Origin of the sequence: Flavobacterium branchiarum (assembly GCF_030409845.1) — a bacterium.
Lineage (GTDB): Bacteria > Bacteroidota > Bacteroidia > Flavobacteriales > Flavobacteriaceae > Flavobacterium > Flavobacterium branchiarum.
Map to the genome: position 1 here is coordinate 1,612,695 of NZ_JAUFQQ010000003.1, position 230,686 is coordinate 1,843,380.

206 protein-coding genes, 3 tRNA genes, 3 rRNA genes and 2 pseudogenes (1 of these 214 running past the window's edge) are annotated in these 230,686 nt (G+C 33.5%); 79 read left to right on the forward strand and 135 right to left on the reverse strand.

All coding sequences use genetic code 11. From position 1 onward, the window contains the following. Positions 1–73 precede the first annotated feature (73 nt). The 7 genes from QWY99_RS07750 (at position 74) to QWY99_RS07780 (ending at position 13,455) form a co-directional block, all read left to right on the forward strand. Positions 74–628, forward strand: coding sequence for an RNA polymerase sigma factor (locus tag QWY99_RS07750; protein ID WP_290263409.1), 555 nt, complete (start codon positions 74–76; stop codon positions 626–628). A gap of 66 nt (positions 629–694) precedes the next feature. Further along, entirely contained in the window at positions 695–1,897 is a 1,203-nt protein-coding gene (locus QWY99_RS07755; protein WP_290263411.1) for a FecR family protein, read from the forward strand. Between the two features lie 100 nt (positions 1,898–1,997). Then, positions 1,998–5,501: a TonB-dependent receptor gene (locus tag QWY99_RS07760; RefSeq protein WP_290263413.1), complete on the forward strand. Its 3,504-nt coding sequence runs from the start codon at positions 1,998–2,000 to the stop codon at positions 5,499–5,501. A 10-nt stretch (positions 5,502–5,511) separates the two neighbouring features. Further along, positions 5,512–6,933, forward strand: coding sequence for a RagB/SusD family nutrient uptake outer membrane protein (locus QWY99_RS07765; RefSeq protein ID WP_290263416.1), 1,422 nt, complete (start codon positions 5,512–5,514; stop codon positions 6,931–6,933). Positions 6,934–7,038: 105 nt separating this feature from the next. Next, positions 7,039–8,070 (forward strand): TlpA family protein disulfide reductase, encoded by a 1,032-nt coding sequence (locus tag QWY99_RS07770; RefSeq protein ID WP_290263418.1) that lies wholly within the window; start codon positions 7,039–7,041, stop codon positions 8,068–8,070. 367 nt (positions 8,071–8,437) lie between these two features. Further along, positions 8,438–11,245, forward strand: coding sequence for a M16 family metallopeptidase (locus tag QWY99_RS07775; RefSeq protein ID WP_290263420.1), 2,808 nt, complete (start codon positions 8,438–8,440; stop codon positions 11,243–11,245). 128 nt (positions 11,246–11,373) lie between these two features. Further along, entirely contained in the window at positions 11,374–13,455 is a 2,082-nt protein-coding gene (locus tag QWY99_RS07780) for a protein-disulfide reductase DsbD family protein (RefSeq protein ID WP_290263423.1), read from the forward strand. Positions 13,456–13,496: 41 nt separating this feature from the next. On the opposite strand, the gene QWY99_RS07785 is transcribed toward QWY99_RS07780, so the two are convergent. The 4 genes from QWY99_RS07785 to QWY99_RS07800 are packed head-to-tail and all read right to left on the reverse strand — an operon-like array spanning position 13,497 to position 19,068. After that, positions 13,497–14,186 (reverse strand): hypothetical protein, encoded by a 690-nt coding sequence (locus QWY99_RS07785; protein WP_290263425.1) that lies wholly within the window; start codon positions 14,184–14,186, stop codon positions 13,497–13,499. Between the two features lie 13 nt (positions 14,187–14,199). Continuing rightward, positions 14,200–15,357: a PepSY-associated TM helix domain-containing protein gene (locus QWY99_RS07790; protein ID WP_290263428.1), complete on the reverse strand. Its 1,158-nt coding sequence runs from the start codon at positions 15,355–15,357 to the stop codon at positions 14,200–14,202. A 7-nt stretch (positions 15,358–15,364) separates the two neighbouring features. Then, positions 15,365–16,624 carry a DUF4374 domain-containing protein gene (locus tag QWY99_RS07795; RefSeq protein ID WP_290263431.1) on the reverse strand — a complete coding sequence of 420 codons (1,260 nt, stop codon included), beginning with the start codon at positions 16,622–16,624 and terminating at the stop codon, positions 15,365–15,367. Positions 16,625–16,641: 17 nt separating this feature from the next. Next, entirely contained in the window at positions 16,642–19,068 is a 2,427-nt protein-coding gene (locus tag QWY99_RS07800; RefSeq protein WP_290263434.1) for a TonB-dependent receptor, read from the reverse strand. A gap of 124 nt (positions 19,069–19,192) precedes the next feature. Here QWY99_RS07800 and QWY99_RS07805 point away from each other — a divergent pair, with 124 nt between their 5' ends. Further along, positions 19,193–20,194: a helix-turn-helix domain-containing protein gene (locus QWY99_RS07805; protein ID WP_290263437.1), complete on the forward strand. Its 1,002-nt coding sequence runs from the start codon at positions 19,193–19,195 to the stop codon at positions 20,192–20,194. A 286-nt stretch (positions 20,195–20,480) separates the two neighbouring features. Here QWY99_RS07805 and QWY99_RS07810 read toward each other — a convergent pair whose 3' ends face one another. Together QWY99_RS07810 and QWY99_RS07815 are read right to left on the reverse strand one after the other, a co-directional pair. After that, positions 20,481–20,933 (reverse strand): hypothetical protein, encoded by a 453-nt coding sequence (locus tag QWY99_RS07810; protein WP_290263440.1) that lies wholly within the window; start codon positions 20,931–20,933, stop codon positions 20,481–20,483. Continuing rightward, complete coding sequence (locus QWY99_RS07815; RefSeq protein WP_290263443.1) at positions 20,930–21,442, reverse strand: Panacea domain-containing protein; 513 nt, start codon at positions 21,440–21,442, stop codon at positions 20,930–20,932. Before QWY99_RS07815 ends, QWY99_RS07810 begins: the two co-directional genes overlap by 4 nt. A 407-nt stretch (positions 21,443–21,849) precedes the next feature. Between QWY99_RS07815 and QWY99_RS22260 the strand changes: the two are divergent. After that, positions 21,850–21,897, forward strand: a pseudogene (locus tag QWY99_RS22260) (hypothetical protein); the annotation flags it as partial. A gap of 205 nt (positions 21,898–22,102) precedes the next feature. Here the strand turns inward: QWY99_RS22260 and QWY99_RS07820 are convergent. Genes QWY99_RS07820 through QWY99_RS07830 form a run of 3 tightly spaced genes read right to left on the reverse strand, consistent with a single transcriptional unit; the run spans position 22,103 to position 24,361 of the window. Beyond that, positions 22,103–22,561: a cupin domain-containing protein gene (locus tag QWY99_RS07820; protein WP_290263446.1), complete on the reverse strand. Its 459-nt coding sequence runs from the start codon at positions 22,559–22,561 to the stop codon at positions 22,103–22,105. Between the two features lie 36 nt (positions 22,562–22,597). Continuing rightward, positions 22,598–23,020 (reverse strand): Dabb family protein, encoded by a 423-nt coding sequence (locus QWY99_RS07825; RefSeq protein ID WP_290263449.1) that lies wholly within the window; start codon positions 23,018–23,020, stop codon positions 22,598–22,600. Between the two features lie 12 nt (positions 23,021–23,032). Next, positions 23,033–24,361 carry a hypothetical protein gene (locus tag QWY99_RS07830; RefSeq protein WP_290263451.1) on the reverse strand — a complete coding sequence of 443 codons (1,329 nt, stop codon included), beginning with the start codon at positions 24,359–24,361 and terminating at the stop codon, positions 23,033–23,035. A gap of 264 nt (positions 24,362–24,625) precedes the next feature. On the opposite strand from QWY99_RS07830, the gene QWY99_RS07835 reads away from it, so the two are divergent. Both QWY99_RS07835 and QWY99_RS07840 read left to right on the forward strand, forming a co-directional pair. Continuing rightward, positions 24,626–25,315, forward strand: coding sequence for a response regulator transcription factor (locus tag QWY99_RS07835; protein ID WP_290263455.1), 690 nt, complete (start codon positions 24,626–24,628; stop codon positions 25,313–25,315). Continuing rightward, positions 25,312–26,673, forward strand: a complete 1,362-nt coding sequence (locus tag QWY99_RS07840) for a HAMP domain-containing sensor histidine kinase (protein WP_290263458.1) — start codon at positions 25,312–25,314, stop codon at positions 26,671–26,673. Before QWY99_RS07835 ends, QWY99_RS07840 begins: the two co-directional genes overlap by 4 nt. 588 nt (positions 26,674–27,261) lie before the next feature. Here QWY99_RS07840 and QWY99_RS07845 read toward each other — a convergent pair. From QWY99_RS07845 to QWY99_RS07905, 13 genes are all read right to left on the reverse strand, one after another. Beyond that, complete coding sequence (locus QWY99_RS07845; RefSeq protein WP_290263461.1) at positions 27,262–27,612, reverse strand: hypothetical protein; 351 nt, start codon at positions 27,610–27,612, stop codon at positions 27,262–27,264. Between the two features lie 11 nt (positions 27,613–27,623). Next, positions 27,624–27,956 (reverse strand): hypothetical protein, encoded by a 333-nt coding sequence (locus QWY99_RS07850; RefSeq protein WP_290263464.1) that lies wholly within the window; start codon positions 27,954–27,956, stop codon positions 27,624–27,626. Between the two features lie 253 nt (positions 27,957–28,209). After that, entirely contained in the window at positions 28,210–28,575 is a 366-nt protein-coding gene (locus QWY99_RS07855; RefSeq protein ID WP_290263466.1) for an SMI1/KNR4 family protein, read from the reverse strand. Between the two features lie 6 nt (positions 28,576–28,581). After that, the gene (locus QWY99_RS22310; protein WP_379690672.1) at positions 28,582–29,643 is read right to left on the reverse strand and encodes an RHS repeat-associated core domain-containing protein; all 1,062 of its coding nucleotides are present in this window, start codon (positions 29,641–29,643) and stop codon (positions 28,582–28,584) included. 74 nt (positions 29,644–29,717) lie between these two features. Next, complete coding sequence (locus QWY99_RS07865) at positions 29,718–30,200, reverse strand: hypothetical protein (RefSeq protein ID WP_290263470.1); 483 nt, start codon at positions 30,198–30,200, stop codon at positions 29,718–29,720. 105 nt (positions 30,201–30,305) lie between these two features. Further along, complete coding sequence (locus tag QWY99_RS07870; protein ID WP_290263473.1) at positions 30,306–30,743, reverse strand: WapI family immunity protein; 438 nt, start codon at positions 30,741–30,743, stop codon at positions 30,306–30,308. Between the two features lie 76 nt (positions 30,744–30,819). Next, entirely contained in the window at positions 30,820–31,206 is a 387-nt protein-coding gene (locus QWY99_RS07875; RefSeq protein ID WP_290263476.1) for a hypothetical protein, read from the reverse strand. A 183-nt stretch (positions 31,207–31,389) separates the two neighbouring features. Beyond that, on the reverse strand, positions 31,390–31,890 hold the full coding sequence (locus QWY99_RS07880; protein WP_290263479.1) for a hypothetical protein: 501 nt from the start codon (positions 31,888–31,890) through the stop codon (positions 31,390–31,392). A gap of 111 nt (positions 31,891–32,001) precedes the next feature. Continuing rightward, a complete protein-coding gene (locus tag QWY99_RS07885; protein ID WP_290263482.1) occupies positions 32,002–32,190 on the reverse strand; it encodes a hypothetical protein in 189 nt (62 codons plus the stop codon). 7 nt (positions 32,191–32,197) lie between these two features. After that, positions 32,198–32,491, reverse strand: coding sequence for a hypothetical protein (locus QWY99_RS07890; RefSeq protein ID WP_290263485.1), 294 nt, complete (start codon positions 32,489–32,491; stop codon positions 32,198–32,200). Next, positions 32,424–32,675 (reverse strand): hypothetical protein, encoded by a 252-nt coding sequence (locus QWY99_RS07895; protein ID WP_290263489.1) that lies wholly within the window; start codon positions 32,673–32,675, stop codon positions 32,424–32,426. Before QWY99_RS07895 ends, QWY99_RS07890 begins: the two co-directional genes overlap by 68 nt. Further along, complete coding sequence (locus QWY99_RS07900; RefSeq protein WP_290263490.1) at positions 32,653–33,072, reverse strand: hypothetical protein; 420 nt, start codon at positions 33,070–33,072, stop codon at positions 32,653–32,655. The genes QWY99_RS07895 and QWY99_RS07900 overlap by 23 nt, the downstream gene beginning before the upstream one ends. A 4-nt stretch (positions 33,073–33,076) precedes the next feature. Beyond that, on the reverse strand, positions 33,077–33,298 hold the full coding sequence (locus QWY99_RS07905; RefSeq protein ID WP_290263493.1) for a hypothetical protein: 222 nt from the start codon (positions 33,296–33,298) through the stop codon (positions 33,077–33,079). Positions 33,299–33,777: 479 nt separating this feature from the next. Here QWY99_RS07905 and QWY99_RS07910 point away from each other — a divergent pair. Then, positions 33,778–34,368 (forward strand): annotated as a pseudogene (locus QWY99_RS07910) (thioredoxin fold domain-containing protein); the annotation flags it as partial. Positions 34,369–34,799: 431 nt separating this feature from the next. Here QWY99_RS07910 and QWY99_RS22315 read toward each other — a convergent pair. Further along, entirely contained in the window at positions 34,800–35,873 is a 1,074-nt protein-coding gene (locus QWY99_RS22315; protein ID WP_379690674.1) for an RHS repeat domain-containing protein, read from the reverse strand. Between the two features lie 505 nt (positions 35,874–36,378). Here QWY99_RS22315 and QWY99_RS07920 point away from each other — a divergent pair. From QWY99_RS07920 to QWY99_RS07945, 6 genes are all read left to right on the forward strand, one after another. Then, a complete protein-coding gene (locus QWY99_RS07920; RefSeq protein ID WP_290263495.1) occupies positions 36,379–36,900 on the forward strand; it encodes a hypothetical protein in 522 nt (173 codons plus the stop codon). Positions 36,901–37,014: 114 nt separating this feature from the next. Further along, the gene (locus QWY99_RS07925; protein ID WP_290263497.1) at positions 37,015–37,806 is read left to right on the forward strand and encodes a fimbrial biogenesis chaperone; all 792 of its coding nucleotides are present in this window, start codon (positions 37,015–37,017) and stop codon (positions 37,804–37,806) included. Then, a complete protein-coding gene (locus QWY99_RS07930) occupies positions 37,799–38,830 on the forward strand; it encodes a hypothetical protein (protein WP_290263500.1) in 1,032 nt (343 codons plus the stop codon). Before QWY99_RS07925 ends, QWY99_RS07930 begins: the two co-directional genes overlap by 8 nt. 103 nt (positions 38,831–38,933) lie before the next feature. Next, complete coding sequence (locus QWY99_RS07935) at positions 38,934–41,633, forward strand: hypothetical protein (RefSeq protein WP_290263501.1); 2,700 nt, start codon at positions 38,934–38,936, stop codon at positions 41,631–41,633. Positions 41,634–42,193: 560 nt separating this feature from the next. Then, on the forward strand, positions 42,194–42,457 hold the full coding sequence (locus tag QWY99_RS07940; RefSeq protein WP_290263504.1) for a helix-turn-helix transcriptional regulator: 264 nt from the start codon (positions 42,194–42,196) through the stop codon (positions 42,455–42,457). A gap of 3 nt (positions 42,458–42,460) precedes the next feature. Next, entirely contained in the window at positions 42,461–43,729 is a 1,269-nt protein-coding gene (locus tag QWY99_RS07945) for a type II toxin-antitoxin system HipA family toxin (protein WP_290263506.1), read from the forward strand. A gap of 181 nt (positions 43,730–43,910) precedes the next feature. Here the strand turns inward: QWY99_RS07945 and QWY99_RS07950 are convergent, their stop codons facing one another. From QWY99_RS07950 to QWY99_RS07970, 5 genes are all read right to left on the reverse strand, one after another. Then, the gene (locus QWY99_RS07950) at positions 43,911–44,363 is read right to left on the reverse strand and encodes a MarR family winged helix-turn-helix transcriptional regulator (RefSeq protein WP_290263508.1); all 453 of its coding nucleotides are present in this window, start codon (positions 44,361–44,363) and stop codon (positions 43,911–43,913) included. A gap of 88 nt (positions 44,364–44,451) precedes the next feature. Continuing rightward, a complete protein-coding gene (locus QWY99_RS07955) occupies positions 44,452–45,087 on the reverse strand; it encodes a nitroreductase family protein (protein ID WP_290263511.1) in 636 nt (211 codons plus the stop codon). A gap of 13 nt (positions 45,088–45,100) precedes the next feature. Next, the gene (locus QWY99_RS07960) at positions 45,101–45,523 is read right to left on the reverse strand and encodes an organic hydroperoxide resistance protein (protein ID WP_290263513.1); all 423 of its coding nucleotides are present in this window, start codon (positions 45,521–45,523) and stop codon (positions 45,101–45,103) included. Between the two features lie 582 nt (positions 45,524–46,105). Continuing rightward, on the reverse strand, positions 46,106–46,381 hold the full coding sequence (locus tag QWY99_RS07965; protein WP_290263516.1) for a Txe/YoeB family addiction module toxin: 276 nt from the start codon (positions 46,379–46,381) through the stop codon (positions 46,106–46,108). A 2-nt stretch (positions 46,382–46,383) separates the two neighbouring features. Continuing rightward, positions 46,384–46,650: a type II toxin-antitoxin system Phd/YefM family antitoxin gene (locus QWY99_RS07970; protein WP_290263518.1), complete on the reverse strand. Its 267-nt coding sequence runs from the start codon at positions 46,648–46,650 to the stop codon at positions 46,384–46,386. Positions 46,651–46,723: 73 nt separating this feature from the next. Here QWY99_RS07970 and QWY99_RS07975 point away from each other — a divergent pair, with 73 nt between their 5' ends. Beyond that, a complete protein-coding gene (locus tag QWY99_RS07975) occupies positions 46,724–46,903 on the forward strand; it encodes a hypothetical protein (RefSeq protein WP_290263519.1) in 180 nt (59 codons plus the stop codon). Between the two features lie 151 nt (positions 46,904–47,054). Here the strand turns inward: QWY99_RS07975 and pgl are convergent, their stop codons facing one another. The 7 genes from pgl to QWY99_RS08010 all read right to left on the reverse strand — a co-directional run bounded on the left by pgl (position 47,055) and on the right by QWY99_RS08010 (position 55,753). Then, the gene (pgl, locus tag QWY99_RS07980; protein ID WP_290263521.1) at positions 47,055–47,807 is read right to left on the reverse strand and encodes a 6-phosphogluconolactonase; all 753 of its coding nucleotides are present in this window, start codon (positions 47,805–47,807) and stop codon (positions 47,055–47,057) included. A gap of 10 nt (positions 47,808–47,817) precedes the next feature. Further along, positions 47,818–49,326 carry a glucose-6-phosphate dehydrogenase gene (gene zwf, locus QWY99_RS07985; RefSeq protein ID WP_290263523.1) on the reverse strand — a complete coding sequence of 503 codons (1,509 nt, stop codon included), beginning with the start codon at positions 49,324–49,326 and terminating at the stop codon, positions 47,818–47,820. Between the two features lie 20 nt (positions 49,327–49,346). Further along, the gene (gene gnd, locus QWY99_RS07990; protein WP_290263525.1) at positions 49,347–50,753 is read right to left on the reverse strand and encodes an NADP-dependent phosphogluconate dehydrogenase; all 1,407 of its coding nucleotides are present in this window, start codon (positions 50,751–50,753) and stop codon (positions 49,347–49,349) included. 596 nt (positions 50,754–51,349) lie between these two features. Further along, positions 51,350–51,760 (reverse strand): 5-fold beta-flower protein, encoded by a 411-nt coding sequence (locus QWY99_RS07995; protein ID WP_290263527.1) that lies wholly within the window; start codon positions 51,758–51,760, stop codon positions 51,350–51,352. 226 nt (positions 51,761–51,986) lie between these two features. Beyond that, positions 51,987–52,583 carry a helix-turn-helix domain-containing protein gene (locus QWY99_RS08000; protein WP_290263529.1) on the reverse strand — a complete coding sequence of 199 codons (597 nt, stop codon included), beginning with the start codon at positions 52,581–52,583 and terminating at the stop codon, positions 51,987–51,989. A gap of 99 nt (positions 52,584–52,682) precedes the next feature. Continuing rightward, on the reverse strand, positions 52,683–55,100 hold the full coding sequence (locus tag QWY99_RS08005) for a heavy metal translocating P-type ATPase (protein WP_290263531.1): 2,418 nt from the start codon (positions 55,098–55,100) through the stop codon (positions 52,683–52,685). Positions 55,101–55,189: 89 nt separating this feature from the next. Continuing rightward, entirely contained in the window at positions 55,190–55,753 is a 564-nt protein-coding gene (locus QWY99_RS08010) for a helix-turn-helix domain-containing protein (RefSeq protein ID WP_290263533.1), read from the reverse strand. Between the two features lie 382 nt (positions 55,754–56,135). On the opposite strand from QWY99_RS08010, the gene QWY99_RS08015 reads away from it, so the two are divergent. The 4 genes from QWY99_RS08015 to QWY99_RS08030 all read left to right on the forward strand — a co-directional run bounded on the left by QWY99_RS08015 (position 56,136) and on the right by QWY99_RS08030 (position 59,905). Beyond that, positions 56,136–56,705, forward strand: a complete 570-nt coding sequence (locus tag QWY99_RS08015) for a DUF2652 domain-containing protein (protein ID WP_290263535.1) — start codon at positions 56,136–56,138, stop codon at positions 56,703–56,705. Positions 56,706–56,827: 122 nt separating this feature from the next. Continuing rightward, complete coding sequence (locus tag QWY99_RS08020; RefSeq protein ID WP_290263537.1) at positions 56,828–57,244, forward strand: Fur family transcriptional regulator; 417 nt, start codon at positions 56,828–56,830, stop codon at positions 57,242–57,244. A 289-nt stretch (positions 57,245–57,533) separates the two neighbouring features. Further along, complete coding sequence (locus QWY99_RS08025; RefSeq protein WP_290263539.1) at positions 57,534–59,558, forward strand: heavy metal translocating P-type ATPase; 2,025 nt, start codon at positions 57,534–57,536, stop codon at positions 59,556–59,558. Between the two features lie 125 nt (positions 59,559–59,683). Beyond that, a complete protein-coding gene (locus tag QWY99_RS08030) occupies positions 59,684–59,905 on the forward strand; it encodes a heavy-metal-associated domain-containing protein (protein WP_290263542.1) in 222 nt (73 codons plus the stop codon). Positions 59,906–60,041: 136 nt separating this feature from the next. Here the strand turns inward: QWY99_RS08030 and QWY99_RS08035 are convergent, their stop codons facing one another. Then, on the reverse strand, positions 60,042–60,488 hold the full coding sequence (locus QWY99_RS08035; RefSeq protein ID WP_290263544.1) for a bleomycin resistance protein: 447 nt from the start codon (positions 60,486–60,488) through the stop codon (positions 60,042–60,044). Positions 60,489–61,257: 769 nt separating this feature from the next. Between QWY99_RS08035 and QWY99_RS08040 the strand changes: the two genes are divergently transcribed. Together QWY99_RS08040 and QWY99_RS08045 are read left to right on the forward strand one after the other, a co-directional pair. After that, positions 61,258–63,306, forward strand: coding sequence for a site-specific recombinase (locus QWY99_RS08040; RefSeq protein ID WP_290263546.1), 2,049 nt, complete (start codon positions 61,258–61,260; stop codon positions 63,304–63,306). Between the two features lie 112 nt (positions 63,307–63,418). Continuing rightward, the gene (locus QWY99_RS08045) at positions 63,419–64,261 is read left to right on the forward strand and encodes a GNAT family N-acetyltransferase (RefSeq protein ID WP_290263548.1); all 843 of its coding nucleotides are present in this window, start codon (positions 63,419–63,421) and stop codon (positions 64,259–64,261) included. 135 nt (positions 64,262–64,396) lie between these two features. Here QWY99_RS08045 and QWY99_RS08050 read toward each other — a convergent pair whose 3' ends face one another. The 5 genes from QWY99_RS08050 to QWY99_RS08070 form a co-directional block, all read right to left on the reverse strand. Further along, the gene (locus QWY99_RS08050) at positions 64,397–66,142 is read right to left on the reverse strand and encodes an OmpA family protein (RefSeq protein ID WP_290263549.1); all 1,746 of its coding nucleotides are present in this window, start codon (positions 66,140–66,142) and stop codon (positions 64,397–64,399) included. Positions 66,143–66,171: 29 nt separating this feature from the next. Then, positions 66,172–67,200 (reverse strand): PorP/SprF family type IX secretion system membrane protein, encoded by a 1,029-nt coding sequence (locus QWY99_RS08055; protein WP_290263550.1) that lies wholly within the window; start codon positions 67,198–67,200, stop codon positions 66,172–66,174. 53 nt (positions 67,201–67,253) lie between these two features. Beyond that, on the reverse strand, positions 67,254–83,306 hold the full coding sequence (locus QWY99_RS08060; RefSeq protein WP_290263551.1) for a T9SS type B sorting domain-containing protein: 16,053 nt from the start codon (positions 83,304–83,306) through the stop codon (positions 67,254–67,256). Positions 83,307–83,408: 102 nt separating this feature from the next. After that, complete coding sequence (locus QWY99_RS08065) at positions 83,409–84,407, reverse strand: phage tail-like protein (protein WP_290263553.1); 999 nt, start codon at positions 84,405–84,407, stop codon at positions 83,409–83,411. A gap of 72 nt (positions 84,408–84,479) precedes the next feature. Then, entirely contained in the window at positions 84,480–85,472 is a 993-nt protein-coding gene (locus tag QWY99_RS08070) for a phage tail-like protein (protein ID WP_290263554.1), read from the reverse strand. A gap of 1,052 nt (positions 85,473–86,524) precedes the next feature. On the opposite strand from QWY99_RS08070, the gene QWY99_RS08075 reads away from it, so the two are divergent. After that, on the forward strand, positions 86,525–86,983 hold the full coding sequence (locus QWY99_RS08075) for an RNA methyltransferase (RefSeq protein WP_290265365.1): 459 nt from the start codon (positions 86,525–86,527) through the stop codon (positions 86,981–86,983). 565 nt (positions 86,984–87,548) lie between these two features. Here the strand turns inward: QWY99_RS08075 and QWY99_RS08080 are convergent. Continuing rightward, entirely contained in the window at positions 87,549–89,270 is a 1,722-nt protein-coding gene (locus QWY99_RS08080; protein ID WP_290263556.1) for an amidohydrolase, read from the reverse strand. Positions 89,271–89,681: 411 nt separating this feature from the next. Further along, entirely contained in the window at positions 89,682–90,773 is a 1,092-nt protein-coding gene (locus tag QWY99_RS08085) for an alpha/beta hydrolase (RefSeq protein ID WP_290263557.1), read from the reverse strand. Positions 90,774–91,239: 466 nt separating this feature from the next. On the opposite strand from QWY99_RS08085, the gene tyrS reads away from it, so the two are divergent. The 14 genes from tyrS (at position 91,240) to QWY99_RS08155 (ending at position 108,874) form a co-directional block, all read left to right on the forward strand. Beyond that, positions 91,240–92,445 carry a tyrosine--tRNA ligase gene (tyrS, locus tag QWY99_RS08090; protein WP_290263558.1) on the forward strand — a complete coding sequence of 402 codons (1,206 nt, stop codon included), beginning with the start codon at positions 91,240–91,242 and terminating at the stop codon, positions 92,443–92,445. A gap of 1,017 nt (positions 92,446–93,462) precedes the next feature. Continuing rightward, on the forward strand, positions 93,463–94,443 hold the full coding sequence (locus QWY99_RS08095; protein WP_290263559.1) for a hypothetical protein: 981 nt from the start codon (positions 93,463–93,465) through the stop codon (positions 94,441–94,443). 45 nt (positions 94,444–94,488) lie between these two features. Then, complete coding sequence (locus QWY99_RS08100) at positions 94,489–94,995, forward strand: DUF4280 domain-containing protein (RefSeq protein WP_290263560.1); 507 nt, start codon at positions 94,489–94,491, stop codon at positions 94,993–94,995. Further along, on the forward strand, positions 94,992–97,598 hold the full coding sequence (locus QWY99_RS08105) for a hypothetical protein (protein WP_290263562.1): 2,607 nt from the start codon (positions 94,992–94,994) through the stop codon (positions 97,596–97,598). Before QWY99_RS08100 ends, QWY99_RS08105 begins: the two co-directional genes overlap by 4 nt. Continuing rightward, complete coding sequence (locus tag QWY99_RS08110; protein ID WP_290263563.1) at positions 97,588–98,559, forward strand: hypothetical protein; 972 nt, start codon at positions 97,588–97,590, stop codon at positions 98,557–98,559. The genes QWY99_RS08105 and QWY99_RS08110 overlap by 11 nt, the downstream gene beginning before the upstream one ends. Before the next feature lie 88 nt (positions 98,560–98,647). Continuing rightward, positions 98,648–99,574 (forward strand): hypothetical protein, encoded by a 927-nt coding sequence (locus QWY99_RS08115; RefSeq protein ID WP_290263565.1) that lies wholly within the window; start codon positions 98,648–98,650, stop codon positions 99,572–99,574. Between the two features lie 141 nt (positions 99,575–99,715). Further along, positions 99,716–102,322 carry a hypothetical protein gene (locus tag QWY99_RS08120; protein WP_290263567.1) on the forward strand — a complete coding sequence of 869 codons (2,607 nt, stop codon included), beginning with the start codon at positions 99,716–99,718 and terminating at the stop codon, positions 102,320–102,322. A 34-nt stretch (positions 102,323–102,356) separates the two neighbouring features. Next, positions 102,357–103,283, forward strand: coding sequence for a hypothetical protein (locus tag QWY99_RS08125; protein WP_290263569.1), 927 nt, complete (start codon positions 102,357–102,359; stop codon positions 103,281–103,283). Positions 103,284–103,326: 43 nt separating this feature from the next. Next, on the forward strand, positions 103,327–104,298 hold the full coding sequence (locus tag QWY99_RS08130) for a hypothetical protein (protein WP_290263570.1): 972 nt from the start codon (positions 103,327–103,329) through the stop codon (positions 104,296–104,298). Between the two features lie 43 nt (positions 104,299–104,341). Continuing rightward, complete coding sequence (locus QWY99_RS08135) at positions 104,342–105,313, forward strand: hypothetical protein (protein WP_290263572.1); 972 nt, start codon at positions 104,342–104,344, stop codon at positions 105,311–105,313. Positions 105,314–105,581: 268 nt separating this feature from the next. After that, positions 105,582–106,277, forward strand: coding sequence for a JAB domain-containing protein (locus QWY99_RS08140; protein WP_290263574.1), 696 nt, complete (start codon positions 105,582–105,584; stop codon positions 106,275–106,277). Between the two features lie 540 nt (positions 106,278–106,817). Continuing rightward, positions 106,818–107,066 carry a hypothetical protein gene (locus QWY99_RS08145; protein WP_290263575.1) on the forward strand — a complete coding sequence of 83 codons (249 nt, stop codon included), beginning with the start codon at positions 106,818–106,820 and terminating at the stop codon, positions 107,064–107,066. Positions 107,067–107,186: 120 nt separating this feature from the next. After that, complete coding sequence (locus QWY99_RS08150) at positions 107,187–107,816, forward strand: hypothetical protein (protein ID WP_290263577.1); 630 nt, start codon at positions 107,187–107,189, stop codon at positions 107,814–107,816. A gap of 281 nt (positions 107,817–108,097) precedes the next feature. Further along, a complete protein-coding gene (locus QWY99_RS08155) occupies positions 108,098–108,874 on the forward strand; it encodes a hypothetical protein (protein ID WP_290263580.1) in 777 nt (258 codons plus the stop codon). Positions 108,875–108,974: 100 nt separating this feature from the next. Here QWY99_RS08155 and QWY99_RS08160 read toward each other — a convergent pair whose 3' ends face one another. From QWY99_RS08160 to QWY99_RS08190, 7 genes are all read right to left on the reverse strand, one after another. Then, positions 108,975–109,541, reverse strand: a complete 567-nt coding sequence (locus QWY99_RS08160; protein WP_290263582.1) for a hypothetical protein — start codon at positions 109,539–109,541, stop codon at positions 108,975–108,977. A gap of 337 nt (positions 109,542–109,878) precedes the next feature. After that, a complete protein-coding gene (locus QWY99_RS08165; protein WP_290263585.1) occupies positions 109,879–110,418 on the reverse strand; it encodes a GNAT family N-acetyltransferase in 540 nt (179 codons plus the stop codon). A 332-nt stretch (positions 110,419–110,750) separates the two neighbouring features. Next, positions 110,751–111,038, reverse strand: coding sequence for a type II toxin-antitoxin system RelE/ParE family toxin (locus tag QWY99_RS08170; RefSeq protein WP_290263588.1), 288 nt, complete (start codon positions 111,036–111,038; stop codon positions 110,751–110,753). Then, entirely contained in the window at positions 111,035–111,286 is a 252-nt protein-coding gene (locus QWY99_RS08175) for a DUF2683 family protein (RefSeq protein WP_290263593.1), read from the reverse strand. The genes QWY99_RS08170 and QWY99_RS08175 overlap by 4 nt, the downstream gene beginning before the upstream one ends. 220 nt (positions 111,287–111,506) lie before the next feature. After that, positions 111,507–111,881, reverse strand: coding sequence for a hypothetical protein (locus QWY99_RS08180; RefSeq protein WP_290263595.1), 375 nt, complete (start codon positions 111,879–111,881; stop codon positions 111,507–111,509). A gap of 257 nt (positions 111,882–112,138) precedes the next feature. Then, entirely contained in the window at positions 112,139–112,789 is a 651-nt protein-coding gene (locus tag QWY99_RS08185; RefSeq protein ID WP_290263598.1) for a DUF6624 domain-containing protein, read from the reverse strand. Positions 112,790–112,950: 161 nt separating this feature from the next. Further along, a complete protein-coding gene (locus QWY99_RS08190; protein WP_290263600.1) occupies positions 112,951–114,006 on the reverse strand; it encodes a hypothetical protein in 1,056 nt (351 codons plus the stop codon). A gap of 1,926 nt (positions 114,007–115,932) precedes the next feature. On the opposite strand from QWY99_RS08190, the gene QWY99_RS08195 reads away from it, so the two are divergent. The 5 genes from QWY99_RS08195 (at position 115,933) to rrf (ending at position 121,153) form a co-directional block, all read left to right on the forward strand. After that, positions 115,933–117,446 (forward strand): 16S ribosomal RNA (locus QWY99_RS08195). A gap of 120 nt (positions 117,447–117,566) precedes the next feature. Further along, positions 117,567–117,640 (forward strand) — tRNA-Ile (locus tag QWY99_RS08200). Positions 117,641–117,728: 88 nt separating this feature from the next. After that, positions 117,729–117,802, forward strand: a tRNA-Ala gene (locus QWY99_RS08205). Positions 117,803–118,002: 200 nt separating this feature from the next. Continuing rightward, positions 118,003–120,887 (forward strand): 23S ribosomal RNA (locus tag QWY99_RS08210). 156 nt (positions 120,888–121,043) lie between these two features. Beyond that, positions 121,044–121,153, forward strand: a 5S ribosomal RNA gene (gene rrf / locus QWY99_RS08215). The 16S, 23S and 5S rRNA genes sit together here with 2 tRNA genes alongside, the layout of an rRNA operon. Positions 121,154–121,581: 428 nt before the next feature. Here the strand turns inward: rrf and QWY99_RS08220 are convergent. The 8 genes from QWY99_RS08220 to QWY99_RS08255 form a co-directional block, all read right to left on the reverse strand. Further along, the gene (locus QWY99_RS08220) at positions 121,582–122,403 is read right to left on the reverse strand and encodes an MlaD family protein (RefSeq protein ID WP_290263603.1); all 822 of its coding nucleotides are present in this window, start codon (positions 122,401–122,403) and stop codon (positions 121,582–121,584) included. Between the two features lie 20 nt (positions 122,404–122,423). Continuing rightward, positions 122,424–123,200, reverse strand: coding sequence for an ABC transporter ATP-binding protein (locus QWY99_RS08225; protein ID WP_290263605.1), 777 nt, complete (start codon positions 123,198–123,200; stop codon positions 122,424–122,426). Position 123,201: 1 nt separating this feature from the next. Then, positions 123,202–123,963 carry an MlaE family ABC transporter permease gene (locus QWY99_RS08230; protein WP_290263607.1) on the reverse strand — a complete coding sequence of 254 codons (762 nt, stop codon included), beginning with the start codon at positions 123,961–123,963 and terminating at the stop codon, positions 123,202–123,204. Positions 123,964–124,354: 391 nt separating this feature from the next. Beyond that, positions 124,355–124,879: a GNAT family N-acetyltransferase gene (locus tag QWY99_RS08235; protein WP_290263609.1), complete on the reverse strand. Its 525-nt coding sequence runs from the start codon at positions 124,877–124,879 to the stop codon at positions 124,355–124,357. A 42-nt stretch (positions 124,880–124,921) separates the two neighbouring features. Continuing rightward, the gene (locus QWY99_RS08240) at positions 124,922–125,491 is read right to left on the reverse strand and encodes a pentapeptide repeat-containing protein (RefSeq protein WP_290263611.1); all 570 of its coding nucleotides are present in this window, start codon (positions 125,489–125,491) and stop codon (positions 124,922–124,924) included. Between the two features lie 95 nt (positions 125,492–125,586). After that, on the reverse strand, positions 125,587–126,084 hold the full coding sequence (locus QWY99_RS08245; RefSeq protein WP_290263613.1) for a DNA-deoxyinosine glycosylase: 498 nt from the start codon (positions 126,082–126,084) through the stop codon (positions 125,587–125,589). Positions 126,085–126,087: 3 nt separating this feature from the next. Beyond that, positions 126,088–126,945: an EamA family transporter gene (locus QWY99_RS08250; RefSeq protein ID WP_290263615.1), complete on the reverse strand. Its 858-nt coding sequence runs from the start codon at positions 126,943–126,945 to the stop codon at positions 126,088–126,090. Positions 126,946–127,061: 116 nt separating this feature from the next. Next, complete coding sequence (locus QWY99_RS08255) at positions 127,062–127,511, reverse strand: GNAT family N-acetyltransferase (protein WP_290263618.1); 450 nt, start codon at positions 127,509–127,511, stop codon at positions 127,062–127,064. Between the two features lie 437 nt (positions 127,512–127,948). Here QWY99_RS08255 and QWY99_RS08260 point away from each other — a divergent pair, with 437 nt between their 5' ends. The 12 genes from QWY99_RS08260 (at position 127,949) to QWY99_RS08315 (ending at position 136,589) form a co-directional block, all read left to right on the forward strand. After that, positions 127,949–128,182, forward strand: a complete 234-nt coding sequence (locus QWY99_RS08260; protein WP_290263620.1) for a hypothetical protein — start codon at positions 127,949–127,951, stop codon at positions 128,180–128,182. A gap of 323 nt (positions 128,183–128,505) precedes the next feature. Further along, the gene (locus QWY99_RS08265) at positions 128,506–129,486 is read left to right on the forward strand and encodes an RHS repeat-associated core domain-containing protein (protein ID WP_290263622.1); all 981 of its coding nucleotides are present in this window, start codon (positions 128,506–128,508) and stop codon (positions 129,484–129,486) included. A 226-nt stretch (positions 129,487–129,712) separates the two neighbouring features. Beyond that, positions 129,713–129,952, forward strand: coding sequence for a hypothetical protein (locus tag QWY99_RS08270; protein ID WP_290263623.1), 240 nt, complete (start codon positions 129,713–129,715; stop codon positions 129,950–129,952). A 126-nt stretch (positions 129,953–130,078) separates the two neighbouring features. After that, positions 130,079–130,477: a hypothetical protein gene (locus QWY99_RS08275; RefSeq protein ID WP_290263625.1), complete on the forward strand. Its 399-nt coding sequence runs from the start codon at positions 130,079–130,081 to the stop codon at positions 130,475–130,477. 121 nt (positions 130,478–130,598) lie between these two features. Next, complete coding sequence (locus QWY99_RS08280; protein ID WP_290263627.1) at positions 130,599–131,030, forward strand: hypothetical protein; 432 nt, start codon at positions 130,599–130,601, stop codon at positions 131,028–131,030. 63 nt (positions 131,031–131,093) lie between these two features. Next, the gene (locus QWY99_RS08285) at positions 131,094–131,834 is read left to right on the forward strand and encodes an RHS repeat-associated core domain-containing protein (RefSeq protein WP_290263628.1); all 741 of its coding nucleotides are present in this window, start codon (positions 131,094–131,096) and stop codon (positions 131,832–131,834) included. Continuing rightward, positions 131,834–132,466 carry a tetratricopeptide repeat protein gene (locus QWY99_RS08290; RefSeq protein ID WP_290263630.1) on the forward strand — a complete coding sequence of 211 codons (633 nt, stop codon included), beginning with the start codon at positions 131,834–131,836 and terminating at the stop codon, positions 132,464–132,466. Before QWY99_RS08285 ends, QWY99_RS08290 begins: the two co-directional genes overlap by 1 nt. Positions 132,467–132,779: 313 nt before the next feature. Next, entirely contained in the window at positions 132,780–133,727 is a 948-nt protein-coding gene (locus QWY99_RS08295; protein ID WP_290263633.1) for an RHS repeat-associated core domain-containing protein, read from the forward strand. Between the two features lie 5 nt (positions 133,728–133,732). Beyond that, positions 133,733–134,161, forward strand: coding sequence for a hypothetical protein (locus tag QWY99_RS08300; RefSeq protein ID WP_290263635.1), 429 nt, complete (start codon positions 133,733–133,735; stop codon positions 134,159–134,161). 321 nt (positions 134,162–134,482) lie between these two features. Beyond that, the gene (locus tag QWY99_RS08305) at positions 134,483–134,638 is read left to right on the forward strand and encodes a hypothetical protein (protein ID WP_290263637.1); all 156 of its coding nucleotides are present in this window, start codon (positions 134,483–134,485) and stop codon (positions 134,636–134,638) included. Between the two features lie 323 nt (positions 134,639–134,961). Further along, the gene (locus QWY99_RS08310) at positions 134,962–136,035 is read left to right on the forward strand and encodes a hypothetical protein (RefSeq protein ID WP_290263639.1); all 1,074 of its coding nucleotides are present in this window, start codon (positions 134,962–134,964) and stop codon (positions 136,033–136,035) included. Positions 136,036–136,037: 2 nt separating this feature from the next. Then, positions 136,038–136,589: a hypothetical protein gene (locus QWY99_RS08315; RefSeq protein ID WP_290263641.1), complete on the forward strand. Its 552-nt coding sequence runs from the start codon at positions 136,038–136,040 to the stop codon at positions 136,587–136,589. 65 nt (positions 136,590–136,654) lie between these two features. Here QWY99_RS08315 and QWY99_RS08320 read toward each other — a convergent pair whose 3' ends face one another. The 4 genes from QWY99_RS08320 to QWY99_RS08335 form a co-directional block, all read right to left on the reverse strand. Next, on the reverse strand, positions 136,655–137,071 hold the full coding sequence (locus QWY99_RS08320; protein ID WP_290263643.1) for a DUF6896 domain-containing protein: 417 nt from the start codon (positions 137,069–137,071) through the stop codon (positions 136,655–136,657). A 672-nt stretch (positions 137,072–137,743) separates the two neighbouring features. Then, positions 137,744–138,832 carry an efflux RND transporter periplasmic adaptor subunit gene (locus QWY99_RS08325; RefSeq protein ID WP_290263645.1) on the reverse strand — a complete coding sequence of 363 codons (1,089 nt, stop codon included), beginning with the start codon at positions 138,830–138,832 and terminating at the stop codon, positions 137,744–137,746. A 44-nt stretch (positions 138,833–138,876) separates the two neighbouring features. Beyond that, positions 138,877–142,185 carry an efflux RND transporter permease subunit gene (locus QWY99_RS08330; RefSeq protein ID WP_290263647.1) on the reverse strand — a complete coding sequence of 1,103 codons (3,309 nt, stop codon included), beginning with the start codon at positions 142,183–142,185 and terminating at the stop codon, positions 138,877–138,879. A gap of 12 nt (positions 142,186–142,197) precedes the next feature. Continuing rightward, positions 142,198–143,583: a TolC family protein gene (locus tag QWY99_RS08335; protein ID WP_290263649.1), complete on the reverse strand. Its 1,386-nt coding sequence runs from the start codon at positions 143,581–143,583 to the stop codon at positions 142,198–142,200. A 164-nt stretch (positions 143,584–143,747) separates the two neighbouring features. Between QWY99_RS08335 and QWY99_RS08340 the strand changes: the two genes are divergently transcribed. After that, positions 143,748–144,785 (forward strand): sensor histidine kinase, encoded by a 1,038-nt coding sequence (locus QWY99_RS08340; protein WP_290263651.1) that lies wholly within the window; start codon positions 143,748–143,750, stop codon positions 144,783–144,785. Continuing rightward, positions 144,786–145,493, forward strand: a complete 708-nt coding sequence (locus QWY99_RS08345) for a LytR/AlgR family response regulator transcription factor (protein WP_290263653.1) — start codon at positions 144,786–144,788, stop codon at positions 145,491–145,493. It begins immediately after the preceding gene. An 8-nt stretch (positions 145,494–145,501) separates the two neighbouring features. Here QWY99_RS08345 and QWY99_RS08350 read toward each other — a convergent pair whose 3' ends face one another. Continuing rightward, positions 145,502–145,936, reverse strand: a complete 435-nt coding sequence (locus QWY99_RS08350) for a DUF6526 family protein (protein ID WP_290263655.1) — start codon at positions 145,934–145,936, stop codon at positions 145,502–145,504. A gap of 181 nt (positions 145,937–146,117) precedes the next feature. Between QWY99_RS08350 and QWY99_RS08355 the strand changes: the two genes are divergently transcribed. Then, the gene (locus QWY99_RS08355; protein ID WP_290263657.1) at positions 146,118–147,077 is read left to right on the forward strand and encodes a bifunctional helix-turn-helix transcriptional regulator/GNAT family N-acetyltransferase; all 960 of its coding nucleotides are present in this window, start codon (positions 146,118–146,120) and stop codon (positions 147,075–147,077) included. A gap of 42 nt (positions 147,078–147,119) precedes the next feature. On the opposite strand, the gene QWY99_RS08360 is transcribed toward QWY99_RS08355, so the two are convergent. The 28 genes from QWY99_RS08360 to QWY99_RS08495 form a co-directional block, all read right to left on the reverse strand. Further along, on the reverse strand, positions 147,120–147,683 hold the full coding sequence (locus tag QWY99_RS08360) for a YdeI/OmpD-associated family protein (RefSeq protein ID WP_290263659.1): 564 nt from the start codon (positions 147,681–147,683) through the stop codon (positions 147,120–147,122). Then, the gene (locus QWY99_RS08365; RefSeq protein WP_290263661.1) at positions 147,684–148,139 is read right to left on the reverse strand and encodes an SRPBCC domain-containing protein; all 456 of its coding nucleotides are present in this window, start codon (positions 148,137–148,139) and stop codon (positions 147,684–147,686) included. 15 nt (positions 148,140–148,154) lie between these two features. Further along, on the reverse strand, positions 148,155–148,850 hold the full coding sequence (locus QWY99_RS08370; RefSeq protein ID WP_290263663.1) for an alpha/beta hydrolase: 696 nt from the start codon (positions 148,848–148,850) through the stop codon (positions 148,155–148,157). A 67-nt stretch (positions 148,851–148,917) separates the two neighbouring features. Then, the gene (locus QWY99_RS08375) at positions 148,918–149,391 is read right to left on the reverse strand and encodes a DUF6789 family protein (RefSeq protein ID WP_290263666.1); all 474 of its coding nucleotides are present in this window, start codon (positions 149,389–149,391) and stop codon (positions 148,918–148,920) included. Positions 149,392–150,015: 624 nt separating this feature from the next. Continuing rightward, positions 150,016–150,756, reverse strand: a complete 741-nt coding sequence (locus QWY99_RS08380) for a GNAT family N-acetyltransferase (protein WP_290263668.1) — start codon at positions 150,754–150,756, stop codon at positions 150,016–150,018. A gap of 75 nt (positions 150,757–150,831) precedes the next feature. After that, complete coding sequence (locus QWY99_RS08385) at positions 150,832–151,437, reverse strand: Crp/Fnr family transcriptional regulator (RefSeq protein WP_290263670.1); 606 nt, start codon at positions 151,435–151,437, stop codon at positions 150,832–150,834. Between the two features lie 421 nt (positions 151,438–151,858). Beyond that, positions 151,859–152,686, reverse strand: coding sequence for a DNA adenine methylase (locus QWY99_RS08390; RefSeq protein WP_290263672.1), 828 nt, complete (start codon positions 152,684–152,686; stop codon positions 151,859–151,861). Positions 152,687–152,868: 182 nt separating this feature from the next. Then, positions 152,869–153,336 carry a hypothetical protein gene (locus tag QWY99_RS08395; RefSeq protein ID WP_290263674.1) on the reverse strand — a complete coding sequence of 156 codons (468 nt, stop codon included), beginning with the start codon at positions 153,334–153,336 and terminating at the stop codon, positions 152,869–152,871. Then, complete coding sequence (locus QWY99_RS08400) at positions 153,336–153,713, reverse strand: hypothetical protein (RefSeq protein ID WP_290263676.1); 378 nt, start codon at positions 153,711–153,713, stop codon at positions 153,336–153,338. Before QWY99_RS08400 ends, QWY99_RS08395 begins: the two co-directional genes overlap by 1 nt. Before the next feature lie 19 nt (positions 153,714–153,732). Continuing rightward, on the reverse strand, positions 153,733–154,911 hold the full coding sequence (locus tag QWY99_RS08405) for a BspA family leucine-rich repeat surface protein (RefSeq protein WP_290263678.1): 1,179 nt from the start codon (positions 154,909–154,911) through the stop codon (positions 153,733–153,735). A gap of 2 nt (positions 154,912–154,913) precedes the next feature. After that, positions 154,914–155,867, reverse strand: coding sequence for a hypothetical protein (locus tag QWY99_RS08410; protein WP_290263680.1), 954 nt, complete (start codon positions 155,865–155,867; stop codon positions 154,914–154,916). A 2-nt stretch (positions 155,868–155,869) separates the two neighbouring features. Continuing rightward, positions 155,870–156,691: a hypothetical protein gene (locus QWY99_RS08415; protein WP_290263682.1), complete on the reverse strand. Its 822-nt coding sequence runs from the start codon at positions 156,689–156,691 to the stop codon at positions 155,870–155,872. Continuing rightward, positions 156,688–157,152: a hypothetical protein gene (locus QWY99_RS08420; RefSeq protein WP_290263684.1), complete on the reverse strand. Its 465-nt coding sequence runs from the start codon at positions 157,150–157,152 to the stop codon at positions 156,688–156,690. The genes QWY99_RS08415 and QWY99_RS08420 overlap by 4 nt, the downstream gene beginning before the upstream one ends. Further along, a complete protein-coding gene (locus QWY99_RS08425; protein ID WP_290263686.1) occupies positions 157,142–157,975 on the reverse strand; it encodes a nucleotidyltransferase in 834 nt (277 codons plus the stop codon). Before QWY99_RS08425 ends, QWY99_RS08420 begins: the two co-directional genes overlap by 11 nt. A 1-nt stretch (position 157,976) precedes the next feature. Next, positions 157,977–158,276 (reverse strand): hypothetical protein, encoded by a 300-nt coding sequence (locus QWY99_RS08430; RefSeq protein WP_290263688.1) that lies wholly within the window; start codon positions 158,274–158,276, stop codon positions 157,977–157,979. Next, positions 158,254–158,622: a hypothetical protein gene (locus QWY99_RS08435; RefSeq protein WP_290263690.1), complete on the reverse strand. Its 369-nt coding sequence runs from the start codon at positions 158,620–158,622 to the stop codon at positions 158,254–158,256. Before QWY99_RS08435 ends, QWY99_RS08430 begins: the two co-directional genes overlap by 23 nt. After that, complete coding sequence (locus QWY99_RS08440; protein WP_290263692.1) at positions 158,623–159,135, reverse strand: hypothetical protein; 513 nt, start codon at positions 159,133–159,135, stop codon at positions 158,623–158,625. Further along, entirely contained in the window at positions 159,135–160,109 is a 975-nt protein-coding gene (locus QWY99_RS08445) for a late control protein (protein ID WP_290263694.1), read from the reverse strand. Before QWY99_RS08445 ends, QWY99_RS08440 begins: the two co-directional genes overlap by 1 nt. Then, entirely contained in the window at positions 160,109–160,708 is a 600-nt protein-coding gene (locus QWY99_RS08450) for a DUF6046 domain-containing protein (protein ID WP_290263697.1), read from the reverse strand. Before QWY99_RS08450 ends, QWY99_RS08445 begins: the two co-directional genes overlap by 1 nt. Next, positions 160,708–162,456 carry a tape measure protein gene (locus tag QWY99_RS08455; protein WP_290263699.1) on the reverse strand — a complete coding sequence of 583 codons (1,749 nt, stop codon included), beginning with the start codon at positions 162,454–162,456 and terminating at the stop codon, positions 160,708–160,710. Before QWY99_RS08455 ends, QWY99_RS08450 begins: the two co-directional genes overlap by 1 nt. Before the next feature lie 219 nt (positions 162,457–162,675). After that, positions 162,676–163,224: a hypothetical protein gene (locus tag QWY99_RS08460; protein ID WP_290263700.1), complete on the reverse strand. Its 549-nt coding sequence runs from the start codon at positions 163,222–163,224 to the stop codon at positions 162,676–162,678. An 81-nt stretch (positions 163,225–163,305) separates the two neighbouring features. Then, positions 163,306–163,722, reverse strand: coding sequence for a hypothetical protein (locus QWY99_RS08465; RefSeq protein ID WP_290263702.1), 417 nt, complete (start codon positions 163,720–163,722; stop codon positions 163,306–163,308). 1 nt (position 163,723) lies between these two features. Next, on the reverse strand, positions 163,724–164,899 hold the full coding sequence (locus QWY99_RS08470; RefSeq protein ID WP_290263705.1) for a DUF2586 family protein: 1,176 nt from the start codon (positions 164,897–164,899) through the stop codon (positions 163,724–163,726). Beyond that, positions 164,896–165,396, reverse strand: coding sequence for a hypothetical protein (locus QWY99_RS08475; RefSeq protein WP_290263707.1), 501 nt, complete (start codon positions 165,394–165,396; stop codon positions 164,896–164,898). The genes QWY99_RS08470 and QWY99_RS08475 overlap by 4 nt, the downstream gene beginning before the upstream one ends. Before the next feature lie 10 nt (positions 165,397–165,406). Beyond that, positions 165,407–165,865 (reverse strand): CHAP domain-containing protein, encoded by a 459-nt coding sequence (locus QWY99_RS08480; RefSeq protein WP_290263709.1) that lies wholly within the window; start codon positions 165,863–165,865, stop codon positions 165,407–165,409. Between the two features lie 11 nt (positions 165,866–165,876). Then, positions 165,877–166,287 (reverse strand): hypothetical protein, encoded by a 411-nt coding sequence (locus QWY99_RS08485; protein WP_290263711.1) that lies wholly within the window; start codon positions 166,285–166,287, stop codon positions 165,877–165,879. A gap of 1 nt (position 166,288) precedes the next feature. After that, positions 166,289–167,128: a hypothetical protein gene (locus QWY99_RS08490; protein WP_290263713.1), complete on the reverse strand. Its 840-nt coding sequence runs from the start codon at positions 167,126–167,128 to the stop codon at positions 166,289–166,291. 29 nt (positions 167,129–167,157) lie between these two features. Then, entirely contained in the window at positions 167,158–168,144 is a 987-nt protein-coding gene (locus tag QWY99_RS08495) for a hypothetical protein (RefSeq protein ID WP_290263715.1), read from the reverse strand. A gap of 235 nt (positions 168,145–168,379) precedes the next feature. On the opposite strand from QWY99_RS08495, the gene QWY99_RS08500 reads away from it, so the two are divergent. The 8 genes from QWY99_RS08500 to QWY99_RS08535 all read left to right on the forward strand — a co-directional run bounded on the left by QWY99_RS08500 (position 168,380) and on the right by QWY99_RS08535 (position 174,587). Then, complete coding sequence (locus QWY99_RS08500; RefSeq protein ID WP_290263717.1) at positions 168,380–168,607, forward strand: oxidase; 228 nt, start codon at positions 168,380–168,382, stop codon at positions 168,605–168,607. Next, on the forward strand, positions 168,591–169,079 hold the full coding sequence (locus tag QWY99_RS08505) for a terminase gpP N-terminus-related DNA-binding protein (protein WP_290263718.1): 489 nt from the start codon (positions 168,591–168,593) through the stop codon (positions 169,077–169,079). The genes QWY99_RS08500 and QWY99_RS08505 overlap by 17 nt, the downstream gene beginning before the upstream one ends. Further along, the gene (locus QWY99_RS08510; RefSeq protein ID WP_290263720.1) at positions 169,072–170,628 is read left to right on the forward strand and encodes a hypothetical protein; all 1,557 of its coding nucleotides are present in this window, start codon (positions 169,072–169,074) and stop codon (positions 170,626–170,628) included. The genes QWY99_RS08505 and QWY99_RS08510 overlap by 8 nt, the downstream gene beginning before the upstream one ends. Next, on the forward strand, positions 170,625–171,110 hold the full coding sequence (locus QWY99_RS08515; RefSeq protein WP_290263722.1) for a hypothetical protein: 486 nt from the start codon (positions 170,625–170,627) through the stop codon (positions 171,108–171,110). Before QWY99_RS08510 ends, QWY99_RS08515 begins: the two co-directional genes overlap by 4 nt. Before the next feature lies 1 nt (position 171,111). Then, positions 171,112–171,543, forward strand: a complete 432-nt coding sequence (locus QWY99_RS08520) for a phage protein Gp36 family protein (RefSeq protein ID WP_290263724.1) — start codon at positions 171,112–171,114, stop codon at positions 171,541–171,543. Further along, a complete protein-coding gene (locus QWY99_RS08525; RefSeq protein WP_290263727.1) occupies positions 171,533–172,030 on the forward strand; it encodes a phage morphogenesis protein in 498 nt (165 codons plus the stop codon). The genes QWY99_RS08520 and QWY99_RS08525 overlap by 11 nt, the downstream gene beginning before the upstream one ends. A gap of 2 nt (positions 172,031–172,032) precedes the next feature. Continuing rightward, on the forward strand, positions 172,033–173,295 hold the full coding sequence (locus QWY99_RS08530; protein WP_290263730.1) for a phage portal protein family protein: 1,263 nt from the start codon (positions 172,033–172,035) through the stop codon (positions 173,293–173,295). Positions 173,296–173,633: 338 nt separating this feature from the next. Then, on the forward strand, positions 173,634–174,587 hold the full coding sequence (locus QWY99_RS08535) for a phage minor head protein (protein ID WP_353960572.1): 954 nt from the start codon (positions 173,634–173,636) through the stop codon (positions 174,585–174,587). 88 nt (positions 174,588–174,675) lie between these two features. Here the strand turns inward: QWY99_RS08535 and QWY99_RS08540 are convergent, their stop codons facing one another. Continuing rightward, positions 174,676–174,894, reverse strand: coding sequence for a hypothetical protein (locus QWY99_RS08540; RefSeq protein ID WP_290263733.1), 219 nt, complete (start codon positions 174,892–174,894; stop codon positions 174,676–174,678). 66 nt (positions 174,895–174,960) lie between these two features. After that, entirely contained in the window at positions 174,961–175,332 is a 372-nt protein-coding gene (locus tag QWY99_RS08545) for a hypothetical protein (protein ID WP_290263736.1), read from the reverse strand. Between the two features lie 302 nt (positions 175,333–175,634). Here QWY99_RS08545 and QWY99_RS08550 point away from each other — a divergent pair. Beyond that, positions 175,635–175,712 (forward strand) — tRNA-Gly (locus tag QWY99_RS08550). A gap of 34 nt (positions 175,713–175,746) precedes the next feature. Here QWY99_RS08550 and QWY99_RS08555 read toward each other — a convergent pair. The 17 genes from QWY99_RS08555 to QWY99_RS08635 form a co-directional block, all read right to left on the reverse strand. Beyond that, positions 175,747–176,250, reverse strand: a complete 504-nt coding sequence (locus tag QWY99_RS08555; RefSeq protein WP_290263738.1) for a hypothetical protein — start codon at positions 176,248–176,250, stop codon at positions 175,747–175,749. Continuing rightward, positions 176,247–176,384: a hypothetical protein gene (locus tag QWY99_RS08560; RefSeq protein WP_290263741.1), complete on the reverse strand. Its 138-nt coding sequence runs from the start codon at positions 176,382–176,384 to the stop codon at positions 176,247–176,249. Before QWY99_RS08560 ends, QWY99_RS08555 begins: the two co-directional genes overlap by 4 nt. Continuing rightward, complete coding sequence (locus tag QWY99_RS08565; protein ID WP_290263743.1) at positions 176,381–176,647, reverse strand: hypothetical protein; 267 nt, start codon at positions 176,645–176,647, stop codon at positions 176,381–176,383. Before QWY99_RS08565 ends, QWY99_RS08560 begins: the two co-directional genes overlap by 4 nt. Further along, positions 176,634–177,062, reverse strand: coding sequence for an LvrA C-terminal domain-related protein (locus tag QWY99_RS08570; protein WP_290263745.1), 429 nt, complete (start codon positions 177,060–177,062; stop codon positions 176,634–176,636). Before QWY99_RS08570 ends, QWY99_RS08565 begins: the two co-directional genes overlap by 14 nt. Positions 177,063–177,227: 165 nt before the next feature. Next, complete coding sequence (locus tag QWY99_RS08575) at positions 177,228–177,572, reverse strand: hypothetical protein (RefSeq protein ID WP_290263748.1); 345 nt, start codon at positions 177,570–177,572, stop codon at positions 177,228–177,230. Further along, the gene (locus QWY99_RS08580) at positions 177,572–178,177 is read right to left on the reverse strand and encodes a hypothetical protein (protein WP_290263750.1); all 606 of its coding nucleotides are present in this window, start codon (positions 178,175–178,177) and stop codon (positions 177,572–177,574) included. Before QWY99_RS08580 ends, QWY99_RS08575 begins: the two co-directional genes overlap by 1 nt. 1 nt (position 178,178) lies before the next feature. Then, positions 178,179–178,322 (reverse strand): hypothetical protein, encoded by a 144-nt coding sequence (locus tag QWY99_RS08585; RefSeq protein ID WP_290263752.1) that lies wholly within the window; start codon positions 178,320–178,322, stop codon positions 178,179–178,181. Further along, entirely contained in the window at positions 178,323–178,808 is a 486-nt protein-coding gene (locus tag QWY99_RS08590; RefSeq protein ID WP_290263753.1) for a hypothetical protein, read from the reverse strand. Further along, on the reverse strand, positions 178,795–179,181 hold the full coding sequence (locus QWY99_RS08595) for a hypothetical protein (protein ID WP_290263755.1): 387 nt from the start codon (positions 179,179–179,181) through the stop codon (positions 178,795–178,797). The genes QWY99_RS08590 and QWY99_RS08595 overlap by 14 nt, the downstream gene beginning before the upstream one ends. Before the next feature lie 137 nt (positions 179,182–179,318). Next, the gene (locus QWY99_RS08600; RefSeq protein ID WP_290263758.1) at positions 179,319–179,477 is read right to left on the reverse strand and encodes a hypothetical protein; all 159 of its coding nucleotides are present in this window, start codon (positions 179,475–179,477) and stop codon (positions 179,319–179,321) included. A 1-nt stretch (position 179,478) separates the two neighbouring features. After that, on the reverse strand, positions 179,479–180,129 hold the full coding sequence (locus QWY99_RS08605; protein WP_290263759.1) for a DUF3164 family protein: 651 nt from the start codon (positions 180,127–180,129) through the stop codon (positions 179,479–179,481). A 15-nt stretch (positions 180,130–180,144) separates the two neighbouring features. Continuing rightward, positions 180,145–180,414 (reverse strand): hypothetical protein, encoded by a 270-nt coding sequence (locus tag QWY99_RS08610; RefSeq protein WP_290263761.1) that lies wholly within the window; start codon positions 180,412–180,414, stop codon positions 180,145–180,147. Positions 180,415–180,553: 139 nt separating this feature from the next. Next, entirely contained in the window at positions 180,554–180,952 is a 399-nt protein-coding gene (locus tag QWY99_RS08615) for a hypothetical protein (RefSeq protein WP_290263763.1), read from the reverse strand. Positions 180,953–180,962: 10 nt separating this feature from the next. Continuing rightward, positions 180,963–181,604, reverse strand: coding sequence for a hypothetical protein (locus tag QWY99_RS08620; protein ID WP_290263766.1), 642 nt, complete (start codon positions 181,602–181,604; stop codon positions 180,963–180,965). Continuing rightward, positions 181,597–182,550, reverse strand: a complete 954-nt coding sequence (locus tag QWY99_RS08625) for an AAA family ATPase (protein WP_290263768.1) — start codon at positions 182,548–182,550, stop codon at positions 181,597–181,599. The genes QWY99_RS08620 and QWY99_RS08625 overlap by 8 nt, the downstream gene beginning before the upstream one ends. Beyond that, complete coding sequence (locus QWY99_RS08630) at positions 182,550–184,655, reverse strand: hypothetical protein (protein WP_290263771.1); 2,106 nt, start codon at positions 184,653–184,655, stop codon at positions 182,550–182,552. Before QWY99_RS08630 ends, QWY99_RS08625 begins: the two co-directional genes overlap by 1 nt. 4 nt (positions 184,656–184,659) lie before the next feature. After that, entirely contained in the window at positions 184,660–184,854 is a 195-nt protein-coding gene (locus QWY99_RS08635; protein WP_290263773.1) for a hypothetical protein, read from the reverse strand. Between the two features lie 17 nt (positions 184,855–184,871). Between QWY99_RS08635 and QWY99_RS08640 the strand changes: the two genes are divergently transcribed. After that, positions 184,872–185,645 (forward strand): LexA family transcriptional regulator, encoded by a 774-nt coding sequence (locus QWY99_RS08640; RefSeq protein WP_290263775.1) that lies wholly within the window; start codon positions 184,872–184,874, stop codon positions 185,643–185,645. Between the two features lie 577 nt (positions 185,646–186,222). Here the strand turns inward: QWY99_RS08640 and QWY99_RS08645 are convergent. The 5 genes from QWY99_RS08645 to QWY99_RS08665 form a co-directional block, all read right to left on the reverse strand. Further along, complete coding sequence (locus QWY99_RS08645) at positions 186,223–187,641, reverse strand: TolC family protein (protein ID WP_290263778.1); 1,419 nt, start codon at positions 187,639–187,641, stop codon at positions 186,223–186,225. A gap of 130 nt (positions 187,642–187,771) precedes the next feature. Next, complete coding sequence (locus QWY99_RS08650) at positions 187,772–190,933, reverse strand: efflux RND transporter permease subunit (RefSeq protein ID WP_290263782.1); 3,162 nt, start codon at positions 190,931–190,933, stop codon at positions 187,772–187,774. 10 nt (positions 190,934–190,943) lie between these two features. Further along, a complete protein-coding gene (locus QWY99_RS08655; RefSeq protein WP_290263785.1) occupies positions 190,944–192,086 on the reverse strand; it encodes an efflux RND transporter periplasmic adaptor subunit in 1,143 nt (380 codons plus the stop codon). A gap of 381 nt (positions 192,087–192,467) precedes the next feature. Then, positions 192,468–193,061 (reverse strand): TetR/AcrR family transcriptional regulator, encoded by a 594-nt coding sequence (locus QWY99_RS08660; protein WP_290263788.1) that lies wholly within the window; start codon positions 193,059–193,061, stop codon positions 192,468–192,470. 260 nt (positions 193,062–193,321) lie between these two features. Then, on the reverse strand, positions 193,322–194,254 hold the full coding sequence (locus tag QWY99_RS08665) for a ketopantoate reductase family protein (protein ID WP_290263790.1): 933 nt from the start codon (positions 194,252–194,254) through the stop codon (positions 193,322–193,324). A 101-nt stretch (positions 194,255–194,355) separates the two neighbouring features. On the opposite strand from QWY99_RS08665, the gene QWY99_RS08670 reads away from it, so the two are divergent. Further along, a complete protein-coding gene (locus QWY99_RS08670) occupies positions 194,356–195,195 on the forward strand; it encodes an AraC family transcriptional regulator (protein WP_290263792.1) in 840 nt (279 codons plus the stop codon). A 317-nt stretch (positions 195,196–195,512) separates the two neighbouring features. On the opposite strand, the gene QWY99_RS08675 is transcribed toward QWY99_RS08670, so the two are convergent. From QWY99_RS08675 to QWY99_RS08695, 5 genes are all read right to left on the reverse strand, one after another. Continuing rightward, positions 195,513–198,617 (reverse strand): efflux RND transporter permease subunit, encoded by a 3,105-nt coding sequence (locus QWY99_RS08675; RefSeq protein ID WP_290263795.1) that lies wholly within the window; start codon positions 198,615–198,617, stop codon positions 195,513–195,515. A gap of 37 nt (positions 198,618–198,654) precedes the next feature. Further along, positions 198,655–199,743 carry an efflux RND transporter periplasmic adaptor subunit gene (locus QWY99_RS08680; RefSeq protein ID WP_290263797.1) on the reverse strand — a complete coding sequence of 363 codons (1,089 nt, stop codon included), beginning with the start codon at positions 199,741–199,743 and terminating at the stop codon, positions 198,655–198,657. 51 nt (positions 199,744–199,794) lie between these two features. Further along, positions 199,795–201,081, reverse strand: a complete 1,287-nt coding sequence (locus QWY99_RS08685; protein ID WP_290263799.1) for a TolC family protein — start codon at positions 201,079–201,081, stop codon at positions 199,795–199,797. A gap of 96 nt (positions 201,082–201,177) precedes the next feature. Continuing rightward, positions 201,178–202,536, reverse strand: a complete 1,359-nt coding sequence (locus tag QWY99_RS08690) for a sensor histidine kinase (RefSeq protein ID WP_290263801.1) — start codon at positions 202,534–202,536, stop codon at positions 201,178–201,180. A gap of 2 nt (positions 202,537–202,538) precedes the next feature. Further along, positions 202,539–203,210, reverse strand: a complete 672-nt coding sequence (locus QWY99_RS08695; protein ID WP_290263803.1) for a response regulator transcription factor — start codon at positions 203,208–203,210, stop codon at positions 202,539–202,541. A gap of 336 nt (positions 203,211–203,546) precedes the next feature. Here QWY99_RS08695 and QWY99_RS08700 point away from each other — a divergent pair, with 336 nt between their 5' ends. Next, entirely contained in the window at positions 203,547–204,383 is an 837-nt protein-coding gene (locus QWY99_RS08700) for a sulfite exporter TauE/SafE family protein (protein ID WP_290263807.1), read from the forward strand. A 4-nt stretch (positions 204,384–204,387) separates the two neighbouring features. Then, entirely contained in the window at positions 204,388–204,777 is a 390-nt protein-coding gene (locus QWY99_RS08705; protein ID WP_290263809.1) for a DUF1634 domain-containing protein, read from the forward strand. Positions 204,778–204,837: 60 nt separating this feature from the next. Here QWY99_RS08705 and QWY99_RS22265 read toward each other — a convergent pair whose 3' ends face one another. The 6 genes from QWY99_RS22265 to QWY99_RS08730 all read right to left on the reverse strand — a co-directional run bounded on the left by QWY99_RS22265 (position 204,838) and on the right by QWY99_RS08730 (position 209,173). Continuing rightward, a complete protein-coding gene (locus QWY99_RS22265; RefSeq protein WP_353960573.1) occupies positions 204,838–205,227 on the reverse strand; it encodes an RDD family protein in 390 nt (129 codons plus the stop codon). A 94-nt stretch (positions 205,228–205,321) separates the two neighbouring features. After that, positions 205,322–205,984 (reverse strand): DUF4328 domain-containing protein, encoded by a 663-nt coding sequence (locus QWY99_RS08710; protein ID WP_290263810.1) that lies wholly within the window; start codon positions 205,982–205,984, stop codon positions 205,322–205,324. A 155-nt stretch (positions 205,985–206,139) separates the two neighbouring features. Next, positions 206,140–206,532, reverse strand: a complete 393-nt coding sequence (locus QWY99_RS08715) for a VOC family protein (RefSeq protein ID WP_290263812.1) — start codon at positions 206,530–206,532, stop codon at positions 206,140–206,142. Positions 206,533–206,691: 159 nt separating this feature from the next. Further along, on the reverse strand, positions 206,692–207,711 hold the full coding sequence (locus tag QWY99_RS08720; RefSeq protein ID WP_290263815.1) for a TQO small subunit DoxD: 1,020 nt from the start codon (positions 207,709–207,711) through the stop codon (positions 206,692–206,694). A 53-nt stretch (positions 207,712–207,764) separates the two neighbouring features. Then, the gene (locus QWY99_RS08725) at positions 207,765–208,145 is read right to left on the reverse strand and encodes a hypothetical protein (protein ID WP_290263816.1); all 381 of its coding nucleotides are present in this window, start codon (positions 208,143–208,145) and stop codon (positions 207,765–207,767) included. Between the two features lie 482 nt (positions 208,146–208,627). Further along, positions 208,628–209,173 carry a DUF2199 domain-containing protein gene (locus QWY99_RS08730; RefSeq protein ID WP_290263818.1) on the reverse strand — a complete coding sequence of 182 codons (546 nt, stop codon included), beginning with the start codon at positions 209,171–209,173 and terminating at the stop codon, positions 208,628–208,630. A 273-nt stretch (positions 209,174–209,446) separates the two neighbouring features. Here QWY99_RS08730 and QWY99_RS08735 point away from each other — a divergent pair, with 273 nt between their 5' ends. Further along, positions 209,447–210,205 (forward strand): phosphatase PAP2 family protein, encoded by a 759-nt coding sequence (locus QWY99_RS08735; RefSeq protein WP_290263820.1) that lies wholly within the window; start codon positions 209,447–209,449, stop codon positions 210,203–210,205. Between the two features lie 277 nt (positions 210,206–210,482). Here the strand turns inward: QWY99_RS08735 and QWY99_RS08740 are convergent, their stop codons facing one another. The 8 genes from QWY99_RS08740 to QWY99_RS08775 all read right to left on the reverse strand — a co-directional run bounded on the left by QWY99_RS08740 (position 210,483) and on the right by QWY99_RS08775 (position 219,388). After that, positions 210,483–211,313 (reverse strand): helix-turn-helix domain-containing protein, encoded by an 831-nt coding sequence (locus QWY99_RS08740; protein WP_290263822.1) that lies wholly within the window; start codon positions 211,311–211,313, stop codon positions 210,483–210,485. Between the two features lie 554 nt (positions 211,314–211,867). Beyond that, on the reverse strand, positions 211,868–212,071 hold the full coding sequence (locus QWY99_RS08745) for a hypothetical protein (protein WP_290263823.1): 204 nt from the start codon (positions 212,069–212,071) through the stop codon (positions 211,868–211,870). Positions 212,072–212,116: 45 nt separating this feature from the next. After that, positions 212,117–212,701 (reverse strand): DUF6934 family protein, encoded by a 585-nt coding sequence (locus QWY99_RS08750; protein WP_290263825.1) that lies wholly within the window; start codon positions 212,699–212,701, stop codon positions 212,117–212,119. Between the two features lie 436 nt (positions 212,702–213,137). After that, a complete protein-coding gene (locus QWY99_RS08755) occupies positions 213,138–214,019 on the reverse strand; it encodes a diacylglycerol/lipid kinase family protein (RefSeq protein WP_290263827.1) in 882 nt (293 codons plus the stop codon). Between the two features lie 345 nt (positions 214,020–214,364). Then, positions 214,365–216,779 (reverse strand): TonB-dependent receptor, encoded by a 2,415-nt coding sequence (locus tag QWY99_RS08760; protein WP_290263830.1) that lies wholly within the window; start codon positions 216,777–216,779, stop codon positions 214,365–214,367. 170 nt (positions 216,780–216,949) lie between these two features. Beyond that, entirely contained in the window at positions 216,950–217,384 is a 435-nt protein-coding gene (locus tag QWY99_RS08765) for a PepSY-like domain-containing protein (protein ID WP_290263832.1), read from the reverse strand. 71 nt (positions 217,385–217,455) lie between these two features. Beyond that, a complete protein-coding gene (locus QWY99_RS08770) occupies positions 217,456–218,718 on the reverse strand; it encodes a sensor histidine kinase (RefSeq protein WP_290263834.1) in 1,263 nt (420 codons plus the stop codon). Then, positions 218,711–219,388 carry a response regulator transcription factor gene (locus QWY99_RS08775; protein ID WP_290263836.1) on the reverse strand — a complete coding sequence of 226 codons (678 nt, stop codon included), beginning with the start codon at positions 219,386–219,388 and terminating at the stop codon, positions 218,711–218,713. The genes QWY99_RS08770 and QWY99_RS08775 overlap by 8 nt, the downstream gene beginning before the upstream one ends. Before the next feature lie 242 nt (positions 219,389–219,630). Between QWY99_RS08775 and susR the strand changes: the two genes are divergently transcribed. The 4 genes from susR (at position 219,631) to QWY99_RS08795 (ending at position 228,317) form a co-directional block, all read left to right on the forward strand. Continuing rightward, on the forward strand, positions 219,631–221,277 hold the full coding sequence (gene susR / locus QWY99_RS08780; protein ID WP_290263839.1) for a SusR family glycan utilization regulator: 1,647 nt from the start codon (positions 219,631–219,633) through the stop codon (positions 221,275–221,277). Between the two features lie 218 nt (positions 221,278–221,495). After that, positions 221,496–223,712 carry a glycoside hydrolase family 3 C-terminal domain-containing protein gene (locus QWY99_RS08785; RefSeq protein WP_290263841.1) on the forward strand — a complete coding sequence of 739 codons (2,217 nt, stop codon included), beginning with the start codon at positions 221,496–221,498 and terminating at the stop codon, positions 223,710–223,712. Positions 223,713–224,015: 303 nt separating this feature from the next. Continuing rightward, entirely contained in the window at positions 224,016–225,482 is a 1,467-nt protein-coding gene (locus QWY99_RS08790) for a DUF1254 domain-containing protein (RefSeq protein WP_290263843.1), read from the forward strand. Positions 225,483–226,058: 576 nt separating this feature from the next. Beyond that, positions 226,059–228,317 carry an acyl-CoA dehydrogenase family protein gene (locus QWY99_RS08795; RefSeq protein WP_290263846.1) on the forward strand — a complete coding sequence of 753 codons (2,259 nt, stop codon included), beginning with the start codon at positions 226,059–226,061 and terminating at the stop codon, positions 228,315–228,317. 609 nt (positions 228,318–228,926) lie between these two features. On the opposite strand, the gene QWY99_RS08800 is transcribed toward QWY99_RS08795, so the two are convergent. Beyond that, complete coding sequence (locus QWY99_RS08800) at positions 228,927–230,348, reverse strand: aminotransferase-like domain-containing protein (RefSeq protein WP_290263849.1); 1,422 nt, start codon at positions 230,346–230,348, stop codon at positions 228,927–228,929. A gap of 107 nt (positions 230,349–230,455) precedes the next feature. On the opposite strand from QWY99_RS08800, the gene QWY99_RS08805 reads away from it, so the two are divergent. Continuing rightward, positions 230,456–230,686 carry the beginning of an EamA family transporter gene (locus tag QWY99_RS08805; RefSeq protein ID WP_290263851.1) on the forward strand. It continues 690 nt past the right edge of the window, so only the first 231 of its 921 coding nucleotides appear in the window; its start codon is at positions 230,456–230,458; its stop codon lies off the right edge, out of view.

Consider the following 230,686-nt stretch of genomic DNA (forward strand, 5'->3'; position numbering starts at 1 on the left):
ATAAGGATAAAGTTTTATCTTACAACGAACCACTCCTGTTTAAATTTCACTCAAAAAAAAGTAATTATTCTTTATGAAGTCAAATGATATAATAATCCTTGAAAAACTCAGGTTGGGAGATTCTTCGGCCTACAAGGAATTATTTGACTTGTATTATATGCCTCTCAGCATATATTCTTTTAAGTATTGTGATTCATTTGAGTTAGCCGAAGATATTGTACAAGATTTATTTATAAAGTTTTGGGACGAGAAACTTTATATGAACCTTGATACGGCAATTGGGCCCTACCTTTTTCAATCTGTAAAAAACAATACTTTACACGCAACCAAAAAAAATAACAGGTACATATTTGAGGAAATTGAAGATCAGATTCATACTTTATTAGAAGATGAGCATCTCGATATGGATTTTATAGAGCTTGAAAAAAAGAAACTTTACGAACAAATAGAAGCTTTACCCTTAAAAAGCAAAGAAGTTTTTAAAGCAATTGTATTAAATAATTTAAAGTACAAAGAAGTAGCTTTAGAGCTTGGAGTGTCAGTAAATACAGTTAAAACACATTACTCAAGAGCCTTAAAACAACTACGAAATTCATTAGATACAATCATAACCGTATTAATAGTTTAAAAAAAGTTTGATTTCTTGTCACCCATTTTTCATTTTTTATACTCTTTACTATATAAGACATAAATAATGAATGATATTCCCCAAAATATATTAGATATTCTTTTAGTTTATACTTCAAAAGAAGGAATAAACGAAAGTCAATTTAATACCCTTAATGAATGGATAAACAGCAGTTCGGAAAATGAATTTATTTTTTCTGAGTACTTGTTGTTTTATAAAAAATCAAGACGAATTGGGTTTGCAGAAAAAATAGATAAAGATAAGGCTTGGGAAAATATTGTCTCTCAATTGCAACGACCAATAGATGATGTTGAAGAGGTTGAAAAACCGACATTTTTAGGACGATTTTTGGAGCATAAGACTGTCTTTTTGAAATATGCCGCGGTAGTATTTTTTTTATTATCAATTGGATTTTTATTTTATCAAAAGAACGATCATTCTAAATCGACTTTTGTAGTTCCTGAAGAAGCCATAACACTACAATTAGAAAATGGTACTATTCAGATAATAAAAGAGGATGGCACGACACAAGTTGTAGATGTAAACGGAAATGTTGTAGGTAAACAAAAAGGCAATCTATTAGAGTATGGCAGTACTGTTGCAAAAGATACCTTGGTGTATAATGTTATAAAAATCCCTTACGGAAAGCGCTTTGAATTAAAATTATCCGACGGAACAAATGTGCATTTAAACGCAGGAAGTAGCTTGCGTTATCCTGTTCAATTTGTAGAGAAAGACAAACGTCAGGTATTTTTAGATGGGGAAGCCTATTTTGATGTTAGTAAAGATGCAAAACACCCTTTTATCGTTACTTCAAACGATATGGATGTTAAGGTTTTAGGAACCAAATTTAATGTTACTTCTTATAAAAAAGACGGAAAAACATATGCTGTTTTAGTAGAAGGTAGCATAGCTGCTTCTAGTAAATTAGAGTTGCATGATAATGTAATTCTGAAACCAGGATATCGCGCTTATTTTGAAGATAAAAAATTAAAGACAGAGACAGCAGATGTTAGAAAATACATTGCTTGGGTTTCGGGAGAACTTATGTTTATCGACGATTCATTTGATGTAATCTCCAATAAATTAGAACGAAAATACAATGTTGAAATTATAAATAATTACAAAGAACTAAATGATATTGTAATAACAGCAACATTTAAAAATGAAAATATTTATCAGGTTTTAAAGACTTTTCAAACCTATGAAGCTTTTGACTTTACTATTAACGATAGAATAATAACCATAAATAAACCAAGAATGAAGTAAAACCAATTAAAACCAAAAAAAAGGAAGGTGCGCCAACACCTTCCAATCATTTTAAAAGTGATTTAATCTTAAACCAGTAAAACTAAACCAGTGTAAACTTATGAAAAAACAACCAATTTCAGGTGCGTGGCCGCGCATTTTTAATAATGCCAACTTAAAGATGAAATTCACAATCTTATTTTTATTTACTAGTCTTTTGCAAGTTAGTGCTTCAAGTAGTTACGGACAGAACAAAAAAGTTACCATGGATGTAAATGGGGTAGCTTTAGTAAATGTTTTTAAAATTATAGAAGACCAAACCGACTTTCATTTTTTTTATAATAAAAATGAATTAAACCTAAATCAAAAAATTGATTTAAACGTTGATAAAAAACAACTAGGAGAAGTTTTAAATAAACTTTTTAATAAAACGAATATTTCTTATCAGATTCTAGGAAATCAAATTGTTCTCAAAAAGCAAGTAGCAAATAGTAGTAAAACAGAGAAAGAAATTTTTATAGCTACTGAGCAAAGACCTATTGAAGGATTTGTTACAGATGTTTTAGGAATTCCTATTCCGGGAGTAACTGTTGTGGTAGAAGGTACAAAATATGTTACCTCTACATCTTACGAAGGAAGATTCAAGTTTGATAACGATGTGAAAGGGAAATTCCTGATCTTATCATTTATGGGATTTAAAACACAACGTATTCCTGTAACTAATGAATTAATGAAAGTAGTTCTTGAAGAAGAAACGAACCAACTTGAAGAAGTTGTACTTGTAGGATACGGTAAACAAAAACGTTCTGAGTTTTCGGGAGCAGTTTCTTCTATCGATTCAAAAGATATAGTACAAGCAGCAACCGGAAGTATTGGTATTGACAGAGCATTAGGCGGATTAACAAAAGGAGTTCAGGTATCTCAAAATTCAGGTCGTCCTGGGGCTCCAGTTCGAATTAATGTTAGAGGATTTACTTCGCCATTATCTGGAGTAGCAGGATTAAACCAGCCTTTATTTGTAATTGATGGGGTATCTTTTAACCTAGATAATATGCAAGGAGCTAATCCATTATTGACATTAAATCCAAATGATATCGAAAGCCTTGATGTATTAAAAGATGCAGGAGCAACTTCTATTTATGGTTCACGTGGAGCAAATGGAGTAATTATCATTAAAACAAAAAGAGGTAAAAAAGACCAACCTTTAAAAGTTAATGCTTCTTTAACAACTTCGTTAGCAACGCCTATTAGCACAGTACAAGTTTTAAATGCAGCACAGTATAAAAACTATTATAACCAATTAATTAACACTACTGTTACGGCTATGAATAATGGTCAATTGGACTCCTTTTATGTTTATGATTTGGCTAATATCGGAAAGACAGATTTAGATTTTGATACCGGTATGGTTACGTATGACGGATTAAGAGAGGATTATTTTGGTACTTCGGACACCAACTGGAACAAAGAAGTTTTTAGAAGTGTAGCAGTAACAAGACAAGCTAATTTTAGTTTTAACGGAGGTAGTAGCAACACCAATTATATGTTTAGTTCTTCTTTTATAGATCAAGAAGGATTGACTATAAATGATAAAATGAAACAATACAATGTTTCTATTTCGTTGGATTCTGATTTAACTAAATATGTAAAAATGGGTGGTTCTGTTAATTTAGGACATACTCAAGCTAATTCGGGAGAAAACGATGTTACAAACCAATATACAGTTAATACTTCTATCGCTAGAGCACGTCCTGACTTGCCAGTGAGAGATGAAAACGGTAAGTTGTTAGGACAGCCAGATTATCAGTACGGTTTTATGACTTTAGAGCCAAATCCTTTAATGCGATTAAAAAATAAAGCAGATAATAAAACATATAATTTTATCGGAAGTACTTATATCGAAATACAGCCTGTAAAAGATTTGAAGATAAAAACAGAAGTTAATGCCTCTGTATTTTATAATAAGAACAGCACTTTTATTCCAAAAATAACAGATACAGACTTTATCTTTTTTCCTAATGATTCCTTCTTAAGTGAAGCAGATGGATTAGTATCTAATATTACAACAAACTTAACTGCCAATTATGACTTCAAATTAGCGAGTCATAAATTTGGATTAATGGCCGGTGCAGCTTGGGATGATACTAGTTTTTCTAATTCAAATCAATTTTATTCTGGTTTCCCAGATGATGAAATATTGATTAACGCTACTTCTGCGAGAACTGCATTAGGCTATAGTAGCTCACGTCTTAAAACAGGTTTATACTCCATGTTTTCTCGTTTAAATTATGGATATAAAGATTTGTATAATGCTACTTTCAATTTCAGAACAGATACTTCTTCTAAATTTGGACCCGGTAATAAAAGAGCTTATTTCCCTTCATTGTCTGTTAGTTGGAATATTGCTAATGAAGCTTTTTTAGCAGAAAGCACTCATGTTAATGTTTTAAAACTTAGAGCAAGTGCTGGAAAGGTTGGATCAACTAATGTAGCTGACTTTTCGTATCTACAATCTTTTCTAAACTCTTCTTCGAGTATTTATAATGGTAATTCAGGAGTTGTAGCAGATGATAATTTCCCTAATCCAAATGTAGGTTGGGAAACTACAAATGAGGTGAACTTAGGTTTGGATTTTGGATTTTTCAACAACCGTCTAAAAGGAGGAATTGACGTGTACAATAGAAAAACAAACGGAGCTTTGGTTAGAACACCAATTCCTCTTGAGTTAGGTCCAATTGTATATTATTCAAACTTTTTGGATGTTATAAACAGAGGGGTTGAGATTAATTTAGGTGGTGATATTATAAGAAATGAAAATTTTACTTGGTCAACTAATATAAATTGGGCATTTAATAAAAATAAATTAGATAAGTTAAATGGTGCCAGTATTAATGAATTTCAAACAGATAATTTCATAGAAGGACAGCCAGTAGGAACTATTTTAGGATATAAAGTTGATAAAATATTTCAAAATCAAGCGGAAGTAGACGCTTTAAATGCCACATCGCCTACAGGTTATTACGATAAGGCATCAACAGGAATTGGAGATTATATGATTAAAGACCTTAATGGAGATGGTAGAATTACTGAGGCCGATAAAACGATTATTGGCGATATTCAACCTGATTTCTTCGGAGGAATCTCGAATACATTTGCGTACAAGAACTTAACATTAAGTGCATTATTTCAATTTTCTGTAGGAGCAAAATCAATTTGGAATGCTATTCCAGCAGGAACTTATAATCCGTTAGGAGAAAATAAATATAGCGAATATGCTTTAAATACTTGGACACCAGAAAATACGAATGCGCGTTATGCAAGAGCATTGTATACTGATCCATCGGCAAGCGGAAGAATATCAGATAGATACTTATATGATACTTGTTACTTGCGTTTAAAAAGCATACAGTTAAGTTATAATTTTGATAAAAAACTACTAAACAGAGTAGGATTAGAAGGTGCAACACTTTCTTTAACAGGTACAAATTTATTGACTTGGACAAAGTGGCCTGGAATTGATCCTGAAGTTTCTTCAGAAAGAGGAAATATAACAGACCAAATCAGCAATGATGATCCATATCCATTAGCTAAATCATTCTCTTTAGGAATTCAAGTTCAATTTTAATTTAATACAGATGAAATTAATTATAAAAAATAGTATTAAGGTTTTATTCCTAACGCTAGCTGTTACTATCAGTAGTTGCGATATTGATGATATTAAACCCGTTAATAAACTAACGGTAGAAAACACAATACGAGATGAGGCTTCGGCACAACTCGTTCTTAATGGTGTTTATACTTTAGGAAAAGCATTTGATGTTAGTTTTTTCCCATTGCATTTAGCCGCTTATGGAAATGAAGGAATTATTAGAGGGGGGGGACTAACTGGAGAAAGAGGATTTAATATAAATGAAGTTCCTGTCAATAATAGCTTTTTGGCTAAATTATATAATGGGCAATACAAGATTATCAATTTATCCAATTTTATAATTCGTGAATTGGAAGCTGGAAAAGCTGTTGGAATCTCGGATACTAGAAAAGCCGAAATACTTTCGGAAGCAAAGTTTCAAAGAGCCTTTGCACATTTTAACTTACTGCGTTATTTTGGGGAGTTTTATGATTTAAACTCAACTTATGGAGTGGTTTTAAGAGTTAAATTTTCAGACGAATTAGAAGCAAACCCTAGAAATACAGTCGCAGAAGTGTACAAACAAATCGAAGAAGATTTGGTATATGCTGCAGCAAATGGTCCTGTTTATATAGATCATTTTTACTCAGGAAGTTTAGCTGCAAAAGCATTACTTGCTAAGGTATATTTATATGAAAGAAAATTTGCTGAAGCTTCAGATTTAGCAGATGAAGTACTTTTTAACGATGAAGGATATGAATTAGAAGCACAATATGGTGCTATTTTTAAGAACAGTTTTAATTCATCAGAAGTAATTTTTGCTCCACATACCGGACCTGATAATGAAGGTAAAACGAACATGAATTTGGTTATAAATACTTCTTACAGCCAAACATTAAAAACGCTTGCAGATGATCAAGTTGGAGCTTCAACAGATGGTGTATTAACAGGTAATGGATCAGGTTATGACCCTCGTTTTAACTTTGCTTATGCTGATAAAACCAAAGGATCAAATAATAATGGCAAATACCCATTTTTAAATGTATTGTCATCACAAGGAAATACGTTGTATCACTTGCGTTTAGCCGAAATATATTTAATAAAAGCAGAAGCAGAAGCGCGCAAACAAGGCGGTGATCTTTCAATCGCATTACAGCACCTAAACGATATTAGAAACCGTGCTGGTGTAACCGAAAAAGATCTTTCTGATAAAGCAACTTTATTAAACGACATTCGTCAAGAAAAACTATTAGAGTTGTTTTTTGAAAATGGTGAAAGTTGGTTTGATATCGTACGTTATCACACACAAGGAGATCTTGTAGCTTCATCGGTTAAACCAAGCTTAATTTCAGTTAATCAGTTTGTATTACCAATACCTCTTGATGCACTAGTAGGAAACAAAACACTTATTCAAAATAAAGGCTATTAAGCCAAACTGACTTTTAAACGAGGAGTGTGCAAACAATAGTGGATAAAATGATTTTAATAAATTATGCACACTCCTCTTTTAACCAATAAATTAAAATTAAAAAAAATGAAAAAATTATCATTTATAGCTGTATTAATTGTATTGTTTTCTTTTCAGAAAGCAGATCCACCAAAGGATTATGCGGTAGTACATGGAAAAATAACTAATCCAATAGAAGGATTAGGATTTAGACTTTTTGACCCAGTGAGTGCAAAATCGTTTACATTCAAAGTTGGAGCAGACGGAACGTATAGAGACACTATTAAGTTAGAAAAAGCGACTTATTTTAATGGATTCTATGATAAATTGATTTCACTGTACCTTACCAAGGGAATGGATTTAGAAATTAATTTTGATGCAAAAAATGTTTCTAAAACTATCACAATTATTGGTAAGGGACAAGAAGAGAATTCTTTTCTAGGACTTAAGGCTAAGTTAGAAGGCGGTTTATTTGGAGCAGATTATTTGGAGTTTTTAAACGTAGAGAAAAAGGTATTCGATGAGAAAATGAAGCAATTTTCAGATAATTTTAAGGTTGAATTAGATAAAAAGAAATCGGTTTTAGATCCAAACTTTACTACAACTCAATTAAAAAAACTAGAAGAGTTTAATACTAGTTTAGCATCAGAATATACTAAACAGCAAATTAATAATAGCGAATTAGGAGTAGGAATGCCATCTCCAGTTTTTACAAATTATATTAATTATAAAGGAGGAAAGTCTTCACTTTCAGATTTTAAAGGAAGCTACGTTTTTATAGATGTTTGGGCAACTTGGTGTGGACCATGCAAATATGAAATGCCTTATTTAGCAAAAGTAGAGAAAGAATTTCACGGCAAAAATATAAAATTTGTAAGTATTTCTGTTGACCGCTTGGCCGATGAAAAAAAGTGGAGAGACATGATAAAAGCGCAAGGATTAACAGGAGTTCAGCTTTTAGCAGACAAAGAGATTAAATCTACATTTATAACTTCATACTATATACAGGGAATACCACGCTTTATTGTATTAGACAAGGAAGGTAAAATAATTAGTTCAGACGCTCCTAGACCTTCGGAACCTGAACTTACTGAATTATTAAATACACTAGATATTTAATTTATTTAGAAGTTCACATTTTATTTTCTATTAATTAAACGATTGTAACTCAACTTACAGTCGTTTAATTTTCATTTCCTCTTTTAAATTCATTTTTAAATAGGGTAGTGGCTACTATTGCCTTTTTTGAAAAAGAAACAATGCATAAAATTATTATTTAACCCATAGAATGTAATTATTTCAGCACTTAGTTTCGATAGCAATCGGATCTATGTCTCAGGTGTTAAATACCTTTTTTGCGAAGCAAATTAACGAAGTAATTACACCCAACAGGGATTATAGATTAGTTAAAAAGCTAGCATATTTTTTTATTAGAAACTAATTTTGCAACAAACAAGAATACACCAAAAATTACTATAAATAAAACATGAAAAAACTATTAACTGTATTTTCTCTTTTTTTGGCATTCCATAATGGGAACGCACAAGAGGTAAAATTAAACGACCCGCTCTCAGTAAATACTAAAATTAAAAAAGGAGTTCTTAAAAACGGAATGACGTATTACATCTACAAAACAGATGTAGTTAAAAACGTGGCCAGCTATTATATTATTCAAAATGTAGGTTCAATTTTAGAGAATGATGACCAACAAGGATTGGCTCACTTTTTAGAACATATGGCATTTAATGGTACTAAAAACTTTCCTGGAAAAGGAGTTTTAAATACCCTTCAAAAACATGGTGCCGTTTTTGGGAAAGACATCAATGCCTATACAGCATTTGATGAAACGGTTTATAACATGGATAATATACCAACCAATGTAGATGGATTAATAGATACTTCACTTTTAATCTTACACGATTGGGCAGATGGTTTATTGCTTACAGATGCTGAAATTGATGCAGAACGTGGCGTAATAAAAGAAGAATGGAGAACCAGACAAAATGGGGACATGAGACTTTTTAAAAAATCATTGCCAACAATGTTTAACAATACCAAATATGCAGATCGTATGCCTATTGGTTTAATGAGTGTTGTCGATAATTTTAAATACAAAGCATTAAGAGATTTTTATCACGATTGGTATCGTACAGACTTACAGGCTATAGCCATTGTAGGTGATATTGATGTTGCCGAAATAGAGCAAAAAATTCAAAAATTATTTTCAACTATTCCAGCAATCGCTAATCCGATTAAGAGAACAGTTATTGATATTCCTGATAATAAAGAAATGCTTTATAATTTAGGAATTGATACTGAAGTAACAACATCAAATATTTCGTTTAATATTAATCAACCGAAATCATTAAAAGACGAAACGGTTGCCGATTATAAAGAGTTAGCTTTTAGCCGAATGGTATCTGGAATGTTAAGTTCAAGACTAAAAGAAATTGCACAAAAACCAGATGCACCATTTTTTTCTGCTACAGCTAGTTATCAGAGTTTAGCTCGTACAGAGAACACGTTCGGATTAACGATTTCTCCTAAGCCAAACAAACAAGAAGAAGCTTTTAAAACGGCTCTTACAGAGTTAAACAGAGCGGTGAAATTTGGTTTTACACAAGCAGAAATTGACAGAACGATTGCTGTTTATGATAATCACTATCAAACTAAAATTAGTAAAGTAGATCAGATTCCTCATTATGAAATTGTAAATACCATCGTCAAAAATTATTTAGAAAATCAAGCAATGACTGATGTTGCTAAAGAATATGAACTTTTTAAATCAATTTTTGAAAAAGCAAATCCTGCAGAATTTCACGAGTTCATCAAAAAATTATACACAGAAAACAATAGAGTTTTAGATGTAACAGGAGTTGAAGGAGATAAGAACCTTACTAAAGAACAGGCACTAAATACTATAAAGACTGTAGAAAATGATGCGACTTTAACTGCTTATACTGATGAGTTTGTTGGAAAAACATTGATTTCAGATGTTGTTATAAAACCAGGTAAAATTGTTTCAGAAAAGCATATTAAAGATATTGATGCTACAACTTTTGTTTTAAGCAATGGAGTAGTGGTTAATTATAAATTTACTGATATCGAAAAAAACAATGTATTATTTGAAGCAGTAAGTTTTGGAGGAAATTCAATGTTGAAAGACGCAGACCTTCCTTCAGCTGGTTTCGTAAGTAGCTTAGCACGTATGTCAGGTTTAGGTGATTATAATGCTACCGATTTGGCTAAAGTTTTAGCAGGGAAAAATGCAAATTCAGTAGTTGGTATTACCGATTTAGAAGAAAACGTATCAGGAACTTCTACAACCAAAGATGTCGAAACGATGTTCCAGATGATGCATTTACAATTTGTAAAACCACGCTTTGACGAGAATAGTTTTCAGGTTCTAAAAAATAATTTACAGAATAGTTTATTGCAACGTAAAGGTGATGTTGCTTACAAAATGCAAGATAGTTTGACAACTACTTTGTACGGATTCAATAATCCTAAAAAACGATTGTTTGATGAGGATTTTGTAAAAGAGGTTTCTCTTGAAAAAATAAAATCAATTTACTTAGATCGTTTTAGTAACCCTGCAGACTTTATATTTTTTATTACAGGAGATATTCCAAAAGAAACTCTTAAACCTTTATTAGAAAAATATGTTGCTAGTTTACCAACAACTAAAAATAAAGAAAGTTGGAAAAATAATTCTGTTGCATGGTTAAAGGACAGCAATAAAAAAGAGGTGCTTTTGCCAATGGAAGATCCAAAAGCTACAGTACGTATCGCCTTTAAAAAGCCAGTGAAATATAGTTTAAAAAACACCTACTTAATAAAAGTTTTTCAAGATGTTTTAGAAATGAAATTGTTAGAAACGCTAAGAGAGCAAGAAGGTGGAACTTACGGAGCTAGTGTTTACAGCTCATTGACTAAAAGACCACAAGAGCAAGCTACTTTTTATGTTTATTTTGATTGTGATCCTGATAAGGCAGAAAAATTAGTTTCGATTGTTTTTCAAGAAATCAATAAAATTAAAAATGGTGAAATTGATAAAGAAGATCTAGACAAGGCATTAACCAGTAATTTGAAAGATGTAAAGGAAGAAAAAGAATATACTAGTTATGAACTGAATGTACTTTACGACTATTTTGTTGAAGGATATAACAGAAATGATGCAAAAAATAATGCAGCTATAATTAGAGCAATTACACCTAGTGATGTTAAAAAATTTACAGCCTTATTGATGAAAGATGCGCAGAGTTATGAACTTGTATTTAAACCTAAAAAATAATTAAGTAAAAGGTTTTCGTTGTTGCTTTTATATTGGAGGCTTTTGGATTAGTAAACAATCAACGGAAGTTTATTTATGGGGTCATTATCAAAATGGCCCCTTTATTTATAGCATAAAATTATATTCTAATGAAAAAAATAATACCACTGTTAGCACTTCTTTTAAGTGTTAATGCTATTTCTCAAATTTACAAACCAGTCAAATGGACTACAGAAGTTGTCTTTGTATCTGATACTAAATATGACTTAGTAATGGAAGCCACCATTGCAGATGGATGGCATTTGTATTCTCAAAGTGTACCAGAAAACGGACCTGTGCCCACAGCATTTACCATTGCTAAAAATGCCAATTTTGAATTGGTTGGAAAACCAACAGAAGGTACCGGACGAACTGTTAATGATCCTGTGTTTAACATGAAGATTAAGTTTTTTGAAAGTAAAGCCGTTTTCAAACAGCGAATTAATGTGCTTTCTAATAATGCTTTTAAAATTACAGGTGAAGTAGAATTTATGGTTTGTGATGACGCCAATTGCCTACCACCAACTTATGTAGATTTAAGTTTCTCTATTCCTAAGACTAAAATTACTGAGGTAGTTGAAGTAAAAGAGGATAAAAAAGAACTTGCTATAATTACCACAACAGATTCAAATACAACTTTAACTGATTCGGTTGTAAAAGAAGAAATCTCGGCAGATACTGTTTCTAAAGTAGAAAATAAAATAGCTTTGGATGATAAGGGAATTGCGAAGAAAAATGACAAAGCCTCAGACAGAAGTTTATTAGCCATATTTATTATCGCTTTCTTTTCAGGATTTGCAGCCTTACTGACGCCTTGTGTTTTTCCAATGATTCCAATGACAGTGAGTTTCTTTACAAAGCAAAGTAAAAACAGAGCTAAAGGGATTAAAAACGCTGTTATTTACGGATTTTCGATTGTTATCATCTATGTTCTTTTAGGTTCTTTAGTTAGTGCTATTTTTGGATCAGATGCTTTAAATGCGCTTTCAACCAATGTATGGTTCAATGTTATTTTCTTTGTATTATTATTGGTTTTTGCCGTTTCGTTTTTGGGAGCTTTTGAGATTATGCTTCCAAATTCGTGGGCAAATAAAGTAGATACTAAAGCAGATAAAGGAGGTCTTATCGGGATTTTCTTTATGGCATTAGCATTAGCAATTGTTTCTTTTTCTTGTACAGGTCCTATTGTGGGAACGTTATTAGTTCAAGCAGCAGCAGGCGGCAATCAAGTTGGTCCAATAATCGGTATGTTAGGATTTTCATTGGCTTTGGCTATACCTTTTGCTTTGTTTGCAGCATTTCCGGGTTGGTTAAATTCATTGCCAAAATCGGGTGGATGGTTAAATACCGTTAAAGTTGTATTGGGCTTTTTAGAATTGGCTCTTGCATTTAAATTTTTATCAAATGCCGATTTGGTTTTACAATTGCATTTCTTAGAACGTGAAGTATTTCTAGCAATATGGATTGCAATTTTTGGTGTGCTAGCTTTTTATCTTTTCGGAAAAATACAATTACCACACGACTCCCCAATTACACATATTTCTGTGGGAAGATTGAGTTTAGGTTTAGTTTCATTAATGTTTACCATTTATATGATTCCTGGTTTATGGGGAGCTCCTTTAAACATTATTAGTGCTTTTCCGCCACCACAAAATTACAGCGAATCACCTTATGGAGTAGGTGGTTCAAGTAAAGGCGGTGATGCAGGGGCAACTGCAGGGAGAGAAATTCCAGAAGGAGCACATTTAATGGCACCACATAATATTTTAGCCTTTAATGATTACGAATTAGGAATGGCTTATGCTAAAAAAATAAACAAACCAGTTCTAATTGACTTTACAGGATATGCTTGTGTAAACTGCCGAAAAATGGAACAGCAAGTTTGGACAAAAGAGCAAATTCTATCCATACTGAATAACGAAGTGGTACTTATATCCCTATATGTAGATGACAAAAGACCTTTGGCGCCTGGTGAAGAAGTTGATTCTAAACTAAGACCAGGTAAGAAAATAAAATATGTTGGTCAGAAATGGAGTGAATTTCAAACTATAAAATATAAAACAAACGCACAGCCTTTTTATGTGTTAGTAAATCATAACGGAGATAATTTATTAGATCCAGTTGCATACACTCCCGATGCAGATGAATACCATAATTGGTTAAAAACCGGAGTAGCTGCTTTTAAAAAGTAGTAATAAAAGAAATGGCCGCCTTGTTAAGGTGGCCATTTCTTTTATTTAGAAACTAATACATTTGAAGTCAAGTTATGAAAAGCAAATTCATAATCCTTACCCGGACGTTCGTCTTTAATTTGAAGTTCGATTTGATAGATTCCTTTTTCTGCAAAATCAAAATCTAGTATTCCATTTTGTAAATTCTTAAAAGTCTTTAATTCCCCAGAAGGAGTAAAAAGTTTTACCTCAGCTTTTCCGTCAGCATAAGGCGGTACAACAAGATTGATTTTCTTTTGAATCAAATTAAAATTTAAGGGTAATTCATAAGCCACTACTTTCGATTTTATATTTCCAACTTGTACAGCAGACTTTGCATAGAAATAAGGAATGAAAGGTGGCGTATTAGGAAAATTTAACGCTCCAATAGAAGTATTTTTTACAATGACCTGATAGATTCCGTCTTCCTTAGGAGTAAAACTGGCTTGATAATAATCTTGTTGCGGACTTACTTCCAAACGACTTAGTTCGCCTTTAGGACTTTGTAACCACAGTTCGAAGTTTTTCACCATAGCCCATTCTTGACCATTTACGGGCTCCCATTTTTCGCCAACTTCAGCGAAATATACTTTTACCGATTGAGAGATTCCCTTTTTTCCTTGCGCATTGGTTTCAACCCAAAGTGCATGAGCGATGCAATTTTGTAAGCCAAAAAGTAGAATACTAAATAATATGATTCGTGATAATTTCATAAATAGCTAAATGTTATGTGTTAATAATTTTTGATGTTCTCTTTTTCTTAAACTTTCGATTGTACCATATTATAAAACCTGTAATAGGCAAACTGGTACAGATAAGACAGATTATAAAAGTTACTATTTTGGCTGGTAAACCATACCAAGTACCCAGATGAAGTGATAAATTCATATTCTCCATCTTTAATTCTGTTAGTAACTGTGGGGTTAAATTTATTTTTTTACCAGTGTACCTATTAACGTAGTCAATGTCACCTCTGTAAGTAACCATACTAGTTTCCTTTTCTGTACGAATCATAAGCGCTCCAGTTTTTGGATTTGGAATACCAATTGTAATTTGAGGAACGTCAGCTTTTTCATAAGGAACTAAAAGAGCAGCTATAGATAAGGCTACTTTTGTGCTATCAGCCTTTGGTAATGATTTTTGCAAACTGACTCTTTCTGTTGTGCCACTAAAAGCAGTGAAAAACACATTTTTTACAGGTTCGTAAGTTAAAATCAATCCGGTGATGGTTAAGATGATAGCCAATGGTATTGCATAAAAGCCCAATACATTATGCAAGTCAATATTTAACCTTTTCCAGTTGGCATTCCATTTTACTTTAAAACTCTTATTAACATTGGTTTTATTCCATTTTTTTGGCCACCACCAGATAAGGCCAGATATCAATTCAATTAAAAATATTATGGTAGAAATGCGTACAATCTGCGCACCTACTTTACCCAATAAAAGATTGGCATGTACCTCAGCAATAAATCGGAAGATACCATAAGTAAAATCCATTTTTAATACCTGTCCAGTATAAGGATTCACGTAAATGTTTCCTAAACCCAGCAACGTAGGCGTTGCTGAGCGATCAAAACACATAATTTTCACTGATTTGGTAGAATCTTTATAGCTTGTATATTGCATCAGCATAATTTTAGGATACTGCTGTTTTACACTTTCTAAAATAGAATCTACAGGAAGCTTTTCGGCACCATGTTCAACCTTAACAAAACGAGCCTCTCTGTTAACGAAATTATTTATTTCATCATGGAAGACAAAGGCCGTCCCAGTCAAACAGATGACAAAAACAATAATTCCAGAGGTTAAACCTAGCCAGAGATGAAGCCAATTATTAACCTTTCGCCAAGTACTTTTTTGTTTTTTATCTTGTATTGCCATTCATCAATTAATTAGAAGACAAGCGAACAAAACCTTTAACTTCTCCACCACGTGAAATAGTAAAAGCTTGACTTGCCGAAACACCATCTGCATTTAATTTATAATACCCATTAATTCCTTCATTTTTATTGATAATACGAATAAACAAAGCATCATCAATTACCTCTAAATTACCTATGGTAAAACCAAAAGTTGTTAAAGGAAGCCCCGTGATTTGTTTAGATGATTTACTCTCAATATCTACAGCATAAAAACGGTACATGATATCCATTAGGTTACTGTATGAAGGCAATTCGACCTTTTTCTCAGATACATCAACAAATAATTTTCCATGAAAAACTCTTAAACTCCAAAGTTGAGCACCTGCAGGCATACCCAGATCAGTTGATTTTAAAAACCAGCTTTGGTCAAAATCAGTTTGTCCCGCTTTAATACGGAAGATTGTAGAAGGTTGTGGCTCTAATACGCCTAAATTGTTATTGTCCCAACCGGTTGTTACTAAGTAAATACTACCATCAGGAGCTTGAGTCCAAGCAGGAAATTCAGAACGAGCATGTCCTTGATTTTTTACAAAAGAATGCACAATAGTCTTCTCAGGTTTGCTAGTTGCAATATCAATAACAGCCAAAGTATAGTTGCGAGTATTGTCATTAAAGCCAGCACCCCCTTCGCGAGAATAGTTAATATTTACAAATAGCTTGCCTTCTTTGGCTACAATTGTCTGATCGCCTGTAGTTACGTTAGTGCTAATTCCGGTGCCTTTTTCTACTAATTCAGACAGATCAATTTCCCCAGTTCTTTTCATAGTAGTAGGATTGAATTTTTGAATTTTTGTCTTTCCACGATCAGCATCAAAATAAAAACCAGTGTTTTCATCAACCACTAAGTTTTGTGCCGATGTCCCACATTTAATAAAGCCAGATTGTTCTAATATTCCAGATGGATTTAAAGAAAAACGAACAACGCCCGTTTCTCCCGATAGGGTTGCTTTATTAAAAATCCAGTTTTTGTAATGTCTAAAACCACCATAAGCACGTGCTTGTAGCGAATAGCCACCAATATTATCTACAGCACCTGTTGGTAAATTTGTGTATGCAGCATAGTAACCAGCATTTGCGGTTGTACTCTCTGAGGTTAAAAGCACATATTTACCCGTTGCAGAAGGATCTGTTGGAGTTGTGTCATTATTGTCATTATTGCTACAAGATGTAAGCATTAAACCACCCATTGTTAAGGATAGTATCGTAGTTAAAAATCTATTTTTCATTGTTATTTATTTTAGGATTAATATTTCAAAATATAATTTAGTTTTAAGTGGAAGCTACGTCCAGCATTTTGTACTCGGAAGTTATCATAGACCGTTTTGTCGAATATGTTCTTGCATTCAATATTCACAGACAGCAAACGATCTTTCCATGGGGTCCAGAGCACTCCTGCACTTTGAATTGTTTGTGTCGGAATAATGTTAGGCGCATTAACTTTGGCATCTCCCCAAAGTCCTAAAAATCCGTTAGGCTCCGTATCTTTAGGAATATAATCGAGGTAATATTGATGTACATACCCCATGTTCCAATACATTTTTAGCTGATCTTCCTTATTGAACACCTTCGAAAGATGTACATCTGTAGATAAATTAGCAAAGAAGTAAGGCATGTTGCGTAATCGTGCTCCTTCTAAATAATGCAAAAGAGGATCTTCAACATGGTATAAACGAAAATCTTGATAAGTAAAATTTCCATTAAGGCGCAACCAAGACAGGGGAGTTACATGTAAATCAGTCTCTAAACCGATTCCTCTAACTTGCTCCACATTTATGTTTTGTGTATAAATAAGGTTCATAGGAACTGCATGTATCAAATCTTTAGTAATACGATAAAATCCATTTAACTCAAGATCAAAAAGACCTTCTTTACCAGTTCCAAAACCTATGTTACCATTTAAGCTGCGTTCTGGTTTTAGGTTGAAATTCGATAAAGCAAAAGAACCATCGCCCAATATCTCATTCTGTTCAGGTAGGCGAGTTGCTAATTCACCAGAAATTCTCATGAAGGTTTGTTTAGTCCAATCGTATTTTAAGGACTCTGCAACTCCAAAAGTGGAGATATTTGCTTTAGAGGTTTCTCCTTTTAACATTGCTGTACTAATGTCTACTTCTTGTCCGACCATATTAGCATGATAAGCTTTAAGCTGAAAAGTGTTTCTCAATTTATCATCCATTAAGCTAGAATTTAAACCTAATGTTGCTATCGCTTTGTTATAATCTGCGGGTAGGCTTTGTAAGTCCACCGGATTATCACCCGCTGTTTTGCCTCCGTAAGGATCTTTTCCAGTTCGAGAAAAGGCATTATAGATAAAATTAAAAGCAATAGTATGATTAGCAGAAAGAGTATAATTTATGCCTGTTCGAGAAGTGAAATTAGCAAACCAAGCATCCAATAGAGAAGGGTTTCCACTCTCCCCACGTTGATTTTGATTTACAGGCGAATGATACTTACCATACCAATCGTATGAACCTCTTAAAGTATCCACACGCAAACTATTGATTTTGCTGTACACTAAAAACTGATCTACATCGAGACGATCATTTATAAACTTCTTTTTATATCGAATAGTTGGAATAATAGGAGTGTATTGTTCATTATAGGATGCGCCGTAAGGTTTCTCCATTAATGCTGCAAACTGGTTGTCTCGCTTGATATAAAAAGAAGTTATTCCTATGCGGAATTCATCTGCCCAAGATAAATCTCGTAATCCTATAAAGGCTTCACCATAGATTTGTTTATAGGCATTATGAAATAATTTTACTTTTGTCGGAATCACATTGGCAGTTTCCTGATCGGGCACACCAGCGATGACAGAATAATTATTATCGGAATAATTATAAAAAGAGTTCAAGCCCCAGAATAATTTACGGTCGGCAGTATTATACAATAAATTAGCAGATACTCTATGTGTATTAAAAGAACCAACCTCGTAAGATAAGGCTAGGTAACGTTGTTGATCTGCACGAGAAACCATATTAATTGCTCCTCCTAATGCATCTGCGCCTATAGAAGTAGGTAATACTCCTTTAAAGACTTCCACACGTTCGAGCATGTTTACTGGAATTGCCGAAATATTAAAGGCATTACCTAAATAATCAGTAGGGATTCCATCTTTAAAAACTTTAATAGCTTTTCCTTGAAAACCATTTAGCATGATATTAGTATTAGATCCTAATCCTCCCGATTGACGAATTCGAACTCCGGCAGACTGATTCATTAATTCGACCAAGGTTGCCGCTTGTCCTTGAACAGCTTTTGTATCAATTATTTCCGCTTTTATGGTTTCTCTTTTGGCTTTTTTATTAGCACTCTTTCCATAAACTTTAATCTCATCAATTTGGACAGATCCATCCGAAAGAATAAACAATAGTTCCAGATCTTTTTTATCTTGGAGGTTTAAAACTCGAGATTCAGTTTTCATTCCCATAAAGCTCACTTTTAGAGTGTCTGACTTTACAGTAGTAGTAATTAAATTAAAATATCCCTGTGCATCTGTTTGTACTTGGAGATGTGCGCCAAGGAGCATAATATTAGCAGAATGTATCGCGGTTCCGTTTTCAAAAAGAACCTGCCCATGAATTCGTTTTGGCGTATTTTGAGCTGTAACTCCTGTGACTATTGAACAGAAGAAAATTAAAATTGTGGAAGTATAGTATAAGTATTTCATTTAATTTTTAAATTTGCATTATTAAGACTTAATAAAAACAAGTGCAAAAATAGAGAGATAGGTATACGGTATTTACAGGATTATATACGGTAAAGACAGTAATATCTAGGATTAGTACGTTATGATGAAAATTGAATTAAGAAATCCTCAGTTAACTCTTCCTAAAAAAATTATCGAGGTCGATCAAGGGTATATGTTGTTAGGTCAAGAAAGTATTTTAGAGACCCAAACAAAAATTGAAACAAAGGAATTTAATATTGAAAAACGTACGATTCAAATCGACGGAGTGTTCATTCATTTCTACAAAAAGAATATTTTAGAGCAGCAAAAAGTTAAAGTGCTTAGTACTTCGGGTTATATTCAAATGCATTTTGAACTTTCTACAGGAGCAACTTTATATGAATCTAGTGAAAACAAGGGTTCTGTTTTACCTACTTATCAGGGGCAACATATGCTATTTTTTGAACCCCATTTGGATGGTTATTTGACTTTTCCAATTTGTTCAGGTGCTACAAGTGTTGAAATTGAACTTTCGGAAGCATGGTTAAAAAAACAGTTTGGGGAGCAATTATTCTTACTCAAGGATTTCGCTTTTGCTTTAAGAGGAAGTCAAGCCGCCGTTCTAGGTGGAAGAGCCTATCCGATATGTCCCGATATTTATCGAATTATTAAGCAACTTTATGATTGTCCGTACGAAGGGGAATTAAAGAAGTTTTTTATAGAAAGTAAATTGCTGGAGTTGCTCACTATTAAAATATATAAGGCATCAACTAGTTTTCCAACAAAAACTTTAGCTAATATTTCAAAGATAGACAGGGAAAGACTTTATTATTTAAAAGAACTTCTTACATCTATTGATGCTGAACAATACACGATTCAGCAAATGACAGAATTAACTTTCATGAATCGTACAAAACTACAGAACTCTTTTAAACAGCTCTTCGGAATGACTATTCATGAATTTGTAGTCGATAAAAGAATGGAAGAAGCATATCAGTTATTATCGTACTCATCAGGTTGGACAGTTGCTGAGGTAGCAAGAAAGGTTGGTTATAAACATTACAATCATTTCTCGACTGCTTTTAAAAACAAATTTGGGGTTTCACCTAGCAAAATAGTAAACTAATTTCTCTCGAGTATAATTGTGGGCACGGAAAAAATTTCTGCGCTACCGTTGGCACTTAGCCAAGCGACCGCATATCTTGTATGATAGTCATAAAAGTTGAGTTCCAGTGTGGATTTACAAAATTTTTCTAATAATTATAGTGGTGGTTAGCTAATCAGCATGTAATTCAAAGAACATTTTTCAAATACGAAAATAAGTTTAGTTTGTATAATTTCCTAATTAGAAAAAGGTTGAAATCTCATTATTTAACATAAAAAAAGCTCTCATTTGAGAGCTTTATATAGTTTTAAACAAAACCAAATTTCTTTTTAAGAATAGCAGAAATAATTCTATTTGTCTTTATATGATCATGTACATCTTTTAAAAGAGTACTATCAATATTACCAACAACCCTTTCTGGATTTTTAGTTATAAATACTATGAGCATTTCTAGTTCAAATTCTTTTAAATTCGAACAGTCAATATAACTATCATGATCTAAAAAAGCATGTCTCAAACAATCTATTGGTAAATGAAGACTTTGCAGATATGGTGATGGAAATACATTTTGATTTATTTCTGTATTAATAATTACATAAGCAACTGCCTTTTCTTGCGTATTAACTCCAACTAAAATGATATATTTATCATAATTGACTTGTAAATCTTGAAGCTTAATTAATAAGGCATTTCCAATATTGATACTTCTTTGAGCAAATTGGTCTTTTATATTTTGTGGAAATAAATCACCTAAACTCATACTAACTCAATGTTATCATTAATCATCTGTTGATTGATAAACATCAAAACATTATCATCAGCACCTATGGCTCTTGCCATATCTAAATAATTAATAACCCAGTAAGCTTTATTGTAAGCATCATCATGAGATTTATTAGTTAAATCAACAAATGATAAATCTCTATTTTCTTCAATGGATTCATTTAAACATTCAATATCACTCTCAGATAAATAATCTAAATTTGGTTCTATTAAAGGTTGTATGTTGTATTTATGATATTTTGCTACGACTTCTTCTAATCCTTCAATTTCCTCATCTACTACATTTTTGACAAATGAAGGAACTGGACCATATTGCATTTTCACATACGTATCACCAAAAATTGGTCTTCCATATTTCAATAGATGCTTTTGGTCTGCGAAGTATAAAATCTTATATGTTTTGTGAGTGTCAGCTTTTTCAAGATTACTTGTCACAAACAAAAGAGTATTTACTGCTTTTTCCCTATGTAGATTAAAATTTTTCATATTTCAACGGATTATTACACGTTAAGTTGAGAGTACAAAGATATAAAATATAATTCAGAATAATTAAATAGCTAATTCTATGCCAAATACAGAAACAGTTACTCATATTGGAAAAACTTGTTTGTAAGCTCTCTCTGTTGCTGGCTGTCCACTTTGAAATACTTCTCAGTAGTAACAGATTACTTATGACTAGCAAGCTCCTGAACCTTTTCCAAAGTTAGTTCCTTTTCATTGAGTTAATTACAGATAACACCATTCGGATGGTTTTCAGGTTGAAGTTCTTATCAGGAAACAATAATTTTAACGGTTCAATCATCGCATGAACACTGTAAACAGTAATAGGTTTTCCTAGCTTTATAATGATTAGCTTATAGGTTGGTTATAAACATTACAATCATTTCTCGACTGCTTTTAAAAACAAATTTGGTGTTTCGCCTAGCAAGATAGTAAACTAATTTCTCATGAGTTGAATTGTGGATACGGAAAGAGTTTCTGCGCTACCGTTGGCATAACGAATTGGATTCTGTTGTAAATAATAGTCTCATTGTCATTTATTTATAAAACAAAATTGTTAGGAGGGATTTAAATGTAGAATTACTATTGTGTTAAAGCTAAAAAAATGAAATAAAAAAAGGCTGCTCAAGATGAACAGCCCTTAGATTATTTATTATTTGGTACAAATAAATCATCTGCATTTTCGGTTATCGGAATATATAATCTTTCCCATTTTTTACCATGAATCATATCCCAGCTATGCCCTTTTCCTTTTAAATCTTCGGCCAGTAATATAACCCCTGGTTCAATGATAAATGTTGAACCATCACTTACCTTGAATTTAATTTTTCCTTTAAGAGTTATTACGTATTGTCTTCTTGGAGCTGGATGTGCATTTTTTTCCCAGTCTTCGGTTTTATTGCTTATCCATGAGGTTGTTGTATTCATGTGCTTTAAAGTAGGTATCGTTCCTTTTTCAAATCCGCAGCTACCGTCAGGATTATTTATAAGCCTTATAGCAGGCATTGATTCTTCTGGTTCTTTATTTTCTTTGTGTTGCGCATAAGTTAGTAGAGTACCTAATAATGCAAAAATTAAGGTGAAATTTTTAATCTTGTTTTTCATTTTGTTTTTCATTTTGTTTTTATATTTAATTGTTTATTATTTCGTTTGATAAATGGAATCATGAACCGCCATTCTATTAAAAAAAGGTTTGTATTTAGCTACTAATTCTAGATGTTCAGGTAATTTTCCGTAAGTTTCCAAACCTTGTAGAGAATCAAATTCCATAGAAACATTATAGGTGAAAGAATTGTCCATCACAGGTCTTGGTGTTGAATTTGCAGGTTTGCCATAACGTACGTTTTTTACGTAGGGAAGCTTTTTAAGTCCTTCAAAAAAGTTTTGAAAATCCTCCACCTCAGTAGATGTAAGTTCAGGTTTAAGCCAAAACAGCAAATAATGAAAATAAACAGTATTTGGTTTATGAACTTTCTCATTTATTGAGTTAGCAAGCACTTTACCTGTGGTTAAGGCTAGTACTCCTGCGGTTGCTGATTTGATAATAAAATTTCTTCGTTTCATAATAGTAGAATTTTAATTAAAGTCAATTCTGTATTTTAATACAAACTGCCACTTTCTATCTGATACAGTTGCCAGTTTAGCATCATTTAAAGTATAAATTGGACGGTTTTGAGCATCAATTGTAAGTCTTGATGACATACCGTTCATTAGCAATGAAACGCCAGCATCATAAGTCAATGCTTTGTCATGAAGGCCATCAAGATCAGACAGCATAATACTACCAGCAGGCTGTAGTTGCAAGCTGTTTTTATCTTTATTAAAGTAAGGCAGTGTACCGCCAATTTGTACATAATAGGTATTACCAGTCCCAATAACAGGCGAAGCATTTCCAGCACCGTTAAGACTACTCATAGAAGTATTTACTCCACTTGCAGGATTACTGACTCCCGAGTACCGAGTATAGTTAGGACCGTAGTTGTTATTCATTGCCATGGCATAGGCGCTAAAAGAGGTTCCATGTTCTTTATTAATGGGAGTATCGTAGAAAAGATCAATAGCGAAGCTTTTTTGGTCATCATTAATTGTGTTTCCTGCATCGTTTAGATGCCAAAGTGCATTATGCATGTATTCAAATCCTGCTCCAAGCGCTAGGACTTTCTTTTTACCGCTATAAGTTCCCGAATGAAAAGGCGAAGCATTGTTTTCTGTTTCAAAAAATTCATATTTAAAATAACCCGAATAATCTTTATTTGGTGCTGTTTTACTGAAAGTTGCCAAATTATGCTGTGGATCTGTGCTTACATTGGTATATGGATCTGCAATTACCAAGCGATAATCAAGCTTACCTATTTGTCCTTTGGCATAAATACTTAATTCTCTTACCGTTTCATCAGTTATACCTGCATTTCCTGTAGCATAAGAAGGTAAATCGTATAATAACGTATTTAATGGTCCAGTTGTGAACCTGGAAAGACCTCTCCAGGTTGATCTTCCCGCACCAGCGGAAATAAGGTCATTGAATTTGTATTCTGCGTAAGCGTCTAAAAGTTCGAATGCTGGTGTTGTTTTAGAAGCAACATTTACATTGGTCATTCCACCTTGTAATATAAAGGTTAGTTTTTCCGTAGGCTGATAGGCCATTTTTACGCGCACTCTGCGCAGCGATAAGTCTGAGACACTGTTTACCTGTTCACCGTTGACCAAGCTCCCCGGATTAAGAGCAACATAGCGTGCCCATATTTCGGCATAACCGCTCAAAGAAATCGAACGTGTTTTCTGCTCGTTTAAATAATGCGTAAGAGTAGGATTTCCAAAATCGTTCTTTTTTTGGGCATTTACGTTATTTATATACCCTGTTAAGAGAGTTAAACAGATCCCAATTTTTAAATAATTTGTTTTCATGTATAGTTAATTTACATTCTGTTTAGTAGTGATGACTACTTGTTTTTGATGATACAAAGGTAGATTCAGAGTAGTGCTCCGGTCATTAGAAAAGTATTAGAAAACCTTTAGAATGTTATGAGAGAATTAATTGCTTTCGGGTTAAGTGATTGAAGGTTAAGTGTTTTTGTCTGAATTGTAATTAGAGTGATTTTAAGATGCTTTCAGCAAACCAAAATATTGTCGTAAATTTGGCTAGGATTTTAAAAAAAGAAGCAGACTCAAATGAAGATTTTAATAGTTGAAGACAACAGCCGAGTTTCGGCTCTGCTCAAACGCGGATTAGAAAGCCAGGGATATCAGGTTTATATTGCAGAAGAAGCGGAAGAAGGGTTAGTTCTTTTTGAAAAAATTGGTTTCGATCTGATTATTACAGATATTATGCTACCAGGAATGGATGGTATTGCTTTTTGTAAACAAATCCGTCATTCTAAAATAAAAACACCAATTTTTATGCTTACGGCCTTGGGAACTATTGATGAAAAAATTGAAGGATTTGATGCTGGGGCAGACGATTATCTTGTAAAACCTTTCGAAATACGAGAACTCTATGCAAGGGTAAAAGCACTTTTACATCGTAGAGTTGAGACTGGAAATAATAATGAGGAAACTTTTGAGCTGGTTTATAATGATCTTGTTATGGATAAAAGAACGAAAGTTATCTACAGAGAGGGGCTTACTATAAATCTTACCCCCAAGGAGTTTAATCTACTGCAGTTTATGATGCAGAATCCCGAGAGATTGCTAACTCGCGATGAAATTGCTGACAATGTCTGGGGAAATAACTTTGATACAGGAACCAACTATATTGATGTTTACATTGCTTATTTGAGAAAAAAAGTAGATAAAGGTTTTGAGCAAAAACTTATCCATACCAAAGTAGGTATGGGGTTTATTTTAAGCAATAAGATATGAAATTAGTAACCCGAACTGCTCTTGCTTATACTGTTTTAACAGCTCTGATTCTGTTTGTTTTCGCCTATAGTGTATATTTTGTTTCTGAAAAAAATAGGGAAGAAGAATTCTTTGACCGCCTTGATTATAAAATAACCTGGCGTGCCGAGTTTATTTTTGATGCTCGATTAGATGAAAATCTTATAAAGGTCCTACATACCAAAAATAAAAAGCTGCTTAACGAAGCAGATATTAGTGTTTATGACAGTAATTTTGATCTTTATTTTTCGGATAATATACCTCCGCTTGGAAGTAAAAAAATATTGCAGTCTATAAAAAAAAGAAAAACACTCAACTGGTCTGATGATAAATACCAGTATCGTGGTATTTTATACACTAATGCAGATAAAGAATTCTATATAATTGGCAGGGCAGTAGATGTAACAGGGATGAATCACATTAATGCTTTTAAAAAAAATGTGCTTTATGTTTATTTCATTTCTATAGGAGTATTATTTATAGTAGGATTTGGTTTTTCGTATTACACTTTAAAGCCTTTAAAAGATATTATTTTTCAAATAAGAGACATATCGGAGCACAATCTCAATCGACGTATGGTGATTCCAAAAGCTAAAGATGAACTTTATGAACTTACCCAGACTTTCAATGCCACATTTAATCGTTTGGAGAAATCCTTTAATAGCCACCGAAATTTTGTCACTACAATAGCACATGAATTCAGAACGCCACTTTCTATTTTAATCGCAGAGATAGAACTTGGTAAAGAACTCAATCAGACTGTTGAAGATTATAAAGCATCTTTAGACAATGCTTTACAAGAGGCTAATCATGTTTCGGAGCTCTCTACAGCGCTTCTTGATTTTGCTCGGGCTAATTATGATATTTCACAAATTAAATTATCTGACCTACGTATAGATGAGGTTCTTGTTGATGCTAAATTAAACCTACTCAACAAGAAAGATGTAAAATACAAGATTGGTATAAGCTACAGTGATTTAGATCCTACAGATGCTAATTTTTATACCTATTTTGGTAATCCTTACTTATTACAGATTGCTTTTTCAAATATTATGGAAAATGCCTGTAAATATTCTGCAGATCAATATTGTCATATAGAAATAAAGGCTTCTGCAGAAAAAATAATTCTTATTTTTTCTGATAACGGAATAGGAATCCCTGCGTCAGATTTAGAACATATTTATGATTTGTTTTACAGGGGAAAAAATAAAAGTTACCAAAATGGTTATGGAGTAGGACTGTCTATTGTTAAACAAATTGTAAGCTTACATAAAAGCACAATTGATGTGAGTTCAGAGGTAGGGAAAGGTTCTATATTTACAATTACACTCCTAAGTTAAAATAGTTTAAATAAGATACATCTAGCAAACGAATTTAGGTGCTGTCACATTTATTAACGACTATTATCTTTAGAGATTCAAAATATATAAAATGAATACCAAAGGGCATTAAACACTTAATTGCTCAAAAGGACATACCATTTTCTGATTCCAAAATAGAAGCATTTAATAAAATTATCAAACATCAATTTTTGTTACTGAAAAATGTACTAAATAGAGAACAGCTAGAGTCTTATTTAGTAGAAAATGTGCTGACTTATAATGCGATACGTCCACAATTCTCCTTGCATGGAGATAAAGCTTTAGAAACTTTTTCAGGAAAACCGATAGCGTTAAGTACATACAAAATGCATTTTCGAGAAGAGAAAATCTTAAGAATAGTAGCAAACCAACAGAGTAGGTGTAAGAGTTGTAATTGATATTGGAAAAGTAAAAATCCAATACCCGAAATCCATCGGTATTGGATTTTTTATAAATTGAATCTTTTAAATATTTATTTTGATTCTTTTAGGATAATAACATTCTCTGGTTAATTCCTTATATGGGACCGTTTATAATTATAATTCGGTTGATTGTTATCTGGTCATATTATTTATAAAGCTTACCATCACACTCAAAATTAAAACTCAAGACAGTATCTTTTTTATGAATACTGAAAATTAATTCCCCTTTATTTTTTATGATAGTATCGCCGATAATAATATCTTTTTTATAATTAGCCCACCATCTATCACTTCTATTAGAATTACAATCGCACTCTTTTTTGGTTACTGGATTTATTCCTTTATAATCAAATCGGGCATCGGTATCACTTGGTATTTTTTGTACGATTAATAAACATTCATCTCCTTTTAAATCTTCTGCCTCCGACTTACAATCTCCCATTGGACCGCAAGAAAAAAGACACAAAGGCAACCATAATAAAATTATATATTTCATGTTTTTTATTTTTAAAATAATCTTCTGGTATAATTAACTCCTCCATTAAGACCTGTACTCGGTTTAAAATTGAAAATGAAACTATTGGTTAAAACTCCTTCACTTTTATTAAAATCAAACTGCCCTTGCCCGTTAACTCTAGCGCTTTGATAATGCGACACTCCATAGTTAGAATAAGTGGCAGAGCCTCCTTTTGAATAACCTTTTAATCCTTCAAATATAGAAGTGCCTCCATACGTATCATGTATATCAACAGATAATCCCGCTCCAGTACTAAATCCTCCTGAACTGGAAAGCCCAAAATATTTCGGAGGAATTTCTAATTCCGGAAAAAGTTCGGTCATCTATAATCAAAGATTTTTCACCTTTGATTATTTAAAATATCAATGACTCTAGTGATTTCTTAGCGAATGCAGGCAAAACTGAGTCCATATTTTAGTCTTTTGGTACATTTTAACCTTGTTCTAAAAACAATAAGCCACTCCGTTATAAAATAGCTTATTTTACAATATTTATTATGAATCTCTTTGTGGGCACGGTTTCGTGTTTCTTAAATTCTATATGCGTAACAGTGAGTCACTCGCACTAGTGTCAATTTTATATACTCTCAATAAAATCTGTAAAACTATTATTTCTAAAAACAGACTCTTCTTTTGACATACCAATAAATGGCATTTCATAAATATCGCCTGTAATTCTTTCTATTGCAAAAGCAATATCTCCTCCATCAGAACCAAAAATAAAAAATTCAGGTGCATATTCTTCTACATTATAATCTTTATTTAATTGAATCATCTCTGTTAATGCCCACAAAAGGATAAAATTTTCATCAGTACTTATATCTGCTCCATCAGTTTCTATAAAAAAATCAATAAATCCTTCAGGCAAAATAAAATCGATTTGTTTTAAAAATAAATCGATTTCTTCGGAAGTTGGGGCTACATTTTTATTTATACTTTTCATATTATATTATTTTTTAGTACTTCGCATTAAACTATTCCAATAGTTAGTGTATACACTATGCTGTTGTGGTGTTAAATAAACTTTATTTACAAGATCTGTTGGACTACCTCCAAATTTTACTGGATGTATTTCATGTATTTGCAGACCTTTCAATCCTTCCGGATTTGCTCTACGCAAAGTAGCATTTTTTGAATTTGCTAAATTCCTTGCTGTTGTATACTCTGAACCTTCTAGTAATCTAAAAGGCCCTGTTGGTTTTACACCTCCTACAGGATAACCTTTCCAATCAATTACCGAAAATGAACCTTCTTCAATTGCAGTAGTATTAACAACAGTACTTTCGGAATTAACAGCCAGAGGAGCCAATTCTGCTGTTGTCCCCATTCTCATGTATAAACCTTCTATTCCCGTTTCCCAAGCACGACCGATCATCGCAAACGCTAATAAAACCCTATTTAACGGAAGTAATTTCTCTTCATTATATTTTCTCCATTTTTCCTGTTCTTCTGGTGATTGAGGATCCGCCTTAGTTTCTTTTTTCTTTTTTGGTGGATCTATCCCTCCACCATTATTTGAAGAATTACTATCACTATCTTCAGTTGTACTATCTCCACTTTTACTACCACCCCTAATAGAATCAGTCCAATGTCCTCCGTTTTTATTTAAATAATCACTTTGAAACATAGTAGCCCCCCCAGCACCGTCACCTCTATTACCTTCTGCAGTACTCATAGCACCCCCTGATTGTGCACCTGTTGGCGCCATACCATCAGGATCAATAAAATACACAGGATTATTTAGTGCATAATTATATGGAGAATTCCTTCTTGAAATTTCTGCTAATGGGTCAATATTCATCCATCTGCCTAACGCAGGATCATAATTACGTGCGCCATAGTCGTATAAATTCAGTGATAGCTCATCTTGGAGTTCTTTTCCGTTGTATTTATATTTATTATTATTTGGTAGGTTAACATTATATCCTTCGTGTTTTAAACCAAAAGGATAATAATTGTTTTCTTCAAGAATTTCAAGAACGTTTTGTGCATTTTTCTCTGTAACGAAAATAGATTTACTTTAATTATTTTCCTAATTAAATAATTACTTTAGGGATTACAAATTTTTAGTATTCTATATACTTCTTAATCGACTACAAAAACCTCTTTCGAAAATAAGCAATCATCTCTCCTTAATGTTATTTTATCTGATGGCATATTTTTTTGGGGTTTTAAAAATTTATTATCTCGTATAACTATATTTAATGTTTGCTTACCCTTTTTTTCAAAAACAGCTTTAAATTCAAATTTGCCTGTGTTTAGTGAATCAACATATGATAATAAACGATTATTGTCAATTTCATCATAATTGGCTAGTTCTTTGTTGATATTTGTTGATAATAAAAGTTCCAAAAACCTGCTACTAGTAATACTAGAATCACTGTTACTGGCATAATATTGGAGTTTACCGTCAACGACTTTATTTATTTTTACAGTATCAGGAAAACTACAATACAAAATTTTACTCTTATTTAACTCTTCTTTTGAACTTTCCTCTTTTTTGTTATTACATGAAATAATAATCAATGCAATAAATATACATTTAGTTATCTTAAAAATCTGTTCCATATTTTTTGTTGAAATTTATGATATCATTTTGCTATTTGTTTTTAGCTTCATTCTATTTGCTTTAAATTCAAGAGCAAGATCCTCGCACCAGCAGGGATACACTACCTATCTAATTGGAAACTTCTTTAAGTCTTCTTTCAAAGAATCTATTATCGATTCTAAATCTAATGATTTTAAATCAAAATAAATTTTATATTCCTCATCAACACCATGTATATATTTATCTTTATTTGGATGAAAATTGAAATCTAAATTCACAATTAAAATTTGCTTACTTCTTTCATAACTAAATGAAAGTTCATGCTCTAAAAAATTTATTCTTTTACTTATGGGTAAATCTTTTCTCAATTTTAAAAACCAGTCGTATAAATTAACTAATTCAAAAGTATTTAAAAATGCTCCACTATTTTTCCATCTATTTTTATCATCTTGGGCATAAATAGTTATATTAAGCCAATTCATATCCTCTTTAAATTTAGAAAATTGAAATTCATAACTATTAATGGTTAAAGAAAATTGCTTATAAGTATCTTTTATTAACATAACTATCTAATATTTTTTGCAGGCCTAATTGCCACAATAACTTTTGTTTCGGCATTCCAGATTACCTCTAAGTTTTTTATAAGATTTGCCTAATGCCCCCTCCAGCATCAAAAGGAATTCCCTTATTAAATATTTGTTTAATATCGTTTAAGGTGTTAAATCCTAAGTTTGAGATTCTAATGTCTTTCAATCTCTTAATTGCATGACCTGAAAGAGTAAAACCTGTACCTTCAAATGCTCTTACGAGTTGTTGGTGAGTTAGACCTCGTAATGACATATTTTGAATTAAACCTTTAAACTTAAGAATTGACAATCCGCCTTCAATGCTTATATTTCCCAGCATTCCAGAACCTCCTAAAGGTCTTAACATAAAGACGGTTCCATCCGCATTTACTTGATAAACTAAACCTGTTTCTGGGTCAGTCCACTCTTTTTTTTCTAAGGTAAACCAAATTTTACCCATAGTTGACGTTTTTGCTTTAAGAACTCTTCTCTTAGCTGGGTATTTTTTAATTGTAATTTTTAGATCAGAAAGCGCTATGGCAAATAATTGGAATATTTAAGTATCAGATAATCTTATGTTAACGAATTTAAAATCAATGCCGTGTCCTTCATTTTTATCTGTCTGGTTAACAGCCATTGGTTTCTATTTAAAAATAAAACCGATACTACCTCTTTCTATTTTTTTAATTAATGTAAGTTGTTTTTTATATATGTATAAAGTATCATTATCAATATTTGGAACTGCTCCATATTTTAAATATTCGTTTTGATATGTCCGACCATCGAATACTTTTTTTGAAGTTCTACTTTCTATATTTAGAAAAACACATTTACTGCTCTCTTGAATTGGTATATCAACTATAGGAGAAAATTCACAGCTACTGTTTTCACAAATTATATTTTTCAATAAAATCATGTCTGTCTTTTTTTTGTAAATAGCTTTTGACGTTATCTCTCTATACTTAATGTCCATATCATCACAGTAGAAGATGTTTTTTAATGTGCATACACTGTCGTTTTCAAAAAATAAAGTTAGTTTTCGATTCGGACTTTCGTATATATATTCCTTACCTGATATTTTATTCATAGTTGAACAAGAGTATAAAGTAAGGATTGTTGCAAATAAGCATATATTTTTTTTCATATTATTATTGTTAATAGTATGTTGGATTAGTAGCAGTAAAAAAACACTCTTTTTATAGAGTGGTCTTTATTGTTTTATAGGAAATAAACTTAATATCTACATTAAAGTACATCATACATTATCTTTAAAAATCTTGTAAATCATAATTAAAATTAGTATGCTTATACCAATTATAGCTTTCATAACAAAACCTTTTTGAATTTCATCAGAATCATTCGATTCTTTCCAATCTTTTTTACCTCGTAAAAGGCAAATAATTAAGAATATTACCAAAACCCCTAATACAATAAAATCATTCATATCAATTTTATTTAAACATTCCCGTTTTAGTTTCTCTCATTAAATCTACGGACTTATCAGCAGCTATCACTTCTAAATTTAGAAGAGTACTTGCTGTTTCTGGCGCTTCCAATGATTTAAGAGTTCCACCTCCAATACTCGGAGCAATCATCATAGCGCCTTTTGTTAAGGTTTTTTCCGTTGAAAAGTTTCCTGTATTCACATCATTCAATATGTCCATTCCAGTTCCTGCATTAGAAACAATATCGCCATAATATATCAAACCAGAACCAAATGGAGCTCCAACACCCGTAAGAACCATTTTCATTTAGTTTATAAGAATAATTACTATTCCCATCTGGAGATGTACCTTCGATAGAGCCACTTTTAAAAACATCAGTAACATTCTTATGCTCTGCTTTTGCTTCTTTTTTATTTTTTACTCCTTCATCATAAATTACTTGTTGCTGTCCACTTTCAATACTATTTACCTTTATTTTTTTCAATAAATTCAATAATTTCTTTTAAATAATCAGGTGTTGAAGTAGGAAATTTGGGAAATGAATCTATCATAAAAATAATTGATTTCACTGTATTATTTATTCGATAAGTAAGTTCGTAACGAAATGAACTTATTTTATCAATAGAAATAATATTTTCGAATGATACTTTCTCATTCTTAATTTCAAGATACTTATCACCTAAATAAACTTCTTCTAGTTTTCTAAAATTAAATATCCATGCAAATAGAAAAATTAAAGTTGGAAAAAAAATAAAAGCTAAATTTTTAAAAGTCAAATCAAAGATGGTAAAACCAAAAAGCAATACCAAAGCATTAATTAAAAGAATAATTGGCACAACTTTTTTTCGAAAGTACGTTGTTTTACTAGATATTTTTTTCATAATATTAAAATTTAACTCCTATTTTGAATCCTCCTTCACCTCCAATACCGATTCCTTGACTATAATTAAGATTAACTCCTATAAATTGTGAATCTTCTGATACTTCATATGAAAAAATTCCATATCCAATTGAAGCAGAATGTCCTTCGTTTTTATCATAAGTATATTGCGCACCACCTTCCATACCACCACCTACAACAATTTTATGTGTCTTTATCTTATCCAATCCTTCTTGATTAGACCATGAATATCCCCACTCATTATATTCTCCTGGTGTAACACGTGCAGTATGTTTTAATCCTACATCATAATATGTTCCTATTTTAAGTGATGTTGAAGCTTGTACATATGTATGAGTAGATAACCAATCATCTACTGCTTTAATTACTTTTTGTCCATTTTTTTGCCATTGAGCATACTTTTCTTTCTTAGCTCCTTTTCCTTTGCCACCTTTACCGGGTCCGCTTTTTCCTTTTTCGCCTCCGCCACCAGCAATATAATTTGGTTCGAAATCAAAATTATCTACAAATTGACTCTTCTTCGAGGGTTAGTTAATGCACTTTGATAATGCGACACTCCATAGTTAGAATAAGTGGCAGAGCCTCCTTTTGAATAACCTTTTAATCCTTCAAATAAAGAAGTGCCTCCATACGTATCATGTATATCAACAGATAATCCCGCTCCAGTACTAAATCCTCCTGAACTGGTTTATGGGGAGCTCCTTTAAATATTATCAGTGCTTTTCCGCCACCACAAAATTATAGCGAATCACCTTATGGAGTAGGAGGCTCAAGTAAAGGTAGTGATGCAGGCGCAACTGCAGGTAGAGAAATTCCAGAAGGTGCACATTTAATGGCACCACATAATATTTTAGCCTTTAATGATTACGAATTAGGAATGGCTTATGCTAAAAAAATAAATAAACCAGTTCTACTTGACTTTACAGGATATGCTTGTGTAAACTGCAGAAAAATGGAACAACAAGTTTGGACAAAAGAGCAAATTCTATCCATACTGAATAATGAAGTGGTACTTATATCCTTGTATGTAGATGACAAAAGACCTTTGGCGCCTGGTGAAGAAGTTGATTCGAAACTAAGACCGGGTAAGAAAATAAAATATGTTGGTCAGAAATGGAGTGAGTTCCAAACCATAAAATATAAAACAAACGCGCAGCCTTTTTATGTGTTAGTAAATCATAACGGAGATAATTTATTAGATCCAGTTGCATACACTCCCGATGCAGATGAATACCATAATTGGTTAAAAACCGGAGTAGCTGCTTTTAAAAAGTAGTATAATAAGAAATGGCTGCCTTGTTAAGGCAGCCATTTTTCATTTTTGTTATAGGTAACATTATTATAACGTGTTAATTAAGTTTTGTTTCTTATAACTTGAATCTCTTTGTGGGTTATATAAACACCTAATCTGAAACACTACCCAATTATTTTAAGTACTTGGTAAAGAAAGAAAAAAAAGAAAATGATACTAGGTAGAGAAAGGATAAAATTAATTTCACTTTTCTCCTCTTTATTCTTGAAAAATCGGAATATTGTCTTCAATGAAAAATGAACAGATAATATTAAAGAAGGATAGAATAGAAAAAAATTAATTAAAGTAAAATATTGTCTGCAATAGTCACTATAATAAAATATTTGTAATAAATAAATTAATATAGCTAATACTAAAAAACTTAAAGAAAATTTGACATTTTTTTTCATTCTAAATTAATTTTTATTAAAGTTAAATCCATTTTTTATAGCTCTTTGGTCTTCAATACTATCTTGAAACAATTCGTTTGCCTGCGAACCAAATCTTAGAGAACTATAATTAAAACCATTCATTCCCATCCAATTGCCCCACATAAAATTTCCAGCATCATATAAATTGTAAATTGTTTGTGAATTTCCAAATCTAAAATAATGCATATAAGAGTTATAATTTGATCTCATTGTACCTTCTTCCAAATAATTTTTTTCTGCCTGTGAAAAATATTTAGGAACTAAAAAACTGACAGTAAAATCAGCACTACCTCTTGACATTGATGCGGCAATGAACCAAGCCTCACTTAGTTTACCTTGTACTCTTAACATTAACGGATCTAAGCCTGCTTCAATTACTGCTTTCGCAACCTTTTTTGTTGATATTGGATAATATAAACGATCTCCTTCAGCCCAATCTGGAAAATCACCTGTTCTATTAGCATATGCAAAATCACTTTTTTTATCATTAAAATACAATTGTTTGCCTTTCTCATCATAGAACCTATTAGGTTTATTATTTTTTACAACCTTTGTAACCCTTCCATTTGCACCAATTGTGACATCATCAGGAGGAGTATCCTTATTTCCATCATCATCGCGATATTGGTCAGTCCAATGTCCTCCGTTTTTATTTAAATAATCACTTTGAAACATAGTAGCGCCCCCAGCACCGTCACCTCTATTACCTTCTGCAGTACTCATAGCACCCCCTGATTGTGCACCTGTTGGCGCCATACCATCAGGATCAATAAAATACACAGGATTATTAAATGCATAATTGTAAGGCGAGTTTCTTCGCATTTGTTCCGCTAATGGGTCAATATTCATCCATCTTCCAATCGCAGGATCATAATTACGTGCTCCGTAGTCGTATAAATTCAGTGAAAGCTCATCTTGGAGTTCTTTTCCGTTGTATTTATAATTATTATTATTTGGTAGGTTAACATTATATCCTTCGTGTTTTAAACCAAAAGGATAATAATTGTTTTCTTCAAGAATTTCAAGAACGTTTTGTGCATTTTTCTCAGTAACGAAAATAGATTTACTTTAATTATTTTCCTAATTAAATAATTACTTTAGGGACATAAAAAAGTCATCATTTCTGAGGACTTTCGAATGTTATCGAATTAATATTTTATAAAGGATAGGTTTATATAGACAGACTCGTCAGGAGGAAGTGATTTGAATACTAGATGCCACAGAACCCCAATCACATACCAATATTATATTCTGAAAAGCTGAAAATTAAATAGATAAATTAAACAAAATAATTAGATTTTGTTATCTATTATGATTTTACAAGACAATTTCCCTCAAAATTTCTTTTAAAAAACACATTTTCTTTGTTCTTAAACTCAAAAAAATCACTTTTAAAAGTAAGTTATTGATTGTTAATTATCAAGTTTTGATCTTTAAAATGCATTTCGTCGACTAAAAATGCATCTTGTCTAAAACTTATAAAATTGTAGTTTTAATCTGAAATTGCATTGTACATTTGCACCGAAAAATTAATAAAACACAAAATTTATTTAATAATATACCAATGAAAAAAATACTTTTAGCCTCTTTTCTTATGTTAGGTTTTGTTACAGTAAATGCTCAAAATGTAACATTAAATGTTAACTTAAGACCAATCCAAACTTTAGTGGTTAATAATGCACAAAAAGTAGTAAATCTTGATTATACAACTGCAGATGATTACAAAAATGGTGTGTCATCTACAAATACAGATCACTTAAATGTTTACAGTACTGGAGGTTTTCAGGTAAAAGTAAAAAGTGCAAACGCTACAATGCAAAACGGAGGTAAAACAATAGATGCTAACACGATTCAAATTAAAGCAACTGCTGGTTCTGATGCTGTAAATGGTGCTCAATATTCTCAAAACGTTCAGTTATCTAATACTGAAACGACTCTTGTAACTTCTACAAAAGGTGGAGTGGATAAAAAGATTAGTATTGAGTATAAAGGTGCAGGAGCTAATGCTTATATTGACAATTATATTGCAGGTCAAAATCCTACGGTTTACACTACTGAGCTTACATACACTATTGTAAGTCAATAAAACTCTAGGTGAGGATATAAAAAAAGTGTCACAAGTAATTGTGGCACTTTTTTATTTAACTAACTTTGCTTTACTTCGATTTTTGTCCCAAAAAATTACTTTAAACTACCTAAAATGAATAAACTTGCTTTTCTTTTTTGTTTTTTAATTTTTAAAATGCATGCGCAAACTGGTATTTCTGTATCTCCTCCGAGAATTTATTTTGAGTCTAAACCTGGAACGAGTAGTACTCAAAAAGTAACCGTAACCAATGTGAGCTTAAAGAATACTTTAGATCTTGCTGTGAGTCTAGATGATTGGGAATATGACGAAAAAGGGGAAAACATGATGTATCCTTCAAATACTTTAAAAAATTCTTGTGCAAGTTGGATTTCTGTTAAAAACAACGATAATTATTTTACATTAGCTCCTGGAGAAAGAAAAGAACTAGAGGTAACTATTACACCAGTTAAGGTAGCCAATGATAGTTTGCCTGTTCACACTGCTGTTTTATATGTAAGTCAAATGAATCCTGTGGATGATTTTGATAGTAAGGGTTCAAATATTAAGGTTAGTATTCGTTCTGGAATAAAAATTTTTCACACTTTTTCGAATAGTCTTACCAAAAAAATTGAAATTGAAGATTTAAAATTTGATCAATCTACCAATAACTTAAACTTAAAATTTAAAAATCAATCTCAAATTTGGGTGGATGGTAAAATTTCAACTGAAATTATTAATGTAAAAACGGGGAAAAAAGTGGTTGTGAATGATGTCATTTTTTATACACTGCCTGATAATTTACGTAAATTAAGTATTCCTATTACGGAAACTTTAGAGAAAGGATCTTACAATGCATCGATAATTATTGATTATGGTGATTCGTCTTTGTTAGAAATGGCTGAATTAAATTTTAATTATGAATAAATATATTCTTATTACGTTATTTTGTATTCCTTCTTTGAGCTTTTCTCAAGTATCTTTTACTTCTTGGGTAAACTCATATTTACAAATTAATTCCTATAACGGAAATAATAATCCCGATGCCTATACAGTTACATTTGCTGGGAATGGTAATTTGAATATTCCAAATTGGAAACTTTCTGCACGATTGAAACAGAATATTGTGTCAGACGATGGTAAATTTACGATTCCGTCTAATAAAGTTTCTTTTCAACCTATTTCTACAAATGGTCAGGCTTATCCAAATCCGATTCCGACTATTTCACAAATTGGCGCTCCATTAAATGTTTTTTTACAAGAGAATAGTGAATCATTTTTGATACCTAATTCTAATGCCCCAATATATAACAATCCACAAACTCCAAATGGGTATTACAGCCTTCAGTTAAAATATGGTCTAACACTCCTTGGGGGTTCCTATTTAGGAAGTTTTCCTGCATGGACCAGATTTACAGCGTCAGTCGAGTTTACGGCGTACGATCAAAATAATGCTATAATTGGAAAGATGAGTCATGATTTTCAATTCCAAATAGGAAGTATTACTGATGCACTACCACCAGCAGACGTACTTTCTTTAAAAATAAATATGAATGCTGCCAATGGGCTTTTAGAATTTAAAACGATGCAAGATTACAGTAACGGAACGAGTGTCACTTATACTGATGGTCTTTTGGTAAACAGCAGCAGTAATTTTCAGATTAAAGTACGATCTCTACAAAGCAATTTACAATCTGCGACAGGAAATTCAATTCCTGTTGATGTTGTTAATTTAACATTAGGAACAGCAACATCAAACGCCAATCAGCGTATTTTTCCAATTGTTCTTAGTGCCGCCAATCAAACTTTGGTACAAACCAATAATAGTACTAATAATATGTCTTACCGCTACGACATTAAGTATTTTACGTTGCCTCAGGACATGCGTTTGATTAATGCCAAATCAGACGATTATTCGACTACTTTACAATATGAGATTACCCCACAATAACTTTTAAAAGATGCGTTCTTGTAACTTTAAACTTTTATCAATCTTTTTTTTGTTTATACTCGTAAACCATTTGAATGCACAACAGGTTCAAAATAAGGTCACTATGGAGATAGACCGAAATGCTTCTTTTCAAAAAGAATCCTTATTAAGTTTGGTCATAGTTGTTAAAAATACAACACTAGATAAGATAAATGGAAAGATCTATTTTACCTTACCTAAAGGTTTTAGAAACGTGGGATATCAAGGTCTGGAAATTGAAATGCTCCCTGATGAAACACGCCACATTCCGGTTAAGTTTATTGTTGAGGATGATGCTGTTGCCGGATCTTCCTTAATTGTCTGTAAATTAATCGACTCTTCGGGAAAATTGCTTGCAGAGCAAAGTACCAAAAAGGTAATCGAAGTAAACAATACACTTATCATTACTCCCTTAGAAACCTCGATTTACCGATCATCAAACAATGAACCGGTAAAAGTAAAAGTGAAGGTTAGTAATAAAGGGAATATCAAGCAAAATATTACTCTAGTTTGTAAATTTCCAGATCCAACAAATGGTAATTTATTCCTAGAACAGAATGCTGATATCGCTGTAAAAAAAGATTCTATCTTTACCTTCATCTATCTTCCTTCTAGAGAACTGGCTAAACAATCTAGCTATTCGATACGCATATCAGGATTTAGAAATCCAAGTAAAGAAATTTTTGGCAACACGAGTGTAGACGTTCAAAATATCGCAAGTGTGCAACAATATCAAGGCGACTTATTTATTAATTTTTTAGAAGAAACACAAAACCAAATTACCTCTAGTTACAGGAGGTTTGGTGGCGGACTCGATTTTTATCAAGTAAAAGGATCTGGTGGAGTCAATATTCCATCAGGGTATCTGTTTATGCAAGGGAATATTGCTTTATCAAATACGCTTGAAATTCCTTTAGTGACAAATACCAGTTTAACCTATCGTCAAGAAGGAAATCAATATATGATTGGTAATATTAATAAACTCCTAGAAATGACTCTTGTTGGTAGAGGTGCCGAATACAGCCATACTTTCGAAAAAAATCAAAAAGTTGAAGTGGGTTTTGTTGATCAAAATTATAATTTGATAGAAGAAAATAGTTGGCTAAGAAATGGTTACGGCTTTTATGCCAAAGGAATGCTTAACTCTAATAACAGTTCAAGAAATGCATCGACGAGTTACTTGTACCGTTATGATCCATTCGAAAAAGCAAAACATAATATTCTAGGAACTGATGTTAATTATGATTTCAATCCAAATTGGAAACTGAATGCAAAAGTAAACGGCGCAATGAGTGTTTATGAAATACAAGATTTCGTTAAACCTTCTTTTGCTGGAGAAACAAACTATGCTGGAAAAATTAATAACTTCAATATCAACGGGAATTATTATTACAGCTCTGATTATTATCCCGGAAACCGACGAGGAAATATGCTATTGCAGCAGAATATTTCGACCAATATTAAAAAACATAATCTATATGCAAATGTTATTCTTTCTGATTTTGCACCTAAATACTATTCATTTGAAACACAACAAAAATCGGCAAACAATCGAATCGAAATAGGAAACCGTTTTCCTAAATTTAGAGATTTCAGTCTTAATCTAGGGTATCAATATCAAGAGGAAAGTTCTAATAGTTACAATCAGCTTTTTGGAAATTCAGACAAAAATGCAAACCAAAAAATGTACGCCAACCGTATTGTCGAGCAATTTTCATGGATTAGTAATTCATCGCGACAATCAGCCGTTTTAGCACTTGAAACTGGTGTTGTGAAGTACCCAATGCAAACTGAAAATCAGTTTCAGATGAAAATAAATACGAATTATAGTTATAGAAATTTTAATATTAATTCTACTTTTCAATCAGGTAGCTATTATTTATCTGAATATGCTTTTTCTAGTATTGCTGGAAACGGTGTGAATTATGAAAAGCTTACAATGTCTTTATTTTACAACAATAACTTTGCAAACGACAAAGTAAACCTGAGCACGGGAGTTTCTTACATAAAGGATATTGTTTATGGTAAATCACCTTCTGCCTTTATCAATGCCAAGTATAACGCAAAAGCATTTGGTGTTTTTTTGAACTCCTCTTGGTACAATTATTCTGTAGGATCTCTAAGCAATAATACCCTGACTTTTGAAGTTGGTGTAACAGTAAATCTACAGAAAACTACATTGAATCCAGATCAAAAAAGTACCATTAAAGCACTAGTGTATTATGATACTAACAATAATAATAAATACGATGCTGGTGAAAAATACGCTGCAAATTATATGATTAATATCAATAAAATTGCCCTACAAACTAATACTAACGGAATGGCAAGTTATAAGAGAGTACCGTACGGAACCTATTATTTAAAGCAATTCACTCAAGATGGCTGGTATTATGACGATGCTACTTTTGAAATTGATCGACATGTGCACAACCTTTCGATTCCGCTTCACCAAAGTGGAAAAATGCAAGGAAGAGTTTCCTTTACCTACAATACTACAACTGTGGTTGATTTTCAGCACCGCGCTTCTGGTATCTCTTTTAGCATTATGAAAGACAATCAGTTAGTAAAAAAAATATACACTGATGATGATGGTAAGTACATATCATTTCTTCCAATTGGTAATTATGTAATCACTATTGATGAAAAATCGCTACCTGCTAATGCATATTGCGAAGTAGCAAGCCATAACATTACTCTAAAAGCGGGTGAAATTGTAATCGTACCCGAGTTTGTTATAAAAGTAAAAGAAAAGAAAATCAATACTAAAAAATTCTCCAATTAGTAGCTTTTTTTTAACAGGTAAATATCTGTTCCAAAATGAGGTACTGTTTTAGGAGATTTGAAAAACTGTGGAGTTTTCATTTGGAACACGGATGTCATCAGTTGGTATTAAGAACAAAAGTCTTTTCTGCGATGACGTAAATTGAAGGTATCAATCTTGGAATTTAATATCGAAAAAGTTGATAGAGGGAGGGAGGAGATCCGTGAATCCTGATTTTATTTCTATGATGACTCTCTTAGTTGTTACAGATACATCTGAGCACATAATTTAATCTTTCGGTACATTTTTACCTTGTTCTAAAAACAATAAGCCACTCCGTTATGGAATGGCTTATTTTGTAATAGTTACTATGAATCTCTTTGTGGGCAGGGAAAGAATTTCCGCGGTACCGTTGTCTAAATATTTTAGCAGTCGGGTAAATAACTGTTTCAAAATGTGATACTGGTATCTCTTTTTGAAATCTATATGATGTATAATAGATATATGAGGTGTAAAAAGTATATTAAAGTATATATTTTGTGTAAATTTTGCTATATTTGTATATTATAATATACAGATATATGTTAGACAATATAACTATTAAAGATGTAAAACTTAAGATTGGCGAATGGTGTAAGCAATATCGTCAAAAATATGATATGACTCAGGAAGATCTAGCACAAGTATTAGAAATGTCAAGACTTACTATTAGAAAAGTTGAAGAAGGTAAAAATGTTACTCTTGATACTTTGTTAAAGGTAGTAAATCATTTTGATATGCTAGAGAGTCTTTATAATGTTGTTGATACTGATATTTCAAACCATAATATTAATTCCTTATACTAAATTATGGCAGCAAATGAACTTATAGATGTTTTTGCCTTTGGAATTGAAATTGGTAAATTAGGATACAGTGGAGATGAAAAAAGAAGTTATTTCCAGTATAATTCGGAATTTTTAGATTCTGGACGATATAGTAGAATGTTTCCTTTTATTTTTAAAAGACATAAACACGCACAGGTATTTACACAGTTCAATGGAGAAACATTTCGTGGACTTCCGCCAATGATTGCAGACTCGCTTCCGGACATGTTTGGAAATATTATTTTCAAAGAGTGGTTTGAAGCACAGGATTTATCTTTTGATAAAATTAGTCCACTGGATCAGCTGAGTTATGTTGCCAATAGAGGTATGGGAGCATTAGAGTACAGACCAGTAGCCGAAATCCCAAAAACCGAAAACGTAAATTTCGATGAGATAGTTGCCATACTGCAGCAGGTATTAGAAATAAAAAAGGATACTTCTGGAGAAAACCTCAGTGATATTGCACTTTTAAATATATTTAAGCTAGGAACTTCAGCTGGGGGAGCCAGGCCTAAAATATTAGTATCAGAGCATAAGCAGACGCTGCAAATTATTCCGGGTGATGTTGAGTATTCTGAAAATTACAATCATTATTTGGTAAAGCTCTTTATGGATGAAGCCGGGGACTACAATAGAGAAAAAGTAGAATATGTCTATTATTTACTGACCCAGCAAGCAGGTATTGAAATGATGCCATGTAAACTTATTGAAGATAAACATTTTGCTACATTGCGCTATGACAGGCAAAATGGGCGGAAACAACATGTATTGACTGCTTCGGGGTTAACAGGTTGGGATTACGGAAAGCCTGAGCATTCATCTTACGAAAGACTTTTTCAGCTTGCTGTCGGACTCAAGGTGCCACATAAAGATATCAGGGAATTGTATAGAAGGATGATTTTTAATGTTGTATTCGCTAATACAGATGACCATCTTAAAAACCACAGTTTTATCTATGATGAAGAGAAAGATGCCTGGAATTTGGGGCCAGCCTATGATGTTACATATCCAATTGATGCACTTCGTAAATTCTTAAACACCCCTCGTGCTTTATCGATAAATGGGAAACGTCTTAAAATCGTTCTTGATGATGTACTTCCTTTAGCCGAGGAAATGGCAATTAAGAATCCTATCAAAATAATCAAGGAAGTACAAAATGTAATTGCACAATGGGAGGATATTTCAGGGGAATTTCTAATTCCGGAAAAAGTTCGGTCATCTATAATCAAAGATTTTTCACCTTTGATTATTTAAAACATCAAAGACCCTAGTGATTTCTTAGTGAATGCAGGCTAACTTGAATTCTATTTTAACAGTTTGGTACACTTAAAAGTGCTATAAAAACAATAAGCCACTCCGTTATGGAATGGCTTATTTTGTAATAGTTATATGAATCTCTTTGTGGACACGGAAAGAATTTCCACGCTACAGTTATCTAAGATATTTGAGCGGTCGGAATTTTTTTTTGTGCACGTTCGACTATTTTATCAGACATTGCTTTTAGCTGGTGTAAATCATCCAAATCTAGATGTAATGCTTGTAAAATCTGCATCGGTACAGAAGAAGCTTTCTCTCTTAAATTTTTTCCTTCCTCAGTGAGTGCAATCAATACAACACGTTCATCTGCTTTGCTTCGCGTACGTGTTAATAATTTTTTCCCTTCCAAGCGTTTTAGTAATGGTGTTACTGTCCCGTTATCTAGATTAAGCTTTGCGCCGAGTTGGTTAACGGTCTGCTGTCCGTTTTCCCATAATGCCATCATGGTTATATATTGTGGATAGGTTAAATCAATAGCCTCTAATATCGGCCGATAATGCTGCATAATTTCACGATGCAATACATAAATTGAAAAGCATACTTGTTTATCTAACTTTAAAAAGTCTTCCATTTTTAAGAGTCTTAAAATTACAGAAATTGAGTTAAACTACTGTAATTACGTTATTTTTGACAATAATAAAAATATTTGTCTTTGGGTTTTATTTGTATTCAATTACAAATTCTTCTGTCGGAATTCTTACTTTTTTCATTGAACCAATCCAATCTCTTGAAGGATCCGCAATACCTACATACATAAGAGAAACGCTTTTTAATCCTAGGTTATCAAGCTGAAGAACCTTGTCAATAACCGCGTTATCAAATCCTTCTACAGGCGTGGTATCTACTTTCAATTCTGCAGCTTGAGCAAGTGCCAGCCCAAGTGCAATATAAGTTTGACGCGATGTGTGTGCAAAGTTTTTTTCAGCCTCTTCGGCTAAATAAATAGATTTTAATTTGTCTGTATAGCTCTCAAAACGACCGCGTGGCAAATCTCTTTCATCTGTAGTGAAATCGTAAACTTTGTCAATGCGTTCTTCAGTATATCGGTTCCAGGCCGCAAAAATCAAAATGTGTGAAGCTTCTCTCATGCACTCTGGATTTAATGATCCTTCAGATAATTGATTTTTAATATCCTGGTTTTCTACTACAATAAGTTTAAAAGGTTGTAGTCCAGATGAAGTTGGTGCTAAACGTGCTGCCTCAACAATTTTATCAATATCTTCTTGTTTTACTTTTCTAGTAGGATCATATGCTTTTACAGCATGTCGCCAGTTTAAATCTTCTATTAATGCCATTTTTTTTATTTTATTAGTTGTTTGAAACAGTTAATGTAACATCCATATTACCACGGGTAGCGTTAGAATATGGACAAATTTGATGCGCTTTTTCTATAAGAGACTGTGCCTGGTCTAAAGTTACACCTTGAATATTAGCATGTAAGTCTGCAGTTAGGCCGAATGCTCCATTTTCCAATTGTCCAATGCTTACATTAGCAGTTACAGCAGTTTCTCCAGCGTCAATTTTATTTTGTTTAATTATTAAATTTAAAGCACTATCAAAACAAGCGGCATAACCAGCAGCAAACAGCATTTCTGGATTGGCATAATTGTCATTAGCACCTCCAAGACCTTTAGGCATTCTTACTTCTAAGTCTAGTACACCATTGTCACTTTTTACGTGCCCGTTTCTTCCTCCTTTGGCCGTAGCGCCAATTTTATATAATGTTTTCATTGTTTATTGGTTTTAATTCTACAAATGTATTGCTTAAAACTATATTGTGCACAATATAATTTTGATTTAACATTTTTTTAATTCTCAGTAATTAGGTCTAAATCTTCTATTTATTTTGATTCTTTTATAATGAAACCATTTTGGATCAATTCCTTACATGGAATTGTTTATTATAAAAATGTCGAGGAAGAAGCAGAGGTAGACGTCGAGTTAAATACATTCTGAAAACAAAAAAAACAGTAACAAAATAATTTTGTTACTGTTTAATATACAATTTTATCTAATAATGTGTGTCGTTTTTTTTTGGGGGACAGGTATCACTCATGTTTTAATCTAAACGGGTCCATAGCCGTCATGTTAAGTCCCAGCTGATCCTGCAACTCCTTACCATTGTACTTATACTTATAAGGATTTACAAAATTTCTCTAATCGTAATCAGTGAGCTTTACCAATCGTTATGTTTCATAAGAACTTCCATTATTTATTACGAAATAGGTATAGTTTGTTTAGTATCCTAATTAAAGTTGCATTAAAATCTGGTTATTGAGTATAAAAAAAGCTCTCGAATGAGAGCTTAACTTATTAATCATCGTAGTGGAATCTACATTGAAGTATGATGCACTTCTGGTCAACTCCTTTATTTCCTGATACTTTATAAACTAATCGATGTTCACTACTGATTCTACGTGACCAAAAGCCTTTCAAATCATGTCTTAGCGGTTCAGGTTTTCCGATTCCAGTAAATGGATTTTGTTTAACGGATTTTATTAATTCTTTTATCTTTATTGCTGTATCGGTATCGTTTTCAATCCAGTATTCAAACTCTTCCCAACCGTTCTTAGTAAAACAAATATCCATATTTAAGCAGTCTCTAATTCTTCTAAGTCAAAAGTCTTTAGGCTACCTTTTTCCATTTGTTCAATGGATTCAGTAAGTCTCTTTCTATTTGCTTTAGTTGAAAGTAGATGTTGGGTTTCCATAATTGAATTATATTCTTTGATTGATATAATCACAACGGCACCCTCTTCTTCATTTCGGGGAACGATTATTGTTTCTGATGATTCCGAAACTTCGTCAAAATAACCTTTGATGTTTTTTCTTAATGTTGATATAGTTACTGCTTTCATGACGTGTATTTTTTAGATGTACATATTGTACGTTCAAATGTACAAAAAAGTTACATTAAAACGTACTTTAAGTATGAAATATTTATACCAAATCATAACGGTTACAAGGACTGCTACCTATAATAAATACAAAAAAGTATGTGAAGAGAAAGGTATTTGTATCGAATTATTAGTAAAATATGGTTTAAATTATTCAATCATACAGGATTTTACAAAAAAAAACCAGATAGACGCCGAGTTAAATACATTCTGAAAATAAAAAATGAGTACTTATAAAACAAAAAAAAAACAGTAACAAAAATATTTTTGTTACTGTTTAATATTCAATTTTATCTAATAATGTGTATCGCTTTTTTTGGACAGTACACTATGAATATAAAATAATCTAATTCAGAATTTTTTATTTATGAAAGCCCTAAAATAGCTTCAGTAGCACTTTGACCATTTAGTCCTGCCGCACTATTGTCTACTAAAAATAATAATTCACCAGAAACAGGTTTAATTAACTGCATTGGGTAAGTAGTAGGATTATAATCTCCGTATAAAACTTCTTTTAAAGCAGGAGCCTTTTTTTCACCAAAAGCAACAACTAGTATCTTTTCTGCTCTATTTATTAAGGGAGCAGTTAACGTAATGCGATGCATATTTTGAGATTCAAGACGGTAAGCTGCTACCCATTTTGTTTGTTCCTCAAGTACTGCTTCACCTGGGAATAGGGAAGCGGTATGACCATCATCTCCAAGACCAAGTAAGATAAGATCAAATTTGCCATCTTCTCCTAAAATAGATCTAATAGACTGCTCATACGTAACCGCATAATCTTCTGGTGAAACACCATCTTTGTACATCGGAAACACATTACTTTCAGGAATAGGCACATGACTTAAAAGTGTATTATAAGACATTTTTGCATTGCTAAGATCATCCTCAAGAGGTACCCAACGTTCGTCACCCCAAAAGATAAAAACGTTATTCCAGTCTATTTTGTTTTTGTATTCGTCAGAAGCCAAGAGTCTATAGATTCCTGCAGGCGAAGATCCCCCTGTAAGTACAGCTGTAAAGCGCCCTTTTTCAAGTATTGCTTTTTGTGCAGATGCAACAAAAATGTCGGCTGCCTTACTGTTTATGATTTCTATAGTATTATATATTTGTATCATTTTATTTTTTTTATTTCTCTATATTCTGTGTGTTCGAAACCCAAGCATGTCCTTGGCGCGCAAGTAATTCATTTGCAGCTTCAGGTCCCCAACTTCCCGCTTTATAATTAGGAAAATCAGTAGGGACGTTATTTTTCCATACTTCCTGAATGGTATCAATTGCATCCCAAGCTTGTTCAACCTGATCCCAACGCATGAATAGGGTAGGGTCTCCTGCTAAAGCATCTGATAACAAAGTTTCGTATGCTTCTGGTGACATTGTTGAACATTGGAAATAATCAAAGATCATTTCAGCAGGTTGTAAAGAAAGAGACAAACCTGGTTTTTTGGTCATAAATTGTAACTTTATGTCCATTGCTGGTTGTATATTTATGATAAGTCTATTAGGAGTCATTCCTTGGTTATCATAAGAAAAAGAAGAATGAGGAACAGGTTTAAACTGAATGATAATCGAAGATTGTTTTTCTTGCATTCTTTTTCCTGTACGCAAATAAAAAGGAACCCCTTGCCATCTCCAGTTATCAAGATAAATCTTCATAGCGACATAGGTTTCTGTATTCGAATCGGGAGCTATACCTTTATCATTTCGGTATGCAGGAACTGGATTGCCTTTTATTAAACCTTCATCATATTGACCTCTAACAGTGTAGTGATTAACTTCTTCAGGTTTTATACGTCTAATAGATTTCAGTACATCAGCTTTGCGGTTTCGTATGTCGTCAGCGCCTAATGAAGCAGGAGCTTCCATGGCAGTCATACACAAAATCTGAAGCAAATGGTTTTGTATCATATCTTTTAAGGCACCAACTCCTTCATAAAAACCACCACGTTCTTCAACACCTACTTCTTCTGCTACAGTAATCTGAACAAAATCTATGAAGTTACGACTCCATAAGGGCTCAAACATAGAGTTTCCAAAACGGAACGCAAGGATATTCTGAACGGTTTCTTTACCTAGGTAGTGATCAATACGATAAATCTGTTCTTCCTTAAAAGTTTGCGATAGCATTTCATTAAGTTCAATTGCAGAGGTTTTATCGTAACCAAAAGGTTTTTCAATAATGATTCGATCCTTTTTTGCTTTGTTTGCAAGGCGTAACTTTTTCATGTTACCCGAAATTGTTGCTATAAACGAAGGTGCGATAGAAAGATAAAAAAGTCTATTGGCACGTAGACCAAAAGCAGTATCAATACTAGATAATTTTGCATCTAATTCGTGATAAGATTCTTCCTTGTCAATATCATGTCTTAAGTAGGTAATATGAGAAATGAATTTCTCTGTTTCCTCGTTAGAAAGCGCCCCTTTTCTTGAAAAACTCTTTAAGTTTTCTATTACGTAATTGCGAAATTCTTCATCACTTTTTTCAGCTCTTCCTAAGGCAATAATCTGAAATTTTTCTGGCATACGGCCATCGAGGAATAGATTTTGAAATGCTGGAAAAAGCTTTCTTTTTGCTAAGTCACCGGATGATCCAAAAATAACAATTATAGTTGGATCAGTATTTTTGACATTATTCATTGTTTTTGACTTAAAGTTTCTTAATCATTCCATTGGGTATGAAAAGTACCCGGTAAATCAGTGCGTTCGTAGGTATGTGCTCCAAAATAATCACGTTGTGCCTGAATCATATTCGTTGGAAGATTTTCAGATCTGTAAGCATCAAAATAAGCTAATGAATTCATAAGCCCAGCTACAGGTAATCCTTTTTGAACAGCAAATTGAATAACTTCTCTAATACCAGCTTGAGTTGCATTGAACTTAGCTGCAATGTCAGTATCTAAAAGAATGTTTGGCAAATTAGGGTTTGTTGCAAATGCTTTTCTGAAATCTTCAAGAACATCTGCACGAATGATACAACCTCCACGCCATATTTTTGTAACGGTCTCTAAATTTAATTCATAATTATATTCTTTAGAAGCAGTTCTAAGCTGTGCCAATCCTTGTGCATAAGTAATTAGGATAGAAAAGAATAATGCATCTTTTAAGGCACTAATCGCTTCGGGAGCGTTTACAGTTGCTTGTTTGTCATTCCAAACTAATTTGGTAGCAGCTTCAATTCTTTCAGGCTTGCTTTTTGACATATCACGCATAAAAACTGCCGCATCAATGGTAGGAACTGGTACTTGCAAATCCATAGCATTTTGAGAAGTCCATTTTCCTGTTCCTTTAGATTTAGCCCAATCAGAGATTATATTAATTAATCGTTCTCCATTTGGTTCTTTTACTTTAAGGATAGCTCCTGTAATTTCGATTAAGAATGATTTAAGATCTGTTTGGTTCCACTCATTGAAAGTGTTTTCTATAGTGTCTTCATCAAGATTATAACCACGTTTCATTAGGTCATAAATTTCAGAAATAAGTTGCATGATTCCGTACTCAATTCCGTTGTGAACCATTTTTACATAGTTACCCGCAGAACCATTTCCTAAATATTCAACACATGGTTCTCCGTCTACTTTGGCAGCAATAGCTTCAAAAATAGGGCGAAGTCTTTCGTAGGCTTTTTTATCACCACCAGGCATCATACTAGGACCAAATCGAGCTCCTTGCTCACCTCCAGAAATTCCCATTCCGAAGAAATGAATTCCTTTAGCAGATAATTCAAGGAATCTTCTGTCAGTATCAGTAAAATAAGTGTTTCCACCATCTATTATAATATCACCTTCATCCAGATGAGGTAAAAGGCTTTGAATTGCACTATCGACAGGCTTACCTGCAGGTACCAATAACATAATTGCTCTTGGACGCTTGATAAGCTCTACAAAATGTTTAACATCTGTTGTTGCTTCTAATGTATGCTCTGAGTCAGCTTCCTGTTGTAAAGAATTGACTTTTTCTGTATCTAAATCTAAACCTGCGGCAGCAAATTTTTGGCTGGCAATGTTTAAAAGAAGGTTACGACCCATTACGCCGAGTCCGACAATGCCAAAATCAAATGTGTTCATAGTTTTTTAAATTAACTAAGTTGTTAGTAAGTTTTAATTTGCAATGCATTGAAATAATGAGTAGTTATGCTGTTTTTTTAATGCGTTACACACACCGAATTCTATTTTGATAATTGTTATTTATCAGCTAAAAACGGTTGCGCTAAGTTAAATAAAAAGGTTGAAATACTATAGAATAAACGTGTTGTTCTCTAGTATTTACGTTGCTGCATTCAAGAATAGCATTTATGATTATTGAAAAGAGGAATCTAGCTTGGTATTATTAACCCGTTGTTGGTACGAATCAGAATGCAGATAAAACAGATTTACTCCTGAAAATCGCAGGTTTATAAGTACTTAGGGATAGAATCTGAAAGAAGCAGTATAAAGTCGCATCTTAGTGATTATGAATCCGTCTAAATTTGTGAAAAACTATTTAACACATAGAGACATAGTTCCGATAGCCATCAGAATAGAATTGCTCATAAAAGATGATTTAAGGAAAATATTTTTTCACATAGCTTATGCGCTTTATTTTAAGTGAAACGTCTTTCTTAGACATAGTACCGATAGCTATCGGGATTATGATTTAAAATAAATGTAGTCAGTAAGTTAATTTACTCAAACTTGAAAAAGAAATAAACTACAGCAGCCCATTCTTTATTTATACCTCGAGCGTAACCAATTGTACTGTGATTGCGATCTTCGACTTTACCATCACTTTTTATGTAGCCAATAGTTGAATGATTTCTATCCTGTACAGTTCCATCGCTTTTTACATAACCTACTGTAGAATGATTTCTGTTCTCGATTCTACCGTCACTTTTTATGTATCCGATTGTACTGTGATTGCGGTTTTCGATTCTGCCGTCACTTTTAATATAACCAGCTGTGGAGTGGTTCCGGTTTTCAATTTTCCCATCTGATTTAATATAACCAATTGCGCTGTGATTTCCAGATTCTATAGTTTGCGCTTGGGTAATTGCAATTCCTCCAACAGTTAAGATAAAAAATAGTAGTTTTTTCATTTTTGGATTTTTATAAGTTAGAATGATTGATTACTAGGTTTCTACAATTTGTATACCATTTTTAATAACTATGCTCAGGACCTTGTAAAATTAAAATTTAGCCTTAGTTTGTAGTTGTAGCATTGTATAAAAACATAGAAGCCGTCTAAATTAGACGGCTTTTATGCATAAGCTAGTTTTACTCAGAAGAAATTGTACTTTAGTTAATAAAGGTTGCATCAAGAGTTTACAAATTATTATTCTCACATAAATTGTTTTGTACAATAAGTATTTTATCGCGTCTTATTTGTTTATAATAAGAAGAAGTAAAACCAGTATATTTTTTTAATTGATTGGATAAATGTGCTGGCGTATTATATCCTAAAGAATTAGAAATTTCTGTCATCGATTGATCTGTATACACCAATAGCTCTTTTACCTTTTCTATTTTTTTTGAAATGATATATTTTTCTAAAGTGTATCCTTCAGAGGTTGAAAACAGGATGCTCAAAGAATCATATTCTTTACGTAATTCGGAACTAATAAGCGTTGAAAACTTAATCGATTCCCCCGTGTCTAGTTGCTTTTGAATACCTTTTCCGACTGCTTTTTTTATCAGATTTATTATTTTTTGATTCTTACTATACAACAGATCAAATCCGTTTTTTTTCAGCATCGTTTTAATAATCTGTTCATCAATTTTTTTATCTGTCACCTTAAGGATTACTTCACCCAAGCGTATTTTAGCAACTTCAAAATCTAATTTTAAAAATTCATCTGATAGAACATAAATGCATCTGTCACACACCATTCCTTTGATTAGAAGTTTTATGGTTTTTTCCATCGCATCAATTATTTATTTCTAAAGACGCATTCCTTATTTTTGATAGACGGTATAAGGGTTGTGTATAGTTTATAGTAGCAGTTAAACTTTTCATATAGTTTATTTTTTCCACTTTAAACGCAAGCTATTACTTACCACACTTACACTACTTAAAGCCATTGCAGCACCCGCAATCATTGGGTTTAATAAGAATCCATTAATAGGATATAATATACCGGCCGCTAAAGGAATACCAATAAGATTATAAATAAATGCCCAAAATAAATTTTGTTTAATTGTTAGTACAGTTTGTTTAGATAGGCGTATGGCTTGGGGTATTTTTGTCAAGTCAGATGAAATAATAGTCATTTTAGCTACGTCCATTGCGATATCACTTCCTTTCCCCATAGCAATACTTACATCAGCAGTTGCCAGTGCAGTACTATCGTTAATTCCGTCACCTACCATCGCCACAGTTTTACCCTGTTGTTGCAATTCTTTTACAAAATCGGCTTTGTACTGTGGTAATACTTCAGCTTTATAATGTTTGATTCCAGTTTGTTCAGCAATAGCTTTTGCAGTAGCTTCGTTATCTCCTGTAAGCATATACAGTTCAATACCCATATCTTGCATTTGCTTGATAGCTTCAACAGATGTTTCTTTGATTTTATCAGAAATGGCAATTACAGCTAAAGCCTGCTTACTATCGGTAAACCAAATTACAGTTTTAGATTCTTTACTCCATTCATCGGCTTGACCTAATAATTGATTGCTAATAGTGATATTATTTTCTGCTAACAATTTTTTATTACCAACAAAATAGGTTTCTCCCATATAAGATGCCTTTGCGCCTTTACCAGTAATACTATCAAAATCAGATAAAACGACAGTCTGTAGCCCTTCGAAATTTTTTACTACGGCTTCCGCCAAAGGATGTTCAGATTGTTTTTCAATACTGATTAAAATATCCTTTGTAGCGTCCTTATCATCTAGCCATTTTACGCCAGTAACTTGAGGTCTACCTTCGGTAATAGTACCAGTCTTGTCTAATACAATTGCAGAGACTTTTCTGGCTAGTTCTAAACTTTCAGCATCTTTAATCAATATACCATTTTCGGCACCTTTACCAACACCAACCATAATTGCAGTAGGAGTAGCAAGACCCAAGGCACAAGGACAAGCAATAACCAATACAGTAACTGCAGCCATTAAGGCTTGTGCCACTGCATTTTCTCCACCTAGCACTAACCAAGTAATAAAAGTAAGAATAGCTATCCCGATTACAATTGGAACAAAAATTCCAGCAATCTTATCTACTAATTTCTGCACAGGAGCTTTACTTCCTTGTGCATCTTGCACCATTTTTATAATCTGAGCAAGCATGGTTTCTTTACCTACCTTAACTGCTTTAAATTGAAAACTTCCTTTTTGGTTTATAGTTCCAGCAAAGACCTTTTCATTCTCTTTTTTTAATACAGGAACAGGTTCACCGCTCAACATACTTTCATCAACATATGAATTTCCAGAAGTAACCATTCCGTCTACGGCAATTTTTTCACCAGGTTTAACCAATATTATAGATCCAACAGTTACGTCTTCAATAGCCATTTGTTTTTCGGTTCCATCAGGAAGTATAACCATCACCGTTTTAGGTTGTAAACCCATTAACTTTTTAATTGCTGTTGAGGTATTTCCTTTTGCTTTTTCTTCTAATAATTTACCTAATAAAATGAATGTTATAACTACGGCAGCAGCTTCAAAATAGACATGAGCATGTAAGCCACGTTGATGCCAGAAATCCATGAATAGCATATTAAATACACTAAAAAGATAAGCGATTCCGGTACTTAAAGCCACTAATGTGTCCATATTAGCAGATCGGTGCTTGGTTTGTTTCCATGCATTTATAAAGAAGTCTTTACCTAACCAAAGAACTACAGGAGTCGAAAAGAACCACATGATTTCATTACCATAAGGGATATCCATAAAGAACATACCAATAGCTACTACTGGAAGCGAAAGTATAACTGCCCAGATGGTTTTATTTTTTAATTTTTTGAACTTTTCGGCATGGATAGCCTCCAATGATTCCTGCTGTTTTGTCTCGTCTACAATAAGTAAATCGTAACCAACAGCCTGAACAGCTTTTTGTAGCTTAGACGAGTTTGTTATAGTTGGAAGGTATTCTACAGTTAGATTTCCTGTAGCAAAATTTACAGAAGCATCAACAACTCCCGATTCGTATTTTACGATATTTTCGGCGCTACCAGCACAAGATGCGCAAGTCATTCCAAGAACCGGAAAGGAGTTTTTTACAGTTGGAACACCATATCCCAAATCCTTAATAGCCTTAACAGCATCACCAACGACCTCATTGTCGGTAACAGTAATGGCTGCTCTGCGGTTGTTTAATTCTATTTTATATGTTTCGACACCTTTTACCTGTGCCAATCCCTTTTCTATTATTAATGCGCAATGTTCACTATCTACATTCTCTAAAGGGATGTAAATTATTTCTTTAATCCTATTCGTCGTCATAATTTTGCTTATTGTATTTCAATTGCAAATTTCGTGACAAGAGCTGTAAATTCTATTGTGTAATTATGGATTTGATTTGTAATATTTACTTATACCTTATCCAATGGTTTTCTTTTATCTTCACGTATCTGCTTAAAATGGCTAGGAGTTAATCCTGTAACTTTTTTAAACTGATTACTAAGATAAGCAACACTAGAGTAGTTTAAACGCAATGCAATTTCGCTTAACGTTAATTCATCATAAACCAAAAGCTCTTTTATTTTTTCAATTTTTTGAGCAATGAAATATTTCTCTATCGTTGTGCCTTCGATCTCAGAAAACAGATTAGAAAGATAGTTGTAGTCGTGGTGGAGTTTTTCACTCAAAATATCAGATAGATTGGTTTTAGAATTATTATCCTGATGGTGTACCAAATCGATAATAATATTTTTTATCTTTTCGATGATCCTACTTTTTTTATCATCAATAACTTCAAATCCCAATGGAACTAATACGTTTTCTAATGCGGTTCTTTCTTCAGTGGTTAATTCTTTTGTGAGAGTAACTTCTCCCAACTTAATATTAGAATAGTCCAAACCAAGTTTTTCAAGTTCATCTTGAACAACCATTATACAACGGTTACAGACCATGTTTTTAACGAATAATGTATTCATGTTTCTTGTTTTGTATTATAAAGATATTGGCAAAATTACTATTAATATTCAATTTACAGATCATTAATAAATGTAAAACTAAGTAAAACACTAAAGGATGAAAGTATGTAAAGACAGTCAGAATTTAAGATTTTGGAAATAATGGATTAGAATTTAAGGATTGTTTGAATGGTTTATAAACCAGTAAATGTTATAAATCAAACAAGGAATAATATCATAAGTCAACATGATGGTGTTTTTAAATTTGCAATAAATAAAAACGGATTTGAAATACGATCTAGCAAGTACCATGAAGGTACATAAATAAGGGAATGAGTTAATAGGAAATGGAGTTAGCTTTTTTCGAAAACGTAATCCGATTTTTTTATTAATTCTAATGCGTATGATACAAGAATATACTACTCAAAATGAAACAGGAATTGTTATAATTCCAGATATATCAGGCTTTACAGATTTTGTTATAAATACCAATATGTTTATTGGAAAATACATAACGGAGAATCTACTAAAATCAATAATTTACAGTAATGCACTTCGTCTTGAAGTTTCAGAAATTGAAGGAGATGCAGTGTTGTTTTATAAATTTAAGGATATTCCCTCCTTTGAGGAAACAAAAACTCAGATAGAAGTAATGTACGATAATTTTAAAAAAGAAGTAGCGAAGTTAGCATTAGAATTAGCGATAGAAATTCCTTTATCATTAAAAATCATTGTGCACTATGGAGCTTTTACCAAATATAAAATTGACAGGTTTGAGAAGCTTTACGGGACACCAATCGTAGAAGCCCACAAAATGCTTAAAAACCATATAGCCAAATTTCCTCCATATGCATTATTCTCTGAGGCATTTTTACAAGCTAATTTTGAACAACCAGCTATAGCAACTCTTGAGTACGATAATTGTGGAAACTGTATATACTTACCAGAAGTAGGTTACATTCATTATCTGTAAGAAGTTCCTTTTATGTGGTTTTATTAAATAAGAATAATGTTGAGAGGATACTAATTAGACAGCTTAATTTTCTATTTGTTTTCTCTAATTTTGTTAAGGCAGTATAAGTAAAAAGATGAAATATGGATAGATTTGAACAAAAACTATTGGATAGGAATATAAAACCAACTTCGGTGAGGTTGTTACTATTCAAAACAATGACTGAGTTTAATAAAACTTTTAGTTTAACTGATCTTGAAACAGAATTAGAAACGGTTAATAAATCTACCATTTTTAGAACGTTGACTTTGTTTCACGAAAATTTACTTATTCATAGTATTGATGATGGCTCAGGATCTATGAAATATTCTATATGTGCTGTGTCTTGTATGTGTACACTAGGAGAGTTACATGTGCATTTTAATTGTAACCGTTGCCATAACACCTATTGCCTTGAGAGTATTTCTATACCGCCGATTCAACTTCCTGAAAAATTCTTATTAGAAAGTGTCAATTTTGTAATGAAAGGAATTTGCGAAAATTGTTCTAAGTCTTTCTAGATTTTATAATAATCTCTTAGGTGTAATTACATTTAAAACGTCACTTGTATAAATTAGAACGCGGATAAAACAGATTTGCTCCACAAAAAAACGCGGATTTACATTTAGTATCTAAAAAAATCCGCTTAATCTGTGTCTTCATGATAACGAATCCGTTTAATCCGCGTTAAATCTTGCGCTCAACGGGCTATAATAATAAAAAACACATTAAACATACTCAGTTGTATTTGCAACCAGGTTCCCAAAACAGACGTATAACTTTGTCATAGAATTATAAAAACAATAAGATATGTCAAAGCAATGTTGTAGTACAGCTGTTTATTTAAAACCTCAAATAGAGGAGGGACATCAGCATAATCACGACCATAGTCACGGAAAAAACGAGAAAAAAGGAAATCATCATGAGCATAGTCACGGTCATGACCACGATCACAGTCACGACCTTGAAGGTAAAACTACATTTCAGTTATTTTTACCATCAACAGTTTCATTAATTTTATTGTTAACAGGGATAGGATTAGATACTTATTTTCCGCAAGATTGGTTTACGGGTTGGGTAAGATTATTGTGGTATATAGTAGCCTATATTCCAGTTGGGTTGCCAGTCATAAAAGAAGCTATTGAGAGTATTCGTTACAAAGATTTCTTTTCAGAGTTTTTTCTAATGGTAATTGCTACAATGGGTGCTTTTGCTATAGGTGAATATCCCGAAGCTGTGGCAGTTATGTTGTTTTATGCTGTGGGTGAAGTGTTTCAAACACTTGCTGTATCTCGAGCCAAAGGAAACATTAAAGCATTATTAGATCAACGCCCAGATGAGATTACCCTACTTAAAGAAGGTAAACTGACAGTTATAAAGGCTGAAGATGCACAAATTGGAGATATTATTCAGTTAAAACCAGGGGAGAAATTAGGACTTGATGGAGAACTTATTTCAGAAAGCGCTTCATACAATACCGCCGCACTTACAGGAGAAAGTAAACCAGATACCAAATCAAAAGGAGAAGCAGTATTGGCGGGTATGATTAACCTCAATACAGTGAGTCAGGTCAAAGTAACCGTTGCCTATTCTGATAGTAAGTTAAGTAAGATATTAGAATTGGTACAAGATGCAACAAGTCAAAAAGCACCAACAGAATTGTTCATTCGTAAATTTGCCAAGGTATATACACCAATTATAGTATTTCTTTCAATAGCCATTACATTACTACCAGCACTTTTTGTTACTAATTATGTGTTTAGCGAATGGTTATATAGAGCCTTGGTGTTTTTAGTTATTTCATGCCCTTGTGCGTTGGTAATCTCTATTCCGTTGGGCTATTTTGGAGGTATCGGAGCTGCAAGTCATAATGGGATTTTGTTTAAAGGCTCTAATTTCTTGGATATTCTGGCTAATATTCAGCATGTGGTAATCGATAAAACAGGAACCATGACCGAAGGTGTTTTTAAAGTTCAAGAAGTACTAATCAATCCCGAATTTAATAAAGACGGAATTCTTAAAATGGTTAATGCTCTCGAAAGTCAAAGTACACATCCAGTAGCCTCAGCTATTCATAATTATGTTGGAGAAGTAGATAGTACTATCAGTTTGTTAGATACGGAAGAAATTGCTGGATACGGACTCAAATCTACTGTTAATGGAAAAGAATTATTGGTTGGAAATTTTAAATTACTGGATAAATTTAATATCAGTTATAATGCTAATACGAATAACATTTTATACACAGTAATTGCTATTTCTTACGACAGAAAATTTGCTGGATATCTGACAATCTCCGATAGTATTAAAGAAGATGCAAAAAAGGCTATAGATAAATTACATAGTATGAACATTAGAGTTACGATGCTAAGTGGAGATAAAAGTGCAGTTGTAGCTCATGTTGCTAAACAATTAGGAATAGATAGTGCTTTCGGAGATTTACTTCCTGAAGACAAAGTCAATAAAGTTAAAGAAATCAAGGCCTCTAGTACCAGCGTTGCATTTGTGGGCGACGGAGTAAATGATGCTCCAGTAATTGCATTAAGTGATGCAGGTATTGCAATGGGAGGACTAGGGAGTGATGCTGCTATTGAAACTGCCGATGTAGTGATACAAGACGATATGCCTTCAAAAATTCCGATGGCAATAAATATAGGCAAGCAAACCAAAAAAATAGTTTGGCAAAACATACTATTGGCTTTTTCAATAAAAGGAATTGTATTGGTGCTTGGTGCTGGCGGACTGGCCACCATGTGGGAAGCTGTGTTTGCCGATGTAGGTGTTGCATTATTGGCTATATTAAATGCAGTGCGAATACAAAGAATGAAATTTTAATGTAAATGATAGATTGGGAAGCCTAATCAGTAAATCTCACAAATCAAACAAGGAATAGTGTAAACGATAGGAGAGGTGATCGGTATAAATTTGCAGTATTAAATAACAATACAAATATCAGTAAAATGGAAAATAAAAATATTCAATTTAAAACAACCCTTAATTGCGGTGGATGTGTCGCTAAAGTTAAATCTGATTTAGATAATAACGAAGGTATCGGACAGTGGAATGTTGACACCGATAGCAGTGATAAAATCCTAACGGTACAATCTGAAGGGATTACAGAAGACGAAATAGTTGCCATTATTAAAAGTAAGGGCTTCAAGGCTGAACCAATTCACGTGTAATAATATACATAAAGTAATTGTTTAGTTAAAGTTATTCAAAACAAAGATAAAGAGGCTACTTCATAAGTTGAGGTAGTCTTTTTTGTTGAAAAATGCTTTAAAAGAGTTTTAAGAGTTTGTAATAATACGTAATTAGCTATATTTCTTTTATTAAAGGGCGTTCACCTAAATCTTTTATTAAACGTAAAAGATAGCCATCGGGGTCTTTTACTAAGAACTGACGCTGTCCAAATTCTACATCATTTACTGCATACCAACGTACTTCTACAGGAATGAATAAAGACCAATTTGCTAAGGCTAGTTTATCAATAATTGTGTCCATTTCTTCTACTTCAATCTGGAAATTGATTCCTCTCCCAAACGGGACTTCCAATTTTGCCGTTTCCCATTCGCGATCCGATTCATTGTATTGCTCCAACATGATTTGAGCTCCATTAAGATTGAGATAGGCAAATTTTTCTTCTGGACGATCATATGCTACTGAAAAACCAATGATATTACACCAAAAATCTAAACTTTTATCTAAATCTCTTACTATTAACTCAGGAACAAGTTTTGCCCAATTATCGATTTCTTTAACCATTGTTTTTTTATTCTCTCTCTATTATATTTTCAAAGATAGAATAAGTTACGGATGATTGTATCATCACTGTTTTTATCTTTAGTGAGTATCCTTGAGTTATATTTTGTATTTGTAATAGTGAGACCACTATTGTATTTATTTGGGGTAATTATTTTTTGCGAAAGATTTTTTTTACATTTAAAAGTAAAAAAATAGTATGTTTTAATAGGAGTAGAAATGGGCTATTTTATCTTTATTTATAATTTCATCAAATAGATTTAGACTATCTAGTTTTAGGAACAAATAATAACATTTCGATTGTAATTCTTCTCTTTTCTATACAATTTATTTTAAATTTATATTTGTAATTAGTTGTTTGAATTATATGATGTTATGAGTTTTTACATTTGATGTATATGTTTCAATTCTTATATTTATTTAATGATTTAATTATGCAGACAAAACGAAATAAAAAGGAATGATTTTATTCTATTTGTTAGCTCTTTTTAAGATATAATTAGAAATAAAAATGGGATTAAAATGCTATCTAAATTATGTGTTGTAAGAATTCTTTATGAAAAAAATAAAAAGAGTGTGATTTTTAGATGGTATATTGCAATCTAAGAAGGACTAATTTATTTCTATTTGATATAGAATAACTAGTAATAACCTGTTGAATGCAGTTCGTGAAAATGGCATTTAGTGCATAGCGACATAGTTCCGATAGCTATTGGGATTATGTGTTAAAATAATTATACAACAGGCTTAGTAATAATTAAATTTGACTAGAATGAAATTGAGATTGAGGAGAAAACCAAAAATGACCTTAGAGCGCTATTTTGAAGAAAACTTTAAAGACCAACAGTTATGGGAATCAAATAGAGAAAATGTAGAGCTACTTGTAGAACTGGTGAATTTGGTTCGTCCAAAAAAAATAAAAAAAGCAACAGTTGTAGATTTATCTGAACTGATTGAGCTACTTAAAGAAAATCAAAATTACCGTGATGGTTTGATGGACTGTATTAGTGCTCATTTAAAAAATAGGAAGTTCAATAAGATTCTTTCCGATGCGGGTATTCTACAGAATGCTAATTTCTTTTATGAAGTGCGTAAGCGTTTATTTGCCAAACTTATACCGGAACAACCAGAAAAAGACACCTTACAATTTATACTAAATCAAGTCTTCTTTGTTAAGACTGACCCGTTATGGATTAAGAAAATACCCCAAGAACAAATCTGGGAATTATATTCGCTATTAGAATTTCGTTCTATTTATGAAACGAGCGATGAGAAGTCTTCACTTACAGAGTTAGTATTTGCGATGGAGGTTATTACCTATCGTATTTGTGGCTGTGCTATGGAAACAGATGTAATCCAAATGGTACCTGAATATGAAAATTACGAGAGTCCTTTTCTTGCCTTTCAACGAGAGTTGTTGTTAATAAGCGAAAAGATAATTGAGTCTAATGTAAACTACATGCATCCCGATGATTTAGGTTATAAACAATTGATTATCCTACACAAACAATGTACTGACTATATAGAAACGGCTTTTAAGAATAGCAATAAATTTGGTATATCATTACGAGTAAATCAAAGTCTGTTACGAATCCGCCAACAATTGAATCGCTTGAAATCATTAATACCTCTTTTGATACAAACTGAAGAGGATGATGCCAAAAAGAACACGATTTACCTGTCTTATATACTGATTAAATACAACTGTGATAAAAATAATATAGATAAATTAATTAGTGAGAGTACGCAACTATTATCATACGAAATAACACAACATACAGCCAATACAGGAGAACATTACATTACAAACAGTCGTAAGGAATATTATAAAATGTTTTATTCTGCTGCAGGTGGTGGTTTTATCGTTGGAATACTGTGTATTATTAAACTATTATTAGGAAAAGTAGATGCCAGTGGATTTGGACATGTTCTATTGTATAGTATGAATTACTCCATAGGATTTATCATCATTTATATTCTAGGATTCACGCTTGCAACAAAGCAACCTGCAATGACAGCTTCTGCATTGGTAAGAGCTTTGCAGGAAGGTTTTAAACACAAAGATCAAGATAAAAATGAATACAAGTACAAAGAGTTTGCAATCTTTTTTGCACGTGTATTCCGTTCGCAGTTTATAGCATTCGTTGGGAATGTTCTTATTGCTTTTCCTGTTTCATTATTAGGAATCTGGGCAATTGACCAAGTGTTTCATTATAATATAGCCGAAGAAAAATGGCCTATTCTAATTAACGATCTAAATCCAATTTATTCTGCTGCAATTTTTCATGCTGCCATAGCTGGAGTTTTTCTTTTTTTATCTGGAATTATAGCAGGAAGTATTGCTAATCGAGACAAACACAACCATATGTATTATCGTATTCAGGAGCATCCATTGCTTAAGTTGAGTTTAGGTAAAAAAATGACTAAAAAACTGGCTTCTTTGTATGAAAAAAAATGGGCAGGAATTATATCCAATTTTTGGTTTGGTATTTTTATGGGAAGCACTGTTTTTATTGGAATATTCTTTGGATTAAATATTGATGTTAGACACATTACTTTTGCTAGTGGGAATTTTGCGATGGGCTTATATGGTGCTGAATTTGATATTACGCAATGGATGTTTTTCTGGTCAGTTTTAGGTATTGGTCTTATTGGTCTAGTCAATTTTATGGTTAGTTTTAGTTTGTCATTAGGACTTGCTTTTCGTTCGAGAGACATTCCGATATCCGAATTAAAACAGGTGACAAGTGCAATCATTAAGTACTTTTTGAGTAAACCGTCCCATTTCTTTTTTCCACCAAAGAACAGTGTGTCACAGTAGTATTCGTAATCGATGTATAAAAAGTTGTTTTTAGTTGTAAGAGACTATAAAAGTAAATAATACTTAATTGCACAATTTTAAAAAAGAATTTATAAAAGATTAAATAAATAAAATGAAGCTTATTACTTTAGAGAACATAGAAATTGATAGCATTGTTGAGGTGTTAAATTTGTCATTTTCAGATTATATTGTACCATTCAAACTCAATTCAGAACAATTAGAAGCTAAGATTGTAGCAGAAAACATAAAATTAGATTTGTCAATTGGTATACTGTCATCGGGTAGATTAGTGGGTTTTATGCTTCATGCCATAAATGAATTTGATGGACAATTGATCGCCTATAATGGTGCAACAGGAGTTATTCCAGAATATAGAGGACAAGGTTTGGTTGCTAAAATGTATGATTATCTACTACCTAAATTAAAAGCTTTAGACGTAAAGGAAATGGTACTCGAAGTTATTGTAGGTAATAATGCCGCAATTCGAGCTTATGAAAAAATGGACTATAAAATTCATAGGACTCTTAATTGCTATGGAGGATCTATCGAAATAAGCAATAAAAAAAGTGTTGCAACAATTAAAGAATTGAAAGATTTTGATTGGGCTACTTTTACTTCCTTTTGGTCTATAGCGCCTACTTGGCAAAATACAGTTAAGAGCTTAGATAATAGCAAGGAACGTTGTGGTATTTTGGAGGCTTATATCGAAAATGAACCAGTGGGTTATTTAGTTTATAATCGTACAACACGACGAATTTTACAAATTGCTGTAGCCGCTAAGTACAGACGTAATGGAGTAGGGGCTCAATTGGTAAATAAAATGGTAGAAACAATCGATTCGAAAGAAGTATCCATAAATAATATTGAAGACAATTCAATCGAAACAAATGCTTTTTTAAAGAATTTAGGGCTTCTAAACAGAGTGTCTCAATACGAAATGAAAAGAAAGATTTAAGTTCAGTCCTTCTGGATGGTTGATTTATTTAGATACTAAATCATAGTTGTAAGGAAATATAAACATCTTATAAAAACAAAAAAAGAGGCTACTTTACAACTTGTGAAGTAGCCTATTTTGATATTTAGGAGTCTATTATAATGAGATAATTACGACCTCTGTTCTTCTGTTTTTTTGGTGCTCTTCTTCGGAGCATTTTACACCATTACCACAATGATTAACTAAGTGAGTTTCTCCATATCCTTTGGCAGACATTCTATTTTTTGCAATACCCTTTTTTTGAAGATAAGCCATAGCAGATTGAGCACGCTTTTGAGATAAAACTAAATTGTAGTTTTTAGGTCCTCTCGAGTCAGTATAAGATGAAAATTTTATCTTCATTTCTGGATATTGCTTGAGTAAAGTAGCAACGCTATCTAATACTTGTGAGGCGTCTTTACGAATGTTGGCTTTGTCAAAATAGTAATATAGAATAAATTTTTCTCCAGTCTTAGGTGTTGTATTATCTTTTTGTTGAGGTTGTCTATCAACTATTAAAGGTTCCGGTGTTATTTTCTCTGGAACTATTTTTTCTGGTACAATAGTACAACTGTAGATGTCATCATTTCCCATACCTTCTTTTCGATTAGAAGAAAAATAACCATTAGAAGGATCAAGCATAGTTAAGAAAAAATCATCAGCAGGAGAGTTTATTGGGTTTCTCAAGTTCAGCGGTTTTGTCCATTGATTTTTTTGTCCTGTTGTACTAAAAATGTCAAAACCTCCCATTCCAGGATGTCCTTTGCTAGCAAAATACAATTGGTTGTTTTCGGCTATAGTAGGAAATTGATCTTCTTCACTTGTGTTAATAGTAGTACCACAATTTATAGGATTGCCCCAACTACCATCGCTATTTTTTTCTGAGTACCAAAGATCAGTTTTACCACTTCCACCTGGCATATCACTGCTAAAGTAAAGCGTATTACCATCCTTGCTAAGTGCTGGATGACCAACAGAGTAGGCTTCTACATTATTGTAAGCAAAAGCAACAGGTTCCTGCCAAATTCCATTTATTAAAGTACTGCTGTAAATTTCAAGCCTTCTAGCACCATAAAAATTAGAGTTAGGGTCTTTTTTATGTACTATTTTTTCTTGATTAGTTACAGTAAAATAAGCAATTGTATAGTCAGAACTGAAGGTTATTGGGCCTACATGGTATTTGAATTGATTGAGCTCTTTTGAAAATTGTATAACATCACTTGTATTTGAATCATTTGGTGTATACTGATAAAGCTTAATGTAGGGGCGTCCTGTCCATCCATATTTTACTTTTTTATTGATTTCTCTACCAAATAAAGAATTCCTAAGAGAATCGGAAGCAAAAACAATACTTTTACCATTGTACATTGTTGGTCCCCATTCTGATGCCGAGGTGTTCACTTTTTGAAGGTTAGCGATCTTATTTGAAGAAGTTTTTTTGAGCCAAACCATTGCCGAGTCACATCCCATAATTCGAGCAGAAATATCTTTAGAATCGATTTGCTTGTACTGCATATATACTTCTTTTGCTTTGCTATAATTTCCTTGATTCTTTAAGATGTCGCCATAAAAAAGAAAAAAATCTTTACTTGCATCATTTCTTTGTGTAATTACTTGGTACCATTGTGATGCTTTGTCATAGTCATTCATCTCTTTATAACTGTAAGCTAACTTTTCTAATAGAACCGTTTTTACATTTTTTTTCTGTGCAAGTTTCTCATAAATCAATGACGCTTGTTTATATTGATTCCTATCAAAATATTCGTTGGCGACTTTAATTTCTGGCTTACGATCTTGGGCTGTTACACCTAGTGTGCTTATCACTATTAATAGTGCTACGTAGCATTTTCTATATCTATACATATTACTTTTTTTGTTAGGTTAAACAGATACTAAAAATAACGCGGGCTACTAATGCGTTCTGCTCTTTTTTTATTGAATAATAAAAAACCTATTGAGATTTCATGTGAGCCTTTCTGATAACTATCCAGTTTGCTGGTTGCAAAATCATAAGAATAACCTATTCTAAGGCGTTCGGTAGCATATATTTCAGTCATAAGACTAACAGCGTCCTTTTTTTCTAACCCTTTTTGTAAGTCATTTTTATTCCATAACTTGACTGCAGAACGGTATGATCCTCCAATCCAAAAACGTTCTCCAATTAAAAATAAAGCATTTAAGTCGATATTTGTAGGTCCTTTAAAATCATCTTTTATCATGAAGGATGGCTTTAACTTCACATCTTCAGAGATGGTTACCATAAATCCAGATGTTAAGTAATAATGCGGTACTTTGCGGGTAACGAGATAATCATAATTGTTTTTTCCTGTAAAGGCATCATCATATATGTTACTTGGAAAAATATTAAGCACAGACATCCCGACGTAAAAAGAAGGCTCATAATAGTAGATTCCAAAATTTGCATTGGGCTTTGTTGTACTGACTCTTCCTTCGGGAAGATTTGGATCTCCTTGATCGGTAGGTAATAATCGATCTCCATCGATAGAATATTGATTTACACCTAGACTAAGCCCTAGCGATAGTCGGCTATCATCTGCTGCATTCATTCTTATCCTGTAAGCATAAGAGGCGTAAAAGGACACCACATCTTGTGGACCTACACGATCCCAAGTAATTTGAGCACCGAGTCCTACAGTTTTATATCCCGAAATATTTGTCAGACCATCGACTGTAAGTGTACCTGTTTCAGGTGACCCAGGAAAGCTGACCCATTGTTTTCGATAGGTAGAATTGATATAAATATCTTCTTTATATCCTGCATATGCTGGATTTAGACTAAGTCCATTAAAGACATATTGGCTAAACTGTATATCTTGTTGCGCAATTGCTGTGAGGCCTGAAGTTACTAACCATACTAATAGCAAACATAACTTTAATTGCATTACACCATTTTTTGTCATAATATATAATTTTTTATATGAGCCTCGAATGCTTCGAGGCTCAAAATTTTCTGTTATTTCAATACTTCAATCCAACCGTTATAATCTTTATTTCCTTCAGCTGTTTTGAGTTTAAAGATGTAATAATATACACCTCCACTTAAACCATGTCCATTAAAACTATTATCATAATTCTCAGAATGATAAACCTCATTACCCCATCTGTTATAAATCATTAAGACAGAACCAGGATAATTGTCTAAACCTACAATAACAAAATTGTCATTTTTACCATCACCATCTGGAGTTATAACATTCGGAATGAAGATATCTGTAATAGCTGCAGGAATAGGTCGTGTAGCACAGGTTGTACATACCCTTGGTGTAGGATCAAGTGTGGTACTGATAGCACTAGCTGTATTGCTCAATGTGCCTTTAAAATCTATAGGTGTATCTACTGTTACTTCATAAATAGCTATTAAACCATTAGGTAAATCTAAGATCGTTTCATTAAGATTACCTGTCCCTGAAGTTTTCGGATAAGTTACACCTGGAGAAGGTAATGCTACCCAGCTACCTATAGTCGTTCCTGTAGGAGCATTATCCACAATTGTTATTGCTTTAGCATCACTAGGTCCAATATTGGTAACCACAATGCGATATACTACTGATTGTCCTGGTACAAACGAAGTTTGTGTTGGATCACTTAGTGTTTTCACTGTAGTAATATGTGCTAATGATGTTGGTATAAGTGGATCAGTCGTACAAGTTGTACACGGTCCAGGTGTTGGATCTGGAGTTGGTGTAGTTACTACTACTGTATTGCTTAATGTACCGATATAATCCGCTTGAGTTAAAACATCAACGTCATAAATAGCGACTAAACCATTTGCTAAAGTTAACAGGGTTTCATTTAAGTTCCCAGTTCCCGAAGCTTTCGGGTACGTTACCCCAGTAGACGGAATCGCAGTCCAACTGCTGATTGTTGTACCCGCTGGTGCATTATCTAAAATGTTAACTGCTGTAGCTGCATCAGGCCCTTGATTAGTAACCGTAATGCGGTAAGTTACCACATGACCAGGAGCAAAGGTTTTCTGTATTTGATCTTTCAGTGTTTTCACCGTATTTAAATGCGCTTGTACTATAGTTGGCGCAATAGGGGTAGTCGTACAAGTTGTACATGGTCCAGGTGTTGGATCTGGAGTTGTACTCGTTGCCGTAACAGCATTGCTCAACGTTCCTGTGAAATCCGCAGGGGTTTGAACCGTTACTTCATAAATAGCGACTAAACCATTTGCTAGAGTAACCAGCGTTTCATTTAAGTTCCCAGTTCCCGAAGCATTCGGATAGGTAACCCCAGTTGATGGCATTGCAGTCCAACTGCTGATTGTTGTTCCAGCAGGCGCATTATCAACAATTGATACCGCAGTTGCATCACTCGGACCATTGTTGGTCACTGCAATACGATACACTACTGCTTGTCCAGGAACAAACGAAGTTTGTGAAGGATTGCTAAGTGTTTTCACCGTATTTAAATGTGCTTGTGGTGTTGGCGTAATAGGGGTAGTCGTACAAGTTGTACATGGTCCAGGTGTTGGATCAGGAGTTGTACTCGTTGCTGTTACAGTATTGCTCAATGTTCCTGAGAAATCCGTAGGAGTTTGAACTGTTACTTCATAAATAGCTACTAAACCATTTGCTAACGTTGCTAGGCTTTCATTTAAGTTCCCAGTTCCCGAAGCATTCGGATAGGTAACCCCAGTTGATGGCATTGCAGTCCAACTGCTGATTGTTGTGCCAGCAGGCGCATTATCTACAATTGACACTGCTGTTGCATCACTCGGACCATTATTGGTCACTGCAATACGATATACTACAGCTTGACCAGGTATAAACGAAGTTTGTGTTGGGTCACTTAGTGTTTTCACCGTATTTAGATCTGCCTGTGGCGTTGGCGAAATAGGAGTGGTAGTACAAGTTGTACACGGTCCCGGAGTTGGATCTGGTGTTGGACTAGGTGTTGTACTTGTTGTCGTAACAGCATTGCTCAACGTTCCTGTAAAATCAGCAGGGGTTTGAACCGTTACTTCATAAATAGCTACTAAACCATTTGCTAACGTTGTCAGCATTTCATTTAAGTTTCCAGTTCCCGAAGCATTTGGATAGGTTACCCCAGTTGAAGCTATTGCAGTCCAACTGCTGATTGTTGTACCCGCAGGCGCATTATCAACAATTGATACCGCCGTTGCATCACTCGGACCATTATTAGTCACTGCAATACGATATACTACAGCTTGACCAGGTACAAACGAAGTTTGTGTTGGGTCACTTAGTGTTTTCACCGTATTTAGATCTGCCTGTGGCGTTGGCGAAATAGGAGTGGTAGTACAAGTTGTACACGGTCCCGGAGTTGGATCTGGTGTTGGACTAGGTGTTGTACTTGTTGTCGTAACAGCATTGCTCAACGTTCCTGTGAAATCCGCAGGGGTTTGAACCGTTACTTCATAAATAGCTACTAAACCATTTGCTAACGTTGCTAGACTTTCATTTAAGTTCCCAGTTCCCGAAGCATTCGGATAGGTAACCCCAGTTGATGGCATTGCAGTCCAACTGCTGATTGTTGTTCCAGCAGGCGCATTATCAACAATTGATACCGCCGTTGCATCACTCGGACCATTATTGGTCACTGCAATACGATATACTACAGCTTGACCAGGTACAAACGAAGTTTGTGTTGGGTCACTTAGTGTTTTCACCGTATTTAGATCTGCCTGTGGTGATGCTGGAATAGGATCGGTAGAACAAGTTGTACATGGTCCCGGAGTTGGATCTGGTGTTGGACTAGGTGTTGTACTTGTTGTCGTAACAGCATTGCTCAACGTTCCTGTAAAATCCGCAGGGGTTTGAACCGTTACTTCATAAATAGCTACTAAACCATTTGCTAGAGTAACCAGCGTTTCATTTAAGTTTCCAGTTCCCGAAGCATTTGGATAGGTAACACCAGTTGATGGCATTGCAGTCCAACTGCTGATTGTTGTACCCGCAGGCGCATTATCAACAATTGATACCGCAGTTGCATCACTCGGACCATTGTTGGTCACTGCAATACGATACACTACTGCTTGTCCAGGAACAAACGAAGTTTGTGTTGGGTCGCTTAGTGTTTTCACCGTATTTAGATCTGCCTGTGGCGTTGGCGAAATAGGATTGGTAGTACAAGTTGTACACGGTCCAGGCGTTGGATCTGGTGTTGGACTAGGTGTTGTACTTGTTGTCGTAACAGCATTGCTCAACGTTCCTGTGAAATCCGCAGGGGTTTGAACCGTTACTTCATAAATAGCTACTAAACCATTTGCTAACGTTGCTAGACTTTCATTTAAGTTCCCAGTTCCCGAAGCATTCGGATAGGTAACCCCAGTTGATGGCATTGCAGTCCAACTGCTGATTGTTGTTCCAGCAGGCGCATTATCAACAATTGATACCGCCGTTGCATCACTCGGACCATTATTGGTCACTGCAATACGATATACTACAGCTTGACCAGGTACAAACGAAGTTTGTGTTGGGTCACTTAGTGTTTTCACCGTATTTAGATCTGCCTGTGGTGATGCTGGAATAGGATCGGTAGAACAAGTTGTACATGGTCCCGGAGTTGGATCTGGTGTTGGACTAGGTGTTGTACTTGTTGTCGTAACAGCATTGCTCAACGTTCCTGTAAAATCCGCAGGGGTTTGAACCGTTACTTCATAAATAGCTACTAAACCATTTGCTAGAGTAACCAGCGTTTCATTTAAGTTTCCAGTTCCCGAAGCATTTGGATAGGTAACACCAGTTGATGGCATTGCAGTCCAACTGCTGATTGTTGTACCCGCAGGCGCATTATCAACAATTGATACCGCAGTTGCATCACTCGGACCATTGTTGGTCACTGCAATACGATACACTACTGCTTGTCCAGGAACAAACGAAGTTTGTGTTGGGTCGCTTAGTGTTTTCACCGTATTTAGATCTGCCTGTGGCGTTGGCGAAATAGGATTGGTAGTACAAGTTGTACACGGTCCAGGCGTTGGATCTGGTGTTGGACTAGGTGTTGTACTTGTTGTCGTAACAGCATTGCTCAACGTTCCTGTGAAATCCGCAGGGGTTTGAACCGTTACTTCATAAATAGCTACTAAACCATTTGCTAACGTTGCTAGGCTTTCATTTAAGTTCCCAGTTCCCGAAGCATTCGGATAGGTAACCCCAGTTGATGGCATTGCAGTCCAACTGCTGATTGTTGTGCCAGCAGGCGCATTATCTACAATTGCTACAGCCGTTGCATCACTCGGACCATTATTGGTCACTGCAATACGATATACTACAGCTTGACCAGGTATAAACGAAGTTTGTGTTGGGTCACTTAGTGTTTTCACCGTATTTAGATCTGCCTGTGGCGTAGGCGAAATAGGAGTGGTAGTACAAGTTGTACACGGTCCCGGAGTTGGATCTGGTGTTGGACTAGGTGTTGTACTTGTTGTCGTAACAGCATTGCTCAACGTTCCTGTAAAATCAGCAGGGGTTTGAACCGTTACTTCATAAATAGCTACTAAACCATTTGCTAAAGTTACTAGCGTTTCATTTAAGTTCCCAGTTCCCGAAGCATTTGGATAGGTAACACCAGTTGATGGCATTGCAGTCCAACTGCTGATTGTTGTGCCAGCAGGCGCATTATCTACAATTGCTACCGCCGTTGCATCACTCGGACCATTGTTGGTCACTGCAATACGATACACTACTGCTTGTCCAGGAACAAACGAAGTTTGTGTTGGGTCGCTTAGTGTTTTCACCGTATTTAGATCAGCTTGTGGTGTTGGCGTAATAGGATCAGTTGTACAAGTAGTACATGGTCCAGGAGTTGGATCTGGTGTTGGACTAGGTGTTGTACTTGTTGTCGTAACAGCATTGCTCAACGTTCCTGTAAAATCAGCAGGGGTTTGAACGGTTACTTCATAAATAGCTACTAAACCATTTGCTAAAGTTACTAGCGTTTCATTTAAGTTCCCAGTTCCCGAAGCATTCGGATAGGTTACCCCAGTTGATGGCATTGCAGTCCAACTGCTGATTGTTGTGCCAGCAGGCGCATTATCTACAATTGATACCGCCGTTGCATCACTCGGACCATTATTAGTCACCGCAATACGATATACTACAGCTTGACCAGGTACAAACGAAGTTTGTGTTGGGTCGCTAAGTGTTTTCACCGTATTTAGATCAGCTTGTGGTGATGCTGGAATAGGATCGGTAGAACAAGTTGTACACGGTCCCGGAGTTGGATCTGGTGTTGGACTAGGTGTTGTACTTGTTGTCGTAACAGCATTGCTCAACGTTCCTGTAAAATCAGCAGGGGTTTGAACGGTTACTTCATAAATAGCTACTAAACCATTTGCTAAAGTTACTAGCGTTTCATTTAAGTTCCCAGTTCCCGAAGCATTCGGATAGGTTACCCCAGTTGATGGCATTGCAGTCCAACTGCTGATTGTTGTGCCAGCAGGCGCATTATCTACAATTGATACCGCCGTTGCATCACTCGGACCATTATTAGTCACCGCAATACGATATACTACAGCTTGACCAGGTACAAACGAAGTTTGTGTTGGGTCGCTAAGTGTTTTCACCGTATTTAGATCAGCTTGTGGTGTTGGCGTAATAGGATCAGTTGTACAAGTAGTACATGGTCCAGGAGTTGGATCTGGTGTTGGACTAGGTGTTGTACTTGTTGTCGTAACAGCATTGCTCAACGTTCCTGTGAAATCCGCAGGGGTTTGAACCGTTACTTCATAAATAGCTACTGAACCATTTGCTAGAGTAACCAGCGTTTCATTTAAGTTTCCAGTTCCCGAAGCATTTGGATAGGTTACCCCAGTTGAAGCTATTGCAGTCCAATTGCTGATTGTTGTTCCCGCAGGCGCATTATCAACAATTGATACCGCAGTTGCATCACTCGGACCATTGTTGGTCACTGCAATACGATACACTACTGCTTGTCCAGGAACAAACGAAGTTTGTGTTGGGTCGCTTAGTGTTTTCACCGTATTTAGATCTGCCTGTGGCGTTGGCGAAATAGGATTGGTAGTACAAGTTGTACACGGTCCAGGCGTTGGATCTGGTGTTGGACTAGGTGTTGTACTTGTTGTCGTAACAGCATTGCTCAACGTTCCTGTGAAATCCGCAGGGGTTTGAACCGTTACTTCATAAATAGCTACTAAACCATTTGTTAACGTTGCTAGACTTTCATTTAAGTTCCCAGTTCCCGAAGCATTCGGATAGGTAACCCCAGTTGATGGCATTGCAGTCCAACTGCTGATTGTTGTGCCAGCAGGCGCATTATCAACAATTGATACCGCCGTTGCATCACTCGGACCATTATTGGTCACTGCAATACGATATACTACAGCTTGACCAGGTACAAACGAAGTTTGTGTTGGGTCACTTAGTGTTTTCACCGTATTTAGATCTGCCTGTGGCGTTGGCGAAATAGGATTGGTAGCACAAGTTGTACACGGTCCCGGAGTTGGATCTGGTGTTGGACTAGGTGTTGTACTTGTTGTCGTAACAGCATTGCTCAACGTTCCTGTAAAATCCGCAGGGGTTTGAACCGTTACTTCATAAATAGCTACTAAACCATTTGCTAGAGTAACCAGAGTTTCATCTAAGTTTCCAGTTCCCGAAGCATTCGGATAGGTTACTCCAGTTGAAGCTATTGCAGTCCAACTGCTTATTGTTGTACCCATAGGAGCAACATCTTGTATATTAACCGCTAAGGCTTCACTAGGACCATCATTGGTTACAGTGATTTTATATACTACAGCTTGTCCAGGAACAAACGAAGTTTGTGTAGGGGTCTTAGTGACTTTTGCAATCGTTAAATGTGCTCTAGGACTTGGTGTTGGAGTTGATGTTGAAGAGTCATTACCAGGAGTTGGATCATTTTCAGTTCCGGTAATAGATGCTGAGTTAGCATACGAACCAGTGGCATTTACTGTAGCAGTAATAGATAGCGTAGCTGTGGTTGCACCAGCTAAAGTACCGATGGTCCATTCTCCACTACCAGGATCGTATGTCGTACCAATTGGAGCAACGCTACTTACATAGGTATAACCAGCAGGTAGTAAATCAGTAACTGTAACTCCAGTTCCATCACTTGGGCCATTGTTGGTTGCAGCAAGACTAAACGTAACGGTACTTCCTACAGCAGGATTCGGATGATCAACTGTTTTTACAATAGAGCGATCAGATGTTGGCACAGCTATTGGAGTTGATGTCGAAGAATCATTACCAGGAGTTGGATCATTTTCAGTTCCATCAATAGATGCTGAGTTAGCATAAGGACCAGTTTTATTTACAGTAGCTGTAATAGTCAGCGTAGCTGTAGTTTCACCAGCTAAAGTACCAATATTCCATTTTCCACTAGCTGGGTCATAACTTGTTCCAATTGGTGCTACACTACTTATGTAGGTATAGCCAGCAGGTAACAAGTCAGTCACAGTAACTCCAGTTCCATCGCTTGGTCCATTATTGGTTGCAGCAAGGCTGAATGTTACCGTGCTTCCCACCGCAGGATTCGGATTGTCAACTGTTTTCACAATAGAACGATCAGATGTTGGAACAGCTGTTGGAGTAGATGAAGAACTATCATTACCAGGAGTAGGATCATTCTCAGTTCCAGTAATGCTAGCAGTATTTGCATAAGGACCAGTTTTATTTACAGTCGCTGTAATAGTGAGCGTAGCTGTGGTTGCACCAGCTAAAGTACCGATGGTCCATTCTCCACTACCAGAATCGTATGTCGTACCAATTGGAGCAACGCTACTTACATAGGTATAACCAGCAGGTAGTAAATCAGTGACTGTAACTCCAGTTCCATTGCTTGGTCCATTGTTGGTAGCCGCAAGACTAAATGTTACTGTGCTTCCCACCGCAGGATTACTATTATCGACTGTTTTCACAATAGAGCGATCCGATGTTGGTACAGCAGTTGGAGTAGATGTTGAAGAATCATTACCAGGAGTTGGGTCATTTTCAGTTCCAGAAATAGATGCAGTATTAGCATAAGGACCAGCAGGATTTACAGTCGCAGTAATAGTAAGTGTAGCTGTAGTTGCTGCGGTTAAGGTACCGATGGTCCATAATCCACTAGCAGAGTCATAACTTGTACCAATTGGAGCTATACTACTTACATAGGTATATCCAGCAGGTAGTAAATCAGTAACTGTAACTCCAGTTCCATTACTTGGTCCATTGTTGGTCGCTGCAAGACTAAATGTAACCGTACTTCCCACCGCAGGATTACTGTTATCTACTGTTTTTACAATAGTGCGATCTGAGGTTGGTACAGCAGTTGGTGTTGATGTTGAAGAATCATTACCAGGAGTTGGATCATTCTCAGTTCCAGAAATAGATGCAGTATTTGCATAAGTACCAGCTGCATTAACAGTCGCTGTAATAGTTAATGTTGATGTAGTTGCACCAGCTAAAGTACCGATGTTCCATAATCCATTTGTTGGATTGTAGATTGTTCCTATTGGAGCAACACTACTTACGTAGGTATATCCAGAAGGTAGTAAATCTGTTACAGTAACACCAGTTCCATCACTTGGGCCGTTGTTAGTTGCAAGAAGGCTGAATGTTACCGTACTTCCCACCGCTGGGTTTTGATTATCTACAGTTTTTACAATAGAACGATCAGAATTAGGAATTGGTGTAGGAGTTATAGTTGAACTATTATTTCCTGGGGTTGGGTCATTTTCAGTTCCATTAATAGAAGCTGTGTTAGCATAGGAACCCGTTGGAGCTACAGTAGCTGTTATGGTAAGAGTTGAACTAGCTCCATTTGTAAGTGCTCCAATAGTCCATAATCCAGTTGCTGGAACATATGAGGTTCCTGTAGGAGGTGTTGCTGAAACAAAAGTATAACCTGCCGGAAGAAGGTCAGTTACACTAATTCCAGTTCCATCACTAGGTCCTGAATTGGTTGCTACTAATGTAAACACTACATTACTGCCAACATTTGGCATTGTATTATCAACTGTTTTTGTAATTGAAACATCAGTTTCTTTGATGATAGTAGTACTTACAGAACTGCTATTATTAGCAAGGTTATAATCAGTTACACTAGCAGAAGAAGTTACTGTAGCATTGTTGCTTATAGTAGTTGCACTTGTGGAGGCGCTTACCGTACCATTGATAGCAATAGTAATGTAATTTGAGGCACCAGCAGTAATATTTCCGGTTAATTGTATCGTATTACTACTACCAGAAGAAATTCCGTTTATAGTAGCCACACCGCTTGCAGTAGCTGTCCAGTTTATATTCTCTACATCAGATGGAATCAAATCTTGGATAGTTAATCCTTGAACATCAACAGGACCAGCATTGCTTACTTTAATGCTGTAGGTAATAGGAGTACCAGCCGTAGCAGTTTGTGGACCACTTTTTTGTATAATTAGGTCGGTAGACTGATTGGTTGATGTTGTTACAGAACTTTCCATAACATTACCTGCTGTAACAGTCACTGTATTGGTAAATGAACTTAATGCATTAGAACTTACAGTACCATGTACTACTATTGTTAATGCCGTTAAAGGATTACCATCCGCAGGAATATCTCCTGAAGTTGCAACAGTATTGGTCGTTCCAGACGTTGCACCTGTAATTGTAGCTCCACCACCAGCAACAATATTCCAGTCAGATACAATTACTGATGTAGGAACATTATCTTGAATAATAGCATCAGTAATATCTCCCGCTCCACCATTTGATACAACAATAGTATAGGTAATTGGATCATTGATATTTATGGATGTTGGACCATTTTTAGAAACTCTTAATAAAGGGGAATTGCTTACCACAGTTGGTATAGTGCTGGTATTATTAGCCAATTCTGGGTCGGTTACAGGACTTAAAGCTTGGAAATTAGCAGTAGCTGTATTAGAGAAATTGGAATTATCAGGAGTCGCTGGGTTTATAAGTCCAGTTACAGTAATTTCAATAACGCCAGTAGTAGCAGGAATATCACCAATAAGATTAATATTTCCAGTGCCATTCATAGCACTCAATGTTGCCCCATTTTGGACTGTAGCTGTCCAAGTAGGATTTAAAACTTGGCTAGGAATGTTATCTAGAATATTTATACCTGGTGCATTACTTGGTCCATCATTAATAACACGTAAGGTATATGAAATCATATCTCCTGCTCCAATATTAGCAGGTCCCGACTTTGTGATTCGCACATTGGCTATTCTACTCACATTGGTAGTAACACTGCTTGATGCAGGAGTAGCATCAGTTACGCCAGTTTCAGGAGTTGCAGTAGCAGTATTTACTAATGTGCTTCCTGCAAAATCACCATTGATTTTTCCAGTAATGGTTACAGATATAGATGCATTACCAGTAGCAGGTATAGCGGCTAATAGATTTACATTTCCTGTTCCAGAACTAGCGCCTGAAACATTGGCACCATTTAGTGCCGTTGCGGTCCAGTTTACTGTACTAATGTCTAAACCAGCTGGTAACATGTCTTCTATAGTTACTGCATTGGCATCTGCTGGACCTAAATTAGTAATGGTTAAATTATAGTCTACAAGATTACCTGCATAGGCATTAGTTGGCCCAGTTTTTTGAATTTGAATGTCCGCCTCTCTTCCTATAGTTGTTGTTATAGTATTGGAAGTAATTATTGGACTTCCCGTTGCTGTAACACTAGCAGTATTAGATATGCTTGTTACTGTAGATGAGGAAGGTACTGTTCCTGTAATTGTAATAATAATTTGATTATTACTACCACTTGGGATATCTCCTGTTACACTTAGTGTATTACCAGTTCCAGTCGCACCATTCGAAATGGTTGCTGTCCCTTGCGCAACAGCAGTCCAGCTCACATTTACTAGCGAAGCAGAAACATTATCAGAGATGGTCTGAGCTAATGCATTTCCTGTTCCACTATTATTTGCAGTTAATGTGTACGTAACTATATTTCCAGCACTGCTGTTTGAAGGTCCAGTTTTTGAAATTTGTACATTAATAGGGGTAGGTGTTACACTAGCCATGTTATTGTCGGGAGTAGGGTCATTTTGATCTGCATTTATAGTAGCAGTATTTGTATAATTACCCGTAGGGTTTACAGTTGCAGTAATTGTTAAGGTAGCATTTGTATTTGCATTAATATCATTAAGTGACCAAACACCAGTACCTGAATTATAAGTTCCTGCTGAAGGTGTTGCAGACACAAAGGTATATCCTGAAGGCAATAGGTCATTAACAGAAACACCTGTAGCATTACTTGGTCCGGCATTGGATGCAGTCAATGTAAAGACAACGTTATTTCCTGTATAAGGTGAAGCTGTATCTACTGTTTTGGTAATATTTAGGTTGGAAGAAGCTACTGGGGTTGGAGTTATAGTTGAACTATTATTTCCAGGTGTAGGATCATTTTCCGTTCCATTAATGGTTGCAGTATTTGCATAAGGTCCTGACGCGTTAACAGTAGCAGTAATATACAGCGTAGTAGTAGCACCATTGGATAATGCTCCAATATTCCATACACCAGTTCCCGAAGTATAAGTAGTTCCTTCGGAAGCATCTGAACTAACATAGGTATAACCCGCTGGAAGTAAATCAGTAACAGTTATTCCTGTTCCATCACTTGGTCCATTATTGGTGGCTAGTAATCTGAAAATAACAGTATTGCCTACGGTTGGGTTTGAATTATCAACAGTTTTTACAATCGAACGATCAGTAGTAGCTGTAGGTATTGGCGTAATTGTACTGGTATTATTTCCAGGAGTAGGATCATTTTCGTTTCCATTGATAGAAGCAGTATTAGCATAAGGACCAGTTGCATTAACAGTTGCAGTAATTGTCAATGTAGCATTTGCTCCATTTGCTAATGTTCCAATATTCCATATACCAGTTCCTGACGTATAAGTCGTACCTGCTGGAGGAGTTGAACTTACGTATGTATAACCAGCTGGAAGTAGGTCGGTAACTGTAACTCCAGTACTAGCACTTGGTCCATTGTTGGTAGCTACTAGCGTAAATACTACATTGCTACCAACGGCAGGTGTTGTATTATTAACAGTTTTTACAATTGAGCGATTAGTAGTCGCTGTAGGGTTAGGAGTAATTGTACTCGTATTATTCCCAGGAGTTGGATCATTCTCATTTCCATTAATAGAGGCTGTATTAGCATAAGAACCAGTTGCATTAACAGTCGCAGTAATAGTTAATGTTGCATTGGCACCATTTGCTAATGTTCCAATATTCCATACACCAGTTCCTGATGCATAAGTCGTTCCTATTGGCGGGGTTGAACTAACATAAGTATAGCCAGCTGGTAACAAGTCGGTAACAATAATTCCAGTACTTGCACTTGGTCCGTTATTGGTCGCTACAAGTGTAAATACTACATTGCTACCAACGGCAGGTGTTGTATTATTGACTGTTTTTACAATAGATTGATCACTTACGGATGTTGGAACAGGAGTTACAGTAGAAGTACTATTTCCAGGTGTAGGATCATTTTCTGTTCCATTGATAGAAGCCGTATTAGTATAATTTCCAGTTGCATTTACGGTTGCCGTTATAGTTAATGTTTTAGTATTTCCATTAGCCATATTTCCAATAGTCCACAGTCCAGTTGCTGGAACATAGGTGGTACCAGCAGGTGGAGTAGATGAGACGTAGGTATACCCACTTGGTAATATATCAGTAACGACTACTCCAGTAGAAGGACTTGGTCCGTTGTTAGTAGCAATTAGAGTAAATATTACAGTACTTCCAACAGCTGGAGTTTGATTATTGATAGTTTTGACTAATGAGCGGTCGGTAGTAGGTACAGGTATAGGAGTAGTTGTACTTGTATTATTCCCAGGCGTAGGATCATTTTCTACTCCGTTAATTGTTGCAGTGTTAGCATAAGATCCAGTCGCGTTAACGGTAGCAGTAATAGTTATAGTACTACTAGCACCATTAGAAAGTGTTCCTATATTCCAAATTCCATTAGTTGAATTGTAAGTTGTACCTATTGGAGGAGTTGAGCTTACATAGGTATAACCAGCAGGCAATATGTCAGTCACAGTTATTCCTGTTCCATTACTTGGTCCATTATTTCTAGCTACCAATGTAAAAACAACATTGTTACCAACAGCAGGTGTTGCATTATCAACAGTTTTTACAATAGAGCGGTCGGTAGTAGGTACAGGTATAGGAGTAATTGTACTCGTATTATTCCCAGGAGTTGGATCATTCTCATTTCCATTAATAGAAGCAGTATTAGCATAAGGTCCAGCCGCATTTACAGTTGCAGTAATAGTTAATGTTGCATTGGCACCATTTGCTAACGTTCCAATATTCCATACACCAGTTCCTGAAGTATAAGTAGTTCCTATTGGAGGAGTTGAACTTACATAAGTGTAACCAGCTGGTAGCAAGTCTGTAACTGTAATTCCAGTACTAGTACTTGGTCCGTTATTGGTCGCTACAAGTGTAAATACTACATTACTACCCACAGCAGGGGTTGTATTATTGACTGTTTTTACAATAGATCGATTAGTTACAGCTGTTGGAATTGGTGTAACACTACTAGTATTGTTTACCGATATAGGATCTGATTCAATACCTGAAATTACACCTGTGTTAGTATAGGTTCCAGTTGCATTTACAGTTGCAGTTATTGTTAGTGTTCGGGTAGCCCCATTTGTCATGGTTCCAATAGTCCATAGTCCATTTACTGGAGTATAGGTAGTACCTGCTGGCGGGGTAGATGAAACGTAGCTATAGCCATTTGGTAATATATCAGTAACGACTACTCCTGTAGAAGGACTCGGCCCATTGTTAGTAGCATTTAGAGTGAAAATTACTGTACTTCCAACAGGAGGAGTTTGGTTATCGATAGTTTTTACTAAAGAGCGGTCGGAAGAAGGAATAGGTATTGTAGTTGCTGTTGAACTATTATTTAGAGGAACAAGATCGGTTTCTATTCCGTTTATAGTAGCAGTGTTAGCATATGAACCTGATGCATTAACAGTAGCAGTAATTGTTAGGGTAGAATTAGTCTCATTTGCAAGTGACCCTATGTTCCAAATTCCGGTTGCCGAATTATAAGTAGTTCCTATAGGAGGAGTTGAGCTTACATAGGTATAACCTGCAGGCAACAAATCAGTAACAGCTATTCCTGTTCCATTACTTGGTCCATTATTTCTAGCTACCAATGTAAAAATAACATTACTACCCACAACAGGAGTAGCATTATTTACAGTTTTAACTATCGATCGATCAGTAATGGATACCGGAATAGGAGTTACTGTAGAACTGTTATTTCCTGGAGTAGGATCACTTTCGGTACCAGTTATAGTAGCAGTATTAGCGTAAGGCCCTGTTGCTTTAACAGTAGCAGTAATAGTTAATGTTGCATTGGCACCATTTGGCAGTGTTCCAATATTCCATACACCAGTTCCAGACGTATAAGTAGTTCCTATTGGGGGAGTTGAACTAACATAGGTATATCCAGCTGGTAGTAAGTCTGTAACAGTAACTCCAGTACTTGTGCTTGGTCCGCTATTGGTAGCTATCAATGTAAAAACAACAGGAGTTCCTACAGCAGGGGCGGAGTTATTGACTGTTTTTACAATAGAACGATCACTTACAGGCGTTGGGATTGGGGTAACACTACTAGTATTGTTTACAGATACAGGATCTGTTTCAACTCCAGCAATAGAAGCTGTGTTAACATAGCTTCCTATTGCATTTACAATTGCAGTGATTGTTAGTGTTCGGGTAGCTCCATTTGTCATGGCTCCAATAGTCCATAGTCCAGTTGCTGGAATATAGGTAGTACCAACTGGTGGGGTAGATGAAACATAAGTATAACCACTTGGCAATATATCAGTAACAACTACTCCAGTAGTGGCGCTTGGCCCGTTGTTAGTCGCATTTAGAGTAAATATTACTGTACTTCCAACAGCTGGAGTTTGATTATTGATAGTTTTTACTATTGCTCTATCAGTTGAAGGTACAGGCACTGGGGTAATAGTTACAGTGTTGTTAAGCTGATTAAGATCATTTTCATTACCTGTAACTGTTGCCGTATTAGCATATGGACCCGTAGCATTAACAGATGCTGTAATGGTCAAAGTAGCAGAAGCAGCATTAGTTAACCCACCAATTGTCCACAATCCAGTAGCAGATGCATAGCTTGTACCAGATGAAGCAGTGGAGCTTATATAGGTATAACCTGCTCCAAGCAGGTCGGTAACAGTTACTCCTGTGCTTGCATTAGGGCCATTGTTAGTAGCAACAACGGTGAAAACAACATTTGACCCAACAACAGGAAGTGGTTTGTCAACCACTTTTGTAACTGCTAAATCTGTTATCGGATTATAGGTACCAATAGCAATTGCCGTGATAGTCGAAATTGCAGGAATAGTACCAGTTAAAGTACTACCATTAGTATTGCCCGTAGCTTTAGAACTGCCACTCAGATCAATCCATGCTAAGCCATTCCAACCTACAAGCCGTAAATTAGCAGCTGAACTAAATCCACTAACATCTGGAATAGATGCAGTAACAGTAAGTCCGTTTACATTACTACCTATAAAAGGTACCCAATCCCAGAATCCTACAGGACTTACTGCTGTTAGGCCAGGTCCTATTAGATTTGTATTATGTACAACCCCATCTGTAGGATCAATAACAGTTGAAGGATTTCCGCTAAACCAAGCAACACCCAATTGGGTTGAAGCATTTGTGGGTGCAGAAATACTCAGAGTACGTAAAGTAGTAGGATCACCTACAGGAAATACAAAGGCAGTATTTCCTATCTTAGATACATATCCATCTACATGAGCTGCATTGGTTGCCCCAATCCAGCTCGATCCTGGAACAAATGTAACGTATCCTTGAGGGCTTGTTCGTTTTGTGACAATAGTGCCGGATTGAAAATTATGTTGGGCATAAATGGCCATAACGCCTGTGCCATCCACATAAGTATTCCCATAACTTCCTGATTGTGCATTTAGTTGTGTAGCCACTAAGAACAATGGCAGCAAACCAAAATATGCAAACAGTTTTTTATAAATAGAGGTTGATACCATAACTTTTTAGGATTAAGTTTAATATAATTTTAAACATAAGAAAAGGGAGATTTAGCTTTAATGCAACTAGCTGTTGTGTTAACAACAGCGCATTTTGCAACATTATAATAAGCGTTGAATATAAAGTTGTACCCCTTGTGAAAAGAGAACAGATGTACCTACAGTTACGTTTCCTCCTTGTCCCCATCCGATATTAAAATTAAAGGATCTAGTTGCATTGAGAGTAGTAGTATAATTTATGGAGCCACCATGCACTTGACTGAAAGTTGGAGAGTTGTTATGAATCCTTTGTGAACCTGAAGTTGCTGGGAAATCATAGAAATAACTATTTACGAATTGGGCGGTTGAATTAGGTATTGAAGCTTCATATACTAATGTAATAGTATAAGTACCTGCTGGTAATGTAATACTTGAGGTTGAAGGAGTGAATGTGCTACCTAATATTGTATTTACCAGTACAGCACCATTTGGGAAATTATAGCTTCCTCCATTTCCACCTCTAGGGACAGTTATAGAACCGGTAAGTCCAATAACGAGTACACTCGGTTTTGCAACTGCTAAAGTTCTTAAATTACCATTAGTATCAGCAGATACCAACAAATCGGTATTGGCGCCAGTGGGTAAAGAACGCACTCTTGCATTACCATTAATATCTAATGTAGCCGAAGGAACAAATGTAGTTGTTGAAGTAAGTCCTACTCCAACATTTCCTGCATGATATATATTCTGAGCATTAGTAGTTGCTGGTGTATTAGTTGCTGCATCGTACCAAGGTTCTGTTGCAGTTGCTATTGATTGGTTTAACATCGGTACCCATTGTGTTCCGTCATTATAGTAATAACCCGGTGTAACTCCAGTTATACCAGCCCCAGCAGTAGCAGTATTGTATACAGACATACCAGCGACGTGAGCTGTCAATGGACTAAAAGAACTAGTACTTGACAATGTTACACGAGGCAATAGTAATCCTTTTGTTGTACTCTCTAGTTCTAGTACAGAATTAGTATTTATTGTAGTAGGATTTGCACCTACTTTGACTTGAGCTGTCATATAAAAAGAAAGCATCAAAACTGCTATAAGTAACATTAATTTTTTTTTCATAATAATATAGTTTAGGAATAAGGTAGGTCGTGTGTTATATATTTTGGTTGAAAAACAAAAGATTTAATAGTGCTAGAATAGACGTTCAATATAGAGTTGTACTCCTTTAGAAAAAGTAACGGGAGCTCCTGTAGGGACATTTCCAGCTAGTCCCCAGCCAATAGCAAAAGGAAACGTAGCAGTAGCATCTAGCGTTGTATTATAGGAGATTGTGCCTCCATGAGACATTAATGTGGTGGGAGTGTTGGAATAGATTCTTTGTGTAGTTCCACCACTTTTAGGAAAATTAAAAAAATAACTACTTATTAAAGTCCCCGATCCCGATACAGTACCTTCATAAACAAGTCTGATGTTATAATTTCCAGATGGTAAAGTAATTGTCGACCCAGTAAAGCTGGCATTTTCTATTGTATTAAGTACTACTGTACCATTTGTAAAAGTATAGGAATTTCCTGCAGCTCCACGTGTAGTGCTTATACCTGCCAATACTCCAATTACACATACACTAGATTTTGATGCTGCAATGGTTCGTAAATTACCGTTAGCGTCTGCGCTTAATAATAAATCGGAGACCGCACCAGTAGGAAGACTTCGTATTCGTGAAGTTCCATTAACGTCTAAGGTAGCCGATGGCGTAAAGGTAGTTCCTGAGTTAAGAGCTATACCGACATCTCCATCGTGATATATGTTTTGTGCATTTGTAGTAGCGGGAGTATTGGTTGCACCATCGTACCAAGGTTCCAATGCCTTAATATTAGCTAAATTCAAAATACGTACCCATTGCGTTCCGTCATTATAATAATAGCCAGGACTTACAGCTGTAGTTCCAGAACCAGCAGTAGCTGTGTTGTAAACCGTCATCCCTTGTGCATGTAGGGTAAGTGGAGCGAATGAACTAGTACTGGTTAATGTAACACGAGGTAGTAGCATTCCTTTTGAAGTACTTTCCAATTCCATAAGTGAATTGGAATTGATTGTATTAGGATTATCACCAACTTTTACCTGTGCTATTGCAGAAAATGTGAGCATCCATAGCATAATGACTAAAGTGTATTGTTTTTTCATTTACATGTAGATTATAATTGGTTTTACTTTTATGTTTATAACAGCTTGATTTTTAATTACAAAAAAAAATAAGTCTCTATTTGTGAGGTGATTTTTTTCGACATAGAAAACCCTGTAGGAAATTATCCTAGTTGTTAATATCGATATGATTTTTGCTGATTTTTTGATACGGCAATGCAATAGCAAGCCTATCTTAAAAGAAGATTAGCTACTAGAGACTCAAGTTGGTTGGGGAATTAACCAAATTTTGATAAATGGAATTTTGGATAATAAAGAGTAACATTTTGCCATAGTAGGTTTTTTAAGTTAAAGTAGGGGCTTTAGGCATAATCTATTTTAGAAAAGATTTGCACTACAAAAAAAATGGTATGATTTTTATTTTAACATGTTCACAGAATAAATATGATATAACTTTCTTTTGTATTAAAAAGTGGTATTTCGAGAAAGCTTTAACTGCTGATTTTAAGTTTATAATTTTTAAAATCAATTTATAATATGAATTTTGAACGTATTTGGGACTTAGAACTTACTGCGTATTATACTTAATTTTATAAAGTGGAGATTAATGGTTAATTATCTAAAGATAAGTTATTTATGTGTTCTCGATAATTTAACAAGTGTTAATTTTATGTTAATGTTAACATTTCTTACTAATTGAGTTTATAATAGTAAGCTCAGACCATGAGAAATATTCTTGAATAGAGCACTTTTTTTAAGTAGTATTTTAGATTATATGTTTAAGAATATTTTTTTTTCAAATAACTATGAATCTTCAATACTCCTTGATACATACTGATAGAAAATTTTATTTCAGGTAGGATAAATAAACAAATACCTCATTAACTCATTAAATTTTTTACTCTTAGTTTTGGTTAGTTAAATTGTTTAATTAGTTCAACTAAATCATATTGTTTATTTACCTGAATAAAAAGAAATGAGTTTCAAATTTTGATATTTATTCATTGTTTATTTAGTAATGTTTAAATGGAGGGATTTTTGCTCAACATAATAAAAAATTGATTTATACACTTTCAGTTTGTACTTTTGCAAGTATGAATGATAACTTTATAAATGAATATTTTGGGATAGGAATTCAAAACGGAAAAACGCCTGAGAATTTAGGTGTTTTGTGGCGATCTGCTCAAAACTTAGGGGCTACTTTTATATTTACAATAGGTAATAGATATGCCAAACAAGCTAGTGATACTCATGATGCAGTAAAAGCAATACCTTATTTTCATTATGATACTTTTGAAGCTTTCTTTGAAAACTTGCCTAAAGGAGCGCGATTGGTCGGAGTCGAATTAGACGATAAAGCATCCGATTTAGAAACTTTTGAACACCCAAGACGTTGCGTTTATTTATTAGGAGCAGAAGATCATGGCTTATCAAGAAAGGTAATGGATAAATGCCATAATCTAGTTAAATTTAAATCAGAGAAAAGCTTAAACGTGGCCGTGGCAGGAACTATTATTATGTATGACCGGAACTTGTCTAAACCACGCTCTTAAACAAAAGTTCATTTCAAATATGAAATAAAAAAGCCTTTAAAAATCTATTTTTAAAGGCTTTTTACAGTTTACAGTTTACAGTTTACAGTTTACAGTTTACAGTTTACAGTTTACAGTTTACAGTTTACAGTTTACAGTTTACAGTTTACAGTTTACAGTTTACAGTTTACAGTTTACAGTTTACAGTTTACAGTTTACAGTTTACAGTTTACAGTTTACAGTTTACAGTTTACAGTTTACAGTTTACAGTTTACAGTTTACAGTTTACAGTTTACAGTTTACAGTTTACAGTTTACAGTTTACAGTTTACAGTTTACAGTTTACAGTTTACAGTTTACAGTTTACAGTTTACAGTTTACAGTTTACAGTTTACAGTTTACAGTTTACAGTTTACAGTTTACAGTTTACAGTTTACAGTTTACAGTTTACAGTTTACAGTTTACAGTTTACAGTTTACAGTTTACAGTTTACAGTTTACAGTTTACAGTTTACAGTTTACAGTTTACAGTTTACAGTTTACAGTTTACAGTTTACAGTTTACAGTTTACAGTTTACAGTTTACAGTTTACTTTTTGAATATAGTTTTCCCTTCTTTGATGGTTTCTAATACCTTAATATCTTTTAATTCAGTTGGATTTACTGTAAGTGGATTTTTGTCTAAAATTACAAAATCTGCCAATTTTCCATTTTTAAGAGAGCCTTTCAAATTTTCATCAAAATACTCGTAAGCAGCATTTATGGTAATGGCTTGTAAAGCTTGATAAGGAGTTGCTCTTTCGGCTTCACCAATTACTTTATCAGTTCTAGAAGTACGATTTACAGCTGTCCAAACAGTAAATAAAGGATTGATAGGTGTTACTGTAGCATCAGAATGGTTTGTGTATTTCAATCCCATTTTAGCAGCTGTAGCTATCGGACTTAAGAAAAACGCTCTATCTTTTCCTAAATTCTCTACGTGTACATCTCCCCAAAAATAGGCATGATTAGTAAAAAAAGAAGGTTCAATTTTATATTTTTTATAGATTTCTAATTGGTCAGGACGAACAAATTGAGAATGAATAGCTATAGTTCTTCGGTCTTTATCCAATGGTTGTTTTAACTCTTTACAAGCATATTCGTGTGCTTTAATAAGCATATCAATAGTAGCGTCGCCATTACAATGAATAAAAATCTGATTGTCATTAGCGTAAGCAGTTTTAAAGATTTTGTTCAATGCATCTTGTGACAGACTAGGAAGACCTCTACAGTCATGTGCACAGTCTGGAACAGGAGTTAAAAATGGTTTTGTAAAATAGGCTGTTTTTCCTTGTGGAGAGCCATCTGCAACAATTTTTGTTCCTTGTACCTTAAATTTATTCTTGTACTGTTTAAAATGAATAGAAGTATCGGCTACATTTTTATCTAAATCGGTGTATCCTGCCAATGAAATTAAATCAATTTTTAGTTTACCATCAGCTGCTTGTTTTTTGAAAAAATCTATTGTATTGCGGTCTGTCATTCCATCTTGTGCAGTCGTAAGGCCATTTTCTGCGTAATAATTTTGAGTCTTATCAAAAAATTCGGCTTGTTTAGTACTAAGTATTTTAAGCAAATTGCTCACAAAAGGATACATGGCAGTTTCCTGTACCAATCCGTTTGGTTCTTTTGAATTTGGGAAACGACCTATATTTCCCCCTGCAGGGTTTGGAGTGTCTTTAGTTACATTCATTTCTTTTAGTCCCAAAGAATTAGCAACTCCCATATGTCCGCTGGTATGCTGTAGATAAACAGGGTTTTTAGGAAAAATAGCATCTAACTCCGTTTTGTTTGGGTGTCGCTTTTCAGCCAATTGGCTTTCGTCATATCCCCATCCAAAAACCCATTCGCCATCTTTTATTTTGTTATCTGCTTTATATTTTTTTAATGCTTCTAACATCTTTGGGATACTCGAAATAGTACCAACTGGAGGAGGATTTAAATCAACTTGGCCCATAGTATTTGAAACCATCCCAAAATGACTGTGAGGATCTATAAATCCAGGTAGCAAAGTTTTGCCATCTAAATCTACTTTGTTACTTTCTGGAAATGATTTTTCTGCTTCTTTAAGAGTACCAACAAAGACAATTTTTCCATTTTGCTCTACTACTGCTTCAGCATAATTAGCTTCGTCAGTTTCCATAGTTATAATGTGTCCATTATAGTACAATTTAGTTTCAGAAGTTTGTTGATCGCTTAAATTCTTGTTTTCTTTTTTTCCACAACTAATTAATAGTATCAAGGATAGAATAAGGAGTGATGTTTTTGTCATTTTAGTCATCAGTTTTAATTTATTAAATAAGATTACTTAACAATGCCAAAAACACTTTTTAGTTTTGTGAAATGGCAATTTTTTATACTAAATTTAGAATAGTATAAATTTTATGTGGTTGTATTCCACTAAGATACAAATGTTTTTTGTAAGATACTATATTTTAATCTTTAAGAATAGAAGTGTTTTCTTAAGATAGTGTTCTACTTAAGATTAGGATGAAAATAAAAGAGTAAAAAACAGTATGGATATTTAAAAAGGTGGTAGTTCTATTAAGTTAAGAATAAGGATTTATGTTTAATAAATTTGAAGTCTCAGTTCCGTACTTATTTCTAGTTGTTTTCAGTCAACCGTGGCTTCGTTTTTGTGCCTTTTAGATACAACGAAGCCTTAGCAGTTGTTGGTCATTTTTTAGTTGTATTTTTTAAAAAATGAGGTAAATGATTTGTATAATTCTTCAGGAGCTTCGGATGGTATGTTGTGTGAAGTATTCTTTATGTAAACAAGTTCTTTATTTTTCTTAGGAACATTTTTAAGCGCTTTATAAATCATTCTACCAGATTCAATACCTATTGCATAGTCGAATTCTCCTTGAATGATTAAGATTGGCGTTTTGATAATAGCAATTTCATTTAAAATATTAAGATTATTATATGCTTCTTGGCCATGGAATACTCCGTTGATATATTCAAATCGTCCCATTACTTTTTCTAAAAGTTCGGGAGTATATTTATTTCTGGTATAGAAATCAGGATTTTTCAATAGTTCGTCAATTTTTACTTTCTTTTCAGGTTGTGCCCAATAGACATCAAAACCCAAGTCTTTTGGGAAATTATATCTTATTGTGTCCATGTCAGCAAAGAAATCTTTAAAACCACTTTTTTCTATAACGTCTAACTTTTTTAAAATGTCTTTATATCTGATTATTTTGTTCGGGTCATTAGTTTTCTTGATAAGATTATTTGCCAACTTTTTTTCATGATTGATTAAAGCAAAGTTATTGTTTTGAATGTTTGCTGTACCTGAATTACTAATAAATGAATTGATTTTTTCTTGATGTTTTATCAAATACAAGAAACCAAATGTACCACCCCAAGAAGAGCCCAAAAGGTTTATTTTTTTATTCGGGTATTTATCTTTTATATAATCCACAACAAGATCTAAATCTTTAACAAATTGTTCTGTTGTAAGCATCGTTTTGTCTTTCCATTCATCTGATTTACCACTTCCTCTTTGGTCAAAATAAACAACCAAATAATCTTTTTCAAATACGTCTCTAAAAAATTCATGGTCAACATTAAAAGCACCTGGGCCACCGTGTAATGTTATGATTATGGGCTTGTCAGGATTACCAATTACTCTTGTATAAAGGTTTGTTTTTTCTATTGGAATAAAAAATTCGGTATCAATTTGTTCATTTGATGACTGACTTTGTTTTTGTGCGTCACAAGTATTTGAAAATAAAAAAGAGATTATTAGAATAAATAAAAGGAATTGTTTCATTGGTTTTTTAGGGTTTAGTTAAATTGCTACTTGCATCCGTTTATGAAAAAATAGTTTAGTCCCTTCAAAAGTAGCTGAATTATTTCGATAATAAAATAAAGTTATATGTTGAATTATATTGTAAACCAGAGGAATACTGAGTAATTAATTTTGGTTTCAAATGAAAATGGGATGTTTAATAACGCTTTTGTATTGAGTTCAAGGCCTTGATTAAGCTAGATATTAATAATGGCATTGGTACTATTGTTTAAAAAAAATGTTAGTCATTATAAAAAAAAGTATCTTTGTCTCCGAAATGAAATTTTTAAATCAAATATTACGTCTTCCTTTTTTCAGCACTTATTATAAAATATATAATAGTTGCTCGGATAGGTATGTGATTTTGTCAAGTTGAATCAATAAGTAAAGGATTTTATAAATACCCCAAAGCCCGAGCGTAAGCTCGGGCTTTTTTATTTTAAATAATATGCAAACAATCAAGAATTTAAAAGAAAATGTAGCAATTATTCTTCCAGAAAATGGATTGGAAGAAAAGTTAGCACAAGTAAAAAAAGAAAATAGAAAACTGATTATTAAACTCGGTTTTGATCCCACGGCGCCTGATTTGCATTTGGGACACGCTGTAGTGCTGAAAAAATTGAAAGAATTTCAGGATTTGGCACATCAAATTGTAATTTTGGTAGGAAGCTTTACCGCTAGAATTGGTGATCCAACAGGGAAAAATAAGAGTAGAAAACCGTTATCTATAGAAGATGTTCAGCATAACGCGACAACATATATCAGTCAGTTATCACAGATAATAGACGTAACAAAAGCAGATATTGTCTATAATTCAGAATGGTTAGATGAGTTACCATTTTCGGAAGTAGTTCAGTTATTGTCGAAAGTTACCGTAGCCCAGCTCATGCACAGAAACGATTTCAACAAGCGTTTTACAGACAACACACCAATAGCGATGCATGAATTAGTTTACCCGATATTGCAGGCATTTGACTCTGTAAAGATCAAGGCTGATATTGAAATGGGAGGTACCGATCAACTTTTTAATTGCACAATGGGACGACAGTTACAGGAAACTTTTGAGATGAGTCCACAAATAGTAATGTGCATGCCATTACTTAGAGGATTAGACGGGAAAGAGAAGATGAGTAAATCATTAAATAATATTATCGGATTGACAGATGAACCTAACGAAATGTTCGGAAAAACAATGTCTATTCCCGATAGTCTGATTGAGGAGTTTTTGGATTTGGCAACCGATTTTTCCATTGAAGAAAAACAGGAAGTAAAACAAAGATTAGAAGGCGGAGAAAATCCGATGAACATAAAAAAAAGCATCGCTAAAAACATCATTACGCAATACCATAATGAAGCGGAAGCTCAAAAAGCAGAAGTTTTTTTTACCAAGCAATTCCAAAATAAAAACTTTGAGGAAAAGAATTTTGAAGCCGTACTACTTTCTTCGGTGCAGACTGAAAATGGAAAGATTGGTTTGATTGATTTATGTTTACATTTGAAGGAAGGACTCTCAAAATCGGCAATAAGACGTCTTATCGAAAGCGGTGCCGTTCAAATAGACAACATTAAGAATACAGAACCTTACACTATTATTGAATTAAAAATGGGAACTAAGATTAAGATAGGGAAGAGGGCATTTTACGAACTAAGATAATCGGTGCTATTTATCCTATTTTGAATGATGAAAATTTAAGATAGCATGAAATCAAATTAATTGTAAATATTCTCTCCTTTAGATATGAAGACAAAAAAGCATATTATTCAAGTCCAACAACATGACAAGAATATTCCAATAGAGTTTTTCAGAATTAAAAATACTTGGTTATAGATAAGAATTACTTTCATCGAGCAATATTTAATGAAGCCAAACAGCATTCTTTTATTGGAATACTTTCGCGTTAGTTATCAATTCGTCAAATAATTAGAAATACTATTTTAGAGGTATTGTTACTGAGTATTATGATTCCTGCCGATTTATTATTTTTGACTGGAATAGCATTATTTGCTTGTCATATTCTTTATGTGTTTTGCTACTTAATAAAAGAACCTACAAAGGAAGTTACAAATGCAAAACAATGGCTATAAAGTTTTTGTTTAGACTCTAATTGTCTATTATTTATTTAATGTTTACTATTGATTTAATGATAAAATAGGATGTTAGTTATAATACCTTACTTTTTTCTTTCGCTACAAATCGACTAATTTTAAAATAATAAGGAGCTAACCGATATGGTTAGCTCTTTTTTTTGTTTTGCAATTAATAAAATGCAGTATAGAAAATCGGAACTGAGATTAAGATAGTGACTATCGCGAAAAATAAAATTTATTTATAAGTATTCCTAATCTTACAAATAAAAAATTGATTAAAAGCTGTAAAGTTAAATTATTGTAAATAAGAGATTTATGATTTAATGTAGCATTTTTTAAAACTTTATTTCTTTATAAAAAATATTTTTTTGCGTGTATAAAATATCATTGTAAGAAAATTTATCATATATTTGAAAATGCAACTAATCTTACTTAGTGTGTTTTTGTTGGTTATTTACTAGGTATTTATGGGTTAAAATACTTCTTAATTGGATAATGTTATTTAAATAATCAATGTTTTGTTTACAGTTATAAAATCGATGTGAGCTTAAATCACAGCTAAATAAACAATGATTAAATAAATATGATAGATTTAAAAAACGTGTTTTCAGAGAAAAATTTGACTTTAGAATTCAACCCTTTTAGGCAAAATAGAATTTATGGTTTTACCTGTAAGAATTTTGAAAATGATACTTTAATAAGCTCTGTACATTATGAAGTAGAAATGATTTGCAATCAAAGTTACGACAACAACAATTCCTTTTTTTTTGAAATAGACAGAAAGCAAGTCTATGTCGATAATACCGAACCAGATTTAAAAATAGAACAAATTGCTGATAGGTGTGCACAAGCTATTTTTCCTATTCGAATAAAAGTTAGTGAGGATGTGAAAATTATGCGAATAACTAATCATGATGATATTAAAAAAAGATGGCCAGAAATTAAAAAAAAGTTATCAGAATATTACAAAGGAAATATAGTCTCAGAGATATTGGATAAATTCGAAGTTACTTTATACGATATGACCTTGCTGGGGCAATCAATTTTCAAAACCTGGTTTTTTCATCTTTATTTCAGACCACTATATACTACATATACCAAGAATGAAGCATTAGAATTTATTTGGGAATCACCTGTTTTTGGGCACCAAATGATAAGTTATGCAGTACAACAAACAATCGAAGAACAGTACTCAGCAACCGATAAACTATTTATAAATGTTAAAGGTAAATCAATAGATAAAAGAGCAATAAATGAAGTTCTTAACGGATACACTTTTCCTAAATCTGAAATGTTAGCAATTAAAATGGCTCCTTTAGAATCTGAAATGCAAGTGCAATATAAGTTATATGGAGAAGACCAAAGTATTTTTTCAATTATAGGAACATACCAAACAAAAATCAGCGATACCAAGCAAAAAATCACCCAAATAGAAATCCATCACGTACCCGAAAACAGCTCCTTTAGACCTTCAGCACAACCTAGACAAGAGAATATCTCTTTTTGGATAGACCAAGAGGAACCAGTAAAGAAGAAGACTGGCTTCTGGAGTAAGTTTTTTTAAACAGCAAGAATCACAAATAAAAGTAAACTAATTATATAATTTATTATGTCCGAAAAACATTTTGTAGTTCAAGGAGCAACATGCCAATGTAAGTTTAGCGTTGAGCCAAAAAAAGATAAACTAAAAGTAAAAACTCAATCTAAACACTATGCAAATGACAAAGATACGGTAAGTAAACGTATTGCAACAGATAAGGATATTGGTCAAACATTAGAAAAAAACACTTTTGGAAAATGCAAAATGCAACCTAATGGAAATGGAGATTACTTACCCTGTAAAGCCACAATTACAAAATGGAGTGGTTTTTATAAAAAACACACATTATCCAATAAAGGCAAAGTATTGTTAGAAGACAGTAAGGCAACATGCCCAATAGGAGGTCCTGATTGTATAACTATAACAAATCATGGTCAAATTTCGGAAGTAACTAAAAAAAATACCCAAAATAGTAAGCCTGAAGTATTGAATGAAATCCTGCCCGGTATGAATTTTAGCGCGCTAGGCAATGCTATTTTAATGATAGAAAACGAAAATTTAAAAACAAAAACATGAGCAAAAATTTACATCTTGTTCCTAAACTAATCAAAAATCAAAAATTTGATGCGAAGATGGGATGTTTGACACTTTCGCAAGCTGAAGTTTTTACAGTAGAAATTGTTCCCGCATCCACATTCCATAAAGAAGCTCCAGAAAAACTGCCTTCCTTTAATAAATTAACTCAGGATGAAATTTGGAAAATGCCCGATGTTGGTGATCGATTCATTTATATTGCCAGTCTTAAAAGAAGAGAAACTGAAGAAGCACAATATGAAAAAGATAAGGAAGCTTTTAATAAAAAAATAGAAGAAGAACTTTCTACCTTAAGTTGTTGCTGGGAGGCAATTGGTAATAGTATGGATGGCAGAATAATAAAACATAATTCTGACTTTGATATAGGAATGCCCAAAGAGCATATAAAGCACTTTAGGTTTCCAGAAATTCTTGTTGGTGGTGGTTTTGCTTGGCTCGAAGTTTTCACTAAAAATGATCCTGCATTAGGCACTTCCCCAAACGGTTTGTTTGTTACTGCTAAGGGTACTCCTAAAATCGTTCGTGTTGCCTGGACAGATCTTGATTGCAAACCTATAACAGGAAAAGTAGCTTTTGGATCTACTGTACTTTTAAATATATATACAATGGATATGTATGGAAACGATTTAGAGGTTACATTATGGGACAAAGACGTTATAGATCCAGATGATTTATTGCCAATTTCTAATTTGGATAATTTTACTTGCGAAGTTTTAGTGTATAAATTACTTGAAAATGAAATAAATAAAACTGGAATTTCGGGTGGTATAAAAGTAAATGGAAAAGAGGAGGCTCAAGTTCAAAAAGTAAGAATTCCAGTTTTTGTGGACCATAAATGGATGTTTACTGCTGGAAAAAATCTTAAAATTTACCTCACTATAAAATCATTAGAAACAAGAACATTTTTAAATGTCCCTAATGACTGTTTTTTAGAAGTGGCGATCAATGGTGAAAAGCACGTAACTGTAACAGAACTAACAAACAACCCTGTAGTAGTTGGTAAAGTAAAAACGAATATAGCAAGTTTCACGCCTTGTCAATACACAGGTTTAGAAATGGTTAATGCCACGGGACAAATTACAGATTTATATACAGAAGATAAAGAAAAAATAGGATTATCTACTATAGAAGTAGCCGTAATGTCTGGTAGTGAAAAAAAGCGAACCAGAATTCAAGTAGATAGAAACAGTGCTATTGTCGAATGCAATTTGATTGGCAAAAGCAAGCATGACAGCCAACTTTCAATTGTTACAACTAATTTACCAAATAATGTAACACTCATCAATGAGCAACCTACAAGAATTGATTTTGATTCTTTTTTTAATTACGACGAAATTGACCTTTTTGAATATTTTTTTCTCACGGAATCCAAACTAAAGGCATTACCCAATTTATCTATAAAAGCGAGTTCCTGTAGGCACAATCATGACTTAAACATAAAAATTGTTCCTGATATAAAATGGGAAGCGTATGTTTTAATAACACCTCAAATTTCCGAAAGTTATGCCCATACCAGAATGCCTAGTAATAAAGATTCCTTTGGAGATGCTATTGTTACAGATAAAGATGGAAACCCTACACAAAAAAATATATTTGAGTTACATCAAAAAAAAGCTAGGGAAACGGGAATTGAAGCCAAAAAAATGGGAAAAGACTTTAATGGGGAGATCCATATAAAAGCCACTACCAATAATGGCGCTAATACAATTGATTATGGTACTGCTATTGAAGATAAATTGAAGACCATATTATCAAAAATTAGTAATGTAAAAGAAGCTTTAGATAGAATGTCTCACAGAGACCAAGCAGCACAAGGTAACGCACAAGGAGCCATACTAATGGGCAAAGGAAAAAATATTACAGATTCTAAACTCCCTGTTTTTATAGAGTTTAGCTTTCCTACAGTACGTTTGGGAGGCGGATGGTATTGGGATACGAATAAAAAAGAAGGAAAAATTAACTGTGTAGGAAATTTACAATTTGGGTTTGAACCCTTAGTGCAAGGCAAAGGCGGTATCGATTTGGTTGCCGCTGCCGAATATATATCATTTGTGAAACCTGTATTGGTAGCTTTAAGATATGTAAAGGTTGGTGCACAATGGTTAAGTGACAATACACCTGTACAAATAGACAGCGAATTGTACTTTAATCTTTATGTAAAGGGAAAAGTTGATTTACGACAAACGATTGATTTTATGAACTCGTCTAACGATAAGACCGATGCTAAGATTTCATTACTAATAGGCATTGAGTTGGGATTTAAAATTAAAGCAACAATAGATGAAGTAATCTATACAAAATCAGACAAAGTTGGAGGAGAAGAAATAAGTAAGACAGATTTTAACGCACAACTATCGGCAGAAGCAGAAAGTGGTTTTGTAGGTAAAGGCACAGGCGGTCGTGACGAAAAAGGAATGTACCTGCAGTTTAGTGCCGATTTCACAGGGATTACAATAAAATTAGTAGGAAAATTAAGGATTTTAAAACCTGGTAAAATGGATTCTAATTACGTATTAAATAAAAAAATTGACCTTATTCGTTACCAGCCAGATATATTTAAAACAGAAAAATACTATGTACTTTAAAAAAACAATGATTTGCATCGCAAGTCTACTTTTTATGAATAGTTGCGCGCAACATTCAAAAAATGATCTAAATAATAATTTAAAAACAGGAAATAAAATGCACGATGACATTGTAGCGTATCAGTATAAAATGTACGATAAAATAGAAAAATTTGATAAAAAACCGCTGTATATTCTACAGGTAAATAAGAACAACTGCAGGGTATTGGTTTCTTGTAATGATATACCACATTGGATGACTTTTTTTGAAAATGGAGGAAGAAGTTTGCCTTTGTTTTTAAATAATTATATACCCAAATCGGGAAAACAGTTTATTACGGTACAGATATATCCTAAAGAGGGTGAGGATTTTATAGCTGCCAATGCAGATTTGGACATCAAACTAAAATATACGAAAGACAAAAATGATGGAGTAAATACCTATGCAAATTTAGCCCATGTACAATTGCCTGAAAGTATTGGCAGTAAAAAACTACCCTATTTTGAACTTACAATACCATTTGAAGCAGATGTTCCATTTGATTTTAGTGAGGATCTAGAAACTGCTCATGACTTATCAAAAATCCCAAATATAGAAAAAATGGTCGTTGCTAAGTACAATCAATTACGAGATTTATTGGTAGAGGGTGATGGATTAGCATTTATAAAAGAAATAGAATATAGTGATTTAAAATCTTGTTCACATCTTTATGGTACAAAAGAGGAATTAATTGCAGATGATAAAGATGAAAACATGGATATAATAAGATCAAGATTAGACGTTAAGAACAGAAAAGTTAGTCTTATAGAAAACTATGAAATAATTTTTTCCGCAAAAAATAGATTAGTGATTCTCCGTAATAAAAAAGACAAAACAGAGATAATCACTGTTAAATATGAAGTGCCAAAAGGAATTGATCGTGCAACAAAACCAGTTATTTTATATATGCCAGAGGGTAGTGATGAATTAAAAGTTTGGTAATGATAGTTATTGAAAAATTTAATCTGCAAAATCAAAAAATAGTATGTACTTTAAAAAAACAATGATTTGTATCTCAAGTCTAATTTTTATGAATGGCTGTGCACAGCATTCAAAAAATGATATAAAAAACAATTTAAAAACAGGAAACAAAATGTACGATGACATTATAGCGTATCAGGATAAGATGTACGATAAAATAAAAAATTTCACAACAAGACCATTATACGTTCTACAGGTAAATAAAAACAATTGCAGGGTGTTGGTTTCTTGTAATGAGATACCACATTGGATGATTTTTTTAAATAATACAGGAGAAAGTGGACCTGTATTTCTAAATGACTATATCCCAAAATCAGGCAAACAACTTATTACGATACAGATTTACCCTAAAGCAGGACAGGAGTTTATCGTCGCCAATGCGGATTTAGACATCAAACTAAAATATGCCAAAGATAAAGATGATGGAATAAATACCTATATAAATTTAGCTCATGTGCAACTGCCAGAAAATATTGGTAATAAAAAACTACCCTATTTTGAGCTTACAATACCATTTGAAGCAGATGTTCCATGGGACTTTAGCAAGGATTTAGAAATGGCACAAGACTTATCAAAAATCCCAAACATAGAAAAAAAGGTTGTTGCTAAGTACAATCAATTGCGAGACCTATTAGTAGAGGGGGATGGATTATCTTTTCTTAAAGAATTGGAGTATAGTGACTTGAAGAAAGTGTCTTGTTTGTATTTTACCAAAAAGGAACTATTAAAAGAGAACAAAATTGAAAACAGCGATATAAAACCTATTAGAAAAGATGTTAAGAACAGAAAAGTATATCCTATTGAAAATTACGAAATGACATTTAGTGCAAACAATAAGCTAGTTCTTTTAAGAAGAAAAAAGGATAAGGAAGAAGTACTAAATGTAGAGTTTGAAACCGAAAGTGGTATCGATGGTTCCATAAGATGTACAATTCTTTATATGCCTGAGGGTAGTGATGAATTAAAAGTTTGGTAATGATAGTTATTGAAAAATTTAATCTACAAAATCAGGAAATAGTATGTATTTAAAAAAAGCCATTATTTGCATTGCAAGTCAGTTTTTCATGAATAGCTGTGCACAGCATTCAAAAAATGATGTGAAAAATGATCTAAAAACATGAGCAAAAATTTACATCTTGTTCCTAAACTAATCAAAAATCAAAAATTTGATGCGAAGATGGGATGTTTGACACTTTCGCAAGCTGAAGTTTTTACAGTAGAAATTGTTCCCGCATCCACATTCCATAAAGAAGCTCCAGAAAAACTGCCTTCCTTTAATAAATTAACTCAGGATGAAATTTGGAAAATGCCCGATGTTGGTGATCGATTCATTTATATTGCCAGTCTTAAAAGAAGAGAAACTGAAGAAGCACAATATGAAAAAGATAAGGAAGCTTTTAATAAAAAAATAGAAGAAGAACTTTCTACCTTAAGTTGGTGCTGGGAGGCAATTGGTAATAGTATGGATGGCAGAATGATAAAACATAATTCTGACTTTGATATAGGAATGCCCAAAGAGCATATAAAGCACTTTAGGTTTCCAGAAATTCTTGTTGGTGGTGGTTTTGCTTGGCTCGAAGTTTTCACTAAAAATGATCCTGCATTAGGAACTTCCCCAAACGGTTTGTTTGTTACTGCTAAGGGTACTCCCAAAATCGTTCGTGTTGCCTGGACAGATCTTGATTGCAAACCTATAACAGGAAAAGTAGCTTTTGGATCTACTGTACTTTTAAATATATATACAATGGATATGTATGGAAACGATTTAGAGGTTACATTATGGGACAAAGACGTTATAGATCCAGATGATTTATTGCCAATTTCTAATTTGGATAATTTTACTTGCGAAGTTTTAGTGTATAAATTACTTGAAAATGAAATAAATAAAACTGGAATTTCGGGTGGTATAAAAGTAAATGGAAAAGAGGAGGCTCAAGTTCAAAAAGTAAGAATTCCAGTTTTTGTGGACCATAAATGGATGTTTACTGCTGGAAAAAATCTTAAAATTTACCTCACTATAAAATCATTAGAAACAAGAACATTTTTAAATGTCCCTAATGACTGTTTTTTAGAAGTGGCGATCAATGGTGAAAAGCACTTAACTGTAACAGAACTAACAAACAACCCTGTAGTAGTTGGTAAAGTAAAAACGAATATAGCAAGTTTCACGCCTTGTCAATACACAGGTTTAGAAATGGTGAATGCCACGGGACAAATTACAGATTTATATACAGAAGATAAAGAAAAAATAGGGTTATCTACTATAGAAGTAGCCGTAATGTCTGGTAGTGAAAAAAAGCGAACCAGAATTCAAGTAGATAGAAACAGTGCTATTGTCGAATGCAATTTGATTGGCAAAAGCAAGCATGACAGCCAACTTTCAATTGTTACAACTAATTTACCAAATAATGTAACACTCATCAATGAGCAACCTACAAGGATTGATTTTGATTCTTTTTTTAATTACGACGAAATTGACCTTTTTGAATATTTTTTTCTCACAGAATCCAAACTAAAGGCATTACCCAATTTATCTATAAAAGCGAGTTCCTGTAGGCACAATCATGACTTAAACATAAAAATTGTTCCTGATATAAAATGGGAAGCGTATGTTTTAATAACACCTCAAATTTCCGAAAGTTATGCCCATACCAGAATGCCTAGTAATAAAGATTCCTTTGGAGATGCTATTGTTACAGATAAAGATGGAAACCCTACACAAAAAAACATATTTGAGATACATCAAAAAAAAGCTAGGGAAACGGGAATTGAAGCCAAAAAAATGGGAAAAGACTTCAATGGGGAGCTCCATATAAAAGCCACTACCAATAATGGCGCTAATACAGTTGATTATGGTACTGCTATTGAAGATAAATTGAAGACCATATTATCAAAAATTAGTAATGTAAAAGAAGCTTTAGATAGAATGTCTCACAGAGACCAAGCGGCACAAGGTAACGCACAAGGAGCCATACTAATGGGCAAAGGAAAAAACATTACAGATTCTAAACTCCCTGTTTTTATAGAGTTTAGCTTTCCTACAGTACGTTTGGGAGGCGGATGGTATTGGGATACGAATAAAAAAGAAGGAAAAATTAACTGTGTAGGAAATTTACAATTTGGGTTTGAACCCTTAGTGCAAGGTAAAGGCGGTATCGATTTGGTTGCCGCAGCCGAATATATATCATTTGTAAAACCTGTATTGGTGGCCCTAAAATATGTAAAGGTTGGTGCGCAATGGTTGAGTGACAATACACCTGTACAAATAGACAGCGAATTATACTTTAATCTGTATGTAAAGGGAAAAGTTGATTTACGACAAACGATTGATTTTATGAACTCGTCTAACGATAAAACCGATGCTAAAATTTCATTACTAATAGGCATTGAGTTGGGATTTAAAATTAAAGCAACAATAGATAAAATAATCTATACAAAATCAGACAAAGTCGGAGGAGAAGTAATAAGTAAGGCAGATTTTAATGCACAACTATCAGCAGAAGCGGAAAGTGGTTTTGTAGGTAAAGGGACAGGCGGTCGTGACGAAAAAGGAATGTACTTACAATTTAGTGCTGATTTTACAGGGATTACAATAAAATTAATGGGAAAATTAAAGATTTTAAAACGTGGTAAAATGGATTCTAATTACATATTAAATAAAAAATTTGACCTTATTAATTACCAGCCAAATATATTTAAAACAGAAAAATACTATGTACTTTAAAAAAACAATGATTTGCATTACAAGTCTAATTTTCATGAATAGCTGTGCACAGCATTCAAAAAATGATTTAAAAAATAATTTAAAAACAGGAAATAAAATGCACGACGACATTATAGCGTATCAGGATAAAATGTACGATAAAATAGAAAAATTTGATAAAAAACCAGTATATATTTTACAGGTAAATAAGAACAATTGCAGGGTATTGGTTTCTTGCAATGATATACCACATTGGATGACTTTTTTTGATAATACAGGTGAAAGTGGTCCTGCATTTCTAAATGATTATATCCCAAAATCAGGCAAACAACTTGTTACGATACAGGTATATCCTAAAGAAGGACAGGAGTTTATTGCTGCTAACGCAGATTTAGATATTAAACTACAATATACGAAAGACAAAAATGATGGAGTAAATACCTATACAAATTTAGCCCATTTACAATTACCTGATAATATTGGCAGTAAAAAACTACCCTATTTTGAACTTACAATACCATTTGAAGCAGATGTTCCATTTGATTTTAGTGAGGATTTAGAAACGGCTCAAGATTTATCAAAAATCTCAAATATAGAAAAAAAGGTAGTTGCTAAGTACAATCAATTAAGAGATTTATTAGTAAATGGTGATGGACTAGCATTTATAAAAGAATTAGAATACAGTGATTTAAAATCTTGCTCACATCTTTATGGTACAAAAGAAGAATTAATAGCAGATGATAAAGATGAAAACATGGATATAATAAGATCAAGATTGGACGTTAAGAACAGAAAAGTTAGTCTTATAGAAAATTACGAAATAATATTTTCTGCAAAAAATAGATTAGTGATTCTCCGTAATAAAAAAGACAAAACAGAGATAATCACTGTTGAATATGAAGTGCCAAAAGGAATTGATCGTGCAACAAAACCAGTTATTTTATACATGCCAGAGGGTAGCGATGAATTAAAAGTTTGGTAATGATAGTTATTGAAAAATTTAATCTGCAAAATCAGGAAATAGTATGTATTTAAAAAAAGCCATTATTTGTATCGCAAGTCTGTTTTTTATGAATAGCTGTGCGCAGCATTCAAAAAATGATATAAAAAACAATTTAAAAACAGGAAATAAAATGTACGACGACATTATAGCGTATCAGGATAAAATGTATGACAAAATAGAGGAGTTTACTACAAGACCATTATATGTTCTACAGGTAAATAAGAACAATTGCAGGGTATTGGTTTCTTGCAATGATATACCACATTGGATGACTTTTTTTGATAATACAGGTGAAAGTGGTCCTGCATTTCTAAATGATTATATCCCAAAATCAGGCAAACAACTTGTTACGATACAGGTATATCCTAAAGAAGGACAGGAGTTTATTGCTGCTAACGCAGATTTAGATATTAAACTACAATATACGAAAGACAAAAATGATGGAGTAAATACCTATACAAATTTAGCCCATGTACAATTACCTGATAATATTGGCAGTAAAAAACTACCCTATTTTGAACTTACAATACCATTTGAAGCAGATGTTCCATTTGATTTTAGTAAGGATATAGAAACAGCTCAAGATCTATCAAAAATTCCCAATATAGAAAAAAAGGTTGTTGCTAAGTACAATCAATTGCGAGACCTATTAGTAGAGGGTGATGGATTATCTTTTCTTAAAGAGATAGAATACAGTGATTTAAAAAAAACATCTTATTTGTACTTTACAAAAAAAGAAATATTAATTCAAGATAAAACAGATAATCTCGATATAAAACGAGTTAAAAAAGATGTTAAAAACAGGAAGTTATATCCTATTGAAAATTACGAAATGACATTTAGTGCAAACAATAGGTTGGTTCTTTTAAGAAGAAAAAAAGATAAACAAGAAATGATTTATTTAGAGTTTGAAAATGAAAGTGGTATCGATGGTTCCATTAGGTGTACTGTTCTTTATATGCCTGAGGGTAGTGATGAATTAAAAGTTTGGTAATGATAGTTATTGAAAAATTTAATCTACAAAATCAGGAAACACTATGTACTTTAAAAAAACAATGATTTGCATCGCAAGTCTACTTTTTATGAATAGTTGCGCGCAACATTCAAAAAATAATCTAAATAATAATTTAAAAACAGGAAATAAAATGCACGATGACATTGTAGCGTATCAGTATAAAATGTACGATAAAATAGAAAAATTTGATAAAAAACCGCTGTATATTCTACAGGTAAATAAGAACAATTGCAGAGTATTGATTTCTTGTAATGATATACCACATTGGATGACTTTTTTAAATAATACAGGAGAAAGTGGTCCTGCATACCTGAATGATTATATACCAAAATCAGGCAAACAGCTTATAACGGTTCAGGTATACCCTAAAGAAGAACAGGAGTTTATTGCTGCTAACGCAGATTTGGACATTAAACTAAAATATGCCAAAGACAAAGATGATGGAGTAAATACCTATACAAATTTAGCCCATGTACAATTACCTGATAATATTGGCAGTAAAAAACTACCCTATTTTGAACTTACAATACCATTTGAAGCAGATATTCCATGGGACTTTAGCAAGGATTTAGAAATGGCACAAGACTTATCAAAAATCCCAAACATAGAAAAAAAGGTTGTTGCTAAGTACAATCAATTGCGAGACCTATTAGTAGAGGGGGATGGATTATCTTTTCTTAAAGAATTGGAGTATAGTGACTTGAAGAAAGTGTCTTGTTTGTATTTTACCAAAAAGGAACTATTAAAAGAGAACAAAATTGAAAACAGCGATATAAAACCTATTAGAAAAGATGTTAAGAACAGAAAAGTATATCCTATTGAAAATTACGAAATGACATTTAGTGCAAACAATAAGCTAGTTCTTTTAAGAAGAAAAAAGGATAAGGAAGAAGTACTAAATGTAGAGTTTGAAACCGAAAGAGGTATCGATGGCTCCATAAGGTGTACAGTTCTTTATATGCCAGAGGGTAGTGATGAATTAAAAGTTTGGTAATAAAACCATAAAATATTTTAATGTTTAAAATCAGGAAATAGTACGCTCCCGTTTTAAAAAGGAATGCAAAAGTTTTTCTTCTTTATAAGGAGTTCTTTAATGCTTTACTTTTGTTTATTAATCGAGCTTTGTCACGAAGTCTAATCTAGATTAAGATTTAATATTGTATTATCTTAAAATAACCGAAAATAAGCAAAGATTTACAATGCTTGACTTATCTAAATGTATTACATTTGTAAGGATTTCTTACAAAATAAAAAATATATAAATGAATATCGAGATAACAGATAATGATAAAATTAATATAAATAGTTCTGATACTTTATTCAGAATCATGCGACGCATTTTATTGCGTGAAGACACTATAGATCGCGAGAAGGAGCATTTCTGGATGATAGGGCTTAATATGGCAAACATTATTGTTTACATAGAATTAGTAAGCTTGGGGAGCGTAAGAGCAACTATTGTAGAACCGATGAATGTATATAGAGTTGCTGTACTAAAAGGCGCAACAAGCGTTATTGCAGTTCATAACCACCCGAGTGGAAACATGACTGCATCTGAAGCCGATAAAGACGAAACTGACCGATTGATACAAGTGGGAAAGATTCTGAATATTAAACTTCTTGACCATCTGATTATTAGCACTGATAATTTTATTAGTTTCGCAAACATTGGACTAATGGAAAAATTAGAACAAAGCATAAAATATGTTCCTACTTATCAAATTCAAGAAAGAATTCGAGATCGTGAACTCGAATTAAAAAAAGAAAAGTCAAAAATTAATAAGCTTAAAAAAGAGACAGATAAATTTAAAGAAGAAGCGAATACAGAAAAGTCTTTAAGAATTGATACAGAAAAAAGAGTTGTCACTAATCTACTAAAGCAGAATATGACAATAGAAGAAATTGCGACTATTTTAAATGTAACAGCAAAAGAAGTAGAACAAATTAATAAAAAGTAAAAATTGTTTTAATTTCTCTTTGCAACGTTTTTAAAGTATTTGCTTTTAATTCTGGTTTATCAATTATTGTGGTTAAGGTGTTGAAATTCAATATGAAATATTTATTTGAAGAGTAAAAAGATACAATAGCATCTTTTTTTTATGCCATGAGAGAAAACAAAACAGGTATTTATACGCAACTCTTACTTTATTAAAAGAATTATTTTCACGTTAAATAATAATGCATTATGGAAAACCGTAAAACTAAACAATAGCGGTTTTGTATGTTTACGAAAATTACTTTTTATAGTTTGAATGCTTTATCTGATAAAGTATTTATACTTTTTTCTAGATATAAATATGTTGTAAACTCTCGTGAAAATTTTTTTACGTTTAGGAAAAATCTACAATTGGATTGTTAGAAAAGGTTTTAGTCTGATAAATTTTGAATTAAACTTAATCAATTGAATTTTGCAATTGTAAAAGCTGAAGTTGAAAATTTATAATTGTTTGATATTTAAGGTAATGATAAAAAATAGGATTAAATAAAAAATAGAAATTATGAAAGGGGTCGTGAAATTAGTAAACTCACAAAATGGTTTATGTGCAATTGAACTTGATAATAACAATTTTACAATCTTTGAAGACTTTGACGAAGGTTTATCAGTTGGAGATGTTGTAAGTGGTGACCTAGAAAGTTTAGGTGGCGAAACTCTTTATAACGAAACCCAAGAACTGGAAGTTGATGGATTTATTGAAAACTTTGGTTGTGGTATAAATCAAATTAAAACTCAGTTGAAGTTGAATTAACAAGCGTTTACCATTAATTACTATAATAGATTAAAGAATGAAAAAAGCTGAGTGGCTTGTAATCTTAACTAAAAATCTCTTGTATAACTGGAACTTTAATATTAATTACAACAAAACAATATGTCAAATTGGTTCGAAAATAATCAAACAAAATCAGTAATTATTTATACACTAGTAATTGCTGGTGCAACTTGGGCATTTTATAAATTTATTTTCGAAGAACAAAAAATTGATTTTTACAAAGCACAAGTTGAATCATCCAAAACTGAAGTCGAACAGCACAAATCACGTATAGATTTTCTAGAAAAGGAAAATCAAAAATTAGAAACGGTTTTAAAAGAATTTGAAGAATGGAATTTTAAAAGTTCAAACCCCACTTTGTTCTATAAAACAAAATACGAACAAATTGCTAATGAAAAAAATAGAATAGATAGCTTATTTTCTAAATCAATTGATTCAACCTATTATCCAAAAGCGGAGAATTCAAGTACAAGTTTATTTAAATCAATCGATAAAGAAATTTCAAAAGGTAAGTCATACATAAATGATCAAGAGCAGTTAATAATCGGTGTAAATGATATTTCAGTTGATGGCTTATGTAATTTTACAATAAGTGTAGGTAGTAAAATAAATGAAGTTCAAAAAAATGTACGCGTAGGGACATCATATAATTTTGGGAAATTTAAAATCACTTTGAGCGAAACTAATTATGTATATTCCTTAGCAAAATTTCATATTTCGAAATTATAATATTTATTAGATGTTGTAAATGATTTAGGTGCCTACTTGAATTTTATAATATAGTTTGTAAGTGAAATTTGTGCTAATAAATAAGCTTTACAATATCTATATTTGACTGTAAAAACAATCAATTAATAACGAATTGATTAGAAACTTCAAAGCTTAAAAATAGCCTTTGAAAAAGCTTTGAAAAATTAAATAGTGGCAACGTTCTAGTATATCCAAAAAGACATATAATTTTCGATTATATATTAATTAGTTGTAATTATCCATTAAATAAAGATCTTAAAATGAAACATATTAAAAGAAATTTTCTATTTCATAATCAATTGCAAAACGATAAGAGGATAGCAGAAGTTGGTAACCTAGTTAAAATAGAAGAAATTGACCAACAATTTCTTAAGAAAAAATCTAAGGATAATTTTGTAATTATAACAACGGAACTTGATGAAAAAATTTTCAGTTTTATATACAATGATAACGGAAAACAATGCATGATTCCTGTTCCTGATTTCTCTTTAGTTAATTATAGTTTTGCGTATAATTTGAATATTAAGCGAAAAGAATTACGAAAAAATCTAGTTAAAAACTTAGCTGATATTTCAAATGCGAGTGAAATTAATTTTAGTTTTGCTTATGACTATCATGGAACAGCAAGTTCGTGTATAATTAGTCTCTTCACATCAATAGAATGTTTTATTAATGATATAATACCTGAAGAATTTGAATATAAAATTAAGAGTAACATAAAAACTGAAATTTATAATAAAAGTCAGATTCAGTATTCAATTTCATTTAATGATAAATTGACTAAAGTATTGCCTCAAGCCTTGGGATTAAATTTTTTCGAAAAATCAAATCCTACAAATGTTCATATACATAATTTAAGAGAATTGAGAAATGAAATTATTCATACTAAATCAGATAAAACAGGTCGTAATCATGTTGAGATTTTAAAAAGGTTGTTAAACTTCAAGTATGATGAAACTTTTGAAGCAACATTTAAATTGTTGAATTTTTATAAAAAGGGATTTATTGAAGAATGTCGTTGTACTGATTCTTGGTAGTTTACTACCCGCTCTCCGAAGTCTTCTCAAAAAAAGAATATTATTTGAAGTACATGCTGTACGAAGTCTCCCGACTTTGTATCCAATTCTATATCTTTTTCTAATATTTTCCGATTATTGGTTTTAATTCTCTTGCTAACTCCATTTCTAGTATAGTTATCAAATCACTCATATCTTCATTAAAAACGATATAATTAAGAGTAATATCTCCAAATTCTTCGGGATTGTACCAATGAAATAATTGCATACCAGCCGTATTTTCATTTTTAGAATATCCTAAGTGGGTCACTAATCTTAAATGGAAATCTTTTTTTACTTTGCCAACGTACAAAGTTTTAGAATTTGAATCTAAAGCAACTTTGTAAGAAGCACTACTTCTATTCGATTTTAAATCTTTGAAATTTTTATATTTTTCTCTTATGTAAGTAGCATTAGTGAGTTTTTCATCAATTGAAAACCAATAAAGAATAGGTTTTTTTTTTGAACTTATTAAATCGCTAAAAATATTTTTCTGTTTTTCACAAGTTGTAACATTTGCTTCTGCACAATAAATTACATTAAAAATGGTATTCGTAATTAGAATGCGTTGACTTTCTTCAAACGTATCAGAATTTCTTTCAATCACTTCTGATATTTTCTTAAAAACTGTTTTTAATTTTGTTTTCATTTCTATCAATAACTATTTTTAATTTTTGTTTAGTGGCATTGTTTTTCTTTTGTAAAAAAATCAGATGATTAACGATCGCGAAAGTATCAAATAAGTGTTGAGTTTTTTGACGGGAAACCGTAAAGACAATAAAAAAATATTTTAGGATGTATACACACCTAATAAGATTTTGAAACAGGAGGATATTTTTTTATGATTTCATCATATTCTAAATAAGGATCTTTAATTCGGTCTTTGTTTGTCCAAGATTTTTTGCCAATAGCATATATAGGTAAGTTTTAAAAAAAGGTTGGGGCTAGACAGTTAACGAAACACTAACGGTTAGCTTTAGTGTTTTTTAATCGGTTGCTAATTTGGCATAGCCATAATTATCAGACCATCCAGATTTTAGCGGTAATAATTGTCTAGTGTGAGCTTCTCTTAGCATTCCGACTTTTTCTAATACCTTTATAGAACCAATGTTTTCAACTGCACAACCTGCCTCAATTCTATGAAGGTTTAAATCATTAAAGCCAAAATTTAAAATCTCTCTCAATGCTTCTGTTGCATATCCTTTGTTCCAAAAGTTCGGGTCAAATTTAAACCAAACTTCAGCATTTTTATATTTAGCTTTTCCAATATTAATTCCAATTATTCCAATAAACTGGTTATCCGTTTTTAATTCGGTTGCAAAAGTAAATCGTTGAATAGTTTCTTTATTATTTTCTGTAATCCAATTATCAACTAGCAATTTTGTTTCTTCGATACTTTCTGGAATTCCTAACGTATTAAATTTATCAACTTCTGCTAAAGAATGCAAAAGATGTACATTGTCAGTATCTGTTTCTAGTATTGATCTTAAAATCAATCGTTCACTTTTTATTGTTAGGTTACTCATTTAATATTTTTTGGGATAAAGTTACTGCCAACGCTTCACTGCTTTTATTGTAGCGTTCTATTAATAAAAGCTAAAATAGTCAAATTTTTTAGTTACTATTGTTTTATCCCAAAGAGTTGATTTTATGTAAAACGTTTGAGTAAAAAGAAGTTGATAAACGGTTTTAGATTAAATAAATAAAGATTGCTATGTAAAGAAAGATAACTTTTTAGAATCTATAAACACAAGTGAGTGCTTAGTTTTTACTCTTAATTTATTGTCTTTTGCAGCACTTAAAGGATTTGAGTACAACCGTTGATTACATATCTGTGCGATTGTTTTTTTTAATTTTATTATCTGCTAATTCTTATTGAATTTTGGGAAGTATTAAAAACAGACAAAATAGTAATATCATTGTCACCAATGAAATAGATAATTTTATAAGTCCATTTTGGAACAAAACGAATATTATCATTATTAAAGTAGGGTTCTTTCGGGTATTTAAAAGGCATATTCGAAATACTTTCTGTAATAGAAACTAATTCTGTAATAATGTGTTCTGCATTTTGAGGACTATTAAAAAAGATAAAATCATAAATATCATGTAACTCCTGTTGTGCTCTTGATTCCCAAACAATCATCGCTTAAGGATATGATTTAACACTTGTTCAGAAGTAGAAGTTTTGGCTGTTCCATCTTTTATATCATCAATACGACTCTGTATTTTTTCTTTATATTCAGAAACAGAAACAGCTTGACCACTTGGCGTATAGCCAATTATTATTTCATCTTCATTTTTTGTTTCAAACTCCATTCCCATTTCTTTTGCTAAATTTTTCAAAAGAGATAATTGTGTTTTGTTCTTAGGATGTAATATTATAGCTTCCATTGTTTTCAAGTTTTCACAAAGTTAATTATTATTTTATCACTATTGTAAAGATAAATGTTGTTAATTATTTATGCATTTTTTTTTTAAATTAAATTTTAATTTCCGATGAGATATAGCCTAGATATTGACAGACTCTTTCTATATAACGTTCGAGTGAAAAGAAGTTGATAAACGGATGTCAGTTAAAGAAATTATTTTCATAGTAATTTTTGCAATTAAATCATTTGTAGACTTCTATAACTTGATAGTCAACTTTTTTACATCTTATAATAAAATCGGATTCTGGATTTTCTCCTAAAGTTTGATTATCGGCATCAAATAATCCAAAAAAATCAAACACTATTTCATCTTCTTCAATTTTTATAAAAGCCATGTCAATAACACTTCCTATAGAATCGCCATATCCAATAAATCTAACAAATGTTATATCATTAAAAACAATATTGATTAATTCCCAATCATAATCATTTTGAGTATTGCAACATTCAATTTGTACGGCAACATTTGCTCCTTGACCTGTTGGATAGGTATAACTAACATTCTTTATTTGAGCATCTGAAAAATAGTCGTATTTTTTTATAATTTCCTGAATCATTTCAATTTTAATTTATCCGAAAAATGTTCTGAAGCTTTATTATCCATTCATAAGTTTTTCGATTTCAAAATTATAAATTTCTTTGCTTTTTAAAACTTACTCAAATGAAAGATTGGCAAAGTTAATTATAACAATAAAGCTTAGGTTTTGTATTTTTTGACGAATGTAGAAAACTTGTCAATAAAAAGATTAGGCTTGCACAAAATTCGTAATAGTACAAAACGACCAATCTGTTGCGCTTGCTTTCTTAAATAGATTTATTGGTAAAGGTTAGGTTTAGTTATTCCTTTTGTATTAAAATAATCTTTATTCATTTCATAATGCATTTCGGTCATTTCATTTAGGTACGTTTTTAAATCTTCTAGATTATATTCTTTTCTTCGTTTGTCTACCGTTAAACTATCAATCAATCCATTTTTGGGCTTTGCTTGTCCATTACTTCTGTAATCAACTTGAGTACCAAACAATTGTTTCTCGCCGTTATTTGCTTTAACTCTATCCGTAAAATAGGCATAATTATTTGGGTTTACATTTCCTTTTTTTGCTTCTTTTTTCATTGCAATTAATACCCTTTTTTGAAATTCTGGAAATTTATCGCTGTGTTGTACTATAAGCCAAAAATCATTACTTCCTGTTTTTCCCAATTCATTTATTCCTAAATATCCGTATTGATTATACAAACTTTCTATACGGTTTTTATTTTTTTTAAAAACACTGTCTGTAAATGCCGTCCACTTTTCAATAGGATAATTTATGAATTCACCATTAGGATTTGCCAATGCGGCGATTTGGTCAATTCTATGCATTTCTGCTAATTCTATTTGCAGATTTTCAGATTCAGTTTTAGTTAATTTTGTTGTTGAACAACCAAGAAGAAGGAAAGAACAGACTATAACTAATTGTTTCATATAGAGGTAAATAATTTTAGATTTCTATTTTGTGTAAATTTTTTCATCACTAGTACACTAACTAATTTTAGAACTATAGAACGATTCTAGTAATAATGAATTTATAAATATTTATATTGTGTGCTAAGTCTTTTTGCAAGCGAATATAGAAAATATCTTTATTATTTCATTTTGGTTAAGGCTTTTGAATTCCTCAATAGAAAAACATACTGAAAATAATCGGTTGTAAACGTTCCTTTTTCAGGAATAATATTTTCTCCAAAAACTCTTGATTTTAAACTAATTAGGTTTTGGGATTTTAAGTAAGGAGAATTTTTTGAATTTATCTTAAAAAGAGTAATTGAATTAGGTTTGCTTAATTCTTTTAAATCATTAATTCCCTTAATAAGTTGCAAAGGACCGTCTGCATTAATCCAATCTACTTTTTCATTTTCTGGTGTAGGGAATTGCGAAATTTTGGGAAGGTACATTTCGCTATCTAAAGTATGACTAACAAAACTTGTGGTTTTTATGCCAGATTTTTTTAATTCAGAAGCGAATGTTTTTTTTCCATTTTCAGATGTATTCTGCAATACATGGAAATAACCAAACAAACCATAGAATTTTTCATTTTCCAGTTTCAGTTCTTTTATAGAATTCTTAAAATTAATAACCATCGCCAAATCTCTTGCCACTTTTGAATCATCATCAAAGTCCTTATCGATTCCAATTACAGTAATTTTTAACGAATCGGTTAGTTTCTGATTATAGTCATAAATAGCATTCCATTTGTCAAAAAGTTCCTGACTTGATTGTTGTGGAATTCTTTTTTTTATTGCCAAAACAACATCTTTTAAAGCTTCTTGATTTTTCAAGCTATCTCTCAAAAAGTTATTCAGTTTTTTAGCTGTTAAACTATCCATTTCTGCGATATAATATTTAACACCCAATTTTTTATTTAAGAAAAATAACAACTCCTTATCTAATTTCTGATTGTCAGCGTAGCCATGAATTTCTCCCAAAAGAAAAACCTTAGACTTGTAAAAATCATTATCAAATAATTTGTCACTAATTATATTTGTGATTTCAGTATTATTTTTTGACAAATAGGTCACATTGCTTTCATTTACAGACTCTAAAAATAATTTATTACTCACAAAAAAGTACAAGCAAAATAGTAGGCAAATACTAATAATAGTAATAAAACTGAACTTAATGATTTTTAAAAATTTCTTCATGGTTATTTTTTTCTTTTGATTAATTTGATTCAAAAGTATTGTCAATAAAAAAAGTATTAAAAAATTAATTACCGAATTGTTGTTTATTTATGACGGACTGTCTTTTAATATGATTCAGGGTTAAAATTGGAGTTATGAAATGACGCCAGTTAGACCAAAATTTATTGTGTTCTTTTCACGAGTAAGTATTTCTTACCGATGAATAAATAAAAATATATATGTTAGTTCATAACTGTTGTTAGCATAAATTACACGGTATATTCATTGATTAAATAATGATTTTAAAACAGGCTTTATGAGGAACCAATAAAAAAAGGTAAGTGATATATTTATAAACAATTCAGAGAAGAATTATTTTGGAAACTATAAAACATAGAAAAGCGCGTTATACGAAGGGGTTTAATTAAGGAAATGGAGATAAAAAATTGATTTTTTTGTTTGAATTATCTCGATTTAGATCTCGATCAAACATCCTTATTGTAATTTTTTTGACTGATTTGCTATATTTGGATAATGGCAACATTTGGAGCATTCTATCTAATTTTAACTTCGATCTAAATTTAAAATCCATATTCTTTTACTTAATTTGATATTTGTAATTTATTTTTGGTTTACTGAATTTAGGACAAGATTTCTTAAAATAGAAATATCAGAAGCTTAATCCCGCTATACATTTCAATCTTTTATGCCGAACCCCGGCATATAAGGATTTTCATTTCTATCGGGGCTAGGGGCAGTGTGTTCGTATATGATAAATAGTGATAAGAGATTTTATGTTGTGTAATGACGTTTTTCAAAGTTGTAATTTAATAGTGTATATATTAAGGAAGGGTGATTGTTCTTTTGTATTATATAAAGAGTTTTTAATTTCAACTGGAATTAGGGCAGTGTGTTCGTATATGATAAATAGTGATAAGAGGTTTTATGTTGTGTAATGGCGTTTTTCAAAGTTGTAATTTAATAGTGTATATACATAAGGGAGGGTGATTGTTCTTTCGCATTATATAAAGAGTTTTTAATTTCTACTGGAATTAGGGCAGTGGGCTTGTGTATTGTAAATAGTGATAAGAAGGTTTTTTTTAAATAATGATGTTGATTAGGGTGTAGTTATGTAGATTGTATATAATAACGAAGATTTCTCCAGTCAAAGCAATACGATTTGATTAATATTCAGGAGCTTTTACCTGCTATCCGTTCCAATCTTACCCTTTTTAAAGAAAAAAGGGCAAGGATTTTCGCTTCTATCAGGGCTAGGAGGGGTAAAATACAGGATATGCTACCTATTTAACGACAATATAATAAGCTTTCTGTCTTTGCGTCTTCGCGGGAACCCCGTAAAAGCGAGTGAAAACAAGGAAAGAGAATGCTACCCCACAGAAAAACCTCATAAAACGCAAAAACACCCAAATGTTAAAATTAACGTTATCAATACATTAAGTAATAATCAAAAAATAAACGCAAAAACACAAGCGGAAAGTATTGTTTATCTATAAAAAGGTGGTAGTTTTGCACCCGCAACAAACAAGACGTTCACTGAAATACTGACAAGCAAACAATCAAAAAATAGAAACGAAAGTTTTAAAAATAAAGATTAAAAAAAGCTTGTGAGTTTGAAAAACGAAAGTTACATTTGCACCCCGCAAAAGAAGCGAAGTTCCTTGAAATACTGCTAAGATAAGAAGTGAAATTAGAAATAAAAATTTCTAAAAAAAAACTTCAAAAATATCTTGCCAGTTAAAAAGGAGTTCATTACTTTTGCACCCGCTTTGAGAAACAAGCGACACAAAAATAAAGAGAAAGTTCTTAGACATATTGAATTGACAGCCGTTTCGAAAGAGATTTCGAAACAAATAATAAAGAGTAATAGAATCGCAAGATTTGAATATAACCGATAGAATCTGAGTCGCAATATAATATAAAAAATATACGATGAAGAGTTTGATCCTGGCTCAGGATGAACGCTAGCGGCAGGCTTAACACATGCAAGTCGAGGGGTATGCTTCTTCGGGAGCAGAGACCGGCGCACGGGTGCGTAACGCGTATGCAATCTACCTTTTACAGAGGGATAGCCCAGAGAAATTTGGATTAATACCTCATAGCATTGCAGAATGGCATCATTCAGCAATTAAAGTCACAACGGTAAAAGATGAGCATGCGTCCCATTAGCTAGTTGGTAAGGTAACGGCTTACCAAGGCTACGATGGGTAGGGGTCCTGAGAGGGAGATCCCCCACACTGGTACTGAGACACGGACCAGACTCCTACGGGAGGCAGCAGTGAGGAATATTGGACAATGGGCGCAAGCCTGATCCAGCCATGCCGCGTGCAGGATGACGGTCCTATGGATTGTAAACTGCTTTTATACAGGAAGAAACCCTGGTTCGTGAACCAGCTTGACGGTACTGTAAGAATAAGGATCGGCTAACTCCGTGCCAGCAGCCGCGGTAATACGGAGGATCCAAGCGTTATCCGGAATCATTGGGTTTAAAGGGTCCGTAGGCGGTTTAGTAAGTCAGTGGTGAAAGCCCATCGCTCAACGGTGGAACGGCCATTGATACTGCTAAACTTGAATTATTAGGAAGTAACTAGAATATGTAGTGTAGCGGTGAAATGCTTAGAGATTACATGGAATACCAATTGCGAAGGCAGGTTACTACTAATTGATTGACGCTGATGGACGAAAGCGTGGGTAGCGAACAGGATTAGATACCCTGGTAGTCCACGCCGTAAACGATGGATACTAGCTGTTGGGAGCAATCTCAGTGGCTAAGCGAAAGTGATAAGTATCCCACCTGGGGAGTACGTTCGCAAGAATGAAACTCAAAGGAATTGACGGGGGCCCGCACAAGCGGTGGAGCATGTGGTTTAATTCGATGATACGCGAGGAACCTTACCAAGGCTTAAATGTAGTTTGACCGATTTGGAAACAGATTTTTCGCAAGACAAATTACAAGGTGCTGCATGGTTGTCGTCAGCTCGTGCCGTGAGGTGTCAGGTTAAGTCCTATAACGAGCGCAACCCCTGTTGTTAGTTGCCAGCGAGTCATGTCGGGAACTCTAACAAGACTGCCAGTGCAAACTGTGAGGAAGGTGGGGATGACGTCAAATCATCACGGCCCTTACGCCTTGGGCTACACACGTGCTACAATGGCCGGTACAGAGAGCAGCCACTGGGCGACCAGGAGCGAATCTATAAAACCGGTCACAGTTCGGATCGGAGTCTGCAACTCGACTCCGTGAAGCTGGAATCGCTAGTAATCGGATATCAGCCATGATCCGGTGAATACGTTCCCGGGCCTTGTACACACCGCCCGTCAAGCCATGGAAGCTGGGGGTGCCTGAAGTCGGTGACCGCAAGGAGCTGCCTAGGGTAAAACTGGTAACTAGGGCTAAGTCGTAACAAGGTAGCCGTACCGGAAGGTGCGGCTGGAACACCTCCTTTCTAGAGCCTTAGTGTTAGCTATATGCACGCTAGGGAAAGAAGACGAAAGATACTAAAGGTTCATCTCTAAAGATTATATTACTCTGCTGTTAGTTCAAATAATAAATTTAAGTAAAACAGAGTCTCGTAGCTCAGCTGGTTAGAGTACTACACTGATAATGTAGGGGTCGGCAGTTCGAGTCTGCCCGGGACTACTATTTAAAACTTAAATAAAAGGAAATTTTAGAAGTTGAGCATTTATGAGTGAATTCATAACTCATAATTCATCATCATTTTAAAAATGGGGGATTAGCTCAGCTGGCTAGAGCGCCTGCCTTGCACGCAGGAGGTCAACGGTTCGACTCCGTTATTCTCCACTATCTTTAAGAAGATAGAATATAGAAAAAAAGAATATAGATTAAGTCTATACTCTAATCTCTATTTTCTTAATCTAAAAAGAAAAAGTTCATTGACATATTGAGATAAGAAAATAATAAAAAGTAGAAAGCGTTTTTATTGAGTAGCAATACAAAATATAAAAACAAAAAAAAACGGTCATATTAAATTATGATTGGTACAATAAGCAAAATAAGGGCGTATGGGGGATGCCTTGGCTCTCAGAGGCGATGAAAGGCGTGATAAGCTGCGAAAAGCTACGGGGATCGGCACACACGAATTGATCCGTAGATACCTGAATGGGGCAACCCACTATGTTGAAGACATAGTACACCGATAGGTGGGCAAACCCGCTGAACTGAAACATCTAAGTAGGCGGAGGAGAAGAAAACAAAAGTGATTCCGTAAGTAGTGGCGAGCGAACGCGGATTAGCCCAAACCAACCATGTTACGGCATGATTGGGGTTGTAGGACCACGAGATTTCTTGCACAAAGAATTAGAATCTACTGGAAAGTAGAACCATAGAGGGTGATAGTCCCGTATAGGTAATGAGTGTAAAGGATAGTGGTATCCTGAGTAGGGCGGGGCACGTGAAACCCTGTCTGAATTTGGCGGGACCATCCGCTAAGGCTAAATACTCCTGAGAGACCGATAGTGAACCAGTACCGTGAGGGAAAGGTGAAAAGAACCGTGAATAACGGAGTGAAATAGATCCTGAAACCATACGCTTACAAGCGGTCGGAGCCCTTTCGTGGGGTGACGGCGTGCCTTTTGCATAATGAGCCTACGAGTTAACGTTGCTGGCAAGGATAAGTGGTTAAGCCACGGATCCGTAGCGAAAGCGAGTCTGAATAGGGCGCTTTAGTCAGTAGTGTTAGACGCGAAACCGTGTGATCTACCCATGGGCAGGTTGAAGCTGTGGTAACACACAGTGGAGGACCGAACCGGTTGACGTTGAAAAGTCTTCGGATGACCTGTGGGTAGGGGTGAAAGGCCAATCAAACTCGGAAATAGCTCGTACTCCCCGAAATGCATTTAGGTGCAGCGTTGTGCATAAAGTTATATAGAGGTAGAGCTACTGATTGGATGCGGGGGCTTCACCGCCTACCAATTCCTGACAAACTCCGAATGCTATATAATGTTTCACAACAGTGAGGGCTTGGGTGCTAAGGTCCAAGTCCGAGAGGGAAAGAACCCAGACCATCAGCTAAGGTCCCCAAATATATGTTAAGTTGAAAGAACGAGGTTTGTCTGCCCAGACAGCTAGGATGTTGGCTTGGAAGCAGCCATTCATTTAAAGAGTGCGTAACAGCTCACTAGTCGAGCGGACGAGCATGGATAATAATCGGGCATAAACATATTACCGAAGCTATGGATTTACAGTTTACTGTAAGTGGTAGGGGAGCATTCTAACAGGGTTGAAGGTGTATCGTAAGGTATGCTGGACTGGTTAGAAAAGAAAATGTAGGCATAAGTAACGATAATGCGGGCGAGAAACCCGCACACCGAAAAACTAAGGTTTCCACAGCTATGCTAATCAGCTGTGGGTTAGTCTGGTCCTAAGGCGAACCCGAAAGGGACAGTCGATGGCTAACGGGTTAATATTCCCGTACTACTAATTACTGTGATGGGGTGACGGAGTGATGAAAGCGCCGCGAACTGACGGAATAGTTCGTTGAAGTACCTACCTATAAGCTGTGCAGGCAAATCCACACGGCTTGGGGAAATACGATAGTACTCGGAGACTTCGGTTGAAGAGATAGTGCGCCTAAGGGCTTCCAAGAAAAACCTCTAAACTTCAGGTAATTAGTACCAGTACCGTAAACCGACACAGGTAGTTGAGGAGAGAATCCTAAGGTGCTCGAGAGATTCATGGCTAAGGAATTAGGCAAAATAGACCTGTAACTTCGGGAGAAAGGTCGCCAGCAGCAATGCTGGCCGCAGTGAAGAGGTCCAGGCGACTGTTTATCAAAAACACAGGGCTCTGCAAAATCGTAAGATGAAGTATAGGGCCTGACACCTGCCCGGTGCTGGAAGGTTAAGAGGAGATGTTATCTTCGGAGAAGCATTGAATTGAAGCCCCAGTAAACGGCGGCCGTAACTATAACGGTCCTAAGGTAGCGAAATTCCTTGTCGGGTAAGTTCCGACCTGCACGAATGGTGTAACGATCTGGACACTGTCTCAGCCATGAGCTCGGTGAAATTGTAGTAGCGGTGAAGATGCCGCTTACCCGCAGTGGGACGAAAAGACCCTGTGCACCTTTACTATAGCTTAGTATTGACCTTGGATAAATGATGTGTAGGATAGGTTGGAGACTGTGAAGTGGCGTCGCTAGGCGTTGTGGAGTCATTGTTGAAATACAACCCTTTGTTTATCTGAGGCCTAACCCCGTGATTGCGGGGGACATTGCTTGGTGGGTAGTTTGACTGGGGTGGTCGCCTCCAAAAGAGTAACGGAGGCTTCTAAAGGTTCCCTCAGTACGCTTGGTAACCGTGCGTAGAGTGCAATGGCATAAGGGAGCTTGACTGAGAGACATACAGGTCGATCAGGTACGAAAGTAGAGCATAGTGATCCGGTGGTTCCGCATGGAAGGGCCATCGCTCAAAGGATAAAAGGTACGCCGGGGATAACAGGCTGATCTCCCCCAAGAGCTCATATCGACGGGGGGGTTTGGCACCTCGATGTCGGCTCGTCACATCCTGGGGCTGGAGAAGGTCCCAAGGGTTGGGCTGTTCGCCCATTAAAGTGGCACGCGAGCTGGGTTCAGAACGTCGTGAGACAGTTCGGTCTCTATCTACTGTGGGCGCAAGAAATTTGAGTGGATCTGATTCTAGTACGAGAGGACCGAATTGGACAAACCTCTAGTGTATCTGTTGTTCCGCCAGGAGCACCGCAGAGTAGCTACGTTTGGAAGGGATAAGCGCTGAAAGCATATAAGCGCGAAACCCACCACAAGATGAGATTTCTTTTAAGGATCGTGGGAGATGACCACGTTGATAGGCTATAGATGTAAAGGCAGTAATGTCATAGTCGAGTAGTACTAATAATCCGTAAGCTTATGTACACCCTTTTCCCCACACTACGGTGTGGGGGAGAAACTTTCTAAATAAATTATATTTTTTCTTTATCTCAGTGTGTTAAGATATTATTGTAATTATTAATTATCAATTATAAATTGTTAATTCTTATTTCAAAAGTTGTCCAAAGCAACTAACGACCTTAAGGTGGTTATTGCGGCGGGGCTCACCTCTTCCCATCCCGAACAGAGTAGTTAAGCCCGCCTGCGCAGATGGTACTGCAGTTATGTGGGAGAGTATGTCGTCGCCTTTCTTTAAAACCCTGTTTCTAACGAAACAGGGTTTTTTTTTTGACCAATTTTGTCTTTCTGAGGAACGAAGAATCTCCGCAAGTAACTAACACAAAATAGGTTTATTTAAGAATCCTTTATTACCAATCTTGTCGAAGTTCCGTGCAATAGTAAATAGACATAATAATCGCATCCAGTTGCTCGACAATCTAGGAATACTTTGCGTTAGTTTATTAAGGAGGTTCTTCGTGCCTCAGAAAGACAAGATTGTGGTAAAAAAAAAAAATGAATAAAAAAATTCGAACAAATAAAGTTCTTGTTACTCCACAGGTTTTCGTATTGATCCCTTTTTTAGAACTAGGAAATCGCTTTCTAATTTTCTATGTAGAGTAGCTCGAAAAGAATCAGTTTCAAAAATTTATTAAAGTGAAAAGTAAAAGTGTTTCCTATATTATTTTTTTGTGTTATCTTTTTCCTTTGTAGTATCTTCTTTTTTATCCTTTTCTTTTGTCTTCTCTAGTTTTTCTTTCTCTTCTTTTGCTTTTTTATCAGCCTCTTCTTTATCCTTTTCTTTCTCTTTTTCTTTCTCTTTTTCTTTCTCTTTTTCTTTTTCCTTTTTTTTGTAATATCCTCTGAACAAGAAATTACTTTTGGCTGCTTCCATGTTTTGACTAAATCCTTGTGTACCGCTTTCTAAATTGGTAATGGTTTTAGTTAATGTGTTCGCAAGTTTTGGATCGGTTAATAACCTTGATAATGCACCGTCACCATTATTCATATTATGAGTAAAAACGGCAAGCTCCTCGGATATTACACTTGCATTGTCTACGCTTTTTTTCACACTTTTCATAATGTCATCCATTTCTATGGCGTCTATAGAGACAATTTTGCCATTGTCAGCAATGATTCTAGTTGAATTATTACCAGGCGAAATGGTTAAGACTTTATCTCCCATTAATCCCTCTGAACCAATGCTTGCTCTAGCATCTGTTTTTATAAATTGGCGGACTTCATCTTTAATAACTAATTTTACAACTACAGATGAGTCGTTAATTAATTGTATGTCTTCTACTGTACCTATATTAATCCCTGAGAAACGTACATTGTTTCCCACTTGCAAACCACTTACGGTTTTAAACGTTGATGTTATATTGAATGTTGAGCCAAATAAATTTTGTTGTTTTCCAATAAAATAAATAGTTAGCATAAAAAGGATTAAACCTATTGTTACAAACATTCCTAGTTTCCATTTAAATCCTGATTCCTTATTCATAATTTCTTATTGTTAAATGTTTATATAAAGAATGATCTTACCCATTCATCTTCACTTTTTTCTAATTCTTCGTATTTTCCTTCTGCATGTATTACACCATCTTTTAAAATCATAACTCGATCTGCAGTTAATTTGGCGCAAGACATATCGTGGGTAATAATTATTGAAGTAGTTTTACGTTTCTTTTTAATATCTAAGATTAGTTCGCTTATTTCTTTAGACGTAATAGTATCAAGTCCAGTGGTGGGCTCATCATACAAAATAATTTCAGGTTTCATTATTAATGTACGAGCAAGACCAATTCGTTTTCGCATACCGCCAGATAATTCTGAGGGCATTTTATCTATAGCATCTGCTAAGCCTACACTATCGAGAACATCAATAATTTGCGAATCAATTTCCTGAGGGGTTAATTCTTTAGAATGTCGTTTTAGTGTAAACTCTAAATTTTCTCTTACTGACATCGAATCATATAAAGCACCACTTTGGAAAAGAAATCCAATTTTGACTCTTATTTTATTAAGTTCAGCTCTTTTTAATCCAATTATCTCTTCTCCTAGAACGCTTATATTTCCTTTATCAGGAATTACCAATCCTACAATACATTTTATAGTTATTGATTTTCCTTCGCCTGAGCGTCCTAATATCACTAAGTCTTCTCCTTTATTTACAGTGAGATTTACGCCTTTTAATACATCATTATCACCAAAAGACTTGTGTAAATCTTTTATCTCGATTACAGGAGTTCGCTTATTGAGTGCAACTTTTTGAGTTATATTTTCTTGTTTAGTTTCCATATTAAAAGAATAAATCTGTGATTTGTACTGCTAGCATATCTAAAATAAAAATGGTCAATGAAGCCGTTACTACGGCAGAATTTGCTGCTTTACCAACACTTTCGGTTCCATTTGAGGCATTAAAACCTTTATAACAACCAATCATTCCTATGAAAAAACCGAAGAAAAAAGTTTTTATAGTTGCAGGGATAATATCTATAAAGCTTAACGATTCAAAAACCTGTGAAATATATCGATATGCATTTACATCGCTATGAATCGTCATTCCAAGATAACCGCCTAATATTCCGATTGCATCTGCAAAAATGACTAAAAGCGGTACCATTAATGTTGTGGCTAAAATGCGTGTTACAACTAAATATTTAAACGGATTTATCGCAGCGACTTCCATTGCATCTATTTGTTCGGTAACCTTCATAGAACCTAGCTCAGCTCCAATTCCTGATGAAATCTTTCCAGCACAAATTAATGCTGTAATTACAGGGGCAATTTCTCTAATTAAGGATAAGGCGACCATTCCGGGCAACCAAGATTCCGCTCCAAAGGTTGCCAAAGTTGGTCTTGTTTGTAGTGTGAGTACTAATCCCATAATAAAGCCTGTAATAGCCACTAACGGAAGCGATTTATAACCTATGAGATAACATTGCCTGAAGAATTCTTTGGCCTCGTAGGGAGGAATAAACACTTCTTTGAAAAACTTTTTGGTAAAAAGTGTCACATCGCCTATATCTGTAAAAGTATTTTTAAAGTATAAAATTGCCATAATATATTTTTAGTTGGTGAAAATCATTTTATAATCTTACTGAGTATTAAAAAATGTAATAATCTCGTTTCTGTTAAAAAATATATTTCGTCCTTAGAATTTATTTTTTAAAGAATTAGATTGTTTTAAAATCGAACTATTTAAATTTGTTTTTCAAATAATTGATTTAGTATGAGTTATGCTTAAAAGTATATTGATAAAGGTCATTATTTTACATGCTAATTCTATTATATAACTTTAAAAAATAGTTATATAATTTTCATAGTGAATATTATAAAGGTGAAATTTAGAGTGGAGGATGTGATAAATAAAAAATAATTTGGCTTTTGCCAAACAGAAATTGTAATAAACTAGACTAGTAAATTACGGAGCTAAATGTATGCGTTTTTGCTTAGAGCAATAGTCTGAATCCAAAAACAGGAAGTTCGCCTTGCATGAAATCTAAGTCTTCGGATCTTTTAAAACCCAATCGCGCATACATTTTCCAAGCTGTTTGCATTGCTTTAGTCGAATGAATAATCAATTGATGGTGCTTTTTGTGTTTGGCTTTTTCAATACAATCTTTTATTAAGAGTTTTCCAATTCCTTGCTCTCTATTGATTGGATTTACGGCTAATAATCTAAAGCCAGAAGTATTTTGTTCTTTGGTTGCTATTCCGCCAGAACCATAAAATTGCATATCACTAAAATAAACCAAGCCACCAACTATCTTATCATCGCTTGTAACGGCAACCAAAAGTTGTGTTTCGGGATTATGAGTCAAATCGCCAATATTGGCAAGCATTTTATAATAGTTGGGTTGCTCTGATTGATTTGGAAAACCTTCTAATTGTGAATAAATAAGAACCATAAGTTTTCCGATTTCTTCAAACTCGATAGTTTTAGCATTTCGGATGGTATATTCTTGAGTATTCATGATTTTATATAATTCGATGGAATAAGTAAATATATAAAATAATTAGTGCACTATAATATCATGTTTAAAAAGTAAGCCTTTGACTTCTTTTAAAGCAAAAACAGCTTTTTTTAGTTTAACTCTAGATGGGTTGATTGTATAATTGTAACTGGTTTTAAAATCGGCTTTATTTGCAATTGCTTTATCAAATTCGGAGCGATATAAGTCGCAATTATCAAAAACTACATTGGTGATATCGCTAGCCATAAAATCTACAGCAATCAAACTACAATCAGTAAATGTCGTTCCTTTTATTTTTAAAGTATAAAACTTAGAAAAATCTAAAACGCAATTATTAAAGTTAACTTCAAATATAAGTTTATCACACATGGCGAAGTTTACATCTTTAATTTCGCAGTCATTAAAAGTAACGGTTCTAAAAGCGACATAGTTTATTTTGGCTTCACTAAATGTACAATTATTAAATACACAATCAATAAAAGTAACGGCCACGAAAGTACAAGCAGAGAAATTACAATTGTTAAAAGTACAGCATTCAAAATCCTTGAAATTCAAATCATCTATATTATAAGTGATGTTTTTGTATTCTTTATCAAGGAAATAGTCTGTCATGCTAATAGTTAAGGGGAAGTATATTTGTTAGTACAAATAAACAAAATTATTTATTTATGAATTCAGGATTCAGTTTTAATTTTTAGCCTCTTTATTTATATTAATGGGGATTGCAATTCTAAAATTACGTTCCATTCTTTAAGCTTTAGTTCAAATGATTTACTTGCATTTGCTGGACTAGTAGATGGAAGCGTAATTAGTTTATAATTATCATTTAGATTAATATACTTTTTAAAGAAAGCAGCTGCTTTTTGACCATTGAATAAAATCGTTTTAATATGTGGATGTTCCTCTAAAAAAGCATCAAAATCGTTTGTTATTTCATTTTTGATAGCGCTATCCAAACTTCCAATTCTGTCGCAGTATTTTAAAACATCCCAGACTGCTAAATTGTTTTTTATGATGAATTCTTTTTTAGCTTCGTAATCATCTGTCAAATCTTCTTTAAAAATAGTAAATAGAATTTTCCAGAAGTTATTATGTTTATGACCATAATATTGACCTAATTCCAAAGATTTTATTCCTGGCATTGTTCCAAGAATCAAAATAGAGGCATTTGGTGATGCTATAGGTTCAAAAGAATAGCTTTCCATTTATTAGTTGCTATTTTGAGAAATTACAATTAAAATAATAGCTATTAACGCTAACAAAAGACCAAGGTAATTGAGTTTAGATTGTTTTTCTTTAAATATTAAAATACCAATAAGGCTTCCTATAATGATTACTCCCATATTCATTCCAGCAAAAACGGTCGAAGGATTATTGGCAAACTCCTTATGTGCTTTTAGATAAAAAAGGATGTTACCGAAGTTTAGAATACCTACTAATCCTCCAAAAAGGATGTTATTGGTTGTTAGTTTTACTTTCTTAAAAAGGGTTTCGTACATAACAACTACAATCATTATAATCATTGAAATTGCAAAAATGGCAAATAATGAAGTCGTGTAGGGAAGGTCGGTGTAGGTAGCAATTTGTTTAAAAAGGATATCAATTATTCCAAATCCTAAAAGAACTATTGCAGGATAAATCCATTTATTAGTTGTTTTTTCTGTGGGTTTATTTAGAATAAGAAGCAAGGCAGGCATTGCAATTAAAAACGCTACTATTTTAAGAACATTAAATTCTTCTTTAAATAATAACCAAGCCGCGAGAATAGGAATAAATAACGAAAGGCGTTGTGCAGCATCAGTTTTTACAATTCCCATATGTTTTATGGAGAGAGCCAAAAAAAGAAAGATCGATGGCAATAAAATTCCAATTACGATATAAAGAGGCCAAGGAGCTGAAGCTTTAATGGTCGTAATATCTGGACTAAATGAAATATAACAAAGTGTAAGAGCAAAGATATAATTGTAAGCAACGATTTGAGAATTATTGGTATTGTATTTACGTGCTATTTTAAACAAAACACCAACACTTACACTGCATAAAATACTTAATATTAGAAATAGCATATATTTTTTCTAGTTTATTCTGAAATAAATTATTTGCTCCAAATTTACTTCTATTTTATTAAAAAAGCCTTCAAAACTACTATTTTGAAGGCTTTTAATTTTCTTTTAAAGGAAGCTTATTTAACGAAATCCATTTCGACATGTTCGATTCCTGCATCTACAAAATAATTATCGGTTTCTTTAAAACCATTTTTTTTGTAAAATTCTATTGCATTGACTTGTGCATGCAAGTATATTTTTTCATCCAATTTTACATCATCTAAAATTTGAAGTAATATTGCTTCACCAATACCTTTGCCTCTATAATTTTTTAAAACTGCAATTCGCTCGATTTTAGTTCCTTTAGTAGTTTTTCTGTATCTGGCAGCTCCAGCAGGTAATTCATTATATGTAGCCAAATAGTGAACCGACTCAGCATCATCCATAGACTCGCGTTCTACAGTTACATGTTGTTCTTCGACAAATACTTGTCTGCGGATAAAGAAAGCAAGATCTATTTGATCTTTGTCATTAATTAATTCCGTTTTGATTATATGTGCTAAAGTGCAATTTGATTTATTATCCATTTTATTGATTTTATACTTTAAGAAAATAGTTACACACAAATATATGTAGTTAACTACACATATTCAAATTCAAACATATAATTTTATGTTTTGTTAACAGACAGATTTGTAAATTTGATACTGAGATTATAAAATACAATGAGCAAACCACGATGTCTTTTTAGAGAAGTTTGTAATAAAATATAATTATAAGATTTTTTTGATTCCTTTGCTGAATTTCATAAGTGTATTTTTAAGTATAATAATTATTACTTTTTTATTAAAAAATCGAATTTATTAGGTAATTTTTCTTACGTTTGTAATTCTTAAAATCTTCACATTAATATTAAAATAAAATTTCCCTTGTAACATGGTTATGGTATTGAGAAGGAGCCAACGCTTTTATCAATTCATACATCATACTAACATGGGTTCTATATTCACTAAAATGTCAAGATATGAGTACAAACAACCTTTCGAAAGAAGCCGAAACAAGGCTTATGAATTTTTTCAACAACACAATCGATCCAAAAGAAATGGCTAAGGCGATAAGACAAGCAAATCATCTACTTGCCTTGGGAGCTATTAGGGAAAATGAAATTTTCCAAAATGAAACAGTTACTTTAGAAAACAGCTTTTATTGGCTAAATAAATTAGCCGAAATTTTAAATCCTTATTTGGATGTAGAGTAAAAACTCTAATTATAGCTTAAACCTCGATTTTAAAAATCGAGGTTTTTTTTGTTTGATTTTCACTAGTAATAGTTGTTTTTTTTTGGTGCTAAGTACTTTGATTTTTAGGTTTTTGGTTTAATAAATAAGATAATATAAACAAGAGTTTTGTTTTTAAAATCGGTTATAATAATACTTTCTCTATCGTAATAATCGGCATCGCTTAAGTCTGCTTTTTGTGTTAAATTCTAAATTTAACAGTATTAATTTATTAAAAATAATTACATTGTAGGAATTAGTCTAATTTAATTAGAATTTATACTATTTTAACCAAAATAAAATTCATGAAAAACCTTTATTTTTTAATACTTTTAGTCCTTAGTTTTAATGTAGTTTCAGCACAGGAAATTTTGTCAAAAGAAGAACAAGAAAGAAGAGCTAAAAATGTTCTAGCAGGAAATCCATTTGCTAAATACGGCTCAAAAGCGCATGTTGCAACGTTGAGTAACGGAAAATATCTCGAAGTTCACGACCTAGATAGTATCGTCACTATTGGTAGAGTCCGCTGGCATGTAAAGAACCAACAAATTGTTGGACGCATAATTCATGACCCTACAGATCCTTATGCACAACCTATTGGCGATGCTGTAGGACGATGGATATCTCCAGACCCATTAGGTGAAAAAATGCCTAATTATGGTTCGTATGTTTATGCTTTCAATAATCCTATAAATTTTGTTGATCCAACAGGTATGATTGCAGAACCTCCTACTGGTGTAGACGCAAGTGATGGAGCTATTCATACTGATAGTAGTGGTAGTTGGAAATACAATAAAGCTACGACTACTTGGATAGGACAGAATGGAGCGAAAGATTTAGGTAACACTATTGCATTAAATAATGTTAATATTAAGGGTTATAAAAAAACATCGTATTACCAAGGTTATTTCGATACCTATAAATATATTGACGGTAAAAACCCTTATTCTCCCTATACCCCTGATGGATACGGACTATCCGTTTCGGGTTCTGTCGATTATAATTTTACAACTTATAATATGAGTCTTAATTTAGTGCTTAATGGTAATACCAATAAATTTGCTGGATTTGCTTCTACTGGAGTGGGCGTTTCTTCTACTTTTGGCTTTGATTGGAATTTTGGCGCTTCAATTGATATTATTGATAAATACAATCAATCAGGGTTTAAAGGTACCGATAGTTTATTTGATAGAATAGAAGGCTATTCTTTAGGAGGTGGCGCTACTTATGGTAATTGGGGAGCGACTCATTCTCAAAGCGCAATTTATAATAGTAAAAAAAATTAGTTTGAAAAAACAAATTCGGGAGTTATTTCTAATGGTATTCAGTATAATGTTAAACCAACTGTAGGAGGTAATTATGGAACCACAAAAACAAATAGATTATTTTAAATATAAAATTATGAGATATAGTATTTTTCTGAGTATTTGTATATGTTTTTTTTCTTGTGGACCCACATATAATTGTGATTCACTAGCAGATAATTTCAGAGCCGATGAATGTTTACTAGTTGTGCAGAAAATCCCAGGATTAAGAGATGGGAAATTTAATTACAAGGGAATTAATCCACTAAGTAAAGAAGAGTGTGATTGTAATTCAGCATCTAGTGACAGATGGTGGGCAGATTACAAGGAACACATTGAAATTGGTGATACTCTTATAAAAAAAGAGGGCGAACTTATCTTTAGTATCCATAAAAAAGATACTGTATTGAGTTTCAATTTTGAGTGTGGAGATCAAGTTTATAAGTAATCTTTTTGGAAAGGCAACCGACAACTATTTTTCAGGTTCAAGTTTTGGAGAGACAGTAGTCATAGAATATTTTAAAGGATTTGTAGCAGTTGGAGCAAATGTTGCTCCAAAAATATTAGATTAATTATGATAAATAAGAGAAATTTTATACCGTTATTATTTTTGACAGCTTTTTTTATTTTTGTTTCGTATAATCAGATACGAAGTTATAAATACGAAAATAAATTAGAAGAAAATGGTCTAGTAACAATTGGCAGGATTGACAGTATTGTAAAATATCCTAAATCTTCAACTATATTCATATCTTATGTTATTATGAATAGTAAATATAAATCTTTTGAAACTGCTTTAGAAAAAAAAATCTCAAATAAACATATTGGCAAATTTTATGAAATGAAATATTTGACTGAATCTCCTGAAATAGTTAGAGGTAATTATTCAAAAGAAATCACCGATACACTAGCGATTTTAAATGCAGGATTTTCTAGAGAAGATATTGAGAATAGTAATTTAGGAAAAGAATAACAACGTACTATTGCTTGGATATGTAGCCAAATGCCGCACGGAATCTCCCCCATTCCATCTAAGTATATTGACAAATAAAATTAAATGAGAAATTTCAAGATGATTGGGGAAAACAAGAATAATGAGAACTAATTTTTATATAATTATGCGTATGTGCATTTTACTATTACTTATAAACTCTTGCAGCAATAAATGTATTGTAAAAAATATAGAGGTTAGTGTATTGTTAAGTACAGTTGCAAATGAAAAATCTATTAATTATTGTGAATTATTAAGGAAAGCCCTCACGGGCGATGAAAATTCAATTAAAAAAATATCGTTATTAGAGTTTGACAATGCCGTTGGATATGATCACGGGGCAGTTATTGTTGATCTAGTTACAACATTAGGTGAAACGGAATACATAAAAGCCATTTCAAAAATAAACAGTGAGCAAAAAAAAATAATCCACTCTTATATAGATGTTGGATTAGAATATGGCAACAATTCTTTAGTTAAAGGAAAAAACTTTAAAAGTGCTTTCCCTAATTTATATTTTTTTTTAAAAGAATAAATTGAAGCGTAACTCTTTGAAATTTGTGTAGTGCGCAAATTAAAATTCGTTTTCAGAAAAAAAATGCCTAATTATGGTTCCTATGTTTATGCGTTCAACAATCCAATACGATTTATAGACCCTGATGGGAATGAGCCATTAGATTGGTTTAAAGGTGAGGGCGGCCGAGTAGTTTGGTTTGATAGTACGGCAAAAGGTTTGACAGACACAAATGGTGGGAAGTGGTCAAATATTGGCTCGAATTTAAGTGAAGTTAAGCAAAATCTGAATATTCCAACAGAAAGTCAAAACAGTAATTGGACAACAGTAAGTGCCACAGTATTTGATGGCGAAAATGGAAGAGGGAAGGCGGGTTCTGCAATTGCATTTCCGGTGTTTAACAACAGTGCACAGGTAACATATGATTTGAATGTTAAAAATATAAGCGAAAATGGAAAATTAGTAAGTGGAAAATCAGAAATCAGCGGTATTAGGGTTAATGTAAGGGTTTCATCAGGAACTTTTGCGCCTGGAATGCAAATTGAAGGTGTGAGTGGTTTTTTTGGTGTTAAAGCTTGGACGCCTTCGGGTTTCAATTTTACAAGTAAAAGTTCTCCTTTTCAAAACCATAGCGGTGCAATGTTAAGTAATTTACCATTTCACGCAACAAGTGATGCTACAATGAATGTAAGTTTATCTTCTTATAAAAACCTAACAAATACGTCATCAGGTGTATCAACGGGTCTTAATCTAACTTTTAAGACATCTGTCAATACAGTAAATCAAGTAACAGGAGATGAACAACAATTTAAAACTGGAAACTAATGATAACTAAAATAACAATTATATCAATGGCTTTATTATTACTCTCAAATTGCAGTAATAAAGTAAAATCTAACCCCAATCCTACAGTCATTAATAATAAAACAGAAGATGACTTCTCTGACTGCAAAAAAATTTACAAAAAGTTTAACAATAAATTTGCATTAGAAGAAAATGATAGTGCTTTAATATATATCAACCAAGCTATAAAATGCAATCCAAAAAGTAGCAATTATAAATTTACAAAAGTTCGATTTTTAGTTGAAACTAAAAACTACAATGATGCTATAATACAATTAGATGAATTAATTATAAATTCAGAAGATCCTGCTTTTAAAATGGAAAAAGGTACCATCTTTCTTAAGATTAATGAAAAAAATGCAATTAAAGCATTAAGAGATGCATACAACGATTATGATAAAATTCAAAATCCAACATCAAATAATCAATTTTGTAAAATTGCACTAGATAATTATTTTAAAGGAAAAGAATACGCATTGAAAGAAATAGATAAATTCAAGGAAAATTATAAAGACAAAGGATACGAAAATCAAAATATTAATTTTTTAGAAGAGTTAATAAATAAAGAAACAAAAGAGAATGTGCTATTCAAACTTTTTAGTATAAACGATTAAAACAATAAAAAAAGCATTCTTAGAATTATTCGGGACCTTCTGGGTTTGATAAAAGAGATAAGAATTATGGAATGAGAGACAAACGTTTTAAAAACAACAACTTTAAAAGTGTCATGAAACACGAAAATAACCATAAAGAAGACAACTAAAATCCTAAATTTTCAGGAAGTACCTTATTAACTTACGCCGATGTATATATAAATCAAATGAGCGATAGTAATTTTAGTTCTACTTCTTCTGCTTTTAAGATTGGTACTGCAGCTTCATTTGGTAACTATTTGTTAAATATGGCTCAAAAGCACATGTTGCAACGTTGAGCAACGGAAAATATCTTGAAGTACACGACCTTGATAGTATCGTTACTATTGGTAGAGTACGCTGGCATGTAAAGAATCAACAAATTGTTGGGCGTATAATTCATGACCCTACTGATCCTGATGCGCAACCTATTGGTGATGCTAAAGGGCGATGGATATCTATTGACCCATTGAGAGAAAAAATACCTAATTATGGTTCCTATGTTTTTGCTTTAAATAATCCTATCAATTTTGTTAATCCAACAGGTATGATTGCAGAACCTCCTACCGGTGTAGACGCAAGTGATGGAGCTATTCATACAGATAGTAGTGGTAGTTGGAAATACAATAAAGCTACGACTACTTGGATGGGACAGAATGGAGCTAAAGATTTAGGTAATACTATTGCATTAAATAATGTTAATATTAAGGGATATAAAAGTAATTATGTTCCATCAGGAGCCTATGGTCCAGATAAAGACCCTACTCATGCTGCAATGGTCGCTGGAGTAGTCGCTTTACCAGTATTGGCAGTTTCAGGAAGTCTGGCGGCAGGAGGGACTTATGCGGTTGCAGAAGTTGCATCAGCATTTTCTCAAATAACTTTACGTTCTGCAATAACTAATGTAATCGGGAATGCAGGAGCTCAATATTTATCAAATGGAAGAGAATTTGGGAATATTAATGTGATTTCTACAGCAAGTTCAATTATACCGGGAATGGGGCCTGCTATTTTGGGAGAATCATTAAGTTTTACTGCTAATAAAGGTTTTAATGCCCCCGATTCATTTAATAAATGGGCAGTTCAAGCCGGTGCAGCAGTTTTAACTAATCGTTTTGGAAAGGCTACAGATAATTACCTTTCAGGAACAGGCTTTTCAGAAGCAGTAACTCGAGAGTATTTTAAAACGCTTTTCGCAACAGGAGCAAATTTCACACCATATTTAGTTGAGGAAAATAAATAATATTTATGAAGAAAAGAATAAATTTAAATACAGGTCATCTTATCCTATTAATCGTTATTTTTTTCATTTTTTATTTTTGTTTAAAAGATATTTTTAAGAAAAATGAAATTGAAAATAATGGGAAAGAAATTGTGGTGAAATTTACATCCAAAGAAATTTTACCGAAAACAACTAATTTTTATTTCACATATTTTATAGACGGAAAAAAAATAAAATCGGCAAACTCAGGGATTAATTATTCGGTTTTAAATTCTGAGAATGAAACAAATAATATAAATGATCTCGAAATTAATACTTTCTATTTGGCAAAGTCTATTCCTAAATATCCCAATACAATAATTGTTAATCTACAAAAAAAAGTAACTGATACACTAGTGATTTTAAATGCAGGATTTTCTAGAGAAGACATTAAGAATAGTGATTTAGAAAAATAAGAATATATAAAATGCGACGACAGTAGAAAGTAGTATTTTTTTTTTAAATTGTTAAAGCAAATGTTGCTCCAAAATATTAGATTAATTATGATAAATAATAGAAATATTATAGCGTTATTATTTTTGATGTTTTTTTTTGTACGGTCAGATACGAAGTTATAAATATGAAAATGAATTAAAAGAAAATGGTAAAATAACTATTGGTAAAATTGATAGTATTAAACGTTTACTTAAATGGTCTAATATATATCCTATTGCATAAAAAGGAAAAAATACAATTTTCATGGAAATGATTTAAAAGCGATAATTTCAATAAAAGAAATGGCTAAGGCGATAAGACAAGCAAATCATCTACTTGCCTTGGGAGCTATTAGGGAAAATGAAATTTTCCAAAATGAAACAGTTACTTTAGAAAACAGCTTTTATTGGCTAAATAAATTAGCCGAAATTTTAAATCCTTATTTGGATGTAGAGTAAAAACTCTAATTATAGCTTAAACCTCGATTTTAAAAATCGAGGTTTTTTTTGTTTGATTTTCACTAGTAATAGTTGTTTTTTTTTGGTGCTAAGTACTTTGATTTTTAGGTTTTTGGTTTAATAAATAAGATAATATAAACAAGAGTTTTGTTTTTAAAATCGGTTATAATAATACTTTCTCTATCGTAATAATCGGCATCGCTTAAGTCTGCTTTTTGTGTTAAATTCTAAATTTAACAGTATTAATTTATTAAAAATAATTACATTGTAGGAATTAGTCTAATTTAATTAGAATTTATACTATTTTAACCAAAATAAAATTCATGAAAAACCTTTATTTTTTAATACTTTTAGTCCTTAGTTTTAATGTAGTTTCAGCACAGGAAATTTTGTCAAAAGAAGAACAGGAAAGAAGAGCTAAAAATGTACTAGCAGGAAATCCATTTGCTAAATACGGCTCAAAAGCGCATGTTGCAACGTTGAGCAACGGAAAATATCTCGAAGTACACGACCTTGATAGTATTGTCACTATCGGTAGAGTACGCTGGCATGTAAAGAACCAACAAATTGTTGGACGTATAATTCATGACCCTACAGATCCTTATGCACAACCTATTGGTGATGCTGTAGGACGCTGGATATCTCCAGACCCATTGGGTGAAAAAATGCCTAATTATGGTTCCTATGTTTATGCGTTCAATAATCCAATACGATTTATAGACCCTGATGGTAGGGCACCATTACCATATGATATAATCACCAACGTTTCTAATAAAAAAGGAGATATTCACTATGTTCAAAGAGATGTAAGTATAAGAATGACCTTAACCATTGTTAACTCAAACAGTGCAGATTTATCTAAAACAATGTTTAATAAATCTATTGGGACTGTTCAACTATTGTCAATGACGGGTGTTGCACAAAAAGATTTTAGAGGCAATGATATTTATGCATCTGATAATTTGCAAAATGTTTTTCTGGATTATAAAGTTGTAAACTCTTTAAAAGAAGTTGGAGAAAATGACCACGTCATGATGTTAGTAAATGATATACCCAAAATAGCTAATGGCATTAAACCTGTAGGTTTAGCAATTAAAGGAGGAAGAGTAAGTGCTGTTGAAATTGGAACAATAAAAAATAGTACTTTTAATCAAGCAGCTCAACATGAAATAGGTCACAATTTAGGATTAGAGCATAAGAATGGAGGATTGATGAATCCATCAATCATAGCAGGTACTACTTCTACAAGTGCTTCTGAAAGAGGTAATATTTTGTATAATCAAGTAGGTCCTCTAGAAGGAAATGGGATTTATATTCAATCTCAAAATAGTACAAACTATAACAATAAGATTCAAACACAAGTAAATGATTTTTTAGCAAAAAATAAAATAAAATAACAATGAAAAAGTACAAAAAAACAATAGTCATCTTACTAACAATATTTATTTTCAGTTGTAATGAAAATAAAGTAAAAACTATTAATATGGGTAATTATGAAATAGACATACCAAGTGATTGGAAAGAAATTAATCAGAATGGAATTGATAGTAATTTGATTGTCATTTTAACTGCTAAAGGGGACACTATAATAAGTGATTTTGGTGAATATTCTGAAAAATTTGAAGAAACTAATAAAGTTTTTTCTAAAAAACAATTGCTTAAGTATAAAGATATGGGGATGAATACAGAAAATTTATTTTGGTCTAATACTCCAGAAATTGATCAAGCTCAAGGTACTTTTTTAGATGAGTATTATATGTATGTTATTATTGATAAACATAAATCAAAATTAAGAATACCTAAAAAGGAAGGAAAAGGATTTACTGGAATTTCAATTGATAGTATCAAAAAATCTAAAAATAGATTAACAATAATTGGAAAAAATTTAAATAGGATTGATAGTGATTTACTAGTTAATTCTTTTAATACTATAAAGTTTAATAATAAATAAAAAATAACTTGAGAGAACAGATTTACAGATACTAGCGCAAGAGAGGCTTTTGGTATGGAAATAATTTATAGATTTTCTTGAAGAACTCTGTAAGTTTTAAAAACGCATCCAAAAACCTCACTTTCTACAATTACCCAGGCTAATATTTGTCTATTTATTAATTGATATAATTCATTTTCAATGTAGTCAGAGCTATAATTTAATTTTTGATACTCTGGATGAGTTCTAATAAATTCAGAAAATTTCCATTGCGAAAACTGAATTTCATTTATAGAGATATCATAATTATATATAATACCATCTTTTTCGAATGTACAACCACTTCCATGAAACCAATATTCAATTGCATCGATTGTTCCTTTTCTTTCAAAAAATCTATGCGAAAATGAACATGGATTTATATCCTTTTGATATTTATTTTTTAATAAAACTTCAAAAGCTCTTATAGAACTGATATAGTTAGTTAAAATGTCTTTGATCATAATTTAAATAAAAGTTATAGTCTTATTGTAGTTCGAATATATGTTATTTTTTTAATGATAACGTAGAAAATTTCACGAGCGAAACACACGCTGTAGGAAAAGAACTAAAATGTAGCATTTGGCTAAAGCCTTTTTAATGCATTTTTGAGGGCTCCAGCTAAAGCAGGGGGCTATTGAAGGTTTAAATTTAGACACTGCGATTTTAGCTATCTGTTTTTTAGCCCTGATAGAAGGGAAAATCCTTTTTATATTGTTTTTCACAATAAAAAAGATTGGAATGATAGCAGGATAAGCTCCTTAAAATTTTAAAAGTATAAAAAAAATATAACCACAAAGTATATCATTTCGAGGAACGAGAAATCTTCGAAAGAAACTAACTCATTGTTTTTCTTAAATTGCGGAGTTGCTTGTGGGATTTCTCCCTTCAATCGAAATGACAAAAAATGAGAATGCAATCTTTGTAGAGTTACTTGAGGAGATTCTTCGACTCCGCTCAGGATGACATAAAATGAGAATAAAAAAACTTTGTGAATCTCTGCGCTATTTCGTGAATCTCTGTGAAACTAGAACCAAAAAGATACAAAAAAAGGACGATACTTTATCAGTTATCGTCCTTTGAGCAAAATTTAATAATTGCGTACAGTTCATTTTATCTATGAAAGAGAAAGGTCGTTATTCTTTAACAATATCACCTTCTTTAATTTCTTCGCTGGCAAGTTTAATCAATTTGTCATTGGTATTTAAATCACCAAAGATTTCAATTTTATCATCGATTTCTCTACCTTTTTTAACGTTGATTCTTGTTGCTTTATGATTCACTACTTTTATAACATAAACACCTTCGGCTGAACTTACCACGGCAGTTTTAAGAGCAACAAAAGTGCTATCTTTTGCATTTAGCGGAAGCAGAACTTCGGCAACCATTCCAGGTAGTAGTTTTCCATCGGTATTGTTTACATCCATTTCTACACGTTCTGAACGTAGTTTTAAATCTAATGCTCCCGACATACGTTGAATTTTAGCTTTGAAAGTATCAGGAGATGATTTTACATTGAAACTCATTTCGTCACCTTGTTTTAAATAGCCAGTGTATAATTCAGGAATAGATACGGCAAGACGCAATTTTATTTGTTCCTGAATGGTCAATAATGGCAAATCAGATCCTTTTCCTGATGGACCAACATAGGCACCCAAATTGACATTTCTAGCAGTAACAATTCCGTTAAAAGGAGCACGAATTTCAAGATAACCTCTCATAATCGCTACTTCTTTATGTGATGCAACGGCTGCTTGATATTGTGCGTAATCAGAATTCTTTTTTCCGTTTGCCATTTCTAAGTCATTCTTAGAAATGGTTCCTTCTACTTTACTAGTTTCATAAAGGCGATCGTAGGTGCTTTTGCTTGTATTGTAAATAGCTTCCATCGATTTTAATCTCGATTCGGCCGCTGCAAGTTGTGAACTAATTTCGGGAGCTTCTAGTACAATCAAAAGTTGTCCTTTGGTAACTTTTGAACCAATATCTACTTTAAGTAATTGTACAAAGCTGCTTACTTTAGCATATAAATCTACTTGCTGAAAACCTGATAATTCTGCTGGCAATCGCAATTCGGTAGACATTTTTTCTTTTTGTAAAAGAAGTGTTTCCGTTTTTGGTTCAAGTTCGGCAACAGCTTCTTCTTTTTTATTCGAATTACAGCTGCTTAATAAACTTACTGCTACGAAAAATAGCATGGTTGATTGAAATATTTTATTTTTCATAAATGTGAAAATTATTTATTAGATGTCGTTTATGTTATCGCTTTTTATTTATTGGAATTGTTTTTTGTTGCGATTTCATTTTTTGGATTTAATGATGATATATAGTGAATACTTTCTTCATCTTCAGGATCTAAAGAAACAGATTGTGTTGTTGTTTTTTCTTGTGCCCACGCAAAAATTAGTGGCAAAATTAATAGTACTGCAAAAGTGGAGAATAACAATCCGCCAATAACAGCTCGCCCTAATGGAGATACTTGATCACCACCTTCGCCGTGACCAATTGCCATTGGTAACATTCCGGCAATCATTGCCACACTGGTCATAATTATTGGGCGGAGACGTAATGCTGCAGCTTCACGAGCCGACTCTAATGCGTTGCCATTGTGTTTTCGTAATTGTTCGGCATTAGTAATTAATAAAACGGCATTGGCAATAGAAACTCCAACCGACATGATGATTCCCATATGCGATTGTAAGTTTAGGGTAGAACCTGTAATTGTCAACATTAATAAGGAACCTAAAACTACTGCTGGAACTGTTGTTAGAATTACCAGAGATACTTTGAACGATTGGAAGTTTGCTGCCAACATCAAAAAGATTACGAAAATAGCAACCAATAATCCTATTTGTAAACTGCTTAATGTTTCTGTCAATACTTTACTCATTCCAATTGGAGTGATGAATAATCCACGAGGCAATTCGCCAAGAGATTTTAATGTTGCATCGACATCTTTTACTGCCGTACCCAAATCGGTCTGGCTAATATTGGCAGTAACAGTAATGTAAGGCATAGCTCCTAAATTGTCATTTTCTCCACTTACAAAACCTGGTGTAATTTTGGCAACATCACTTAATACGGGACGGAGCGAATTTTTTAATACAGGAATTTCGCCAATATCAGTTCTGCTTTTCATATTGTTTAGCGGCACTTGTACCTGAACGCTATAGGATAATCCAGCTTTTTCATCTACCCACGTATTTTTTTCGGTATATCTAGATGACGAAGTCGAAGCAACTAGTGAACGAGAAATATCATTCATGTCAACGCCTAATTCGGCAGCACGAGTTCTATCAATATCAATATTCATTGCAGGATAATGAATTGGTTGCCCGATTTGCACGTCTCTGAAATATGCTATTTTCTTAAGTTTCTCGACTATTTGATTGGCGTAAAGCTCATTTCTTTTTTTATCTTTTCCTGCAATTCGTACTTCAATTGGAGTAGGAGAACCTTGGCTTAATACTTTATCAGTAAGTTCAATGGGTTCAAAAGATACTTTTACATCTGGTAGAATCTTTTTAAGTCTGTTTCTAAATTCATCTTTAAAATCATCCATATCAGCATGATACTCTTTTAAACTCACCTGAAAAACAGCTTCATGTGAACCTGCCATAAATAAATAGATTGGATTGATAGAGAACAGCGATGGATGTTGCCCAACATACACAGATGTAATTCCGATATGTTCCTTGCCCACCATTTTGTCTAATTCCTTAAGAACTAAAATTGCTTTCTCTTCGGTACGTTCCAAACGAGTTCCGTCGGGAGCGCGCATTCTTAATTGAAACTGACTTGAGTTTACTTTAGGAAAAACATCTTTTCCGATAAAAGTAATTAGTACAATTGCTAAGAAAGTAATTCCGAATAGATACGCTAGAGTTACTCCTTTTTTATGCGGGAAAAGACGGTCTAGCGTGCGCATAAATCGGATTCTGAATTTCTCAAAATGACTTATTTTACCATCATTATTAAGATCTTCTCTTTCTACCATTGCTTTTTTCTGCGTAATCAGATCCTTTTCAGATTCAGGAGTTATTCCGCTATCATTAAATTCGGCTTCATCATCGGTGATGCTAGGATCGTGCTCGTGAACAGGATGTCCTTTCATTAACCAGTTTGCCATTACAGGCACAAAGGTTTGAGAAAGTAAAAATGAAATTACCATTGAGAATCCAATTGCTAATGCCAATGGTAAAAACAAGGCTCCAGGAATACCTACCATGGTAAATGCAGGTGCAAATACGGCTAGAATACAAAGAAGAATCAATAATTTAGGCAAGGCAATTTCCTGACAGGCATCCCAAATGGCGAGTGCCTTGGGTTTTCCCATATCGAGATGCTGGTGAATGTTTTCTATCGTCACCGTGCTTTCATCAACCAAAATTCCTATGGCAAGAGCCAGTCCGCTTAAAGACATTAAGTTGATGGTTTGACCGAATAATTTCAGAAATAAAACCCCTGATATAATCGAAATCGGAATAGTTAGAATTACAATCAATGCGGCGCGTCGGTCACCAAGGAATAATAAAACCATTAATCCTGTTAATATAGCTCCGATGATACCTTCGGTAATTAAACTTTTAACTGAGTTGATTACATAAACCGATTGGTCAAATTCGTATGATAATTTTACATCCTCAGGTAATGTACTTTGAATTTTAGGCAATTCGGATTTTAATTTCTGAACCACATCCCAAGTCGAAGCGTCTCCAGCTTTTGCGATACTGATATAAACCGAACGTTTTCCGTTTACCAAAGCATATCCAGCAGTAATATCAGCACCATCTTTTACGGTGGCAACATCGCCTAATTTTAGGTTTTGAACGCCACCTTTAAATAACGGAATCTGTTCGAAATCTTTAACTTCCTTGATTGTGTTGTTGGTTGGGGTAATATAATTGATGTTACCCATACGAACGTTTCCAGAAGGAGCTGTTTGGTTGTTTACTCGAATGGCTTCAACAATTTGATCGGGTGTCATATTGTGCGAACGCAACATATCTGGATCTACGTTAATCTCGATTGTTCTTGGGCTTCCGCCAAAGGGCGCTGGAGATAGTAAACCCGGAATAGAGGTAAATGAAGCACGAACATATACATTGGCTAAATCCTGTAATTCATTATTAGATCTTATTTTACTGCTTAATACCAATTGTCCAATTGGTAAAGAAGAAGCATCAAAACGGATGATAAACGGCGGTTGTGTTCCTGGAGGAAAGGCAGCTTGAATTCTATTCGATAGCGAACTTAATTCGGCAGCAGCCTGTGCCATATTAGTATCTTCATAATAGGTTAATTTCATAATCATTAACCCTTGAATATTCTTAGTTTCAACCGATTTTACTCCATTGGCAAAAGGAAGTATGTTGACATAATTTTTGGCAAAATAAGCTTCCATCTGATCGGGAGTATAACCACCAAAAGGATGAGCAATATAAATAACTGGCAGATTCATTTTCGGAAGTATATCTACCTTGATATCCTTTATAGCACTAATTCCGAAGAAGAATAAACCTGCAACCAAAACCAATATGGAAATGGGTTTGCGAAGTGCAAAACGTATTAAATTCATTAGGATCTATAATTAAAATTCATTTATAAATAGGTCAAAATTACCTGTGGCAGCAGCCTTGAGTAAGAAAGATTGCCACACATTATTATTGACAATATCGCGGTCGATTTCGGCACGATTTAATGTGTATAGGGTTTGGGTAATATCGGTTAACGTGGTTAATCCGTTTTTGTATAAAGTTGATTTTTGCAAATAAGCTTGTGCAGCGGCATTAACTTGTATTGGCGCTTCGATATAATTGTCCATTGTGATTTTGATTTTAGCATCGGCAAAATTTAATTGGGCTTTAAGCTCAGTATTAATCTGGTTGTATTCATCTTGTAATCCTTGGGAGATAAATTTTTGTGCACTCACTTGTTTGCTTGCTCTAAAAGGTGTTGTAAGATTCCAAGTAATACCAACTCCAACCAAATAATTGGTTCTGTCTGGACTTATTCCGTCAATGTAATTTCTATTGAAAGAAGTTTGGTTTGTACCATAATCAGAATTAAATCCTGAAGCTCTAGTTTGTAAAACACCAAACATGCTCATCGTTGGATAATAGTTTCTTTGATACAATTTCAGCTGTTGATTGCTGTAATCAATCTTTGTTTTATAGAATTGAAGTACAGGGTGAAGACTGTCATTTGATGCTGTGGGTTGTATCATTTCTCTTGGAATCTGATTCACAAACAAGCTATCAGGAATAAAATTCTGAGTAGGAACCCCCATCAAGATTACCAATTTGCTATTTTGTTCGTTGACAAAATCTTTAGCTTGGTTTAAGGCGATTTTTGCGCGTGAAACTTCGGCTGTTGCCAATGTAGAGTCAACTCCTGCAAGCAATCCGTTTTTTACTCGTGCTACAGCTGTATTCTTGAAGACTTCGGCACGTTTTAAATTCTTTTGCTGAGAAATTAATAAACGCTGACTCGCTAATAGATTAAGATAGGCCGCTGTAATTTTGATTTCTTGCTGAAATTTTTCTTGTTGAAAATCATTCTCGCGACTTTGAAGTTCAACTTTGGCAAGATTAATTTTTTGTTTGATTTTTCCAAAAGTGAAAAAATCCCAATTCATGTTTACCAGATACAATGCTCCAAAAGAGGCATTCCAATTTTGTTCTGGTAATACTGGACCAGAAGATGCTGTTCCTAAACCATTAAAACCATATAAGGCACCGTTTTGGCCATTTATGGTTCCGTAATCTTGTTGTGCCGATAAATTTAGGTTTGGCAGATAATCCCTATTGGCTTGTTTAACCGTTTCGCGGGATGCATTGGCATAGTTGCTTTTTGCTTTGACACTTCCGTAGTTCTCTAGACCAGTTTTAATTGCGTCTTTTAAAGACAGCGTTTGCGAGAAAGCTGTAAATAGGGGGAACAATAAAAATAATAATGTAATTTTTTTGAGATTCATAAAACTTAAAATAAGAAATTATGACACAAAAATATTTTACTTAAGCCGAAATAGTCCTTGTTAAATGATGTAATACGATAATAAATGACGAATTGAATTGGTCATTTAATGGCTTAAAAAATTAAAAAATTGTAGTTAATTTGTAGACTGTTTAAGAATTAAAAATGAATAAGAAAATAAATAACATATTGGATAACAAATGGTGGCAGGAATTTGCAGTTATTGCTTTTTCATTTACACTATATACGTTGAAAAATGATTGGATGTTATTTAGTTCTTTTACTTCTATACTAATGGGAGCATTTTTCTATTTAATTCTATACATGCATGCCCAATTCAACCGGTATTTTATACTTCCAATTTTATTTAGAGAGCAAAGGCCAGTAGCCTATATTTGTCTAACACTTATAGGTGTATTACTCTTTTCGATTGTTTTACATGAAATAACGGTATTCGATATGTTTAATAAATGTCGTTTGTATCAAAACTCTCATCAAACGAGTTATGCTTTTCAATTGGCAAGTGTTTTAGGAACGTTGGTATGTATTCTATGTCCTACAATTCTTTTTAAATTTTACAGAATTCATAAAAGACAAACAGATGAAACGTTGTTATTTAATCAAATGCAACTTAATGCACTTAAAGGTCAATTAAATCCTCATTTTTTGTTCAATACTTTTAATACACTTTACGGAATAAGTCTTGAATTTCCTGATCGCACCCCTGACTTAATCATGAAAGTATCACAATTAATGCGGTATCAATTAGAGAGTAATAATAAACAATGTGTATCATTAGAAGAAGAACTTTCGTTTATTAATAGTTACATCCAGTTAGAAAAAGAGCGAGTAGGTTATCGCTGTGATATCACGTATGATTGTAAAATTGATAATGAAAATGCCTATAAAGTTTCTCCAATGCTATTAATTGCGTTTATTGAAAACGCATTTAAACATGGAACTTGTGCTATTCAAAATTGTTTTGTTCGTATTTTTATCACGGTCGAAAATGGTTTGTTGCATCTTCATGTAATCAATTCAATTCCAACAAAAAAAACAAATGTTATTTCGACTAAAATCGGATTGAAAAATACCATCGAAAGATTGAATCTAATTTATGGTAAAGAATACAAATTAGATATTCAAGATGATAATAATACCTATATCGTAGATTTAAAATTGCAACTCAAGAAGTTTGTATAAATGAAAGAGCCTAAAAAATGTATTATTGTCGATGATGAGCCTGCTGCTCATTATGTTTTGGTGAATTACATCAAACAAAACCCGCAATTAGATTTAGTATTTCAATGTTATAATGGTATTGAGGCTATGAATTATCTTAGAGAGAACAAAGTAGATTTAATGTTTCTTGATATTAATATGCCTGAGATAAGCGGTATAGAATTATTGAAGATTATTCCAGTTCCACCTAAGACAATTTTGACTACGGCTTACTCTGAATTTGCTTTAGAAAGTTATGATTATGGAGTTATTGATTATTTATTAAAACCTATATATTTTCCTAGATTCTTAAAAGCAATTGATCGTTTCTTTTCTATCGAGACTGTTCCAAGCAAAGTTTCAGGAGTTGTAGCAAATTCTGTTAGTGTAAAAGTCGATGGACATTTTATAGAATTAGAACTTGATACTTTTTTGTTTGCACAAAGTTTTGGTAATTACGTAAAATTACACACTACAAAGAGAACTTATTTGGCTTCTATCACAACAAGTGAATTCGAAAAATGCCTCCCCGAATCCGGTTTTATGCGCATACATAAATCCTATATTGTTGCTTTAGATAAAATTGAAAGCACTGATAAAGATTTCGTTGTGATAAAAAAGGAACGACTTCCAATTGGCATTACATACAAAAGAGAATTATCTGATCTATTGAAGAATAAAACGCTTTAGTTTATTAGTTAGACCCTTTCATAATCACCTTTCCAGTCGTTTATTGACTTCTTTATTGAATTTCCTGAGAGGTTTTCGTTCAATGCTTTTTCAGTGAGTATCACAATTTCATTATCAGGACTAAATCGTAAAGCAAATAACTGCTCATCCGTTAATTGATCTTCAAATTCTTCTAATCTTTTCCCTGTTAACGAAAAGTAGCGATAACGAAGTTCTACTTTAATAATACGATTTTGTAGCGTTAGCGCATAATGTTGGCGTAGCATAAATGCCAACCAAATTAGCAGTATAAATATGAAACTAATAAATACCCATATTAGTTTTTCTTCTGATACAAACGAAAAGTAAATGCTAAATAGAAGTAAAATTAGTAGTACTGGATAATATACAAAATGATGGGGCAGATAGTACCGAACATGATTATTATAAGATTGAGTTTTCATGTAAATTAGTTTTAATTAAAGGTAATCAAATCATATATTGTGGCATTATTTGATACGTTAATATAAACCCAATATCTTAGTTTTGTTGATGTTAAATATTTTAACATGTTTTTTATAGCTAGCTTAATAAAAATAATTACATTTACGTAACTGATTACGTAATTAATATCATAAAAAAGAAATGGAAATATTTAACGAACTAGGAAAAGTAGCAATGGGAAGTAAATTGCGAATTTTTACTGATAGATTTACCGAAGATGCTGGAAGAATTTATGAGCTGTATAATATTAAAATGCAACCAAAATGGTTTCCTGTTTTTTATGCCTTATCAAAAGGAGAATCAAAAACAATAACAAACATTGCAAATGAAATTGGTCATTCGCATCCTTCGGTAAGTAAAATCATTAGCGAAATGTCGAAACAAGGTTATGTTGTGGAGAAGAAAGACAAAGATGATGGACGAAGAAATATTGTTGCTCTTTCGGCAAAAGGAAACGAAATAAACGAAAAAATACAGGATTTGTATCAGGATTTAAGTAATGCGATTGAAGACATAGCATCTCAGGCAAATAATGATTTATGGAGAGCGATAGAGGAGTGGCAATATTTATTAGATGAGAAAAGTTTAATGCGTAGAGTTCAGGAGTTAAGAAAGGATCGTGAAAGTAATAATGTAAGTGTAATAGCATGTGAACCCAAGTACTATCCAGCCTTTAGAGCTCTTAATGAGGAATGGATTTCTAGTTATTTTAAAATGGAAGAAGCAGATTACAAAGCACTTGATAATCCGAAAGAATATATTCTTGATAAAGGAGGATATATTTTTGTTGCACTTTATAACAATGAGCCTATTGGTGTATGTGCAATGCTTAAAATGGATGATAAAGACAAAAATTATGATTTTGAAATGGCAAAAATGGCCGTTTCTCCAAAAGCTCAAGGTAAAAATATAGGTTACTTATTAGGAATGGCTGTTATTGGAAAAGCAAAAGAGCTTGGAGCTTCAACCATATATTTGGAAAGTAATACAATTTTAAAACCTGCGATTAATTTGTATAATAAATTAGGCTTTAAGAAAGTAGCTGGACATCCTACTCCTTATGAGCGCGCTAATATTCAGATGTTGCTTACGCTAGAATAATATTTTAGAATAAAACCTTTAAATATACTTTTGAAGGTTTTATTAATTTTTCCATTTATTCTTGCCAGCTTCACTATTTGCAATAAGTTCATTAAGGCGTTTTATTCTTGTAACTTCTTGCTTGGCACTCATTACCCAGTTTTTTGAAACTTTTTTATAAGAAGGCGCTAGTGATTGAAAGTAATGCCAAGCTTTTTTATTGGTCTTGAATATTTTTTCAAAATCATCTGATAAGTCAACTTCTGTAATTTCGTGCGTATATATTCCAGATTTATTTTCTTTTCGCAATTTAAAAATTCTATATCCTGCTTCTTGCATTAATCCTTGTTGTGTTAAATCTTCGACTTTCTGTATATTTATGGCACTCCAAATACTTGTTGCTTTTCGAGGTGTAAAACGAATGGAGTAACTATCCTTATCTATCGATCTGCGTATGCCATCAATCCATCCAAAGCAAAGTGCTTCGTCTACAGATTGTGACCAAGTCATGCTTGGTTTATTGCTATTTATTTTATGAAAACCAACCAGCAATTCAGTTTCTAATAGGTGATTTTGTATCAGCCATTTTCTAAATTCAGATTGGTTTTCAAAAAATAATGGTATCATTTAATTTGTTTCTACAAGTTTTTTTATTTCTACTAAAATCGGATTCCAGCCTTCGCCATTATTTAATGCTTCGCAATATCTTCGTTGACCATCTGCCACTTTTGAATAATCACCTTGGGAAACATTCAAAATTGTTTTCCCTAAGTTTTCGGTCAATTCATACGTTACATTCAAATAGTTTTCTGGTATGTCTTTAATAGCTGAATTTGGATCAAATGTAGAATAAATTAATTTTTTTAAAGGTTCTATGTTTACAATATGTCCTTTTACAAATATCATGTCACTGCCTTCGTAATTTGCTTTCCAAAGTAGCTCACTTCCAATTTTCCAGTTAGATAAAGCTTCACAACCAAACATATAAATTTTTGTTTTTTCGGGATTAGTTAATGCATCCCATACGTTTTGTGCGGGTGCATTTATCTCGATGCTATTGCTAATTGTTAATTGGCTTGCCATGATAATTTGAAATTACTATTCAACAAATTTTGCTGCTTCTAGAATTAACTTTAGTACTTCTTTTGGATGTGAAGCCAATGAAGCATGGCTTGCATCTAAATGTATTATTTTCTTTGGATTCATTCTATTTGCCATTTCTACTTGAGTTGCTGGTGGTATCATATGGTCATTATTAGATACTTGGTACCAACTCGGTTTAGTTTTCCAGGCTGGTTCACCAGATTCGGCCCCAAAGCAACTACCATGTATAGGTTTTTGTGCCAAAGCCATTGTTAAGGTTTCATTTTCATTCAGATCCTGACAGAAATTTTTGTGATACTCATCGTATTTAATCCATAAAAAGCCTTTTGAATCAGGGTATATACTTGCTCCTCCCGAAGGTTGCTCTCTACGGGCGAATATTCCTCCTAGACTTTCGCCTTTATCTGGTGCAAATGCGGCTATATAAACTAAACCTACTACTTTGTCGTGATGTCCCGCACCACTAATTACTGAACCGCCATAAGAATGACCTACCAATAATACTTTGCCTTCTTGTGCATCGATTAAATCTTTTGTTCTCTGTATGTCATCGTCCAAAGAGGTTAATGGATTTTGTACGCTTCGAACTTTGTATCCTTCTTTATGTAAAGCAGGAATAATATGTTGCCAATGGGAACCATCGCCCCAAGCTCCGTGCACTAATACAATGTTTAAATCTTTTGTTGCCATGATATTAATTTTAAAGTTAGATTAATTCGTTTAAAGTGTGGGGTTTATATCGTGGGGGGTATAATGATTATTTATTTAATGTATGCTGATAGTGTTTTTTTGTTATGATTGCGATTGGGATTCCCACACAAAAGACGTGTATTACAATCGATAATAGTAATGGGAAATCTAAATGTTTGGCTGGTAAAATAGGGAAAACAATAGGCAGAACAATTAGATTCATTACAATCCATACCAATATGCCATATATACATCCTGAGATTATTGTCTTATTTTTTAAGGAGGGGAGGTATGGATATATTGCAAAATAGAATAAAGCAAAAATAGTAGCAATTATAAAATGAATAACTAATCCGAAGACTGCCATTTTTGGATCACCGGAGTAGGCATCTTTTTTAAAAATACCACTAGCAATAGATTGCAAAATTTTGACTGTTGTTGTTTTTTGTAGTATAACAGAATAAATAAGAATTGGAGCAATAATATCCATTGTACCAGCAACTAAACCTGATAATAAAACTGTTCCTGCTTTTGATTTCATAGAGATACTGTTTTGTATTTTCGAGAATATAAAGTTAGCGAATTCTTATTGTATTCAATATTCTGAAGTATTATAAAATCAATATGATTGTGTTTTTATGTATTGTGGTAAGTGATTAAGTGTTTGTGGATTAGTTGTTTGCCACAGATTAAAAGGATTAATTGGATTGTTGCAATCTGAGCTACTTGATGAGTTCCTTTCTTTATCAGGAAGACAAGATTGTGGGGAATAGAAGAAGTAAGGGATCATTACGAAAACCTGTGGGAAGACAAAAATCTCATCAAGTAGCTAACACAAAAAAGTTTTTTTCATAGAATTCTGCATTACCCCAATCTTGTCTTTCTGAGGAACGAAGAATCTCCGCAAGTAGCTAACACATAACAGTTTTTTCATAGAATCCTGCATTACCCGCAATATTGTCTTTCTGAGGAAAGAAGACCCGAACGATAGCGAATAGACGAAGTAATCGCACCTAGTAGTCCGACAATCAAGGAATACTTTGCGTTAGTTTCTTGTGGAGATTCTTCGTTCCTCAGAAAGACAATATTGTGGGTAAACATTGCGCGTAAAGATTGAGGGTTTAGATTGTGTGAAAAAGTTGTGAGTTAATCTTTGTTTGCTGAATTACTCACTTTTTAGAATGTAGTTTTTTATGGTAAATAAGTCTTCAAATCCTAGTTTGGTGTAGATTCCTTTTCCCATTACTGATGCTTGTAATAAAGCATATTCTGCATTTAAATCTATGGCAAGATTAAGAGCATATTTCATGATTTCTTCGGCGAGACCTTTTCTTCTCATTTCTGGAATAACGCCGACACCATGAATTCCAACATTATTTTTTGTTTGAAATAACATGAATGTACCTATTGGTTGATTTTGATAGGTTACTAAATGAAATTGTACCTCTTTCCAATTTTGAACTAAGATTTCTTTACTTATTATGTAACCAAATGCGTTGGGATATAAATCGGACCATATTTTTGCATCTTGTTCATTTAGAACACGTTTGTATTGTAATGTGTTTTGTTGTTCAAATGGCGTGTCTAATTGAAGCGCCATTGCAACTTGTTCTGTTTTTTTTATCAAACCTTTTGCTTCTAATATTTCATTAGATTTTGTTCCGTAAATAGCACAATACGGAATTACCAAAGAAGGATTAGACTGTATTATTTGAATTGCTTTTTCGGCACTGTTTTGATTAAGATCTCCATTAAACCACAGCTTATTTGGCCAACCGGAGTTTTCTATTTTGCAATATTCGAAATCATCATTTTTATGGTGCGCTTGAAATGGTGCGCCTACTGTTTTCCATAAACTGGTAAGATTGTGAATATTGTCTACGATTAGATTTATGTTTTTTGCCATTTTCAATTTAATTTATACCAGAATATGAGTCAAAGATAGGTATGATGTTTTATTAGAACCTTTACATATGTTGATTTAGGTGTTTTTGTCTAAACTTTTTCTAATTCGGCTTAACTGCGTTGGAGTAATTCCTAAATGGGAGGCGATATGGAGTAGGGGAATTCTATTCAAAATAGCGGGATGTTTTGCTAGTAAATCGAGATATCTCCCAGTAGCGTTTTCCATAACGATTGAAATTTCTCTTTGCTCTTTTTCGATTACCCAGTTTTTTTCGAGATAAGCAATATAATAATTTTTTAAATCATCGTTTTGATTAATTAGCTCTCTGTATTTCTTGTAGTTAATAGAAATGAGAATGCTGTCTTCTAATGCTTCTAGTGTAAAATCGGAAGGTGTTTGCTGTATTAATGAAACTGTTGAAGCTACAAAATAACCTTCAAGGAAAATGTTTTTATTGTAAATGTTTCCTTCTTTGTCGGTAATATAAGCTCGTAAAGCGCCAATACATGTAAAATGCATTTCTTTGGCAACTTGTCCATGTTGTAGTAGTATTTCTCCTTTTTTTAATTGTTGAAAATCAACGATGTCTTTTATTAATTCCCATGACGCTTCTGTAATAGGAGCGTAGCTTTGGAGTTTTAATTTTAGGTCGTTTAGGTATTTATTTTTATCAATTATCATCTGCCTCGATTATGCTATCAAATGTATTTAATTATGATTAAAGTGTTTTAAAATAGATGAATTATTTTGAAAATTTTAGTCTCTAGCCCTGATGGGAACGGCATCCTTTTATGGCTTATTGATTACTATTGGTTTGCCATAAAAGATACAGTGTACAGCAGGTAAAAGCTCCATAAAAAAAAACGCTGCAAAACCGAAGTCTTACAGCGTATAATCGCAAAAACAAAATTTCCACAAATCAAAAACAAAATTTCCTTTTTTTTGCACAAAACAGTTAACGCCTGTATGATTCCGTACAGGCGTTTTTAAATTATTGTTTAAAGAACTTTTAAATAGTATTTAAAGATAAAAAAAACAGTTTTCACTATTGAAAATTAGGTAAATCGATTATGATTCCTTATCTATAATTGAATATAGAGCACTACTTATATATCATAATATCTGTATAGCTTGAACTATAGTTAACTGTGGCGTTCATAGTAGCAGTTGTCGCACCTGTAAAGGGATTACTCATTGGTGTCTTGGTCTCAATCCATTCACAAAGTTCAATGATAGAAGATTTGTTTGAAGTGAAATAGAAGTAGCTCGTTCCCTCTAAAACATTCAATACGTCCAGATAGTCCTTTAATTTCCAGTAACTTTTGTAAACTCCTGTTTCTGTTGATAAATACGGCGGATCAACTAGAAATACTACGTTTGGAATACTTCTATACTTCTCAAACAATTCCTTATAACACAGGCTCGTGACTTCAATACCATCAAGATAGCCTGTGGCATCATAACTTGACTGACGTACACAATTATAAAGCGTTTCTTTTTCTAATGCTTCAAATGTGAGTACGTACTTCATACTAAACAAAATATTAGATGACAATGTAATACAATCAACATACCCTTTACTGTGAGCGCTTTTTACGCACGCTATTACACGATCTCTTACGCTTCCTGTAATTCTACTATCTTTCGGATAATCTTCTAAAATAAGCCTTAAATCATTAATAAGTTGATTAGTCTTATCAATATTCTTAAGGCGCTCTCTATAATTATCAAAATCATTGTAAACTACTGTTGCCTCTGGGTATACTGACTTAACCGTGTGACTCAGTAAACCGCTACCTCCAAATAAATCTATATAAATTGCTGTTGGTGAATACTGCATCAAAGCAGGTTTAAATTGTTTTAAAAACTTTCGTTTTTGTCCCATAAACGGTAAAGGTGCCGTCGTAAAAATTTTCTTTTTTATTTGCATTCTTTTTTTGATTGATAATTATTATTTTATCTTTGCCTTACCACAGAATTTATATAAAATAGCAAAGCCACCATTAGAAGACATATGTCCTCCAACGGTGGCTTTGGTGCTAAATTTTTAAATTCTGTGGTAAGAGTTAAAAATGTTGGAGGACTATTTTTTACTTCCCCTCTCCTTTGGAATTACTTGATTAAAATTTGGTATTCTTTTAAAAACTCCTGTTTTTGGTCTCTTGATAGTTTGCCTCGCTTTACTCGCGTATAAGGCACAAAAACAACTCCTATAATGGTAAGCCCTATAAATCTTGAAAAAGCGCTATATTGTCCTTTCCCTTTACGTTCTTGACCTTTTGCGTAAGCCCAATCTGCTTTCCATTTCAAAATAAAACTTGAACCGACCCAATATTTTAAATAATGGTAATCGTGTAGCATAGCATCAAGATCAAGCTGTGGAATGTCACATAAATCTTTGACAACAGTTGCGCCATCAAATTCAGACGGATTGGAGCAAAAGAAGTCATACGCTATAATATAAATATCTATTTCACAGAAGCTGTACCCCTTTAGTTTTAACAGCTGAGATACGGCTTTTCTTTGTTTTCTTAGCGCATTAGAATCTTGTTTGAAAAAATGAGAGTATGAACCTAACATTATACTTGTGGTGTTAGTTCCCAGTCCCCAGGTAGTTTCCCATAAATGGTATGAATACCATCATCCAGCAAGTCGCTTTGTATAAAAAGCAATAATCCAGCTTTCGCTTTTGCCCAATCTTTTTGAGAATCAGTCATGCCTTCAAAATTACGAGCAGATTTTACAGCAACCCCTAATGTATCAAGTTCATTGTTTTCTACCCTTTTCTGGCGACAATTGATTTGATGTTTTGCGCCATATTCATCTATAACAAAATCTTCTATGCTAAAGATTTTTGCATCTGGCATCGTTGTCCAAGAAGTAATCTCGATTTGTAACTTACCCGTTAAGCCTCCAAATCTGTTGGAGTGGGTATATGCTGTATTTAATTGTATCATAATTGTCTTAAATAAATATTTATGTAGTTTGTCCACCATCTTTAATAACCCAATTGTTAGGGACAGACGTTATAATTGCTCTTGCAGGTGCAGAACCAGATGTATATTTAGAACTTCCAAAATCTATTTCTAAATTCGGTTTCAAAACCCTGGAGCTCCAACCATTATATAGAGCGTCTAAGTTTACTGCTGAAAATGTTGTTGGAGTTTTTGTTGTCATAAAATCTTTGAAATTAATTACATTTGATACATTCCAATTACCTATATTTTGGTCGAAATTTAAAGCGTTATAAAACATAGCTTTCATATTGTTAACATTATTAACATCCCATGAGTCAATAGGTTGATTAAAACTTTTAGCAGAATTAAACATAGTTCTCATATCAGTAACTTTTGAAGTGTCCCAACCTCCTATAGGTTGATTGAAGGATAAGCAATCACTAAACATTGTACCCATGTTAATAACTGTTGAAGTATTCCAATTGCTGATATCTTGATTAAATATTTTGCAACCATTGAACATTCCTTCCATTAATACCACTTTTGAAGTATTCCAGTTATTTATACTTGAGCTACCCCCATTGTCAAAATTAGTTGCTTCATCAAACATTCTTATCATATTTTCAACAGACACAACATTCCATCCACCTATATCTTGATTAAAACTTTTAGCGCCTTGAAAGAGACCTGTCATGCCCCTAATATTTGAAGTATCCCAAAGTTCTAGATGGTTTATTGTTGTTAACGATATACAATCCCTAAATGTAAATGATAAACCTCTAACCATCTTTAATTCTGGTATATCTTCGACATTAGTAAGTGTAAGATTTACACAGCCGTCAAAGGCACTACCATTAATAGTAAAAAAAAAGCTCCCCCATCGTTGAATAGTCATTAATTTCATCTTGTCACCAGTACCTCTAAATATAAATCCATCACATTTACCAGTAATAATGACCTGATAAATTCCAACGTTTGAATAAGTGTGGGTAGCTTCTGCCTGATTCCAAGATGTAATTCTAGATACTGTGCCATCTCCCCAATCAACACTAAAGTTATAAATTCCACCAGCGGTGAGTGGTAGTTTTATTTGGTTTATTTGACTTGACCCAGTTGAAAGATTGTCCGTTTTCCAAGTAGAGATAAATGGTTTGTATTTACTTTTCCCAAAAACTGTATTTTGTATTAACGCTCCCATAATTACACTCCTAATAATAAAATGCTGTTAGTACTTCCACGCTGTGTCAAAGTGAAAATCTGTTTTTCTGCAGTAGCAGATGGCGTTCCCATTAACCAAGTTTTAGGAGGTGTGATAGCCCAAGTAACTGTTACGCCAGGTAATGTGATTCCATTAAATAAATAAGAATCAACAAGTACTATGGGTATGGTTATCGTGCAATTAGCCGTAAAGACAATAGTTTTTCCATGCCAAGAAAGTTGTGCGTTTTGAGATGTAGAAACCTCTATTTGGTTTGAAATATCTTGTTTTCCTGTAATGTCTTGATTAGTGACCCCAGCTAAACGAGCTATTTCCGTATCTAAAATCAGGCTCCTTCCAGCGACCTTATCCACTTTATTTGCCGTTAAACCATCAATTAAGGCTTTTAAAATTTTCCCCATTTCAGCAGTCAAAGCTTTCATGGTTCCACCCGTAGTCAAGTCATTTACCAATATCGTACTTAGAGAAATCTCAACTTCTTTTATTGCATCGACAATTTCCTGAATAGTGTCTAAATTTATATCGTCAGATGTCAACAAAAGATTAATAACATCTATTTGTTCTTGTAATATCTTCCCTTGTTCTGCGCTTAATAAAGAATTATCACCACCTGAGACAAGATTGTTGACAATAGATAAATATTGATGAGCAATTATTGAAAATTCGTTCAAAGGCACATAGCCGTTTGACTTTCCTTTATTTGATTTGTCTTCTTTGCCCATCAACAAATCTGCGTGAGCATTATCATCGGTTAAGTGATTTGTTAAAATAATTGCTTCCGCCTTTGCATTCAAAATTCCCTCAATCTCATCAATAGCTGTTATAGGTATTTTTTCATCCTTATGCCAAAAGCTGTCCATCCAATTCCAAAATTGCACCTGCGTTGGTTTTAAACCTGTTCTAAACCAGTTTTTTAATGTGTTTTTATCTGCCATAATTATGCTATATACTCAATAAACATTACTACTCTGTAGGGATTCATGTGATTAACTGTAGTTCCTGTAGGACCTGATGACGCTTTTTTAACCGATTCTAAAAATTCTCCACGTTCTTCCGCCCCTGAAGAAACAAGCAATTGCCCTGAAGGCGTTCCGCCTGAATCTGCACCAACACCATATCCACCAATAGGAGTAGCGATGTTTGCATTTTTAGAACCGCCTACTTTACCTATGGTTTCAAAATCTGGGTCATCAGAATTCCACCCCACAGGCATACGACCACGCCAATTAACAACTTCTGCCCAACCAGTAGGAATTAAATTTGCGGACTTATTCCAAAGAACCATTCCTCCCCCTGTTTGGAAAATTGCATTTTTCTTTTCAAGTTCAGCAACGCGCAAAATCACTTTATCTAGCGTAGTGTTATCAACTTTAGTATTTAAGGCATTTGGTATATCCTTAGTCGAAAATCCGCGGGAAAAATCAACCCAGTCTATTGCACCGACTCCAGAACTGAAAGTAGCATAACGCATTTTTATTGAAGGATAGGAATTTCCATTTTGGAAAATCAAATTTTCAGTATCTTCTTTAATGATAACTTTCGTCTGTATCAATCCTCCTCTAAATTCCAAAACCTCACCGTTGATATAGACAACACCATCACTTACGTTAGAACCAGTAATGATACATCCAGAGATTATGGTTAGGTCTCCAACTATGCTACCGAATGCATTAAACAATGAGTATGCTGTTTGCATTCTTCCCAAAATATTTGTCGTCATTGGGAAACCACCAACCTGAGTAAAATTTATACTATTCATATCGTTATTAATTGATAACTTTTGCCAGCTAACTTATAGAAGTCTACAACAGCAGTAATTTCATTTGTTTTTGTGTTCAAAATTATCCCTGGTACATTTACCAAAAATTCGGCTAATCCATTTACATAATTAAACTCTTGCTCTAGGTAAATTACCCCCAAGTACACATCTAAATTTTCAGACTGGGTGTATAAATAATCTTGATCAATTTGTTCAACATCACTAATGGTAATCCGCCTCAATTCAGGGTCGAATTTATCATTAAGCGCTTTTCTTAAATAGCATTTTTGCCCATTATAAGAAAGCTTTAGCAAATTGTCTGTACGTATTTGTGTCCATTGATAATGCAAACTATTGATAGGCGAAATCAATGCTTTGATATAACCGAACAATCTTATCTTTCGTAAAGATGTTGGCAACAACAAAAGAATAAGCCTATCAAAATCTATTTTATACCACATATTTCACATTATCAAAATTTGGTACTACAAAATATCCACTCTCTGGAATTGTCTTTACATTTATTGCTTTGGGTGGTAAATACTCGCCTGTAGAAATATCAATAATCTGAGATTCTGCATTTACGATATTTGGAATTCTTACCCCCTCAATATTTTTTAATTTTGTTTGCAAATCAAACAAGACTAACTCACCATTAAAAGGAAGCTCCTTCATGTACTCTAAAATAGCATCTTGTACAGGGAAATTTCCATTTATAATACTCATCCCATTATTGTCTAGAACCAATGAATCTCGAAATATTTGAAGGTTCAAAAGCAAAATATCAGGTAAATGATTTACCACAATATATTTTACACCACAATCTGCAATTTCACTCATATAGGCATCAAAGGATGCTTTTTGAGGAGTAGAAACTGGAGATAAAACGCCATCGCTTTCAGTTGCAATTTTTATCAGCAATTGTCCAGCTGATTGTGTCACTGCTGAATATTTAATTATTTTAGAATTTTCAATTTGTTCCTCCGGAAATCCGACATTATAATACTTGTCGGTATCTTCAATTAAATCAAAACCATACTGAAAAGCCAAGGCTTTAGTTCTATACCATGATGGACGATGCGGGAATTTTTGCTCCAAAATATCCTCGACCTCTTTTTTGTGAGTATCAAACAAAATTTCTAAAACCCAAATAGAAAACGCCACCACAAAAACAAACAATCTATAAATAGCAGTTTTACTCGTAGAGTTAATCTCTACCAAGTTGTCATCAGCCTTGATGTTATCAAAAATTTCCTGCTGTATTTCCTGTATCTTTCTAGCCATCTTATCTTACTATAAATGTTGAGCCTATTATCATCGCACCAATTCCTAATTGGGGTAGGATATCTTCGTTTTCTGAGTTATTGAAGCCCGTGGCTATAATTTGGTTTTTATTCTGAAAAAAAGCTACAATCGTAGTATCTATCAAAATACTTTCTGAGACCTCAAGACTTTGTCCTGGTGTTAATTCTTCAGTAATCGAAAGCCCGTTTTCAAGAGCCAATTCAAAGGCGCTCATTAACGTGCCATTGTTCTGTATGGCTATATCCAGTATGCTTTGATTATGTAGTACTTGCTTTTGCATTAGCTTTTAATGTTCGGTTTTCTCGCTTCAATTCTGCAATTTCAATTTGTTGTAATTTTATTTTTCTGTCTTTTAACCTATTTTCCTCTTCCAATAAATCAATCTTACGTTGCATCATAGAGTCATACTCCTTATACCTTGTTTCGTATCGCTGTTTTAAGTCGTCCAGAATTTCTTTGTAATGGGACGACAATTTCACATCGTTATCAATTGCCGTGGTTTCTGCATTTTCTTTTGCCTGCAAAACATCAACTTTATATTTTCCTTTCGTAAACAAAAAAGTAAAAAAACCAGTACCTCCAATAGCACTCAAAAAAAGTCCTATGTTGTTTAAAATTACATCCATTTAATTTCCTTTTAAAAACTGATTAAACCTCGTTTCAACGGCTTCAAATTGTGCCGTATTATTCAATAATGTTGTTGCTCCTGATTGTGCAACCGCCGTTCCCGTTGTAGCAACTGTAAAACTCATCGCCTTAATGGCACCAATCAAATCACTCATTAATTGTTTGAGTGTTTCGTTTTGTTTTTGCAAAAGGAAACCGTCTTGATCCACTTGAAAGCGCACTTGCTCAATATTCAAATCCAAACTTTCAATTTCAGAATACGCCTCCACATACAAGCGGTGTAAATCCTCATTTATGGGGCTTACTAATACTGAGCTGTCAATCTTTGGAAACAAATAAAACATTTTGTCGCTACCATCAAAAATCGCTGAGAGTTGCACGTCTGGAAGTTCCAAACCATCTACAGCAATAACACAAGTTCCTTTTTCTTTATCAACTGAAACCACAACAGCGGGAAAGGTATCAACGTCCCTTTTTTTTAGTTTTCTAAATGCCTCCGTTAATTCGTCCATTACAGTCTATTTCCTAATGTTGCTTTTCGTCTTGCGCCTCCCGTATCAAAAGTGGTGACTACCTTTTTTATAAAATAATTTCCCTCACGGTTCAAATGTTCCTCATCAATCAATTTGGCTTTCATCCCCCTGGTGGCGAATGGAACTAAAAAACTAACCACATCACCGTCAAAACCGCCATACTTCATTTTTTTAAGTTCGGTATTTGCCATTGCCTCCAATTGCTTTTTATCTGAAACCACCGAGGTCGTGTATTCCCTCTGTTCGCCATCCATATCGCCAAACTCAAAGCTTTCTTTTTTGTTGGTCTTTGGGTTCATATAATTATACTTAATCTTTATGCGCCTTTCATCGGCACTTTTAAACTCAAGATTATTCTCTACCAAATTATAATTCAAGTCATACACCACCGTTTGTCCTATATTGGTCAACTGTTGTAATCCGACATACAATTTACCTTCGTCATCAATAAATACAGTTTGAGCCAAATCTTTTCTAAAACTTTCCAAGATTTGTGCGCCGTTGGCGTTCCTAACAATCCATTTGTCCAAGGAAATGTCCTGACCTTTCATAAATCGGGACAGTTCTATGGGAGTGTCTTTTATTACTTCCTGTAAAACTTCTTTAATGCTTGTTTTACCCCAAACTTTATTGATGTTTTTTCGTCTCAACAACCACATGGCATCCTCGCAATGAATTTCAATCGGAATCTTTGGACTAATCTTTTTTACATAACCCGTAAATTCGACACCCGAATAAATCCCCTCATACCCCAAAGTAATCACAACTTTATCGCCTACTTTTATAGCTTGCTCCGTAAATAATTGCTGTCCATTTTGGCGGATTTTAAAGCGGGTAGGCAACTTAATTACTGCCGTGTCGCTCAATTCCTCAACCGACTTGGTTATTTCAATACCGTGAACGGCGTTGAAAATGTAATCACCTATTTCTACTTTTCCGTCCAGTATGTACATTAGCTCAATAAATTCGTTTTGTCTTTATCTTTTTCATTCAAATCGGCAAAAAAATCATCATCACCAAGTGCTTTGATTGTGTATTTTTGCATTCCGCTTTCGCCTATCATTTCATCCCAGTCCAAACTTTCAAGTACTATTTTGCGAATACCAAACAATTCAAAAAAGGCGTTGTCTTCAATATCCACTGAGTCGTTTATTTCAAACAAATCATTAATTAATTTTACTTGATCCGCTGGATATTTGTCGGGGTCATGCAAATCAATACAAACCCCTTTTATCGTAATCACTTCGTCGTCCGTAGTGATATATTCTTTAACAGAGCGTTTCTTTTTCTTTCCTACCGTTGCTGTTTTTACAATAGTTTTCGACATTCCAATAGAAACAATCGGCTCATTTGGGAACAAAAAAGAATCCTTTCCGTGCGACACTTTGAGAGTCATAAAATATTTTGCGCCTAATAACTGCTTGTTGTTGATTCCATGCAAATCGGGTAATTTATACCGTGATTCGTTCTTTTTCCACCAAAGCGGAAAAACGGGTCCGATATAATCAAGTGATGCTCTTATGAGCAATTCTTTTATATTAAAATCTGCCATTAGTTTGTCTGCATTTGGTTGACACTATTCACGGCACGCAATATTATTTCTTGTACTTTTTCGCCTAATTGCTCAATGCCTTTTTCTGTACTTTCGACAAATATTTTAGTATCGTCCTGAAGCTTTTGAATATTGATAGTGATATGAGTCATCTTAGAACCTCCCGAAACAATGTTATCCGATTTAGAACCTTTTTTATCTTTTTTCCCTTTTCCTTTATCGTTCAATAAATCAGCAAAAACTGTTGATTTATTTTGTTTTAAATAATCAGGAACTTTTGCCTTTTTTGTGGCGGGTTCAACGCCAGCCTCCTTGGCTTTCATATTTACGCCGTCATTGTATCCTTTAGAAAAAGACTTAGCGGCCTTCATACCATCATCAATCAATTTCTTTTTAGAATCAACGCCCATCAAGTCTCCAACTGCTTTTTTTCCGATCTCAAAAGCTCCTTTAAAGTCGCCACTAAAGAAAGCTTTCAATGCGCTTCCCATTCCTGTAATACCTGATAATAAATCTTGAATTCGATTAATTACATAGTTTTTAATCGCCGTTCCAAAACCTTTTATAACTTCCCAAGTACCCATAATTGCGCCTCTAAATCCTTCAAATTTGTTCCAACAAGACCACACAATAGCAATCAATGCCGCTATGGCGATAACTACCAATCCAATAGGATTCATACTCATTACAAAATTGAAAGCAGTTTGCGCTGCAGTTGCTAACCAAAGGCGAGCCTCAAACAAAGCAAATTGAGCCGAAAAAATCCAAAAGCTCGCATTGGCGACAACAAAGCTTATTCCAAGTCCAGTGATTAATGCGGTAAAGAAAAACAGCAAAGGTTTTGCCTGCATTATCCATTTTACTACATCCGCAACGGCGTGTCCAAACGGTATAATATTATTTGTTACCGCTATGCCAATATCTATCAATGGCGAAACCCAATTCGCAAATGACATTCCGATTTTAGAAACAACATTTTGTAAAGTTCCCATCATAGTACTCCATTTACCGCCTGCCGTTTCTGCCATTTTATTAGACATATTATAATAACGACCACCTTCTGAAGTAGCGAGCCTAAATGCTTCCTCAATCATATTGGCACTAATAGCACCATCTTCCATTTTCTTCTTTAAAACACCCATTGATATACCTGTGTTTTCAGATATGACTTGAAGTGGATTAAAGCCTTGATTAATTAACTGTAATAAATCCTGACCCATCAATCTACCCGTAGCCATAATTTGAGAATAGACCAAGGATAAACCGCCTAGTTTTTCCTCATTACCCATAGCTACGTCACCCAACATTCTCATATTGCTCATAATTTTCTCTTGGGCAAGACCAAAACCGAGCATCGTCTCCGAGCCTTTTATAATTCCTTCATTACTATAAGGTGTAGCATTTGCATAATCGTTCAATTCACCAAGCATTACCTTCGCCTTTTCGACAGAACCGAGTAACACCTCAAATTTGACATTAGTTTGTTCCATCTGCACACCCATATTAAAAAGTGTTGAGACACCAGCAACGACACCAAGGGAAATACCCAAAGCACCAACTAAGCCAATCAAACTTTTATAACCTGAACTTAAAGTAGAAAAAAATGACCCTGATGTAGCCTCTGTGTTTCTAAGTGTCGCATTCAAGCCATTCACACGAGTATTTGTCATCCCCACACTAGCCGCTATTTGATTAAGCGAACTACTGGCGTAGTTTTTCATTTGTATGATAAATTCGTAGGCATTCATAATCTTAAAGTTGTGAGGATTCTTTTTCTTTTGTTCTTATAAAATGGAGGTTTTGCACCTCTTCACACCAATCTAAATCACTTAACTTATGAGGTTTTTTGATGTGCATATAGTATCTTAAATAGGCATCTAAAAGCCTAAAATCAATGTGTGTTTTTCCTCCTGATTGTTGTACATAATCAAAAGAGGACGGGTCATTAGTATCAATAACCGCCCTGTTTAAAGCTTTTTTATGATAGCTACTTTTTGATTTTGTAGTTTCTCAATCGCTTGGTATAACGGGAAACGAAAGTTTGCGTTATCTCTGTCGTTGAATGCTTCGTCTTTTTCAATACAAACCGCTTCAAATAACTTTTCTTGAGTAACAAAAGGCTTAGAGCTTGGGTTTTTCTTTTCCGCTAATTTGATGTCGTCACGAGTAATCATTCGCACTTTACAACTAGCTCCAGCAATTGTAATAATAGAGTTGTTTTTCTCTTTGGTGATTTCGGCATCATCAAAATTAAAAAAAGTTGTAATCTCCTTACGAGCAGGTAAGAAATACTCATCTTTGGTTTTGATTTCTTCATCACCGCCAATAAAAAGCAAGTTGATCATTTCTTCACCAAAGGCTAAATCACCACTATTTTGCATAGTAGTAAAAGCACGTTTAAAGTCCTTCATTGATGGTTCACGCAAATAAGCCGTTTTGTCTTCTACAGGCAAAGCGTAAACGCTACCATATTTTTCTTTCCATTCTTGGATTTGTTTGTCGTCAATTTTTTGCATCGGGTTTGTTGTAGTTTTTTTGTTTAAAAAAAAGCCATCCATCATATTAGCTGGATGGCTTTTACATATTGTCTAAAATTTCTATTGTTGTGGTTTTACATCCAAAAAGATAAAAGGAAGTTCAATAAGCATATTCTTATCGCCTTGCTTCATTGCTTTTTTGTACTCTGTAAATTCACAGGTAGTCAACACATCGGTAACAGTTGCACCACCATCGTCTGGAACAAATGCCCAAATAACATCAAAGCTTAACGCTAATAAATCCTTATTAGGAGCATCTTTAATCATTGCTTCCACTTCGGATTGCCAAAGGTTTATTTTTCCCTCAAAGTCCTTGTTTCCTCGTGCCACTTTGTGACCTTTTCCACCACGACCACGTATTACGCTTTTTTCTTGTTTTGCTGTGTACTCTACATCTTCAATGCCCTCAATGATACGTCCACCGATAGCAATGGAGATGTCATTCCACGAATAATTTTTACTGCTATAATCACTCATACTAATCTAGTGTTGTGGTAAATCCAATATTTACCGTTATAAAATCAGAGTAGCCAACGGGTAGCAATTGCAAGGCTACATTTACATTGTTGGTTTGCAAAACGTTTTGATTTTCGTCAATAAATGCTCTCACTCCCGAAAGTTTGCCCACTTCAACCATGTTCGATTTGATTTGAGCTTCGATAGCATTCTGCCAACCTTTGGTAATAGCGGGATGAATGGTACCCGCTTTGGTTACTGGAACTTCGTCAGATAGTTCTTGTACCAAAGTCGTGTACGCTATTAAAACGCCTTCGTCCATTACCAAGCCTCTAGCCAAACTATTAAAGTCGTTTGTCGGCATTGTTAACGTTTTATCTCCTGTGAAGTAAAAGCCCGATAAATTAGCAAAACTTCGCATAAAGATGTAGTTTTTTGTGTCTATAGCATCCCAAGAGGTGTCGAGTGTTGCCACTGTAGCTCCATTAGTAAAATATGCTTCAAAAGGTTCAATTGCACCGTCTTTTACACGGCTCAATTTTCTTTGTGTTGGTGTACTTGCCAAACGCCCAAGAGCTAAACCAATAGACGCTTCTTTCGAACCATCTGTATTTGCCAACAAAATCGAAACTTTGTTAAAGTTGGTAGTTGCGTAATCTTTTAAATCGGCAACCACACCACTAAACTTATTTCCTGAGATCATCACTTGAACTGGGTAAAAACGATTGGCAAAGTCTTGAGCTAAAGCTTGAGCTTTTACAACAGCTAAATGCACATCAGCGTCTAAACCGTTCGTAATAGTTTCCGTTGTGCTGGACTTTTTTAAAAAACCTAAAACACGAATCTTACCCTTAGCATCACTCAATAATTTTCGAGCATAATCTTTGGTAATATCGGCTTGATCTTCCATTGTTACCGTAGAAGCGACAACCATAAACCAAAGTTCAGCTCCTTTTTTGGCTTCGGTATAGAATTGTGCGATTTGCTTGTAAGCAAAATCATTTGTACCTCCTTGAGTAATCCCCAGGTTAATCGCCTCTTCCAAAGAAAAGATTTGATATGAAGTACCCACAGTTACTTTATTAACACCCGCAACGGTTACACCCGTCAAAACGAATCCTGGTATCTTTTGAATTTCTGCTTGTGGCAACCCTAGACCATTGCTAGAGATGTTGAATATTACATTTGGTAAACTCATACTATTTTGAAATTTTTAAGAATGAATGTAGTTACAGCTCCCAGAGACAAACCAATTAGAAATGCCATTAAAAGGTCAAATAAGGAGTAACCCGTTTTTGTCTTGGTATTCTCAACATCACTCCGAGCCTTTGCGCTGGTAGCTTTGTATAATTCTTTTTTTATTTTGGCTACTAAAGCGAGACTATCGCAAGTAGCAATTATCATTACCGTATCCTGTTGAATTATAATTTTGGCCGTCGCGTTCCCGTTTTTTTGGGTAAATGTTTTAGGCTTTGAAATACTGTTTAAACCCTCTTTAAACACCAGTTCTGTGACGGGAATTTTCAGGCTTGTTTCAGCCTTTGGAGTAAATAGAACCGTATCTCTGTACGTTTCCTTTTGCAGAATGATCGTTTCGGCTATCGATGTGTGTTTTTGAGTTTCCTGCCGTGATGTACGGCAGGAAGTCAAAAAACAACATAAACAAACCAATACAAGAACAATTGTTTTATACATCTTTGTGTTTTTAAATTCGGATAAATCCTTTAATACTCGAAATCTTTCGAGTTTTACGGCAAACCGCATAACCTTCACGACTACCGTCTGCATTTGTGTTCCCCTCGATGGTATGAATGTTCAATCCCTCCACTTTTTCAACAAATCCCGTGTGTCCAACGCCTTTGCCAAAATCCATTATAAAAATGTCACCCGCCATTGGCGTAGTACTTTTAAGGGTCGGAGCTAAAGCATTCCATTGAACCAAAACGCCTCCCGTTTTTTTAAGTGGATTTGGTGTTTTTAATTTGGTACTGGCTTGGAGTACATTCCAAAAAACAAAAGCCATGCACCAAGCAAAACCCTTTCCAAGTCCGACACTTCTTAAATATATTTCGACTTCGGGACCTGCATTGCTACCCTTTGGAATTTCCGTTACGCCTAATTGGCTTTGTGCCGATTGTAATGAGGCTTTTGCTAATGGTGTCATAAACTTTTATTTTATTTTTGCAATGATTCTTTATAAGCAGTCAAAACTGCTATTAATGATTCTGCTTTTTGGTCAACTGATTCCAATTTCAGAAAAGCAACCAATTGTTTCAATGAGTTGTAATTTTCTTTAACTAAACCGTTGTTTAAAAGCTCCAACTGATCTGCATTTAATTCGATAGTTTTATCGCTTAAATCGGTTTCACCAAACACTTCAATGTTATTTGCATTAGAATGTGGTGTTACGTTCTTATCTTCCAAAGTAGCTGCGTGATTTGTTGCAAAAACTAAGTTTTCAAACAAAAAGCCATCAGATGTAGAAAACACTTCACTTTTTGCACCTTCTTGTGCAAAATAATTGCTTACGGCTAAAGCAATGGCAGTCAGTAAGACTGCCGAAGCCGTTTTTTGTACTTTTTTCATACTAGCTCAAGATTGCTCCTAAATACTTAGGATTGGTTGCACGGATGTTACCAACAAGAGCTCTTTGAGCGAATGAGATTTCGTCAGCTTGCGAAGCAGCACTACGAATAGTTTCGTACATCTCGGTATCTCCAAAACATCTAAATGTTTCGTCTGAACACCAAGTAAAAGAGCAGTTTTTATCATCTACAGCTTTCACAGTTCCATATGGCTTTTTAACTCCCGCTACCGTATATAATGCCGTTTGATTGTAGTTGAAAATTTTGAAACCATACATCATATTTGTATCCAAGATTTTCTTGTACAAAACGGTATCTTCCTCTTCAATTTTCCCCATGTGTTCGGCTGTCAAACAGATGTTCAAATTATCGTACATATCCAAGCCATTGTAAAATGCCTTCATTTTAATAATTGCACTAATAAATTTACCACCACCTACAGTGATAATTTTATTGTTTGCATTGTCCAGAGCTGGTGCCCAAGCAAAAGCCGCTCTTTTACCAAGGTTTTTTGCCAACGAGACTTTATGACGATTAGTAATTGAAGCACGTTTGTTGTACTGCAATTCCACTTCTTGCAAATCTCTGTGGCGGGTTCTATCCGTTGAGTAGGTTTTTAAAACCACCTCATTCGGAATGTCCGTGATAGTTGCCAATGGCAAATCCGTTTCGCTTCCCGCAAAGTAATCTTCGTGAACATCTGGTTCAATACCAGCTTCCGCTAGGTGTAATTTGTTGTTTTCTACATACTCGGATTTGTCCGTAGATGCAAAAACAAAACTATTATCTGGGATTGGGTTCTCCTGAATGCCCGCAACCCATACTTCTTTTTGTAAAGCCATATCTATATTTTATAAATGAGATTAATTAATTACGCTTTGTATCGTACTCCTGATTGATACGCTTTGGCTAATTCAGTATATTTCGCTGGTTCATTCTCTCTGATTTTTGCCAACTTCACAGTGTCGTGTTTTTGCAAATAATCAAATGATTCTTCTGGTGCAGTAGGAACAATTCCTGTTGCGTTTTTACCTGCAAGGATCACTTCCTTAACTGCCGTTTGATTTCCGTTTTGACCGTTAGCCGTTTCTTTGTCTCCAATTACCTTGGTTAAAATTGCCGTTTGTCCATCAAAATCACTTTCAAAAGCTTTCAGTTGTGAATCTTTCAAAGTAGCGGGAATCAATCCCAAAACCACTGCTTTATCAACCAAAACAGTAGCGCTGCTCAAACGGATAGTTTTGATTTCCGCTTCTAATTCTTCTACTTTCGTTTTAGAGTTGGAAGCATCCAATTTTACTTGTGCAATAGTGTCAAGTAACACACTTTCCGATGTATCGGCAGGTTTACCCAATGCGAGGGCAATTGTTTTTAATTCAGGCATATCTTCTTTTTTTACGTTCAATTTATTCAACTTTACTTCGCCTCCTTTTTTAGATAATTTCAGAGCGTCATCATTACCACCAATCGGAACAATCGAAATTTCTACAAGCTTACATTTAGTAACCGTTTCGTACAATTGTCCTTCTATTACCAATTCGGGTTCTGACGATGCTGCAATAACATCGGCATACATTGAAGCCATACGAATAAAACCGCCAGCCACTTTGTCGGCAATCCTTTTAGAGAATTCGTCATTCTCATCAAATTCAATTGTTGCAATTAGTTTTTTATCCTGGACAAAAAGTTTAATACAACGCCCGATAACTTCCCCGCCTTTATTCTTAAAAGAATCTCGTTCATGTAAATACAGTACAACAGGATTGCGCAAGTATTGAGTGTAGTCAATACCATCGGTCAAAATGCGGTATTTGTACTCGTTTACGTTTTCGGTATTAATAACAAAGTCGTATTGCATAGGCTTTTTAAAATTGAATTTGGCACTTATTTCGAGGGCAAAATTGAGGCGGTTTTCGAGTAAAAAAAAACTACTCTCCAAGACTTGGGCTTAATGAATACAAGCCTTGTATAAAATAAATACAAGGCTTGATATTGTTTTTTTTCTACGCCTATTATATGTGGAACTTTGCCCTATGACTGATATACTTTTAGACAAAAATGGAGACCTCACCGTGCAAAATGGTGACTTCGTTTTGGGCTTTTCGGACTACACGCACCAAGAACATATTTTGATGGCAACTAAAGGCGAATTCAAAGAATTTCCCGAGTTGGGTGTTGGGCTTAACCGAATGCTTAGCGATGACGATTATATGCCGTTTTTGATTGATGCCAAGAAAAACTTGGAGTATGACGGTATGAAAATTAATAACATAAAGTTTGAGGAAAACGGAAACCTGAACATCGATGGATACTACAAGTAAAAGCAAGGGCAGAATGACTGCCGCTCAAAGCGATTATAAAAAATCACAGGCGAAAGATTTGTTTGTAAAAGGTTTTTCGTTGACTAATATTTCTGAAATTTTGGGAGTTGGTGTCAAAACTTTATCGAATTGGCGCGAGCTTCATTATTGGGAAAATGAAAAAGAACTTTTTGCCATACGTCCGAGCGAAATAAAAAAACTAATACTTCAGTATGTAATTGACATTAAAGAAGGGAGACAACCAAAACACAAAGCCGATGATTTAGCTAAAATTTCAGCCGCTTGGGATCGAATGGATGACGACCGTAAAAAGGCTGTACATACAATGGAAAGCTTTGACGGCTTTAGCCAATTCATGGTTGTACAAGCAGGTAACAACACAGGCAAAAAACGTGATGAAATTTTAGAATTGTTGCAGACTATCCGTGTGTATTTTGATAAATATGTAAATGAATTAATAAGCAATGACTAAAACGGAACTCAAACAAGCTCTTGAAAAATACAACTTGGAATCGAAAAGAATCCAGTTGCTTTCGAGTGCATCTTTATTTAAAGAAACCACAGCCGAACAGGAAGCGAGAATCAAACGACTTTTAAAGCCCGAAAACTATTTAGAGTTTTTTGAGTATTACTACGGCGTGAATTCACTTTTAGCCTTAGCGGATGCGCCTTGTGCAAAATTCCATTTAACCAGTTATTTAGAACTGTTTAAAAACCCTTTAATCAAGCAACAAAGACGCTGGTTTCGAGGTGCTGCAAAGTCTATTCATACCAACGTAGGGAATCTTTGCCATCTCAAAGAAAACAACGAGGTTAATTTTGGTTTAATCATTGGTCGCACGCTTGATGCGGGCAAGCTATTACTTTCCGATGTTCAAATGCATCTTGAAAGTAACGAGCGATATATTAAGGATTTTGGAATGCAAATGCAGTATGGTTCTTGGGCAGACGGACAGTTTGAAACCAACGACAAAAAAATGTTTAAAGCATTGGGATTGAACCAACCTTTTAGAGGTTTGCGTAACGGGGCTTGGCGTCCTGACTTTGCCTCAATGGACGATTTAGAAGACCGAAAACAAGCTAAAAACATTGATCTAACCAAAGAGAATGTTCAGAAGCTCACGGGCGATTTAGGTAAGGCTGGGCAAAAAGGAAGGTTCCGTCAAGTAATGGCAAATAACTACATCGTGAAAAACGGAATTGTTGACGGCTATGCAGAAAAAAACAAGAAGTCGCCAAACCTTAAAATTAGTACTGTTAACTTATGCGATGATAAATTCAAACCAAGCTGGCCAGAACGATATACCGTTCAAGAATGTAAGGACATTGTAAACGATACGGATTACCACACTAGCCAACGTGAGGACTTTAACAATCCTGTAGAAGAGGGAAAACGTATTAAAGCAGAATGGATTCGATACAAAAAAACACACGGTAATCAAATCTTTGAGGGACTCATTGAGTTTTGGGATTTATCATATAAAGATACTGGAGACTTTAAAGCAGGTGGAATCCTATCTATTGAAAAAGGTAGAGCGCACGTTTTGGAAATATTCAACCGTCAGGTCAGTTTATCCGAGGCAATGAACCAACATTATGAATGGCAAAGAAAGTACAACGGTAAAGGAATGTCTATCATCTCATACTATGATGCCACAGCGGCGCAATCTGTAGTATATGAGCCTGAATGGCTTGTGGCTTGTGAAGAAAATAACGCCGTTGGAATCCCAATTCCAGACCACGCATCAGGGGATAAACACGACAAAATTGACGCTACTTTGACTAATACATTTCAACGTGGTTTAATCACTTTTGATGAAAAGTTAAAAGATACCGAGGACATGGATAAGGCGGTGGAACACATTGTAGCCTTTGAAAAAGGATGTAAAACACCTGATGATATTTTGGATGTTTTAGAACAATGTGTTCGAAAAGGGAGACTATTATTTGGCTACTCCCAAAAAGAAGAGAGTAACCAAAAACCCGTAATCGGACAACGCAAAAAAACTCGTAGAGTATGACACCTAGAAAAGAACTATTCATAAAAACTAAAGAGGCCCTTTCAGAATTACTCATTTTGGAGTTGGTCGATTTGCAACGCAAACAGTTTAGCATGCCCAAAGAAAACTATCCGAGTTATTTTACTGCAGCTTTAATCGAAATCAAAGCCATAACGTGGCAAACGATGGTAGAACAAAAACAGGAAGGAAAAGCGACCGTCGATGTGACTTTTTATTGCAAAGACGGTTGGATGGATCAACACAACGGAACTGCTGACCCCGAACACGGATTGATTGAGGTGGATGTTATTGATAACATTGTCGAACAACTCCAAGGATTAAGAGGCGATTCATTTAAGCAATTGGATTTGACCAATGAGGAAAGCGTTGACGATGCCTTTGAAATGATGAGTTACAAGCTCTCGTTTTCAACTGTCATCTACCGCCGAATTAATCCCCGTTTTAGCAGTAGAAAAATAAGCATTCAACCAACAACACTATAATATGTTTTTAGAAAAAACCGAATTAAAGACCGTTGGTCTTGAAGAAATCATCAATAAAATTATTAATAACGATGACACAATTGTAGAAGAAATAATCGCCGAAAGTATCGACGTAATGAGTGGATATTTATTCCAGTATTTTGATACGGTAGCCATCTTTGAAGCTTCGGGCGCAAACCGCAATCTTACGGTATTGAAACACCTCAAAGGCATTGTACTTTTTGAAATTTATACTCGTAGAACCAAGCAGTTAAACGATGTTGCCAAATTACGCTACGATGAGGCGATGTTATGGCTCGAAAAGGTCTCAAAAGGAACTATAAAACCCAATTTACCTCCAAAGCTCATAGATACTAATGGCGACGGAACTCCCGACAGCGAAGTGCCATTTATGAAATTGGGCAGTCGGAAAAATTACCCTAATGGCTGGTAGTTTATCCGACTTGCAAAAACTACTTATCCGAGCCTCAAAAGAGATTCCCGATAAAGCATTGCGAGTTATTGGAGTAGAAGGAAAGAAGTTTATAGAAAAGAATTTTCGAGACCAAAGCTTTACCGATACTACCTCCGAAAAATGGAAAGATCGTAAAACGACAGATAAAAATGGTCTTGACAGCACACGCTACAGAACCAACCGAGTAGGACGTTCAGGAAGCTTAAACCGATACGGTAGCAGAATAGCCGATCGTGCCATATTGGTGGGTTTTAATACAGGAGGTGACAAGTTAAAAAACTCCTTTAAATATAGTGTGAGCAAAGGCAGTAATACGGTAGTTTTTAGAACTTATAAACCGTATGCGAAAAGGCATAACGAAGGACTTGACGGAATGTCGAAACGTAAATTTATCGGTAAATCAGAGTATTTAAACCGACAAATTGCGGACAAAATAAAAAGAGAATTAGATTTAACACTACGATAAAAATGAGTTCAAAATATAGAAACATAGCCAATACAAAAAGGCAAGTGAGCAAGGTCAATCTTTCAGGAAATGCCATAAGCAAAAAAGTAAGCTTGTCAAATGTTGATTCAAGTAACATCTCTAAAATAACGGATTTGATGGTCGATGTTATCCGCCGTCAACGTAGATTGTGGCGTAAAGAGATTAACGATTGGCAAGCGGCTAGATATGCTTATTATCAATCCGAAATACCTCGTTTCTTTCCGATGCAAGAAGTCTATGACGATATCATGTTAGATGGACATTTGACCGCCGTAACCGAAGACAGAACGCTAAGAACCATTAACGAAGATTACATCTTTTCGATTGACGGAATCAAAGATGATAAATTAACGGCTTTTATTGAAGATCAGGAATGGTTTGATTATGTTTTAGATGAAGCCCATAAAACAACCTTTAAAGGCGAAGGTTTCCTTTGGATAAAAGACTTTGAAAAAGGGAACATCAAAGAGGTCGAAATGATTGATCGTGGTTTGTTGGTACCAGGACAAAAAATACTATTGTACGACATCAATGGAACGAAAGGTTTGGACGTTTCTGAAGTAGACGACATTTTGCTTTATGCTAAGTTTTACAGCAATATTGGAATATTAGAAAAGGCGGCAGTTTACACCATACTTAAACGCCACTCGTGGGGTTCTTGGGATGAGTTCGAAGAATTATTTGGTGTTCCGATTCGTATTGCCAAAGTAGCCAGTCAAAGCGAAACTGTAAAAAACGAAGTTGCAGGATGGTTGGAAGAAATGGGAAGCGCGCCTTATGGAGTTTTTCCAGTAGGTACGGAAATCGATATTAAAGAAAATAGTAAGGCGGATGCTTTTAATGTTTTTTACCAAAAAATACAGGCGTTAGACAAAGAGCTTTCTAAACTGATTTTACACCAAACAATGACAACCGAAAATGGAGCGAGCAAAGCCCAAGGAACGGTACACGAAAATACTTTGGAAGAGGTCATCAAAAGCGATAAAAAGAAAATGCTTTCTTTCCTAAACAAACGCTTAGTTCCCTCTATGCGCAAGCTCGGTTATGCTATTCCAGATAATGCCAAAATTACTATTGAAAAAACCAAAGACCCCGAAAAGCAAATTAAAATTGATAGCCATTTAATGAGTAACGGTTATATTTTAAAACAGCAATATGTTGAGGAAGTTTATGGAGTAGAAATTGAAAGTATGCCGTCAGGTCAAACGCCACCAACATACCCCGACAATGCAAAAAAGCCCTAAGCCTGCTTAAACTATACTATCGTTCTAAATGTTATGAAACGGAACATGATTCCGCAATACTTGATAAACAAGACGATGTTTTAAGCGGGCTTATCGAAAGCTATTTTAGACAATTATATGACGACAGGAATGTTTCTGACGAAAACAAGCAAGCTCTTTGGGAATATTACAATTCTCATTTAAGCAAAGCATTTAATTCGGGTTATAGTGCCGATTCTGAGTTTTATGATGCCGATTTAGCACAATCCTTAAAAAGTGATATTGCGCAATTTTCGGCTTTCAAAGAAACGAGTTTCAGAACACAATTAGAGTCCGCACTTACCGACGATGGAAAAGTTGTGTCGTGGTCGGATTTCAAAAAGAAAGCGACTGAGTTAAATGTGGATTACAACCAACGTTGGTTAAAAACCGAATATCATCATACGGTTGCAACGGCAAACAGCGTGGCAAATTGGAAAGGTTTTGAAGCCGATGCGGACTTATATCCAAACCTAAAATACAACGCCGTAAATGATGCCCGAACTCGTGAAAAACATCGTGCCTTAGATGGATTGATTTTGCCAATGAATCACCCGTTTTGGAAAACCCATAATGTACCATTAGATTGGGGTTGTCGTTGTGGCTTGGAGCAAACAGACGAAGAGCCAAGCAAAGTAATTCCCGAACTGGATATAAAAGGAGCATTTAGAAATAATGCCGCTTTGAGTGGAAAAGTGTTTGGAGAAATGCCGTATGAGGGAGGAATGAACGCCACCCAAATTATAGAGTCAAAAACCAATGCTAAAAAGTTTGTAGCTAACAAAGTATTGCAATCGGATAGAAAAGACCAATTTAAAACGGTATTTAAAAGTAAAAAAGGAGCTGTTTTAGAACACCAACTAATTACCAAAAGCGACGATTACAAAGATATTTTAGGAGTTGCCAAAGCCTATGCACAAAAAGGAAAAATTGCCGAAATGTTACCCGAAATTTCAGAACGTGAAAAAACAATTCGAAGTGTTGTTTTTCCAAATTTACAGTCCAAAACATCTAATCCCGATTTGAAAATTGGAAATCAATATTTTGATATCAAAAGACCTTCAGCTATTAAAAACATTTTAGGGAATGCCAATAAAGCTTCAAAGCAGGGAGCAATAGTAGTAATTAGCGATAGTCGATTAGATAAACCTTTGACGGATGCAATTATCCAGGAGCGAGCAAAAGACATTTTTAAGAATAAAAATTACAATTACGATTCAGTTGTATTTTATAGGAATGGAGAGCTAATTATATTAAATCGAACAGGCGTTTAGTATTACTACTAAACGCCTGAGCTTTGCCCGACCCGCAAGCCTGACTTTGCAAATATACTAACTTTTTTAAATACTATTTAAAAAGAGTTTAAAGTAATTGTAATTGAATGTTTTGAGGTGGTGGAGTATTGCCGTAGATTCCTTCGTGTTTTATGATCGCCTCAACAGTTCGGTTGGCTAAAAACATTTTGTTAGCGACTTCTTCAATAACAGCATCAATGCGCCACTTCTTGTTCTTTTCGAGAAGCTCGTAGAACATTTTGCGCACCTGAGTGTTTCTGTTATTAAATCGTTCTTGTTTTGTCATGTGACAAAAATATAAAATGTTTTAACAAAAAAAAAACCCAGTTTTTAGCCGGGCTTTTTGTTGGAATTATTTTTGTTTTTGGGATTGTTCTAAAAGCCAAACGGCATCTGTATTTAACTTTGTTTCGGGTGACATTTTGTAGTAGCCATATTGTGGTTTATTTGCTAAAACGGTCTGAGCAAATTTAGTAAAATTAAAGGCTTCATCTTTAAAAACTGACAAGTCAATAGATTTGTCGTAGATAAAGAAATGGCTTGTTTGCGTTGGATTTGCCCACTTATTTACATAAGCTTCGACATCTTGCTTAGTTGTACCATCTTCGTACTGAGCAATCCAGTACCAAGCTCCATTGAACTCAAAAGAGGCAACGTCTTGAACTTTGTTTGAGCTACAAGATACTAGTGTAAAGAGTGAGAATAGGAATAGTATTTTTTTCATTATTTAATATTTTTATAATTCAAATGTATTAATAAAAGCAGATGCATGCCAAAAGAAAAATAAGAATTACGCCAATGATTTCAATTTTCATAATTATTTTATTAGTTTGCCTGTCTATCTCAGCTAGTTTTTGTTTTAATCTCAAGTTTTCTCGATCATAAATTTGTTGGTATCTATCAGTCATAGTTTAAAGGTAACAAGGTTTCTTTTTGGTTTTTTACGGATTTCCATAGTCATGATATTAATTTTTTAGCTTACATTTGGTGCTGTCAACGCTAAGAAAGTGCGTTAGTGTTTTTCTAGGATTGGCGTAACGGTAGCCGCGCTTGTTTACCAAACTTGTGTCTTTGGACGTGTGGGTTCGAATCCCATATCCCCCACTAGGGGCTTGCAAAAGCCCCTTACCATTAGGGTTTAATACTTCTTATCTGTCCAATGAATTAATTTCATCTTTAAAAAATTATCGGGTGTAGCTTTTATTTGGGGATAGAAGTAATCAAAAAAATCTTCCCAAGTGTCAAAGCCATCATTTTGTGCAAATTCAAGCCTTTCAGAAAATACAAACAATTCTTTGTCATCAACTGATATTTGAATAACGTCATTGCTCCTATAGCTCATATAAACGTCTTGTACACTCACCACTTTCATAACTGGAGCAAAACGAAACATATCTTTTTGACGAACATTAATAAAAAAATCAATCTTCATTCCTGATTTCCAACGGTCGTTTTTGTCCTCACGAATGGTGTGGAGTTTTGGACGAAGTAATGGGAACATTACATAATCGAAATCCTTGTTACAATGTTGAGAATTGAACGGCACTGAATCTTTAAAAAATGGCAATCTTAAAGCTTGATGTATTCGTTCTACAAAACAAGTAGGCTTATTATTTATCTTTGTGCTGAATCCAAGTATCATTTTCTTTTCTTTTTTTTAGGAGTTAAGTGAGCCATTTTGTTTCTTTTCTTTTGCCATTTCAATTTTGCCTCTTTAGCTACTTTTTGAAAAAAATTAGCCTCTCTTTCTAATTCTACTAGATTTTTATCTTTCATTTTTCTATTTTGATTAAGTTTTGTTTATGTTCTGATTGATTGCATCTAGGACAATCATAAGGCTCAACGAATATGCTAATATGCCCTCCTGTATTAATTGCTGTGACGATACATTCTTTTTCAGTATGCCTCACTTTATACTTTGCTCCAATTTCAATTTTTTGCTTTTCATATTTTTTTAAGTCTTCCCAATTTTCGAATGGGTGACAATAGCATCCATAATAACCAATGGGTTTAACTTTTTCGTCTTTAATACTCATCATTAAATCGTTTTTGATTAATCCAAGTCACTAAGTGCGCTTTGGCTTGCCCAGTTTTGGCTAAGAATTCATCGTACTTTTTGAGAGCATTGAAACACTTTATTTTTTCGACCAGTGTAAGTTTTTCAAAGGCTTTTTCGGAGGCATCTTTTTTGATTTTCAAATTGTACTTTTTCCAAAAGGCATCAAAAGAATAATCATCTATTTTGAGTTCTATGGTTACAATTTTCTTGAATTTTGCCCAAGCTTCAATCATTGTTATACTTTCGGGAAAGGTTTGCTTTCGCAATAAATTAATAAAACCCGTTCCTGACGAATTGATAAAACAATGTAAAATGCCGTCGGTTTTTCTATACTGAAAAATCCATTTTTCTTTGGTTTCAATAAAGGTTACTTCGTAGGTTGTGTACTCTTCCATACTTTTATTAGTTGTGGCTTTAAACTCTTTTTAAAAGGTATTTAATAGGTTTTGTGTCTTTGTGATTTTTTGCCAGTTCTTTGGCTTTTTGCCTTAAACGATAATCAGTTTCGAATATCGATTCGCTTTTATTGGTTGGTTTTTTGAGTTTTTAACCTAATGACATTAAGCTAGTTTTTCGTCTAAATAATTTAGTATTATTCTTAAATCGTTTTTGGGTTTAGGGTCATTCACGGTGTCGAGTAATGACGAAATGATTTTTAACAAGGCTAACTCTTCGTGATATTTTAAAGAGACTTTATGCTTTTTACTTTGCTCAAACAGATTGTTAGATTTTATAAGCTCTTTTCGTTTTTTACTAAACTTTTCCTCTAGCTCAAAAGCTATCGAACGGATGGATTTTTGCTCCTGAGTTGTAGCGGGAAATAGATTGAATACTTGGTCTAAAAGTTTTGCTATTGCAAATACTTGGTCGGCGGTGTAGATTGGAGTTTTAGTCTTTTTTTTCATTATTCAAGATATAAGCCTGTTGTTATTTGAGTACTATAAGAACCGCCCTCTATTTTAGATAATTGTTCCCTATCCGCTAATTCTTTTTCAGACAACTTTGATAGGTCTATTGTTCCAATTTGTTCTTTATGGTATATTTTCGACTTCATTACATATTGTCCAAAAAACACATCTTGAAGTTTTGCCCTTCTTGCGTTTTTAGTTTTAGTTGTTTTACATCTTTTTATTAAAGGCAAACAAAACTTTCTGAATTCAGAGTTCATGTGCGGTTTGAAGTATTCGAAAGAGCTTGAAAGTAAAACCCAATCAATATAGTCTAGCGATAAAAAAATACTTTTGCGTCCTAGAGTTGATTTATAGGCATTAAATTCTTTCTCTTTAAAAAAGAATTTGTGTAACTGTATGAATAATTGTAAATCTAAATTTGTGGCGTACTTAAATTCATATTCTTTTAAGTGCATTGTTTTTATAAATTCATCGGTCAAATCATGCTTTTTAAGTAGCTTGTTTAATGCTATTTCCGCTGCTATTTTTTCGCCTTCAGTTGTTCCTCTTTTTACAATCTCGTAAATTTTTGAAATTTTATCTTTTAGTTGTTCGTTCATTTTAACATTCGGTTTTAGAAGGTTCTAAGGCTTCGCCACATTTGGCGCAAACTAACTGGGTAGTTTCGCAAGTGACTACGATTTCTATTACTTTGATTTTGGCTATGTCGTGGGGGCATATTTCGGTTATACTATGGTTTTCCATTTATATTGAGTTTTTCCAAAGTGCCACGCCATCCAACGCCTTAATGATTTTTGATACTTCTAACGGTGTCATATCTTTTAAAGGCTTTTTAACTGGGCTTTTAGGACTCTTTAAAAAGCGGTTAAACCATCCTTCCATATCGGCAACCTCTCCGTGTCTATCGTTTTTAACAACAATATTTGCCGTATATAAATTGGCTTGGATTCGTGCGTGTTGGCTGTTATTTCTGTCGAAATATCCCCAGTTTGTAAATTCATTAGCTTTAACAACTGGACTGTTATCGCCCGTTTGTTGCCTGATAATCTTGACGGCTTGCGCTTGGGTGAGGCTTTTTAGTGAGGTTTGGGAATTATCTCCAGTAACCCATTGTACCCATTCGTCTTTTATATCTTCTTGCCAATTGCTGTTTTTGCGAATGGTTTTGATTTGAAACGTTGTAATGGGCAAATCTTCACCGTAGATAGGTGGTGTTTTAGTTTTTGTCATTTGATTCAGGATGTTTTTCAGCTAATTGATTTTCAGATAGTTTAAATATTGCGGGGTTTGAAACTCCTACGACCGTCATTGTGTCCCATTTTGTGGGAACATTTTCATTGTTAAGCCACCAACCGCCGATCCTTATTATTACGGCATCTTTGTCCCAAACTTCCACTTCAATATCATAAATAACAATTCTGTTAAAACCACGTCTCTTAGTGCCGTTTTTAACTAATTCGTAAACTTTAAATTTTTCAACTAGAGAATTCTCTTTTACAAATAATTTTAAAATTTCGTTGTAGTCTTTATTGATTATTTTAAGTTGATTTTCCTTTTTTATCAATAGAGCTTTTCGCTTTAAAATAAAATCTTCTGTTTTCATATTTACTTTGTCTTATAGATTGATGTTATATGTTTTTTAAATGCTTTTTTGTAAATCAAAATGCTTTGATAATTGGTAAATGCGATCAACTCTGTATCGTTTAATAAATGGTCACATGTCCGTTTATCGTGTATTTCTCATGGTCTTTTAATAGTATCATTTTTACGCTCATTAGCTCGTTGTTTGTAGGTTACATTTAGTTTAAAATGCAACCAATCAAAAAAAAGGATAATGTCTTTTCGGTTAAACACTACTAGCGCAATGGCTAGTAGTGTTGATGTTTTAAAATCGCTCATTTTAAAGGCTAGAAAAGTTTAAGTAAAGGTTATGCCACTTTCCGTCAGCGTTTTTCATTTTAAATTCATAACCGTAACCTTTTAGGTGGTTCGAGAATGATTCTTTGATCAGTTTTAAGCCTTCTTTCCAACGTGGATCATCAAACTTGTCTTCGTGCTTGTATAAATCCATCACACGATTATATTCTAATTCGCCTTGTGCGTTTCGTTCTAAGAAACTCATTAGAATTTCATACATCTTAACATCACGTTTCTTGATAGCATCGCCTAAGAAATCTTTTATGAGTTCTACGGCTTTTCCGCTTCGTTCATCCCAAACTGGTTCTGTATCTCGTCGGCGGGTTACTCTCATTGTATCCTCTGTGTCAGTTACTGAAAAACCACCTTTGGAGTTGCTTCTTAATTTCCCATATTCAGAAAGCTTCACGGCTTGTTTGTCCATTTCGATGTGACAAAACGTTTTGAATTCGCCTAATTCTTTAAATAATGCTTTGGCGGTAGTAATGACTTTGAAAACCATTTCGTCACGATCTTTTTCATAAGCTACTTTTTCCTTTTCTTCTTTGGCTCTTTCGTTTTTTTTACTAGTAGCAAGCATTTGTTCTAATTCGGCTGTGGTGTATTCTTTTTTCTCTATTGCTTCTGCGCTCATAACTTTGATAGGTTGTTAAATTATTCTTGATACTTTTTTTAAGCTAAAATTGATTTTGTTTTCGATGTGTGGTGGCACTTGGTAGTTTCTGATTTCTTGCGGGAGTATTTCGCCATTAATTCCTGCTAGTTGGCTAAATAGTCCACCTCTTTCTTGATTGATACAAATGCGCTCTTCGAGGGTAAAAACATATAGTTTTCCAAAACTTCGTTTATCAACCTCGGAGCAATACACAAGTACATTGTGCAAGTTTTCAAGGCGTTGGTTGATTTTATCTATTAACATGCATTCTGAGAATTATGTACTCGCTTTCGAAGCTCTCGCAAATCCTTTTCGATTAAGTTGCGGTTCTCGTGGATCGGGTTGTCTCTTAGCCATTGTTCTAATTCGGCTATTTTGTTGGCTTGTTGTTGTGGAGTCATGACTAGTTTTGGTTTAATATTGATATTTCGGTTCTGATTCCTTCTACTATGGTAGTTTTAGGTTTTTCGGTGCGTTTTTTGGCGTTTTGCAATAAACTCATAGGAAACCGTGACATTAGTTTATTAATGCACTCGCAATACAGTTTGTCTTTGTCAGTTCCCGTACTTTCGGGGTATCGATCCGACAATAGTTTAAACTCTTTTTCTTCTTTGGCTAATTCAGTAATAAACCATTTGTTTACGAGGGTATTAGCAAAAACTTGCTGAAACTCTCTCGTTGTTGTCGTTACGCTTAATGTCCATAATTCCCAAAATTCAAGAATAAAGTCTTCTTTGTTTTTTGTGCTTTGCAACAACTCTATTAAATAGGCTGTTATATTTTCTTGTGTTGCTGTTTTCATCTTTTTTGTTTTATTCTTGTGAACCTCTTAATTTTTCATATCCTTCGTTCCAAATGATAAATAAACCTCCATTTGGTCCTATTGTTCTCCCTTTACACGCGGCCAAATATCCCGACACAAATACTTTTTGTTTAGCGTCAAACATGATGCTTTTCTCAAGTTCTGACCGTGGATTGCTCCCTTGGGCATGTCCTGATATAATGATGATCTTATTTTTGTATTTCTTTTTAAAGTCAAGGTATTGGTCAAACGATTTAAAAAAGTAGGTTCCTGAATCTATTACCACGACTTCTTGACTTCCTCTTCTGTCTAAATATTCACACAACTGATCATAATTATAAGAACCCGCTAAATATTTGTCTTTTACATCTCCCATGCCTACTAATTCCGTCCGTTCTATAAAGTCGGAATCATCCGTTTCCTCTTCCAATAAATTATAAAAGACATTCAAACCACATCTTGCAAATTCTTTGGCTAATTGCATTAAAAAGGTACTTTTTCCACTTCCAGAACTTCCCCAAACAAACCAAACTCCTTTATTCTGTGGACATCTAAAGGCTTCGAAAAAACTCTCTTTAAATAGTACTCTCTTGATTTTTTGGCTTAGAATATTGGCAACTGTTAGAGCTTTTTTTATCTTTTCTTTAGACATACATATTGTCGGGTATGTTCAAGACTTTTCTAACTAATTGCTCTGTCAATGGCTCTTGGGTTCTGTCTGACTCTCTCATAGCAGGAACTAAGCAATCGTGTAGCTCTCCATAATTGGCGCAATTTCTTTGGAGGAACTTTTTAAGATTTTTGTCTTGTAAATCTTTAAGAAATATGGCATAACTCCTGTCGATGTTTGGCAGTACTCTGATTCCAAATTTGATACGTCTGTAGAATTGAGGAATACCTGGTTTATTTCTTTTTCTAAGTTTATCCAAGTTCTCACGTAATTGGTCAGTTCCAACCAACACAATTGAGCAGTAGTTTTGTAAATTGTCGTAAAGCTCTTTCATCGCACATAAAGCAGGTTGCTTCATATACTCCGCCTCATCAAAAATTAATTGTGGAGTGTAACCTTGTGCTTTCAATTCACGCATTTTCTTTGAAATATCACGGATTTTGGCACTCTTTGTTTTCCCAGTAGTGATTTTTAATTGATCTACTATTTTTTCTATTAAATCCCCTAGATTATCTGAGCTTCCAACAGTTACAACAAAAATATCATGCGGGTTTTTTGAAGCAAATAAGCCAACTGTATGAGTCTTACCCGATCCAGTTTCACCAAAAAAAACATTTGTTATTCCGTGTTGTTTTGCATCTTTCAAATTGGCTAAAATAGAAATGGTTTGTGGTGTTGCTTGGGTTTCCCAATATACTTTGTCAAAGGAATACCCGCAAAACTCCGCTAAGGTGTGAAAATGAGGAGATGGGATTAAGCCTTTTTTATTTCCTGCATCATACATGAAATCACTGCTTTCTTTTAGAATTGTGTTCAAATATTCTTTTCGAATACCTGACTTTTTAGCCACATCTGCTGCTTTAAGCTTATGTGTGTCCATGTACTGTTTTAGTGTGGCTACGATGGCGGTTTTGGTAGTAGTTTCCATTATATATATTCGTTTATGTTAATTCGACTTTTATTATATTCTTGTTGTTGGATTAACCAACTTTCTTTTGCTTCCTTTTTGACTACTGTGGTTTGAACCTCGATCAGTTCTTTTGTTTTTTCAGCTAGTCGGTTGTCGTTGCGCCTGTCTTTATGCTGACCTCTGGAATCGACCAGTAGTAACTTTGCCAGTGTGTCTTTAAGTTCTGGGCGTTGGAATAATGATTCTGATAACTCAGCTCTATGATGTACTTCGTCTGTGATGTATTCTAAAACACTATTATTGTAATCTTTCACGCCTTGTAATTGTAATGCATCACCTTCTTGACGCTCTGCCAATGCCATTGGCTGTATGTATTTCTCGGTTAACATAAATTGGTAGGTTCCGACCTCATTAATCAGTTTTCCGTTTTTTGAATCAGCATTCAAAACCAATACTTTTGATAAATCATCTGGGTCATATTTGATAGCCCAATCCAAATGTGATAATTTCCTAAAGTTGATATCAAATGAATCAAAACAAAGTGTTTGACCGTTGATCGTTGGGGTTAATCCTTCGGGATAAAGTCGGTTAGTAAAACCAGTTGTTTGACCTAAAAAGCGCAAATACATTTCTTGATTTAAAACCGATTTAAATTCCTCTGCAATACCTATGAAATTGGCTAAGTAGAGTTCTTGTTTTTTTGCTCTATCAGCTTCGATAGCTGATATGATTTGTTGTCGGCAACCATTTTCATCAGGAAAAGAGTGGCGGATTTTGTTTAGATATTCATCGTTAGGTTGGTTTTTTGAACCCGAATCGACGTTATAACCTGACCAGTTATTAAACATTTGACAATACTCTTTGTTGAAGCGGTTAAAAAAAGGCTCAATCACTTTTGATTTCGCATTACCTATTTTAGCTGGCGTATAATGTGAAGAACAAGCCTCATAAGTTGGTGTAAGCACTTTAGTTTGGTAATTATCGGACTGCAACTGATATGGTCGATACATTTCGCCGAATAACTCCTTCGTGTGCTGAAAAGCGTTTCTTAAGGCTGCTTTAATCAATTCAGGGGTTTCATGCGTTCCAATCGCATAACCTATAATGTATTTATTCATTGGGTCAAGAACCATTACCGTCGTAAGTCTGTTGTGATAAGTAGTAGTTGAATATCCTTTTTTATCCAATGCTGTAGATTGGTATAAAAGTTCGACATCTAAACCGTCCAAAGTCCAGTATAACATTGATTGTTTCGGGGCTTTACGCTTATTCTGCATTAACATAGTATTAGATAATGCTTTTACTCCTTTTCGACCTGTAATAGTTGTTAAGTGTTTTTCTTCTTTTCTGTTACTTATTGTTTGCGGGGTAATCGTAGGCCACGCTAATCTTTTTGCAACGTCATTGTACAATCTTGAAATTTGAGCATTGTCTAGGTTATTGTGGTGAGCGATAAGCTCATCGATAAATGCTTTTTGTTCGTCTTCTTTTACTTTTGAAGCGTTCTGATTTTGAAGACGACCCGATATAATTGCGTTGTATCCTAATTTTAAATAGTTTGAAACTTGTATTCTCAAACCTCTCGAAGAGGTAGGTAGTTTATGAGCTACTTCCCGAAAAGCATTAACATCTTTTGTCAAAGTTTCCCAGATGTCAATTTGTGTGCATCCTAATGCTTTGGCATAAGCTTTTCGATTTGCTTTTAATTTAATAACGGTATTCAAAACTGATGCGTTATAAGTATAAGTTTCAATTAGCTCTAAATTTAATTTCTTATTATCATTGCCATAAGTGTACGCTGCAAAAAAATCAAATGCTTTGCGGTCAGCTTCATACTGATCAGCAAACCAACTCTTTTTTATCTCTTCTTTTGGACTCCCAAATTTTACCGTTAAACTGTCACGCCAGTCTTGGGATAAAGAGCTGAAAAGTATCAATGCATCATAGTTCAATGAAGCCCTACGAAGTTGCCTTTCTATGCAAGTGTCAGAATTCATACGACGATGCAAAGCATTGTAAGTGATAGCCATTAAGCTTTCACTATTTGCACTTCGGTCACAAATCAGATAGCTGATTTTTATACCTAGCTTGTTATGGTAATATTCGTACGGTGTTGATTTCATCTAATTAAAGAGTATCTAAAAATTTAATCACTTCTTTTCTCATCATATCATAAGTCTTCTTAATTGTCTCTGATGTTTCAGATTCTCTATCACCCGAAAGACTCATTTGAACGTATCTTTTTGATACTCCAAATTTTTTTATTAGTCTATCTATAATGTCCCCATTGTAGGTAGCTCTCTTTTTTGTACGTTTGTCCATCGCTTTATTTGTTCGTGTTGAAAGAACAAAGATATACGCAAAGTGCGTATTATAAAAATAAAAAAGAAAATATTTTACGCAAAATGAGTACACAAGTAGATAAGAAACTGATTTTAAACAAGATAAAAGACTGGTTTAAATTTGAAAAAGATAGTGATTTTGCAAGATTTTTAGGAATTAAGCCTCAGACACTATCAAGTTGGCACTCAAGAAATACTTTTGACATAGAACTTCTGTACTCAAAATGCGTAAATATAAATCCTGATTTCCTTTTTACAGGAAAGGAGCCTGTTATAAAAAAAATAATTGAAACTAAAGAATTGGAAGAACTTTCAGCAGTCTATCGACTAAAAACAGATAACAATGTGGATAATCAATCTATACCCTTATATAATCTTGAAGCAACAGCGGGAATAGTCTCTCTCTTTAAGGATAGTAAAGAAAATGAACCTATTGATTTTATAAAAATACCAAATCTTCCTAAGTGTGATGGAGCAATCTATGTTTCAGGCGACAGTATGTACCCGTTGTTAAAAAGTGGCGATATTGTCATGTACAAGCAAATTCACAATATCAAAGACGGTATCTATTGGGGCGAGATGTATTTGATTAGTGTGATTGATGATGGTTCAGAAATGGTAATGGTAAAATACATTAAGAAATCTGAAAAAGAAGGTTATATAAAGCTAGTTAGCCAGAACCAGCACCATCAAGAAAGAGATATTCCATTAAAAAAAGTGAAAGCTTTAGCCTTAATAAAGGCTAGTATTAGAATAAACTCCATGAGCTAAAATGGTAACACATTAATTATGAGTTAATTATATGTTTTAACTATTGTTATTTGTACTTTTGGGGGGTATTTAAATGTATTTTTATCAGTTTTAGCTTTATTAATATGCTTTTACGGGGCATTTTATGTCTGTATTTTTCGCATTGATGAAGCAACCCAATACGCAACCCAATATGCAACCCAATAATAGAAAAGAGTGTTTTTTTTCACTTTATCAATATATCGAAATTCAGGTTTAAATTAACTTTAATCAATAGTTAAAATCAGTTTAAACCTGAACAAATAAGCTCTCTAATAGCTTGTTTTTATTAGATTTAAGGGGTTTTTTAGTTCTTTTAATATATACTTAACTCTTATGGGTATTTAATCGATGTTTATGCGGTATTTATTGGTGGCTTATTCGTAATTAATTGAAGCTTCGTTTTTAAACAAAAAAAAACGCTCAACTTACGTGAGCGCCTTATTTTTATGGCTTTTTCGCCCTTTTTTTGGACTTTTTTAGCTTTATTCTTTTGGTAGTATTGTTTAGTGCCCTATAAGCGCATCTCAAAAAATAAATAATTAACGGGTAACAGGTATTATTTCCATCCTCCACCAAGTGCACGATATAACTCGGTATTGGCGGTTAATTGTTCGCGTTTTATATTAGCAAGTTCTAGTTCGCTTTGTAATATATTGGCTTGAGCTGTAATAACTTCTAGGTAATCTGCCATTCCGTTTTTGAAAAGCATATTTGAGTTAGTAATTGCTTGTTGCAAAGTTTTTACGCGCTCTTTAAGAAAGTATTGTTGGCTTTCTAATTTTTCGATTTTTACTAAAGCATCCGATACTTCACTCACGGCAACAAGTACCGATTGTCTGAAGTTTAATACTGCTTTTTCTCTTTCGGCTTTGGCAATATTATATTGTGTTTTTATTCTTTTATTGTTTAATAAAGGTTGCGTTAATCCACCAAGGGCAGTTCCGAATAAAGAAGCTGGAATGTTGAACCAATTGCTTGTTTCGAATGAATTTAAACCACCACTTGCAGTAATTTTAAGGGATGGATATAAGCTTGCTTTTGTGATTCCGACAGCTGCATTTGCTTTAACCAATGCTAATTCTGCGCTTTTTACATCTGGTCTTTGTTTTACTAATGACGAAGGAATTCCTGCTGTTAAATTTTGTTTTAACTCGATTGAATTCAGTGTAATTGTTCTTTCTTTTGAACTTGGAAATGTACCAGTTAAGACGCTTAATGCATTTTCTTGGATGGCAATGTTTTGTTCCAATGCTGGAATCAATTGTGCTGCAATTAATTTTTGTGCTTCCGATTGCTGAATGGCTAATGATGTTACTTGACCTGCATCGTATTTTAATTTGATGATGAAGGTTGTACTGTCATTTAATTTCAAGTTCTTTTTGGCAATTTCTAATTGAGAATCTAGCATTAAAAGATTGTAATATCCTTTGGAAACATTAGAAACTATTGTTGTTTGTAATGCCTTTTTTACTTCTTCTGATTGAAGATATCCTGCATAAGCTTCTTTTTTCTGACTGCGAATTTTACCCCAAATATCAGCTTCCCAAGAAAAGTTGATTCCTGTTGAGTAATCTTCAATATGGCTTTTATTTAAAGATTGATTCAGATTAATTCCGTTGAAACTATTCTTAGATGGATTATTGATGCTTCCGTTTACGAATGCGTTCATTTCGGGAATATTTCCCCATTTTGTCTGCGTTAATTGATATTGTGCTATTTCAATGTTTTTGGTTGCAATTTGCAAGTCATTGTTCTTTGTAATTGCACTGTCAATTAGTTTTACAATATCTTTCTCTGTAAAGAACGTTTTCCATTCCATACTAGCAGTACTTGTTGTATCGCTTGAAGCGGATGCTCCCCTGAAATTATCAGGGAATGCATCTTTTGGAACTTCAATATCCTTGGAAACTTTACAGGATATGAATGTTACGATGAGTACTAGTATCGCAACAGTTTTAGTTATATAATTTTTCATTTTATATCGTATCATTAATTTTTTTGACATTTATCTTCTGGTGCTTCAAGTACTTTTGAAACTTTCCAGGATATTAATGTAAAGACAACAAAAACTGTTATCAGAACTGATGTTATATAATTTTCCATTTTTATTTTTCTTCGTTATGTAGTACGGCTAATGATTTTCCAGTAACCTTTTCTTGTAAATGTTGGAAGACGATAAATAATACTGGGATGATTAATACCCCAAGAATTACTCCAGAAATCATTCCACCAGCAGCACCAATACTTATCGAGTGGTTTCCTTTTGCAGATGGTCCTGTTGCACTCATCATCGGGATTATTCCCACGACAAATGCCAACGATGTCATGATAATTGGTCTTAGTCTTAGTTTGGCAGCTTCTATTGATGCAGCAACTAATGATTTTCCTGCTTTTCTTCGTTGTGAAGCAAATTCGACGATAAGAATTGCATTCTTGGCGAGCAATCCGATAAGCATGACTAGAGCAACTTGAACGTAAATATTATTTTCAATTCCAGTTAATCCGATTGCAATGAATACTCCAAATACTCCTACTGGAATCGATAGTATTACTGCTAGTGGCAAGATGTAACTTTCGTATTGTGCTGCAAGTAGGAAGTAAATGAATATAAGACAAAGTAGGAATATCGTTGTTGATTGTCCTCCTGAAGAAATTTCTTCACGTGTTTGTCCTGAAAATTCATAGCTATATCCTGATGGCAATTGTTGTGCTGCTACTTCTTCGATTGCTTTAATGGCATCTCCTGAACTAAATCCTGGTTTTGGAATGGCATTAATTGAAATCGAGTTAAACAAGTTGTATCTAGAAGCGGTTTCTGATCCATAAATACGAGTTAGTTTTACTAATGTATTGATTGGAACCATTGTACCATTTTTGTTCTTCACAAAAACATTATTGATTGATGATGGCTCGGCTCTATCTTCGATATCTGCTTGTACAACAACTCTATAATATTTACCAAATCGGTTAAAGTCTGATGCTTGTGAGCTACCAAAATAAGCTTGCATTGTTTGTAGAATGTCTTTAACATTAACTCCCAATTGGTCGGCTTTTTCATCATCAATATCCAATTGCAATTGTGGATAATCGGCTTTAAAAGTGGTAAATGCTACGGCAATTTCTGGACGCTTCATTAATTCACCAATAAAAGTTTGTGAGATTCCACTAAACTTATCTAGTTTGCCTCCCGTTTTATCTTGCAAGACCAAATCAAGCGCTTCTACGTTACTGAAACCCGGAACGGTTGGAAAGCTGAATACAAAGAAACTTCCTCCTGTAATTGAACCTAGTTTTGCTTGAACATCGGCCATAATTTGATCGATATTTTTAATAGCTCCACGTTCTTCATTTGGTTTAAGCAATACGAAAATAACTGCCGATGATGGGCTTGTTGAGTTCGTTAATAGGTTAAATCCTGAAATTGCTGTAACGAATCTTGATGGTTCTAATCCTCTCAATGTATTTTCTGCTTCAGTCATTACTTTCTGAGTTCCATCTAATGATGTTCCAGATGGTGTATTAACTGCAATGGCAATAAATCCTTGATCTTCTGTTGGGATAAATCCTGCAGGAGTTGTTTTTACCATTAAGATTGTTGCTGCAGTTATTACTGCTAATCCTCCCAAACTTACCCATTTGTTGCGTATTAGGAATCTTAAACTTCCGACATAACGATTTGTTAACGAATTGAAACTTTTGTTGAATCCGATAAAGAATTTTTCTTTGAAACCTTTTTTAGCTTCTGGATCAGTTGCATGCGTTGCATGATTATTTTTCAAGAATAAAGCTGCAAGTGCTGGGCTTAATGTTAATGCGTTTACTGCCGAAATTAAAATTGCGATTGCTAGTGTAAAGGCAAACTGACGATAGAAAACCCCTGTTGAACCTTCCATAAAACCGACAGGCAAGAATACAGCCGCCATTACAAGGGTTATCGAGATAATCGCTCCTGTAATTTCGTGCATTGCTTCGTTTGTTGCTGCCTTTGGAGATAAATTTTTATGCTCCATTTTGGCATGCACTGCCTCGACGACGACAATGGCATCATCGACGACAATTCCAATTGCTAGGATTAAGGCAAATAAGGTTAGTAGATTTATCGAAAATCCAAATAACTGCATGAAGAAAAACGTACCCAATATAGCAACAGGAACTGCAATTGCTGGAATCAATGTAGATCTGAAATCTTGAAGGAATATAAATACTACAACAAATACTAATATAAAAGCTTCAATTAAGGTATGTTTTACCTGATCTATTGATTGATCTAATGAAACTTTTGTGCTATAAAAGACATTTTGTTTTATTCCATCAGGGAAGCTTTTTGCTGATTTTTCCATCAGATTATTTATTGCTACCTGAATTTCGTTTGAGTTAGATCCTGCTAATTGTATTACTCCAATTACAACTCCTTTTTTACCATTTAAACGAGTCAAACTATTGTATGAATAGGCTCCAAGTTCAACTCTTGCTACATCTTTTAATCGTAGTACTGAACCATCGGCATTTGAGCGTATAGCTATTTTTTCATATTCTTCGGGTTTTGTTAGTTTTCCTTTGTATTTGATAACGTATTCGAAAACTTCTTTACTTCGTTCTCCAAATTTACCTGGAGCTGCTTCTAAACTTTTGTCTTGTATGGCTCTCATCACCTCATTTGGTGTAACCTGATACGTTGCCATTTGTGTTGGATTTAACCATACACGCATGGAGTAATCTTTTACTCCACCAAATATACTTGCCGAACCTACTCCTGGAATACGTTTTATTTCTGGAATAATATTAATCTGTGCATAATTGGCAATAAACGTTTGGTCGTATTTAGCTTCGTCTTCGGTATATAAACCAATAGCCATTATGAGGCTATTTTGTTGTTTTGCTGTAGTTACCCCTTGCTGAACAACTTCTGCAGGTAACTGACTTGTAGCTTGTGCAACTCTGTTCTGAACGTTAACTGCTGCTTGATCAGCATCTGTACCTAATTTAAAGAAAATGGTAATCGCTAGCGTTCCATCATTACTGGCTATAGAACTCATATAGGTCATGTTCTCAACACCATTAATAGATTCTTCTAGTGATGGTGCTACCGAACGTAAGACTGTCTCGGCACTTGCTCCTGGATATACTGCTGTTACCAAAACCGATGGCGGTGCAATATCAGGAAACTGTTGTAGGGGAAGTTTTGTAAGTCCTAGTACACCCAATATCACCAATAAAATGGAGATAACAGTTGCCAGTACAGGTCTTTGAATGAATATTTTAAACATTTTCGTTAAATTATTTTTTGTTAATTACTTGGGCAACTTTAGCAGTCGATTTCTCTGGCTGAATTACTTGTCCTTCCTGAAGTTTGTCGATTCCGCTTAATACAATTTGATCTCCCGTTTTTACACCATCTTTAATAAGATAATCTGTTCCCATTTTGCCCATTATTGTGATTGGCATTTTGTTTACTTTATTGTCTTTATTTAGTGTATAAACAAATACTTTGTCTTGCATTTCGATAGTTGCCGATTGTGGAATCAAAATAGCATCGTCATGCTGAATCCCTAAACGGATTTTACCTGTATTTCCTGAGCGTAATGTTCCATTTGAATTTGGGAAAGTTGCTCTAAGTGTTATTGCTCCGGTGTTTTTATCGAATTGTCCATCGACCATGTCTATTTTTCCAAGTTGTGCATATGCATTACCATCGGCTAGAATTAGAGAAACAGGAGGTAAGTTTTTGATTTTATCCCCTATTGTATTTCCTGAATATTGAGTTTTGAAATTGATGAAATCAGTTTCTCCTAATGAGAAATACGCATACACTTGATGTACATCTGATAGTTTTGTTAGTGGTTCAACATCAGATGCCGATACTAAACTTCCTTGTTTTTTTGGAAGTCTTCCGATATATCCGTTTACAGGAGCTGTAATTGTAGTATAGCTTAAATTAATTTTTGCTGATTCTACCATTGCTTTAGCTTGCTCAATATTTGCAACTGCGACTCTGTGGGAAGCTTTTGCGGTTTTTAATTGATAATCTGAAACTACTTTGTTTTGTACCAGAGGAGTTAGTTTGTCAATTTCTAATTGGGTGTTGATTAATGTCGCTTCTGCTGCGTGAAGGTTTGCAAGTGCATTGTTCAGTTGCTCACGAAATGGACGATCGTTTATTTTAAACAGGGATTGTCCTTTTGAAACATAAGCACCTTCATCGACTAAAACTCGGTCTAGATTACCACCTACTTGTGGGCGAATTTCAACATCTATTGTTCCTTGTATTGAAGCAGGATATTCTGAATCTGTTGTTGCATTTGTGTTTTTTATTGCAAGTACTGGTAATAAAGGGGCTGCAGGAGCTGGCGCTTGAGCCTTATCTGCGCATCCCATTACAACTAGAGCAAGTAGGATACTGGTTATGAATATTTTTTTCATTTTAGAATTGATTTTAATTTGTTGAACATTTGAGTTAATTATTTTTGGAGAGGTGTTTGTATTAATTTGATTCATGTTTAATAATGTTCTTTTATTTAACAGTGTTAAGTAATTAGGTGTAAAAATTCATATAATTATTCTTTCTAAGATTATAAGTAAATTATAATCGGTATTAAATTATTTATCACTGTTAAGTGAGGTTTGAAAAAAAATCTAAATCCTTTTTGGTAATAACAATTTGATTTAGAAACCGTATTAAATTATTTATCAGTGTTAAGTAGGAGAGGTAAAAAAAATTCTGACTCTTTGATGAAGGCAAAATTCGGTTCAAAATTACAACATTAAATTACTTACCAGTGTTAAGTGAGGATTAAATTTTTTTTAACGGATCGATTTTATAATTCCACCAATGGCGTCTTTTAAAATTTGTGTGTTAATAGTTTCTAATACTTCACTTTTGTTGATGATATTGATAGAAATTAAACCGTGTATAACTGAAAAGAATGTAAAATATTTTTGTTTTATCACATCTTCAGATGGTTTGCTATCTTTCATTATTTCTGAAATAACGGCAACGAATAGTTTGTATGGTGCTTCAGAAGCTGAACATCGCTCATTACAGCAAGTCATTTGTACTCCAAACATTAGTTGATACATATCAGTACTTGTGAATGCAAAATCCCAATATGCCATCCACATAGCTTCTAGTTGCTCTTCTGGATTGTCAAATTTGTCTCTTGCTTTTTCTAGCTCGACTGTTAATTTTGAGAAACCTCTACCAGTTAGTTCTTGTAAAATTGCTTCTTTATTTGAGAAGTATTCATAAATGATTGGAGCAGTATATTCAATCTTATCTGCAATTTTTCGCATACTAAGACCTTGCCATCCATCTTCTTTTACAATAGTACAGGCAGCGTCCAGAATGTTTTTTCTGGTCTCTTCTTTTTGTCTTAAAATTCGATCTTTGCTTGCCATTTTGATAGAGTATTAAATTGTTTAACACCGTTAGGCAAATGTATGGCAATTTTTATAACTACAAAATAAAACTTTCATAGTTTTTTCTTATTGTTCCATTAGAATTTTTTAATGAATCGGTTATTTGTTGCAAAAAGACTGGAATAGTAGGAGCTTAGAACAATTTTAAGTGTAACAGATTTTATAAAAAAAATGTGTTTTTAATTTTAATTTCTTCAAGGATTTCATGAAGCCTTGAAGAAATTACTTTAATATTTTAATTAGCTCGAGTAACTTTGTGTAGCAATTTTATCATTGATGCTATCATAAAAAGGAGTTTTTAAGCCATTTTTATGACTGTTTTCAATAACATAATCTACTAAGAATTGCTTTTCAGTTTGATTGTTGTTTTCAAAGTCTAATTGCAAAGATGATTTGGATTCAAATGGAAACTTGGTCAATAAATCCTTTGCCGTTTCAATGTCTTCATCAGTCAAAATTATATTGCTTTTGCTGGCAAGCGATTGAATTTCTTTCATCATATTTTCGAGAATATGCATTAGGTTCGCATCTTCCAAAAGCTGTCCGAAAGTAACTTTATAAGCCGATGTTATCCCAGCAACTGGTGCAACAAATAGGTATTTCTTCCAAAGTATTTGATTTATATTAGGAACATAAGTTATATCTAAACCTCCTTCGGTCAATAAGATAATTACCCATTTATTCACTTTTTCTCCACCTACAAAAATCTTTCCTGGCCCACCAACATGCTGAACTGTTCCTGGTTTTTTTACATTAGAAGCAACATAAATGCAACCTTCCATAATTTGTCCTAATTCAGGTAATGCCTCACGAATTATCTCTTTGGCATTGACTACATTCTGCAAAGTAATTATAATGGTATCAGCGCTAATACAATCTTTATAGGTATTTATTATTTCACTTACCGAATAAGATTTGCTAGTAATTAGTAACACATCTAAGATTCCGATTTCTGCTGGATTATCAGATACTAAATCAGGGAATACCGTTTCTGTTGTACCTTTTGATTCAAAAAATAAACCTTCGTTTTGTATGGATTTCTTCGTTTCGCCTCTGCAAATAAATATAATCTTGGTTGCACTTGATTTGTATTTCTTTGCTAACGGTGCACCAACAAATCCACCGATTCCACCAATTCCAAGAATTCCTATTTTTATTGTATCTGAGTTCATCTTTTACTATTTAAGGTTTTTAGTTATAGATGCAAAGTAAATAGGTTCGTATTCATTAATTGATGTAAAAATATAGGTTATATTTGTATAATTTAAGGATTATGAATAATACATTTTTTATATATAAAGACTTTGAAATTTATTCGGTTGAAGAATTAACTTGGAAAAAAGAGGTGCATAGACATAATTTTTTCGAGTTGCTTTATATCGAATACGGTACAGGCAATCACATGTTAAATTCGATTCATCATAATTATAAGCAACATGATATTTATTTGCTTACGCCAAAAGACTACCATTCTTTTAAAACACTTGAGCCTACAAAGTTTCATTGTTTACGGTTCTTGCCTAATTTTTTTTCGAATAAAAAGGAGATTGAAGAAATCGAAAAATTGTTTTATTACCACAATCAACTCAATGGAAATTTGATCTTACAGGAAGATGACAAAGTTTTTTGCCAGTTGGTTATTTCTAAAATATTAGATGAGGTTGCCAATCAGAAAGAACAAAACGAAATTATAATTAAGAGCTTGATGATGTCGCTTATTCAGATAATCAGGAGGAATGCAGGAATCAATGAAAATGATTTTAATATAAAATTGACTGAGGTTTTAAAGATTGATACTATCTTAAGCTACATCCGGTTGAATATTGCCAATCCGCATTTGCTTAAGAAAAAAGAAATGGCAAGCTATTTTAATGTTTCTATAAATTACATTGGGGAGTATTTTAAAGCACATTTAAATATCACCTTACGAGATTACATCAAGCAAACAAAGTTAAAGGTTGTAACTGAAAAGTTGAGTAAAAGTAATTTGACGTTTTCAGAAATAAGTAACGATTTGAGTTTCATCGACAGCAGTCATTTTAATAAATTTATAATGCGAAGCACGGGTATGTCACCATCAGAATTTAAAAAATCATTGATTGTTCCCTCGTAGAGACGCACTTTAGTGCGTCTTATGTGAAAACGTAAAACGTAAAACGTAAAACGTAAAACGTAAAACGTAAAACGTAAAACGTAAAACGTAAAACGTAAAACGTAAAACGTAAAACGTAAAACGTAAAATGTGAAAACGTGAAAACTTGAAGGAACGCGGATGACGCGGATTATAAAGGATTTTAAAAGCAATAAATAAAATCTGCATCATCTGCGTTCCATTTTAGACAATCTCTAGAGCCTCCAAAATTCTAAAAACAAAAAAAACACCTTTAAACATATTGCTTAAAGGTGTTTTTGAAATTAAATTAATTCTAATTATGAATCGGTGTTGCTAGTATCTTTTTTACGATATACCAGATAAAACACTTGTGGTAATACAGTTAATGATAATATCATACAAGCTATTAATCCTCCTACAATCATAATTGCTAATGGTTTTTGTACCTCAGATCCCATTCCTGTAGACAATGCAGCAGGTAATAATCCAAGTGAACCCATAAGAGCAATCATAACAATAGGACGAATTCGGCTGTAAATACCATTTGAGATAGCGTCTTTTAGATGCATATTGGCTCTCATGTTTTCTTTTATTATTCCGATGAGGACAATACTATCAATTGCACTAACACCAAAGAGAATGATAAAACCAATTCCAGCAGATATTCCGAATACAGTTCCAGTTATCCATAAAGATAAGAACCCACCAATGAAGGCATATGGCATTGCACTTATAGCTACAAGAGTGTCTTTGAAATTTCCAAAGTTAAAATACAACAGACATAAAATCAGTATTAATACTACAGGAACAATAAGAGCTAATTGTTTAGAAGCTCTTTCTTTACTTTCAAATTCTCCAGCCCATTTCATTATATTCTCTTTAGGAAGTTTTACTTCGGCAGCTACTTTTTTCTGAGCTTCATCGATTGTACTTCCTAAATCACGACCTTCGATACTAAAACCTACAGCAATATATCTGCTATTTCCTTCACGATATATAAACGTTGGACCAGTTTTATATTCTACGGTAGCGATTTCTTTTAAAGGCACCTTTTTCCCGTTCATAGTTGGAATAAGGATATCTTCAATTTTTTCTTTAGAGTCACGATATTCTTTTTCGAAACGTAAGCTAATATCAAAAATCTTTTCGTCATCATAAAACTTCGTTGCGGCTTGCCCACCAATAGTCATTCGGATAACGGCTTGAGCATCGGCAGTTGTAATTGCATAACGCGCCATTTTTTCATCATGAAGGTGGATTCTCAATTCAGGTAAACCAATGTTTTTGTATACGTTTATGTCTTCGATTCCTCTAACATCTTTGATAGATTTAGCTACTTTTGCGGCCATTTCTTCAAGTTGGAATAAGTCATTACCGAAAATTTTAATTACAAGCGGACTTTTTACTCCTGCAACATATTCTTCAACATTATCTTGAATAGGCTGACTAAATCCAAAATTAATTCCGGGATAAACATCCAACTCTTTTTTAATCTCGGCGATTAAATCGTCTTTACTAATTTTACGTTTCCATTCATCTTGATGTAGTAATTCAATATGCAATTCAATATTGAAAAAACCTGTTGGATCCGTTCCATCATTCGGTCTTCCTGTTTGTGTAAGAATGAATTTGACTTCTTCAAATTTCCTTATTTTCCCTTTCATTTCTTTGGTAAGTCTAACGGCTTCATCCAAATTGATGCTGTTTGGTAAAGTGGCTCTTATATAAATTGCCCCTTCGTTTAGTTTCGGAATAAATTCGGAACCATAAAAAGCAAATTTCCCACAGCATAAAGCAAGTAAAGCTATAAAGCCGTATAAAGTTGCTTTACGATGACGCGTACTCCATTTAAACAGTTTAAATAGATTTTCTCTAAAGAAACGTGAAATCATATTTTCTTTTTCGACAATATTTTTGGTCAACATTACTTTACACATTGCGGGTACGTAGGTAAGTGACAAAATTAGTGATCCTAATAGCGCATAACTTAATGTATAGGCTAGGGGAGAGAACATTTTTCCTTCTACTTTCGTGAAAGAGAATATAGGAAGCAGTGCAACAATTAAGATAATTAGAGCAAAGAAGATATACGTAGCTACACTACCCACACTTTTTTTGATTAGCCCCATTTTACTCATGCTGTTAAAACGTTCCATACCTACTTTATGGGCTTTCTTTTCGAGTGAAACAAAGACCTGTTCGACTATGACCAGTGTTCCTTCGAGTAGTAGTCCAAAATCTAAAGCTCCCATAGAGATTAAATTGGCTGGTAATCCTTGAATTCGCAACATGATAATTGCAAACAAGAATGAAAGCGGAATAACAGAAGCTACAATTAAAGAAGTTCGCCAATTGTAAAGGAAAATAAATACAATTAGGGATACAAGTAAAATACCTTCAACAAGGTTTTTTGTAACTGTTTTTACGGTTGTGTTAACTAATTCGGTACGGTCAATAAACGGCACTATTTTTACATTATCAGGTAGTACGCGTTCGTTAAGTTCGTTTAAACGATCTTTAAGTTTCTTAATAACCTCACCCGGGTTTTCACCACGAAGCATAATTACAATACCTTCCACAACATCGTCTTCACCATCTAAACCTACTTGTCCCAGTCTTGGTTTAGCAGATATAGTTACTTCGGCTACGTGTTTTACTAATATTGGTGCTGCTCCTTTGGTTTCTATAAGGATGTTACCAATGTCTTCTATTTTATTGATAAGACCAACACCTCTTACTACATAAGCTTGATCACCACGTTGTATTACATCTCCACCTACATTTATATTACTTTTTGATACAGCTTCGTAAACATCGAGAGCTGATAGATTGTAATTTTCTAATTGAGTAGGGTTAATTTTTATTTCAAATATTTTTTCTTCACCACCAAAGCTAACTACATCGGCAACTCCGGGAACAGAAACTAGTTCTTTCTCGATTACCCAATCTTGAATAGCTTTTACTTCTTTAATAGGTAAATCACTTTTTATGATATATCTAAAAATTTCGCCAGTTGCTCCGGATGGTGGTTCAATATCTACATCGGCTCCTTCTGGTAAATCCAAACCGTTAAGACGATTGGATGCATATTGCTGTGCATAAAAATCATCAACATCTTCATCAAATAATACGGTTACTACTGATAATCCAAAAAGCGAAATAGAACGTACTTCTGCTTTTTTAGGTATTGTATTCATTTGTTTGGATATTGGCAGTGTGATAAATTTTTCAACTTCTTCAGCACTTCTACCTGGCCATTGTGTAATTATCCTTGCTCGGGTATTGGTTACGTCGGGAAAAGCTTCTATAGGCGTATTGATATAGCTTACTATTCCGGCTACTAGTAACACTGCTGTCAGGAAAAAAACTATAAGTGAGTTTTTTAACGAGAATGCTACTAAACCTTGTACAAATTTTTTCATGTCTTGTATTGTGTTTATCCGTTTTTATGGAGGATACTTAGTTTTTTAATCTTTCGTGAATCAACAAGTGATTTTGAGTAATAACCTTTTCACCTTCTTTAACTCCTTTATCAAAATAAATCCAGTTATTGTTTTTTATAATTGGTGTTATCTCTCTGGTTTCAATAGTGCAATCGTCTTTATAGATTAAGATATAATTACGATTATTGTCAAAAATGGATGCTTTTGCTGGAATAGCAACAAGCATTTCATCTCCTAAGCGTTTGTCAATAATGATATCTGCAGTCATTCCAGGTTTTAACTTTAGATTTTTGTTTTCCATTACAATTCTAGCTTTAAGCACATGTTCTTCGGCATCAAAAACTTTAGAAAGCATGGTTATTTTTCCTTTAAATATTTCTCCGGGATAAGCAGGTGTTGTAACATCTACAAGCATGTTCTCTGTAACGTTTTTTAGATTACTGGTATAAACATTAACCAATACCCATATTTCTTTTAAATCAGAAATTGTAAATAGCGGTTCGCTGCCACTAGTAATTTGCATTCCGGGACTAATGTTTTTAGCTACAACATAGCCCTCAGTAGGTGCTTTTATCTGGAAAACAGCTCTTTCGCTACTAGCGCTAAACATGGCTAAGTTTGCTTTTACGTTTTCAAGTGAAGATTTTAAGACATCCAATTCACTTTGTGCTTGCATAAGATCTTTTTGTGAAGCAATTCCATCATCGAACATTGATTTCGTAGCCTGCAACTGACGCTTAGCAACAGCTAATTGGGACTGTATTGATTTACTTTCTGATTGCATACTGTTGAGTTCAGTACTTTTTATTTCAGCTAGCACTTGTCCCTTTTTTACATAATCACCCAATGAAAAAGTAGTTTTGGTTATAATTCCTTCTACAAGGCTATTAAATTGAACTACATGATCGTTATTATAAGTAATGTTTCCCGTAAGATTAATAGATTCACTAACCGCACGCTTTTGTGCAGACTCGATAATGATTTTTTCTTTTAGGTCTTTATCGATACAGAATTTCTCGTCTTTTGTATCTTTAATTTCTTCTTTTTTGCCACATCCGGAAACGAGCATTAGCCCAAGGATAGGAAGTAAAATATGTTTCTTCATTATGTTTGTTATTATTTTAGATAATTAGCACAGTTTTCGAGATTAGGATAATTAGTTAATTTCCTGACCAGCGATGTAACTTAGTTCTTCAAGGTTTTTATTAAGGTCTTTTTTAGAATTTAGCAGTATTGATTTGTTTTCTATATAGGCCTCTACAAAATCAAGATATTCTAATATACTGGTATTTCTTTGCATGAAGTTTTTACGATAGCTTTCTAAAAGTTTATCCAAATCGCCTTCATAATTAGATTCAACACTTTCGTATAGTTTTTTGGTAACGATTAAATCTTCATAGGCTTGTAATACTTCAGCTTGTACGCTAATTGCTTTTTCTTCGGTTAGTAATTTACCTTGATCGATAGCAATTTTTGCAGCTTTAATATTTCCTTGGTTTCTATTAAAAAATGGAAGATCCATAGCAAAACCTACACCAACGAAATCGTTCATTAAACTAGCACCACGATCATAACTAACCCCAAGAGTAACATCAGGAGTTCGCATTGCTTTTTCGTATTTGTATTTTTTTGTATTATATTCATTTCCTAGTTTAAGGACTTTCATATCAGGTCTGTTTTCTACAGCCGATGCCATAAGATTACCTAAGTTTATGTTATCAATGTTTTTATTATCAGGAACAAAACCATCATTAGTAAGCTTAATGTAGCTCGTTGCAGGAAGGTTCATTAGGACTTTTAATTCTTTTTGTAATGAATTGTTTTCCTTTTTTAGGTCGGTGATTTCTTTTAAGAATTGTAATTCAGATGCCTTTAATCTAATGTATTCTCCTTTACCAATATTTCCCTGTGTAACTTGATTGCTATAGGCTTTGAGTAATGTTTGCATCGAAGCAAGTTGTTTTTGGTAAACGGCTTCTTGAGCTTGAACAAATTGTAGTTCAGTTAGATTTCCTCTAAACTCAATTTTCAGATTGCGTAAAAAAGTTTTAAAGTATTCTTTGGCAATATCTACGCCTACTTTTTCCATGGCAATCATCTTTTTTCTTTTTCCAGCAGTTTGGATAAGTTGCTCCAGCTCGGCATTAACTTGAGATGTAGTACCAAAATTTCCCCATAAAGGAGGTAATTTTTGTGCTGTAGCATTACTCCAAAGATTTATCTCTGAAACAGTAAGCGTTGGATTTGGCCATAATTTTGCCTGAATAACTTGTGCATCAGCAATATCGATGTTTAGCTTTTCGGAAATAAGAGAAAGATTCTTATCTAGAAACAAAGCCTCGGCCTGTGTTCGAGAAAGAACAATTGTATCGTTTTTTGTATTGATTTGTGCCACAGCTTTGTGTGATACAATAACGAGTAGGGTTAAGATTATACGTTTCAAATTATGTTGTTTTAATATGGTGCAAAGCTACTTGCGGTATATTAAATGATAATTTGATGTATATTATAAGAAGATTAGAGCAACATTAGAAAACGATTAGAGTGCCGGAAATAGTAAGGTTACCGTAGTACCTTCGTCTTTTTTAGATACAATTGTAAAATGAATATTATTTTGTTTGAAGATAATGTTAGCTAAAGATAATCCTACACCGCTCCCTTTAATTTCATTTACATTTTTGCCCCTGTAAAAGGTTTGTTTGATAAATTTTAAGTCGTTTTCACTGATACCAGTTCCGTGGTCTTCGATTACAATTTTTAATTGATTGTCTTGTTGTAACAGGCTTATTTTTATAGGATTGCCATTTGAATATTTAACGGCATTCTCTATGATATTATACAATGCAATTTTAATTTCATTGCTATTTCCTTTTATCGAAAGTAGTTTGTCATTAGTGATTTCTATTGCAATTTGTATTTGAGCGTCTTTTAATTTGTGTACAGCAGGCAATTGGTCGTTAATATCCCATACCAATTCATCTACTCTAAAAACTTCATTAAGTTCGGTATTATCTCTAAGTCCAGAAAGCATCATAAGTGTATTTAGGGTATCTTCTATTTGATACACGTTTTCTAATACTTTTTCAGACATCTCTTTATACTCAACACTGGTTCTTTCCTTTTGAGCAAATACCTCTAGATTTCCTGATATGGCTGTTAAAGGTGTTTTAAATTCATGAGAAACATAATTTATAAAGTTTTTTTGAATCACAAATGTATCAGATAAACGCTTAAACAAATTATTGTAGGTTTCTATAAGTTCTTGAATTTCGTCTTTTGTATCTGGAGAAATAATTTGTCTATCTAATGATGAAGCTTCTATTTCGTTTACCTGATTTACGATATTCTTTATTGGACTATAAGCAAGGTTCGATAATTTTCGACTAACCAGATATATTATTATAAGCCCAATAATTAGAACTAGTACCATGATTATTAGTAATCGATTAGTAATCGTTTTAAATTCGACATCATTTTTTTTAACAAAAACCACAAAGTCTCCTTGGTTGTCATGGTAATAACTTCCAAAATAAAAATGATGTTTTGATTTAAAACTTAATTTTCTATATTTTCGGATATAGTCTAGTCTTTCGGGAGTTATATTTTTATCACTTTCTTTTTCGCCATAGACAATTTCGTTTTGCTTGTTATAAACACGAGTTACAATCTCTTGAGAGTTTTCTTTGAATTGTTGCCCAATGATTAAATGTTGATTTTCGGGTAATTCATCTTTCTCTAAATAGAATATTCCAGTAAGCAAACACGTTTTTTGAAGTTCATTGTACATTATCTTTTCTGAATAGCTGTAAAATGATAAGTAGGTTATAATCGAAGCAATTATAAATACAATGCTAAAAGTAAAGGATGATATTAATGTAAATCTGTTGCGTATTTTCATGGCTATTCTTTGATCATATATCCAGTTCCTTTTATAGTATGGATAAATTTATGGTTTTGTTCAATTTTGTTTCTTAAGTAAGAAATGTAAACATCGACTACATTGGTGTTGTTATCATAATTAATTCCCCAAACGGCATTTAAGATTTGAGTTCTAGACATGACTTTGTTTCTATTTTCAAGTAAAAACAATAGGAGTTTATACTCTCTTGGTGATAAATCAATAGGGGAGTTGTTCTCGGTAACTTTGTGTTCTTCGGGGTTTATGGTTAAGCTCCCGCAGGTATATAGTGTTTCGACTTTGTTATAATTAAATTTAGTCCTTCGGGTTAGTGCGTTAACTCTAGAAATTAATTCCTGAAAATGAAACGGCTTCACTAGATAATCATCGGCTCCAGAATCTAGAGCATTTACCTTATCATCAGTATTACTAAGTGCACTAAGCATTAATATTGGAGTGTGAATTTTTTTGAAACGCATTAGTTTCGTTAATTGAATGCCATCAATACCAGGAAGCATAATATCCATTAGGATAATATCCCAAGTGTTTTCTTGAAGTAAGTCTCTGGCAATCTCACCAGTTTCGGCCAAATGCACTGTAAAATTGTTTTCTTCTAAACCTTTTACAATAAATTCGCTTATGCGTTTATCGTCCTCAATGAGTAAAACATTCATACTTAAAATCTAATGTTATAATAGTTGTTTTTAATAGTATTCTGATGAGGTGTTATTAGTAAACAGTACCTACAAAATTATACAAATTGTAATGATTGCTTAATAATGGTACACTGACGATGCGTATTCGCTAAGGCGAAAACACAGATATAAACGTTTTTTAAATTAAAAAAACTGTTTATAAAGATTCTCAAAAATACTACTTAATTGTGGGAATGTACTATTAATATTTAAGGTTATAATCACGATGAGTTTTTTTTAATATTTTGTTGTGAAAGACATTTATTGAAAAATTAATATCAATTCGTAAATTAGCGGCGATATAAATACATTCGAATGACAGTACTTACATTTACTTTAATTATGCTTTTTGGTGCTTTTTTAGCCGGTTTCATAGGTTCATTATCAGGTTTAGGAGGCGGAATAATCATTATACCTTTATTAACCGTTGTTCTAGGAGTTGATATTCATTATGCAATTGGAGCAGCCTTAGTATCAGTTATTGCGACTTCATCAGGCTCAGCTGCAGCATATGTAAAAGAAGGAATTACCAATATGCGTTTGGGAATTTTTCTTGAGATAGCCACTACTATCGGCGCTGTTGGTGGGGCATTACTTTCTACAATTGCACCAACGTCTTTTATAGCTGTTTTATTCGGACTCACATTAATTTTTTCAGCTATTAATTCATTACGAAAAAAAGAAGAACATATTGTTTTAGAGTCAAGTCCATTGGCCAAAAAACTTAAATTGGAAGGAACTTATCCTACTCATGATGGTGAAGTAGTGAGTTATGGAACAAAAAATGTTGTAGGTGGTTTTAGTATGATGGGAGTTGCAGGAATGATGTCTGGATTACTAGGAATAGGTTCTGGAGCTTTTAAAGTAATTGCAATGGATAATATCATGCGAATTCCGTTTAAGGTTTCTACCACAACTAGTAATTTTATGATGGGAGTTACAGCAATGGCAAGTTCTGTAATTTATATTCAGAAAGGATATATCGAGCCAGGAATATGTATGCCCGTAGTTATTGGTGTTTTATTTGGTGCGATGGCAGGAGCAAAATTATTAGTTAAAACAAATCCTAAAAAGCTTCGAATCTTTTTTGCCTGTCTTATTTTTGTACTTGCAATCAACATGATTTATAATGGACTTAATGGAAAAATCTAAGAATATGACACACGAAAAATTTGGAGAAAAAGATTTTCAATCTATTATAGGGAATTTATTGCGCTACGGAGTATGGATTTCATTATCTGTAGCTTTCATTGGCGGAATTATTTATTTGATGAATCATGGTGGCGATATCGAAGATTATTCGGTATTTAAAGAAAACGATAGAAACATATTCGAAGTAATAACAGCTATTTGTAACGGAGTTATTAAAGGAAATGGGGAATCAATCATATTTTTTGGTGTGATATTACTGTTTCTTACACCTGTATTACGTGTAATATTGTCGTTGTTTTCTTTTTTACTAGAGAAAGATTATATGTATGTAGTAATTACTCTAATTGTAATTTTTATTATTCTGGTAAGTGTTTCATTAGGTTTTTCTCATTGATGAGATAAACCTAATGAAAAAAGATCTTGAGTCTATTTTGTAACTTGAAATAAGAGTGTCCTAATCAACTTTTATCATTACACTTCCTGAAAGTAAATCGTGTATTGCGCGATTTTTTGAGTTCATTAGTATGCCAATAAATGAAATCCAGCCCAAAATAATCTTAAAAAAATACCTGATTGTTGATTGAAATATATTCAGACGCTTTGAAGTATCTGATATTTTTCTGACTCTGATTCTATTTTTATGATTTCCTATTGTGGCGCCAAATGCTGTGCAGATTGGCTCATACATGAGCAATGATGCAAACAATATAATTTTAACCCAATTAGGCACATTACTAAAATTAGTAAGTATATCAGTAAAAAGATACATACAAGCTATAAGTAATAGGGTATCTATAAATGTAGATTTAGTTCTCTCTAGGATAGTAGGGTACTTTTCGGCCATGTATTAATTTCAGTTAGCTAAATTCTTTGAGTTTACATTTATTATTAAATACTATTTAATTTGCTTCGACCAAAGCAGGTTCCAGTTGAATTTTTTATTGAATGTTATCAGCTTCAATTAATAATGGCTCAATTTTAGAATAGTCTTTGATGACTTTTATAGTTACTAAGGCTAGTGGAATTTCAATAATCTTATCAATAATATTCAGAATTGTACTTGTCGTTAATTGATCTACAGATGTAGCATCAGCAGTATATCTATAGATGACTTGCCCCAAGATGTTGTTAACAATCCAAAGTGTCCACCATAGAGTCAATGCTTTAGTTGTAAAATTTGCATCAATTTTTATTCCTTTTTTTGATAAGTAAAAATCGGTAACATTATATAGTTCTTTCATTATTTGTAATGGTCTGTATAGACACATAATTGGAACAAACCAAGATCCAGCAGCCCATCCTTCTCCATGCGACAAATTTTCAACTCTTAGATGAAGATTATAATAAGCTCGTCTGAACCATTGTATAAAAGTAACTCCTGATATAAAGAAAAAAATCACGTAAATGATCGTAATTATTTGTTGCGTGCTGTCATTTGCATTTGCTTCATCTGGAGTTATAAAACCTCCATTAGCAACATTATGAAGTAAATTGTATTGTAAGAAGTTTGAAATTAATGCAACAACATTAATTGCTAAAACAATTGATACTAATAGAATTGCATTTTTTGCCCTTTGTCCGTTAGGTCTTAATTCGTCCATTATATTATTTTGGTTAGTGGTTTTTTAGTAATGCGAATATATTCTATTTTATACTATAAATCGTATTTAAATTTGGTAGAAATAAAATTTATTAATAGCATAATTTTTATTCAAAGCTAACTTTGCTAAAAGGAGGAATAAAAGAGATAATTATATTAACCCATTGGAGTACAAATCTCAATTAAAAAGCCATCAATATCTCTTATATAGGCAACAGTTTGTCCCCAAGGTTTTTGTTTTGCTTCTTGTAAAATAGTTGCTCCAGCTTTTTTTGCTTTTACAAGTACTTCATCTACATTGTCGGTTATAAAACCTAACTCGGAAGCAAAAGGTTTATTGGTTAAATCACTTTCGATAAAACCTTCTTTTAAGTTTGAATTTGCAAGTTCTTTTGATGCAAATGCAATTGTAGTTTCACCTGTAATAAGTTCTCCGTAATCGTTTTCGGGAGTTATGAATTTCCTTGTAAAGCCAAATGCATCTTCATAAAATGAAATTGATTTACTTACATCACTAACGTATAAGATTGTGTAGCCGAATTTTACCATTTGAATTTTATTAAATGTTTTAGAAAAATTATTACTCGAATTTTAATCAATATTTTAAACTAAAAAAAGCTTGGCGAAACAGAAATAATATGTTTTTAATTGTACGAAAATACAATTAAAAATAAACTCCTGTCTCACCAAACCTAAATTAATTATGCTTTATTTTGTAACAGTACTTGTCCATTCTGTACCGCTAATATCGGTAAGGGTTATAATATAGCTAGTGTTTTTTTGTAGTTGCTTATTTGTCAAATCAAAACTAAGAATTGCTTTTGCTCCAAGCGGAATTATCAAACTATGTCTACCAGGTTTTACTTTAGTAACATATTTGTTTGCTATAGCATCCTTTGGAAACTTAGCTAAATCTTCGCCTTTTAAATCGATAATGATTTTTCCTTGTTGGTCTTTTAATTGAATTCCGATTAAGAATGATCCATATACATCTACGCCTTCAGTACGATATATTTGAAATTGTAACGAATCATTTTTTATAGTTGCATCACTAATTTCTACTTTAGGCTTTACCGATTTGTTGTGTAATTTTCCAAATACACCACCATGGAAATACTGATTGGTAAATAAGGTAAGTGCCAATATCAGTAATGAACCTATTAGAACAATTGGTTTAAGATTAGGAATGTTTAACGGACCAGAACCTATCCATGAAAACCATTTTGTTTTAGTAAATGCATAGTTTTTATTCATGAAGTAATTGTCGAGTGAATAAGAACCGCTTCCGCTTAAGAATAGGGTAAATCCACAAGCAATACCCAATACACCAATTTGCCATTCATCTAAGCAAGTAGTCCCAATCCAACCAGAGCCTAATAAAATTCCCATAGCCAAACTAAATACTCCAAAACTCATCAATCGTGTAAAGAGCCCAAGCATAATGAGTAAACCTACAATAGCTTCGATGATGGTGAAACTGACCATAGACCACCACAGCGCTTCGGGATTAGTTACTAAGTATTCGATTATAGGTTTAATTCCTAATGCGTTCGGAAGGAAATGATTGAATTTTTCACCAATATATCCTGCCTCATCTTGAATTAATTTGTTTTCGAGAATAAGTCTTCTCCAAAAAGCCGAAAAGTATGTCCAACCAATAACCAGCCTAATAGAAAGCGTAAAAAGACCAGCCACAGTATAGGGCTGATTCATATGAATGTTTTTCATAAGTATATATTTTAATTTTTTAAACTACAGTAAATAAAATGCGACATGATGAACTATGCCAAGTTGGATTTTAATTGTTTATATAAAATATACAAAGGAGGTTTGTTTACAGCTAATACATTTACATTAATAGAAGTATTATGTAATGCAGTTGCTAATGAAATTTGATTCTGAGGAATAGAAACAGGTAAAACAACAATTTGTTTACTGAGTTTTGTAACACTATTTTCTAATTGATTAACGCTAGATTCTTGTACTTCGCAATAAGAAGTCCCAGTTTGTGCAGTTTGGTTCTTATTAAGCGTCTGAAAGTACTCAATATCGAATGCAGAAAATAAAGAACTCTTTACCGAACACGGAGCAAGTGCAAACACTACAGCAAGTAGTATCAGGACAAGTCGCATTTTTTGAGTATAAGTTCGTTTGTTTTTCATATTTTCCAAAGATAGACTATTGTTTTGCTTTTGTGTTATTGATTAGGAAAGAAATTTATTCAGTAGGCTCTTGCTTGAGCTATAGATTGATATAAGAAATAGATTTGTTCAATTGCCTCCTGCTTAAGCTAGGCATTGATAGTGGAAGACAATTATTCAATAGGCTCCTGCTTCAGCTGGAGTCTATAGATTGATATAAGAAATAGATTTGTTCAATTGCCTCCAACTTTAGTTGGAGTCGAAAGGATTATTAGTTAATAAGGCTTTAGCCAAAATAATGAATGATTTTGGCTAAAGCCCTTAAATTTTATGTTTTTTATTCCTCCAGATGAAGCAGGAGGCAATTAAAAAAAAGAGCTAGTATTTCTGAAAACAATTAATGATTTTAGCTAAGCCTTTATATTTTGTGTTTTTTATTCCTTCAGATGAAGCAGGTGGCAATTAAAAAAACAAATTAGCTTTTTTAAAAATCATAATTTTTTCTATTTATGCGAATCTCTCAAAATATTTTCAACCATTTCTAGCGCTCTTTCATAAGTTATTCCGTTTTCTTGGTCGATAGTAAGTTGGTGATTTTCTTCGATACATTTAATTTCTGGAATAAATCCAATTCCTTGCTCGATAGCAATTGTTTTTAGGCTTAGTGTTTCACCATAATTAGGAACCATTGTTTGCAACCAACCAAAATACGGTTCTTGTTTGGTGCGATCTTCATCTTCCCACAAGTCTATTCTGGTTTCAAAATTTTCAGGACTAATAGATGTCCAAATATCAAATGCAAAATCTTCATGATGATTAATAATTGGAATTGTCAATCGACCACGATGGAAGAAGTATTTTTTATCAACAACGCATAGACTTTCTTCTAATTCAATTCTTTCTTCTCTCTCTTCGGGAGGGACTGAAAAATAATACTCTGGATAATCAGAGCCAAAACAAAGCGGAAGAGCGTTATATATTATATCACAACAATTGCACTTGTAGGCTGTTTTGTTTGTTTCTGTGTTTAAAAATGGAATTAATTTCAATGTATTTGGGGGAATTAGTTTTATTAGTATTTATCAAAAGTCTAAGTAGGTAACTTCATTTGGAAAAATACAAGTTAGCTATTTCTATCAGATAAAACTAGAGATTATTCAAAATGCAGAATTTATTCAGAATTGGATATGAAATTTGTAGTATAATACAACTTTATTATTTTTTGCTATCAAATTATAGAAATCCAAACCATTTATTATGATGAAGAATTACGCTTGTTTATTTGTTAACTCGTGTATTATTAATCCTTAATTTTTATTAAAATGCTAAAAACCATCCTGTTTTTATTATTGAGTGTTAGTACTATTAATGCTCAAAATATTGTAAAAGATACGGTAGCCGTAAAAATTGATACGGTACAGAATTTGAAGTTCAATTACAAACAACTCATCATTCCGGGAGTTTTAATTGGATATGGGCTTATAGGTCTTGAAAGTGATTATTTAAAAGGCTTTAATTCTCAAATTCATGATGAAGTAAAAGAGGATATTGATAGGAGGATTACTATTGACGATTTCTCGCAATATGCTCCAGCGGCTTCAGTTTACGCTCTAAATGGATTAGGGATAGAAGGAAAGAATAATTTAAAAGACAGAACTATAATATTAGGGACTTCATACGTAATTATGACCGCTACGATATTAGGGTTAAAATCGCTTACCAAAGTCGAAAGACCAGACGGAAGTTCAAAAAACTCATTTCCTTCAGGACATACAGCAACAGCTTTTGCAGGAGCCGAATTCTTGTATCAGGAATACAAAGACAAATCAATATGGTATGGTATTGCAGGTTATGCCATTGCAACAGGAACAGGAGTTTTCAGAATGGTCAATGACAGACATTGGCTTACAGATGTTGCAGCAGGGGCGGGAATCGGAATTATGAGTACGAAAATTGCTTATTGGGTAAGTCCTTACGTTACAAAGAAGATATTTGGAGAGCGAGAAAAAAATGTAACATCGGTAATAACCCCATTTTATAATGGCAAGCAAATCGGATTTGGATTTGCAATGATGTTCTAGAAATTTAGGTTAAATTAATAATGCAAAAATAGCGCGGTTCTATTTTTGCATTTTTTCATTCTACTGGTTTCTGGTCTATTATGAGGATATAAATGCATGCGTGTTTTTGGAAACAATCTGATTTAATAATTTGTTTAAATCAGACTTAGGATAATTTTAAACATCAGTGTGATTAATTTTACAAGCATACTTATTGTTATTATAAATAATGAGAATTATCTAACAAAAATATCTAGTTGTATTTGTTTAAAATTGTAAAAATGTAACCTTAATATAATTATATATACAACCAATTTATAACCCCATTTTCATGGGAAGTTATTTTATTAAAGAAATTTTTAGGAGTAAAACCAGTTATTGATTTAAAATCTTTGATGAGGTGCGATTGATCAAAAAAATCAAGTTGATACGTCATGTCAGAAAAATTACTCTTCTTGCGAGCATTAATTTGCTGATGCATTGCTTGACGAAATCTAATAATTTTGCGTAACTCAGATGGGGTTTTTCCAATATGAATATCAAAATGTTTACACAAAGTCTTACGACTTATTTTATATTTATCGGCAAGATACTTAATCGTATAATTGCCATCCGTATATTGCATATCCGCAAGGATAGAACCTAAAAAAGGATGAGTAAATCCTCTAAATTTACTGATGAGGTATTGTTCTAACTTTCTTATTTTTTCTTCTGCCAGTGCAGTATTCATGATTTCCGACATAGACGCAGTAAAATCATTAAACGGATTAAAATAAGAGAAAGATTTTCCGTTATAAAAATTTAAGTTTTTTTCTAAAAATGCATTAATTCCTAGTGGTTTAAAGCTAATCGTAATTTCATGAATATACCCCGGAATATTAATCTCAATGGGTTTTGTATACCCACATATTAACGTAGCAAGCAAAGGATTATCGAGGTTCTTACCAACAGTTAGTTTATTGTTTTCGAATATAAATTCAGGATATTGATTAATAGAAACAATAGAATTTACGTAAGGAAATGTATAATAACTAACATTTTCAGAATCAGCAGATTTTTTAAGAATATAAAAATAATCGATATAATTTTTCAACAATTTATTTTGAGGAACAAAAAGTTTTAGATCCATAAATACAATTAAATAATAGTTGTTTTTTAAATCGATTTGGGGTTCAAATATAATCAAAAAGAGCTATGATTTTTTGTGGTTTTTAAAATTAGAGAAAAAAGAATAATTAAATCTTTATAAGTAGCTATTTCCTGCTATCCGCTATATCTTTTTCTGTCTAAAGAAGCCAGAAAAAGGATGTCGCTACTATCAGGGCTAGAGTTTTCGTTTCAACTAGAGCATTGTGAATACACACAAAAACCTGTGAAGTAGAATAGGTGTTTTTTTGTTTGGAATTTTTAACCCAAACTTGTCTTTCTGAGGAACGAAGAATCGCATCTAGTAGCTCGACAATCTAAGTAAGCCATCTTGCGGAGATTACTTCGTCTATTCGCTTTGGCTCGGGTAATCGTAAGTTTGCGAGTGAATGGAAATAGTATTGTGATTTTTATTAATATCACTTTAGTAGCGCTACTCTTTGCAGGCACCGATATGTTTGCGCAATTAGGTCGTTACAACATAAAAAAACCACCTAGATAATCTAGATGGTTATTATTTTTTTTTATTCATATAAATTATAATGTGCGATTATGCATCATTGCGATTTTTTCAATTTTCTCTTGAGAATCAAAGGCTTTTTCAAAAAAAATATTTTTTTCTTTGGCAAATTTCTCTACTGCTTCCAACTCTTGAATGGTCATTTTAGGACGACCTGCCCAAAAGTTTGTAGATTTTTCTATTTGCTTCTCTACCAAATCTCTTAATTGTTTTGTTTCCATGATATTACAAATATACTGTTTTTTTCTTACTCTATTAATTATGGATTATTTTTTCAAATTAAACAAAATAAACTGATAATCAGCTGTTTTATCTTTATCGTATTTTTCAATACTTTTCACTACAACACCATTATTAAGCGTAGTCAAATCTTTTTTTCGAATTGTTCTTTCGAATTCTTTTCCTTTTCTAAATATTATCTGTTTTTTTTCAATAATCTTTATTACTTCTTCTATTTTACCCCCTGAAATATCTAGATATTTTTCTAAACTAATAATGTTTGAAGATATTTTTTGTTTGTAGAGGCGATGCTTGTGCAAAGTATTCCCAAACAATAAAATTGTGAAATGAGGATTAGAATTGAAAAAATGAAGAATACACATAAAAACAGTTGCCAAAACTTCATCATAATCGTTATTGTTTATTTCAGCTAAATCATTAACTGTGATTATATTTGCAGAATTTTCTAAGTTCCCGAATCTAACATTATACCAGTTAAGACTTTTTTCTACGGGTGAAATAGAAACAATTTTGGTTATTTCCTGTATTCCAAAACTAATGAACCTAAATTGGTAAACCTCATTAATAATTCCTTCAAAACTATAAGTATATGCTTTTTCTAAAAAATCCAAGATCAATTTTTGATTTACTTACAAATATAGTTACATTTTATTTATTTATAAGTATTTTCTTGTTTTTAATTGATGCATTTGTTATGTCTGTTTTGATATCTGTGAGCTAATGTCTTTAGATAACATTAGTTTTTATTAATCTTACTTTAGTAGCACTACTCTTTGCGGGTACGGAAAGAATTTCCGCGCTACCGTTGGGTTGATATATTTGTGTAACCCAAACTTGTCTTTCTGACGAAGGAAGAATCTCCGCAATATAACTAACACAAAGTATTCTTAGATTGTCGAGCTACTAGATGTGATTCTTCGTTCTTCATAAAGACAAGTTTGTGAGTATTCACTCGTTGACGTCGATATATCTGCATAATCAGGTTACTTAAAATTAATAAAGCAGTACCCATAATTGAATACTGCTTTAAGAATGAAAAAGAACTCTTTAGTCTGTAATAACTGTAAGTCCGTTTTTAATAATCGATATATTAATTTTATTTGTATTCAATACGTGCGATTCTCCATCTATCTGAGCATCCAGTTGGGTAACTCCTGGAACTTCAATATCAAGATTTTGAATTAAAGCATGTTCTGCTTTTTTAAATTTCTCAACACTATTGCGCAATACATGATAACCGAAAGCCATTTTCTTGATAAGTGATAATTTAGGAACAATAATTAAATCCAACCAACCATCGTTAAGGCTAGCTTTTGGTGTTAAGCTCATGTTGTAGCCCATTTCATTAGAATTAGAAATGAATAACAAAAACGGTTTTGCATTGATCTTTTTATCATTAAAAGACAATAAAGTATCACGAGTTTTAAATTCTAAACTAGAAGCCAAAGAAGCTTTTACATAGGCAATAAGCGTACGATTTCCTGATTGTTCATATTTTTTTATGATTAAAGCATCGATTCCAATTCCGGTATTGCTAAAGAAATAATGATCATTTATTTTACCGACATCTATAGTAGAAACAGTACCTTTTCGGATAACTTCGACTGCTTTTTCAAATTTTCTAGGAATATTTAAATTCGAAGCCAAACCATTTCCAGAGCCAACAGGAATAATTCCTAATTTTATAGAAGTACCAATAAGGCAAGAGGCAACTTCGTTTATAGTGCCATCACCACCGCAGGCTACTATGTAATCAGGATTATTGGCAACGGCTGTCTTGGTCAATTCAATAGCGTGTTTTTTATGTTTAGTATAATCTATTTCAATTTTAAACTCAGAACTTGGAAAAGTGTTTGTTAAAAAAGTACTTGTAATATTATGTTTACCACTTCCCGAAATCGGGTTAACTATGAAATGGATGTATATCATTATTCTAAAAATTTGTTTATTAAAGTATAATTTGTAACTCGTTGATTGCAATTTAATACCAATTTGATAATCACAACCAACCTGTTATAATTAGCAATATAGTATATATTACCTGATTGGGTGTAATTTTTTCACACATAGAAACATAGTTTGACAAAGTCTAAAAAAGACGTTTCACTTAGGATAAATCACATAAGGCTATGCGAAAAAAATATTTTTCTTGAATCACCTTTGATTATCGATTTTATTCCGATAGCTATTGGAGCTATGTTTCTATGTGTTGAATGCCATTTTTTGAATCGCTTCCAACCGGATATTAAAAAATAAGGCGCAAAATTACTCTTTTTAAAATTTATAACTGTATCCAAATCGAACAACTTGTGTTTCATAATAATCACTACTGTTATAGTTATATCCATTGCCTTGTATGTCTTTTTTAATCACAAGTGTATTTAGGATATCAGTTGCATTAATAAAAATTTCGCCTTTGCCTTTTTGAATTGATTTTTTAGCTCCTAAATCTATTGAGAAACGAGCGTTTATTTTCGCCTGCGGAATAACATCAGGTGCAAGATACACGGCTGCTAGTTGACCGCTAACTGTTTTATTAAATTGAAAAGTATTGTTCCATTTTACATTTCCGGAAACAATCTTTTGCTTTTCGCCAAAGTAGGTTGTTGGAACAGGGTATAAATTGGTTACCGTAAACGCATCTATCTCGTTCTGATACACATTTCCGTTTAAATTAAAAGAGTACCATGAGTTCACTTCGTTAGAATAGATCATTTCTATACCAGTAGAAGCACTTTTGTTAGCATTCTGAAAAACAGCATAAATAAGATTACTGTCAGGTGCAGTAGTTGCAATACGACTAATGGTTCCATTTACGAAACGATGGTAAAGAGATGTAAATAAATATCCTTTGCCAATAGTAGCTTTATAACCAAGTTCAAATGCTGTAGTAAATTGTGGTTTAAGAGCAGGATTACCAACTTTTATAATTTCGGCATCATCGTATTTAGGAAAAATTCGAATATCTACCTCACTTGGTCTGTCGACTCTGCGGTTGTAAAAAGCTGTCAATTTATTATTCTCATTAATTTTATATCCAAATCGAACGCTAGGGAAGGGTTGCGTATAATCGTAACCATCGCTTTTGTAGGTAGGGTGATTCGGATTTACATCATATTTTAATTTTACATATTCTAAGCGCAGGCCAACTTCGGCTTCGATTTTATTGTTTTCGAATATGTAGTTACCATACAATGCAGGAATAATCTCTTTGTAAGTAGCCCAACCACCTGCATCAGGATCCAAAGGAGAATTGATACCTGGGTAAAACTGCATATTTGTTGGAATTTCTCTATTTCTGAATTTTAATCCAGTTTCAAAACGTCCGTATTTTAAAGGCTGAATATAATCAACATTAATGTCAATTACTTTTTCATCAGAAAGTAGTTTAAAAGAATCCTTTCCAGTAAAAGTTGGCATAATGTTGTCAAAGAAATATTTCTCATCTTCTCTATGATAGGTATAATTAATTCCTGCATTTAGTTTGTGTCCCGCTTCTTTAAATTTATGTTGGTAAGAAGCAGAAAGCATTACAGTTGTTTTTAATTCATCTTCAAGAAATTGCCACAAGCGCAAACGTTGCGAATAATCATGATTAAAGAAAGGTTGATCTCCATTATCAATTATCTTTTCGCTTCCAAACATACCAGATAATGCAAAAGTGTTTTGCTCATTATAATTCCAATCAATCCCCGTTTTTAAAGTTGTAAAATGCGTATCACGGTTTCTTTTTGTTTGTTGGTTTACAACAGTACCATCATCATACGTTCGGGTAACAAACTCGTTTTTATTAAGCGTTTCGGTATATAAATAATCTGCTTGTAAATAGGTGTTTATTTTGTTCTTGCGGTAATTTAGCGAAAGCGAAGGATTTATTTTAGGAGTAACTTCGTATTGAGGTCTTATTGTAGGTAAATTGGGCTTACGTTGCCACAAAGCACCATATCCGGATGCAATGCCTACTTTTCCGTTAAAACCTTCTTGTTTGTTCTTTTTGTAAACAATATTGATGATACCGGCATTTCCATTAGCATCAAATTTAGCCGAAGGATTATTGATGATTTCTATTTTTTCAATAGCCGAAGCAGGAATGTTGTCCAATCCTGATTGATTACCAAAACCAGTTAAAGCCGTTTGTTTTCCGTCAATAAGAACCATTACTTTGTCATTACCACGCAATTGTACTTTTCCGTCTTGAACCGTAACACCTGGAAGACTTTGCATAGATTGTAAAACCGAACCACCACTTTGAGTAATATTATCGGCTACAGAAAAGACTTTTTTATCCATTTTGGCATTTACTTCCTCCGTTTTGGAGGCATTTATTAATACCTCATTTAGCGTATTAATATCTTCTTCGAGTTCTAAGGTTGATAGATCTAAAAAGTCTGATAATGTTCCAACAAACAGCGGTTGTGTTTTGGTCTTGTATCCTATGAAGCTAATTTCGAGTATATAATTACCAGAGTTAATGTTCGAAAAAATAAAACGACCTTCTTCATTACTAAGTACTCCTGCAACAAACGTTTGATTCTTAGATGATTTTAAAGTAATATTCACATAAGGGATTGATGTCTTTAAATTCTTGTCTTTTATCATTCCAGAAATTGTGACCGATTTAGTTTGTGCTGTTGTCTTTGAGACTACGAATAATATCAAAGAAAATAATACGATTATGTGTGTTTTCATTGTATTTTAAGATTTGTTTTGCCTCAAAAAAATGACAAAAAAAGTCCTTAGCTAATTATAGAGAATTACTCTATATAGCTTTTATGAATTCTAGTTATTAATTTTTTTTAGTTTATAATGTATCAGAAATAATATTTAAGAGACATTATAAAGGGGAAGAGTTATCGGAACTATTTTTCGATTTCTTTCACGAAATTTCCTTTGTGATCAAAGATTAAATCTTTTTTGTAGATCTCAACTTCATAAAAGACTTTGCCTTTTACATCAGTAATTTTAGCAACCTCTCTGATTTTTTTACGGCGATAATTAACTTTAACGTAAGGTAAAATACTATGTGGTAATTGATCTTTTGTTATTTTAACCTCTGTTTGAATTAGGTTTCCAGAACTATCTAATATAGCCGATTGGACTTCTTTATCATTGGTAAAAGTAACTTCGTAGTTGTCGTTTTCTTTTTCCCATTTAGGATTTGTTGCATCTGGAAATTTTATTAAAAAAGTCGATTTTACGATTCCAGGAACATCTTTTGGAGATAAATACTGTTCCTGAGCCATTGCAAAAGTCGAAATTAATATTGCGAAGAGTGTTACTATTGAAGCTTTCATATGTTTTTTAGTTTCTATTAATAAATCTACAGTTCAAAATTAGATAGTGATTCTGTAGGAACTTTGAATTTTTAAAATTTAACGGTAAAACGATGTAAATTATTTTCAAATCTATAATCTATTTTCCAATGACTTATTTCAGTGATTTTCTTTATAATTGCCATTCCCAATCCGTTTCCTTGCGAAGAAGGATTTGCTTTAGAAAAACGATTAAATAACCTATCTACAACCAAAGGCATTTCCTGACCTGTATTTGAAAAAGTAATAGATTCTCCCGTAATTATAATACTGATTTCTCCATTTTTAATATTGTGTCTAATGGCATTAAGAAACAAGTTATTAATTAGAACTTCAGTTAATGAAGGATTCCCTTCTATTTTAAGTTTTTCAGTATATTCAATAACAATATTGAGGTTTTTAGCTTTTGCTTGTTCCGTAAAAAAGTCAAGATGTTTTTTTAAATATTCATTAATAACAATGGACTGTTTATCAAAATAATTTTCATTTTCAATCTTGGATAATAACAGCAGATTTTTGTTTAATCTATTTAATCTAGAAACATCTTTATTTAGTGAACTCAAAACTTCTGATTGCTCTTTTGATACATCAAGCTGAAAAAGGGTATCTATTTTTGTTTGAAAAAGTGCCAATGGTGTTTGTAACTCATGTGCTGCATTTTCGACAAACTCCCTCTGATTGTTATAAATGTCAGTATTTTTTTCGATAAGACGATCCAAGTTTTTGTTGAGTCTGTTGAACTCTTCAACATCCGTATGCATAAAGTTAGGTTTTTTATTTTTATCTATTTCAAATCCCTGTATCTGATTTAGCGTATCGTAAAAAGGAGCCCAAAGCCTTTTAGATGAAATTTTAGTGATTATCAAAATTCCTAAAAGCAAAATAATAATTACCACTAAAAACAACAATGCGATACTTACAATTAAATCTTCTTTTTCTATCAGATTAATTCTTCCTACGTAGGTATATGGTTGTCCTTTTATTGTTATTGGAGAATTAAGTTCTCTATAAGGTTCGTTTTCATTTTCAAGTTCATCAAAGTAAATTTTATCAATAATGGTGTCTTTGCTAACAATATGAGAAGGTATAATTTGAACATTTCGATTGTACTTATTCCATAAAGAAATATCCTTAATATCAATATTAGGCAATTCTTCTTTTAAGAATTCATCTCTATGCAAAGAGAGCGTTTCATCCGTTTCTTCAATATACAATCGCTCGGTGATGTAGTAAAAAGCAGGAACAGCTATTAGCAGTATAAAAACTGAAAATATCAAAAAATTAGTAGTTGTTTTATTTAGTAGTTTTTTATTCATTGTTCCATTTGTATCCTAAGCCATAAACCGTTTTTATATAATCACCACCTTCGGCATTGTTTAGTTTCTTTTTTAAGTTTTTTATATGAGCATATACAAAATCATGATTATCGAGCATGTCTGCCATGTCTCCCGATAGATGTTCGGCAATAGCGCCTTTAGATAGTACTTTGTTTTGATTACCTATTAAAAACAATAATAAGTCAATTTCTTTTTTTGTGATATCTAGCTTTGTATTATTCACAGTAACCGTTTTAGAAAGAATATCAATTGTAATTTCATTAAAGACGACATTGTTATTTCCTTTAAAGTTTTTGCGTCGGATGAGCGCTTGGATTCTAACTAGTAATTCAGATAAATGAAAAGGCTTTGTCAGATAGTCATCGGCACCAAGATTAAACCCTTCAATACGGGTATCTAGTGTTTCTTTTGCAGAAATAATAATTACACCTTCCGTTTTGTTTCTTCTTTTTAATTCTTTTAATATGTCAAATCCATCACCATCAGGAAGCATTAGATCTAATAATACACAATCATAATCATACAAATCAATCTTGTCAAGTGCATCTTTGTAGGATCCAGAGGTCTCACAATGAATGCCATTGGGCTTAAAATAGCTTTTTATACTCGCCGCTATTTCTAATTCGTCTTCTATTATCAAAATTTTCATAATGCAATTTACTAATTCAATTCTGAATGAAATCTGAATTTTGTTGATTTTAAATATTGAAACTCGTTTTGGCGCATGCCAGATATTTTGAGATAGATGTTATTAGTTTATTAATGAATATTAGACGTTTTGGAAAAAAGTGTAAAAGCACCTTTTTAAGAAAGGGTTTAATAGTATAAAAAACTTTTTTTTTGTTGCACTTTACTATCTTTGGCTATTGTAATTTTATATTGAGAAAGGTTTTGAAAAATAGTCTATTGTTTCTTTTTCTGGTTATTGTTTGTCATACTGCTTCTGCGGATAACAGCGCTGATTCGGTTTTTGTAAAATTGGATTTGGCCTTAAAAAACAAACAGAAATACGTTGCCATAAAAGAAGAACGAATTGCTAATTTTAAGAAAATAAAATCTACAGATCTATCCGATTACCAAGAATATAATTATAACCAAACGGTATACAGAGAATACCAAAAATTCAAATTGGATTCGGCAATTTTATATGTAAAGAAGAATCTTAAGATTGCCAACAATCTACATGAAAAAGATTTAAAAGAAACGGCTCAATTGCAATTAGCAAATCTTTATTCGTCGTCAGGGAGATACCGAGAATCTGAAGAAATCTTAAAAAGTATAAACAAAAAGCTTTTATCAGCGCAGTTACTTCCAGATTACTACGAAGCCTATCGGGAGTTTTTCTCGCATTATTCGACTACTAGTTACAATCCGATGTATATTGAGCAAATTGTAAAATATCGTGATTCACTGTTAGCGCTTTTAAATCCGCAATCGCTGAAGTATAAAATCAATCTAGCCGAAAAGAATATTTCAGAAGGAAAAATTGACAGTACAGAGAAAGACTTGATACAATTGCTAAAAGAAACAAAAGAGGACAATCCGCAATACGCTATGATTGGTTATCTTTTGGGAAGCATTAATAAAAAGAAAGAAAATTTAGAATTTAAAAAAAAGTATTTCGCTATATCTGCAACTGCTGATTTAAAAAATGCAATAAAAGACAACGCTTCTATTCAAGAGCTAGCTTTGGTTTATTATGAATTAGGAGATGTAGATACTGCATATAAATTGACAAAATCGGCAATTGAAGATGCTATTTTTTGTAATGTACAATTCCGTACAATTCAAATGTCAGAAGTATTCTCGATTATTAATACTGCTTATTTAGATAAAGAAGCTAAAAGCAAAAGCCAATTGCAATTGTATTTGATATTGATAAGTGTGCTATCAGTATTTCTTATTTTAGCAGTAATCTATGTTTATAAACAAATGAAGAGGGTTTCTAGAATAAAGGAAGAACTTTCTAAAACAAGTGAAGAACTCGTAAAATTAAATGCTGACATTAGTAATACCAATAAGCAATTACAGGAGCGAAATGGGCAATTGTCTGAATCCAATCATATTAAAGAGGAGTATATCGCGCATTTCTTTAGTCTTTGTTCTACTTACATCAATAAGCTAGAAACATACCGCATTACTTTAAATAAAAAAGCTACAGCCAAACAGTTTGATGAATTGTATAAGATTTTGAAGTCAAATACTTTGGTTGATAATGAGCTAGAAGAACTATATAAAAATTTTGATACGATATTTTTAAATCTGTATCCTACTTTCGTGAAAGACTTTAATTCATTGCTTATTGCCGAAGAACAGATTGTACTTAAGCAAGGAGAGTTGTTAAATACAGAATTACGAATTTTTGCTTTAATACGACTTGGTATTAATGACAGTGTGAAAATTGCAGCTTTCCTTCGTTACTCTTTAAGCACCATTTATAATTATCGTACAAGAGCGAGAAATAAAGCCGTAGTTTCTCGTAATGATTTTGAAGAAATGGTTGTTAAAATCGGTTTAATTGCTACTAAAGCGCAATAATTTATTTCATTTTTACTACTTTTTTCACTTCTTAAAAAGTGTTAACTTGTTTGTTTGTAGGTGTTTGTGTTTTTAAATTGCTACTTTTCTTAAATAGGGCTTTCTAATTATACTATATCGTTTTAGTTTTACAATATAATTGCATCATCTTATTTAAGATTAAGTAAGATTTAAGCTTTGTCATTATATTAAAATAAATTATTAATAAATAAGTAGTTATGTTTAGAAACATTAAAGCAGTTGTTGTTTTACTCTTATTAGGTACATTCGGGATGAATGCACAAAATAAAGTACCCGTTTATCTTGATGATAAAAAGCCAATTCAAGAGCGTGTCGAAGATGCACTTGCGCGAATGACTTTAGAAGAAAAAATAGCAATGGTACATGCACAATCAAAGTTTAGTTCTCCTGGAGTACCACGTTTGGGAATTCCTGAATTTTGGATGACAGATGGACCTCATGGTATTCGTTCAGAAGTTTTGTGGGATGAGTGGGATCAAGCCGGATGGACAAATGATTCATGTATTGCATTTCCAGCACTTACAGCTCTTGCAGCAACTTGGAATAAAGAAATGTCTTCATTATATGGTAAATCAATAGGTGAAGAAGCACGTTACCGTAATAAAACTGTTTTATTAGGACCTGGTGTAAATATTTACAGATCACCTCTTAACGGGCGTAACTTTGAATACATGGGTGAAGATCCGTTCTTGGCTTCAAAAATGGTAGTACCTTACATTAAAGGAGTACAACAAAACGGTGTTGCTGCTTGTGTAAAACATTTTGCTTTAAACAATCAAGAAACAAACCGTCATACAGTAAATGTAAATGTAGATGATCGTGCATTGTACGAAATATATTTACCAGCATTTAAAGCTGCTGTTCAAGAAGGTGATGCTTGGACTATAATGGGATCTTATAATAAATACAAAGGACAGCCTAACTGCCATAATGAGTTTTTATTAAATGATATTCTTCGTGGAGAATGGGGATTTAAAGGAGCTGTTGTTGCCGATTGGGGTGGTGTTAGTAACACACGACAAGCAATTACAAATGGTTTAGACATGGAGTTTGGAACATGGACAAATGGTTTATCTGCAGGAACAAGTAATGCTTATCAAAATTATTATTTAGCAAAACCTTATTTGGATTTGATTAAATCTGGAGAAGTAGGAACTAAAGAATTGGATCAAAAAATCCGTAACATACTTAGATTAGCTTTCCTTACAACAATGGATAAAAACAGACCATACGGTTCGTTTGGAACAGAAGAGCATGGTTTAGCTGGTCGTAAAATTGCTGAAGAAGGAATTGTTTTGTTGCAAAACAAGAATAACATATTGCCAATTAATCTTAACAAAACGAAGAAAATTGCTGTTATTGGAGAAAATGCAATCAAGATGATGACTGTTGGTGGAGGTAGTTCATCATTAAAAGCTAAATATGAAATTTTACCATTAGATGGTTTAAAGAAAAGAGTAGGTACACAAGCCGAAGTTATATATGCTCGCGGCTATGTAGGTGATGCTGAAGGTAATTACAACGGGGTTGCTTCAGGGCAAGATTTGACTGAAAAACGCCCAGCAGACCAATTATTAGCTGAAGCTATAGCAGTTGCCAAAAAAGCTGATATAGTATTGTTTTTTGGTGGATTGAACAAAAGTAATTATCAAGATGCAGAAGGAGTAGACCGTACAAGTTTAGAGCTTCCATACAATCAAGATAAAATTATTACTGAATTACTTAAAGTAAATAAAAACGTAGTATTCATAAATATCTCAGGGAATGCTGTTGCAATGCCGTGGGTAAATGAAGTACCAGGAATTGTACAAGGATGGTTTTTAGGATCAGAAACAGGTAATGCTTTGGCATCTATTTTAGTTGGTGATGCTAATCCTTCAGGAAAATTACCATTTACTTTCCCAGTTAAACTAAAGGATAACGGAGCTCATGCTTTGGGAGAATTCCCAGGAAAAGAAGAAGTGACTTATAACGAAAGTATTTTTGTTGGATACCGTTGGGCAGACAAGCAAAAAGTAAAACCATTGTTCAGCTTTGGACATGGATTAAGCTACACAACTTTCCAATACGGAAAAGTTACTGCTGATGCAAAAACAATAACAGCAGCTGATAAGATTACATTTACTGTAAACGTTAAAAATACAGGGACTAAAGATGGTTCAGAAATAGTTCAGTTATACATTACAGATTTAAAATCTTCATTACCACGTCCTATCAAAGAATTAAAAGGATTTGAGAAAGTAAATCTAAAAGCGGGTGAAGAAAAAACAGTTTCTATAACAGTTGATAAAGCAGCTTTAAGCTTTTTCGATCCTGTTAAGCATGACTGGGTTGCTGAACCAGGTGACTTTGAAGCATTAATAGGAGCTTCTTCTACAGACGTTAAAACGAAAGTGAAATTTACTTTAAAATAGTTTTACAAAAGATACTTTTTGAGGTTTCATAATTAGTACTTCAATGGTTGGTTATTTAGTTTATATAATCCCGATTGCCTTTTGGTAATCGGGATTTTTTTGCTTAAATTTACTATGTTAGATTTATTTGTAATAAATTGAAATTCATTTGTTTATGTTGGTTTAGTCATGAAATGAGAATAACCTAAAGCAGAAGAGCTCCATAGTAGAGAGAAATATATAGAATTTAAAAGTTAAACCGATTGTTCTTAAAATATTTATTAATCGTAAAGTAGAATTGCTTTGCATTTAAAATCAAAAAACATGAAGAACTTTATCCAAATAATTTTTATAGTTTGCTTATTCACAGGTTGCAAAAAAGAAGAGAAAAAAGTAACTGATGAAAAAAAAGTTACTACTATTGAAAATGATAGTGGTATTATAAAAACAGCCGAAATAGCTTATCTGTATGGTTTACCATTAGTATTAACGGATATTACTCGCAGACAATCTACTAACGTAGAAGAGGCGGGGAGCGCAGGAGCTCCAATAAATCAGTTTGCTCATAAATCTACATTTCCCGACGCAACTCTTAAAAATGGCGGGCAACTTAATGCCGACACTTATTATTCGTCAGCTTGGCTAGATTTAGGAAAAGGCCCAATGGTGCTTTCCGTTCCAGATACTTACGGTAGGTATTATCAGCTTTCTATGCAAGATGCTTATACCAATATTTTTTCTACCGTAAACAAAAGAACCACCGGAACAGGAGCAGCTAATTTTTTTATAACAGGTCCAAAATCAACAGAGCCAATTCCTATTGGAATGCAAGAAATTAAATCACCAACCAATATAGTGCGAATTAATAACCAAATTCAAATTAATAGTTATGTTGATGGACTGAAAGTATATAAGCTACAACGTCAGTTTAAATTGATCCCTTTGAGTAGTTGGGCTACAGACTATGTTGCTCCAAAAGGCAAAATTGACTCTTCGATTCCCAAAGATTCTCCAAATGATATTGTTTCTAAAATTCCTATTGGTGAGTTTTTTAATTATGTAAATCAGTTGATGGCTAATAATCCGCCAAGTGACAAAGATGCCGAAACAATAAAAAGGTTTGCTACAATTGGTATTAAACCTGGAACTAAATTTAATTTGAGCACTTTAAGTAGTTCGGTACAAGCAACGTTACGATCACTTCCTGATAAAATGTTGAGTGAATTGAATAAAGAGTCAACAACACTTCCAAAAGTTGAAAACGGATGGACACCAATAGATTTAAAATTAGGAGCATTTGGAACCGATTATAAACACAGAGCGCTAGTTTCATATCAAGGATTAGAAATTAATTTACCCCAAGATATGATTAGTTCATCCTGTATTGTTGATGAGGTTGGAGATAAATTAAATGGATCCAATAAATACACGATTCATTTTAATCAAGATGAGGTTCCGCTAGCAAATGCCTTTTGGTCATTAACCGCTTATAATTCAAAAGGAGCATTTGTAGCTAATCCGATGAATCGTTTCACAATAGGCAATCGAGATTCGTTAATTAGAAACGCTGATGGTTCGATAGATATTTATTTCCAAAGAACATATCCAGGGAAAATTCGAGAAAATAATTGGCTACCCGTATCATCAGGAGATTTCAATATTGTATTGCGAGTATATTCTCCAAAAGAACAAATGCTAAAAGGAAAATGGATAATTCCCTCTATTAAAAAGATAGTTCCTATTGCCCCAGTTTCTCAATCAGCGCCGGTGACTGTTGCAGCGGTTGAGTAGTTTGTTTTTAGTATTCAGTCTCAGTATTCAGTCTCAGTATTCAGTCTCAGTATTCAGTCGCAGTGTTCATTCTCAGTATTCAGTCGCAGTGTTCAGTCTCAGTGTTCAGTCGCAGTATTCAGTCTCAGTATTCAGTCTCAGTATTCAGTCTCAGTATTCAGTCTCAGTATTCAGTCTCAGTATTCAGTCTCAGTCTCAGTGTTCAGTATTCAGTCTCAGTCTCAGTCTCAGTCTCAGTCTCAGTTCTGAGTCGAAGAGCAGTCGCAGTTTACAGTTTACAGTTTTTTAATTGTAAACTGTTTTTACTGCGACTGTAAACTGAAAACTGAATACTGCGACTGTTGACTTTGTATTCTCAGTCTCAGTTTACAGTTTTTTAATTGTAAACTGTTTTTACTGCGACTGTAAACTGAATACTGTAAACTGAATACTGTGACTGTAAACTGAAAACTGAAAACTGCGACTGTAAACTTTGAACCTCAATACCTCAACACCTTTTAAAAACAATTATGAGATTCTTAACGCACTTTAGTTCGTAAAATTCCTTAATTTAACAAAAGTTAAAATTTAAGTTTTATGAAAAATTCAAGACTCCAATCCTTTATACCTCTTTTTTATCTCGTTTGGTCAGATGATCTTTTAACTCAAAAAGAGTTTGTTACTTTGCAAGAATTTATCCGTTCACAAAATTGGCTTACAGAAGAAGACAAGGAGGTTTTACTATCTAAAATTGATATTTCAGTACCACCATCGAGAGAGCAACTTACAAATTGGAAACTTGATATCGAAAAAAGTATTCAAGATAAAGAATCTATTAAAACTATATTTGATATTGTTGTAGCCCTTTCGGGAGATGATCAAAATCTTAAAGAATTAGAGCCTGCTTTTGCAAAACTTGAAAATGATCTTGGCGTTTTTGGTGAAGAAGCTATTGGAGCTTTCAAAAAAACAGCAACTTCATTCACTTCAAATTATAAAACGGAGAGTAGTTTTGATACTAAAATTCTAACAGAGATTCTTGATGGCGAACAAGCTTCGATTATAAAAAAAGTAAAATCAGTTATAAGCAAACCTGAATTTGCCTACGAAACTTCTACAGATATTAATGTATATCGTGCAAAAGTATTTGAATGGTGCAAAATCTTAGCCAAAGAAAATTTAGGCAATATGGCTTATCCAAAGCAATATGGTGGAGGAGAAAATATAGCCGATTATTTTGCGATTATGGAAACGCTTAGTTATCATGATTTGAGTTTGGTGATTAAGTTTGGTGTACAATTCGGACTTTGGGGAATGAGTGTACAATCGCTGGGAACAGAAAAACATTACAGCAAATATTTAAAAGATATTGGTTCATTAAAAATACCAGGTTGTTTTGCTATGACCGAAACGCATCATGGCTCGAATGTTAAAGGACTTGAAACGACAGCTACTTATAACTACGACGAGCAGACGTTTACTATTCATACACCAAATACAAATGCTCAGAAAGAATATATTGGTAATGCAGCTGTACATGGGCAAATGGCAACTGTATTTGCGAAACTAATAATCAACGATGTTGATTATGGTGTAAATGCTTTTATTGTGCCTTTAAGAGAAGCAAATGGCAATGCCATAAAAGGAGTCACTATTGGTGATTGCGGTCATAAAATGGGATTAAACGGAGTCGATAACGGTACAATCAGTTTTGATAATGTAGTTATTCCAAAAGAAAATATGTTAGATAGATTCGCTTCTGTAAACGAAAAAGGCGAATTCGAAAGTCCAATACCAAGTGATAACCGACGATTTTTTACCATGCTTGGAACATTAGTTGGTGGACGAATAGGAATTCCACGTTCGGCATTGGCAGCAGCTAAATCAGGATTAGCAATTGCAATTAGATATAGCGATCAACGCAGACAATTTGGACCAGAAGGGGGTTCAGAAGTTCCTATTTTGAATTATCGCATGCACCAACGCCGATTGATTCCACAACTTGCAAAAACCTATGCCGTACATTTTGCTTTGCAATATCTTACGAGTCGTTTCTTAAACAAAACAGAATCTGAAATGCAGGAAATTGAAGCTCTTGCTGCCGGAATGAAATCGTATTCAACTTGGAGTACGAGGGATATTTTGCAAGAATGTCGTGAAGCCTGTGGAGGTAAAGGGTATTTGTCTGAGAATAGAATAGACGCTTTAAAAAATGACACTGAAATCTATACCACTTTTGAGGGAGATAATACAGTATTGATGCAATTGGTAGCTAAAAATCGCTTATCTGAATTTAGAAAATCATTTGGAGAGATGGGAGCAGTGGGAATCATTAATTATGTATATGAAAATGCAAAAACTGTAATTTCTGAGAAGAATCCAATTGCTACTCGTAAAACAGATGATGCACATTTATTGGATAATGAGTTTCATTTATTAGCATTTCAGCACCGAGAAAAAACGACTTTAGCATCTGCGGCTAAGCGTATAAAAAAACTTATCGATAGCGGATTGGAACCGTATGATGCATTTAATGTGGTACAACACCAAATGATTGATGTAGCTCAAGCGTATCTAGAGCGAATTGTTTTAGAACAGTTTCAAGTTGCTGTAGAATCTGTTAAAGATGAAAGTGTAAAAGCTATTCTATCAAAATTATGTCAATTGTATGCTCTTGCTCAAATAGAGAAGAATAAAGGCTGGTATCTTGAAGATGGATATATGGAAGCTGTAAAAACAAAAGCAGTACGTAAAATGGTTAATCAGCTTTGTTGGGATATAAGACCAGATGCTGTTTCGTTGGTCAATGCTTTTGATATTCCTGAAAGTTGTCTTGCTGCGCCGATTTTGAAATAAGTTTGCGATAAAAAATGGAAGATATTTTTTTGTCATTCTGAGGAACGAAGACCCGAAAGCGATTAGACGAAGTAATCTCACCGTGATATAAAACAAAGTAGCTCGACAATCTGGAGTTACTTTCCTTTAGTTTCTTATGCAGATTGACAAGTTTGTGATAAAAAATGGAACGCGGATTAAACGGATTTAAGCGGTTTTGAAGACCCGAGATAGTGATTAGACGAAGTAATCTTTGCAAAGAGCTGAAGTAAGCTAGCTCCAGATTTTCGAGTTACTAAAGGATGTTCTTCCTTCGTCAGAAATACAAGTTTGTGAGTAATGGAACGCTGATGACGCGGATTTAAACGGTCTTTTGTCATTCTGAGGAATGAAGTAATTTCACCATGAAATAAAACAAAGTAGCCCCAGATTGTCTAGTTACTAAAGGAGATTCTTCCCACGTAAGAAGAATAACAAGATTTGGAATAAAAAATACGCCCCTCAGAGGCTTTGTTCCTTTGCGCCTTAATACCTCAAAGCCTTTGTCTTTGGACTAATTTATGTGTTCCTTCCTTCGTCAGGAAGAAAAGATTGTCTAAAATAGTAAAAGTATAGGTACTTAAAAAAAAATTACATTTTCCCAACCAACATGCCTAATGTTTGTATCGACTGTCTTATTTCGTTGCTCCAAGGCAATCCAAAACTTAATCGCATGCAGTTGTAAAATTGGTCTTGAAAAGTAAATATCCGTCCAGGTGCTATACTGATATTGTGTTGCATAGCGAGTTGGTATACTACTGCGGTGTCTATTTTTTTATCCAATTCTAACCATAGAAAAAATCCTCCTTGTGGCTGGCTGACTTTGGTTCCTGCAGGAAAAGATTCTAATATTGTATTGATATAATTAATACTGTTATGATGTAAAATTTGACGTATTTTCCTAAGGTGGTTTTCATATCTACCATTTTTAAGAAAATCAGCAACTACTTCGTGAGTAATTGTAGTACAGGAAACGGTATGGTATAATTTGGTGTGTAAGATTTGTTTTTTGAATTTCCCTGGAGATACCCAACCCACTCGGTAACCTGGAGCTAATGATTTTGAAACGGAGTTACAGCAAAGCACAATGCCGCTTTCATCATAGGTTTTACAGTTAGTTGGCCTACTACTGCCGAAGTATAAATCACCATGAATATCATCTTCGATAAGTGGTACATTGTAATGCTCCATTAATCGAACAACTTCTTTTTTATGCTCAACTGGCATCATACTCCCAGATGGATTACTAAAGTTGCTCATTAATATACAAAGTGTAATTTTATTGGTAGATAGGGCTTTCTTTAGTGCATCAAGTTCTATTCCTGTAGTCATATTAGTTGGTAGCTCCATTATGTACAAACCCAATGATTTTGCCAGTTGGAGTATTCCGAAGTAAACAGGACTCTCTGTAATAATGGTATCTCCAGGCTTTGTTAATGTCATTAAGCAATGAGATATTGCACTAATACATCCCTGAGTTGTTATTACATCATCTTCGGTTAAGCTGCCTCCCCAAGTAAAAGACCATCGTGCAATTTCTTTTCTTAGATTAAGATTTCCCTGTACTTCATCATAACCAGTTGCGCTATTTGGAAATTGACGCATAGCTTGTACCATTCCTTTGTTTAGTTTGGCAATAGGAAGTAGCTCATTAGATGGAAAACCTAGTGAAAGCATCGTTACATTTTTATTCATCATGCTACCATAAACAAGATCGATTAAATCTTCACGTTCAATATTAGCACAACTTATTATAGGGCTACTTGGTGAAGGTACAGCGATTGTTCGTGACGAAATATTACTCACATAATAACCCGATTGTGGTCTAGATTCTATAAGAGAACGACTCTCCATCTCATAATAAGCCTTGCTAACTGTACTCATACTGTATCCAGTTTCGGCACATACTTCTCGTATAGAAGGGAGTTTATCACCTACATTAAAAAGGCCTGATTTGATTTGTTTTTCAATTCGGTCGGCAAATTGCAAATATAAATAGTTGGAATTTTTCATTTTTAAAAGGATAACTGTTGCGCTGCAATTTAATAAAACTGTATCTGTATTGCTATTTTATTTTCTAGAAATTTGCGGTATCAAAATAAGATAAATAAAAACTTCTCATGAAGAATTCGAAATATTACCTAGCAGCTATTACTGCATATACAATCTGGGGTTTTTTTAGTCTCGTACTAAAGCCAATACATTCTTATTCATCGTTGGATATTTTATTCTATCGTGTTTTTAGCTGTAGCATTTTATTACTACTTATTTCTTTTGTTTTTAAAAGAAAAAAAATCAAAGAAGCTGTTGCAACTTTTAAAGCATTATCACTTGAAAAAAAGCGTAAAACT

Excerpts from the sequence above, each read along its gene's own strand:
- QWY99_RS07750 (WP_290263409.1), top strand. The coding sequence starts at position 74 with ATGAAGTCAAATGATATAATAATCCTTGAAAAACTCAGGTTGGGAGAT.
- QWY99_RS07755 (WP_290263411.1), top strand. The coding sequence starts at position 695 with ATGAATGATATTCCCCAAAATATATTAGATATTCTTTTAGTTTATACT.
- QWY99_RS07760 (WP_290263413.1), top strand. The coding sequence starts at position 1,998 with ATGAAAAAACAACCAATTTCAGGTGCGTGGCCGCGCATTTTTAATAAT.
- QWY99_RS07765 (WP_290263416.1), top strand. The coding sequence starts at position 5,512 with ATGAAATTAATTATAAAAAATAGTATTAAGGTTTTATTCCTAACGCTA.
- QWY99_RS07770 (WP_290263418.1), top strand. The coding sequence starts at position 7,039 with ATGAAAAAATTATCATTTATAGCTGTATTAATTGTATTGTTTTCTTTT.
- QWY99_RS07775 (WP_290263420.1), top strand. The coding sequence starts at position 8,438 with ATGAAAAAACTATTAACTGTATTTTCTCTTTTTTTGGCATTCCATAAT.
- QWY99_RS07780 (WP_290263423.1), top strand. The coding sequence starts at position 11,374 with ATGAAAAAAATAATACCACTGTTAGCACTTCTTTTAAGTGTTAATGCT.
- QWY99_RS07785 (WP_290263425.1), bottom strand. The coding sequence starts at position 14,186 with ATGAAATTATCACGAATCATATTATTTAGTATTCTACTTTTTGGCTTA.
- QWY99_RS07790 (WP_290263428.1), bottom strand. The coding sequence starts at position 15,357 with ATGGCAATACAAGATAAAAAACAAAAAAGTACTTGGCGAAAGGTTAAT.
- QWY99_RS07795 (WP_290263431.1), bottom strand. The coding sequence starts at position 16,624 with ATGAAAAATAGATTTTTAACTACGATACTATCCTTAACAATGGGTGGT.
- QWY99_RS07800 (WP_290263434.1), bottom strand. The coding sequence starts at position 19,068 with ATGAAATACTTATACTATACTTCCACAATTTTAATTTTCTTCTGTTCA.
- QWY99_RS07805 (WP_290263437.1), top strand. The coding sequence starts at position 19,193 with ATGAAAATTGAATTAAGAAATCCTCAGTTAACTCTTCCTAAAAAAATT.
- QWY99_RS07810 (WP_290263440.1), bottom strand. The coding sequence starts at position 20,933 with ATGAGTTTAGGTGATTTATTTCCACAAAATATAAAAGACCAATTTGCT.
- QWY99_RS07815 (WP_290263443.1), bottom strand. The coding sequence starts at position 21,442 with ATGAAAAATTTTAATCTACATAGGGAAAAAGCAGTAAATACTCTTTTG.
- QWY99_RS07820 (WP_290263446.1), bottom strand. The coding sequence starts at position 22,561 with ATGAAAAACAAGATTAAAAATTTCACCTTAATTTTTGCATTATTAGGT.
- QWY99_RS07825 (WP_290263449.1), bottom strand. The coding sequence starts at position 23,020 with ATGAAACGAAGAAATTTTATTATCAAATCAGCAACCGCAGGAGTACTA.
- QWY99_RS07830 (WP_290263451.1), bottom strand. The coding sequence starts at position 24,361 with ATGAAAACAAATTATTTAAAAATTGGGATCTGTTTAACTCTCTTAACA.
- QWY99_RS07835 (WP_290263455.1), top strand. The coding sequence starts at position 24,626 with ATGAAGATTTTAATAGTTGAAGACAACAGCCGAGTTTCGGCTCTGCTC.
- QWY99_RS07840 (WP_290263458.1), top strand. The coding sequence starts at position 25,312 with ATGAAATTAGTAACCCGAACTGCTCTTGCTTATACTGTTTTAACAGCT.
- QWY99_RS07845 (WP_290263461.1), bottom strand. The coding sequence starts at position 27,612 with ATGAAATATATAATTTTATTATGGTTGCCTTTGTGTCTTTTTTCTTGC.
- QWY99_RS07850 (WP_290263464.1), bottom strand. The coding sequence starts at position 27,956 with ATGACCGAACTTTTTCCGGAATTAGAAATTCCTCCGAAATATTTTGGG.
- QWY99_RS07855 (WP_290263466.1), bottom strand. The coding sequence starts at position 28,575 with ATGAAAAGTATAAATAAAAATGTAGCCCCAACTTCCGAAGAAATCGAT.
- QWY99_RS07865 (WP_290263470.1), bottom strand. The coding sequence starts at position 30,200 with ATGGAACAGATTTTTAAGATAACTAAATGTATATTTATTGCATTGATT.
- QWY99_RS07870 (WP_290263473.1), bottom strand. The coding sequence starts at position 30,743 with ATGTTAATAAAAGATACTTATAAGCAATTTTCTTTAACCATTAATAGT.
- QWY99_RS07875 (WP_290263476.1), bottom strand. The coding sequence starts at position 31,206 with ATGGGTAAAATTTGGTTTACCTTAGAAAAAAAAGAGTGGACTGACCCA.
- QWY99_RS07880 (WP_290263479.1), bottom strand. The coding sequence starts at position 31,890 with ATGAAAAAAAATATATGCTTATTTGCAACAATCCTTACTTTATACTCT.
- QWY99_RS07885 (WP_290263482.1), bottom strand. The coding sequence starts at position 32,190 with ATGAATGATTTTATTGTATTAGGGGTTTTGGTAATATTCTTAATTATT.
- QWY99_RS07890 (WP_290263485.1), bottom strand. The coding sequence starts at position 32,491 with ATGGTTCTTACGGGTGTTGGAGCTCCATTTGGTTCTGGTTTGATATAT.
- QWY99_RS07900 (WP_290263490.1), bottom strand. The coding sequence starts at position 33,072 with ATGAAAAAAATATCTAGTAAAACAACGTACTTTCGAAAAAAAGTTGTG.
- QWY99_RS07920 (WP_290263495.1), top strand. The coding sequence starts at position 36,379 with ATGAAAAAAATACTTTTAGCCTCTTTTCTTATGTTAGGTTTTGTTACA.
- QWY99_RS07925 (WP_290263497.1), top strand. The coding sequence starts at position 37,015 with ATGAATAAACTTGCTTTTCTTTTTTGTTTTTTAATTTTTAAAATGCAT.
- QWY99_RS07930 (WP_290263500.1), top strand. The coding sequence starts at position 37,799 with ATGAATAAATATATTCTTATTACGTTATTTTGTATTCCTTCTTTGAGC.
- QWY99_RS07935 (WP_290263501.1), top strand. The coding sequence starts at position 38,934 with ATGGAGATAGACCGAAATGCTTCTTTTCAAAAAGAATCCTTATTAAGT.
- QWY99_RS07940 (WP_290263504.1), top strand. The coding sequence starts at position 42,194 with ATGTTAGACAATATAACTATTAAAGATGTAAAACTTAAGATTGGCGAA.
- QWY99_RS07945 (WP_290263506.1), top strand. The coding sequence starts at position 42,461 with ATGGCAGCAAATGAACTTATAGATGTTTTTGCCTTTGGAATTGAAATT.
- QWY99_RS07950 (WP_290263508.1), bottom strand. The coding sequence starts at position 44,363 with ATGGAAGACTTTTTAAAGTTAGATAAACAAGTATGCTTTTCAATTTAT.
- QWY99_RS07955 (WP_290263511.1), bottom strand. The coding sequence starts at position 45,087 with ATGGCATTAATAGAAGATTTAAACTGGCGACATGCTGTAAAAGCATAT.
- QWY99_RS07960 (WP_290263513.1), bottom strand. The coding sequence starts at position 45,523 with ATGAAAACATTATATAAAATTGGCGCTACGGCCAAAGGAGGAAGAAAC.
- QWY99_RS07965 (WP_290263516.1), bottom strand. The coding sequence starts at position 46,381 with ATGGATATTTGTTTTACTAAGAACGGTTGGGAAGAGTTTGAATACTGG.
- QWY99_RS07970 (WP_290263518.1), bottom strand. The coding sequence starts at position 46,650 with ATGAAAGCAGTAACTATATCAACATTAAGAAAAAACATCAAAGGTTAT.
- QWY99_RS07975 (WP_290263519.1), top strand. The coding sequence starts at position 46,724 with ATGAAATATTTATACCAAATCATAACGGTTACAAGGACTGCTACCTAT.
- pgl (WP_290263521.1), bottom strand. The coding sequence starts at position 47,807 with ATGATACAAATATATAATACTATAGAAATCATAAACAGTAAGGCAGCC.
- zwf (WP_290263523.1), bottom strand. The coding sequence starts at position 49,326 with ATGAATAATGTCAAAAATACTGATCCAACTATAATTGTTATTTTTGGA.
- gnd (WP_290263525.1), bottom strand. The coding sequence starts at position 50,753 with ATGAACACATTTGATTTTGGCATTGTCGGACTCGGCGTAATGGGTCGT.
- QWY99_RS07995 (WP_290263527.1), bottom strand. The coding sequence starts at position 51,760 with ATGAAAAAACTACTATTTTTTATCTTAACTGTTGGAGGAATTGCAATT.
- QWY99_RS08000 (WP_290263529.1), bottom strand. The coding sequence starts at position 52,583 with ATGGAAAAAACCATAAAACTTCTAATCAAAGGAATGGTGTGTGACAGA.
- QWY99_RS08005 (WP_290263531.1), bottom strand. The coding sequence starts at position 55,100 with ATGACGACGAATAGGATTAAAGAAATAATTTACATCCCTTTAGAGAAT.
- QWY99_RS08010 (WP_290263533.1), bottom strand. The coding sequence starts at position 55,753 with ATGAATACATTATTCGTTAAAAACATGGTCTGTAACCGTTGTATAATG.
- QWY99_RS08015 (WP_290263535.1), top strand. The coding sequence starts at position 56,136 with ATGATACAAGAATATACTACTCAAAATGAAACAGGAATTGTTATAATT.
- QWY99_RS08020 (WP_290263537.1), top strand. The coding sequence starts at position 56,828 with ATGGATAGATTTGAACAAAAACTATTGGATAGGAATATAAAACCAACT.
- QWY99_RS08025 (WP_290263539.1), top strand. The coding sequence starts at position 57,534 with ATGTCAAAGCAATGTTGTAGTACAGCTGTTTATTTAAAACCTCAAATA.
- QWY99_RS08030 (WP_290263542.1), top strand. The coding sequence starts at position 59,684 with ATGGAAAATAAAAATATTCAATTTAAAACAACCCTTAATTGCGGTGGA.
- QWY99_RS08035 (WP_290263544.1), bottom strand. The coding sequence starts at position 60,488 with ATGGTTAAAGAAATCGATAATTGGGCAAAACTTGTTCCTGAGTTAATA.
- QWY99_RS08040 (WP_290263546.1), top strand. The coding sequence starts at position 61,258 with ATGAAATTGAGATTGAGGAGAAAACCAAAAATGACCTTAGAGCGCTAT.
- QWY99_RS08045 (WP_290263548.1), top strand. The coding sequence starts at position 63,419 with ATGAAGCTTATTACTTTAGAGAACATAGAAATTGATAGCATTGTTGAG.
- QWY99_RS08050 (WP_290263549.1), bottom strand. The coding sequence starts at position 66,142 with ATGTATAGATATAGAAAATGCTACGTAGCACTATTAATAGTGATAAGC.
- QWY99_RS08055 (WP_290263550.1), bottom strand. The coding sequence starts at position 67,200 with ATGACAAAAAATGGTGTAATGCAATTAAAGTTATGTTTGCTATTAGTA.
- QWY99_RS08060 (WP_290263551.1), bottom strand. The coding sequence starts at position 83,306 with ATGGTATCAACCTCTATTTATAAAAAACTGTTTGCATATTTTGGTTTG.
- QWY99_RS08065 (WP_290263553.1), bottom strand. The coding sequence starts at position 84,407 with ATGAAAAAAAAATTAATGTTACTTATAGCAGTTTTGATGCTTTCTTTT.
- QWY99_RS08070 (WP_290263554.1), bottom strand. The coding sequence starts at position 85,472 with ATGAAAAAACAATACACTTTAGTCATTATGCTATGGATGCTCACATTT.
- QWY99_RS08075 (WP_290265365.1), top strand. The coding sequence starts at position 86,525 with ATGAATGATAACTTTATAAATGAATATTTTGGGATAGGAATTCAAAAC.
- QWY99_RS08080 (WP_290263556.1), bottom strand. The coding sequence starts at position 89,270 with ATGACAAAAACATCACTCCTTATTCTATCCTTGATACTATTAATTAGT.
- QWY99_RS08085 (WP_290263557.1), bottom strand. The coding sequence starts at position 90,773 with ATGAAACAATTCCTTTTATTTATTCTAATAATCTCTTTTTTATTTTCA.
- tyrS (WP_290263558.1), top strand. The coding sequence starts at position 91,240 with ATGCAAACAATCAAGAATTTAAAAGAAAATGTAGCAATTATTCTTCCA.
- QWY99_RS08095 (WP_290263559.1), top strand. The coding sequence starts at position 93,463 with ATGATAGATTTAAAAAACGTGTTTTCAGAGAAAAATTTGACTTTAGAA.
- QWY99_RS08100 (WP_290263560.1), top strand. The coding sequence starts at position 94,489 with ATGTCCGAAAAACATTTTGTAGTTCAAGGAGCAACATGCCAATGTAAG.
- QWY99_RS08105 (WP_290263562.1), top strand. The coding sequence starts at position 94,992 with ATGAGCAAAAATTTACATCTTGTTCCTAAACTAATCAAAAATCAAAAA.
- QWY99_RS08110 (WP_290263563.1), top strand. The coding sequence starts at position 97,588 with ATGTACTTTAAAAAAACAATGATTTGCATCGCAAGTCTACTTTTTATG.
- QWY99_RS08115 (WP_290263565.1), top strand. The coding sequence starts at position 98,648 with ATGAATGGCTGTGCACAGCATTCAAAAAATGATATAAAAAACAATTTA.
- QWY99_RS08120 (WP_290263567.1), top strand. The coding sequence starts at position 99,716 with ATGAGCAAAAATTTACATCTTGTTCCTAAACTAATCAAAAATCAAAAA.
- QWY99_RS08125 (WP_290263569.1), top strand. The coding sequence starts at position 102,357 with ATGAATAGCTGTGCACAGCATTCAAAAAATGATTTAAAAAATAATTTA.
- QWY99_RS08130 (WP_290263570.1), top strand. The coding sequence starts at position 103,327 with ATGTATTTAAAAAAAGCCATTATTTGTATCGCAAGTCTGTTTTTTATG.
- QWY99_RS08135 (WP_290263572.1), top strand. The coding sequence starts at position 104,342 with ATGTACTTTAAAAAAACAATGATTTGCATCGCAAGTCTACTTTTTATG.
- QWY99_RS08140 (WP_290263574.1), top strand. The coding sequence starts at position 105,582 with ATGAATATCGAGATAACAGATAATGATAAAATTAATATAAATAGTTCT.
- QWY99_RS08145 (WP_290263575.1), top strand. The coding sequence starts at position 106,818 with ATGAAAGGGGTCGTGAAATTAGTAAACTCACAAAATGGTTTATGTGCA.
- QWY99_RS08150 (WP_290263577.1), top strand. The coding sequence starts at position 107,187 with ATGTCAAATTGGTTCGAAAATAATCAAACAAAATCAGTAATTATTTAT.
- QWY99_RS08155 (WP_290263580.1), top strand. The coding sequence starts at position 108,098 with ATGAAACATATTAAAAGAAATTTTCTATTTCATAATCAATTGCAAAAC.
- QWY99_RS08160 (WP_290263582.1), bottom strand. The coding sequence starts at position 109,541 with ATGAAAACAAAATTAAAAACAGTTTTTAAGAAAATATCAGAAGTGATT.
- QWY99_RS08165 (WP_290263585.1), bottom strand. The coding sequence starts at position 110,418 with ATGAGTAACCTAACAATAAAAAGTGAACGATTGATTTTAAGATCAATA.
- QWY99_RS08170 (WP_290263588.1), bottom strand. The coding sequence starts at position 111,038 with ATGATTGTTTGGGAATCAAGAGCACAACAGGAGTTACATGATATTTAT.
- QWY99_RS08175 (WP_290263593.1), bottom strand. The coding sequence starts at position 111,286 with ATGGAAGCTATAATATTACATCCTAAGAACAAAACACAATTATCTCTT.
- QWY99_RS08180 (WP_290263595.1), bottom strand. The coding sequence starts at position 111,881 with ATGATTCAGGAAATTATAAAAAAATACGACTATTTTTCAGATGCTCAA.
- QWY99_RS08185 (WP_290263598.1), bottom strand. The coding sequence starts at position 112,789 with ATGAAACAATTAGTTATAGTCTGTTCTTTCCTTCTTCTTGGTTGTTCA.
- QWY99_RS08190 (WP_290263600.1), bottom strand. The coding sequence starts at position 114,006 with ATGAAGAAATTTTTAAAAATCATTAAGTTCAGTTTTATTACTATTATT.
- QWY99_RS08220 (WP_290263603.1), bottom strand. The coding sequence starts at position 122,403 with ATGAATAAGGAATCAGGATTTAAATGGAAACTAGGAATGTTTGTAACA.
- QWY99_RS08225 (WP_290263605.1), bottom strand. The coding sequence starts at position 123,200 with ATGGAAACTAAACAAGAAAATATAACTCAAAAAGTTGCACTCAATAAG.
- QWY99_RS08230 (WP_290263607.1), bottom strand. The coding sequence starts at position 123,963 with ATGGCAATTTTATACTTTAAAAATACTTTTACAGATATAGGCGATGTG.
- QWY99_RS08235 (WP_290263609.1), bottom strand. The coding sequence starts at position 124,879 with ATGAATACTCAAGAATATACCATCCGAAATGCTAAAACTATCGAGTTT.
- QWY99_RS08240 (WP_290263611.1), bottom strand. The coding sequence starts at position 125,491 with ATGACAGACTATTTCCTTGATAAAGAATACAAAAACATCACTTATAAT.
- QWY99_RS08245 (WP_290263613.1), bottom strand. The coding sequence starts at position 126,084 with ATGGAAAGCTATTCTTTTGAACCTATAGCATCACCAAATGCCTCTATT.
- QWY99_RS08250 (WP_290263615.1), bottom strand. The coding sequence starts at position 126,945 with ATGCTATTTCTAATATTAAGTATTTTATGCAGTGTAAGTGTTGGTGTT.
- QWY99_RS08255 (WP_290263618.1), bottom strand. The coding sequence starts at position 127,511 with ATGGATAATAAATCAAATTGCACTTTAGCACATATAATCAAAACGGAA.
- QWY99_RS08260 (WP_290263620.1), top strand. The coding sequence starts at position 127,949 with ATGAGTACAAACAACCTTTCGAAAGAAGCCGAAACAAGGCTTATGAAT.
- QWY99_RS08265 (WP_290263622.1), top strand. The coding sequence starts at position 128,506 with ATGAAAAACCTTTATTTTTTAATACTTTTAGTCCTTAGTTTTAATGTA.
- QWY99_RS08275 (WP_290263625.1), top strand. The coding sequence starts at position 130,079 with ATGATAAATAAGAGAAATTTTATACCGTTATTATTTTTGACAGCTTTT.
- QWY99_RS08280 (WP_290263627.1), top strand. The coding sequence starts at position 130,599 with ATGAGAACTAATTTTTATATAATTATGCGTATGTGCATTTTACTATTA.
- QWY99_RS08285 (WP_290263628.1), top strand. The coding sequence starts at position 131,094 with ATGCCTAATTATGGTTCCTATGTTTATGCGTTCAACAATCCAATACGA.
- QWY99_RS08290 (WP_290263630.1), top strand. The coding sequence starts at position 131,834 with ATGATAACTAAAATAACAATTATATCAATGGCTTTATTATTACTCTCA.
- QWY99_RS08300 (WP_290263635.1), top strand. The coding sequence starts at position 133,733 with ATGAAGAAAAGAATAAATTTAAATACAGGTCATCTTATCCTATTAATC.
- QWY99_RS08305 (WP_290263637.1), top strand. The coding sequence starts at position 134,483 with ATGGCTAAGGCGATAAGACAAGCAAATCATCTACTTGCCTTGGGAGCT.
- QWY99_RS08310 (WP_290263639.1), top strand. The coding sequence starts at position 134,962 with ATGAAAAACCTTTATTTTTTAATACTTTTAGTCCTTAGTTTTAATGTA.
- QWY99_RS08315 (WP_290263641.1), top strand. The coding sequence starts at position 136,038 with ATGAAAAAGTACAAAAAAACAATAGTCATCTTACTAACAATATTTATT.
- QWY99_RS08320 (WP_290263643.1), bottom strand. The coding sequence starts at position 137,071 with ATGATCAAAGACATTTTAACTAACTATATCAGTTCTATAAGAGCTTTT.
- QWY99_RS08325 (WP_290263645.1), bottom strand. The coding sequence starts at position 138,832 with ATGAAAAATAAAATATTTCAATCAACCATGCTATTTTTCGTAGCAGTA.
- QWY99_RS08330 (WP_290263647.1), bottom strand. The coding sequence starts at position 142,185 with ATGAATTTAATACGTTTTGCACTTCGCAAACCCATTTCCATATTGGTT.
- QWY99_RS08335 (WP_290263649.1), bottom strand. The coding sequence starts at position 143,583 with ATGAATCTCAAAAAAATTACATTATTATTTTTATTGTTCCCCCTATTT.
- QWY99_RS08340 (WP_290263651.1), top strand. The coding sequence starts at position 143,748 with ATGAATAAGAAAATAAATAACATATTGGATAACAAATGGTGGCAGGAA.
- QWY99_RS08345 (WP_290263653.1), top strand. The coding sequence starts at position 144,786 with ATGAAAGAGCCTAAAAAATGTATTATTGTCGATGATGAGCCTGCTGCT.
- QWY99_RS08350 (WP_290263655.1), bottom strand. The coding sequence starts at position 145,936 with ATGAAAACTCAATCTTATAATAATCATGTTCGGTACTATCTGCCCCAT.
- QWY99_RS08355 (WP_290263657.1), top strand. The coding sequence starts at position 146,118 with ATGGAAATATTTAACGAACTAGGAAAAGTAGCAATGGGAAGTAAATTG.
- QWY99_RS08360 (WP_290263659.1), bottom strand. The coding sequence starts at position 147,683 with ATGATACCATTATTTTTTGAAAACCAATCTGAATTTAGAAAATGGCTG.
- QWY99_RS08365 (WP_290263661.1), bottom strand. The coding sequence starts at position 148,139 with ATGGCAAGCCAATTAACAATTAGCAATAGCATCGAGATAAATGCACCC.
- QWY99_RS08370 (WP_290263663.1), bottom strand. The coding sequence starts at position 148,850 with ATGGCAACAAAAGATTTAAACATTGTATTAGTGCACGGAGCTTGGGGC.
- QWY99_RS08375 (WP_290263666.1), bottom strand. The coding sequence starts at position 149,391 with ATGAAATCAAAAGCAGGAACAGTTTTATTATCAGGTTTAGTTGCTGGT.
- QWY99_RS08380 (WP_290263668.1), bottom strand. The coding sequence starts at position 150,756 with ATGGCAAAAAACATAAATCTAATCGTAGACAATATTCACAATCTTACC.
- QWY99_RS08385 (WP_290263670.1), bottom strand. The coding sequence starts at position 151,437 with ATGATAATTGATAAAAATAAATACCTAAACGACCTAAAATTAAAACTC.
- QWY99_RS08390 (WP_290263672.1), bottom strand. The coding sequence starts at position 152,686 with ATGCAAATAAAAAAGAAAATTTTTACGACGGCACCTTTACCGTTTATG.
- QWY99_RS08395 (WP_290263674.1), bottom strand. The coding sequence starts at position 153,336 with ATGTTAGGTTCATACTCTCATTTTTTCAAACAAGATTCTAATGCGCTA.
- QWY99_RS08400 (WP_290263676.1), bottom strand. The coding sequence starts at position 153,713 with ATGATACAATTAAATACAGCATATACCCACTCCAACAGATTTGGAGGC.
- QWY99_RS08405 (WP_290263678.1), bottom strand. The coding sequence starts at position 154,911 with ATGGGAGCGTTAATACAAAATACAGTTTTTGGGAAAAGTAAATACAAA.
- QWY99_RS08410 (WP_290263680.1), bottom strand. The coding sequence starts at position 155,867 with ATGGCAGATAAAAACACATTAAAAAACTGGTTTAGAACAGGTTTAAAA.
- QWY99_RS08415 (WP_290263682.1), bottom strand. The coding sequence starts at position 156,691 with ATGAATAGTATAAATTTTACTCAGGTTGGTGGTTTCCCAATGACGACA.
- QWY99_RS08420 (WP_290263684.1), bottom strand. The coding sequence starts at position 157,152 with ATGTGGTATAAAATAGATTTTGATAGGCTTATTCTTTTGTTGTTGCCA.
- QWY99_RS08425 (WP_290263686.1), bottom strand. The coding sequence starts at position 157,975 with ATGGCTAGAAAGATACAGGAAATACAGCAGGAAATTTTTGATAACATC.
- QWY99_RS08430 (WP_290263688.1), bottom strand. The coding sequence starts at position 158,276 with ATGCAAAAGCAAGTACTACATAATCAAAGCATACTGGATATAGCCATA.
- QWY99_RS08435 (WP_290263690.1), bottom strand. The coding sequence starts at position 158,622 with ATGGATGTAATTTTAAACAACATAGGACTTTTTTTGAGTGCTATTGGA.
- QWY99_RS08440 (WP_290263692.1), bottom strand. The coding sequence starts at position 159,135 with ATGGACGAATTAACGGAGGCATTTAGAAAACTAAAAAAAAGGGACGTT.
- QWY99_RS08445 (WP_290263694.1), bottom strand. The coding sequence starts at position 160,109 with ATGTACATACTGGACGGAAAAGTAGAAATAGGTGATTACATTTTCAAC.
- QWY99_RS08450 (WP_290263697.1), bottom strand. The coding sequence starts at position 160,708 with ATGGCAGATTTTAATATAAAAGAATTGCTCATAAGAGCATCACTTGAT.
- QWY99_RS08455 (WP_290263699.1), bottom strand. The coding sequence starts at position 162,456 with ATGAATGCCTACGAATTTATCATACAAATGAAAAACTACGCCAGTAGT.
- QWY99_RS08460 (WP_290263700.1), bottom strand. The coding sequence starts at position 163,224 with ATGCAAAAAATTGACGACAAACAAATCCAAGAATGGAAAGAAAAATAT.
- QWY99_RS08465 (WP_290263702.1), bottom strand. The coding sequence starts at position 163,722 with ATGAGTGATTATAGCAGTAAAAATTATTCGTGGAATGACATCTCCATT.
- QWY99_RS08470 (WP_290263705.1), bottom strand. The coding sequence starts at position 164,899 with ATGAGTTTACCAAATGTAATATTCAACATCTCTAGCAATGGTCTAGGG.
- QWY99_RS08475 (WP_290263707.1), bottom strand. The coding sequence starts at position 165,396 with ATGTATAAAACAATTGTTCTTGTATTGGTTTGTTTATGTTGTTTTTTG.
- QWY99_RS08480 (WP_290263709.1), bottom strand. The coding sequence starts at position 165,865 with ATGACACCATTAGCAAAAGCCTCATTACAATCGGCACAAAGCCAATTA.
- QWY99_RS08485 (WP_290263711.1), bottom strand. The coding sequence starts at position 166,287 with ATGAAAAAAGTACAAAAAACGGCTTCGGCAGTCTTACTGACTGCCATT.
- QWY99_RS08490 (WP_290263713.1), bottom strand. The coding sequence starts at position 167,128 with ATGGCTTTACAAAAAGAAGTATGGGTTGCGGGCATTCAGGAGAACCCA.
- QWY99_RS08495 (WP_290263715.1), bottom strand. The coding sequence starts at position 168,144 with ATGCAATACGACTTTGTTATTAATACCGAAAACGTAAACGAGTACAAA.
- QWY99_RS08505 (WP_290263718.1), top strand. The coding sequence starts at position 168,591 with ATGGATACTACAAGTAAAAGCAAGGGCAGAATGACTGCCGCTCAAAGC.
- QWY99_RS08510 (WP_290263720.1), top strand. The coding sequence starts at position 169,072 with ATGACTAAAACGGAACTCAAACAAGCTCTTGAAAAATACAACTTGGAA.
- QWY99_RS08515 (WP_290263722.1), top strand. The coding sequence starts at position 170,625 with ATGACACCTAGAAAAGAACTATTCATAAAAACTAAAGAGGCCCTTTCA.
- QWY99_RS08520 (WP_290263724.1), top strand. The coding sequence starts at position 171,112 with ATGTTTTTAGAAAAAACCGAATTAAAGACCGTTGGTCTTGAAGAAATC.
- QWY99_RS08525 (WP_290263727.1), top strand. The coding sequence starts at position 171,533 with ATGGCTGGTAGTTTATCCGACTTGCAAAAACTACTTATCCGAGCCTCA.
- QWY99_RS08530 (WP_290263730.1), top strand. The coding sequence starts at position 172,033 with ATGAGTTCAAAATATAGAAACATAGCCAATACAAAAAGGCAAGTGAGC.
- QWY99_RS08540 (WP_290263733.1), bottom strand. The coding sequence starts at position 174,894 with ATGACAAAACAAGAACGATTTAATAACAGAAACACTCAGGTGCGCAAA.
- QWY99_RS08545 (WP_290263736.1), bottom strand. The coding sequence starts at position 175,332 with ATGAAAAAAATACTATTCCTATTCTCACTCTTTACACTAGTATCTTGT.
- QWY99_RS08555 (WP_290263738.1), bottom strand. The coding sequence starts at position 176,250 with ATGATACTTGGATTCAGCACAAAGATAAATAATAAGCCTACTTGTTTT.
- QWY99_RS08560 (WP_290263741.1), bottom strand. The coding sequence starts at position 176,384 with ATGAAAGATAAAAATCTAGTAGAATTAGAAAGAGAGGCTAATTTTTTT.
- QWY99_RS08565 (WP_290263743.1), bottom strand. The coding sequence starts at position 176,647 with ATGATGAGTATTAAAGACGAAAAAGTTAAACCCATTGGTTATTATGGA.
- QWY99_RS08570 (WP_290263745.1), bottom strand. The coding sequence starts at position 177,062 with ATGGAAGAGTACACAACCTACGAAGTAACCTTTATTGAAACCAAAGAA.
- QWY99_RS08575 (WP_290263748.1), bottom strand. The coding sequence starts at position 177,572 with ATGAAAAAAAAGACTAAAACTCCAATCTACACCGCCGACCAAGTATTT.
- QWY99_RS08580 (WP_290263750.1), bottom strand. The coding sequence starts at position 178,177 with ATGAACGAACAACTAAAAGATAAAATTTCAAAAATTTACGAGATTGTA.
- QWY99_RS08585 (WP_290263752.1), bottom strand. The coding sequence starts at position 178,322 with ATGGAAAACCATAGTATAACCGAAATATGCCCCCACGACATAGCCAAA.
- QWY99_RS08590 (WP_290263753.1), bottom strand. The coding sequence starts at position 178,808 with ATGACAAAAACTAAAACACCACCTATCTACGGTGAAGATTTGCCCATT.
- QWY99_RS08595 (WP_290263755.1), bottom strand. The coding sequence starts at position 179,181 with ATGAAAACAGAAGATTTTATTTTAAAGCGAAAAGCTCTATTGATAAAA.
- QWY99_RS08600 (WP_290263758.1), bottom strand. The coding sequence starts at position 179,477 with ATGAGCGATTTTAAAACATCAACACTACTAGCCATTGCGCTAGTAGTG.
- QWY99_RS08605 (WP_290263759.1), bottom strand. The coding sequence starts at position 180,129 with ATGAGCGCAGAAGCAATAGAGAAAAAAGAATACACCACAGCCGAATTA.
- QWY99_RS08610 (WP_290263761.1), bottom strand. The coding sequence starts at position 180,414 with ATGTTAATAGATAAAATCAACCAACGCCTTGAAAACTTGCACAATGTA.
- QWY99_RS08615 (WP_290263763.1), bottom strand. The coding sequence starts at position 180,952 with ATGAAAACAGCAACACAAGAAAATATAACAGCCTATTTAATAGAGTTG.
- QWY99_RS08620 (WP_290263766.1), bottom strand. The coding sequence starts at position 181,604 with ATGTCTAAAGAAAAGATAAAAAAAGCTCTAACAGTTGCCAATATTCTA.
- QWY99_RS08625 (WP_290263768.1), bottom strand. The coding sequence starts at position 182,550 with ATGGAAACTACTACCAAAACCGCCATCGTAGCCACACTAAAACAGTAC.
- QWY99_RS08630 (WP_290263771.1), bottom strand. The coding sequence starts at position 184,655 with ATGAAATCAACACCGTACGAATATTACCATAACAAGCTAGGTATAAAA.
- QWY99_RS08635 (WP_290263773.1), bottom strand. The coding sequence starts at position 184,854 with ATGGACAAACGTACAAAAAAGAGAGCTACCTACAATGGGGACATTATA.
- QWY99_RS08645 (WP_290263778.1), bottom strand. The coding sequence starts at position 187,641 with ATGAAAAATTATATAACTAAAACTGTTGCGATACTAGTACTCATCGTA.
- QWY99_RS08650 (WP_290263782.1), bottom strand. The coding sequence starts at position 190,933 with ATGTTTAAAATATTCATTCAAAGACCTGTACTGGCAACTGTTATCTCC.
- QWY99_RS08655 (WP_290263785.1), bottom strand. The coding sequence starts at position 192,086 with ATGAAAAAAATATTCATAACCAGTATCCTACTTGCTCTAGTTGTAATG.
- QWY99_RS08660 (WP_290263788.1), bottom strand. The coding sequence starts at position 193,061 with ATGGCAAGCAAAGATCGAATTTTAAGACAAAAAGAAGAGACCAGAAAA.
- QWY99_RS08665 (WP_290263790.1), bottom strand. The coding sequence starts at position 194,254 with ATGAACTCAGATACAATAAAAATAGGAATTCTTGGAATTGGTGGAATC.
- QWY99_RS08670 (WP_290263792.1), top strand. The coding sequence starts at position 194,356 with ATGAATAATACATTTTTTATATATAAAGACTTTGAAATTTATTCGGTT.
- QWY99_RS08675 (WP_290263795.1), bottom strand. The coding sequence starts at position 198,617 with ATGAAAAAATTTGTACAAGGTTTAGTAGCATTCTCGTTAAAAAACTCA.
- QWY99_RS08680 (WP_290263797.1), bottom strand. The coding sequence starts at position 199,743 with ATGAAGAAACATATTTTACTTCCTATCCTTGGGCTAATGCTCGTTTCC.
- QWY99_RS08690 (WP_290263801.1), bottom strand. The coding sequence starts at position 202,536 with ATGAAAATACGCAACAGATTTACATTAATATCATCCTTTACTTTTAGC.
- QWY99_RS08695 (WP_290263803.1), bottom strand. The coding sequence starts at position 203,210 with ATGAATGTTTTACTCATTGAGGACGATAAACGCATAAGCGAATTTATT.
- QWY99_RS08700 (WP_290263807.1), top strand. The coding sequence starts at position 203,547 with ATGACAGTACTTACATTTACTTTAATTATGCTTTTTGGTGCTTTTTTA.
- QWY99_RS08705 (WP_290263809.1), top strand. The coding sequence starts at position 204,388 with ATGACACACGAAAAATTTGGAGAAAAAGATTTTCAATCTATTATAGGG.
- QWY99_RS22265 (WP_353960573.1), bottom strand. The coding sequence starts at position 205,227 with ATGGCCGAAAAGTACCCTACTATCCTAGAGAGAACTAAATCTACATTT.
- QWY99_RS08710 (WP_290263810.1), bottom strand. The coding sequence starts at position 205,984 with ATGGACGAATTAAGACCTAACGGACAAAGGGCAAAAAATGCAATTCTA.
- QWY99_RS08715 (WP_290263812.1), bottom strand. The coding sequence starts at position 206,532 with ATGGTAAAATTCGGCTACACAATCTTATACGTTAGTGATGTAAGTAAA.
- QWY99_RS08720 (WP_290263815.1), bottom strand. The coding sequence starts at position 207,711 with ATGAAAAACATTCATATGAATCAGCCCTATACTGTGGCTGGTCTTTTT.
- QWY99_RS08725 (WP_290263816.1), bottom strand. The coding sequence starts at position 208,145 with ATGAAAAACAAACGAACTTATACTCAAAAAATGCGACTTGTCCTGATA.
- QWY99_RS08735 (WP_290263820.1), top strand. The coding sequence starts at position 209,447 with ATGCTAAAAACCATCCTGTTTTTATTATTGAGTGTTAGTACTATTAAT.
- QWY99_RS08740 (WP_290263822.1), bottom strand. The coding sequence starts at position 211,313 with ATGGATCTAAAACTTTTTGTTCCTCAAAATAAATTGTTGAAAAATTAT.
- QWY99_RS08745 (WP_290263823.1), bottom strand. The coding sequence starts at position 212,071 with ATGGAAACAAAACAATTAAGAGATTTGGTAGAGAAGCAAATAGAAAAA.
- QWY99_RS08755 (WP_290263827.1), bottom strand. The coding sequence starts at position 214,019 with ATGATATACATCCATTTCATAGTTAACCCGATTTCGGGAAGTGGTAAA.
- QWY99_RS08760 (WP_290263830.1), bottom strand. The coding sequence starts at position 216,779 with ATGAAAACACACATAATCGTATTATTTTCTTTGATATTATTCGTAGTC.
- QWY99_RS08765 (WP_290263832.1), bottom strand. The coding sequence starts at position 217,384 with ATGAAAGCTTCAATAGTAACACTCTTCGCAATATTAATTTCGACTTTT.
- QWY99_RS08770 (WP_290263834.1), bottom strand. The coding sequence starts at position 218,718 with ATGAATAAAAAACTACTAAATAAAACAACTACTAATTTTTTGATATTT.
- QWY99_RS08775 (WP_290263836.1), bottom strand. The coding sequence starts at position 219,388 with ATGAAAATTTTGATAATAGAAGACGAATTAGAAATAGCGGCGAGTATA.
- QWY99_RS08785 (WP_290263841.1), top strand. The coding sequence starts at position 221,496 with ATGTTTAGAAACATTAAAGCAGTTGTTGTTTTACTCTTATTAGGTACA.
- QWY99_RS08790 (WP_290263843.1), top strand. The coding sequence starts at position 224,016 with ATGAAGAACTTTATCCAAATAATTTTTATAGTTTGCTTATTCACAGGT.
- QWY99_RS08795 (WP_290263846.1), top strand. The coding sequence starts at position 226,059 with ATGAAAAATTCAAGACTCCAATCCTTTATACCTCTTTTTTATCTCGTT.
- QWY99_RS08800 (WP_290263849.1), bottom strand. The coding sequence starts at position 230,348 with ATGAAAAATTCCAACTATTTATATTTGCAATTTGCCGACCGAATTGAA.